The organism is Ruegeria sp. THAF33, from assembly GCF_009363615.1.
Taxonomy (GTDB): Bacteria; Pseudomonadota; Alphaproteobacteria; order Rhodobacterales; family Rhodobacteraceae; genus Ruegeria.
Genome location: NZ_CP045384.1, coordinates 1610413 through 1836102 on the forward strand (window position 1 = coordinate 1610413; position 225690 = coordinate 1836102).

Annotated in this window: 222 protein-coding genes and 5 tRNA genes (1 of these 227 only partly in view); 111 read left to right on the top strand and 116 right to left on the bottom strand. The window is 59.4% G+C overall.

Annotated elements, in window-relative coordinates:
* Positions 1 to 198: 198 nt before the first annotated feature.
* Both FIU92_RS08085 and FIU92_RS08090 read right to left on the bottom strand, forming a co-directional pair.
* Positions 199 to 387 (bottom strand): hypothetical protein, encoded by a 189-nt coding sequence (locus FIU92_RS08085; protein ID WP_152458084.1) that lies wholly within the window; start codon positions 385 to 387, stop codon positions 199 to 201.
* Positions 388 to 608: 221 nt separating this feature from the next.
* Positions 609 to 4229, bottom strand: a complete 3621-nt coding sequence (locus tag FIU92_RS08090) for a vitamin B12-dependent ribonucleotide reductase (protein ID WP_152458085.1) — start codon at positions 4227 to 4229, stop codon at positions 609 to 611.
* Between the two features lie 446 nt (positions 4230 to 4675).
* On the opposite strand from FIU92_RS08090, the gene FIU92_RS08095 reads away from it, so the two are divergent.
* Complete coding sequence (locus FIU92_RS08095) at positions 4676 to 5206, top strand: hypothetical protein (protein ID WP_254705367.1); 531 nt, start codon at positions 4676 to 4678, stop codon at positions 5204 to 5206.
* 11 nt (positions 5207 to 5217) lie between these two features.
* Here FIU92_RS08095 and FIU92_RS08100 read toward each other — a convergent pair.
* The 4 genes from FIU92_RS08100 to pdxH all read right to left on the bottom strand — a co-directional run bounded on the left by FIU92_RS08100 (position 5218) and on the right by pdxH (position 7065).
* Positions 5218 to 5294, bottom strand: a tRNA-Pro gene (locus FIU92_RS08100).
* Positions 5295 to 5337: 43 nt separating this feature from the next.
* The gene (locus tag FIU92_RS08105) at positions 5338 to 5805 is read right to left on the bottom strand and encodes a DUF192 domain-containing protein (protein WP_152458086.1); all 468 of its coding nucleotides are present in this window, start codon (positions 5803 to 5805) and stop codon (positions 5338 to 5340) included.
* 5 nt (positions 5806 to 5810) lie between these two features.
* A complete protein-coding gene (locus FIU92_RS08110; RefSeq protein ID WP_174829352.1) occupies positions 5811 to 6317 on the bottom strand; it encodes a cold-shock protein in 507 nt (168 codons plus the stop codon).
* Positions 6318 to 6459: 142 nt separating this feature from the next.
* Entirely contained in the window at positions 6460 to 7065 is a 606-nt protein-coding gene (gene pdxH, locus FIU92_RS08115; RefSeq protein WP_152459861.1) for a pyridoxamine 5'-phosphate oxidase, read from the bottom strand.
* 135 nt (positions 7066 to 7200) lie between these two features.
* Here pdxH and fabI point away from each other — a divergent pair, with 135 nt between their 5' ends.
* The 5 genes from fabI to trpE all read left to right on the top strand — a co-directional run bounded on the left by fabI (position 7201) and on the right by trpE (position 13163).
* A complete protein-coding gene (gene fabI / locus FIU92_RS08120) occupies positions 7201 to 8007 on the top strand; it encodes an enoyl-ACP reductase FabI (protein ID WP_152458088.1) in 807 nt (268 codons plus the stop codon).
* 4 nt (positions 8008 to 8011) lie between these two features.
* On the top strand, positions 8012 to 8521 hold the full coding sequence (gene gpt / locus FIU92_RS08125) for a xanthine phosphoribosyltransferase (protein WP_152458089.1): 510 nt from the start codon (positions 8012 to 8014) through the stop codon (positions 8519 to 8521).
* Positions 8522 to 8542: 21 nt separating this feature from the next.
* Complete coding sequence (locus FIU92_RS08130; RefSeq protein WP_152458090.1) at positions 8543 to 9718, top strand: aminotransferase; 1176 nt, start codon at positions 8543 to 8545, stop codon at positions 9716 to 9718.
* Between the two features lie 80 nt (positions 9719 to 9798).
* Entirely contained in the window at positions 9799 to 11640 is a 1842-nt protein-coding gene (locus FIU92_RS08135) for a peptidylprolyl isomerase (RefSeq protein WP_152458091.1), read from the top strand.
* A gap of 11 nt (positions 11641 to 11651) precedes the next feature.
* Positions 11652 to 13163 carry an anthranilate synthase component I gene (trpE, locus tag FIU92_RS08140; RefSeq protein ID WP_152458092.1) on the top strand — a complete coding sequence of 504 codons (1512 nt, stop codon included), beginning with the start codon at positions 11652 to 11654 and terminating at the stop codon, positions 13161 to 13163.
* Between the two features lie 58 nt (positions 13164 to 13221).
* Here trpE and FIU92_RS08145 read toward each other — a convergent pair whose 3' ends face one another.
* Positions 13222 to 14655 (bottom strand): polysaccharide deacteylase family 2 protein, encoded by a 1434-nt coding sequence (locus FIU92_RS08145; RefSeq protein WP_152458093.1) that lies wholly within the window; start codon positions 14653 to 14655, stop codon positions 13222 to 13224.
* Between the two features lie 198 nt (positions 14656 to 14853).
* Here FIU92_RS08145 and FIU92_RS08150 point away from each other — a divergent pair, with 198 nt between their 5' ends.
* From FIU92_RS08150 to lexA, 6 genes are all read left to right on the top strand, one after another.
* Entirely contained in the window at positions 14854 to 15435 is a 582-nt protein-coding gene (locus FIU92_RS08150; protein WP_152458094.1) for an aminodeoxychorismate/anthranilate synthase component II, read from the top strand.
* The gene (gene trpD, locus FIU92_RS08155) at positions 15432 to 16451 is read left to right on the top strand and encodes an anthranilate phosphoribosyltransferase (RefSeq protein WP_152458095.1); all 1020 of its coding nucleotides are present in this window, start codon (positions 15432 to 15434) and stop codon (positions 16449 to 16451) included. The genes FIU92_RS08150 and trpD overlap by 4 nt, the downstream gene beginning before the upstream one ends.
* Entirely contained in the window at positions 16448 to 17260 is an 813-nt protein-coding gene (trpC, locus tag FIU92_RS08160) for an indole-3-glycerol phosphate synthase TrpC (RefSeq protein ID WP_152458096.1), read from the top strand. Before trpD ends, trpC begins: the two co-directional genes overlap by 4 nt.
* Complete coding sequence (gene moaC / locus FIU92_RS08165) at positions 17260 to 17733, top strand: cyclic pyranopterin monophosphate synthase MoaC (RefSeq protein WP_152458097.1); 474 nt, start codon at positions 17260 to 17262, stop codon at positions 17731 to 17733. Before trpC ends, moaC begins: the two co-directional genes overlap by 1 nt.
* A complete protein-coding gene (gene glp, locus FIU92_RS08170; RefSeq protein ID WP_152458098.1) occupies positions 17730 to 18902 on the top strand; it encodes a gephyrin-like molybdotransferase Glp in 1173 nt (390 codons plus the stop codon). The genes moaC and glp overlap by 4 nt, the downstream gene beginning before the upstream one ends.
* A gap of 78 nt (positions 18903 to 18980) precedes the next feature.
* On the top strand, positions 18981 to 19679 hold the full coding sequence (gene lexA, locus FIU92_RS08175) for a transcriptional repressor LexA (RefSeq protein WP_152458099.1): 699 nt from the start codon (positions 18981 to 18983) through the stop codon (positions 19677 to 19679).
* On the opposite strand, the gene FIU92_RS08180 is transcribed toward lexA, so the two are convergent.
* Positions 19673 to 21721, bottom strand: coding sequence for a ComEC/Rec2 family competence protein (locus FIU92_RS08180; protein ID WP_152458100.1), 2049 nt, complete (start codon positions 21719 to 21721; stop codon positions 19673 to 19675). The two genes, lexA and FIU92_RS08180, sit on opposite strands and share 7 nt — an antisense overlap.
* A 78-nt stretch (positions 21722 to 21799) precedes the next feature.
* On the opposite strand from FIU92_RS08180, the gene gltX reads away from it, so the two are divergent.
* Entirely contained in the window at positions 21800 to 23200 is a 1401-nt protein-coding gene (gltX, locus tag FIU92_RS08185) for a glutamate--tRNA ligase (protein WP_152458101.1), read from the top strand.
* Positions 23201 to 23321: 121 nt separating this feature from the next.
* Positions 23322 to 24617, top strand: coding sequence for a citrate synthase (gene gltA / locus FIU92_RS08190; protein ID WP_152458102.1), 1296 nt, complete (start codon positions 23322 to 23324; stop codon positions 24615 to 24617).
* Positions 24618 to 24752: 135 nt separating this feature from the next.
* On the opposite strand, the gene FIU92_RS08195 is transcribed toward gltA, so the two are convergent.
* On the bottom strand, positions 24753 to 25820 hold the full coding sequence (locus FIU92_RS08195; RefSeq protein WP_152458103.1) for a PA0069 family radical SAM protein: 1068 nt from the start codon (positions 25818 to 25820) through the stop codon (positions 24753 to 24755).
* A 270-nt stretch (positions 25821 to 26090) separates the two neighbouring features.
* Here FIU92_RS08195 and FIU92_RS08200 point away from each other — a divergent pair, with 270 nt between their 5' ends.
* The 3 genes from FIU92_RS08200 to FIU92_RS08210 all read left to right on the top strand — a co-directional run bounded on the left by FIU92_RS08200 (position 26091) and on the right by FIU92_RS08210 (position 28710).
* Positions 26091 to 26789 (top strand): B12-binding domain-containing protein, encoded by a 699-nt coding sequence (locus tag FIU92_RS08200; RefSeq protein ID WP_152458104.1) that lies wholly within the window; start codon positions 26091 to 26093, stop codon positions 26787 to 26789.
* 146 nt (positions 26790 to 26935) lie between these two features.
* Positions 26936 to 27973, top strand: a complete 1038-nt coding sequence (locus FIU92_RS08205; protein ID WP_152458105.1) for a Hint domain-containing protein — start codon at positions 26936 to 26938, stop codon at positions 27971 to 27973.
* 77 nt (positions 27974 to 28050) lie between these two features.
* Positions 28051 to 28710, top strand: a complete 660-nt coding sequence (locus FIU92_RS08210; protein WP_152458106.1) for a DUF1638 domain-containing protein — start codon at positions 28051 to 28053, stop codon at positions 28708 to 28710.
* Positions 28711 to 28712: 2 nt separating this feature from the next.
* On the opposite strand, the gene FIU92_RS08215 is transcribed toward FIU92_RS08210, so the two are convergent.
* Complete coding sequence (locus FIU92_RS08215) at positions 28713 to 29123, bottom strand: SufE family protein (protein WP_152458107.1); 411 nt, start codon at positions 29121 to 29123, stop codon at positions 28713 to 28715.
* Positions 29124 to 29262: 139 nt separating this feature from the next.
* Between FIU92_RS08215 and FIU92_RS08220 the strand changes: the two genes are divergently transcribed.
* Positions 29263 to 29793: a hypothetical protein gene (locus FIU92_RS08220; RefSeq protein ID WP_152458108.1), complete on the top strand. Its 531-nt coding sequence runs from the start codon at positions 29263 to 29265 to the stop codon at positions 29791 to 29793.
* A 6-nt stretch (positions 29794 to 29799) separates the two neighbouring features.
* On the opposite strand, the gene rnd is transcribed toward FIU92_RS08220, so the two are convergent.
* The 3 genes from rnd to purM all read right to left on the bottom strand — a co-directional run bounded on the left by rnd (position 29800) and on the right by purM (position 32711).
* Entirely contained in the window at positions 29800 to 30957 is a 1158-nt protein-coding gene (rnd, locus tag FIU92_RS08225; protein WP_152458109.1) for a ribonuclease D, read from the bottom strand.
* Between the two features lie 114 nt (positions 30958 to 31071).
* Positions 31072 to 31668, bottom strand: coding sequence for a phosphoribosylglycinamide formyltransferase (gene purN / locus FIU92_RS08230; protein ID WP_152458110.1), 597 nt, complete (start codon positions 31666 to 31668; stop codon positions 31072 to 31074).
* Positions 31665 to 32711, bottom strand: coding sequence for a phosphoribosylformylglycinamidine cyclo-ligase (purM, locus tag FIU92_RS08235; RefSeq protein WP_152458111.1), 1047 nt, complete (start codon positions 32709 to 32711; stop codon positions 31665 to 31667). Before purM ends, purN begins: the two co-directional genes overlap by 4 nt.
* Positions 32712 to 32817: 106 nt before the next feature.
* Here purM and FIU92_RS08240 point away from each other — a divergent pair.
* Positions 32818 to 32894 (top strand) — tRNA-Ile (locus tag FIU92_RS08240).
* A gap of 53 nt (positions 32895 to 32947) precedes the next feature.
* On the opposite strand, the gene FIU92_RS08245 is transcribed toward FIU92_RS08240, so the two are convergent.
* The gene (locus FIU92_RS08245; RefSeq protein ID WP_152458112.1) at positions 32948 to 33505 is read right to left on the bottom strand and encodes a hypothetical protein; all 558 of its coding nucleotides are present in this window, start codon (positions 33503 to 33505) and stop codon (positions 32948 to 32950) included.
* Positions 33506 to 33603: 98 nt separating this feature from the next.
* A complete protein-coding gene (locus FIU92_RS08250; RefSeq protein ID WP_152458113.1) occupies positions 33604 to 34923 on the bottom strand; it encodes an ATP-binding protein in 1320 nt (439 codons plus the stop codon).
* Between the two features lie 44 nt (positions 34924 to 34967).
* Between FIU92_RS08250 and FIU92_RS08255 the strand changes: the two genes are divergently transcribed.
* The 3 genes from FIU92_RS08255 (at position 34968) to FIU92_RS08265 (ending at position 36236) form a co-directional block, all read left to right on the top strand.
* Positions 34968 to 35882, top strand: coding sequence for an MBL fold metallo-hydrolase (locus FIU92_RS08255; protein WP_152458114.1), 915 nt, complete (start codon positions 34968 to 34970; stop codon positions 35880 to 35882).
* Between the two features lie 76 nt (positions 35883 to 35958).
* Positions 35959 to 36033 (top strand) — tRNA-Asn (locus FIU92_RS08260).
* 128 nt (positions 36034 to 36161) lie between these two features.
* Positions 36162 to 36236 (top strand) — tRNA-Asn (locus FIU92_RS08265).
* Between the two features lie 21 nt (positions 36237 to 36257).
* Here FIU92_RS08265 and FIU92_RS08270 read toward each other — a convergent pair.
* The 4 genes from FIU92_RS08270 to zwf all read right to left on the bottom strand — a co-directional run bounded on the left by FIU92_RS08270 (position 36258) and on the right by zwf (position 41795).
* The gene (locus tag FIU92_RS08270; protein ID WP_152459862.1) at positions 36258 to 37877 is read right to left on the bottom strand and encodes a long-chain-fatty-acid--CoA ligase; all 1620 of its coding nucleotides are present in this window, start codon (positions 37875 to 37877) and stop codon (positions 36258 to 36260) included.
* 186 nt (positions 37878 to 38063) lie between these two features.
* A complete protein-coding gene (gene pgi, locus FIU92_RS08275; protein ID WP_152458115.1) occupies positions 38064 to 39668 on the bottom strand; it encodes a glucose-6-phosphate isomerase in 1605 nt (534 codons plus the stop codon).
* Positions 39669 to 39672: 4 nt separating this feature from the next.
* Positions 39673 to 40344, bottom strand: coding sequence for a 6-phosphogluconolactonase (gene pgl, locus FIU92_RS08280; protein ID WP_152458116.1), 672 nt, complete (start codon positions 40342 to 40344; stop codon positions 39673 to 39675).
* Positions 40341 to 41795, bottom strand: a complete 1455-nt coding sequence (gene zwf / locus FIU92_RS08285; protein WP_152458117.1) for a glucose-6-phosphate dehydrogenase — start codon at positions 41793 to 41795, stop codon at positions 40341 to 40343. Before zwf ends, pgl begins: the two co-directional genes overlap by 4 nt.
* Before the next feature lie 163 nt (positions 41796 to 41958).
* On the opposite strand from zwf, the gene FIU92_RS08290 reads away from it, so the two are divergent.
* On the top strand, positions 41959 to 42912 hold the full coding sequence (locus tag FIU92_RS08290; RefSeq protein ID WP_152458118.1) for a radical SAM protein: 954 nt from the start codon (positions 41959 to 41961) through the stop codon (positions 42910 to 42912).
* Here the strand turns inward: FIU92_RS08290 and FIU92_RS08295 are convergent, their stop codons facing one another.
* Together FIU92_RS08295 and FIU92_RS08300 are read right to left on the bottom strand one after the other, a co-directional pair.
* A complete protein-coding gene (locus FIU92_RS08295; RefSeq protein ID WP_216646569.1) occupies positions 42913 to 43575 on the bottom strand; it encodes a hypothetical protein in 663 nt (220 codons plus the stop codon).
* Between the two features lie 99 nt (positions 43576 to 43674).
* Positions 43675 to 43944 (bottom strand): usg protein, encoded by a 270-nt coding sequence (locus tag FIU92_RS08300; RefSeq protein WP_152458119.1) that lies wholly within the window; start codon positions 43942 to 43944, stop codon positions 43675 to 43677.
* Between the two features lie 193 nt (positions 43945 to 44137).
* Here FIU92_RS08300 and gyrA point away from each other — a divergent pair, with 193 nt between their 5' ends.
* Together gyrA and FIU92_RS08310 are read left to right on the top strand one after the other, a co-directional pair.
* Positions 44138 to 46864, top strand: a complete 2727-nt coding sequence (gene gyrA, locus FIU92_RS08305; RefSeq protein WP_152458120.1) for a DNA gyrase subunit A — start codon at positions 44138 to 44140, stop codon at positions 46862 to 46864.
* Positions 46865 to 46995: 131 nt separating this feature from the next.
* The gene (locus FIU92_RS08310; RefSeq protein ID WP_152458121.1) at positions 46996 to 47658 is read left to right on the top strand and encodes a hemolysin III family protein; all 663 of its coding nucleotides are present in this window, start codon (positions 46996 to 46998) and stop codon (positions 47656 to 47658) included.
* 127 nt (positions 47659 to 47785) lie between these two features.
* Here the strand turns inward: FIU92_RS08310 and FIU92_RS23130 are convergent, their stop codons facing one another.
* The 5 genes from FIU92_RS23130 to FIU92_RS08330 all read right to left on the bottom strand — a co-directional run bounded on the left by FIU92_RS23130 (position 47786) and on the right by FIU92_RS08330 (position 52046).
* Entirely contained in the window at positions 47786 to 47917 is a 132-nt protein-coding gene (locus tag FIU92_RS23130; protein WP_256367497.1) for a hypothetical protein, read from the bottom strand.
* A gap of 62 nt (positions 47918 to 47979) precedes the next feature.
* The gene (locus FIU92_RS08315; protein ID WP_216646571.1) at positions 47980 to 48240 is read right to left on the bottom strand and encodes a hypothetical protein; all 261 of its coding nucleotides are present in this window, start codon (positions 48238 to 48240) and stop codon (positions 47980 to 47982) included.
* 383 nt (positions 48241 to 48623) lie between these two features.
* On the bottom strand, positions 48624 to 50093 hold the full coding sequence (locus FIU92_RS08320; RefSeq protein WP_152458123.1) for a carboxypeptidase M32: 1470 nt from the start codon (positions 50091 to 50093) through the stop codon (positions 48624 to 48626).
* Between the two features lies 1 nt (position 50094).
* Positions 50095 to 51243 (bottom strand): heme A synthase, encoded by a 1149-nt coding sequence (gene ctaA, locus FIU92_RS08325; RefSeq protein WP_152458124.1) that lies wholly within the window; start codon positions 51241 to 51243, stop codon positions 50095 to 50097.
* Between the two features lie 59 nt (positions 51244 to 51302).
* A complete protein-coding gene (locus tag FIU92_RS08330; protein ID WP_152458125.1) occupies positions 51303 to 52046 on the bottom strand; it encodes an RNA methyltransferase in 744 nt (247 codons plus the stop codon).
* Between the two features lie 155 nt (positions 52047 to 52201).
* On the opposite strand from FIU92_RS08330, the gene FIU92_RS08335 reads away from it, so the two are divergent.
* Complete coding sequence (locus FIU92_RS08335; protein WP_152458126.1) at positions 52202 to 52822, top strand: thiamine phosphate synthase; 621 nt, start codon at positions 52202 to 52204, stop codon at positions 52820 to 52822.
* Here the strand turns inward: FIU92_RS08335 and FIU92_RS08340 are convergent.
* Positions 52819 to 53961 (bottom strand): HupE/UreJ family protein, encoded by a 1143-nt coding sequence (locus FIU92_RS08340; protein WP_152458127.1) that lies wholly within the window; start codon positions 53959 to 53961, stop codon positions 52819 to 52821. The two genes, FIU92_RS08335 and FIU92_RS08340, sit on opposite strands and share 4 nt — an antisense overlap.
* 171 nt (positions 53962 to 54132) lie before the next feature.
* On the opposite strand from FIU92_RS08340, the gene FIU92_RS08345 reads away from it, so the two are divergent.
* The 3 genes from FIU92_RS08345 to FIU92_RS08355 all read left to right on the top strand — a co-directional run bounded on the left by FIU92_RS08345 (position 54133) and on the right by FIU92_RS08355 (position 56676).
* Positions 54133 to 55026, top strand: coding sequence for a PfkB family carbohydrate kinase (locus FIU92_RS08345; protein ID WP_152458128.1), 894 nt, complete (start codon positions 54133 to 54135; stop codon positions 55024 to 55026).
* Positions 55023 to 55934, top strand: coding sequence for a pseudouridine-5'-phosphate glycosidase (locus FIU92_RS08350; RefSeq protein ID WP_152458129.1), 912 nt, complete (start codon positions 55023 to 55025; stop codon positions 55932 to 55934). The genes FIU92_RS08345 and FIU92_RS08350 overlap by 4 nt, the downstream gene beginning before the upstream one ends.
* Before the next feature lie 64 nt (positions 55935 to 55998).
* The gene (locus tag FIU92_RS08355; RefSeq protein WP_152458130.1) at positions 55999 to 56676 is read left to right on the top strand and encodes a DUF502 domain-containing protein; all 678 of its coding nucleotides are present in this window, start codon (positions 55999 to 56001) and stop codon (positions 56674 to 56676) included.
* Here FIU92_RS08355 and FIU92_RS08360 read toward each other — a convergent pair whose 3' ends face one another.
* Complete coding sequence (locus FIU92_RS08360; protein ID WP_152458131.1) at positions 56677 to 57702, bottom strand: patatin-like phospholipase family protein; 1026 nt, start codon at positions 57700 to 57702, stop codon at positions 56677 to 56679. It abuts the gene before it with no gap.
* Positions 57703 to 57766: 64 nt separating this feature from the next.
* Positions 57767 to 58540: a 3-hydroxybutyrate dehydrogenase gene (locus FIU92_RS08365; RefSeq protein WP_152458132.1), complete on the bottom strand. Its 774-nt coding sequence runs from the start codon at positions 58538 to 58540 to the stop codon at positions 57767 to 57769.
* A gap of 297 nt (positions 58541 to 58837) precedes the next feature.
* Between FIU92_RS08365 and FIU92_RS08370 the strand changes: the two genes are divergently transcribed.
* Positions 58838 to 60655 carry an extracellular solute-binding protein gene (locus tag FIU92_RS08370; RefSeq protein WP_152458133.1) on the top strand — a complete coding sequence of 606 codons (1818 nt, stop codon included), beginning with the start codon at positions 58838 to 58840 and terminating at the stop codon, positions 60653 to 60655.
* 215 nt (positions 60656 to 60870) lie between these two features.
* Positions 60871 to 61452 carry a hypothetical protein gene (locus FIU92_RS23190; RefSeq protein WP_371419738.1) on the top strand — a complete coding sequence of 194 codons (582 nt, stop codon included), beginning with the start codon at positions 60871 to 60873 and terminating at the stop codon, positions 61450 to 61452.
* Here FIU92_RS23190 and FIU92_RS08380 read toward each other — a convergent pair.
* Positions 61441 to 62064: a helix-turn-helix domain-containing protein gene (locus FIU92_RS08380; protein WP_152458135.1), complete on the bottom strand. Its 624-nt coding sequence runs from the start codon at positions 62062 to 62064 to the stop codon at positions 61441 to 61443. The two genes, FIU92_RS23190 and FIU92_RS08380, sit on opposite strands and share 12 nt — an antisense overlap.
* 64 nt (positions 62065 to 62128) lie before the next feature.
* Between FIU92_RS08380 and FIU92_RS08385 the strand changes: the two genes are divergently transcribed.
* The 4 genes from FIU92_RS08385 to FIU92_RS08400 all read left to right on the top strand — a co-directional run bounded on the left by FIU92_RS08385 (position 62129) and on the right by FIU92_RS08400 (position 67304).
* Positions 62129 to 63646, top strand: a complete 1518-nt coding sequence (locus tag FIU92_RS08385; protein WP_152458136.1) for a class I adenylate-forming enzyme family protein — start codon at positions 62129 to 62131, stop codon at positions 63644 to 63646.
* Entirely contained in the window at positions 63643 to 64302 is a 660-nt protein-coding gene (locus tag FIU92_RS08390; protein ID WP_152458137.1) for a DsbA family oxidoreductase, read from the top strand. Before FIU92_RS08385 ends, FIU92_RS08390 begins: the two co-directional genes overlap by 4 nt.
* A gap of 76 nt (positions 64303 to 64378) precedes the next feature.
* Complete coding sequence (locus FIU92_RS08395) at positions 64379 to 65587, top strand: multidrug effflux MFS transporter (protein WP_152458138.1); 1209 nt, start codon at positions 64379 to 64381, stop codon at positions 65585 to 65587.
* A gap of 58 nt (positions 65588 to 65645) precedes the next feature.
* Positions 65646 to 67304 carry a tetratricopeptide repeat protein gene (locus tag FIU92_RS08400; protein WP_152458139.1) on the top strand — a complete coding sequence of 553 codons (1659 nt, stop codon included), beginning with the start codon at positions 65646 to 65648 and terminating at the stop codon, positions 67302 to 67304.
* A 141-nt stretch (positions 67305 to 67445) separates the two neighbouring features.
* Here FIU92_RS08400 and mfd read toward each other — a convergent pair whose 3' ends face one another.
* Together mfd and FIU92_RS08410 are read right to left on the bottom strand one after the other, a co-directional pair.
* The gene (mfd, locus tag FIU92_RS08405; RefSeq protein WP_152458140.1) at positions 67446 to 70904 is read right to left on the bottom strand and encodes a transcription-repair coupling factor; all 3459 of its coding nucleotides are present in this window, start codon (positions 70902 to 70904) and stop codon (positions 67446 to 67448) included.
* Positions 70905 to 70925: 21 nt separating this feature from the next.
* The gene (locus FIU92_RS08410) at positions 70926 to 71450 is read right to left on the bottom strand and encodes a component of SufBCD complex (protein WP_152458141.1); all 525 of its coding nucleotides are present in this window, start codon (positions 71448 to 71450) and stop codon (positions 70926 to 70928) included.
* 120 nt (positions 71451 to 71570) lie between these two features.
* Here FIU92_RS08410 and hemB point away from each other — a divergent pair, with 120 nt between their 5' ends.
* From hemB to FIU92_RS08430, 4 genes are all read left to right on the top strand, one after another.
* Positions 71571 to 72569, top strand: a complete 999-nt coding sequence (gene hemB, locus FIU92_RS08415) for a porphobilinogen synthase (protein ID WP_152458142.1) — start codon at positions 71571 to 71573, stop codon at positions 72567 to 72569.
* Positions 72570 to 72711: 142 nt separating this feature from the next.
* A complete protein-coding gene (locus tag FIU92_RS08420) occupies positions 72712 to 73287 on the top strand; it encodes a YSC84-related protein (RefSeq protein WP_152458143.1) in 576 nt (191 codons plus the stop codon).
* Positions 73288 to 73455: 168 nt separating this feature from the next.
* The gene (locus FIU92_RS08425) at positions 73456 to 75918 is read left to right on the top strand and encodes a penicillin acylase family protein (RefSeq protein WP_152458144.1); all 2463 of its coding nucleotides are present in this window, start codon (positions 73456 to 73458) and stop codon (positions 75916 to 75918) included.
* 109 nt (positions 75919 to 76027) lie between these two features.
* A complete protein-coding gene (locus FIU92_RS08430; protein ID WP_152458145.1) occupies positions 76028 to 76423 on the top strand; it encodes a nuclear transport factor 2 family protein in 396 nt (131 codons plus the stop codon).
* A 1-nt stretch (position 76424) separates the two neighbouring features.
* Here FIU92_RS08430 and FIU92_RS08435 read toward each other — a convergent pair whose 3' ends face one another.
* The 5 genes from FIU92_RS08435 to trkA all read right to left on the bottom strand — a co-directional run bounded on the left by FIU92_RS08435 (position 76425) and on the right by trkA (position 81308).
* On the bottom strand, positions 76425 to 76730 hold the full coding sequence (locus tag FIU92_RS08435) for a putative quinol monooxygenase (RefSeq protein ID WP_152458146.1): 306 nt from the start codon (positions 76728 to 76730) through the stop codon (positions 76425 to 76427).
* 14 nt (positions 76731 to 76744) lie between these two features.
* On the bottom strand, positions 76745 to 78025 hold the full coding sequence (gene hflX, locus FIU92_RS08440; RefSeq protein ID WP_152458147.1) for a GTPase HflX: 1281 nt from the start codon (positions 78023 to 78025) through the stop codon (positions 76745 to 76747).
* Positions 78022 to 78261 carry an RNA chaperone Hfq gene (gene hfq, locus FIU92_RS08445; protein ID WP_005982826.1) on the bottom strand — a complete coding sequence of 80 codons (240 nt, stop codon included), beginning with the start codon at positions 78259 to 78261 and terminating at the stop codon, positions 78022 to 78024. The genes hflX and hfq overlap by 4 nt, the downstream gene beginning before the upstream one ends.
* A 132-nt stretch (positions 78262 to 78393) precedes the next feature.
* Positions 78394 to 79932 (bottom strand): TrkH family potassium uptake protein, encoded by a 1539-nt coding sequence (locus tag FIU92_RS08450; RefSeq protein WP_152458148.1) that lies wholly within the window; start codon positions 79930 to 79932, stop codon positions 78394 to 78396.
* Positions 79932 to 81308, bottom strand: coding sequence for a Trk system potassium transporter TrkA (trkA, locus tag FIU92_RS08455; RefSeq protein ID WP_152458149.1), 1377 nt, complete (start codon positions 81306 to 81308; stop codon positions 79932 to 79934). Before trkA ends, FIU92_RS08450 begins: the two co-directional genes overlap by 1 nt.
* A 114-nt stretch (positions 81309 to 81422) precedes the next feature.
* Between trkA and FIU92_RS08460 the strand changes: the two genes are divergently transcribed.
* A complete protein-coding gene (locus FIU92_RS08460; RefSeq protein WP_254705368.1) occupies positions 81423 to 81884 on the top strand; it encodes a hypothetical protein in 462 nt (153 codons plus the stop codon).
* A gap of 18 nt (positions 81885 to 81902) precedes the next feature.
* Here FIU92_RS08460 and FIU92_RS08465 read toward each other — a convergent pair whose 3' ends face one another.
* The 5 genes from FIU92_RS08465 to dusB form a co-directional block, all read right to left on the bottom strand.
* Positions 81903 to 83312, bottom strand: coding sequence for a sigma-54 dependent transcriptional regulator (locus FIU92_RS08465; protein WP_152458151.1), 1410 nt, complete (start codon positions 83310 to 83312; stop codon positions 81903 to 81905).
* On the bottom strand, positions 83309 to 85573 hold the full coding sequence (locus FIU92_RS08470; protein WP_152459864.1) for a PAS domain-containing sensor histidine kinase: 2265 nt from the start codon (positions 85571 to 85573) through the stop codon (positions 83309 to 83311). Before FIU92_RS08470 ends, FIU92_RS08465 begins: the two co-directional genes overlap by 4 nt.
* Positions 85574 to 85696: 123 nt before the next feature.
* On the bottom strand, positions 85697 to 87064 hold the full coding sequence (locus FIU92_RS08475) for a response regulator (protein WP_152458152.1): 1368 nt from the start codon (positions 87062 to 87064) through the stop codon (positions 85697 to 85699).
* Positions 87064 to 88152, bottom strand: coding sequence for a nitrogen regulation protein NR(II) (locus FIU92_RS08480; RefSeq protein ID WP_152458153.1), 1089 nt, complete (start codon positions 88150 to 88152; stop codon positions 87064 to 87066). Before FIU92_RS08480 ends, FIU92_RS08475 begins: the two co-directional genes overlap by 1 nt.
* Positions 88149 to 89132, bottom strand: a complete 984-nt coding sequence (gene dusB / locus FIU92_RS08485; protein ID WP_371419739.1) for a tRNA dihydrouridine synthase DusB — start codon at positions 89130 to 89132, stop codon at positions 88149 to 88151. The genes FIU92_RS08480 and dusB overlap by 4 nt, the downstream gene beginning before the upstream one ends.
* Positions 89133 to 89314: 182 nt before the next feature.
* Between dusB and FIU92_RS08490 the strand changes: the two genes are divergently transcribed.
* From FIU92_RS08490 to FIU92_RS08520, 7 genes are all read left to right on the top strand, one after another.
* Positions 89315 to 90445 (top strand): bifunctional 2-C-methyl-D-erythritol 4-phosphate cytidylyltransferase/2-C-methyl-D-erythritol 2,4-cyclodiphosphate synthase, encoded by a 1131-nt coding sequence (locus FIU92_RS08490; protein WP_152458155.1) that lies wholly within the window; start codon positions 89315 to 89317, stop codon positions 90443 to 90445.
* Positions 90442 to 90939 carry a phosphatidylglycerophosphatase A gene (locus tag FIU92_RS08495; protein ID WP_152459865.1) on the top strand — a complete coding sequence of 166 codons (498 nt, stop codon included), beginning with the start codon at positions 90442 to 90444 and terminating at the stop codon, positions 90937 to 90939. The genes FIU92_RS08490 and FIU92_RS08495 overlap by 4 nt, the downstream gene beginning before the upstream one ends.
* Positions 90936 to 91412: a CinA family protein gene (locus FIU92_RS08500; RefSeq protein ID WP_152458156.1), complete on the top strand. Its 477-nt coding sequence runs from the start codon at positions 90936 to 90938 to the stop codon at positions 91410 to 91412. The genes FIU92_RS08495 and FIU92_RS08500 overlap by 4 nt, the downstream gene beginning before the upstream one ends.
* 197 nt (positions 91413 to 91609) lie before the next feature.
* A complete protein-coding gene (locus tag FIU92_RS08505) occupies positions 91610 to 92791 on the top strand; it encodes an ammonium transporter (RefSeq protein ID WP_152458157.1) in 1182 nt (393 codons plus the stop codon).
* A 142-nt stretch (positions 92792 to 92933) separates the two neighbouring features.
* Positions 92934 to 93614 carry an orotate phosphoribosyltransferase gene (locus tag FIU92_RS08510; protein ID WP_152458158.1) on the top strand — a complete coding sequence of 227 codons (681 nt, stop codon included), beginning with the start codon at positions 92934 to 92936 and terminating at the stop codon, positions 93612 to 93614.
* A gap of 225 nt (positions 93615 to 93839) precedes the next feature.
* Complete coding sequence (locus FIU92_RS08515; protein WP_152458159.1) at positions 93840 to 95330, top strand: replicative DNA helicase; 1491 nt, start codon at positions 93840 to 93842, stop codon at positions 95328 to 95330.
* A gap of 122 nt (positions 95331 to 95452) precedes the next feature.
* Positions 95453 to 96499 carry a Hint domain-containing protein gene (locus FIU92_RS08520; protein WP_152458160.1) on the top strand — a complete coding sequence of 349 codons (1047 nt, stop codon included), beginning with the start codon at positions 95453 to 95455 and terminating at the stop codon, positions 96497 to 96499.
* 46 nt (positions 96500 to 96545) lie between these two features.
* On the opposite strand, the gene FIU92_RS08525 is transcribed toward FIU92_RS08520, so the two are convergent.
* Entirely contained in the window at positions 96546 to 97085 is a 540-nt protein-coding gene (locus FIU92_RS08525) for a GNAT family N-acetyltransferase (protein ID WP_152458161.1), read from the bottom strand.
* 240 nt (positions 97086 to 97325) lie between these two features.
* On the opposite strand from FIU92_RS08525, the gene alr reads away from it, so the two are divergent.
* The 3 genes from alr to FIU92_RS08540 are packed head-to-tail and all read left to right on the top strand — an operon-like array spanning position 97326 to position 99882.
* Positions 97326 to 98360, top strand: coding sequence for an alanine racemase (gene alr / locus FIU92_RS08530; protein WP_152458162.1), 1035 nt, complete (start codon positions 97326 to 97328; stop codon positions 98358 to 98360).
* Entirely contained in the window at positions 98357 to 99139 is a 783-nt protein-coding gene (locus FIU92_RS08535; protein ID WP_152458163.1) for an ABC transporter permease, read from the top strand. Before alr ends, FIU92_RS08535 begins: the two co-directional genes overlap by 4 nt.
* Positions 99136 to 99882, top strand: a complete 747-nt coding sequence (locus tag FIU92_RS08540) for an ABC transporter ATP-binding protein (RefSeq protein ID WP_152458164.1) — start codon at positions 99136 to 99138, stop codon at positions 99880 to 99882. The genes FIU92_RS08535 and FIU92_RS08540 overlap by 4 nt, the downstream gene beginning before the upstream one ends.
* On the opposite strand, the gene FIU92_RS08545 is transcribed toward FIU92_RS08540, so the two are convergent.
* Entirely contained in the window at positions 99879 to 100307 is a 429-nt protein-coding gene (locus FIU92_RS08545) for a thioesterase family protein (RefSeq protein WP_152458165.1), read from the bottom strand. The genes FIU92_RS08540 and FIU92_RS08545 overlap by 4 nt on opposite strands.
* 103 nt (positions 100308 to 100410) lie before the next feature.
* Between FIU92_RS08545 and FIU92_RS08550 the strand changes: the two genes are divergently transcribed.
* A complete protein-coding gene (locus tag FIU92_RS08550) occupies positions 100411 to 100863 on the top strand; it encodes a paraquat-inducible protein A (protein ID WP_152458166.1) in 453 nt (150 codons plus the stop codon).
* A gap of 181 nt (positions 100864 to 101044) precedes the next feature.
* Here FIU92_RS08550 and FIU92_RS22990 read toward each other — a convergent pair whose 3' ends face one another.
* Complete coding sequence (locus FIU92_RS22990; RefSeq protein ID WP_253284166.1) at positions 101045 to 101194, bottom strand: hypothetical protein; 150 nt, start codon at positions 101192 to 101194, stop codon at positions 101045 to 101047.
* Here FIU92_RS22990 and FIU92_RS08555 point away from each other — a divergent pair.
* The 6 genes from FIU92_RS08555 (at position 101193) to FIU92_RS08580 (ending at position 107315) form a co-directional block, all read left to right on the top strand.
* A complete protein-coding gene (locus FIU92_RS08555) occupies positions 101193 to 101795 on the top strand; it encodes a DNA repair protein (protein WP_254705369.1) in 603 nt (200 codons plus the stop codon). The two genes, FIU92_RS22990 and FIU92_RS08555, sit on opposite strands and share 2 nt — an antisense overlap.
* Before the next feature lie 121 nt (positions 101796 to 101916).
* On the top strand, positions 101917 to 103281 hold the full coding sequence (gene radA / locus FIU92_RS08560) for a DNA repair protein RadA (RefSeq protein WP_152458168.1): 1365 nt from the start codon (positions 101917 to 101919) through the stop codon (positions 103279 to 103281).
* 40 nt (positions 103282 to 103321) lie between these two features.
* A complete protein-coding gene (locus FIU92_RS08565; RefSeq protein ID WP_152458169.1) occupies positions 103322 to 103915 on the top strand; it encodes a CvpA family protein in 594 nt (197 codons plus the stop codon).
* A 642-nt stretch (positions 103916 to 104557) separates the two neighbouring features.
* Positions 104558 to 106081 carry an amidophosphoribosyltransferase gene (purF, locus tag FIU92_RS08570; RefSeq protein WP_152458170.1) on the top strand — a complete coding sequence of 508 codons (1524 nt, stop codon included), beginning with the start codon at positions 104558 to 104560 and terminating at the stop codon, positions 106079 to 106081.
* Between the two features lie 298 nt (positions 106082 to 106379).
* Positions 106380 to 106628: a hypothetical protein gene (locus FIU92_RS08575; protein WP_152458171.1), complete on the top strand. Its 249-nt coding sequence runs from the start codon at positions 106380 to 106382 to the stop codon at positions 106626 to 106628.
* A 42-nt stretch (positions 106629 to 106670) separates the two neighbouring features.
* Positions 106671 to 107315, top strand: a complete 645-nt coding sequence (locus FIU92_RS08580) for an SDR family oxidoreductase (RefSeq protein ID WP_152458172.1) — start codon at positions 106671 to 106673, stop codon at positions 107313 to 107315.
* A 60-nt stretch (positions 107316 to 107375) separates the two neighbouring features.
* Here FIU92_RS08580 and FIU92_RS08585 read toward each other — a convergent pair whose 3' ends face one another.
* From FIU92_RS08585 to FIU92_RS08600, 4 genes are all read right to left on the bottom strand, one after another.
* Positions 107376 to 108218, bottom strand: a complete 843-nt coding sequence (locus FIU92_RS08585) for an ATP-binding protein (RefSeq protein ID WP_152458173.1) — start codon at positions 108216 to 108218, stop codon at positions 107376 to 107378.
* A gap of 116 nt (positions 108219 to 108334) precedes the next feature.
* Positions 108335 to 109216: a twin-arginine translocase subunit TatC gene (gene tatC, locus FIU92_RS08590; protein WP_152458174.1), complete on the bottom strand. Its 882-nt coding sequence runs from the start codon at positions 109214 to 109216 to the stop codon at positions 108335 to 108337.
* A complete protein-coding gene (gene tatB, locus FIU92_RS08595; protein WP_152458175.1) occupies positions 109213 to 109671 on the bottom strand; it encodes a Sec-independent protein translocase protein TatB in 459 nt (152 codons plus the stop codon). The genes tatC and tatB overlap by 4 nt, the downstream gene beginning before the upstream one ends.
* Before the next feature lie 6 nt (positions 109672 to 109677).
* The gene (locus FIU92_RS08600) at positions 109678 to 109893 is read right to left on the bottom strand and encodes a twin-arginine translocase TatA/TatE family subunit (protein WP_152458176.1); all 216 of its coding nucleotides are present in this window, start codon (positions 109891 to 109893) and stop codon (positions 109678 to 109680) included.
* A gap of 222 nt (positions 109894 to 110115) precedes the next feature.
* Between FIU92_RS08600 and FIU92_RS08605 the strand changes: the two genes are divergently transcribed.
* Together FIU92_RS08605 and FIU92_RS08610 are read left to right on the top strand one after the other, a co-directional pair.
* Positions 110116 to 110421, top strand: a complete 306-nt coding sequence (locus FIU92_RS08605; RefSeq protein ID WP_152458177.1) for a hypothetical protein — start codon at positions 110116 to 110118, stop codon at positions 110419 to 110421.
* Positions 110422 to 110442: 21 nt separating this feature from the next.
* Positions 110443 to 111114: a YafY family protein gene (locus tag FIU92_RS08610; protein WP_152458178.1), complete on the top strand. Its 672-nt coding sequence runs from the start codon at positions 110443 to 110445 to the stop codon at positions 111112 to 111114.
* Positions 111115 to 111176: 62 nt separating this feature from the next.
* On the opposite strand, the gene FIU92_RS08615 is transcribed toward FIU92_RS08610, so the two are convergent.
* From FIU92_RS08615 to FIU92_RS08650, 8 genes are all read right to left on the bottom strand, one after another.
* Positions 111177 to 112343, bottom strand: coding sequence for a peptidoglycan DD-metalloendopeptidase family protein (locus FIU92_RS08615; RefSeq protein ID WP_152458179.1), 1167 nt, complete (start codon positions 112341 to 112343; stop codon positions 111177 to 111179).
* Positions 112344 to 112405: 62 nt separating this feature from the next.
* On the bottom strand, positions 112406 to 113056 hold the full coding sequence (locus FIU92_RS08620; RefSeq protein WP_152458180.1) for a protein-L-isoaspartate(D-aspartate) O-methyltransferase: 651 nt from the start codon (positions 113054 to 113056) through the stop codon (positions 112406 to 112408).
* Positions 113053 to 113835: a 5'/3'-nucleotidase SurE gene (surE, locus tag FIU92_RS08625; protein WP_152458181.1), complete on the bottom strand. Its 783-nt coding sequence runs from the start codon at positions 113833 to 113835 to the stop codon at positions 113053 to 113055. The genes FIU92_RS08620 and surE overlap by 4 nt, the downstream gene beginning before the upstream one ends.
* A 114-nt stretch (positions 113836 to 113949) precedes the next feature.
* A complete protein-coding gene (locus FIU92_RS08630; RefSeq protein ID WP_171231521.1) occupies positions 113950 to 115044 on the bottom strand; it encodes an ABC transporter ATP-binding protein in 1095 nt (364 codons plus the stop codon).
* Between the two features lie 80 nt (positions 115045 to 115124).
* On the bottom strand, positions 115125 to 116174 hold the full coding sequence (locus FIU92_RS08635) for a methyltransferase domain-containing protein (RefSeq protein WP_152458182.1): 1050 nt from the start codon (positions 116172 to 116174) through the stop codon (positions 115125 to 115127).
* Between the two features lie 106 nt (positions 116175 to 116280).
* On the bottom strand, positions 116281 to 117393 hold the full coding sequence (locus FIU92_RS08640) for a hypothetical protein (protein ID WP_152458183.1): 1113 nt from the start codon (positions 117391 to 117393) through the stop codon (positions 116281 to 116283).
* Positions 117394 to 117395: 2 nt separating this feature from the next.
* The gene (locus FIU92_RS08645; protein ID WP_152458184.1) at positions 117396 to 118175 is read right to left on the bottom strand and encodes an SDR family oxidoreductase; all 780 of its coding nucleotides are present in this window, start codon (positions 118173 to 118175) and stop codon (positions 117396 to 117398) included.
* Positions 118176 to 118248: 73 nt separating this feature from the next.
* Positions 118249 to 118611: a nuclear transport factor 2 family protein gene (locus FIU92_RS08650; protein ID WP_152458185.1), complete on the bottom strand. Its 363-nt coding sequence runs from the start codon at positions 118609 to 118611 to the stop codon at positions 118249 to 118251.
* Between the two features lie 109 nt (positions 118612 to 118720).
* Here FIU92_RS08650 and FIU92_RS08655 point away from each other — a divergent pair, with 109 nt between their 5' ends.
* From FIU92_RS08655 to FIU92_RS08670, 4 genes are all read left to right on the top strand, one after another.
* Positions 118721 to 120325 carry a peptide chain release factor 3 gene (locus tag FIU92_RS08655; protein WP_152458186.1) on the top strand — a complete coding sequence of 535 codons (1605 nt, stop codon included), beginning with the start codon at positions 118721 to 118723 and terminating at the stop codon, positions 120323 to 120325.
* 49 nt (positions 120326 to 120374) lie between these two features.
* Entirely contained in the window at positions 120375 to 121118 is a 744-nt protein-coding gene (locus FIU92_RS08660; RefSeq protein ID WP_152458187.1) for a hypothetical protein, read from the top strand.
* A complete protein-coding gene (locus FIU92_RS08665; RefSeq protein ID WP_254705279.1) occupies positions 121115 to 122044 on the top strand; it encodes a glycosyltransferase family 2 protein in 930 nt (309 codons plus the stop codon). Before FIU92_RS08660 ends, FIU92_RS08665 begins: the two co-directional genes overlap by 4 nt.
* A gap of 185 nt (positions 122045 to 122229) precedes the next feature.
* Positions 122230 to 123576, top strand: a complete 1347-nt coding sequence (locus FIU92_RS08670) for a DEAD/DEAH box helicase (protein WP_152458188.1) — start codon at positions 122230 to 122232, stop codon at positions 123574 to 123576.
* Here the strand turns inward: FIU92_RS08670 and FIU92_RS08675 are convergent.
* The 3 genes from FIU92_RS08675 to FIU92_RS08685 are packed head-to-tail and all read right to left on the bottom strand — an operon-like array spanning position 123573 to position 125595.
* Complete coding sequence (locus tag FIU92_RS08675) at positions 123573 to 124475, bottom strand: EamA family transporter (protein ID WP_152458189.1); 903 nt, start codon at positions 124473 to 124475, stop codon at positions 123573 to 123575. The two genes, FIU92_RS08670 and FIU92_RS08675, sit on opposite strands and share 4 nt — an antisense overlap.
* 21 nt (positions 124476 to 124496) lie before the next feature.
* On the bottom strand, positions 124497 to 125399 hold the full coding sequence (locus FIU92_RS08680) for a fatty acid desaturase (RefSeq protein ID WP_152458190.1): 903 nt from the start codon (positions 125397 to 125399) through the stop codon (positions 124497 to 124499).
* Positions 125392 to 125595 (bottom strand): DUF2061 domain-containing protein, encoded by a 204-nt coding sequence (locus FIU92_RS08685; RefSeq protein ID WP_152458191.1) that lies wholly within the window; start codon positions 125593 to 125595, stop codon positions 125392 to 125394. Before FIU92_RS08685 ends, FIU92_RS08680 begins: the two co-directional genes overlap by 8 nt.
* 108 nt (positions 125596 to 125703) lie before the next feature.
* On the opposite strand from FIU92_RS08685, the gene FIU92_RS08690 reads away from it, so the two are divergent.
* Together FIU92_RS08690 and FIU92_RS08695 are read left to right on the top strand one after the other, a co-directional pair.
* Complete coding sequence (locus tag FIU92_RS08690; RefSeq protein WP_152458192.1) at positions 125704 to 126573, top strand: helix-turn-helix domain-containing protein; 870 nt, start codon at positions 125704 to 125706, stop codon at positions 126571 to 126573.
* A gap of 79 nt (positions 126574 to 126652) precedes the next feature.
* Positions 126653 to 126835, top strand: coding sequence for a hypothetical protein (locus FIU92_RS08695; RefSeq protein ID WP_117868740.1), 183 nt, complete (start codon positions 126653 to 126655; stop codon positions 126833 to 126835).
* 1 nt (position 126836) lies between these two features.
* Here the strand turns inward: FIU92_RS08695 and FIU92_RS08700 are convergent, their stop codons facing one another.
* The 4 genes from FIU92_RS08700 to FIU92_RS08715 form a co-directional block, all read right to left on the bottom strand.
* Entirely contained in the window at positions 126837 to 127595 is a 759-nt protein-coding gene (locus FIU92_RS08700) for an SDR family oxidoreductase (protein ID WP_152458193.1), read from the bottom strand.
* Complete coding sequence (locus FIU92_RS08705) at positions 127592 to 129058, bottom strand: carnitine 3-dehydrogenase (protein WP_152458194.1); 1467 nt, start codon at positions 129056 to 129058, stop codon at positions 127592 to 127594. The genes FIU92_RS08700 and FIU92_RS08705 overlap by 4 nt, the downstream gene beginning before the upstream one ends.
* Before the next feature lie 8 nt (positions 129059 to 129066).
* Positions 129067 to 129384 carry a hypothetical protein gene (locus FIU92_RS08710; protein ID WP_152458195.1) on the bottom strand — a complete coding sequence of 106 codons (318 nt, stop codon included), beginning with the start codon at positions 129382 to 129384 and terminating at the stop codon, positions 129067 to 129069.
* 61 nt (positions 129385 to 129445) lie between these two features.
* Entirely contained in the window at positions 129446 to 130360 is a 915-nt protein-coding gene (locus FIU92_RS08715) for a 3-keto-5-aminohexanoate cleavage protein (RefSeq protein ID WP_152458196.1), read from the bottom strand.
* Positions 130361 to 130493: 133 nt separating this feature from the next.
* Here FIU92_RS08715 and FIU92_RS08720 point away from each other — a divergent pair, with 133 nt between their 5' ends.
* Complete coding sequence (locus FIU92_RS08720; protein WP_152458197.1) at positions 130494 to 131480, top strand: GlxA family transcriptional regulator; 987 nt, start codon at positions 130494 to 130496, stop codon at positions 131478 to 131480.
* A gap of 76 nt (positions 131481 to 131556) precedes the next feature.
* Here FIU92_RS08720 and FIU92_RS08725 read toward each other — a convergent pair whose 3' ends face one another.
* The 3 genes from FIU92_RS08725 to FIU92_RS08735 are packed head-to-tail and all read right to left on the bottom strand — an operon-like array spanning position 131557 to position 134564.
* Positions 131557 to 132603: an aldo/keto reductase gene (locus FIU92_RS08725; RefSeq protein ID WP_152458198.1), complete on the bottom strand. Its 1047-nt coding sequence runs from the start codon at positions 132601 to 132603 to the stop codon at positions 131557 to 131559.
* Positions 132604 to 132634: 31 nt separating this feature from the next.
* Positions 132635 to 133093: a DNA polymerase III subunit chi gene (locus FIU92_RS08730; RefSeq protein WP_152458199.1), complete on the bottom strand. Its 459-nt coding sequence runs from the start codon at positions 133091 to 133093 to the stop codon at positions 132635 to 132637.
* A gap of 4 nt (positions 133094 to 133097) precedes the next feature.
* Positions 133098 to 134564: a leucyl aminopeptidase gene (locus FIU92_RS08735; RefSeq protein ID WP_152458200.1), complete on the bottom strand. Its 1467-nt coding sequence runs from the start codon at positions 134562 to 134564 to the stop codon at positions 133098 to 133100.
* Between the two features lie 229 nt (positions 134565 to 134793).
* On the opposite strand from FIU92_RS08735, the gene lptG reads away from it, so the two are divergent.
* The 5 genes from lptG to rsmA all read left to right on the top strand — a co-directional run bounded on the left by lptG (position 134794) and on the right by rsmA (position 141189).
* Complete coding sequence (gene lptG / locus FIU92_RS08740) at positions 134794 to 135894, top strand: LPS export ABC transporter permease LptG (RefSeq protein ID WP_152459868.1); 1101 nt, start codon at positions 134794 to 134796, stop codon at positions 135892 to 135894.
* Positions 135894 to 138056 (top strand): LPS-assembly protein LptD, encoded by a 2163-nt coding sequence (locus FIU92_RS08745; protein WP_152458201.1) that lies wholly within the window; start codon positions 135894 to 135896, stop codon positions 138054 to 138056. The genes lptG and FIU92_RS08745 overlap by 1 nt, the downstream gene beginning before the upstream one ends.
* Positions 138047 to 139300 (top strand): peptidylprolyl isomerase, encoded by a 1254-nt coding sequence (locus FIU92_RS08750; RefSeq protein WP_152458202.1) that lies wholly within the window; start codon positions 138047 to 138049, stop codon positions 139298 to 139300. The genes FIU92_RS08745 and FIU92_RS08750 overlap by 10 nt, the downstream gene beginning before the upstream one ends.
* Positions 139297 to 140262 carry a 4-hydroxythreonine-4-phosphate dehydrogenase PdxA gene (gene pdxA, locus FIU92_RS08755; RefSeq protein WP_152458203.1) on the top strand — a complete coding sequence of 322 codons (966 nt, stop codon included), beginning with the start codon at positions 139297 to 139299 and terminating at the stop codon, positions 140260 to 140262. Before FIU92_RS08750 ends, pdxA begins: the two co-directional genes overlap by 4 nt.
* A gap of 84 nt (positions 140263 to 140346) precedes the next feature.
* Positions 140347 to 141189, top strand: coding sequence for a 16S rRNA (adenine(1518)-N(6)/adenine(1519)-N(6))-dimethyltransferase RsmA (gene rsmA, locus FIU92_RS08760; RefSeq protein ID WP_152458204.1), 843 nt, complete (start codon positions 140347 to 140349; stop codon positions 141187 to 141189).
* A 54-nt stretch (positions 141190 to 141243) separates the two neighbouring features.
* Here rsmA and FIU92_RS08765 read toward each other — a convergent pair whose 3' ends face one another.
* The 3 genes from FIU92_RS08765 to prfA all read right to left on the bottom strand — a co-directional run bounded on the left by FIU92_RS08765 (position 141244) and on the right by prfA (position 143961).
* Positions 141244 to 141822: a DUF4167 domain-containing protein gene (locus FIU92_RS08765; protein ID WP_152458205.1), complete on the bottom strand. Its 579-nt coding sequence runs from the start codon at positions 141820 to 141822 to the stop codon at positions 141244 to 141246.
* 241 nt (positions 141823 to 142063) lie between these two features.
* Positions 142064 to 142909, bottom strand: a complete 846-nt coding sequence (gene prmC / locus FIU92_RS08770) for a peptide chain release factor N(5)-glutamine methyltransferase (protein WP_152458206.1) — start codon at positions 142907 to 142909, stop codon at positions 142064 to 142066.
* Complete coding sequence (gene prfA / locus FIU92_RS08775) at positions 142906 to 143961, bottom strand: peptide chain release factor 1 (RefSeq protein WP_152459869.1); 1056 nt, start codon at positions 143959 to 143961, stop codon at positions 142906 to 142908. The genes prmC and prfA overlap by 4 nt, the downstream gene beginning before the upstream one ends.
* Before the next feature lie 62 nt (positions 143962 to 144023).
* Between prfA and FIU92_RS08780 the strand changes: the two genes are divergently transcribed.
* Entirely contained in the window at positions 144024 to 144305 is a 282-nt protein-coding gene (locus FIU92_RS08780; protein WP_152458207.1) for a hypothetical protein, read from the top strand.
* A gap of 15 nt (positions 144306 to 144320) precedes the next feature.
* Here FIU92_RS08780 and FIU92_RS08785 read toward each other — a convergent pair whose 3' ends face one another.
* The 4 genes from FIU92_RS08785 to FIU92_RS08800 all read right to left on the bottom strand — a co-directional run bounded on the left by FIU92_RS08785 (position 144321) and on the right by FIU92_RS08800 (position 147968).
* On the bottom strand, positions 144321 to 144722 hold the full coding sequence (locus FIU92_RS08785; protein ID WP_152458208.1) for a DUF1499 domain-containing protein: 402 nt from the start codon (positions 144720 to 144722) through the stop codon (positions 144321 to 144323).
* Between the two features lie 66 nt (positions 144723 to 144788).
* Positions 144789 to 145736: an agmatinase gene (gene speB / locus FIU92_RS08790; protein ID WP_152458209.1), complete on the bottom strand. Its 948-nt coding sequence runs from the start codon at positions 145734 to 145736 to the stop codon at positions 144789 to 144791.
* A gap of 87 nt (positions 145737 to 145823) precedes the next feature.
* Positions 145824 to 146792 (bottom strand): agmatinase, encoded by a 969-nt coding sequence (gene speB, locus FIU92_RS08795; RefSeq protein ID WP_152458210.1) that lies wholly within the window; start codon positions 146790 to 146792, stop codon positions 145824 to 145826.
* 12 nt (positions 146793 to 146804) lie between these two features.
* Positions 146805 to 147968 carry a M20 aminoacylase family protein gene (locus FIU92_RS08800; RefSeq protein WP_152458211.1) on the bottom strand — a complete coding sequence of 388 codons (1164 nt, stop codon included), beginning with the start codon at positions 147966 to 147968 and terminating at the stop codon, positions 146805 to 146807.
* Between the two features lie 66 nt (positions 147969 to 148034).
* On the opposite strand from FIU92_RS08800, the gene mazG reads away from it, so the two are divergent.
* From mazG to FIU92_RS08815, 3 genes are read left to right on the top strand one after another with little or no spacing between them, the layout of a single operon-like run.
* Entirely contained in the window at positions 148035 to 148901 is an 867-nt protein-coding gene (mazG, locus tag FIU92_RS08805; protein WP_152459870.1) for a nucleoside triphosphate pyrophosphohydrolase, read from the top strand.
* 54 nt (positions 148902 to 148955) lie between these two features.
* Positions 148956 to 149897: a nucleoside hydrolase gene (locus FIU92_RS08810; protein ID WP_152458212.1), complete on the top strand. Its 942-nt coding sequence runs from the start codon at positions 148956 to 148958 to the stop codon at positions 149895 to 149897.
* On the top strand, positions 149894 to 150343 hold the full coding sequence (locus FIU92_RS08815) for an N-acetyltransferase (RefSeq protein ID WP_152458213.1): 450 nt from the start codon (positions 149894 to 149896) through the stop codon (positions 150341 to 150343). Before FIU92_RS08810 ends, FIU92_RS08815 begins: the two co-directional genes overlap by 4 nt.
* On the opposite strand, the gene FIU92_RS22755 is transcribed toward FIU92_RS08815, so the two are convergent.
* The 5 genes from FIU92_RS22755 to FIU92_RS08835 form a co-directional block, all read right to left on the bottom strand.
* Positions 150340 to 150504: a hypothetical protein gene (locus tag FIU92_RS22755; protein ID WP_171115544.1), complete on the bottom strand. Its 165-nt coding sequence runs from the start codon at positions 150502 to 150504 to the stop codon at positions 150340 to 150342. The two genes, FIU92_RS08815 and FIU92_RS22755, sit on opposite strands and share 4 nt — an antisense overlap.
* A 501-nt stretch (positions 150505 to 151005) precedes the next feature.
* Positions 151006 to 152280 carry a phosphopyruvate hydratase gene (gene eno, locus FIU92_RS08820; RefSeq protein WP_152458214.1) on the bottom strand — a complete coding sequence of 425 codons (1275 nt, stop codon included), beginning with the start codon at positions 152278 to 152280 and terminating at the stop codon, positions 151006 to 151008.
* A 136-nt stretch (positions 152281 to 152416) separates the two neighbouring features.
* A complete protein-coding gene (locus FIU92_RS08825) occupies positions 152417 to 153295 on the bottom strand; it encodes a DMT family transporter (RefSeq protein ID WP_152458215.1) in 879 nt (292 codons plus the stop codon).
* 133 nt (positions 153296 to 153428) lie between these two features.
* Complete coding sequence (locus FIU92_RS08830) at positions 153429 to 153842, bottom strand: Fur family transcriptional regulator (protein WP_152458216.1); 414 nt, start codon at positions 153840 to 153842, stop codon at positions 153429 to 153431.
* 65 nt (positions 153843 to 153907) lie between these two features.
* A complete protein-coding gene (locus tag FIU92_RS08835; RefSeq protein ID WP_152458217.1) occupies positions 153908 to 154630 on the bottom strand; it encodes an endonuclease/exonuclease/phosphatase family protein in 723 nt (240 codons plus the stop codon).
* Positions 154631 to 154796: 166 nt separating this feature from the next.
* Here FIU92_RS08835 and FIU92_RS08840 point away from each other — a divergent pair, with 166 nt between their 5' ends.
* Positions 154797 to 155756, top strand: coding sequence for a DMT family transporter (locus tag FIU92_RS08840; RefSeq protein ID WP_152458218.1), 960 nt, complete (start codon positions 154797 to 154799; stop codon positions 155754 to 155756).
* A gap of 14 nt (positions 155757 to 155770) precedes the next feature.
* On the opposite strand, the gene FIU92_RS08845 is transcribed toward FIU92_RS08840, so the two are convergent.
* Complete coding sequence (locus tag FIU92_RS08845) at positions 155771 to 157189, bottom strand: YdiU family protein (protein WP_152459871.1); 1419 nt, start codon at positions 157187 to 157189, stop codon at positions 155771 to 155773.
* A gap of 85 nt (positions 157190 to 157274) precedes the next feature.
* On the opposite strand from FIU92_RS08845, the gene FIU92_RS08850 reads away from it, so the two are divergent.
* Positions 157275 to 157694: a cupin domain-containing protein gene (locus tag FIU92_RS08850; protein WP_152458219.1), complete on the top strand. Its 420-nt coding sequence runs from the start codon at positions 157275 to 157277 to the stop codon at positions 157692 to 157694.
* A 97-nt stretch (positions 157695 to 157791) separates the two neighbouring features.
* On the top strand, positions 157792 to 158559 hold the full coding sequence (locus tag FIU92_RS08855) for an extensin family protein (protein ID WP_152458220.1): 768 nt from the start codon (positions 157792 to 157794) through the stop codon (positions 158557 to 158559).
* A 17-nt stretch (positions 158560 to 158576) separates the two neighbouring features.
* On the opposite strand, the gene FIU92_RS08860 is transcribed toward FIU92_RS08855, so the two are convergent.
* Genes FIU92_RS08860 through FIU92_RS08870 form a run of 3 tightly spaced genes read right to left on the bottom strand, consistent with a single transcriptional unit; the run spans position 158577 to position 160491 of the window.
* Positions 158577 to 159038, bottom strand: a complete 462-nt coding sequence (locus tag FIU92_RS08860) for a hypothetical protein (protein ID WP_152458221.1) — start codon at positions 159036 to 159038, stop codon at positions 158577 to 158579.
* 10 nt (positions 159039 to 159048) lie between these two features.
* Entirely contained in the window at positions 159049 to 159381 is a 333-nt protein-coding gene (locus FIU92_RS08865) for a hypothetical protein (RefSeq protein ID WP_172978478.1), read from the bottom strand.
* 36 nt (positions 159382 to 159417) lie between these two features.
* Positions 159418 to 160491 carry an anhydro-N-acetylmuramic acid kinase gene (locus FIU92_RS08870; RefSeq protein ID WP_371419745.1) on the bottom strand — a complete coding sequence of 358 codons (1074 nt, stop codon included), beginning with the start codon at positions 160489 to 160491 and terminating at the stop codon, positions 159418 to 159420.
* 305 nt (positions 160492 to 160796) lie between these two features.
* On the opposite strand from FIU92_RS08870, the gene tyrS reads away from it, so the two are divergent.
* A complete protein-coding gene (gene tyrS, locus FIU92_RS08875) occupies positions 160797 to 162050 on the top strand; it encodes a tyrosine--tRNA ligase (RefSeq protein ID WP_152458224.1) in 1254 nt (417 codons plus the stop codon).
* Positions 162051 to 162125: 75 nt separating this feature from the next.
* Here tyrS and FIU92_RS08880 read toward each other — a convergent pair whose 3' ends face one another.
* A complete protein-coding gene (locus FIU92_RS08880; protein WP_152458225.1) occupies positions 162126 to 162860 on the bottom strand; it encodes a hypothetical protein in 735 nt (244 codons plus the stop codon).
* A gap of 222 nt (positions 162861 to 163082) precedes the next feature.
* Here FIU92_RS08880 and FIU92_RS08885 point away from each other — a divergent pair, with 222 nt between their 5' ends.
* Entirely contained in the window at positions 163083 to 163838 is a 756-nt protein-coding gene (locus tag FIU92_RS08885; RefSeq protein WP_152458226.1) for a 3-hydroxyacyl-CoA dehydrogenase, read from the top strand.
* Positions 163839 to 163848: 10 nt separating this feature from the next.
* Positions 163849 to 164403, top strand: a complete 555-nt coding sequence (locus FIU92_RS08890) for a sugar O-acetyltransferase (RefSeq protein WP_152458227.1) — start codon at positions 163849 to 163851, stop codon at positions 164401 to 164403.
* 436 nt (positions 164404 to 164839) lie between these two features.
* On the opposite strand, the gene FIU92_RS08895 is transcribed toward FIU92_RS08890, so the two are convergent.
* The 3 genes from FIU92_RS08895 to FIU92_RS08905 all read right to left on the bottom strand — a co-directional run bounded on the left by FIU92_RS08895 (position 164840) and on the right by FIU92_RS08905 (position 168030).
* Positions 164840 to 166648, bottom strand: a complete 1809-nt coding sequence (locus FIU92_RS08895; protein WP_152458228.1) for an ABC-F family ATP-binding cassette domain-containing protein — start codon at positions 166646 to 166648, stop codon at positions 164840 to 164842.
* Positions 166649 to 166716: 68 nt separating this feature from the next.
* A complete protein-coding gene (locus tag FIU92_RS08900; RefSeq protein ID WP_152458229.1) occupies positions 166717 to 167472 on the bottom strand; it encodes a GNAT family N-acetyltransferase in 756 nt (251 codons plus the stop codon).
* A gap of 84 nt (positions 167473 to 167556) precedes the next feature.
* Positions 167557 to 168030 carry an outer membrane protein assembly factor BamE gene (locus tag FIU92_RS08905; RefSeq protein ID WP_152458230.1) on the bottom strand — a complete coding sequence of 158 codons (474 nt, stop codon included), beginning with the start codon at positions 168028 to 168030 and terminating at the stop codon, positions 167557 to 167559.
* A gap of 85 nt (positions 168031 to 168115) precedes the next feature.
* Here FIU92_RS08905 and FIU92_RS08910 point away from each other — a divergent pair, with 85 nt between their 5' ends.
* From FIU92_RS08910 to FIU92_RS08945, 8 genes are all read left to right on the top strand, one after another.
* Positions 168116 to 168652 (top strand): DUF177 domain-containing protein, encoded by a 537-nt coding sequence (locus tag FIU92_RS08910; protein ID WP_152458231.1) that lies wholly within the window; start codon positions 168116 to 168118, stop codon positions 168650 to 168652.
* 205 nt (positions 168653 to 168857) lie between these two features.
* Positions 168858 to 169064 carry a 50S ribosomal protein L32 gene (gene rpmF, locus FIU92_RS08915; RefSeq protein WP_008756996.1) on the top strand — a complete coding sequence of 69 codons (207 nt, stop codon included), beginning with the start codon at positions 168858 to 168860 and terminating at the stop codon, positions 169062 to 169064.
* Between the two features lie 24 nt (positions 169065 to 169088).
* On the top strand, positions 169089 to 170177 hold the full coding sequence (plsX, locus tag FIU92_RS08920; RefSeq protein ID WP_152458232.1) for a phosphate acyltransferase PlsX: 1089 nt from the start codon (positions 169089 to 169091) through the stop codon (positions 170175 to 170177).
* Positions 170178 to 170198: 21 nt separating this feature from the next.
* On the top strand, positions 170199 to 171170 hold the full coding sequence (locus FIU92_RS08925; protein WP_152458233.1) for a beta-ketoacyl-ACP synthase III: 972 nt from the start codon (positions 170199 to 170201) through the stop codon (positions 171168 to 171170).
* 96 nt (positions 171171 to 171266) lie between these two features.
* Positions 171267 to 171569 (top strand): integration host factor subunit alpha, encoded by a 303-nt coding sequence (gene ihfA / locus FIU92_RS08930; RefSeq protein WP_152458234.1) that lies wholly within the window; start codon positions 171267 to 171269, stop codon positions 171567 to 171569.
* 18 nt (positions 171570 to 171587) lie between these two features.
* A complete protein-coding gene (locus tag FIU92_RS08935; RefSeq protein WP_152458235.1) occupies positions 171588 to 172193 on the top strand; it encodes a MerR family transcriptional regulator in 606 nt (201 codons plus the stop codon).
* 61 nt (positions 172194 to 172254) lie between these two features.
* Positions 172255 to 172331: transfer RNA gene (locus FIU92_RS08940), tRNA-Pro, on the top strand.
* A gap of 61 nt (positions 172332 to 172392) precedes the next feature.
* A complete protein-coding gene (locus tag FIU92_RS08945) occupies positions 172393 to 173472 on the top strand; it encodes a 2'-deoxycytidine 5'-triphosphate deaminase (protein ID WP_152458236.1) in 1080 nt (359 codons plus the stop codon).
* Between the two features lie 3 nt (positions 173473 to 173475).
* On the opposite strand, the gene FIU92_RS08950 is transcribed toward FIU92_RS08945, so the two are convergent.
* The 6 genes from FIU92_RS08950 to argS all read right to left on the bottom strand — a co-directional run bounded on the left by FIU92_RS08950 (position 173476) and on the right by argS (position 179086).
* The gene (locus FIU92_RS08950) at positions 173476 to 173691 is read right to left on the bottom strand and encodes a hypothetical protein (RefSeq protein WP_152458237.1); all 216 of its coding nucleotides are present in this window, start codon (positions 173689 to 173691) and stop codon (positions 173476 to 173478) included.
* A 65-nt stretch (positions 173692 to 173756) separates the two neighbouring features.
* On the bottom strand, positions 173757 to 174407 hold the full coding sequence (scpB, locus tag FIU92_RS08955; RefSeq protein WP_152458238.1) for an SMC-Scp complex subunit ScpB: 651 nt from the start codon (positions 174405 to 174407) through the stop codon (positions 173757 to 173759).
* Positions 174400 to 175194 (bottom strand): ScpA family protein, encoded by a 795-nt coding sequence (locus tag FIU92_RS08960; RefSeq protein WP_152458239.1) that lies wholly within the window; start codon positions 175192 to 175194, stop codon positions 174400 to 174402. The genes scpB and FIU92_RS08960 overlap by 8 nt, the downstream gene beginning before the upstream one ends.
* A complete protein-coding gene (gene nagZ / locus FIU92_RS08965; RefSeq protein ID WP_152458240.1) occupies positions 175184 to 176191 on the bottom strand; it encodes a beta-N-acetylhexosaminidase in 1008 nt (335 codons plus the stop codon). Before nagZ ends, FIU92_RS08960 begins: the two co-directional genes overlap by 11 nt.
* The gene (locus FIU92_RS08970) at positions 176188 to 177252 is read right to left on the bottom strand and encodes an SPOR domain-containing protein (protein WP_152458241.1); all 1065 of its coding nucleotides are present in this window, start codon (positions 177250 to 177252) and stop codon (positions 176188 to 176190) included. Before FIU92_RS08970 ends, nagZ begins: the two co-directional genes overlap by 4 nt.
* A gap of 88 nt (positions 177253 to 177340) precedes the next feature.
* Positions 177341 to 179086 (bottom strand): arginine--tRNA ligase, encoded by a 1746-nt coding sequence (gene argS / locus FIU92_RS08975; protein ID WP_152458242.1) that lies wholly within the window; start codon positions 179084 to 179086, stop codon positions 177341 to 177343.
* 133 nt (positions 179087 to 179219) lie between these two features.
* Between argS and FIU92_RS08980 the strand changes: the two genes are divergently transcribed.
* Positions 179220 to 179771 (top strand): hypothetical protein, encoded by a 552-nt coding sequence (locus FIU92_RS08980; protein ID WP_152458243.1) that lies wholly within the window; start codon positions 179220 to 179222, stop codon positions 179769 to 179771.
* On the opposite strand, the gene FIU92_RS08985 is transcribed toward FIU92_RS08980, so the two are convergent.
* The gene (locus FIU92_RS08985; RefSeq protein WP_152458244.1) at positions 179772 to 180911 is read right to left on the bottom strand and encodes a deoxyguanosinetriphosphate triphosphohydrolase; all 1140 of its coding nucleotides are present in this window, start codon (positions 180909 to 180911) and stop codon (positions 179772 to 179774) included. It lies immediately after the preceding gene.
* A gap of 76 nt (positions 180912 to 180987) precedes the next feature.
* On the opposite strand from FIU92_RS08985, the gene FIU92_RS08990 reads away from it, so the two are divergent.
* Positions 180988 to 181311 (top strand): iron-sulfur cluster assembly accessory protein, encoded by a 324-nt coding sequence (locus FIU92_RS08990; protein WP_152458245.1) that lies wholly within the window; start codon positions 180988 to 180990, stop codon positions 181309 to 181311.
* A 278-nt stretch (positions 181312 to 181589) separates the two neighbouring features.
* On the top strand, positions 181590 to 182369 hold the full coding sequence (xth, locus tag FIU92_RS08995; RefSeq protein WP_152458246.1) for an exodeoxyribonuclease III: 780 nt from the start codon (positions 181590 to 181592) through the stop codon (positions 182367 to 182369).
* A gap of 4 nt (positions 182370 to 182373) precedes the next feature.
* On the opposite strand, the gene FIU92_RS09000 is transcribed toward xth, so the two are convergent.
* Both FIU92_RS09000 and dksA read right to left on the bottom strand, forming a co-directional pair.
* Positions 182374 to 183519 carry an FAD-dependent monooxygenase gene (locus FIU92_RS09000; protein ID WP_152458247.1) on the bottom strand — a complete coding sequence of 382 codons (1146 nt, stop codon included), beginning with the start codon at positions 183517 to 183519 and terminating at the stop codon, positions 182374 to 182376.
* Positions 183520 to 183591: 72 nt separating this feature from the next.
* Positions 183592 to 184014: an RNA polymerase-binding protein DksA gene (gene dksA / locus FIU92_RS09005; protein WP_152458248.1), complete on the bottom strand. Its 423-nt coding sequence runs from the start codon at positions 184012 to 184014 to the stop codon at positions 183592 to 183594.
* 382 nt (positions 184015 to 184396) lie between these two features.
* Here dksA and FIU92_RS09010 point away from each other — a divergent pair, with 382 nt between their 5' ends.
* From FIU92_RS09010 to FIU92_RS09030, 5 genes are all read left to right on the top strand, one after another.
* Positions 184397 to 185242: a MoxR family ATPase gene (locus tag FIU92_RS09010; RefSeq protein WP_152458249.1), complete on the top strand. Its 846-nt coding sequence runs from the start codon at positions 184397 to 184399 to the stop codon at positions 185240 to 185242.
* A gap of 101 nt (positions 185243 to 185343) precedes the next feature.
* Positions 185344 to 185802, top strand: coding sequence for a GNAT family N-acetyltransferase (locus tag FIU92_RS09015; RefSeq protein ID WP_171362707.1), 459 nt, complete (start codon positions 185344 to 185346; stop codon positions 185800 to 185802).
* Positions 185799 to 187166 carry a DUF2927 domain-containing protein gene (locus FIU92_RS09020; RefSeq protein WP_152458251.1) on the top strand — a complete coding sequence of 456 codons (1368 nt, stop codon included), beginning with the start codon at positions 185799 to 185801 and terminating at the stop codon, positions 187164 to 187166. Before FIU92_RS09015 ends, FIU92_RS09020 begins: the two co-directional genes overlap by 4 nt.
* On the top strand, positions 187147 to 187344 hold the full coding sequence (locus tag FIU92_RS09025) for a hypothetical protein (protein ID WP_152458252.1): 198 nt from the start codon (positions 187147 to 187149) through the stop codon (positions 187342 to 187344). The genes FIU92_RS09020 and FIU92_RS09025 overlap by 20 nt, the downstream gene beginning before the upstream one ends.
* A gap of 4 nt (positions 187345 to 187348) precedes the next feature.
* Complete coding sequence (locus FIU92_RS09030) at positions 187349 to 188533, top strand: VWA domain-containing protein (RefSeq protein ID WP_152458253.1); 1185 nt, start codon at positions 187349 to 187351, stop codon at positions 188531 to 188533.
* Positions 188534 to 188548: 15 nt separating this feature from the next.
* Here the strand turns inward: FIU92_RS09030 and FIU92_RS09035 are convergent, their stop codons facing one another.
* Positions 188549 to 190033 (bottom strand): inorganic phosphate transporter, encoded by a 1485-nt coding sequence (locus FIU92_RS09035; RefSeq protein WP_152458254.1) that lies wholly within the window; start codon positions 190031 to 190033, stop codon positions 188549 to 188551.
* Positions 190034 to 190242: 209 nt separating this feature from the next.
* On the opposite strand from FIU92_RS09035, the gene FIU92_RS09040 reads away from it, so the two are divergent.
* A complete protein-coding gene (locus FIU92_RS09040) occupies positions 190243 to 190929 on the top strand; it encodes a M48 family metallopeptidase (RefSeq protein ID WP_152458255.1) in 687 nt (228 codons plus the stop codon).
* 69 nt (positions 190930 to 190998) lie between these two features.
* Here the strand turns inward: FIU92_RS09040 and FIU92_RS09045 are convergent, their stop codons facing one another.
* Genes FIU92_RS09045 through FIU92_RS09065 form a run of 5 tightly spaced genes read right to left on the bottom strand, consistent with a single transcriptional unit; the run spans position 190999 to position 196263 of the window.
* Entirely contained in the window at positions 190999 to 191541 is a 543-nt protein-coding gene (locus tag FIU92_RS09045) for an RSP_2648 family PIN domain-containing protein (protein ID WP_152458256.1), read from the bottom strand.
* Positions 191538 to 192740 carry an RSP_2647 family RNA methyltransferase gene (locus FIU92_RS09050; RefSeq protein ID WP_152458257.1) on the bottom strand — a complete coding sequence of 401 codons (1203 nt, stop codon included), beginning with the start codon at positions 192738 to 192740 and terminating at the stop codon, positions 191538 to 191540. Before FIU92_RS09050 ends, FIU92_RS09045 begins: the two co-directional genes overlap by 4 nt.
* A 38-nt stretch (positions 192741 to 192778) precedes the next feature.
* Positions 192779 to 193051: a hypothetical protein gene (locus FIU92_RS09055; RefSeq protein ID WP_152458258.1), complete on the bottom strand. Its 273-nt coding sequence runs from the start codon at positions 193049 to 193051 to the stop codon at positions 192779 to 192781.
* Positions 193035 to 195830 (bottom strand): glutamine-synthetase adenylyltransferase, encoded by a 2796-nt coding sequence (locus tag FIU92_RS09060; RefSeq protein WP_152458259.1) that lies wholly within the window; start codon positions 195828 to 195830, stop codon positions 193035 to 193037. The genes FIU92_RS09055 and FIU92_RS09060 overlap by 17 nt, the downstream gene beginning before the upstream one ends.
* A 49-nt stretch (positions 195831 to 195879) precedes the next feature.
* On the bottom strand, positions 195880 to 196263 hold the full coding sequence (locus FIU92_RS09065) for a nuclear transport factor 2 family protein (RefSeq protein WP_254705280.1): 384 nt from the start codon (positions 196261 to 196263) through the stop codon (positions 195880 to 195882).
* Positions 196264 to 196411: 148 nt separating this feature from the next.
* Between FIU92_RS09065 and FIU92_RS09070 the strand changes: the two genes are divergently transcribed.
* The 4 genes from FIU92_RS09070 (at position 196412) to FIU92_RS09085 (ending at position 198629) form a co-directional block, all read left to right on the top strand.
* Positions 196412 to 196834, top strand: a complete 423-nt coding sequence (locus tag FIU92_RS09070) for a DUF2852 domain-containing protein (RefSeq protein ID WP_152458261.1) — start codon at positions 196412 to 196414, stop codon at positions 196832 to 196834.
* A 66-nt stretch (positions 196835 to 196900) separates the two neighbouring features.
* Positions 196901 to 197332: an RDD family protein gene (locus tag FIU92_RS09075; RefSeq protein WP_152458262.1), complete on the top strand. Its 432-nt coding sequence runs from the start codon at positions 196901 to 196903 to the stop codon at positions 197330 to 197332.
* A gap of 75 nt (positions 197333 to 197407) precedes the next feature.
* On the top strand, positions 197408 to 198232 hold the full coding sequence (locus FIU92_RS09080; RefSeq protein ID WP_152458263.1) for an arginyltransferase: 825 nt from the start codon (positions 197408 to 197410) through the stop codon (positions 198230 to 198232).
* A 7-nt stretch (positions 198233 to 198239) separates the two neighbouring features.
* On the top strand, positions 198240 to 198629 hold the full coding sequence (locus FIU92_RS09085) for a VOC family protein (protein WP_152458264.1): 390 nt from the start codon (positions 198240 to 198242) through the stop codon (positions 198627 to 198629).
* 132 nt (positions 198630 to 198761) lie between these two features.
* On the opposite strand, the gene FIU92_RS09090 is transcribed toward FIU92_RS09085, so the two are convergent.
* The 3 genes from FIU92_RS09090 to FIU92_RS09100 form a co-directional block, all read right to left on the bottom strand.
* Positions 198762 to 201116 (bottom strand): TRAP transporter large permease subunit, encoded by a 2355-nt coding sequence (locus FIU92_RS09090; protein WP_152458265.1) that lies wholly within the window; start codon positions 201114 to 201116, stop codon positions 198762 to 198764.
* Positions 201117 to 201133: 17 nt separating this feature from the next.
* Entirely contained in the window at positions 201134 to 202060 is a 927-nt protein-coding gene (locus tag FIU92_RS09095; protein WP_152458266.1) for a TRAP transporter small permease subunit, read from the bottom strand.
* Positions 202061 to 202180: 120 nt separating this feature from the next.
* Positions 202181 to 203263: a TRAP transporter substrate-binding protein gene (locus FIU92_RS09100; protein WP_117868673.1), complete on the bottom strand. Its 1083-nt coding sequence runs from the start codon at positions 203261 to 203263 to the stop codon at positions 202181 to 202183.
* A gap of 245 nt (positions 203264 to 203508) precedes the next feature.
* Here FIU92_RS09100 and FIU92_RS09105 point away from each other — a divergent pair, with 245 nt between their 5' ends.
* On the top strand, positions 203509 to 204942 hold the full coding sequence (locus tag FIU92_RS09105; RefSeq protein WP_152458267.1) for a cache domain-containing protein: 1434 nt from the start codon (positions 203509 to 203511) through the stop codon (positions 204940 to 204942).
* On the top strand, positions 204939 to 205586 hold the full coding sequence (locus tag FIU92_RS09110; protein WP_152458268.1) for a response regulator transcription factor: 648 nt from the start codon (positions 204939 to 204941) through the stop codon (positions 205584 to 205586). The genes FIU92_RS09105 and FIU92_RS09110 overlap by 4 nt, the downstream gene beginning before the upstream one ends.
* A 95-nt stretch (positions 205587 to 205681) precedes the next feature.
* Here FIU92_RS09110 and FIU92_RS09115 read toward each other — a convergent pair whose 3' ends face one another.
* The gene (locus tag FIU92_RS09115) at positions 205682 to 206053 is read right to left on the bottom strand and encodes a VOC family protein (RefSeq protein WP_152458269.1); all 372 of its coding nucleotides are present in this window, start codon (positions 206051 to 206053) and stop codon (positions 205682 to 205684) included.
* Positions 206054 to 206100: 47 nt separating this feature from the next.
* Entirely contained in the window at positions 206101 to 206946 is an 846-nt protein-coding gene (locus FIU92_RS09120; protein WP_152458270.1) for a 2OG-Fe(II) oxygenase, read from the bottom strand.
* A 422-nt stretch (positions 206947 to 207368) separates the two neighbouring features.
* Here FIU92_RS09120 and FIU92_RS09125 point away from each other — a divergent pair, with 422 nt between their 5' ends.
* The 3 genes from FIU92_RS09125 (at position 207369) to FIU92_RS09135 (ending at position 210783) form a co-directional block, all read left to right on the top strand.
* Complete coding sequence (locus tag FIU92_RS09125) at positions 207369 to 209120, top strand: acetolactate synthase 3 large subunit (RefSeq protein ID WP_152458271.1); 1752 nt, start codon at positions 207369 to 207371, stop codon at positions 209118 to 209120.
* Positions 209121 to 209189: 69 nt separating this feature from the next.
* A complete protein-coding gene (ilvN, locus tag FIU92_RS09130) occupies positions 209190 to 209750 on the top strand; it encodes an acetolactate synthase small subunit (protein WP_117868667.1) in 561 nt (186 codons plus the stop codon).
* A 313-nt stretch (positions 209751 to 210063) separates the two neighbouring features.
* Positions 210064 to 210783 (top strand): helix-turn-helix domain-containing protein, encoded by a 720-nt coding sequence (locus FIU92_RS09135; protein WP_152458272.1) that lies wholly within the window; start codon positions 210064 to 210066, stop codon positions 210781 to 210783.
* A 9-nt stretch (positions 210784 to 210792) separates the two neighbouring features.
* Here FIU92_RS09135 and FIU92_RS09140 read toward each other — a convergent pair whose 3' ends face one another.
* The 4 genes from FIU92_RS09140 to prfB all read right to left on the bottom strand — a co-directional run bounded on the left by FIU92_RS09140 (position 210793) and on the right by prfB (position 214942).
* Positions 210793 to 211578, bottom strand: a complete 786-nt coding sequence (locus FIU92_RS09140) for a DUF2189 domain-containing protein (protein ID WP_152458273.1) — start codon at positions 211576 to 211578, stop codon at positions 210793 to 210795.
* Between the two features lie 26 nt (positions 211579 to 211604).
* Positions 211605 to 213005, bottom strand: coding sequence for an amidase (locus tag FIU92_RS09145; RefSeq protein ID WP_152459872.1), 1401 nt, complete (start codon positions 213003 to 213005; stop codon positions 211605 to 211607).
* A 103-nt stretch (positions 213006 to 213108) separates the two neighbouring features.
* A complete protein-coding gene (locus FIU92_RS09150) occupies positions 213109 to 213813 on the bottom strand; it encodes a M50 family metallopeptidase (protein WP_254705281.1) in 705 nt (234 codons plus the stop codon).
* 1 nt (position 213814) lies between these two features.
* Positions 213815 to 214942, bottom strand: a complete 1128-nt coding sequence (prfB, locus tag FIU92_RS09155) for a peptide chain release factor 2 (protein WP_152458274.1) — start codon at positions 214940 to 214942, stop codon at positions 213815 to 213817.
* A 77-nt stretch (positions 214943 to 215019) separates the two neighbouring features.
* Between prfB and FIU92_RS09160 the strand changes: the two genes are divergently transcribed.
* Positions 215020 to 215847 (top strand): aminoglycoside phosphotransferase family protein, encoded by an 828-nt coding sequence (locus tag FIU92_RS09160; RefSeq protein ID WP_152458275.1) that lies wholly within the window; start codon positions 215020 to 215022, stop codon positions 215845 to 215847.
* Here FIU92_RS09160 and FIU92_RS09165 read toward each other — a convergent pair.
* The 3 genes from FIU92_RS09165 to FIU92_RS09175 all read right to left on the bottom strand — a co-directional run bounded on the left by FIU92_RS09165 (position 215844) and on the right by FIU92_RS09175 (position 220878).
* Positions 215844 to 218333 carry a penicillin-binding protein 1A gene (locus tag FIU92_RS09165; RefSeq protein ID WP_152458276.1) on the bottom strand — a complete coding sequence of 830 codons (2490 nt, stop codon included), beginning with the start codon at positions 218331 to 218333 and terminating at the stop codon, positions 215844 to 215846. The two genes, FIU92_RS09160 and FIU92_RS09165, sit on opposite strands and share 4 nt — an antisense overlap.
* Positions 218334 to 218427: 94 nt before the next feature.
* The gene (locus FIU92_RS09170; protein WP_152458277.1) at positions 218428 to 219648 is read right to left on the bottom strand and encodes an N-acetylmuramoyl-L-alanine amidase; all 1221 of its coding nucleotides are present in this window, start codon (positions 219646 to 219648) and stop codon (positions 218428 to 218430) included.
* A gap of 66 nt (positions 219649 to 219714) precedes the next feature.
* Complete coding sequence (locus FIU92_RS09175; RefSeq protein ID WP_152458278.1) at positions 219715 to 220878, bottom strand: pyridoxal phosphate-dependent aminotransferase; 1164 nt, start codon at positions 220876 to 220878, stop codon at positions 219715 to 219717.
* On the opposite strand from FIU92_RS09175, the gene FIU92_RS09180 reads away from it, so the two are divergent.
* The 3 genes from FIU92_RS09180 to FIU92_RS09190 are packed head-to-tail and all read left to right on the top strand — an operon-like array spanning position 220877 to position 224109.
* Positions 220877 to 222259: a M48 family metalloprotease gene (locus FIU92_RS09180; RefSeq protein WP_152458279.1), complete on the top strand. Its 1383-nt coding sequence runs from the start codon at positions 220877 to 220879 to the stop codon at positions 222257 to 222259. The two genes, FIU92_RS09175 and FIU92_RS09180, sit on opposite strands and share 2 nt — an antisense overlap.
* Entirely contained in the window at positions 222256 to 223014 is a 759-nt protein-coding gene (locus FIU92_RS09185; RefSeq protein ID WP_152458280.1) for a DsbA family protein, read from the top strand. Before FIU92_RS09180 ends, FIU92_RS09185 begins: the two co-directional genes overlap by 4 nt.
* Positions 223015 to 223038: 24 nt before the next feature.
* Positions 223039 to 224109, top strand: coding sequence for an agmatine deiminase family protein (locus FIU92_RS09190; RefSeq protein WP_152458281.1), 1071 nt, complete (start codon positions 223039 to 223041; stop codon positions 224107 to 224109).
* Between the two features lie 18 nt (positions 224110 to 224127).
* On the opposite strand, the gene ispG is transcribed toward FIU92_RS09190, so the two are convergent.
* Positions 224128 to 225249 carry a flavodoxin-dependent (E)-4-hydroxy-3-methylbut-2-enyl-diphosphate synthase gene (ispG, locus tag FIU92_RS09195; RefSeq protein WP_152458282.1) on the bottom strand — a complete coding sequence of 374 codons (1122 nt, stop codon included), beginning with the start codon at positions 225247 to 225249 and terminating at the stop codon, positions 224128 to 224130.
* A 71-nt stretch (positions 225250 to 225320) separates the two neighbouring features.
* A protein-coding gene (locus FIU92_RS09200) for a helix-turn-helix domain-containing protein (RefSeq protein ID WP_152458283.1) crosses the window boundary here: on the bottom strand, positions 225321 to 225690 show its 3' end. Its footprint extends 836 nt past the window's final position; 370 of the gene's 1206 nt are visible here — the last part of the coding sequence; its start codon lies beyond the right edge, outside the window — the gene reads right to left on this strand; it ends in the stop codon at positions 225321 to 225323.

Here is a 225690-nt window from a genome sequence, read left to right on the forward strand (position 1 = left end):
CGCACCCGTTCCGTGAAAGAGTGGGAGGGAGCAAATATTCCGCCCCACCCTGTTCCCGGCCAACACGGGCATGTCGGCCGAGTGAAGAAAGGACATCTGGTAAGTCTTGTGTCCTTTCTCCGAATTCGTCGGGGTCGGTTACCTAGGGCAGCGTCCGACCCCTACGCCCCGGGGTGCCGGGGCGCTAATCCTACCCAACTAAGCGTTGGGGGTATCTCGCCCATCAGGTTCTTTGGCGATTCCCTTGTAGGGTTTGCCATCATCCTTGACGGGCATAAATTGGCCAGTGCGCTCGTCACGCTTTTGCCAGTTTCCATCATCACGCTGAAACTGAGTACGACCAGTCACAGCACCTCGGCGGTATCCATCTCCAGTATTCTTTGCCATTTCGCAGGCTCCTTATTCACAGGCGGTCGCGATTTCTTGTTAGTAAGTCTCGGGACAACTCTGTATTTCCAAGCACGCTATTGATCCCCAAATACCGATCTGTCTTCCTTTAATTTGTCGACCCTACTAGGGCCGGATTTGGTTTATCTCGCAGCGTGCAAACCGATTGCGAGATCAGCCGGGGATCGGTGCTCCAACACCGGTCCCCAACCTTCAATTTCTTAGCTACACCCGCTTGTCGCGCCACAGGTGTTGCATTTCATGCAGGTGCCGTTGCGCACCAGTGTGTAGTTTCCGCATTCGCCGCAGGGATCGCCCTCGTACCCCTGCATCTTGGCCTTTGTGCGGGCGTCCATGCTTGTGGCCACCGCCGTTTCGGCTGCCGATGCTTCAAAGGAAGCCGCCGGTTCAGCCATGCCGTTCACCTCGACCTGACCCGCATTGAACACAGCCAGATCTTGCGGCAAGCGCTTGCGCAGATAGCCGGTGGAGCTGATTTGTTTCAGCACTTCCAACGACTTGGACGCGGCTGTATCGCTGATTTCCGAAACATTCGAGACACCCTCGTCCTCGCCCCGACCCAAATCGTCAAAGGTTGCGCCTTCGGGTTTCACGTGGGCCAAATCGGTGCGGTCCAGATAGGACACGGCCAGTTCGCGGAAGATGTAATCCAGGATTGACGTTGCGTTCTTGATCGAGTCGTTGCCCTGCACCATCCCCGCGGGTTCGAACTTGGTGAAGGTGAAGGCGTCCACGAATTCTTCCAGCGGCACGCCGTATTGCAGACCAACCGACACGGCGATGGCAAAGTTGTTCATCATCGCACGGAAGCCGGCGCCTTCCTTGTGCATGTCGATGAAAATCTCGCCCAACTGGCCGTCTTCGAACTCACCGGTGCGCAGATAGACCTTGTGGCCACCAACGATTGCCTTCTGGGTATAGCCCTTGCGGCGATGCGGCAGTTTTTCACGATGGCTGCGGATGATTTCCTTGACCACAACCTTCTCGATCACCTTCTCGGCCAGAACGACGGCCTTTTCCTGCGCCGAGCCGCTTTCCAGCACTTCCGCCGCCTCGTCGTCATCCTCGACCAGTGCAGCTGCCAGCGGCTGCGACAGTTTCGAGCCGTCACGATAGAGCGCGTTGGCCTTCACACCCAGCGACCAGCTGAGTTCATAGGCTTTCTGACAGTCTTCGATGGTCGCGTCATTCGGCATGTTGATCGTCTTCGAGATCGCACCCGAAATGAAGCTCTGCGCCGCCGCCATCATGGTGATATGGCTTTCAACTCCAAGGAAACGCTTGCCTTTTTTTCCGCACGGGTTGGCGCAATCAAAGATCGAATAATGCTCTTCTTTCAGATGCGGCGCACCTTCCAGCGTCATGGTTCCGCAGACATGGTCGTTGGCCGCCTCGATATCCGCACGGGAAAAACCAAGATGACGCAGCAGGTCGAATGTCGGGTCATTCAGCTTAGTCGCCGGAATGCCCAGAACACCGGTGCAGAAATCCTCGCCCAGTGTCCACTGGTTGAAGACGAACCGGATATCGAACGCGCTTTCCAGAGCCGCATCCACCTTGGCCAGTTCGTTCGGGCCAAAGCCATGTCCGGTCAGCGAGGTGTGGTTGATCCCTGGCGCATTGCCGATGGTGCCGTGACCGACCGCATAGGATACGATCTCTTCGATCTGCGACGAGGAATAGCCCAGCTTTTCCAGCGCCGAAGGCACCGAGCGGTTGATGATCTTGAAATACCCGCCACCGGCCAGCTTCTTGAACTTCACCAACGCAAAGTCAGGCTCGATCCCGGTGGTGTCGCAATCCATCACCAGACCGATGGTGCCGGTGGGCGCGATCACGGTGGCCTGCGCGTTGCGATAACCGTTCTTCTCACCCAGGCTCAGCGCCTCATCCCAGGCGGACATGGCCAGATCGACCAGGCGCTTGTCCGGGCAGTTGCCGTGATCCAGCGGCACCGGTTTGACGGCCAGTTTCTCGTAGCCTTCTGTCACACCCTGCGCCGCGCGGCGGTGGTTGCGGATGACACGCAGCATATGCTCGGCGTTGCGCTCATAACCTTTGAACGGGCCAAGCTCTCCGGCAATTTCAGCCGATGTCGCATAAGCCACACCGGTCATGATCGCGGTCAGCGCGCCACAGATCGCCCGGCCTTCGTCCGAGTCATAGCTGTAGCCCATGTTCATCAGCAGACCGCCGATATTGGCATAACCCAGACCCAGTGTGCGGAAGTCATAAGACAGCTGCGCGATTTCCTTCGACGGGAACTGCGCCATGGTCACCGAGATTTCCAGCGTCAGGGTCCACAGGCGCGAGGCATGCATGTAATCCGCTGCCTGGAACTCACCATCCTTGAGGAAGGTCAGCAGGTTCATCGAGGCCAGGTTACAGGCCGTGTCATCCAGGAACATGTATTCCGAGCACGGGTTCGAACCGCGAATCTCACCATCTTCGGGGCATGTGTGCCACTCGTTGACCGTGTCATGGAACTGGATGCCCGGATCGGCACAGGCCCAGGCCGCATGGCCGACCTTTTCCCACAAATCCCGCGCCTTGACCACCTTGGCCACCTTGCCGTCGGTGCGGTTGATCAGCTCCCAATCGGCATCCTTTTCAACCGCCTTGAGGAACGCATTGGTCACGCGGATGGAATTGTTCGAGTTCTGGCCCGAAACCGAGCTGTACGCCTCCGAATCCCAGTCTGTATCATAGGTCGGGAACTCGATGCTGTCGTGGCCCTGCTTAGCATAGTCCAAAACACGCTTGATGTAAGTTTCTGGTATTGCGACCTTTTTCGCTTCACGAACCGCCTTTTTCAGCGCGTCGTTCTTGTTCGGATCATAGGCGTCATCGGCAGATCCATCCCAAGACCGGATGGCCTCGAAAATGCCGTTCAGCATTTTCTCGTGCATCTTCGATCCGGCAACGATCGAGGCCACCTTCTGTTCTTCGATCACCTTCCATTCGATGAATTGCTCGATGTCTGGGTGATCTGCATCGACGATCACCATCTTTGCTGCCCGACGGGTTGTTCCGCCTGATTTGATCGCGCCAGCGGCGCGGTCGCCGATCTTGAGAAAGCCCATGAGGCCCGAGGATTTGCCGCCGCCCGAAAGCGCCTCGCCTTCTGCACGTAGATGGCTGAAGTTGGTGCCTGTGCCGCTCCCGTATTTGAACAGGCGCGCCTCGCGCACCCACAGGTCCATGATGCCACCTTCGTTCACCAGATCATCATCGACCGACTGGATGAAGCACGCGTGCGGCTGAGGATGTTCATAGGCCGATTTCGACTTGGTCAGCTTGCCGGTCTTGTAATCGACATAGTGGTGCCCCTGCGCCGGGCCATCGATTCCATAAGCCCAGTGAAGGCCGGTGTTGAACCACTGCGGTGAGTTTGGCGCCGCACGCTGGGTCGCCAGCATATAGCGCATCTCGTCGAAATAGGCGCGCGCGTCTTCCTCGGTCGAGAAATAGCCGCCCTTCCAGCCCCAATAGGCCCAGGCGCCAGCCAGACGGTCGAACACTTGCTTCGACGATGTTTCTCCTTCGAACTCTGCGCCTTCCGCGGGAACCGATCGCCACAGAAATTCAGGAACATCCTTTTCTTTCACCTTCTTGAGCTTGGTGGGCACCCCGGCCTTGCGGAAGTACTTCTGCGCAATCACATCACTTGCAACCTGCGACCAGCTGGAAGGGACTTCGATGTCATCAAGACGAAAGACAATTGTACCGTCCGGATTTCGGATTTCAGATGTTGCCGACACAAAATTCAGTTCCGCATAGGCGTCCTGATCCGGTTTGGTGAATTTTCTTTCAATCTTCATGTCCGCAGCCCTGGTTTATTCAGCTCAATTTCAGATTCCCGACACCAAATCTTGTGTTGCAGGGTGTCGCCCACAACGCCCTGAGAAGCGTGCAAAAAGGTACTGTTCGCTGCCTTGGACAGCGCAATGCCGCTAATGCGGCCGCACGTTAATCGTTTGTGCTTATCCGACCCTCGCCCGCTGCCTTTTCTGGGATATACACCAGATGTTGTGGCAATCTCGTTGGCTCATACAATTTGACGTATGTTCCCATAGTAGGTCAACGCCCTTTTTCGGTCATTTCCCAAATCTTTTTTATTGACCTGATAGTTGCATGAGGCCTTCTGCGTGCAGGCCGCGATTCCTCCACAGCTTCATCCACGGCGAATTTCCGCCGACGTTTTGCGCTCTCAAAATGAATTCCCGTTTTTACCAGCATAGTTATCTGGATTTGATCAACCAATGGCATGCTGGTTACCTTGAAAGGGAATCAATACCGTCCGGGCAAACAGACCTGCGCCATGTGCCGAACGGTTTACCCAAGAGCGAGGGAGTTCAAACGAATGAAGTTGTTTCATTTTTTCCCGGCCATGGCCTGCATCGTTGCATGCGCACCACAAGATGTGCCCATCCCGTCACGCAGCGCACAGTTTGAATCCTTCCCGAAACGGCTGTTCGATACGTTTGAAACCAGTTGCTCGGGCCCTGGCGAGTCTTTCAAAAAAACCGGGAACCAAGTTTTTGAATGCAGCGAGTTCCTGCCCCCGAAGGCAACAGCTTTTCTGATTCTGAACTACGACGGACATCCGCAGGAACTGCCCCAAAGCGTCATGCGACTTACGTCAACAAAAACAAACGCAGGGTATCGCGTGGACGCGCGTGTTTTCTTCCACGTCCCGCAAAAAACCGGTGCGGCAGTTGAAGTTCCGGTCGAAAGTAAGGTTTTGAATCAAGCCATCGGCGAGCTCTACCAGACAATGGGTGGCTCGCCGAATTAGCTTGATGGAAGTGGTCGGGGCGGCAGGATTCGAACCTACGACCCCCTGTACCCAAAACAGGTGCGCTACCAGACTGCGCCACGCCCCGGACCGTGCGCCTTCCTAACGACGCCGATCTGATTTGAAAAGCCCTAACAGGGCCAAATTGCAGGTCCTTGCGAAAAAATTTCGTGCTTCATCTGTGTCCCGGGCCCGATGGAGTAGCGCGCGGACAATCCTGCATTGATTTCAAGCACCGCGTATACGGAGTCGCCCCCTTCAATCGGCGTAAGATCACCCGGAATCGCCCCTTCATGCACACGCGTCACCAAACCGGTGCGATCCAGAAAAACCATATCGAGCGGGATCAGTGTGTTCTTCATCCAGAAAGCAACGGGTTGCGGCGGATCAAAGACGAACAGCATACCGGATCGAGCCGGCAACGATTCGCGAAACATCAAACCGCGGGATCGCTCTTGCGGAGTGACGGCAACTTCCACGTTAAATTGCACGGTCGCACTGTCGTTTCTGAGTGTGACACGATCCGATCTGCACGCAGCAGCGGCAACCCCTGCCCACAACGTTACGAATATGGTCAAGAGAATCCGAAGCCGTTTCATCCGGTTCAGCTATCCAAAGCCGCTTCCCAGGCCAGAACCTGCGCGGCCATCCGACCACGCTTGCCGTCGATCACCCTCATGGCCAGCGCTTCACCTGGTTGCAGATCGGCAAGACCCGACCGGCGCAACACCTCAATATGAAGGAATACGTCTTCATTTCGCCCAAAGACATTGGCAAATCCGAAACCCTTGCCTTTGTCGAACCATTTCACCCGTGCGGCTTCCAGCGGCGCCTTTGCGATAGCCTCCGGATCCAGCTCGGCGAAATCGGCAAGCATCATCGAGTCGGTCCGCGCCGGCGGATCAATCGCAACGACCTCGACCGCCTGAACCCCTCGGTCCGTGCGGTGAGTCATGATTTCAATGCTGGCGCCATCCGCAACCGAACTCTGGCCGTAATTGCGCAGAACATTTACGTGCAACAGAATATCCGGGCCGCCCTCTTCGGATACAACAAAGCCATAACCCTTTGCAGGGTCGAACCATTTTACGTGTCCACGGACGCGGTACATGTTGTTCAGGTCTTCTGGCACGGTTTTCCCATCGCGAATTTCAACAGTTCGTTAAGGGTTTGTTGTTTATGGGAATGGCAGGCAAATTCAAGCTGAAAAAATCGTTTATTTTCTGCCTGTTGCATTTCACGACACGTGAACGTCATGGATTCAACCTTTCAACATGCCATGCCGATCCCGGCTCAATTCGTTGCCATCTGAACCGGTCATGCAAGCGGAATGCTCCATCGGCCCAGAACTCAATCTCGGTGGGCGTCAATCTGTACCCGCCCCAAAACGGCGGACGCGGTGGATTTGGCCCAAGTTTCGCCGTCACTTTCGCGACCTCTGCCATCAAAGCTGCCCGGCTTGAAAGCGGTTGCGACTGCTTTGAAGCCCACGCGCCCAGTCGGCTTTTCAATGACCTTGATGCATAATACTCATCTGCCTGGGGCCCATTTTCACGACGTATTGTACCACGAACACGAAGTTGACGCCGCAAAGATTTCCAATGCATCACAAATGCAGCTTTTCCGGCGGCATCCAGTTCCTTGGCCTTGGCGCTTTCGTAGTTCGTATAAAAAACAAACGAGTCCGCTTCGATTTCCTTGAGCAACACCATGCGTGCATTTGGCAAGCCATCCGGATCAACGGTTGCTAGCGCAATCGCATTCGGGTCGTTCAATTCGGTTTCTTCAGCCTCGGCAAGCCACCGGGCCGCTATTTCAAACGGATCGGAGCCAGCAAAGATGCCATCACGCTCGGTCATTTCCATCCCCTGGAAAGTATTAACGTCGAACCTAAGGCGAGAACTCGCTGCGGGCAAGAGCGCACGGCCTTGATGCAACGCAACCAATGGCATAAACCAACTCAACATAACGCGAAGACAGGCGGAGAACCGAACATGTCAAATCAGTTGATGGCCGGCAAACGCGGCCTCATCATGGGACTGGCCAATGACAAATCAATCGCATGGGGAATCGCCCGCGCCTTGTCGAATGCCGGGGCCGAGCTGGCCTTTTCCTATCAGGGCGAGGCTTTGAAAAAGCGCGTCGACCCGCTGGCGGCGCAATTGGGCAGCGAAATCGTTCTGCCCTGCGACGTCAGTGACGAAGCATCCATCGACGCGCTCTTTGCAGCTCTGGAAGAGAAATGGGGCAAGCTGGACTTCATCGCCCACGCCATCGGCTTTTCTGACAAGAACGAGTTGCGCGGTCGCTATGTCGACACCAGCCGCGCGAACTTCAAACTGACGATGGATGTGTCGGTATATTCCTTCACAGCCGTGATGCAGCGTGCCGAAAAGATGATGTCCGAGGGCGGCAGCGCTGTGACCCTGACCTACTACGGCGCCGAGCAGGTCATGCCGCATTATAATGTCATGGGCGTCGCCAAGGCCGCGCTGGAGGCGTCGGTCAAATACCTGGCTGAGGATCTGGGCAAGGATGGCATCCGCGTAAACTCGATCTCGGCCGGCCCGATCAAGACGCTGGCCGCCAGCGGCATCGGCGATTTCCGCTATATCATGAAGTGGAACGAATATAACTCGCCCCTGCGCCGCAACGTGACGATTGATGACGTCGGCAACTCGGCGCTGTACCTGCTGTCGGATCTGTCCAGCGGTGTCACAGGTGAGAATCTGCATGTGGATTCGGGGTATCACATTGTCGGCATGAAGGCAGTTGACGCCCCGGACGTGGAAAAAGGTTAAGAACATGAGCGCCAAGGACCGCCTGCCCCACGAAAAAGGCTTTCACATCAGCTGGGACCAGATTCATCGCGATTCGCGTGCGCTGGCCTGGCGTCTCGACGGGCAAGGTCCCGATGATGGCAACTGGCGGGGTGTTGTCGCGATCACACGCGGCGGCATGGCGCCTGCGATGATCGTCAGCCGAGAACTGGACATCCGTACGGTCGATACGATCAGCGTGCGTTCATACCACCACCAGGAACAGGGTGAGGCAGAGGTGCTGAAATCTCCGGACGCCGACCTGATGGGCGACGGAACCGGTATTCTGATCATCGACGACCTGGTCGACAGCGGAAAGACATTGGAACTGGTGCGGGACATGTACCCGAATGCGCATTTCGCGACGGTTTACGCCAAACCCAAGGGCCGCCCGATGGTGGATACCTTCATCACCGAAGTCAGCCAGGACACATGGATCTTCTTCCCATGGGATATGGCCCTTCAATATGTCGAGCCGTATCGCGGCACCGATTGATTTCTGATTAGTAGACCGCTCATGACGCTCAGCCGTACCGCCGCAACATTCGCACCTCCGGTGATGGAGGCGCGCCGATGGGTCGAGGGCGTTGCCTTCCCATCCGACCGCCCGTTGATCAACGTAAGCCAGGCGGCCCCGGTTGATCCGCCGCCGCTGGCCTTGCGGCAGGCTATGGCCGAGTTTGCTGTGCGCGAAGACAGCGCGCATCTTTACGGCCCGGTATTGGGCAATGACGATCTGCGCACCGAACTGGCGGCGCAGATCAGTGCTCACTATGCGGCGCAGGTAGATGCACCTCGGATCGCCATCACCTCGGGCTGCAATCAGGCGTTTTCGGCCGTGATATCGGCGATCACCGGCGAAGCGGATGAGGTCATTCTGCCAACCCCATGGTATTTCAACCACAAAATGTGGCTGGATATGGCCGGAGTACGGTCCGTGGACCTGCCGACCGGCGATGATCTTTTGCCCGATCCAGAGCGTGCGCGCGGATTGATTACCGACAAGACACGCGCCATTGCGCTGGTCACGCCCAACAATCCGGGCGGCATCGAATACCCTGCCGAACTTGTCAGAGCCTTTTTTAACCTGGCCCGTGAAACCGGGATCCGCCTGATCGTCGATGAAACCTATCGCGATTTCGACAGCCGCAGCGGCCCCCCGCATGATCTGTTTCAGCAACCCGGGTGGGACGAAACACTTGTCCACCTATACTCTTTCTCCAAAGCTTATCGTCTGACGGGCCACAGGGTGGGTGCCATCGCAACAAGCCCGGCGTTGTTGTCCGAGGTCGAGAAATTTCTGGATACGGTCGCCATTTGCCCGGGCCAGATCGGCCAGTTCGCAGCGTTGTGGGGTATGCAAAACCTGTCGCAATGGCTGGCCTGCGAGCGTGACGAAATTCTTGACCGCCGCGCAGCCATTGCAGAAGGCATGCCGGCGCTTGAAGCACGGGGGTGGCGGCTTTTGGGACTTGGCGCCTATTTTGCCTATCTCGAACATCCGTTCGACATGCCGTCAGACGAGCTTGCGCGCCGTCTGGTCAGCGAAGCCGGCGTGCTGCTGTTGCCCGGAACCATGTTCATGCCCGATCATGACCCGGCTGGAAAACGGCAGGTCCGCATTGCTTTTGCCAATCTGGATCGGGCCGGGCTGGGCCAATTGTTCGACCGGTTGCAGGACCTGCCCTTCTAAGCTTGCCCCTCGGCGGTGTGCGTCGTATTCAGGGCCGCAACCGACAGGGCAGAACTCTGCCGAAAAAACAAGAGGGCATCATGGCCGCAGGCGCTAAAAGTCTTTCGAAAACCTTTGTCTGGATTCTGATGGGCCTGCTGATGCTGGGCCTTGCGGGATTTGGCGCGGTCAACCTCAGCGGGACGATCCGCACAGTTGCGACAGTCGGCGACGAAAGCATCTCGGTCGATGACTACGTGCGCGAATTGCAGCGCGAGATTCGAGCGGTAGAAGCACAGTCCGGGCAACCTTTGCAGATGTCGCAAGCCCGCGACCTGGGTCTGGACCGAAACGCCCTTGCCCGCCTGACCGCTTTGGCGGCGCTGGACAACGAGGTCGGTCAGCTTGGGATTTCCATCGGCGATGAGAACCTTCAGCAAGAGATCATCTCGATCCCGGCATTTCAGGGTGTCAACGGAACTTTTGACCGTGAATCCTATCGCTTTCAGCTGGAACAGGTCGGCATGACCGATTCCGAATTCGAATCCGATCTGCGTAAGGAATCCGCCAGAACCATCGTACAGGGCGCAATCATGGGCGGCGTGAAAATGCCGGCCACGCTGACGGACACGATGATCGATTATATCGGCGCGCGGCGCAGCTTTACGGTTGCAACTGTTGGAACGGAAGCGCTGGAAACACCTGTGGCCGAACCAACGGACGCGCAGATCCAGGCATTCTATGATGACAATGGGGAACAGTTCATGCTGCCCCGCACCAAGCAGCTGACTTACGCGATTCTGTCGCCTGCAATGTTGGTGGACACGGTCGACATCGACGAAGACGCGCTGCGCAAGCTTTATGAAGAACGAAACGACGAATACAACCAGCCCGAACGCCGTTTGGTCGAACGTCTGAACTTCCCAAGCGAACAGGCCGCCAAGAACGCTTTGGCGCAGCTTGAGGTTGGCGGCACAACTTTCGAACAGTTGGTTCGGGATCGCGATCTGGAACTGAACGACATTGATCTGGGCGACGTGACGCGTGAGGATCTGGGCGAAGCTGCGGACGCCGTATTTGCGGCCGAGCTTGACACTGTCGTGGGTCCGTTGCCTTCGGTGTTCGGTCCGGCGCTGTTCCGCGTCAACGGATCACTGGCGGCGAACAACGTTCCATTTGAAGAGGCCGAGCCGGCACTTCGGGAAGAGTTGGCGACTGAACGCGCCCGCCGTCTGATCGAGGCGCAATCCGAAGATATCAACGATATGCTGGCGGGTGGTGCCACGCTGGAAGAACTGGCGGAAGAAACCGAAATGGAACTGGGCCAGATCGACTGGACCCGTGACAGCGACGAAGGCGTTGCGGCCTATGACGGGTTCCGAGCGGCCGCAGAAGCCGTTCAGGAAGGGGATTTCCCTGAAATCGCATTCCTGGAAGACGGGTCAATTTTTGCCCTGCGCCTGGACGAGGTTCTGCCACGTCGCCCGGAACCACTGGAGAGCGCGAGCGACCGTGTCGCCGCGGCCTGGCAACAGGCCGAGATCAACAAAGCCCTGCGCGAAAAGGCGGATGCCATTCTGAACCAACTGGCACCTGACGGTGATTTCGCAGCGACCGGCCTGCCCTTCCGTGTCGAAAACGCCCTGACCCGCACAGCGTTTCTGGATGACGTTCCGGCCAATTTCATGAACGAAGTTTTCGCGATGGAACCGGGCGAGCTGCGCGTTGTTTCGGGCAATGGTGCGGCTTGGATAGTGCGTCTGGATGAAACCCTGCCGCCGGCGGATACGGATGAACTGCGTCAGTTGCGTGATGCCCTGAGCTCGCAGATGGATCAGGCTCTGGCACAGAATATTTTCAACGCCTACGTACGTGACGCCCAGACCCGGGCGCGCCCCGTGGTGGATCAACAGGCGCTGAACGCCGTGCAGGCGAGCTTTTAAACGAGACCGATATGGCCCTGACACCCGATTTCGAAACCTTCGCGCGCGCATATGATGCGGGCGAAAACCAGGTTGTATATACGCGTCTGGCCGCCGATCTGGACACTCCTGTTTCACTGATGCTCAAGCTGACGGGCGCGCAGAAAGATGCGTTCATGCTGGAATCGGTGACAGGCGGTGAGGTTCGTGGCCGCTATTCGATCATCGGCTTGAAACCTGATCTGGTTTGGCGCTGTCACGGGGAAACCTCGGAATTGAACCGTTCGGCCCGTTTCGATGCCGAGGCGTTCTCGCCCCAAGATGGCAACCCGATGGACAACCTGCGGGCGCTTCTTGCCGAAAGCCGCATGGAATTGCCCGATGACCTACCACAGGCCGCTGCCGGGCTGTTCGGGTATCTGGGTTATGACATGGTTCGGCTGGTGGAACACCTTCCGGATGTGAATCCTGATCCACTGGGTTTGCCTGATGCGATCATGCTGCGCCCGTCTGTCATCGCAGTGCTGGATGGGGTCAAGGGTGAGGTGACGGTGGTTTCACCTGTCTGGGCCAGCGACGGTCAATCGGCCAAAGCGGCCTATGCCCAGGCGGCTGAGCGTGTGATGGATGCGGTCCGCGACCTGGAACGTGCCATGCCCGCGGAAACCCGCGATCTGGGCGACGCACGCGAGGTTGCCCCGCCGGTGTCGAACTTCACCAAATCCGGCTATATGGAGGCGGTTGAAAAGGCCAAGGAATACATCCGCGCGGGTGACATCTTTCAGGTTGTCCCGGCACAGCGCTGGACGCAGGATTTTCCACTGCCGCCTTTTGCTCTCTACCGGTCCTTGCGACGCACGAATCCGTCACCCTTCATGTTCTACTTCAACTTCGGCGGTTTTCAGGTGGTGGGCGCAAGCCCCGAAATCCTGGTGCGTGTGTTTGGCAACGAAGTCACCATACGCCCCATCGCAGGCACGCGCCCGCGTGGCGCGACGCCCGAAGAAGACAAGGCGAATGAGCTGGATCTGCTGGCCGACAAGAAAGAACTGGCCGAACATCTGATGCTGCTGGATCTGGGTCGCAACGATACCGGTCGCGTGTCAAAGATCGGAACCGTGCGTCCGACCGAAGAGTTCATCATCGAACGCTACAGCCACGTGATGCACATCGTATCAAACGTTGTAGGCGAACTGGCCGAAGACAAAGACGCGTTGGACGCCTTCTTTGCCGGTATGCCGGCAGGCACGGTCTCGGGCGCGCCGAAAGTGCGCGCGATGGAGATCATCGACGAGCTGGAGCCGGAAAAACGCGGCGTTTACGGCGGCGGCGTCGGCTATTTCAGCGCGGGCGGCGACATGGACATGTGTATTGCCCTGCGTACCGCCATCGTGAAAGATCAGAAACTCTATATCCAAGCTGGGGGTGGTGTTGTTTACGACAGCGACCCCGAAGCCGAGTTCATGGAAACCGTTCATAAATCCAACGCCATACGGCGCGCGGCGGCAGATGCCGCCCGGTTCACCGGCAACGGAAACGGCTAAAAAAACAGGGGCGGCCGATCAGATGATCACCGCCCCTTTTCTTTGCATTCTGCGCGGGTCACTGCACCTGTTTCATCATGACGGCCGAGATCGGAGCCATTGCCACGCGGTTGCCCCGATCTTCCAGCCCCCACAGCAACAGGGCTGAAATCGTCTCGGGACGCACGCGCCCCAGCATGACCACTGTCCCTTCCTGACCGGCACGGAAAGCGGCCTGATCCAGGAACCTGCGCATGATTTTGGGGTCCTGCCGTGCGCCGTCGATATCGCGGAAAACGACACTGGACGGAATTCCGTTTCGCGCCGCCAGCTTCTGCACGGTGTTGAGCCCATTGTCCTGCGTAATCAGCCCCCGGCCGGTTCCCGCAGCAATCGCGGCGACCTGATCAGCCAGTTTGCGATTGCCCTGAATCCCGCTGTTCACACCTTCCAGAATACCAACCGTTTCCGGCAGGGTATCCAGCCACACCGACAGCGACACCTCGGCGTCCTGCGCGCTTGCGGCCTCGGGCAGATCCGCCAGGGCCAGCACCTCGAACCCGGCCTTGCGATGACGGGCCATCTTTTCTGCCGCATCAGGATCCGATGGGTTAACAGCAAAACTGATCGGATAGGGAAAGTCCTGCAACGCCTCGGACCCGAATGCACCCTCGTCATCAATCAGAATGATGGACATCAACGGCTTGGATTCGGGGTTTTCGAACTTTGCCGCAAAACGCTCGATCGGCTTGGTCGATTTCGGCTGCTCAACCGAGGCCTGTTCCACGACCGGCTCATCATCCCGTTCCGTCAGCGGAACGACGCGTTTTCCGATGATCGAGTTGGCACTTGCTTTCTGCTCACCCCCGATCTGGGGCAGCGCAGCGATGCGCGGCAGTTCCCGAGGCATGGTGTCTTCATCCCCTTCCACGGCAATCGGGCTGTTTTCAAAGGGGTTCTGTTCTTCGGCCTCTGTCGACTCTGACTCCGGTTCTGGCGCTGCCCGTGGCAGAGGGTCTGGCTCGGGCGCAAGCGCGGCCACCTCGGTGTTCTCGGGCTCTGCCGGCGGGGCCGGTGTTTCATCAATTACGGCAGGCAGCGCATCGTCTGTCTGAATCGCGGGAACCTGACTTGGCTCTGGCAGGGCGGCGGGTGCTTCGATCACGAACGACACTTCATTTGCACCTGCCGCTTCCGGTTGGTTCAGCGCGTCCGTTGCCGCACCGACAACCGGCTGGGAATCGATTGACGTTTCCAGCCCCGACAGATCGGCCAGATCCTCGCCTGCGTCATCGGCGGCTTCTGGCGCACGCGGGGCAAGTTCCACCAGATCGGCGTCAGATCCGGCGTCCGCCACTTCAGCCGGAGCCTCGGGAGTTTCAGAAATCGTCGGCGCCGGTGCTTCGGTTGCAACAACCGGGGTATTCACCATCGGCGTCTTGAGTGACACAACCGCACCCAAGATCAAAACAACGATCGCGCCCGCGACCATTCCTCCGAAAAATCCGCCCATTTTCCTGCCTTTCGCCTCTTTCCTCTGCCTCGTCCAGCTCTGCGCCATCTGGTGTGGCGCTCGGCCAATTGAACGCGCCAGAAACGGTATGTCCTCTTGACGCTGCCGCTCAAGCCTGAGCATGTATGTGCGGACATTATACCGTGGCCCGGGGCTGCATCGCCAGCCCGAAATGCCCAAGCGAAGATAAGTGCCCAAATGCTGCTGCTGATCGACAACTACGACTCGTTTACCTACAATTTGGTACATTATTTAGGCGAACTTGGTGCCGAAATGGTCATTCGCCGAAATGATGCGCTGGATGTGCAGGAAGCGATGGCCATGAACCCCGCCGGCATTCTGCTGAGCCCCGGCCCCTGCGACCCGGATCAGGCGGGGATTTGCCTTGCGCTGACGGAAGCGGCCGCTGAAACCAAAACGCCGCTATTGGGGGTTTGCCTGGGCCATCAGACCATAGGCCAAGTGTTTGGCGGCAAGGTAGTTCGATGCCACGAGATCGTTCATGGCAAGATGGGCACGGTGAAGCACACCGGCAAGGGGTTGTTTGCCGGTCTGCCCTCACCCTTTGAGGCAACGCGCTACCATTCGCTGGTGGTCGAGCGCGAGACCCTGCCCGATTGCCTGGAGATCACGGCCGAGCTAGATGACGGCACGATCATGGGATTGCAGCACAAGGAATTGCCGATCCACGGTGTGCAGTTCCACCCGGAATCCATCGCATCCGAGCACGGTCACGCCCTTCTCAAAAACTTCCTGCAAGAACTGAAAGTCCCGGCATGAGCGACGCGCTTAAACCGCTGATCGGAGCCGCTGCCGATCGTCCTTTGACACGTGCCGAGGCCGAAAAAGCCTTTGCCATACTGTTCGATGGCGAAGCCACGCCCAGCCAGATCGGCGGATTGCTGATGGCCATGCGGACACGCGGTGAGACGGTCGATGAATACGCCGCGGCAGCCGCCGTGATGCGTTCGAAATGCAATGCCGTAAACGCACCCGAGGGGGCGATGGATATCGTCGGCACCGGCGGTGACGGCAAAGGCACCCTGAACATCTCGACCGCGACCGCTTTTGTCGTGGCCGGTGCCGGAGTCACTGTCGCGAAACACGGCAATCGCAACCTGAGCTCCAAATCCGGCGCAGCGGATGCATTGGGCCAGATGGGCATCAACGTCATGGTTGGCCCGCAAGTCGTTGAAAATGCGCTGAAAGACGTTGGAATCGGCTTCATGATGGCGCCCATGCACCACCCTGCCATCGCCCATGTGATGCCGTCCCGGCAAGAATTGGGAACGCGCACGATCTTCAATATTCTCGGCCCCCTGACCAACCCTGCCGGCGTCAAACGGCAGTTGACCGGTGCCTTCAGCCGCGACCTGATCTGCCCGATGGCCGAAACGCTTGGCCTGCTGGGGTCGGACCGGGCCTGGTTGGTGCATGGTTCGGACGGGACGGACGAGCTTACGATCACTGGCATCAGCTGGGTCGCCGCTCTGGAAGACGGGATTGTGAAAGAGGTCGAACTGCACCCCGAAGACGCAGGTCTTCCGGTGCATCCGTTCGAGGACATCATCGGTGGCTCGCCCGAGGAAAACGCCGTTGCGTTTCGGGCTTTGCTGGATGGTGCCCCGTCCGCGTATCGTGACGCGGTGTTGCTGAATTCGGCCGCCGCTCTGGTCGTCGCCGAAGCAGCAAATGATCTGCGCGAAGGCGTGGCCATGGCTGCTGAAAGCATCGACAGTGGCAATGCCAAAAACAAAATCACGGCCTTGGCCGCCAAGACACAGGAAGCCGCATGACCGAAACCGTTCTGGACAGAATCAAAGCCTACAAACTGGAAGAAGTCGCGGCGGACAAAGCGCAGAAATCCCTGGAAACACTGGAAAGTGAGGCCCGGTCCGCCTCGGAACCCCGTGGCTTTGCCAATGCGCTGCAACACGCCTCGCGGCAAGGCTATGGCCTGATCGCCGAGGTCAAGAAAGCCAGCCCGTCCAAAGGACTGATCCGGCCGGATTTCGACCCGCCCGTTCTTGCAAAGGCTTATGAAGATGGTGGCGCGACATGTTTGTCCGTCCTGACCGACACCCCCAGCTTTCAGGGCAAGAAAGAGTATCTGACGCAGGCGCGCGAGGCGACGTCCCTGCCCGCCTTGCGCAAGGATTTCATGTACGACCCGTATCAGGTGGTCGAAGCACGCGCCCTGGGGGCGGATTGCATTCTGATCATCATGGCCTCGGTCAGTGATGATCAGGCGGCTGAACTGGAAGACACTGCATTCGATTGGGGAATGGATGTTCTGATCGAAGTACACGACGAGGCAGAGCTTGAACGCGCGGCACAGCTGAAAAGCCCGCTGATCGGTATCAACAACCGCAATCTGAAGACATTCGAGACAACGCTCGACACGACGCGCCGCCTGTCCAAGCTGGTGCCCGCCGATCGCACCATCGTGTGCGAAAGCGGACTGGGTACACCAGACGATCTGAAGGACATTGCACGCTATGGGGCCCGCTGCTTTTTGATCGGAGAAAGCCTGATGCGCCAGGACGATGTTGAAGCGGCAACGCGCCATATCCTGTCAAACCCGCTGATCCCCGGAGTGATGTGATGCCACTGACCCATTTCGATGCCCAAGGTCAGGCACATATGGTCGATGTCTCGGACAAGGAGGTGACAGATCGCGTCGCAGTTGCCGAAGGTCACATCAGGATGGCGCCGGAAACCTTTGAAATCATTTCCGAAGGTCGCGCAAAAAAGGGCGATGTTCTGGGCATTGCCCGCTTGGCCGGCATCATGGGCGCAAAGAAAACGCCTGACCTCATTCCGCTGTGCCATCCTTTGCCGGTGACCAAAGTGGCCGTAGAGCTGACTCTTGACCCGGACCTGCCGGGTGTTCGGATCCAGGCCACCGTCAAGACCTCGGGCCAGACCGGGGTTGAGATGGAAGCGCTGACCGCCGTATCGACAGCCGCCTTGACGGTATACGACATGACCAAGGCCGTCGATAAGGCGATGGAGATAGGCGGCATTCGCGTTCTACTTAAAGATGGCGGTAAATCAGGGCGTTACGAAGCGAAATGATTACTGTCGAAGAGGCGCGCGCCCTGTTGTTCGATCTTGTGGGGCCATTGCCGACAGAAGAAGTCCCACTGGCCCAGTCCGCAGGGCGCGTTCTGTCGCGGGATGTCACGGCCACGCGGGATCAGCCGCCTTTTGCCGCCTCTTCCATGGATGGCTATGCAGTCAAATCTGACGAGGTCGAACTGCACGCCATGTTCAAAGTCGTGGGCGAGTCAGCGGCCGGGCGTCGTTTTGAGGGCGCTGTAGGCCCCGGACAGGCCGTTCGCATTTATACCGGCGCCCCTGTGCCCGAGGGCGCGGATTTCGTTGTGATTCAAGAGGATACGGACCGCCGCGGTGATCTTCTGACGATCACGGACACACCCGGCGCCAAAACGAACATCCGACCCGCTGGCGTGGATTTCAAGGCTGGCACGTCCATATCGGCCCCGCGATTGATCCGCGCTGAAGATGTGGCCTTGATGGCCGCGATGAACATCCCTCGCGTCCCGGTGTCGCGCAAACCCGTGATCGCCCTCATCTCGACGGGTGATGAGTTGGTCATGCCCGGGGAAGAACCCGGCCCGGATCAGATCATCGCCTCGAACACATTTGGCCTAAAGGCAATGCTCGAAGGATTGGGGGCTGTGGTGCGCGTGCTTCCGATCGCAGGGGACACTGTATCGTCACTTGAAACGGCCTTTGGTCTTGCGCAGGGGGCGGATCTGGTCGTGACGATCGGCGGGGCGTCGGTTGGCGATTATGACCTCGTGTCGGACGTCTCGCAGGGGTTGGGGATGAAGCAATCCTTCTACAAGATCCGAATGCGCCCTGGAAAACCCCTGATGGCCGGTCGTATCGGCAACGCGGCGATGGTCGGGTTGCCGGGCAATCCGGTCAGCGCCATGGTCTGCGGCTATCTGTTTCTGGCTCCGATGGTGCGCCGGATGCTGCGGCTTGAACAGGTGCTGCCACCCTTCCGCACGGCTCGGCTGAGTGGTCCTTTGCCCGAGAATGGCCCGCGCGAGCATTATATGCGCGCCGTGGTGACGGATGCCGGTATCGAAGCTTGCGCAGATCAGGACAGTTCCCTTCTCAGCGTATTGGCTCAGTCCAACGCGCTGTTGGTCCGCGCCCCGCACGATCCGGCGCGCGACATCGGGGAAATGGTCGAATACCTGCCGATCTGACCTGCCCTCAAATTCGTTGACACAAAACGTGAACATGCGTAGAACAAAAGAAAACGCATGAGCGACGAGGTGTGAGCGATGCTGACCAAGAAGCAATTGGATTTGCTGGAATTCATCCACAAACGCGTGCAGGCGGACGGTGTTCCGCCCAGTTTTGATGAAATGAAGGCTGCTCTCGACCTGCGGTCGAAATCCGGTATTCACCGGTTGATCACCGCATTGGAGGAACGCGGGTTTATCCGCCGCCTTGCTCATCGCGCTCGGGCCATCGAGATCGTGAAATTGCCCGAAAGCCTTGGCGGCGAGCCGACGGCCGGCTTTACGCCACGTGTGATCGAAGGCGACCGGCCCAAGGGCCCCCGCCCTGCGAATGTGGAGCCTGTATCGGTGGACGCGCTCGAACTGCCGGTCATGGGCCGGATCGCAGCCGGTGTTCCCATCGAAGCAATCAGCCATGTATCGCATCACGTGGCCGTTCCCGGCCCCATGGTTTCGGGACAGGGTCAGCACTATGCGCTTGAGGTTCGCGGCGACTCGATGATCGACGCTGGCATCAATGACGGTGACGTGGTCGTCATCCGGGAAACCTCGACCGCGGATAACGGCGACATCGTGGTTGCCTTGGTCGAGGATCAGGAAGCGACCCTCAAGCGGTACTTCCGCCGCGGCAACGCAATCGCGCTTGAGGCAGCAAACCCGGCTTATGAAACGCGCGTCCTGCCCGAAGAAAAGGTCAAGGTTCAGGGCCGGTTGGTCGGACTGATCCGCACCTATTGAGCCTGATTGGAATGACGGTCCCCGGCAGGTTTCGGGGACCAAAGCCGATGGCCTGTCATGTCCGCGCTCGAGGTCAGCTTTCCATTCGAAACCGACAGGCTGCCGGTTTCGTACAACCGTTCCGGATCGAATACTCCGCACGAACCTTGCAGGGCAAGCGCAACAGCCGAGATGATGATCTGGTTTTTTTGGCATTCATCAAACGCCCGCGCCGCCCGTTTTCCGGTGATATGGATGATCTCAAAATCCTTAAGCGGGTATCGTTGCACGATGTCGCTGTCTGGCCATCTGAGCGCCGCCTCGATCTGATCAACGCCGTCCCCGTCATTTTCAAGCCAGACACCGGCGACAAACCCGCTGCCTTTGCTTTTGCTGAGGGCCCGCCCCTTGTCGGTCATGACCCCTACCAATCCGCCGTTTTCAGCGATCAGGACATCCGGTCTGTGCCCCGAGTTCCAAAGCAGAAATGCCAGGACAACAGGCACTGCTCCGGCCCATCGTGCTTGTCCCTGCCACAAGGCCATCCACAAGGCGCCGAATGCGACCAGGGGCAGGATGTACCAAGGCGGGCTGACGACAAAACCCTGCGCGCCATCAAGGTGCGACACCCAGTCCGAAACCGTAAGGATCCAATGCAACGCCCACCCCATGACGGTCAGGGCAATTGCCTCCAGTCCAAACGGGGCCAGAAGCGCCGCAACGACGGCGGAGGGCACGACAAAAAGACCCATGACAGGAACGGAAAGCAGGTTGGCCAGCAGACCGTAATGGGACATCGTATTGAAATGCGCGGCACCTATGGGGGCTGTTGCAAGGCCTGCAATTGCCGATGACATCACCACGCCGGCGACGGGCTTCAGCCAGTTTGGGCCAGGCATCGGGCCCATCTCTCGCAACGCTCCGAAGACGGCGACCAAGGCTGTGGTTGCGGCGAAGGACATTTGAAATCCGGGGCTCAGCAGCGACTCGGGCCGAAGAACCAGCACGATTACGGCGGCAACAGCAACCGCGCGCAGTGAAATCGCGCGTCGGTCGATCAATACGGCCCCCAGCATGACGCTGACCATGACAAAGGCCCGTTCGGTTGCAACGTTGCCCCCGGACAGCAACAAATAAAGGGTTGCGGCACAAAGCGCGAGAACAGCAGCCACCTTCCGAACCGGAAGTCGCAACGCCACGGGGGGGCACAACGACAGCCCCAACCGACACGCGACGAATACGAAGCCTGTCAGAAGCCCCATATGAAGCCCGGAAATGGCCAGCAGATGGGCCAGATTGGACGCCCGCAAGGATGATAGCGCCTCCTGCCCCATCCCGCTGCGATCTCCGGTGGTGACGGCGGCGGCAAATCCACCGATTTCACCGGGCAGAATCTGCCTGACCCGCTGCGAAATGGCCATGCGGATCGCAGTGACCCGAATGCCGTCGGTCCCCTCGGTCGCTGGCGCGATGGTCATGATCGGGACGCGGGTATAGCCGACCGCGCCCAATCGTTGAAACCAGGCATGTCGGCGAAAGTCGAAACCTCCGGGCTCGACCGGGCCCTGCGGCGGCGAAAGATGACCCGTGGTCATAATACGCTGCCCCGGTGCGATTGCGCCCGTTGGAACATGAACGGAAAGACGGATGCGCTGCGGCCTGCGCTCCTGAGGTACATCCCCAATGCGTACCTGATCAAGCGTCAACCGCAACGCATCCGAGGCAGACCGATCCATGGCGACGACCCTCCCCTCGACAGGGCCATAATATCGCCACGACAGTACCGGTTCTGCCACCATATGGGCGCGAACGCCTGCCAGAACGAAACCGGCAGCGATCAGCGCCCCCCCGATTGTCAACGTTCCCACCCCCGGTGGCAGCCGGCGGCGCAAGACGAAAAGAGCGACTCCAAGACAGACAAGACCGGCATAAACTGACCAATCCGGCTCGACGCGGACGCCGAAATAGAGACCAATCCCCGTCGCCAGCAAAACCGGCGTCCAAGTGAAAAGGTAGCCTGTCTGGTGCAGTAGCGCGGCCTCGACCCGTGCAAGAACACGCATGGTTGCCCCCGTCCTTCGGGCTCGTTAGACAGGCTTCAAACTATGCCAGATACGGTTACCAAAAGGTTAATCCTCACCATGACTGAACAGGTCGTCACTCGTTTTGCCCCCTCGCCCACCGGTTTCCTGCATATCGGCGGCGCGCGCACTGCTTTGTTCAATTGGCTGTATGCGCGTGGTCGGGGTGGCAAATTCCTGCTGCGGATCGAAGACACCGATCGCGAACGTTCGACACCCGAGGCGACCGCCGCGATCCTTCAGGGCATGGCCTGGCTTGGCCTTGATCACGACGGTGACGTGATAAGCCAGTTCGAAGGGGCCGCCCGTCACGCCGAGGTCGCGCATCAGTTGCTGGCCGAGGGCAAAGCCTACAAGTGTTTTTCGACCCAGGAAGAAATCGCCGCTTTCCGGGACCAGGCGCGCAGCGAAGGGAAATCAACCCTGTTCTGCAGCCCATGGCGTGACGCCGATCCTGCGACACATCCGGATGCACCTTTTGCCATACGCATCAAGGCGCCTCAGGACGGGGTGACCGTGATCCACGATCAGGTTCAGGGCGATGTGAGCATCCGCAATGACCAGTTGGACGACATGATTCTTCTGCGCTCGGACGGAACACCCGTCTACATGCTGGCAGTCGTTGTCGACGATCACGACATGGGTGTCACCCATGTCATCCGCGGCGACGATCACCTCAACAACGCCGCGCGGCAAATGATGATCTACGAAGCCATGGGCTGGGACGTTCCGGTCTGGGCGCATATCCCGCTGATTCACGGGCCGGACGGCAAGAAGCTGTCCAAGCGCCATGGTGCTCTTGGAGCGCAGGAGTATCAGGCCATGGGCTATCCCGCAGCCGGGATGCGCAATTACCTGGCCCGGCTGGGCTGGAGTCATGGCGACGATGAGTTTTTCACGGATGCGCAGGCAAAGGACTGGTTCGATCTGGACGGGATCGGCAAAAGCCCTGCACGGTTTGATCTGAAAAAGCTTGAAAACCTGTGTGGACAGCATATCGCAATCTCGGATGATGCTGCACTGCGGCAAGAGATCGAAGCATATCTGGCCGTAGCAGACCTTCCGCCCCTTACCGAAACACAATCCAGTGATCTGGAACGTGCGATGTATTGCCTCAAGGACCGGGCGCGCACCTTCCCGGAACTGCTTGAAAAGGCTCATTTTGCACTGACAAACCGCCCGATCGTTCCGGATGAAAAGGCGGCAAAGGCACTGGCAACAGTATCCGATGGTATACTGACGGAATTGACGCCGCATCTGCAAAATGTTAGCTGGTCGCGGAACGAACTGGAGGAGGCCCTGAATTCCTTTGCCGAGTCAAAGGAGCTCAAATTCGGCAAGCTGGCCGGTCCGCTGAGGGCCGCCCTGGCGGGTCGGGCCGTTACGCCTTCGGTTTTTGACATGATGCTTGTGCTGGGACGGGAAGAAACCCTGGCGCGGCTTTCTGAAGCAGCGAAATAACCCAAGCTTCATAAAGGGGTAACGCTGCTCCGCTAACACCCGGACTGCGCGTCCACGCGCAGTCATTGCCCGTATCACCGGAGGTATCTCTGGCGTGCGCATGAATGAAGAAGGGACAACCATGACTGATAGCAACAAAACAGCCACTCTGACCGTTCACGGCAAAGAGTATGAGTTGCCTGTTCATTCTCCGACCGCTGGTCCGGATGTCATTGATATCCGAAAGCTTTATGGTCAGGCCGGCGTCTTCACCTACGATCCCGGGTTCACTTCGACCGCAAGCTGCGACAGCACCATCACCTATATCGACGGCGAAAAAGGCGAACTGCTGCACCGCGGCTATCCGATCGACCAACTGGCCGAGAAATCGCATTTCCTCGAGGTTTGCTATCTTCTGCTGTACGGAGAACTGCCGGCGGCAAAGGATCTTGAGAAATTCGAGACCACGATCACACGCCACACCATGCTGCACGAGCAGATGCAGTATTTCTATCGCGGTTTCCGCCGCGACGCGCACCCGATGGCCATCATGGTCGGCGTTGTCGGCGCGATGTCGGCCTTCTATCACGATTCAACGGATATCTCGGACCCGCAGCAGCGTGAAATCGCATCGCATCGTCTGATCGCCAAGATGCCGACTATTGCTGCATGGGCCTACAAGTACCACACCGGTCAGCCTTTCGTGTATCCGCGCAACGATCTGGACTATGCCTCGAACTTCCTGCGCATGTGTTTCAGCGTTCCTGCCGAGGAATACGAGGTCAACCCGATCCTCAGCCGCGCCATGGACCGCATCTTTACGCTGCATGCGGATCACGAACAGAATGCCTCGACATCGACCGTGCGTCTGGCGTCGTCCTCGGGGGCAAACCCGTTTGCCTGTATCGCCGCCGGCATCGCTTGCCTTTGGGGTCCGGCACATGGTGGCGCAAATCAGGCCTGCCTGGAGATGCTGGAAGAGATCGGCACCGTTGATCGCATCCCCGAGTTTATTGCCCGCGCCAAAGACAAGAACGATCCGTTCCGCCTGATGGGCTTTGGTCACCGCGTTTACAAGAATTTCGACCCGCGCGCCAAAGTGATGAAGCAATCGGCTGACGAAGTTCTTGATCTGCTGGGCGTTGAAGACAACCCGAAATTGCAGGTTGCCAAGGAACTGGAACGCGAAGCGCTGGAAGACCCGTACTTCGCCGATAAAAAGCTATTCCCGAATGTCGACTTCTACTCGGGCATCATCCTCGAAGCGATGGGTTTCCCGACCTCGATGTTCACGCCGATCTTCGCCCTGTCACGCACTGTTGGCTGGGTCAGCCAGTGGAAAGAGATGATCGCCGATCCGCAAAACAAAATCGGCCGCCCGCGTCAGCTGTACCTAGGCGAAACGCTGCGCGATTACGTGGATATCGAAAATCGCTGATACGCGCCTCACGTCAATCTGTTTCGAAGGCCCCGGTACTGCCGGGGTCTTTTTGTTTGGGCTGAAGCAATGAGAGCGCGAAGACCCGGTGTTTTCCCGCGCAAGACAGCACCGGACAAGCCGGGGCGCAAGACCTCAGAACAGGCTCAGCTGATCCCCGGCCTGCGGCGGCACCGCAAACAAGTCGCAACGCAACGGGGCCGATTTAATGGACAGCCCCAGACGTTTGCAGGTCTTCAAGAACCTTTGAGCAATGATCCCGGCATACTCACCCTCGCCCCGCATTCTGTGCCCCCAACGCGGATCGTAATCTCGCCCCCCATGCATTTCCCGCAGTTTGGACATGACCTTTTCCGCTCGCGACGGCTCATGATCGGCAAGCCAGCCCTGCCAGAGCTGCGATACCTCGCGCGGCAGGCGCAACATGATCCAGCTTGCGGCATCCGCACCAGCCTCTTTCCCGGCCTCCAGAAGGCTTTCCAGTTCATGATCCGTCAGCCCCGGCACGATGGGCGACGTCATGACACGCACCGGAACGCCCGCTTCCATCAGCGTTCGGATCACGCGCAACCGCCGAAGGGGCGACGGCGCCCGTGGTTCCATCCGGCGGGACAATTCCGCATCCAACGTTGTCAGCGAAATACCAACCCGCACCAGCCCCCGGCCTGCCATGTCGGCAAGCAACTCCAGATCCCGCTCTATCAGGGTACCCTTGGTGACGATTGCGACCGGGTGGTTGAACTCACTCAAAACCTCAAGACATGACTTTGTAATCATGTGCTTTTTCTCAATCGGCTGATACGGGTCCGTATTCGTACCAATTGCAATTGGCGCGACTTTGTAGGATCTGGCGGACAATTCCTTGCGCAGAACACGCCCCATGTTGGGTCGAACGATCAGGCGGGTTTCGAAATCCAATCCTGCCGATAGCCCAAGATACGCATGGCTGGGCCGCGCAAAACAGTAAACGCAGCCATGTTCACATCCCCGGTACGGGTTGATCGACCGATCGAAGGGCAAGTCAGGAGATCGGTTGTAAGTAATAGCGCTGCGCGCAACCTCTTCGCGTGTCTCGGTCCGCAGCGGCGGCAATTCTTCCTCAATGTCCCACCCGTCTTCTGTGGCCGTGGTGGCAAAGCGTTCAAACCGACCAGCTTCGTTCGTCGTTGTTCCTCTTGCCTTGATCGTCCGCGCGATATTCATGTAAGCTTGTTCTTCTTTTGTTCTCGCGCAAACATAGGCCTGTCGCCGATTTGGCGCAACCCCCGCCAAATCACCGTTGGATTGAAGTTAGTTGAAGAGTCTGCAGGATAATCTTGCAGACTTTTCTATCGAGCCCCCCCATTTTTTGGCTTATAGGTCGGTCCCGAAACGACCGACGTCGCAATCGTCACAGTCACGATGCGACGTTTTGGCCAAAACGGAAAAAATGCCACCACGGGTCGATGGCCCGCCCAGCACAGGGAATACCCCATGTCCGACGAAGAAGACATCGTCCTGTCCGAACTGAATGACGACGAACTGGTCGAGCAGATGTTCGACGATCTCTACGATGGCCTGAAGGAAGAGATCGAGGAAGGTACCAACATCCTGCTGGAACGCGGATGGACACCTTATGACATCCTGACCAAGGCTCTGGTTGGCGGTATGACCATCGTGGGCCATGACTTTCGCGACGGCATCCTGTTCGTCCCCGAAGTTCTGCTGGCCGCAAACGCGATGAAGGGCGGCATGTCCATTCTCAAGCCGCTGCTGGCCGAAACCGGTGCACCGCGCGTCGGCAAGATGGTCATCGGCACCGTGAAGGGCGACATCCACGACATCGGCAAAAACCTTGTTTCGATGATGATGGAAGGCGCTGGCTTCGAAGTTGTCGATCTGGGCATCAACAACCCAGTCGAAAACTACCTGGAAGCGCTGGAAAACGAACAACCCGACATTCTGGGCATGTCGGCCCTGCTGACCACTACGATGCCTTACATGAAAGTGGTCATCGACACGATGGTCGAACAGGGCGTCCGCGACGATTACATCGTTCTGGTCGGCGGCGCGCCCCTGAATGAAGAGTTCGGCAAAGCCATCGGCGCGGATGCCTATTGCCGTGACGCAGCTGTTGCAGTGGAAACCGCCAAGGAATTCGTGGGCCGCAAGCACAATCAACTGGCTGGCTAAGACCCGAACAATACTGATTGAAAGGCCGTCCGATCCGGGCGGCCTTTTCGATTCTGAAGCGCCTTGTCACCGGAGGATCCGGATTATCCAATTTTAAACCAAAGCAGGTCTAAAAGAACGAGGCATTCACATCCCCGGGGGGTCTCGTGCCGACTACGTTCACAGCCATCTCGCTCGGCAAACTTGCCGATATCGACAGTTTCGAAGGCAACAACACAGCTGAAAACGCTTCGGCGCTTGTAGGGAAAACCTTTGGCGGGTCCGACGATCCGCTGGCTCACAACAGCGTCACCTGGAGCGCGGTCGGCAATCCGAGTTCGTACTACAACATGAACAACATGTCGGCCAATGATCGGTTTTCGATCGATGGCGGGCCGCCTCAGACATTCGATGGCACTTCGGTCTACAACGCCACGATCACCTATTTTGACGGATCAACTGCCAGGATTTCCGCAGTTGTGGCGCAGGATGTGGATGGCAACACCTATCTGATGCCGGAATTCTCGGACAATTCGGACCAATCCGCCTTGGAGGCTGGCCCTGTCCGCTCGATCACGCTCAACAGCCTTGCCGGAAACCGGTATTCAGGCCTGACATCCCGCCGTGAAGATTGGGATCTGGTACCCTGCTTTACCCCCGGAACGATGATCCGCACCGAACAAGGCGCGCGCCCGATTGAAACCCTGTCCGTCGACGACCGGATCGAAACCCATGATCATGGGCTGCAACCCCTGCGTTGGATGGGGCGGCGAACCGTCAAGGCAACGGGTCCGCATGCGCCTGTTCTTTTCAAAGCGGGCGCCATCGGAAACTCGCGCGACCTTCTGGTGTCACAACAACACCGCATGCTGATTGGGGATTGGCGTCTCGAGCTGAACACCGGACATTGCGAAGCCCTGACGCCTGCCAAACATCTCGTGAACGGGTCCGACATCATACTGCGGCCCGGAGGGGTGGTGACCTACATCCACTTGCTGTTCGACCGGCATGAGCTGCTCTGGGCCGAAGGTTGCCTGAGCGAGAGCTTTCATCCCGGCGCGCATATCTGGGACAGTCTCGGGTCTGCCGCACGGCAAGAAATCCTGTCGCTGTTTCCGGAACTGTCGGTGAACGGTGTTGCCGCGTACGGCCCGCTGGCCCGGCCCCTGCTGACTGCGTTTGAAGCGCATGCGTCGGCGGCCTGACATGAGATGTCGGATCGGGGCTTGCCCAACGGCCTCAATCATCCTCCTATGGCAAAAGCCCCGGAGGATGCCAAGCGATGTCAAACGAATCCCTGCCAGATGATGCAAGCCTGACCTCGAAGGGCTATGAAGATACAGGCAAGGGAAGCATCCTGTTGATTGCCTGCGGCGCTCTTGCACGCGAAATACTGGATATCAAAACACGGAATGGCTGGGATCACATGGCTCTGACCTGCCTGCCTGCGATCCTGCACGTTCACCCGGAACGGATCACCCAGGCCGTGGAAGACGCCGTGGCCAAGCATCAAGGCGATTTTGACAAGATCTACATCGTTTACGCCGATTGCGGCACCGGGGGTCTGCTTCAGGCCGCCTGCGAAAAACTTGGGGTCGAAATGGTGAAGGGGCCCCATTGCTATTCCTTCTTCGAAGGAAATCAGGCCTTTCAGGACCGCGGAGAAGACGAAACAACCGCGTTCTATCTGACAGATTTCCTGGCCCGGCAATTCGACGCCTTTGTCTGGAAACCACTGGGCCTGGACCGCCACCCGGAACTGCGTGACATGTATTTCGGCAATTACACCAAACTTGTCTATCAGGCCCAGATCGACAGCCCAGAGCTGACGGAACGCGCGCGCGAATGCGCAGACCGGATGGGGCTTGAATTCGAACGCCGGTTCACCGGTTACGGCGATCTGGAAAACACGCTGTCGGACTGGGCAAACCGCCCAAGATGAGGTCAGACGTTTTCCTGTGCGACCTGCCGGATGCGTTCGATCATCGACCGCAGGCCGTTTGAGCGCTGAGCGGACAGGTGGTCGTTCAGGCCAAGGCGTGCCAGTTCCGCCCCCGCATCGACTTTGGGAACTTCGGCCACGGGCAAACCGTTGTACAAAGACCGAAGAACAGCGATCAGGCCACGTACGATCAGTGCATCGCTGTCACCATCGAACTTGAAGACGCCGGATTCAATCATCGGGTGCAGCCAGACCTGGCTGGCGCATCCATGGACTTTTGTCGCCGGAACCTTGAATGCGTCGTCCAGCGGCTCCATCGCCTTGCCCTGCTCGATGACATGGCGGTACCGGTCTTCCCAATCCTCGAGAAACTCGAAATCCTCGACAATCTCTTCAAAGGCGGGCGTGGCCATGATGCGGTGATCCTTTGGTTGCATTCACAATTGTGACCTAAGCCGGTGACCCGCCACTGTCCAGCCCCCGCGGTGGCTTTTCAACGCGAAGAAATTGCGCTAACCCATTGCCTGAACTCGTGTGAAAGTCTGTGGGTCCATGCAAAAATCTCTGTCCGTTCTCATCATCGCCACGCTGACCCTGACTGCATGCAGCAGCTGGCGTGACTCTCGGGTGAACCCTTCAAACTGGTTCGGATCCAGCAGATCTGTCGAAGCCGAAACACCGCCCGACCCAAATGCCGCCGACGCACTGGTTCCGAAGCAAGGCGGAGGAACCGGCCTGTTTTCCCGCCCCGATGCCGAAGACACCAGCATTCCAATTGGTCAGATCGACGAGTTGCGCATCGACCCAACCCCCACCGGCGCGATCATCTATGCGTCTGGCACGGCTGTCCGACAGGGGGCATTCAACGCGCGTCTGGTTCCTGTTGAAAAGGAAGAAAACCAGAAGAACGGAACTTTGGAATTCGTGTTCCGTGTGAACTACCCCAGCTATGAGACGCCGCAAGGGTCGGAACGTACCCGGATGGTATCGGACGCCATCAATGTCTCGAAGCAGGAACTGGAAGGTATTCGGCTGGTCCGCGTGGTCGGACAACAGAACGCATTGGAATCACGGCGCCGGTAAGCGCCGTTACAGGGACACGACCTTGACCGACTGCCCTTTGGCCGCCAGGGCAATCTTTCCTTCGCACAACTTGAGAGCATCCTCGCCAAAGACTTCGAACCGCCATCCCGACAAGGCTGGAACATCCCGCTCGCCGGCCGCAATCTGATCCAGGTCCGAACTTGTGGCGATCAATTTCGCCGCCACACCTGAACTTTCGGTTTTGGACTTTAGCAGAACCCTCAGCAGGTCAGCCAGCGCCGGATTGACCTTGAGCTTGTCGCGCGAAGTGTCGACCTTGGGCAATTTGTCGGGCGGGCAATTCACGCCACGCTTGACCGCTGCCAGAATACCTTCGGCGATCGCCCCTTTGCGGGCTTCGCGCAGCAACAGGCGGGATCCGCCCAAATCCGAATGTGTTTTGGGTTTGGTCGATGCCAGCTCGATCAGCGCGTCGTCTTTGAATACGCGGTTCCGGGGCACGTTGTTTTCCTGCGCATAGGATTCGCGAAACTGCGCCAATTCCCGCACCACAGCCAGAAACTTGGCCGAGTTCGTGCGCGTCTTTACCCGCTTCCATGCGTCTTCAGGCCGGATGTCATAAGTGGCAGGCTGTGTCAGCGTCCGCAGTTCTTCGGCAACCCAGTGGCTGCGCTGCGTCTTTTCAAGTTCTGCGGCCAGACGCTCGTAGATCCCGCGCAAATGGGTCACATCTGCAAGAGCATAGTTTTTCTGAGCATCGGTCAGCGGGCGCCGGGACCAGTCGGTGAACCGAGAGGTCTTGTCGACGCCCTGCTTGCAGATTTTCCGAACCAGAGTTTCATAGCCAACCTGTTCGCCAAAGCCACACACCATCGCTGCGACCTGTGTGTCAAACAGCGGCTTGGGAAACACGCCGGCTTCGACCCAGAAGATCTCAAGGTCCTGGCGGGCGGCATGGAACACCTTGACCACGCTTTCATTCCGGAAAAGATCGTAAAGCGGGTCAAGCGACAAACCATCGGCAAGCGGATCGACCAGAACCGCGCTGTCTTCATCCTCGGACGGGACAGCCAATTGCACCAAGCACAGCTTGGAGTAATACGTCCGCTCGCGCAGAAATTCGGTGTCGACCGTGATATAGGGATAGCCTTCGGCGGCCTTGCAGAAATCGGCCAGCTCTTGCGTCGTCGTCAGGGTTTTCATGCGCCGTACTAGTATCGCTCTTGTTTTTGTGCCTGCCCGTTTTTGTCCTCGTCCCGAGCGTTGTCGACGACCATAGGCCGATTATTGCACGGGTGTAAATCACCCACAGAGCGTTCACGGCAACAGGACGGGGGACCTGTTGCCTTCTGCAAAGCGCCGCAGCACTTCGGGGTAGAGTTTGTGTTCCCACACCAGCACCCGCGCAGCCAGCGATTCCGGTGTATCATCGGCTTGGATCGGCACCCGTGCCTGACCCAGAATCGGGCCGTCATCCAGTGCCGCCGTCACCTCATGCACCGAGCAGCCGTGTTCGGAATCTCCGGCTTGAATCGCGCGGGCATGGGTGTTTAACCCTTTGTATTTTGGCAATAATGAAGGGTGGATATTCAGCATTCGTCCTTGAAACTGAGACACGAAATCCGCTGTCAGAACCCGCATGAAGCCAGCCAGACAGACAATGTCGGGTTGCGCCTCTTGCAGGGGTTTCAAAAGCTCGGCTTCAAAGGCGCTGCGGTCCCCCTTGAAAGGGCGATGATCAACCACTGCGGTCGGAATGCCACGGTCCGCAGCTTTTTTCAGCCCGCCTGCCTGCGCATCATTGGACAGCACCAAACAGGGCCGCGCCGGATGATCTTTGGTCATGCTGTCAACAAGCGACACCATGTTCGACCCGCCCCCGGAGATCAGGATCGCGACGCGCTTCTGGCTCACAGCAGTTTGCCCGAATAGGCAACGCCGGGCGTTTCCGTGACGGCACCGATCCGAGCGACGATTTCACCGGCATCTGCCAGCAGGGCTGACAGCTCATCCGCCTTGTCCGCGGCGCACACGACAATAAGGCCGATGCCGCAATTGAAGGTCTTGAGCATTTCCGCCTCAACGATACTGCCGGTCTTCGCCATCCAGCCGAAGACAGGGGGCAGTTGCCAGCTGCCCAGATCGATCCGGGCCCCCAGCCCTTGGGGCAGCACGCGCGGAAGATTTTCGGTCAACCCGCCGCCGGTGATATGCGCCAGCGCGTGAACACCACCCGCACGAACCGCAGCCAAAGCCGGTTTTACGTAAAGGCGTGTGGGCGTCAGAAGTGCCTCACCCAAGTTGCCCTCTCCGAAGGGCGACGGCGAATCCCAGCCCAGACCGGACAGTTCGACCAGCTTGCGCACAAGCGAATAGCCGTTGGAATGCACCCCGTTCGAGGCCAGACCCAAAAGGACGTCACCGGCTTGAACGCCCGCGGGCAGATCTGCGCCGCGTTCCATCGCACCGACCGCAAACCCGGCCAGATCAAAATCGCCATCGGGATACATTCCCGGCATCTCGGCGGTTTCACCACCGATCAGGGCACAGCCAGACTGCGCACAGCCTTCGGCAATCCCTTCGATGATCCGCGCCGCCGTATCGGTATCCAGCCTGCCGGTCGCGAAATAATCGAGGAAGAACAGCGGCTCGGCCCCCTGACAGATCAGGTCATTCACGCACATGGCCACCAGATCGACGCCGACCCCGTCCACGACGCCGGTATCAATCGCAATCCGCAGCTTGGTGCCCACGCCATCCGTCGCACCGACCAGGATCGGGTCCTGGTATCCGGCAGCCTTCAGATCGAACAGCGCGCCAAATCCACCCAGGCCGCTCATCACACCGGGGCGGTTGGTCCGCTTGGCGGCGGGTTTGATCCGATCGACCAGGGCGTTGCCCGCGTCGATATCAACACCTGCATCGGCATAGGTGATTCCGTTTTTACCCGCTGTCATGTCCGGTCCCTCAAGAAAGCTTTGCGGGCGGGTTAGTCGATTGTGGCGTTTGTTGCAACGGTCAGGCTTGACGCGGCTGTTCACCGTGATACCCAAGCGCCTAGGCGGGCCTGTAGCTCAATTGGTTAGAGCAGAGCGCTCATAACGCTTTGGTTGGGGGTTCGAGTCCCTCCGGGCCTACCATTTCGCCGAAACATCCGAGTGGGTTGTTGCCGTCTGGACGTTGATGCGCTGGCTTATCCGTCCGAATCTTCGAACCCAAAATAGGCGTCGAGCTCCTCTTGGGTTACTTGCCATTCATAGGAATAGCCGTCGCGCCCACCAAAGCTGTAATCCTCGTGACTGCCGGACAGGCTCGGATCTTGATGCACCGCCTCCAAATAGGTCTCGAATTCATCAGGATCGACCCAGAACGACGCATCCATGATCATCATGTAGTAATCATAGGCAAGAGGCTCATCGAACTTGCCGAAGTCATTCTGCAAATAGTCCAGCATTTCAGCGCAAAATATCGCCATATTGGCACGCACCTGAACCGGAAGAGGTGCCAGATCCTCGTCGCCTTCCACCACGTCCTGCTGCGACGCATGCCACAACTCGGATGCCAACGGCTCGATCAGGTCGGACCGCAACCATTTCAGACATGTATCGCCTGCCCCGATAAAACCGGTCAGGCGTTCCACCCGCCTTTCATCGGTTTCGTCATACCACTGCCAAAGAGGCAGCAAGGCCGCAAGTGTCGCGCACCCGACAAACCCCTTTTCGGCCAATTTCACGAATCCTGCGATAACCATCCTATGCGCCCCCAAAAAAGCAAAAAACTATGGGGACAGGATGCCATGGCCAGACAAATTAACAAAATTGAACCCCATGCGCAGACATAAAAGGGGGTCTATCGCCCGATAATAATGTCCGCGCAGAGCCCTCCGAGACGTTCACTTTTCGACAGACGCAAAGCGCCACCATGCGCACGCGCGACATCCGCCACAATCGCAAGACCAAGGCCAACGCCACTGCCCTGATTCTGATTGCGAGCCGGGTCGAGCCGCGTGAAAGGCTTTACCGCCTCTGTACGTTGGTCCGCAGGTATACCGGGGCCGTCATCCTCAACGCGGATACGCATCGATTTCGCGTTCAGAAACAAGCTGAGCTCGGCCCGGCTTCCATAACGCATGGCATTTCCAATCAGGTTTTCCACCGCCCGGCGTACAGCCATGGGGCGTATCATGACCGTCCCCTGCCCTTCGACCGCGATCAGCTCTGCCTGATGACCGGCCCGTTTTGCATCATCCACGATCTGGCGGAGAAATTCATCCGGCTGGACCTCTTCCGCCGATCCCTCGGCAGCCCCACGCGAAAAATCCAGAAACGCATCCAGCAAGGACTGCATTTCCGTGACATCCTTTTGCAACGGTGCGGCCTCGTCTTCCGGCAACATCGACAGTCCAAGCTTCAAACGTGTCAACGGGGTCCGCAGATCGTGGCTGACACCCGACAGCATCAACGTCCGTTGTTCGATCTGGCGTTCGATCCGGGACCGCATATCCAGAAACGCATTTCCCGCCGCGCGCACCTCGATAGCACCACCGGGTGAATACGGAACGATTCGCCCCCGCCCGAAGGCCTGCGCCGCATCAGCGAGGCGCGTAATGGGACGCAATTGATTCCGCATGTAAAGAAACGAGATCGTCGTCATGATGACCGCAAAGAACACCATGGTGACGATCAATTGATGCGGGGCCGCGGGCGACAACCTGCGCCGATCGAACGTCAATTGCAGCAGTCCCAGATGGGTCTTCAGATAAACCCGCGCCTCTTTGCTGCTGGGTAAAGCCACGGCGTCAAGATTGGGCAACCTGGCATACAGTTCGGATTCGACCTGCGGTGCGATGAAATCGTACCATCGCCGCGCGCCAATCTCAGGCTGTTCGTTGACGCCCAGAAACCTGGCCTTCATCTCAAGGGCCTGCAAATCGGGACGAATCGACGCCAGCGCCTGTTGTTGCGTTTCCGCGCCCTCGATCATTGTTGAAATCAGCATCACCTCGCGGGATGCCGCGCGCGTCATCTGGCCGGTGACATCCTCAAGATGCTTTTGAAGGAACGCGATTCCCACGACCAGCAACAGCACGATCACAGGTAAAACCAGGATCAGCGCTGCCCGGGCGTAAAGACTGCGAGGCATATAGGGTTTGAGCCAGTGCGAAGACATGCGCTAAACCTAACGGGCTGCCCGGACAAGAGAAAGAGCATAGAATGCAGGCACCAGATGTTTTCGATCCGCCCGTCGGCCAGCCAGAGGAACTGCATCCGGGTTTGCGGCGTATTCTGGCCCCGAATCCCTCTCCGATGACCTATTGCGGTACCAACACGTATCTGCTGGGTGAACGCGACATTGCCGTCATCGATCCAGGCCCCGCAAGCGAGGCACATCTGGGCGCAATTCTGGATTCCTTGGCGCCGGGTCAAAGGATCAGCCATATCATTGTCACACATACGCATGTGGACCATTCACCCTTGGCGGCTCCGCTGGCGGCGCGCACAGGGGCGACGATTTATGCTTATGGCGGGCCCGAGGCAGGACGCAGCGCCGTCATGACCGATCTTGCAGCGCAGGGACTGACCGGCGGCGGCGAAGGCATCGACACCACGTTTCGCCCTGATGTCGAAGTGGCGGATGGTGAAACCATCAATGGCGACGGGTGGCAGCTTGAGGTCATTCACACACCGGGCCATCTGGGCAATCACATTGCTCTGGCCTGGCAGAACATCTGTTTCACGGCGGATCATGTTATGGGGTGGGCCAGCTCGTTGGTGTCCCCTCCGGATGGTGATCTGACCGACTTCATGACTGCCTGCCATCGGCTGCGCGCGCGCGACTGGTCGGTTTTCCACGCCGGCCATGGCGCACCGATCACCAGCCCTGCCGAACGTTTGGACTGGCTGATTGCACATCGCCAGACCCGCGAGGCCCAGATTCTGAGCGCATTGGAAGAAAAAGACGGGACAGCGCGGCATCTGGCCGAGCGCATCTATACGGATACGCCAGCGGCATTGCTGCCCGCGGCCGAGCGCAACGTCTTTGCTCATCTCGTTGATCTGACTGGGAAAAAAAAAGTGGGGCCCATTGGCCCCCTGTCAGTTTCATCTGTTTTTCGGCGGGTTCGCTAAAACTGAAAAAATTTTTGATGGTTCTCGTACTTAACCTCTGGACGTCCGGAATCGGGGTTGCTATACGCGCCTCAGTTCCGGCGTAGCTCAGCGGTAGAGCAGTTGACTGTTAATCAATTGGTCGTAGGTTCGATCCCTACCGCCGGAGCCAAAATCCCCCCTTCGTTCAGACCTGCATTGCCGTCAAAAATCACATCGATTCGTGCCGGTTTTTTTCGTCGAAAAACACACGCACCCTCTGGACGTCGGGAAACCGGATTGCTATACGGCGCGAACCGTTCCGGCGTAGCTCAGCGGTAGAGCAGTTGACTGTTAATCAATTGGTCGTAGGTTCGATCCCTACCGCCGGAGCCAATTCCCAAAAACGCAGCAGACCTAGCCTGTCAGGGCGTCGCCGAACTCGGCCCGAAGCTTGCGTTTCAATACCTTTCCGGTCGCGCTCAGCGGCAATGCGTCGACAAAGACAACCTTGTCCGGGATCTGCCACTTGGCGATTTTGCCTTCGAAAAAGGCAAGCAAATCCTCTTCGCTGGGCTCTTCACCATCGGCTTTCACGGCAACCAGCAAGGGGCGTTCATCCCATTTCGGATGCGGAACACCAACCACGGCGGCCGTTGCAAGCTGGGGGTGGGCCACGGCGATGTTTTCAAGCTCGACCGAACTGATCCATTCCCCACCGGATTTGATGATGTCCTTGGATCTGTCGCGAATGGTCATGTAGCCATCCGGGTCCAAAGTGGCCACATCCCCGGTAGCGAACCAGCCATCCTGCAAAAGTTCCTGATCCTGCAACTGGAAGTAGCTGTCCAGTACCCAGTGACCCCGCACCATCAAATCGCCCTGGGTTTCGCCGTCATGCGGCAGATCATTCCCATCTTCGTCCACGATTTTCAATTCGACCCCAAAGGGTGGTCTGCCCTGACTCAGGCGGATCTTGTGCTGGTCTTCCGGCGGCAGCTTCAGATGTTTGGCCAATGGATAATTCGTCGTGCCCAGCGGGCTCATCTCGCTCATGCCCCAGGCGTGGACCGTGTCAACGCCATAGGTTTCGCGGAACGTTTCGATCATCGACGGAGGGCACGCGGCGCCGCCGATAACCGTGCGTTCAAGGCTTTTGAGTTCGGTTCCGCATGCCGCAGCATAGGCCAGCAAGCCCTGCCAGATGGTCGGCACGCCCATGGCCAAGGTCACGCCATAGGTGTCGATCAGATTGACCAGCGCCTCGCCGTGCAAATCCGGCCCAGGCAACACAAGCCGCGATCCCGACATGGCGCAGGCGTAGGGCGACCCCCAGGCGTTGACATGGAACATCGGCACAACCGGCATGACAACATCCATCGCTGAATACCCGATCACATCCCGTGTGTTCGATGCAAAGCTGTGCAGCAGTGTTGACCGATGGGAATACAACACGCCCTTTGGGTTGCCCGTGGTTCCCGACGTATAGCACAGACCGCAGGCCGTCTTTTCATCCAGGTCGGGCCATTGGAAACCTGCATCCCCGGTCTCCAGCAACTCGTCATAGAATTTCAGATCAGGAACCTGAGCCGCAGCCTCTTCATTGCGAGGCCCCATGAGGACAAAATGCCGAACTTCGGACAGGGCATCATGCAAGGCAGCCACCAGCGTTACAAAAGTCGCATCAAAGAACAGAACCCTGTCCTGGGCATGGTTGATGATAAAGGTCAGCTGCTCGGGGAACAGGCGGGGATTGACCGTGTGACAGACATAGCCCGCGCCCGACGTGGCAAAATAGATCTCGAGATGCCGCCGATTGTTCCAGGCCAGTGTCCCGATCCTGTCCTGCGGTTCCAGCCCCAGATTGGTCAAGGCCGACGCCATCCGTCGGGCATTCACCGCAATCTCGGACCAGTTGGTTTCAGTGACCGTTCCATCCGTTTCAACCGAAACAATCTCGGTCTGACCGTGATAGCGGTCTGCGTGATCGATCAGCGACGAAACCAGCAAGGGCTGCGTCATCATCTGTCCTAGCATGGACATCCTCCCGTCCTTGGCGAGACCTTGGATGGCCTCTGCCTCGTCCATCTGGCATTGACGGCTTGGGGCGTGACCCGATGCGTCAATACAGTCGTTTCCTACGGAGGAACCCTGCCAATCATTTAATTGTCTGACAATAAAAGAATGCAGCCCAACACGGCCGTGGGCGGCATTTTTTCGCTCTTAGTTTCGGTGTTTCAGCGCGTAGGCGACCAATGCGGCGGTTGATCCGTCCTTACCGTCAGCACTGGCGACACCATCCACGACAGGTCCAAGCGAGTTGGCAAGCTCTTTGCCCAATTCCACACCCCACTGATCAAAGGAATTGATGCCCAGCAGAACACCTTCAACGAACACACGATGTTCGTACAGCGCGATAATCTGCCCCAGAACGAACGGCGTAAGCTTCGGATAGATCAGCGTTGTGGAAGGGCGGTTGCCCGGAAACACGCGGTGTCGCGCCTGCCGATCAAGTTCGTCGCCATCAAGGCCTTTTTCTGCCATGAGTTCACGGGCTTCATCCAAAGACCGGCCACGCATCAAAGCCTCTGACTGGGCCAGACAGTTGGCCAAAAGCAGGCGGTGATGGTGGGTCAACTCGGGTTCGTGCCCTTCGGCGGCGACCATGAATTCGCAGGGAATGACATCCGTCCCCTGATGGATGAGCTGATAGAACGCATGCTGGCCATTGGTACCCGGCTCACCCCAGACCACCGGCCCGGAGGGGACAGCCAGCGAAGACCCGTCCATCGCGACAGATTTGCCATTCGATTCCATTTCCAACTGCTGGAAATAGGCTGGCAGGCGCAGCAAACGCTGATCATAGGGCAGCACAGCGCGGCTGGTACAACCCAGAACCTGACGGTGCCAGATGCCGACCAGCGCCAGCATCACAGGCATGTTTTCCACCCAATCCGCCGAGCGGAAATGCAGATCCATCGCCTGCCCGCCCCGCAGAAACGCATCAAATGCATTTGAACCGACGGCAATCATGACCGGCAATCCGACCGGCCCCCAGACCGAATAACGCCCGCCCACCCAATCGGCGAAACCGAATACATGCGCCTCGGGGATGCCGAAAGCCTGCGTCTTGTCCAGCGCGCTGGATACGGCGGCAAACTGGCGGGACGGATCCCCTCCGCCCTCGGACATCCAGGCGCGGGCCGTGCGCGCATTGGTCATCGTTTCGATCGTGGTGAATGTCTTGGACGCGACAATCACAAGCGTACGTGCCGGATCCAACGGGCGTAGCGTGTCCGCGATATGGGCCCCATCCACGTTCGAGACGTAATGCACCCGCGGGCCATCGTGATAAGGGGCCAGTGCGTGCGTGGCCATCACCGGGCCAAGGTCGGACCCCCCGATGCCGATATTCACCACATCGGTGAAACTGCCCCCTGCCCCCGCAATGGCGCCGCCGCGCACTTCCTCGGCAAAGACACGCATCCGATGCAGCGTGTCCAGAACCCCGGGCATGACGTCCTGACCGTCCACGTCAACCGGCCCACCATCAAGGTTGCGCAGGGCGGTGTGCAGCACTGCGCGCCCTTCGGTTTCGTTGATCTTCTTCCCGGCAAACATGGCGTCGCGCCGCGTCGCAAGCCCGGCATCTTCGCACAATTGCAACAACGCAGCGCGCACGTCTTCATCGATCTGCGTTTTTGAATAATCGAACAGCAAATCCCCGGTCGAGGCTGAAAACGACCCGGCCCGGGTTGCATCCTTTGCAAACAGGTCGACGATACGGCGGTCAGCTGCTGCGAGCGCCTTCAAAGCATCCAAATGCATTGCCTCACTCCGCCCAATGAACCGTCATGCCACTGAGGACCGCAGCGATCGGTGCCTCTTCCGGTGGCATCGACATGGCTTTGTCCAAAACGTCTCGTTTTGCCTGACCGTAGATGATCAGATGTTTCGACAAGGCCCCGTCCAGAACAGGGGCCGTCAAAGAAATCCGGGGCTCTGGCTGCACATCGGTCCGGGCGACGATCAAGGTCGGCGCCTGGCTGTCGAGGGCCTTGTCCAGCCCGTCCATTCCCGGGAACAACGAGGCCGTGTGCATGTCTTCCCCCATCCCGAGGACAAGAACCGACAAAGGCAGCACCGGCGCGATCAGCGATTCAATTTCCGGCAACGCCGCTTCAGGCTCTGCGCCCGGAACATAAAGTGGAAGATACTGCGCCACGGATGCCCGGTTTGTCAGCAGTCTTTCCCGGATCAGACGTTCGTTCGAACGTTCGTGATCAGCCGGCACGCAGCGTTCGTCCGTAGGCAGAACACGCACACGGTCCCACTCGAGATCGGCGGCACACAGGCTGTCAAAAACCGGCCCCGGCGTTGTCCCACCGGGGACGGCCAATGCAACGGTGTCATTGTGCAACAAAGCGGCCTCAAGCTCACCAGCCAACGCGTTTGCCACATCGATGGCCAACATTTCCCGGTCGGCATATTCCTGAATGTTCATGGCTTTATTCCCTGCCAGCGGCGACCGTCACGTTTCATCAGCAGCTCGGCGTCGCCCGGCCCTGTGCTGCCGCTGTCATAAGGTTTCGGCACGTCCCCGCGCGCCAGCCATCCGGCGATGATCGGATCGGTCCAGGCCCAGGCGGCCTCGACCTCGTCCCCACGCATGAACAGCGTCTGGTTGCCCCGTATCACGTCCATGATAAGGCGTTCGTAAGCATCTGGCGGGTCTTGATTCTCGGGCCCCAGCGCTTCGGCGAAGCTCATGTCCAATGGCACGTCGATCAGCCGCATCCCGCCTGGTCCCGGCTCCTTGATCGTCACTTTCAGCGTGATCCCTTCGTTGGGTTGCAACCGGATCGACAACGCATTGGCGTGACGCCCGGCCTCTTCCCCGAAAATCGAATGCGGCGCGTCCTTGAACATCACATTGATAATCGACGAGCGCGCCACCAGCCGTTTGCCCGTGCGCAGGTAAAACGGCGTGCCCGCCCATCGCCAATTGCTGACATGCGCCTTCAGCGCCACATAGCTTTCAGTGGTCGAGCGTGGATTGCCGACACATTCGCGGTATCCCGCCCCCTCCGGCCCTGCCGAAAACTGGCCGCGCACGATGTGATGCGGTTCCACCGGATCAAGCGCCCGGATCACCTTGAGCTTTTCATCCCGCACCGCGTCCGGATCGAACTTCGCCGGGGGTTCCATCGCAATCAGGCACAGCAGCTGCATCAGGTGATTTTGCACCATGTCCCGCATCGCGCCGGCGCGTTCATAATATTCTTCGCGCCCATCGATACCGACGGTTTCGGCAACGGTGATCTGGATATGGTCGACATACTGGCTGTTCCACAGCGGTTCGAACAGCATATTGCCAAACCGTACGGCCATCAGGTTCTGAACGGTTTCCTTGCCCAGGTAATGATCGATTCGGTAGATCTGGCTTTCATCAAAATGCGCAGCCAGTGTGGCATTCAGCTCTCGCGCGCTGCCCAAATCATGCCCGAACGGCTTTTCCACCACGATGCGCGTATCTTCGGTCGCCAGATCATAGGCCCGGACCCGCTCGGCCAAGGGGCCGAACAGGCTGGGACCGACCGAGAAATAGAACGCGCGCACGCGGTTGGGTGACAGTTTTTCACCCAGCAGGTCCCATCCTTCGGCTGAAACTGCATCCAGCGGGACATAGTCGACCCGTTGTAGAAAACGAGACACTCTCTGGGACTCCGAAGCGCGGACCGCAGCATGCCGGTGCAGCGATTCTGCGACCATCTGTCGGAAATCTTCCGCGGAATGGCCCGCCCGCGCTGCTGCGATAATCCTGGCATCCTCGTGCCATTGCCCGGCGCAAAACCGACGGTAAAGCGCGGGCAGAATCTTACGCTGCGCCAGATCGCCGGTACCGCCGAAAATGATCAGATCAAAGGGATCAACAGGTATGACGCGTGAAACCATGAATTGTCCTTACCCCGCCCCTTCCGGCATGTCCAATGTTAGCGCAACCATTCGGCAAAAAAACACTCTGTTCAAAACTCTGTCAGAACCGCTGCGTCACCCTTACCAAATCCGCGACAAAGGGCTAGATCGGATTGATGACCTTTAAGAACCGGATGCGGGAATGAAAGACAACGCCCCACAGCTCGCCAATATCGGCAAGTTTCAAAACAAATCGGTGACAGCTGACGGCCAGACCCGCGCAAAGGTTTCCCTGACACGGCCCGAGACCCTTTGGTTCAATACGGGCACTTTGTGCAATATCGAATGCGTGAACTGCTATATCGCCAGCAGCCCGACCAATGACGCTTTGGTTTACATCACCGCTGACGAGGTCCGGAACTACCTGGATCAGATCGAAGCCCGCAACTGGCCCGTGCACGAGATCGGGTTCACGGGCGGTGAGCCGTTCATGAACCCGCAAATGATCGACATGACGCGCGCCGCGCTGGAACGAGGGTACAAGGTTCTGATCCTGACCAACGCAATGGCGCCGATGATGCGCCGCAAAATGCGCGAAGGGTTGCTGGGGTTGCAAAAGGAATTCAACCACATGTTGACTCTGCGCATTTCGGTCGATCACTTCCGCCCGGCCCTGCACGATGAAGAACGCGGCGACGGCAGTTTCGACAAAACCCTGACCGGTATGGAATGGTTGCGCGACCACGGTTTCAACATGGCCATCGCCGGGCGTACGGTCTGGGGGGAGTCAGACGCGGAAAGCCGTGCTGGCTATGCCAGGTTCTTTGCCAGGCACGGATTTGATATTGACCCGCAGAACCCGGCTCAGACCGTTCTGTTTCCCGAAATGGACGAAACTGTCGAGGTTCCAGAAATCACCACCGCGTGCTGGGGAATTCTTGACAAATCCCCCAACGACGTCATGTGCGCCAGCGCCCGTATGGTGGTCAAACGCAAGGGGGCCGAAAAACCTGCTGTCCTGGCCTGCACCCTGCTGCCCTATGAGCCCGAGTTCGAGATGGGTCATACCCTGGCCGAGGCCGAGGCGGACGTGCATCTGAACCACCCTCATTGCGCCAAATTCTGCGTTTTGGGCGGGGCCAGCTGTTCTGGCTGATCAGTTCAGCTCGGGCGATTTCCAGAACTTGGTGCCAGACGCGCCGGCCGATACGCGCCAGCCCTTTTTGTTGAGAACAAAGAACGAGCGGCCATCAGTAAAACGCAGGGTTTCGCCCGTTTTGTCCTCGCCATACATGGCCCCCGTTTCTGCGGTCGCGTCATAGCCTTGGTTTATGAACTTATCCAGATCAGCGGGAGTTTCGAACAGGATCACGAATTTGGTCTCGAACCCACCGATGCCGATGGCGCCGCCAACCCCGCCCGTTCCCATGTTCATGTATGTGTGTTGCCCGGTGTCTTTCGACACCGCCACGCCCCGGCCATAGCCCGCCGAAACAGGAAATACTGTAACCTTACGAGAGTCGAACACCGCATACCCGGCACTGACGTCATAAAGTGGCCGCGCATCGGGGTTTTCCGTCAAAAGCTGATCCAAAATCTCGCCTGCCATCGCGTCGAGCTTTGCGCGCGTCTCTTCAGGTGTTGCCTCATTGGACAGCAGCTCCGAAGTGGATGTGATCGTATCGTCAACCGCTTCGGCACCTTTGTCGATCGTCTTCCCGACGCTTTCGGCGCCCTTTTTGATCTTGTCCAGAACACCCTCGGCAAAAACGGGGCTGGTCATGCAAAGCGCTGCAACAAAGAGAACGGCTCTGATCATTGTTTTTTCCTGTGACGCCATCAGATTGGCAGTCACCATACGCGACTTGCCTCAAATGAGAACAGGAATTCCGACGCACAGGCGGACCTGGACGATCACTCAGTTCACGCGAAACTCGCCAACCATGTTGCGCCACTCGCCCGGTGCGATCATCTTGCGGTGCGTGAATTTCACGGAATGCAGCGGCCCTTCTATTTCTCGTTGCCAAAACTCGATGAATTCGAAGAGTTTCGGATGATCCGGCGCAAGGTCATATTCCTGCCAGATGAAGGTATTCAGGACGTGGACGTAATCGGGCATGTGATAGAAAAATTCGGCCGTTGTCAGGCCATAGCCCTTGAGCATCAATTCGGTTTCACTTGTCTTCATGCAGACCTCCGGTTTGTTGCACGGTATTCTCAGGCTAGCACGAAAACCCCCTAATACTTAGATAACAATATGTTACTTGGGTGTTACCGAGGATTCGAACCTTGGGGAGCGCTGCTTGCTTGCACCTTATGTGCCGGGTCTGATAAGGTGCATCCACAAGATATAGACCCAGCACAAAATACGGGCAGTTTACGTGAGCGATACGCCAGAAATCCCCGAAAACATGGATGAAACCCCGCCCGAGCGCCCTGTCTATGACGGCCCGACGGTCTCGATCGAATCCGAGATGCGCACGTCCTATCTGGACTATGCGATGTCGGTCATCGTCAGCCGCGCGATCCCCGATCTGCGCGACGGTTTGAAACCGGTGCATCGGCGCATCCTCTATGCGATGCACGAGACCGGTAATACCCATGACAAGGCCTATCGCAAATCGGCCCGTCCGGTGGGTGACGTGATGGGTAAGTATCACCCCCACGGCGACAGCGCGATCTATGATGCGCTGGTGCGGATGGCGCAGGATTTTTCGATGTCGCTGCCACTGCTGGATGGTCAGGGCAACTTCGGCTCGATGGACGGCGACAACCCGGCGGCCATGCGTTACACCGAAGTGCGGATGGACAAGCCCGCCGCCGCCCTACTGGCGGATATCGAGAAAGAGACGGTCGATTTCCAGGACAACTACGACGGCAAAGACAAGGAACCCACCGTCCTGCCCGCGCGGTTCCCCAACATGCTGGTCAACGGCGCCGGCGGTATCGCGGTGGGCATGGCCACCAACATCCCGCCGCACAACCTGGGCGAAGTGGTTAACGCGACGCTGGCCCTGATCGACGACCCGGACCTGACGTCCGAGCAACTGATCGAATACGTCCCCGGCCCTGATTTCCCCACCGGCGGCGTGATGCTGGGCCGTTCCGGCGCGCGCAAGGCGTATCTGGAGGGCCGCGGCAGCGTCATCATCCGCGCCAAGACCCGCGTTGAAGAGCTGCGCAAGGATCGCTATGCCATCATCGTGGACGAGATCCCCTATCAGGTGAACAAGGCCTCGATGATCGAGAAGATCGCCGAAGCGGTGCGCGAAAAGCGCATCGAAGGCGTCAGCCACGTTCAGGACGAATCCGACCGCAACGGCGTGCGGGTGGTGGTCGAGCTGAAGCGCGACGCAACGCCCGAGGTGGTGCTGAACCAACTGTACCGCTTTACGCCGATGCAAACCTCGTTCGGCTGCAACATGCTGGCGCTGAACGGCGGCCGCCCCGAGCAGCTGACTCTGCGCCGTTTCCTGACCAGCTTCATCGATTTCCGCGAAGATGTGGTCGCCCGCCGCACCGCCTTTGACCTGCGCAAGGCGCGGGAACGCAGCCATATCCTGTGCGGTCTGGCCGTGGCGGTCTCGAACGTGGACGAGGTCGTGGCCACGATCCGGTCTTCGGCCGACGCGGCCGAGGCGCGCGAAAAGCTTATGACCCGGCGCTGGCCGGCCGCGGACATCGCGGATTATCTGCGCCTGATCGACGATCCGCTGTCCAAGATGAACGACGACGGGACCTATAACCTGACCGAGGTTCAGGCCCGCGCCATCCTTGACCTGCGCCTGCAACGCCTGACGCAACTGGGCGTCAAAGAGGTCACGGACGAACTGGAAGACCTGGCCGCAAAGATCAAGGAATACCTGGATATCCTGTCCTCGCGCGAACGCATAATGGGCATCATCGCTGATGAACTGCGCAGCGTCCGCGAACAATTCGCGGTACCGCGCCGCACCGAGATCGTCGACTGGTCGGGTGACATGGAAGACGAGGACCTGATCGAGCGCGAAGACATGGTCGTGACCGTGACTTCGGGCGGCTATATCAAGCGCACGCCGCTGGCCGATTTCCGCGCGCAAAAGCGGGGTGGCAAGGGGCTGTCGGGCATGCAGACCAAGGAAGAGGACGTGGTCACCACCCTCTTCGTGGCCAATACGCACACCCAGCTTCTGTTCTTCACCACCGACGGGATGGTCTACAAGCTCAAGACCTGGCGCCTGCCCCAGTCGGGGCGCACCGGCAAGGGCAAGGCGATCGTCAACATCCTGCCGATTCCCACCGGCGTTTCCATTGCGGCGATCATGCCGGTCGATGTGCCGGATGAAGAATGGGAAAACCTTCAGATCGTCTTCGCCACCAGCGCCGGCGACGTGCGCCGCAACGCGCTGAGCGACTTCACCAACGTCAAGCGCAACGGCAAGATCGCGATGGACCTGCCCGAGGGCGTGGAACTGGTCAACGCGCGTATCTGCTCGGACGATGACGATGTGATGCTGGTCACCAATTCCGGCCGGGCGATCCGTTTCTCCACAACTGACGTGCGGGTGTTCAAGGGGCGCAAATCGACCGGCGTGCGGGGCATCCGGCTGAACGCGGGCGACCGCGTGGTCTCGATGTCGGTGATCCGTCATTTCGAGGCCACCCCGGACGAGCGCGCCGCCTATCTGAAAATGCGCCGCCTGATGGCCGGCGTGACCGACGATACCGAAGCCGACGAGGATGGCGGCAATGCCGACAGCATCCTGCCGCAGGAACGCTATGCCGAGATGTCGGCGGCCGAGAACCTGATCCTGACCATCACGGCCAAGGGGTCCGGCAAGCTCAGCTCGTCGCATGACTATCCGGTGCGCGGCCGTGGTGGCATGGGCGTGATGGCGATGGACAAGGCGATGCGGGGCGGCCCGCTGGTGGCCTCGTTCCCGGTCGAAATCGACGATCAGATCATGCTGGCCACCTCCAAGGGACAGTCGATCCGGGTTCCGGTCGACGGCATCTCGTTCCGGTCCCGCAGCGCCGGAGGGGTCAAGGTGTTCAACACTGGCAAGGGCGAAGAGGTCGTCAGCGTCGCCCGGATCGCCGATCAGGGTGATGAGGAAACCGAAGAATAATCCTCACGCTAAATTACGGATATGAAACAAAACGCTCGCTCTGCGGGCGTTTTGTCATTCTGGATCACGATATCGATAGCTCTCGGGATGATCCGCTTGCCCGAAGCCATTCTGACGCCTAGCTTTTTCATATGTGGTCTTTTGCACATATCCGACCAGCTTACAGCCGCACAGAACGTATCAGCGACGGGGTGGTCCATGTGCTCGGTGTCTCGAGCGCGTTGATTGCGGTTCCCCTGCTGATCACGATGACCATCAATTACCGGTATGATCAATCTGCGGTACTGGGCGCGTCGGTTTACGGGGTGACGTTGATACTCATGCTGACGTTTTCTGCGTTGTACAACATGATTGAAAGCGAGGAATGGCGCGGGTTTCTGCAACGCCTCGATCATTCCGGCATCTACGTCAAGATCGCAGGGACCTATACCCCATTTCTACTGTTGTCCGGTGCTCAGCCTCCTGGGCTGTTGCTCGGGTTGTGGTCCTCGGCAACGCTTGGGTCAGTTCTCAAGATGTTAGACCCAAACCGGTTCCGTTGGTTCGGGCTTGCGCTTTACCTTTTGATGGGTTGGGCAGCCGTCTGGGCCGGGCAATCCATGTTGGCAGATCTGTCCCCCACAATCGTCACACTGATGATTTCCGGTGGGCTCGTGTATACGATCGGTGTCGCCTTCTACCTGCTGGATTGGCTGCCGTTCCACAATACGATCTGGCACGTATTTGTGTTGGTCGGCAGCGTTTTGTTCTTTGCAGCCGTCGCGACCCGGATTGAACTGGTGCCAGTGGTTTAGGTCAATCTGTGCATGTTTGTTCGGCAAGTGTTTGGGCAGAATGAAAGGACGCGCCACCCAAAATCAGCGTTCAGTGTGAAATCAAAAAACAATCTGACTTTCATATATCGCAGTCTCCACTCGATCTTCACGTGATCGGATTTGTGCTCGCAGCACTCTGGTCCAAAGCATTCACCGCTTCAAACCAGTCGAGCATCACATCGCTCCAGCCATTTGGAACGCCATGCCCGATTTCATATCCGATAACCGAACTTTTCAAACCGGCCTCACAGTTCCTAGGAATGCGCTGATCATAGCCTTCTTGCTCAAAAAAACTTGGTCCTATTGAAAACTCGCAGAAGCCCTGAACTTTAGCGTGGCTTCCACGGCGCCTATAAATCCTGGATCAGACCAATCAGAACCGGGCATGGCGAAGGAAGTACCGCTGTTGTCGTAGCCATGGCGGCAATACATGTCGAAATCTGTTGATGCGCACTTTTCCGGTTCGCCGCGGGAATGGCCGGTGGTTACGATCTGTGCCAGATCAATGGGGAATCGTGCCAACACCTCCTCAGGCGTATTTGGCAATGAATTCAGAAACATCGCGCCTATCGTGAGAGTCACTCCAAACCCAGCCTGTGCCCCGGCCATTCTGGTGCTCAATTTCCAGCGTGGTCGGAACGACGCTGGCCTACCGGCGTTCAAGTACCGGTGTGACAGGAAACACACTCTGAAGCACCCGTTGCGCCGTTCCGCGAGATCCATGAAGAAAAATCACGGTTGAACATGGTCATTCGCCCTTCGGACGTAAGACATTGGGTTGTCACCCAGAAACCATACATGAAATACCCGCGCGCCCGAATTCCTGTGCTTGTTACAGTTGTGAAAACGTTTTGCACGACGCGCTGGTTTGAGTATTCAAGCCAAAGCCAATGTTGCAACGCAAATGGCAAGAAACCTTACCAATCGGCTACCGATTCATGACGTCACAGCCCGTACAATCCGCTGAACTTCTGTTCTAGATAGTCCAGCAAAGGTTCGGGCCCCGGCTCTACTCCACTCGCCCTCTGGATAATCTCGCGTGGGGCATAAAGCCCGCCATGTTGCTGAACGTGTTCACGCAGCCAAGCGGTTGCGCCTGTTGTGTCACCTTCTGCCAGTTGCTCATCCAGTTCAGGAACTGCGCCGCGCAGTGCCTGATACAGACATCCTGCATAGACATTGCCCAGCGAATAGGTCGGGAAGTAACCGAACAGTCCAACCGACCAGTGCACATCCTGCAAACAGCCGTTCGACGGTTTGTCGACCGCATAACCGAAGTCGGCCTTGAACCGGTCATTCCACGCCGCTTCCAGCTCGCTGACCTGCAAGTCCCCGGCCATCAAAGCGCGCTCTAGATCGAACCGAAGCATGATGTGCAGATTGTATTGCACTTCATCGGCTTCGGTGCGGATATAGCCGTTATGAACCCGGTTGACGGTAGCGTAGAAAGCATCTGCATCGGCAATTCCGAAATCGCCGAATGCGTCTTTCATCTGATCGAACAACCATCCCGTAAACGCACGCGAACGGCCAAGCTGGTTTTCATAGATCCGGCTTTGGCTTTCATGCACACCCATGGACACGCCGCGCCCCAGCGGCGTCAGCAGGTAGTCGCGGTCGATCCCCTGTTCGTAAGCCGCGTGGCCGACCTCGTGAATGGTGGAATAAAAGCAGTTGAACGGGTCCGTTTCGCTGGTTCGCGTGGTGATGCGCACATCCAGACCCGAGCCCGAACTGAACGGGTGAACCGCCTTGTCGACACGGCCGTTGTTGAGGTCATAGCCGAAGGCGACCGCCAGTTTTTGCGTAAGCCGCATTTGGGTCAGCTCGTCAAAGCTTCCGGTCAGCGCGGCAGGTTCCGGGCGTTCCAGAACAGCCGCACGCAAGGCCACAAGACGTGGGCGCATCTCATCGAAAATGGCCGCGATCTGAGCGCCGGTTGTATAGGGTTCATAATCCTCGACCATGGCGTCATAGACGTCTCCGCCCTGTGCCAGCGCCTCGCCTTCCTGACGCTTCAGCGATACGACCTCTTCCAGCACAGGAAGGAAGGCCGAGACATCTTCGTCCTCGCGCGCCTGTGCCCATGTTCCCTGCGCGGCGGACGTGGTCCGGGCAATCGCCGTGGCCAGATCAGCGGGCACCTTGACCGCCCGATCATAGGCGCGCCGGATTTCCCGCAGCTGCGCCTTTCCGACTTCATCCTGAGGCGCGGCCTGATCCAGCCACTCTGCCACGCGCGGATCCGATCGGCGCGCGTGCAGGACGGCCTCGATCGCCGCCATTTCCTCGGCGCGTTGAGGCGCGGCCCCGCGCGGCATGACGGTTTCCTGATCCCAACCCAATCGTCCGGCGATCTGGCCCAATGCCGATGTTTCGCGCTGAAAAGCCATCAGTTCGTCGAAAGCGGTCATGTTATTTTACTCCGCGCACAGATGTTGCGATTGGATAAGCAGTCAGGAACCGCGCGCGCAGGATCAGGGTCCAGACGACGACGGCCATGAACTGGTGGAAGATGGCGATCTGCCACGGTGCTCCGTAGACGACGGTCACAATGCCGACGACAACTTGCAACGACAGGGCCGCGAAAGCCGCATTAAAAGCGAAGCGTGTCTGAGGATGTGCGCTGGCGCTGCCGCGGCGCCAGACGACAATAGCAAAGATGAACAACAGGTAACCTGCGCAGCGGTGAACAAACTGCACAAGCCCCGGGCTTTCGAAGAAATTGCGCCACATCGGCTCCAACGCGCTGGCGTCCGGCGGCAGCAGCTGCCCGCCGATCAGCGGCCAGTCGGTATAAGACCGACCAGCGTCGATCCCGGCGACAAGCGCGCCAATGAGTATTTGCAAAAAGGCGAAATGCATCAGGCCGGTGGACAACGAGAACAGTTTCGCTTCCTTCATGCGACGCGCCTGCATCAGGTCACGTTCTTCCCGGCCAAGCTCGAAAATATACCACGCGAGGAACCCGAGAATGACGAATGCCAGTCCCAGATGGGTGGCCAGGCGATAGCTGGCGACGGCGGTCATCCCCTCGCCCTGCGTCACACCCGATGCGACCATCCACCAGCCGACAGCACCCTGCACACCGCCCAGAAGGCCGGGGATCAGCAGCTTGCCGGTCCAACCCGTGGGTATCTTGCGGGCCACGAGGAAGCCCAGGAAACCGATGGCCCAGACCAGCCCGATCACGCGGCCCAGTTGGCGATGCCCCCATTCCCACCAATAGATGGTTTTGAAGTCGCTCAGCTGCATCCACTGGTTCTGAATGCGCCACTGGTCAATCTGCTTGTACTTGTCGAACTCGGCCTGCCAGTCTGCCTCGCTCAACGGTGGAACGGCTCCGGTGATTGGGCGCCATTCAGTAATCGACAGCCCGCTGTCAGTCAGCCGCGTCAGACCGCCGACAGCGATCATCACCACGACCAAAGCGAACAGGATCATCAGCCAGGCACGGATTGCCTTGCGCGCACCGCCACGCCCCCGGTCGATCATACCGGGTTGAACAGCCTGTTGTTTTTCGGTGTCCGAGACCTCTTCGAAGATGCTGCGCTTACCGCTCATGCTGTCCTCATGTCCTGATTTCGTCGCAAGCTAGGGTGTGGCGGAAGATAGGTCCAGCCTCAGCCTTTGTCTTTCCAGCGGACCATCTGCCGCATGATCCCGTGCAGCATCTGCACGTCGGCCCGCGTCATCCGCATCCGCGACCACAGGTTGCGCAGGTTGATCTTCATGCCCTCGGCCTTTTCGGGGGGGTAAAAGAACCCGGCCTCTTCCAGCCGGTCCTCGTAGTGCTCGACCAGTTTTTCGACTTCGATCCCCGTGGCCCAGTCGCCCTTGCCCAGATCGGTGGATTCATGCACCACGTCGCCGGTCTGGCGCATCCACTCGTAAGCGGTCAGCAAAACGCATTGGCCCAGGTTCAGCGACGCGTATTCCGGGTTCACGGGCACCGAGATGATTGCGTTTGCCTTGGCGATATCTTCGTTCTCCAACCCTGCGCGTTCGGGGCCGAACAGAACCGCAACCTTTTCACCCGCCGCGACCTGTTCGGCGGCGATCTGCATGGCGCGCTCGGGGCTGTAGACGGGTTTCGTCAGGCCGCGCTGCCGTGCAGTGGTGGCGAAGACAAAGGTGCTGTCGGCCAGCGATCCGGCCAGATCGTCAAACAGCTGCGCTTCGTCCAGCAACCGGCCCGCACCGCTGGACATGGCCACTGCCTTGGGGTTTGGCCAGCCGTCGCGAGGCGCCACGATGCGCATCCGGTCCAGCCCAAAGTTCCACATCGCCCGGGCCGCGGCACCGATATTCTCACCCATCTGCGGGCGAACAAGCACGAAGGAAGGCTGGGATTTGTCGCTGGGCATGGTTCACCTTATGAAAACTTGGCCTGCTGTAATCGGCAGGCTCTTGCAGGGCAAGGCGCTGGGGCTGGAATTTGCATGGTCTCAGCCATAAAAGTTTGCTTCCCCGCCGCAATCCGCTAAACCGCGCCAAAGACCAAAAGCCGAAGGACGCGCCCATGGACACCCCCGAGCAGCCGCAGATTTACCTGATCACGCCTCCGACCATCGAGCTGAGCACGTTCCCCGCCAAACTGGCAACGGTTCTGGACGGGGCCGAGATCGCCTGCATCCGCCTGGCGCTGGCTGGCAACGACGAAGACAGCATCGCCCGTGCTGCTGATGCCTGCCGCGAGGTTGCCCACGCCCGCGACGTGGCCATCGTTATCTCGAACCACGTGCTACTGGCGCAACGTCTGGGGCTGGACGGGGTGCACCTGGATGACGGCGCACGTTCGGTCCGTGCCGCGCGCAAGGAGCTGGGCGCGGACGCGATCGTCGGAAGCTTCTGCGGCGCGTCCAGCCACGACGGCATGACGGCGGGTGAACATGGCGCGGATTATGTGGCCTTCGGCCCCGTGGGCACCGCCACGTTGGGCGACGGAACCCGCGCCGAAAAGGATCTGTTCCAATGGTGGTCCGAGATGATCGAAGTCCCGGTCGTGGCCGAAGGCGGCCTGACGCCCGAACTGATCGGTGATCTGGCCCCCTGCACCGATTTCTTCGGCATCGGGGACGAGATCTGGGGCGATGACGACCCGCTGGGTGCGCTGAACAGGCTGCTGGCGGCAATGCCTTAAGTCAGCAACCAGGGTTCAGCCATCCAATATACGCCGATCCCGGCGATCAGCATCGAGGCCAGAACCGAAATCCGGCCTCGTTTTCTGTGTGACCCGCCTGCAACTAAAAGCGCGCAGGCAAAGGCCACAACAGCCACAAAGACGACAGGCAGTAGATTTCCGACACCAAACCCCAAAACAGCCGGGGCCAGATGATCGGGCGGCACCCCGATCTTTGTCAAATCCGAAGCCAGTGCCAATCCGTAAACACAGCCTGCGGCAAGCACGGCCAGCAGGCGCCAGACCTGCAAGCGCCGGGCCACCAGGTTCCATAACGCCAGAATGATGATCGAAGCCACCAAGGCCTGATCCTGCAAGCTTTCCGGCAGGTCCAGCACACCGTACATGTCCAACCCGAGCCCGACAAAAACCCCTGCTGCCAAAAACGCCACCTGAGACATCACAGGCCGCAGGCTCAGCGTCAGCATCACGAGCGTCAGAACAACGATGGTTGGCTTGAGGGGGCTTTGAACAAACCGGCTGATCCCCTGTGCCAAAAACGTCTGCAATGTCTGCTCGGTCGTCAACGACGCCCCGCCCCGCAACGGGATCAACGGGCTGATTTCTCCGGCCGCCAGAAAGCCTGTATACGGGGCCACAACCTTTTGCTGGCGAAGCACGACCGCCCCGCCGTGCAGTGGCCAAGCCAGGCGCAGGTTCGAGGCCTGATCCGACAAAGGAGCGGTCAACAACAATTTGGAAACACGCACTTTTTCCACATCCCCCACAACGGGAATGCGCACACCTTCATAAGACAGGTCCAGGCGTTCAGGCGCTTCGACCACAAGGTTCTGCTTCCAGACCTGAACGAAATTTCTGATCTGCGGTTCCAGTTCCGATGACACCATTCGCCGCAGAGATCGGTACTTTGAATTGCCGGAATAAGCGTCGGGTTGTGTCGGATCGGTACCGACCAGCATGGCCTCGGCGTTCAGTTTCACCTCAAGAAACAGAGTGTCATCCTTGACCCAGAAATCAATGACCGTCGGCGGGGCCGTTTGCGCCTTTACGGAACCCGGATGCAAGGTCAGAAGAACGATAAAACTAAGGGCGCAGGTATTGAGGGCTCGGAGGATGGCACGGAAGACAGGGCCATTCATACGAAACGCTCCAACAGGAAAATATAATCACCAATCATTGCTTTTGATTGTTCCCGCGAAGACCACGGATCGCAAGCCCAAAGGCGATATCGACCCAGGCCGGTCGGGAATCTCTTGTTGCGATGACGTTCCGGCTTGCACGGGCAACACCGCTGCGGCATGACGTCCCCTATGACTCAGAACACCAATATCCTGTGCATCGGTTCGGTCCTGTGGGACGTGATCGGCCGATCGGCCAGCGCCATGCGACAGGGCTCGGACGTGCCGGGCCGGATCACCCGCCTGCCCGGCGGCGTTGCGATGAACATTGCCATGACACTGGTTCGGTTCGGCATGACACCCACCCTGCTGACAGCCATTGGCCGCGATCCCGAAGGCGACGAGCTTGTCCATGCCTGTTCGCGCCTCGGCATGGTGACGGATCACATCTATCGGTCGCAGGATTTGCCAACTGACCGCTACATGGCTGTCGAAGGTGCGAACGGGTTGATCGCGGCGATTGCCGACGCGCATTCGCTGGAGGCCGCAGGCGCCAAGATACTGCACCCCTTGATGCACGGGCCTCTGGGCTATGAGAACGCACCATTTGAGGGCCCGATCGCCCTGGATGGCAATCTGACACTGGACCTGCTTGAAGAAATTGCCCAAAGCCCTGCTTTTGCGCGTGCGGATCTGCGCGTGGCACCGGCATCGCCGGGCAAGGCCGAACGATTGCTGCCGTTCCTGAAACACGCCCGCGCCACGCTGTACGTGAACCTCGAAGAGGCCGGTATCCTGTGTCAGCGCGAGTTCACCGATTCCGAATCCGCGGCCAAAGGCCTTCTGGATCGCGGCGCGCTGCGGGTGCTGGTCACCGACGGCGGCAATTCGGCAACCATCGGCAGCTCGACAGAAATCCTGACGCAAACACCCCCTGCCGTTCTGGTCACCCGCGTGACCGGTGCCGGGGATACCTTCATGGCGGCCCATATCGCCTCAGAATCCGGCGGTGCATCCAGTGACGAGGCTCTGACCCGCGCTCTGCACGCCGCTGCAACCTACGTTTCCGGAGAAACCCCACTGTGATCGACATCCAATATTCTGCCGAGGTCCGCACCGCCAAAGACGCGGGCCTGCCCATCGTCGCGCTGGAAAGCACCATCATCACCCATGGGATGCCCTATCCGCAGAACATCGAAGTCGCGGCACAGGTCGAACAGGACATCCGCGATGCAGGTGCGGTTCCTGCAACCATGGCCGTGATCGAAGGCAAATTGCATGTCGGGCTAGAGCAGGATCAGCTGCAATGGCTGGGTCAGGCCCAAGGCGTTGCCAAGATCTCGCGCGCGGACATGGCGGCGTGCATCTCGACCGGTGGTACCGGAGCCACCACGGTCGCTGCCACGATGATCGCCGCGCATTATGCCGGGATCGAGGTTTTTGCCACCGGCGGTATCGGCGGCGTGCATCAGGGGGCCGAGACCACCTTCGACATCTCTGCCGATCTGCACGAACTTGGGCATACGCCAGTGACCGTCGTCGCAGCCGGGGCGAAGGCCATCCTGGACCTCGCTAAAACGCTTGAGGTTCTGGAAACGCTGGGCGTGCCTGTGATCGCACATGGCCAGGACGAGTTTCCTGCGTTCTGGTCGGCAAAGTCGCCCTTAAACGCGCCCCTGCGCATGGACAGTGCCGATGCCATCGCCAAAGCCCACACAACCCGCCGCGCGCTGGGTCTGCCCGGCGGGCAGTTGGTGGCGAACCCGATTCCGGCTGCCGATCAAATCCCGGCCGAGGAACTGGCCCCCATCATCGCCGAAGCCCAGTCAGATGCAGATGCCCATCGCATCACCGGCAAAGCCGTGACCCCCTATCTGCTGCAACGTATCTTTGAAAAGACCGAAGGCCGGTCATTGGTCGCCAACATCGCCCTTGTTCGAAACAATGCGCGTTTGGCGGCCAAGATCGCGCAAGCGCTCGTCAAACAGAGGTGACGTTAACCTATTGTACCAAGACCGTGGATTGACTACCTAAATCCGGAAACCATTCGGAACCGCAATGAATACACCCTTCGACGAAGAGCCTCACCGCCGCCCGGGCATGCTTTCACGGCTGCGCGCGTCCTTTTTGACGGGCATCGTGGTCATTGCGCCTGTCTGGTTGACGGTCTGGCTGATCTGGTCGGTGGTCGGCTGGATAGACAGCGCGGTCCTGCCGCTGGTGCCCCAACAGTTCCAGCCCGAACAATACGTGGGCATCAACCTGCGCGGTGTGGGTGTGGTGATCTTCCTGATCTTCACCGTTCTGGTCGGCTGGATCGCCAAGGGCATTCTGGGCCGTTCCCTGATCCACTTCGCCGAAAGCGTTGTTGATCGGATGCCCGTCGTGCGCTCGGTCTATTCCGGGATCAAGCAAATCTCGGAAACGGTGTTTGCCCAGACCGAGCGTTCTTTTGAAAAAGCTTGCCTGATCCAGTACCCGCGTCGCGGGATCTGGGCCATCGGCTTTGTCTCGACCAGCGCCAAGGGTGAGGTCAGCCAACGCGCCGAAACCGGTGGCGAGCTGCTGAGCGTCTTCGTACCCACGACACCCAACCCGACATCGGGGTTTCTGCTGTTCTTCCCCGCAGAAGACGTGATCCTGCTGGACATGAGCATCGAAGACGCCGCCAAACTGGTGATTTCGGCGGGGCTTGTATACCCGAATGGAAAAGACCCGACACAACCGCCCGAGTGATCAGCTGAACATCGCAGGCAGATCAATTGTGCTGGTCTGACCCAAGTCGTTCTTGTGGTTGGCAAGAAAACCGTCTGCGGCGTTCCGTCCGGCCTGTTTCAGCTTGTGCAGAATGACCGGATTGGGCACGGTTTTGGTGGCAACAGACAGGCTGTTCATCAACTCGTTATCTGCAATCATGTGAACCAGCACGCGGCTCATCTCTCCGGCCGTCAGCTTGCCTTCTTTCAACAACCGCTGAACAAAGCTGATCGCCCGCAACTCGCGAAATAGGGATGAGTTGAAACTGATCTCGTTGATCCGGTTCTGGATTTGCTGTGGCGTGATCGGAACCTCGTCACGCTCCAGCGGATTGATGTTCACGATCACCACGTCATCCGGCAAATCATCGTTGAACAGCGGATAGAGCGCCGGATTGCCGGTATACCCTCCGTCCCAATAGGCTTCGGTCCGGTTTGACTTCGGGTCGAAAATCTCAACCGCCTTGAACAGGGTCGGCAAACAGGCCGAGGCCAGGATGGCGTCGGTGCTGATTTCGTCGCCGGTAAAGACGCGGATCTTGCCGCTGCGTACGCAAGTGGCACACACAAACAGGCGCGGGCCTTCATCTGCGCACACCTCGTCGAAATTGAACCTGTCCACCACCGGCTTCAAAGGGTTGCTATAAAACGGCCCGTACGCATAGGGCGACACCATCCGCGACCACGCATCCCCGATCGAAAACGGCACCGAATATTCCATCGCCTGCGCAATGGCCGCCGGTTCAAGGCCGCGAAACCAGTTGGCAAAGCGCATGTCGCCAATAGCGCCCATGCGCTTCCACAACCCGTCCAGGCGCGCCCGCGCACCTTCGCGCCCGGAATGAACCATTCCAGACTTGTAGGCCGCACCGTTCAGCGCCCCTGCGGAAGTTCCGGTAATGGCAGCGACCTCGATGTCTTCCTCGTCCAAAAGACGGTCGAGCACACCCCAGGTGAACGCCCCATGCGCCCCACCCCCCTGCAACGCCAGATTGATCCGCTTCATACCGCAACCCCTTCATTTTTTCCAAAATACTCTGGGGGTGTGGGGGCAGCGCCCCCGCAAAACCTCAAAGCGCGGTCCAGCCACCATCGACGGAAATTGTGGTTCCGGTGATCTGAGCGGCCGCGTCCGAACACAGGAAGATAGTCGTTCCACCAAGTTGCTCGACCGTGGCGAATTCCTTGGACGGTTGCCGTTCCAAAAGAACGTTCTTCACAACGTCCTCACGGCTCATGTTGTATTCTTTCATCGTGTCGGGAATCTGGGACTCGACCAGCGGCGTCAGCACATATCCCGGGCAGATGGCGTTGCAGGTGATCGGCTCCTGCGCTGTTTCCAGCGCTACGGTCTTGGTCATTCCAACCACACCGTGCTTGGCTGCAACATATGCCGCCTTGAAAGGGGATGCCGTCAGACCGTGGGCCGAGGCGATGTTCACCACACGCCCCCAACCCGCCTTGCGCATCATTGGCAACGCGGCCGCTGTGGTGTGAAAGGCCGAGTTCATGTTGATTGCGATAATCGCATCCCATTTTTCAACCGGGAATTTGTCGATCGGTGAGACATGCTGAATCCCGGCATTGTTCACCAGAATGTCACAAGACCCCGCCTGTTCGATCAAGGATCGGCATTCCTCACCCTTGGACATGTCGGCCTTGATGTAGCGCGCATTGGTTCCGGTCTCTTTCGCAATCTGCGCGGCAAGCGCATGATCTTCATCGCGATCGGTAAAGGAATTCAGAACCACATCGGCACCGGCCTTGGCCAGCTCGCGTGCGACGCCCAGGCCGATGCCCGAATTTGATCCCGTGATGATTGCCGTTTTGCCGGACAGGCTCATGTCCATTCTCCCTCAAGCGTTGATCAGGCGCACCATGCCATGCTGCACCTGCAAAGAAAACGGGGAAACATATGGGATTGGAATACCGGCCTGAGACTTCCACAGGCAAAAAAAACGCCCGCACGAAGCGGGCGTTAAGTTATTGAGGCAGGTTTCATACAGGCAAGAAACCTATCGAGCAGTGCAACCTTTATAAGCAATTCTGCGCCTTGGTCCAAGCTAAAAGTTTGATAATAAGAAAAATCATCACTACGGTGAATACCAACAAAATAAGGCCAGAGCAGGATTGTTTCCAAAATGAGCCCGGATTTTCTCCGTCCGTTTCGATCACTTGTGGCGGGAATCGCCACCATTTTCGTGATCTCTGTCGCCCATGCAGAATCGTCTCATGGCATAGCTATGTATGGGGACCCGGCCCTACCACCGGATTTTGTGTCACTCCCATACGCCAACCCGAATGCACCCAAAGGCGGCAAAGCCGTATTCGGAAACACGGGCGGTTTTAACAGCCTGAACCCGTTTTTGCAAAAAGGCACCTCGCCATGGCAATTGCCTTTCTGGACCCATGAAAGCCTGATGGGACGGTCATGGGACGAACCTTTCACACTTTACGGGCTGTTAGCCGAATCAGTTGAGACCGATCCGGACCGGTCTTGGGTCGAATTCACCCTGCGGGAGGAGGCGCGGTTTTCCGACGGCAGTCCGGTCACGATCGATGATGTTATCTGGTCTTACGAAACGTTGGGCACGCAGGGGCATCTGCGCTATCGCGGTCTTTGGGGCAAGATCGACAGTATCGAACAAACCGGCCCGCGTTCGGTGCGGATCACGTTCAATGAACCCGACCGAGAGCTTGCGCTGCTGGCCGGGATGCGCCCAATCCTGAAAAAGGCGCAATGGGAGGGCAAGGATTTCGCGGATGCGCAACTTCATGATGTACCGATTGGAACCGGCCCCTATGTGATCGAAAGCTACGAAGCGGGACGCTTTGTGAATCTGCGACGCAATCCGGACTATTGGGGGAACGACATCCCGTTTCGCCGCGGCACAATGAACCTTGATGAGCTGCGGATCGAATTCTACGGCGACGGCAGCGTCTTGTTCGAAGCTTTCAAGGCCGGAGAGCTGTCAGCCGTGCGTGAATTCAACGCCGACAAATGGGACACGCAATACAACTTTCCCGCCGTGCAGCGCGGCGATGTCATCAAGACCGAAATTCCGCATGGAAAACCTTCGGGAATGACCGGGTTCGTGATGAACACAAGAAAGGCTCCGTTCGACGACTGGCGCGTGCGCGAAGCGCTGATGCTTGCGTTCAACTTCGAGTTCATCAACGACACGGTAACCGGTGGTGCGCAACCAAGGATTACGTCTTATTTCTCGGGGTCCGACCTTGCGATGCAGCCCGGCCCGGCCCAGGGGCAGGTAAAAGACCAGTTGCTTCCTTTCGCTGACATCCTGTTGCCCGGCACGCTGGAAGGGTATGAACTGCCGAAAGGCGACGGATCGGCCCGGAACCGGGCAAACCTCCGCAAGGCCGCCGGACTATTGGCCGAGTCAGGCTGGACCGTTCAGGATGGCGTGCTGCGCAATGCAAATGGCGATCCCTTTCAGATGACTTTCCTGCTTCAACAGGGTGACAGCGAGATGGCAACCGTGGTCGAGATCTATTCCCGCGCGCTGGAACGTCTTGGCATCCGGGTCACGACGGAACAGGTCGACAATGCCCAATATGTCGGGCGCACGTCTGAACTAGACTTTGACGTCACGACGTTCCGCCGAGCGCTTTCCCTGTCTCCCGGCAATGAGCAGCGTCTTTATTGGGGCAGCGAAACTGCCGATGCGCCCGGCACTCGCAACCTGATGGGCGTATCTTCGCCCGCAGTTGATGCCATGATCGATGCGATGCTGGCCTCAAAAACCCGCGAGGACTTTACCGCGGCCACCCGCGCGCTGGACCGGGTATTGACGGCAGGCCGCTATGTCATCCCGATCTGGAGCTTTGACATCGGGCGCATCGCGCATGTCAAAGAGCTTAAGCACCCGGAAACCCTGCCTATCTATGGCGACGGTCCGCAGTACATGCCCGAAGTCTGGTGGTACGACGCCCGGTAAAAGGCGCAAACCCAAGACCAGCCGTTGTACATGTGAATCCGGCTGGTCTTTCCAATTGAAGTTTCCGAAAGACGGAAGCTTGAAGTTCCAGCTGTTTCATACAAACAGCGCTCAGGAAATTTCCACCAATCGGCAAATTTCAGCACATTGCCATCCCACACAAGATATCGTTTGGCCGCATTGGAAGCATCGTAATCAGCGACCAACATCGTCACATGCAAGCGATCCAGAAAGAAACACCCACAAACAGTTTTACTTATCCGGAAAATATGCATATATATTGCGCATTTAGGCTTAGTAACGAGCTGGCGATGACCTCGCCTCTCTGCCTGCCGGGACAATCTGGCGCTGCGGATTACAGAACAATCGGGCCCGCCACCACTCACACCAAATGTAGGCCCGTCGGCCCGTTGCGGAAACTTCGCAGCGGGCATTTTTCCCCTCAAGAAGGCGAGGTCCAGCGCTGCGACATTTTGTCATGTCTTACGTTACGGCACCCTATCCGTACTCTGAAGCAGGGGAGAGCAGTCCTAATCGTTGCTAAGGGAAGCTCATTGATGATGAACTGGACCGATCTTACAAACGACTGGAATGCGGCATGCGAACGCGCAAAGCGGCGTTTTCCGAACCTGCGTGACAAGGACATGATGCGCGTGTTGAAGGATCGAAAAGGGTTTGAAGCCTATTTGGCCGAACGTCACCAACTTACGATAAATGAGGCGCATGAAGAGGTCGAAGATTTCCTGTTCACCGAAGGGCTCAACCGGGAATTCAGCAGAATCGCTTTAGGCAAGTGATGTAACCCAAAGGATCGTCGCGTCTTCGTCACTGACGGAAATCACGTTGTGGCCCATGCTGCCATCGTAATACGCGCTGTCCCCTCTGCGCATCTCAACCGGCTCGTAAAACTCGGTGTAAAGCTTGACGATACCGGTCAGCACATACATGAATTCTTCGCCGTCATGGCGCACCCAGCCGTCAAATTCATCCATTGATCTTGCGCGGACCCGCGCACGATAGGGCAGCATCTGTTTCTTGGTCAGGGTTTCGGCCAGAAGCTCATGCTCATAGGTTGTGGTGGCATGAGCCGTGCCGTCGCCCACACGGGTGATCGCCATGCGTCCGATCACCTGATCGCGCTGGGGCGGCGTAAACAGTTGCGGAACAGAAATCTCCAGCCCGGTCGCAAGCTTCTTGAGCGCGTCGTAAGTCGGCGACATCTGCCCGTTTTCAATCTTGCTGAGGGTCGAGCGTGCCAATCCGGCCTGACTGGCGGCCTGTTCCAATGTCCATTCCCGCGCTTTGCGCAGCTCTCGCACACGTGCGCCAAGGTCCAGCGGCTCAACTTCGGTATGGTCGCCAGAGTCGCGGGCAATTCGGATCAGAGATTTGGGGTCTTGAGTGCTCATGACCCTTCTATAGGCCCGGCCAGCCACGCTTGCAACGCGGCAGGCGGCGCGATAGCCAGAGGCCATGTTGTCAATCTTCGATCAGGGGTCGCCCGCACCCTGCCCCACGCCATTCAATCTGGCGGCCCATGTTCTGGGCCGTGCCGATCACGCGCAGGATAAAGTGGCTTTGTCGATATTGCGCCCGAACGGCGCGCAGGACTGGACCTATCGCGATCTGAAAGCGGCTGTGCTGGGCACAGGCACGGGATTGCTGCGGGCCGGGTTGAAACCCGGTGATATCGCCCTGATGCGGCTGGGAAACACGGTGGATTTCCCGATTGCCTATCTGGGGGCAATTGCCGTGGGCATCGTGCCGGTGCCGACATCGTCACAACTGACGGAACCCGAAACCGCCAAAATAATCGACGAGCTTTCTCCGGCGGTGATTCTGCGTGATCCGGGCGTTGCCTGCGCCTCGCATTCCAAGCAGATCGGGCTGGACGCGCTGAAAGCGATGCGATGCCTGCCCCCGGCAGAATTTGACATGGGCGATCCGGAACGTATGGCCTATGTCGTCTATACCTCTGGAACCTCGGGCAAGCCTCGTGCCGTGGCCCATGCCCACCGGGCAATCTGGGCGCGGCAGATGATGGTTGATGGCTGGTATGGTCTGCGCGAGACCGACCGGCTGTGCCACGCCGGAGCATTCAACTGGACCTATACGCTGGGCACCGGCCTGATGGATCCATGGACCATGGGCGCAACTGCCCTGATCCCCGCGCCCGGCACCGAAATCACGGCCCTGCCTGCCCTGCTGCGTCAGCATGGCGCAACGATCTTTGCAGCGGCCCCCGGGGTCTATCGCAAGATGGTGCAAGGGCGCGATCGGATGGAGCTGCCAGACCTGCGCCACGGCTTGTGCGCGGGCGAGAAACTGTCGCGCGCGCTGCACGAACAATGGCGAGAGACCACCGGCACCGAGTTGTTCGAAGCCTATGGCATGTCCGAATGCTCTACCTTCATTTCCTCCAGTCCGGATCATCCCGCGCGCAGCGACGCATTAGGGCAACCGCAACCGGGGCGTCGTGTGGCGATCCTTGGTCCGGACGGTCCGGTGCCGAAGGGGCAAGAAGGCACCATCGCCATTCACCGCACTGACCCCGGCTTGATGCTGACCTATCTCAACGCACCCGATGAGGTTGAAACGCGGATGCAGGGAGAGTGGTTTCTGACCGGCGACCAGGGCGCCATGGCCGTGGATGGTCAGATCAGCTATCTGGGCCGCGACGACGATATGATGAACGCGGGTGGCTATCGCGTGTCCCCGGTCGAAGTCGAAGCCGCCCTCTCCCGCTTTCCGGGCATCACTCAGGTCGGCGCCGCCGCGGTCGAGGTCAAACCGGACACATTTGTGATAGCGGCCTTCTATACGGGCCCGGAAAAGCTGGACGATGCGGCCTTGCGCACCTATGTCGAAGCCAACCTGGCGCGTTACAAACAACCACGCGCCTTCATCCATCTGCCCGCCCTGCCGACCGGCGGAAACGGCAAACTCCTGCGCCGGGCGCTGCCGGCCTATTTCGAGGCACCAACAAAATGACCCAGACCGTCAAGCTCGACATCCTGTCCGATCCGATCTGCCCGTGGTGCTATATCGGCAAGACTCAATTGGACAAGGCACTGGCCAACGTACCCGACCACCCCTTTGTCATTGAATGGCATCCGTTCCAGTTGAATCCTGACATGCCGGATGCGGGAATGGATCGGCGCGAATATCTCGAGCGCAAGTTCGGCGGCAAGGACGGCGCGGTTCGCGCCTATGCGCCTGTGGTGGAACATGCCGAAAAGGCCGGTCTGAACATCAACTTCGAGGCCATGAAGCGCACCCCCAACACGCTGGATGCGCATCGCCTGATCCATTGGGCTGGCATCGAAGGCAAGCAGAATGCCGTCGTCGATGCGCTGTTCGATGCCTATTTCGTGCAGGGTCGCGACATCGGCGACCATGAGGTACTGGCCGACATCGCGGATAGCGCCGGAATGGACGCCGCCGTGGTCATGAAGCTGCTGAAATCAGACGCCGACCGCGAGGATATCCGCAGCCGCGATGCCCATTCCCGCAAAATGGGTGTGAGCTCGGTCCCGACCTTCATTGTCGCCAATCAACACGCAGTTCCCGGCGCCCAACCTCCTGAAATGTGGGAGAAAGTGATCGCTGAAATCATGTCTCAACTTGAGGCTTCCCCTGCAGAATAGCACAGAGGTCTGTGCAAAATTCCAGTCTGGCCTATGCCGGCCCGCCGTGATAGCGCGAACGGGTTAGGAGTTCTTCATGGCCAATCGCATGTCGAAGGCGGAATTCATTGCGCTGATTGCAATGATGTTCGCCACCATCGCCTTTTCGATCGATTCTATGCTGCCTGCGCTGCCCGAGATCGGCGCGCAGCTCAGCCCCGATGACGTCAACCGTGCCCAACTGATCCTGACGTCATTCGTGTTGGGCATGGGGATCGGCACGTTTTTCACCGGCCCGCTTTCGGATGCGCTGGGACGCAAGCCGGTCATTTACGGCGGCGCGGCTTTGTACATTGCGGCGTCTGCTGTCGCATGGGCCAGTTCTTCACTGGAACTGGTCTTGATTGCACGCGTGGTTCAGGGCCTGGGCGCCGCAGGTCCGCGCGTGGTGGCCATGGCGATCATCCGCGACTTGTATTCAGGCCGCGAAATGGCGCGGATCATCTCAATTGCGATGATGATTTTCACGTTGGTACCCGCGGCAGCACCGATGCTGGGCGCCGGTGTGATCGCTTTGTTCGGATGGCGCGGGATCTTTGTGTCTTTCATGCTGTTTGCGTTGATCATCATTTCCTGGATGGGCCTTCGGTTGCCGGAATCTCTGGCCCGGGAAAACCGTCGTCCGTTCCGCTTTCCGCTGATGCTCTCTGCCACGAAAGAAATGTTTGCGCATCCGACCGTGCGCCTTTCGATCATGGTTCAGACCCTGTGCATGGGGGTTCTGTTCACCATGCTGACAATGGTTCAGCCCGTTTATGACGTAATCCATGACCGCGCCGAAAGCTTTCCGTTCTGGTTCGGGTTCGTGGCGCTGATGTCCGGGTCGGCCAGTTTGCTGAACGCGGCACTGGTGGTGCGTGTGGGCATGCGCCGGATGGTGACATGGGCGCTGGGGGGGCAAATCGTGATTACCACCATTGTCATGACCCTGAACGCCGCGCATCTTTCGCCAGACGCCTCATTCGCGCTGTTCGTGTTCTGGCAAACCATGGTGTTTTTCATGGCCGGCGTGACGCTGGGCAACCTGAACGCCATCGCGATGGAACCGATGGGGCATATTGCCGGAATGGCAGCCTCGGTCATCGGATCGATTTCGACGGTGCTGGCCGCTGCCATCGCCGCCCCGATCGGGCTGTTGTTCGACGGTTCGATCACGCCTTTGACCTTCGGCATCCTGAGCATGTGCATTCTGGCCTTCGGGCTTATGCTGCATATGGGCCGCGTCGAAGAGCGTCTGCCAGCCTGATCTGTGCGACTCGTCAGAAACACGCTACCCTCGACCTGAACCAAGCGGAGGGCTTCTGATGCGTGAATACTATGATCTGGGCAGCTATTCCTGTCCGGTAACGACCTCCGTTCCCGAGGCTCAGCTGTGGTTCGACCGCGGCCTGAACTGGACCTATGGGTACAATCACGAAGAAGCCGTGGTTTGTTTCCAGCGCGCAGTCGAACATGACCCCCAATGCGCCATGGCATATTGGGGCGTCGCCTACGCGGCGGGACCGAATTACAACCTGCCATGGGACTTGCAGGACGAGCGGGGTCGCCGCAAGGCGCTGGCGCTGGCTTATGATGCCATGCAAAACGCCCTTCGATTGGCAGACGGCTGTACGCCCGTCGAGCAAGCTCTGATCCAAGCCCTCCCTGCGCGCTATCCGCAACGAGATCCGGCAGAGGACATGCACCGGTGGGATCACGATTTTGCCGAAGCGATGCGCGCAGCCTTCGCCGCGCACCGCGATCATGCGGACCTGCGCACGATCTACGTCGAGGCGCTTTTGAACCTGACGCCCTGGAAAATGTGGGACCTGCAAACAGGCCAACCGGCAGAAGGCGCTGCAACGCTTGAAGCGCAAGAGGCGTTGGAATGGGCCATGGCCAACGATCCGGCCGCCATGTCACATCCCGGCCTGCTGCATCTTTATGTTCACCTGATGGAGATGTCGCCCACGCCGGAAAAAGCTCTGAAAGCCGGTGATGTCCTGCGCACATTGGTACCTGATGCGGGGCACCTTGTGCATATGCCGACACATATTGATGTGCTGTGCGGCCACTATTACAACGTGGTGCATTGGAACGAAAAAGCCTCGGATGCGGATCTGAAGTATTACGAACGCGAAGGCGCGTTCAATATCTACACCGGATACCGCCAACACAACTATCACTTCGCCATCTACGGCGCGCTGTTTCTGGGTCAGATCGAACCTGCCCTGCGCGCCAATCAGGGTTTGTGGGATACAACGCCAGAGGAGATGCTACGCGTCGAAAGCCCCCCAATGGCGGATTACTTCGAAAGCTACATGTCCATGGGACCGCACATCCTGATCCGCTTTGGCCGCTGGGAAGAGGCCAAGGCGCTGGAGCTGCCCTCCGATCCGTATCTCTACCGCACCCTGACGGCCACGACCCATTACGCCCGCGCCATCGCACATGCCGCAACCGGTGACGTTGTCCATGCCGAAGCGGAAGAGAACCTGTTTCTGGCAGCCAGGGAATGCGTTCCGGAAACGCGCCGGTTGCACAACAATCGTGTGATCGACCTGCTGGAAATCGCGGGGGAGATGCTGCGCGGTGAGATCGAGTACCGAAAGGGCAATTTCGAAATCGCCTTTGCCCATCTGCGCCGCTCGGTCCAATTGGACGACACCTTGCCCTATGACGAGCCCTGGGGCTGGATGCAGCCCACCCGCCACGCGCTTGGCGCATTGCTGTTCGAACAAGGTCATGCGGCAGAAGCAGAGGCCGTCTATCGCGAAGATCTTGGGCTAGGCGGCTCGCTCAGCCGCGCTTCGATCCATCCCGACAACGTCTGGAGCCTGAAGGGGCTGTACGATTGCCTCAAAGCCCGCGGGGAAGTTGTTGAAATCCGACAGATCAAACAACGCCTGGATCTGGCTCTGGCCCGTGCTGATCGGGCGGTTGCAGCGTCTTGCTTCTGCGCGCAGGCTGCAATGCGTGTATAGGCGGGATCGCGCTGCCGCGCGATGCCTCCGGCGGGGATATTTTCAGCCAGATGAAGCTGGGTTCCGTGACTTCATCTGGCCGCAAATATCCCGGGGGAGATGCGCGGAACGCGCAGCGGGGGCAGAGCCCCATCCTGCCTGTCAGCCAGCCTTGGCCTTCTTCTTTTCCGCGACCACTTTTTCAGCAAGGTCGCGGGCAATCGCAAAGGCCCCTTTGATCTTGTCGCTGTCTTTCTTCCAATCCCGGCGCACGACGATCTTGTTATCCTTGACCTTGGCCATGCCGCGCTGGTTCTGAATGAATTCGACCAATCCCTGAGGCGATGCGAACTTGTCATTGTGGAACTGGATCGTCGCGCCTTTCGGGCCTCCGTCCAGTTTGGCGATGCCCGCCCTTTTGCACATGGCCTTGATGCGCACGACCAGCATCAGAGTATTAACTTCTTTCGGCAATTTGCCGAAACGGTCGATCAATTCCGCGGCAAAACCTTCCAGCTCAACCTTGGTCGACAGCGACGACAGACGTCGATAGAGACCCAGACGCACGTCCAGATCGGGTACATAGTCCTCGGGGATCAGAACCGGGACGCCCAGATTGATCTGCGGGGCCCATTGATCGTCAGCATCCGACAGCCCCTCCATCTCGCCCGCCTTGATCTTGGCAATCGCTTCTTCCAGCATCGATTGATAAAGCTCATAGCCCACGTCGCGCATCTGACCGGATTGTTCCTCACCCAGCAGGTTACCTGCGCCGCGAATATCGAGGTCTTGAGACGCCAGCGTGAACCCGGCGCCAAGCGTATCCAGCGAGCCCAGAACCCGCAGACGTTTCTCGGCCGTAGCGGTCAGTTTCTGCCGTGGCTTGGTGGTCAGATAGGCATAGGCACGGGTTTTGGACCGCCCCACCCGGCCCCGGATCTGGTAGAGCTGCGCAAGACCGAACATATCGGCGCGGTGCACGACCATCGTGTTCGCCGTTGGAATGTCCAAACCGCTTTCCACAATTGTCGTCGCCAGCAGCACATCATACTTACCGTCATAAAACGCATTCATTCGGTCATCGAGTTCACCCGCCGCCATCTGGCCATGTGCAACAACATAGGTCAGTTCCGGCAGCTGGTTTTTCAGGAACTCCTCGATCTCGGGCAGGTCCGAGATGCGCGGAACCACGTAGAAACTCTGCCCGCCGCGATAGTGTTCGCGCAGCAGCGCCTCTCGGATCGTGACCGCGTCGAACTCGCTGACATAGGTTCTGATCGCCAAGCGGTCGATGGGCGGTGTGCCGATGATCGACAGATCGCGCACCCCGGTCAGCGACAATTGCAAGGTTCGCGGAATCGGGGTTGCGGTCAGGGTGAGAACATGGATGTCACTGCGCAGTTGCTTCAGCCGTTCCTTGTGTCCCACGCCGAAATGTTGTTCTTCGTCGATGACCAGTAGACCCAGATTGTGAAACCGTATGTTCTTGGCCAACAGCGCATGGGTCCCGATCACGATATCGACCGTGCCCTTGGCCAGCCCCTCACGTGTCTGCTGCGCCTCTTTGGCCGAGACGAAGCGCGACAATTGCCGCACTTCCAGAGGGAAGCCGCGAAACCGTTCCCTGAAGCTTGCCGCATGCTGTCGGGCAAGCAGTGTTGTCGGTGCCACGACCGCAACCTGCACGCCGGACATGGCGGCGACAAAGGCGGCGCGCATCGCCACCTCGGTCTTGCCAAAACCGACGTCGCCGCAGATCAGGCGATCCATGGGTGCACCAGAATGCATGTCTTCCATCACATCCGAGATGGCGCGCAACTGGTCATCGGTTTCCTGATAGGGGAAACGCGCGCTGAACTCCTCCCACGCGTGCGGTGGCGGGTCCATAACCGGAGCCTTACGCAGCGCACGTTCCGCCGCGATGCGGATCAGCTTGTCCGCCATCTCGCGAATGCGCTCTTTCAGCTTGGCCTTCTTGGCCTGCCAAGCGCCGCCGCCAAGTCGATCCAAAAGCCCTTCGTCATGGCCGTATTTCGACAGCAGTTCGATGTTTTCGACCGGTAGGTACAACTTTGCCTGCTCGGCATATTCCAGCAGCAGGCATTCATGGGCGGCACCGGCGGCCGTGACGACCTCCATCCCCATGTATCGACCAATGCCGTGATCCACATGCACCACCAGATCACCGGGGCTCAGGGATTGGGTCTCGGTCAGGAAATTCTCGGCCTTGCGGCGTTTTTTGGGTTGGCGGATCAGCCTGTCGCCCAGAACGTCCTGTTCGGCGATCACCGTCAGGTCTGGCGTCTCAAAACCGTGTTCCAGCGCCCAGACGGCAAGGTGCAGGCCGCGCTTTCCGATGCGCGTTCCATTGGCAATGGGAATCGCCTCGGCCAGACCTTCATCCTCGATTAGGCCGGTCAGACGTTCGCGCGCACCTTCTGAATAGGATGCAATCAGCACCGGACCTTTGTCAAGCTTGGCGGTGATGTGGCTGGCCAGAGCACCGAACAAGCTGATGCTTTCCTGCTGACGTTCCGGAGCAAAGTTGCGCCCGATCCGCCCGCCCGCATCGATGACACCCGGGCCCGAGGCCTGTGGCAAAGGGCTGAACTGCATGACGCGCCGATCCGCGACAGCCGCCTCCCACGCGGCATCATCCAGATACAGCAACCCCGGAGGTGTGGGTTTATAGACCGTATCCATGCGGGATCGGTTTTCCAGCGCCAGACGCCGGGTTTCGTATTGATCGGCAATCGTCTCCCATCGAGCCAATCTAGCCGGTGTAACCTGATCATCGACGGTGATCGTGGCATCCGGCAGATAATCAAACAGTGTTTCAAGCTTCTCGTGGAAGAAGGGCAGCCAATGTTCGATACCCTGATGCTTGCGACCGGCGCTTACCGCTTCGTACAGCGGATCATCCGTGCCCGCGGCGCCGAATTCGATCCGATAGTTCTGGCGGAACCGCGTAATGGCCGCATCATCCAGAATGACCTCGGACACCGGCGCAAGTTCAACCACGTCCAGCTTTTCGGTCGTGCGCTGAGACACGGGATCAAAACGGCGCGCGCCGTCCAGTACGTCTCCGAACAGGTCCAGACGGACGGGGCCCGATTCACCCGGCGGGAAGATATCGATGATACCGCCGCGAATGGCGTAATCGCCCGGCTCCATCACGGTGGGGCTTTGCGTGAAGCCCATGCGCACCAGGAAGTTGCGTAGCGCGGCCTCATCTATGCGCTGATCGACACGGGCGGTGAACGCCGCTTCGCGCAGCACGTCTCGCGCCGGGACGCGTTGGGTTGCCGCATTCAATGTCGTCAACAACACGAATTTCTGCGGCATCTGGTGAACCAGAGCCGCCAGCGTGGCAACGCGGGCCGCTGAAATGTCGGCATTGGGTGACACCCGGTCATAAGGCAGACAATCCCAGCCCGGAAACACGAAGACCGGCATGTCGGGGGCAAAGAAGGCCAGTGCCGCGCGCATCGCCTCCATCCGCTTGTCGTCACGTGCGACATGGGCCACCGGCCCGTTGCTGCGGGCGATTTCGTTCAGCACAAGCTGCGCGTCAAACCCTTCGGGGGCGCCGCCAACTGTCACGTGGTTCGGAGCCTTCATCGCCTCGCCTTTCAGATTTTGCTATCCCAGAACGCCAATCGAGATGTTCTGATACATGCCCCAGAACGAAGTGACCAGTATCGAGATCATGCCTATGATCTGGGTATAGAGCCGGCAGCGCGCAATGGTTTTCGAAACGGACTCGAGCGTCAGTTCCTGCCGCCGCAATCGTCGCGCGTGCACGATGTTCACCACCAGAACAAGCGTCAGTGGAAACAGAAGAAGGAACACGGCCTGCGCGAATTCGACGCCGTAGTAGAACCCAAGCGTGGCCAGCCCGGTGAACAGAAAACACCCGAATGCCAACAGGATGGTGCCTGACATGTCGACGATCAACAGGATCCGGTTGGTGTGTATGCGAACGATGTCCAGAAGGTCGATCTCGACCTGCCCGCCAATGCGTCGGGCACGTACCACCAGATCGTAGGGAATGCCCATTACCCAGTGACTCGCCGAAGACCAGACAACCGCCAGCACGATCCAGAACCAGAGATTCGAAAAGCTACGCATGTCGATGACTTCAAAGATCGAAGAGTACCAGTCCAAACCCAACCCTTTATTCAAACCACTCAGGGAGGATTGGCCACGCTGCCGCGTCCATTGATACCCTTGAGACCTTTGTGAATTCATGCCACCCAATGCACGAATGTTCAAGGAGAACGCGCCATGAAACCGACCATTGCCCCCTATCCCATGACCCGCTTTCGGCGTGCCCGTCAATCCCGGGCAATCCGCGGACTTGTGCGCGAGAACACCTTGACCACGGACGACCTGATCTGGCCCGTTTTCGTCCGCGACGGCGAAGGGGTTGAAGAACCCGTTCCCTCGATGCCGGGCGTGGTGCGCCGGTCGGTGGATCTGATTGCAAAAGCGGCCGTCGAAGCACAAGCGCTTGGAATCCCTGCGATATGCATCTTTCCCTACACGGATTCCGCGCTCAAGACCGAGGATTGCGCCGAGGCCTGGAACCCCGACAACCTGTCGAACCGGGCCATTCGGGCGATCAAGGCGGCAGCCCCCGACATTGCGGTGATGACGGACGTGGCGCTGGACCCGTACAATATCAATGGTCATGACGGCTATGTAGTCGACGGAGAGATCGTGAATGATCAGACCATCGAAGCGTTGGTCAAGATGACCCTTGCCCAGGCCGATGCCGGTGCCGACATCATCGGACCGTCTGACATGATGGACGGCCGGATCGGGGAAATGCGCCGCGCATTGGAAGGTGCCGGGCATCACAACGTGATGATCCTCAGCTATGCCGCGAAATACGCCAGCGCTTTTTACGGCCCCTTCCGCGACGCCGTCGGCGCCTCGGGCGCGCTGACCGGTGACAAGAAAACCTATCAGATGGACCCGGCCAACTCGAACGAAGCCCTGCGCCTGATCGAACGCGATCTGACCGAAGGCGCGGACATGGTGATGATCAAACCCGGAATGCCCTATCTGGATATCTGCCGTCGTGTGAAAGACAGCTTTGGCGCGCCCACCTATGCCTATCAGGTCTCGGGAGAATACGCGATGATCCAGGCGGCCGCCCAGAATGGCTGGATCAATGGAGAAACGGCGATGCTGGAAAGCCTGCTGGCCTTCAAGCGCGCCGGGTGCGACGGTATTCTGACCTATTTTTCGCCTCAGGTTGCCCGCATCCTGCAAGGCTAAAACCCCGAAGAGTCGCAATTTTTCGCCGACAAGCCCCCTTGAGCGGGCAGCTTTCCCGTGACACATCGCCCTAATCGGCGTATCCTTGCCGGCAAGATCGGGATGACCCGACACATCAGGCACAGTTACAGAGAAAAAAACCATGAGCAGTTCCAACTCCCCCCGACTGAACCGTCGCGGCTTTGCCTTGGGCATGGCAGGCCTGTCCCTGACCGCCGCCTGCGGCAACGGCGTCGGCAATTCAAACTCGGCCATGATCGACGCCCGCGTCGATGCCACGCTGACCGAAATGTACAGCCGGTATCCCAACACCGTGGAAATCGCGAACAAAGCCAACGGCATGTTGGTTATGCCCCTGATCACCGACGCCGGATTGATCTTCTTTGGCGGCGCCTACGGCCAAGGCGCGCTGCGCATCAACGGCGCAACGGTCGATTACTATTCTGCAATTTCCGGAACCGCAGGTCTGCAAATCGGTGCGCAGCAATATGCGCATATCCTGTTCTTCATGACCGAGGATGCGCTGAACGATTTCCGCCGTTCCAGCGGATGGACAGCCGGTGCCGATATTGGATATGTGGTTGACGCAACAGGGAATTCCTTGTCCACGGACACGACAACACTGCGTTCGCCGGTGCTGGCGGTGGTCTTTGGCCAGGCCGGTCTAAAATTCGGCGCGACCGTCGAAGGTACGAAATACACCCGCATCATCCCATAACCCGGATTACCACTTCCCCCACACACGGCCCCGTCGCAGCACAACACTGCGGCGGGGCATTTGATTTCACCCCTTCCCGCGCAGGTTCTTGCCGCGTTCCTCTTTCGGTCGGACCGACCATCCTCTAGTCTCTGCGCAACATTCATCTGAACAATAATAGGGGCAGTAATGGGTCTTGTTTTCCGCTGGCTGGTGCGCATCGCGTCGGGTCTGATCATTTTGATCCTCGCCGCAATGGGCCTTGTCTATTTTCTGGCCAGCCAATCCCTGCCGGACTATGACCAAACGCTTGAGGTCGAAGGTCTGACCGCCCCGGTCGAGATCGTACGCGACACCGCCAACGTACCGCATATTCTGGGCCAGACCGATCCCGATGTGTTCTTTGGATTGGGATATGCCCACGCACAGGATCGACTGTGGCAGATGACGGTCATGCGCCGTACCGCGCAAGGCCGTCTGTCCGAGGTCTTTGGCCCGCGCACGCTTCACATCGACAAGCTGCTGCGCAGGTTGGACCTTTACGGGCTGGCCCACCGATCAGTCGAGGTGCAGGACGATTATACCAAGGCCGCCTTGCGTGCCTATTCCGCCGGGGTCAATGCCCGCCTGACCGAGATCAACGAAGAGGCGCTGGGTCGCGGCGCACCCGAGATGTTCCTGTTCAACGCTCCGGTCTCGCCCTGGCAACCGGGTGACAGTATCGCGATGATCAAGCTGATGGCGCTGCAACTGTCGGGCCATCTGAGCGATGAAGTTCTGCGCGCGCGCACGTCCTTGATGCTGAACAACCCCGAACGTCTGGCCGACATCCTGCCCGACGTTCCCGGACCCGGCATTGCCGCGCTGCCCGAATATGCCACCCTGTTCCCAGATCTTCCGCGTTATGCGGCGGGAACGGACATTCCCGAAACACCTCTTTCACCCCTTCCCAAACGTGGTCTGGCCGGAGCTTCTAACGCCTGGACCGCCGCGCCGTCACGTTCTGCAAGTGGCGGGACTCTGTTGGCCAACGACCCTCATTTGGGTTTCACTGCGCCAGGGATTTGGTACCTGGCACATCTCGGCCTGGAAAAAGGCGGTGTCATTGGGGCTTCGATCCCTGGTGTGCCCGCCATCATGACCGGACGCAGCGACCGGCTGGGATGGGGGCTTACATCCTCGTATCTTGACGATCAGGACGTTCATATCGAGCAGTTGAATCCTGACAATCCCGAGGAATACCTGACCCCGACCGGCTTCAAGGAATTCCAGACCCGCCCTTCGATCATCGAGATCAAGGGGGAAGCTCCGGTAACGCTGACCCTGCGCTGGACGGACAATGGGCCGGTGCTGCCGGGCACGGATTACAAGCTGGAAACCATCACGCCGCCGGGCCATGTGGCATCGCTGTCCTGGACGGCGCTCAGCCCGCAGGACACGTCGATGTCGGCGTCCATGGCGCTGATGAACGCCGACAACGTGGAGCAGGCCATCGCGGTCGGTGAGCAGTTCATCGCGCCTTCTCAGAACCTGTCGCTGGTCGACAAGACGACCATCGGGATGAAGCTGATCGGCGCCATGCCTCGGCGTGATCCGCGAAACCAAAGCCGGGGGCGCATCCCCTCGCCCGGCTGGATCGAGGCCAATCGCTGGCAAGGCCGCCTGCCCTATGCCGACAACCCGGAATTCGTGGCCCCCGTCGGCGGTGTTCTGGGCAACACGAACAACAAGATCATCGACCGCCCCTTCCCGGATCACGTCTCGTATGAATGGGGCGATACGCAGCGCGTGCATCGCTGGGAACGCCTGATGCAATCGCGCGAGGTGCATACTCGCGACAGCTTTATCGAGGCACAGCTGGACACTGTCAGCTTTACCGCGCGGTCCCTGCTGCCGCTGATCGGTGCCGATCTGTGGTTCACCGGGGCTTCGGCCCCCGAAGGAACGCCGGAACGCCAGCGCCAGATGGCGCTGTCGCTGCTTGCTGACTGGAACGGTGAGATGAACGAACACCTGCCCGAGCCGTTGATCTATGCGGCCTGGCTGCGTGCGCTGCAAATCCGGCTGATCTCGGACGAGCTTGGGCCTCTGGCCAGCGAATACAAACATGTCGAACCGCTGTTCATCGAACGGGTGTATCGCGACATTGACGGCGCGGGTGTCTGGTGCGACGTGATTCAAAGCGCACCGGTCGAGACATGCACCGAGATGGCGCGGCTTGCACTGGACGACGCGCTGATCTGGATCTCTGAACGATACGGCAGCGCGCTTGAATCCCTGCGTTGGGGCGACGCGCATCAGGCAACGCATGATCACCCCGTGCTGGGCTCTGTCCCGATATTGCGGTTATTTGTGAACATTCGCCAATCGACCAGCGGCGGCGACAACACATTGCTGCGCGGCCGAACATCGGGCGAAGGGCCTGATCCGTTCCAGAATGTGCACGGCGCCGGATATCGCGGGGTTTATGACTTTGCCGATCCCAACAGCTCGGTCTTCATTACGGCGACCGGGCAATCGGGTCATTTCCTGTCGCGCTACTATGACGATCAGGCGCAGCTGTGGCGGCGTGGCGAATACATACCCATGTCACTGGATCTTGATCTGGCCCGCGCCGCGGCTGTCGGGGTAACCAATCTGATCCCGCGATAATCCGCCTATTCGGCAAGTCCCCGCCCTGTTCGCGGGGGCATCGTGGCACCCACAGCTTTATTCGCCTAACATAACGGCACCGATCATGTGGGACCAAAAGGGGGCGAGTATGGCCAGCATTCGGGATACTCTGAATAACCTCGCGCGAGACTACGCAATAGCCTGGAGCTCGGGTGACCCCGACGCGGTTGCCGGCTTCTTCGCGTCAAACGGGCAGGTCACCATCAACCGGGGCGACCCGATCGAGGGGCGCGCGGCGATCGCCGACATGGCCCGGAGGTTTTACGCGGATTTTCCGGATCTCGAACTGCGTTGCGACATGATGCGATGGGCCGGATCTCATGCCATATTCGTCTGGACCCGCGAAGGGCACCATTCCGTAACCGGTAATCACGTCACAGCGCGCGGCTGGGAAGAGTGGGAACTGACGTCAGATTATCTTGTACAATCATCATCGGGCTGGTTCGACGCGGACGACCATCAACGGCAGATAGACGGGGCCTGACTCACCGTCCGCTGGATGCGCGTTCCATCCTGTAGTCCCGCGGTATCCCCTGAGTGACCCGCGACCAGTCAAACGCCCGTGTCCGGGCCTGATGTGCATCGAAAGCCTGCTGATCTGTAAACACTTCTGACACGTTGAACCGACCTGGACGGGTCTGATCCTCAATCACGTCGAAGGATATGCAGCCCTGTTCCGCCCGGGTCAGTTTCACATGGTCCGGCAACGCTGCGCGCACCTCTTCCAGCCGGTCCACGGGCACATCGATATGGCCGGTCAGGAACACTCTTTGGTCCGGCTTGTCAGACATATCCGGCCCTGTCGCTAATTCTTCAGCGCCTCGAACTGAGCCGCCTGTTTATCGGTCCACAATACCGTGATGCGGAAACCGTCATCGGTTTGTTCTTCTGTGCGCACCACATCCTGGCGGAACAACCAGGCCCGCTTGTCCCCGTCAGAGAAAGACAGATCCAACACCGCCTCACGCCGTGCACCTTGCAGATGCATCGCGATCTCGGACAGCAACGGCGCGATGCCTTCCCCGGTTACAGCCGAAATCGCGAATATCTCAGGATCTCGGTCCGCCCGCGCCAGCGTTGCCTCGCGCTCATCGGCGCTCAGCAGATCTATCTTGTTCCATACCTCAAGCCGGGGCCGCTCTTCGTCGACGCCCAGCGAGGTCAGGATCGCCTCGACATCGTGCGCCTGCGCCTCGGTTTCCTCGTGGCTGATATCACGCACATGGACGATCAGGTCGGCACCCAGGACTTCTTCCAGCGTGGCCCGGAAAGCCGCCACAAGCTCGGTCGGGAGGTTCGAGATAAAGCCCACCGTGTCCGACAGGATCACTTCGGGGCCGTCCGGCAACTGTACGCGGCGCATGGTCGGATCCAGCGTGGCGAACAGCATGTCCTTGGCCATCACTTCGGCCCCGGTCAGGTGATTGAACAGCGTCGATTTCCCTGCGTTCGTATACCCGACGAGTGCGACGATTGGATAAGGCACCTTGGCCCGGGCGGCCCGGTGCAGTGTCCGGGTCTTGACCACCTTCTGCAACTGCCGCCGCAAGCGTACCAGTTGCTCGTCAATGGCGCGGCGGTCGGCTTCGATCTGAGTTTCGCCGGGTCCGCCGACAAATCCCAAACCACCGCGCTGACGTTCAAGGTGTGTCCACGCCCGTACCAGCCGCGTCCGCTGATAGCTGAGCGCGGCCATCTCGACCTGCAACACCCCTTCCCGCGTGCGGGCGCGATCGCTGAAAATCTCAAGGATCAACCCGGTCCGATCGAGGATCTTGACCTTCCACGCCTTTTCCAGATTGCGCTGCTGCACCGGGGTCACCGGCCCGTCGATCAGAACCAGCTCAACCTCGTTGTCGCGAAAACGCGCACCAAGTTCTTCAATCTTTCCGCTGCCGAACAAATACCCGGCCTGCGCGCGTTGAAGTCGCACGACTTCTGACCCGATCACGTCCAGATCGGGCAATGCGGCGGCCAGTGCCACCGCCTCTTCCAGCGCCGGTTCGGGGACACGGCGCTGTTCGTCTGATTTGATTTCGGGATGCAGCACCCAGGCCCGGGTGCGCGCCCGCTCATGTTCCGTCAAGAGGCGTCTTCGCCCTCATACAGGTTGATCGGCTGTGACGGCATGATGGTCGAAATCGCGTGTTTGTAGACCAGCTGCGACTGTCCGTCGCGGCGCAACAATACGCAGAAATTGTCGAACCAGGTGATGACACCCTGCAATTTCACACCGTTGATCAGGAAAATCGTGACCGGAACCTTAGCTTTCCGTACATTGTTCAGGAAGGCATCCTGAAGATTCTGTCTGTCCGAAGCCATATTTTTATAATCTCGCCATTGTTCTTGCTACGCGCTGCGGACCAACGCGCTCCCTCCGGCAGAGTATGGAGTGCTACGCACAGATATTCCAGATGAAAAATCAGGCGTTAGCCGCCGCATGATGTGCCCGGCTCAATCCCGCCAAAGCGACGGGGTGATCAGGGCAATGATCGCCAGCGTTTCAAGACGCCCGATGACCATGGCCGCGCACAGCGTCAGCTTGGCGCTGGCAGAAAGGTCGATCAGGCGAATTGGAACGTCGGTGGCCAACTCGATCAACGGCCCCGTCGTGCTGAGTGTGGCCACGCTGAGCACCATGGCCTGTTCGAATCCGGACCCCATCGCCGCAAGCAATAGGTTGAATACCGCAAGGGTCAGCGCAAAAAGCATCAGAAAGATCCAGGCGATGAACGCCCCGTCGCTTTGAATGCGGCGATTGCCACCCCCTGCACCGCTGACGGACGAGGGATAGATCAGGCGGTCGATCTCTCGTGCGCCATTCAGATACAGCGCGAAGACCCGCAACAGCTTGACCCCTCCGGCCGTCGTCGCGACGCCTCCGCCGATCAATGCCAGCCCCATCAACAGCAAACCAGGCGTTCCCAAACCCGACAGTTGCTGTGCGTCGTTCCAGTTCGCGCTTTCGAATCCGGCCGTCGTCAGGAAAGCCAGAACGGTGAACAGCATCCCCCAGATGACTTGCAACGCCTGCATTGGTTCCATTTGACCACCGATTTCCGTCACGCCCGCGACAACCCGGAAGAACAACAGGATTGCGACAGCAAGGACAATCATCAGACCAATGCGAAACTCTGGGTCCGTATCCAGACGGGAATAGCCTGTTGTCGCGGTATCCTTCGAAAAAGTCAGACGCGAGAGAGCAAAGAACAGGAACAGAAACAAGATGGCTTCGCCCGTAAACCCGGCCTGCGCCCCCTCCATGCCGCCTACCGGAGAGATTCCGGACGTGGCCATCACTGCCATCGCATGGCACACGGCCGTCAGACCGACTTCACCGGCGATCAACAGAAGAACCCAGATCACGGTCGTCAGCCCGACATAGACTGGCGTCAGGGTCCAGGCGACACGGATCAGACGGCCTCGCGGGTCCACGCGCTCGCTCTGTGCCACCCCTGACACCGGGCGCCCCGGCTGGCCTTTAGCAGTGACCTCGAACCCGCCAAGCGACAGCGGGGCAAGGATCGCCGCAGCGGCGATCCACATCAGCAGGCCGCCCATCCAACCGACCATGGCGCGCCACAAATGCAACGGGGCCGTCAGACGGGCCGGATCCGGAAACAGGTCCGCCCCCGTGGTCGTCAGAGAACTGACCATATCGAAATAGGCGTTCAGAAAGGTGGTCGTTCCAAGCGCGTCGTGAAATGGGATCGCCAGAAAGATGGGTAGCAGCGTGAAACAGGCCAGCATCACCGCCAGCTGCCCCAACGTGCCGCGCCGGGGTATGCGGTTGGAGGACGCCATCGCGATGGTGGCAACCAAAAACAAGCCCAGGATCCCGGAATACAGAAAGGATCGTGACGTGTCGTGATCGTCCAGAGCCAACGCATAGATCGCTGGAATCCACATGGTCAGGGATGCAATGCCCCAGATCAGCAGGAACAACGGCAACCGCCGCAACAATCCAACCTGTTGTGTCCCTGCATGCGCCATCAGAAGAAATCGATTGAAACCTGCATCAGGCGTTCAACCTCTGGTACGTCCTTGGCCATGGCAAAGATTGCGACCACATCTTTTTCATCGATCCGCAGGCTGCCTGTCGGTCGCAGAACCTCGTCTCCCTTGCGGACCGCGCCCACAAGCACCCCCTCGGGAAAGTCGATATCGCGCAGACGTTGCCCGGCCATGGGCGAGGTTGACAGAACCTCGGCCTCGATCACCTCGGCCTCGGCGTCCCCTATGGAATAGACCTGACGCACCCGTCCATGCCGGATGTGCCGCAGGATCGAGCTGACGGTCGTGGCCCGCGGGTTGATATAGGCATCGATCCCCAAGGGCCCCATCAGGGCCACCATGCTGGGATCGTTGATCAATGCAATCGCCAGAGCGCACCCTTCGGCCTTGGCACGCACCGCGGCCAGCATGTTCGTACGGTCGTCATCCGTAACTGCCAGCATCGCATCGGCCCGCTCGATCCCCGCTTCGCTCAGCAACCCGGCATCCAGCCCGTCGCCATGCAGCACGATCGTCCGTTCCAGAGCTTCGGCGGCAAGTTCAGCGCAATGGCGGTCGCGTTCGATGATCTTGGCCCGCACGCGGCTTTCGCGTTCTTCCAGCGTTCTGGCCACTTCCAGCCCGACATTTCCGCCGCCCACGATCACCACGCGATCCTGCCGCTTCTGCGCCTTGCCGAACACCTCCATGGTGCGATCCACGTCCTTGACGTTGGTGAAGACATAGCATTCATCGCCCACGAACAGCTGATCCTCGGATTCGGGCGCGAACAGCGTGCCTTCGCGCCGCACCCCAACCACGATGGAACTGAGGGTCGAGAACAGATCCGTCAGCTGCCGCAACGGTGTATTCACGATCGGGCAATCCTCTTCCACCCGCACCCCAAGCAGCTGCGCCTTGCCGTCCATGAAAATCTCGGTGTCAAAGGCGGATGGGGCAGAAAGGCGGCGCATGGCGGCGGCGGCAACTTCGCGTTCGGGGCTGATCACCACATCAATCGGCAGATGATCACGACGGTACAAATCCGAGTGAATCGCCTCGAGGTAGGATTTCGACCGCAGGCGCGCGATCTTGCGCTGGATCGAAAAGACCGAGTGCGCCATCTGGCAGGTGACCATGTTCACCTCATCCGAATGGGTGGCGGCGATGATCATGTCAGCGTCACGGGCCCCTGCCCGTTCCAGCACGTCCGGGTAACTTGCAAACCCGGCGATCCCCTGCACATCCAGCGTTTCCGTCGCCCGCCTTACAAGGTCGGGGTTGTTGTCCACGACGGTGACATCGTTCAGCTCGCCCGAAAGATGCCGCGCGATCTGCCAGCCGACCTGCCCCGCACCGCAAATAATGACCTTCATGCTTCTGGCCCTTCTGCCTGAAAGGATTGAATGACAGATGCCCCCAGAGCGGTCAATTGAATTGTCATCGCAGCCCCGCTGCGGCAAGATAAGCATATGAAAACGCTGTTTCCTATGCTGATACCTTTGATGGTGCTGTCTTCTTGCGGACCACTTTCGCTTTACTACCGCGAAGGTGAAACCGTATCGCGCCTGCAAAAAGAGACCACTCAGTGCCAGCTGAAGGCGGTTAAAGAAGTGCCGGTAGCCAATCAGATCCGCCAAAGCCCGCCAACCTACTGGCCGGGGCGTACATATTGCGATGGCAGGGGTCGTTGCTATCGATCACCCGGCTGGTGGCAGCCCGGCCGTGTTTATACCGTGGATGTGAATCAGGGCCTGCGCAACACGGTCGAAGCGCAATGCATGGCCCAGAAAGGGTTTCGACCCGTCAGCCTGCCGCCGTGCAAGCAGAACGTCAAATCACGCGTGCCCGCGACGCGAACAACCACTTTGCCACCGCTCAACAGCGCGTCGTGCTTTGTGAAATTCGATGACGGCTCATTTCAAATCATAACGCCTGGCCAGGCCGGCTGAGGCCGTGCGACCGGCAGATTATTCTGCCGGTTCGGGTTCATCGATTTGCGCCACGCGCGCACCGGATTTGTTCGAAGTCACCACGCCCAGAGATTTCAATTTCCGATGCAGGGCGCTGCGTTCCATGCCTACAAAGCTGGCCGTGCGGCTGATATTGCCGCCAAACCGGTTGATCTGTGTCAGCAGATACTCTCGCTCGAACGCCTCGCGGGCTTCGCGCAACGGCAAGGTGGCCAATGCGCCAGACAACACGACACGACCTGAATCTTCTGCCTTTTCTTCCTCGTTGGGCAACTCACGCGCCTCAATCGGGCCGGAGCCATCGCCAAGGATCAGAACCCGCTCGATCAGGTTTTTGAGCTGGCGCACGTTGCCGGGCCAGGTCATCGTCTGCAACAGCGCGACAGCCTCTTCCGAAAGTTCCCTGATCGGCAAACCCTGAGTTTCGTTGCACATCTCGATAAAGTGCTGCGCCAGAACCGGGATATCTTCGCGCCGATCTTCCAGTGACGGCACGGCAATCGGGACGACGTTCAGACGGTGGTACAGCTCTTCCCGGAACCGTTCAGCCGCGATTTCTTCGTCAAGATCCTTGCTTGTTGACGAGATCACGCGAAGGTCCACGCGCACCTTGTCACTGCCACCGACACGCTGGAACTGCTGGTCCACCAGCACCCGCAGGATTTTTGATTGTGTCCCAAGGGGCATGTCGGCAACTTCGTCAAAATAGACCACGCCTCCATGCGCCTCTTCCAGCAAACCCGATTCCACGCCGCGTTCTGCCGATTCCCGGCCAAACAGCACCTCTTCCACACGTTCGGGTTCGATCCCGGCGCAGTTTACCGTGACAAATGGCGCGTTGGCGCGATTTGAATGGGCATGGATGTACCGTGCTGCAATCTCTTTGCCTGACCCAGCTGGGCCGCTGAGCATCACGCGGCCATTCGACTTGGTCACCTTGTCCAACTGCCCCTGCATGGCGCGGAACGCGGCGGATTTGCCGATCATGTCGGAATTATTGACTTCTTTCCGCTTCAGAGACGCATTCTCGCGACGCAGGCGAGAGGTCTCCATCGCGCGGCGGATCACCACCATCAACTGGTCTATGTTGAACGGCTTTTCGATAAAATCATAGGCGCCCTGCTTGATTGCGGCGACGGCAATTTCAATGTTGCCGTGGCCCGAAATGATCACCACCGGCACATCCGGGTTGTCGCGTTTCACCGCTTTCAGGATGTCGATGCCATCCATGCGGCTGTCTTTCAGCCAGATATCCAGGATCAACAACCCCGGCGGTTCAGAGTTGATTGACGCCATGCACTCGTCCGAGTTGGCCGCCAGCCGGGTTGAATAGCCTTCGTCCTCCAGAATGTCGGACACCAGCTCGCGAATATCGCGCTCATCATCTACGATCAGAATGTCACTCATCTTTGGCCTGCTTTCAGTTTGTTGGTTCTAATTGCCTGCTTCTGTGGCGCTGCCGTTTGGGACACAGTAACCCCCGGCAATCGGATCACGGCCATCGCGCCAAAATGGTCCTGTCCGTCAAACACGGGCGCATCCTCGAGGGTCAGCGCGCCGCCATGCTCTTCAATGATCTTCTTGACGATGGGCAGGCCCAGCCCGGTCCCTTCGTCACGTGTCGTTACATAGGGCTCAAACAGCCGTGCCCGATCCTCGGGCAGGCCGATCCCGTTGTCTGCAATGGTTATGACCGTACCCGCATCATCACCGGTAACCGTCACTTTGATCTGTGGCTGAAGGTTGTCGGGCGCCCCTTTTTCCTTAAGGGTTGCAATGGCTTCCCCGGCATTCTTGATGAGGTTGGTAAGCGCCTGATTCAGCATGGTTGCATCGACATCAGCCATGATGGGCTGTTGCGGCAGATCGGCATCGATCTGCACATCCGGCTGCCCGGCCTGTTGCAGCAGGACCGCCTCGTGCACCAGATCAACAAGGTTTTCTTCCCTGCGTTCAGGTTCGGGCATCCGTGCAAATTTCGAGAATTCATCCACGATGCGGCGCAGATCGTTGGTCTGCCGCACAATCACATTAGTCATCGAATCCAGGCTGCTGCTGTCTTCCTCATCCAGTTTGCGCGAGAATTTGCGCTTGATCCGTTCCGCGCTCAGCTGGATCGGTGTCAGAGGGTTCTTGATCTCATGCGCGATGCGGCGGGCCACGTCACCCCAGGCCGCCATCCGTTGGGCGCTGACCAGATCTGTGACGTCATCGAAGGCAACCACATAGCCTTCCAGTCCGCCATCTTCTCCGCGACGGATGGCCATGCGGACCAACAGGTTCTCGAGCCGTCCCTTGCGGGTCACTTTGATTTCGCCCTGAACGGCCTCTTGCCCGCTATCCTTCAGACTTTCAAACAGGGGCAGAAATTCCGGCACCGCAATGCCGATGGCCAGATGCTGCTCGCCCCCGGTCCAATCCAGCAACCGCTCGGCCGAACGGTTCACGAATGTAATGCATCCTTCCGGGTCCACTCCAACGACACCCGAAGTGACCGAACTGAGCACCGAATCGAACAGACGGCGCCGGCTTTCAATTTGCCGCGTGTTCTCCAACAGCGTATCGCGCTGTCCTTTCAACTGCCGGGTCATCTGGTTGAAATACCGGCCCAGCATCGCGATTTCGTCGTCGCTGGCCTCTTCAATCACCTGGACGCTCAGATCACCGGCACCAACCCGCTGCGCCGCGGTGGTCAACCGCCCCACGGGACGCGACAGCCGTTCGGCAAACCACATGCCAAGGGACATTGCCGCAAGGATCAGGATCAACGCAAAGCCCAGATACAACAGGCCGAACTCGAACAGCACCCTGCCCCGTTCGCTTTCCAGTTGCTGATAGAACTGTGCCGTTTCCTTGGTATCGTCCAGCAGCGTCAACAACTGCCCATCCACCTCGCGGCTGACATAGAGATAGCGATCCAGATAAGCCTTCAGAGGAACCAGCGCGCGGAACTCGTTGTTGGGCCAGTCGGCGATGATCAGCAGGCCCTTGTCGGTGGCTTCTGCAATCTGCTCGGGGGTTGGGGCTTCGTAGTTGAACAGGTAAGACCGGTCCCCGCGCGATTTGATTTCGCCACCACCGTCGATGACATAGGCTTCGCGCAGCCCCCGTTGAATCTGAGCTTGCCCCTGCGCCAGAACTTCGCGCAGTTCAGCGTCCGAGATATAGAAGTCCAGCGATCGTGCATTATCCAGATATCGCGCAAGAACAGACGCGTCTTGCGTTAACCCTCGGCGGTGTTCCAGTTCATACGCTTCTGCCGCCGTCAGCGAAGATCCCACGACCTGACGCACGCGGTCGGAAAACCAGCCCTCAAGGCCGATATTGACGGTCAATCCGGCAAAAATCGCCACGGTCACGGTTGGAACCAGCGCCAGCAGAGTAAACGCCCCGATCAGGCGCAAATGCAGGCGCGAACCCGCCGACTTGGCCCGACGTGCGGCAATCAAGCTGCCAACCTGCCCAAGCACAAGTGCAGCAACAACCAGAACGTATACGAGATCGGCCAACAGAATCAGCCGCAAAGTCGGTGCAGTGGCGCCAAGATCGAAAGGACCGATGACAAGGTAAGTGGCCAGCGCCAGAACGGGCCCCATGAGAACCAGGCCAAACGTGCCAAAATTGCGCAGTTTCCGTGATTTACGCCATCGACTGATCGATGGGATCATCCCGCTCTGTGCTCGGGTTGCCACTGTCTGCCCTCATCCTGATGTGCCGCTTGAGCGGCTTACCGCCATATATCGTGATCTTTTCCCAACAGATGCCGGGATGCCACGGTTTGTGTGGCGATATTACATCAGTTTGCGTCGACGTGTCACCTGAATATCGAGATCCGTAATCTTTTTTCGCAACGTATTTCGGTTGATTCCCAGCAAATCGGCACATTTCGCCTGATTTCCGCCAGTTGCATCCAGCGCGATTTCGATCAGTGGGGCCTCAACTTCCCGCAATATGCGTTGATACAGGCCCGGGGGCGGCAGAATGTTGCCGTGCAGGTCAAAATACCTCCGCAGATGCCGCTCGACCGAGGTCGAAAGCTTTTCGCGTTCACCGCCGCTCAGGACCGGTTCCGCCTCTGGCTGGCTGCCAAGCACCGTTTCCACTTCGGCTTTGGTGATTTCATCAGCACGGCTGGTCAGACCCAACCGGCGCACGGCATTTTCCAGTTGCCGCACGTTCCCGGGCCAGGAATAGCGCCGCACCAGTTCCACCGCCTCGGGGCTGAGCCAGCGCTTGGTGCCGTTTTCCCGCTCTTCCCGCGCCAGGAAATGCTCGGCCAGCAGCGGAATGTCATCCACCCTTTCACGCAGTGATGGAACGTGGATCGTCGCCCCGCACAAGCGATAATAAAGGTCCTGACGGATGCGCCCGTTCTCCATCCCTTCGGTCAGGTCTGATTGGCTGGTGGCCATGAAACGGGGAACGTGATCGCCCGGTGTGTCCATCATGCGGACGATGCGCGCCTGAACCTGATCTTCGATATCAGCGATTTCGTCTATCAAAAGCGTACCGCCGCGAACCCGCGCCATCACACGGGCCGGGCCTTCCAGATCGCGCAATTCGGCAGCGGTGACAGTGACAAAGGGCAAGGTTCGACGGTCGGAAAAATCGTGAATGGCTCGGGCAATCAGTGACTTGCCCGTGCCGCTTTCACCGGAAATCATGACCGAGAGATCCGTGTTCATCACCCGGGCGACCAACCGGTACAGGGCCTGCATCACCGGTGTTCGCCCGACCAGTGGCAGTTCTTCGGGGCGCTCGCTTGTGCCCACGGTCGGCTCTGGCTGGGCGCGTTGCTTCTGATCCAGCGCCCGCGCTGTCCGCTTCATCAGATCCGGCAGGTCGAAGGGTTTTGGCAGATAATCGTACGCATCCGCCTCTGTCGCCTGAATCGCCGTCATGATGGTGTTTTGTGCGGAAATCACGATCACCGGCAAACCGGGGCGGTCTTCGGCTATCTTCGGCAGCATCTCAAGACCGTTTCCATCGGGCATGACCACGTCGGAAATCACCACGTCCCCTTTCCCCTCGCCGACCCAGCGCATCAACGTGGTCAGTGATGAGGTCGCATGCACCTTGCACCCGGCACGCGTCAGGGCCTGTGTCAGAACAGTGCGGATCGTGCGATCGTCGTCCGCGACCAATACGGTGCCATCCATCAGGTGCTCTCCTTCTTGTCCTCGATTGCGTCTCGCGGCGCGCGGCGCAGCGACAGTTTGAATACCGTTCGCCCGGGCACGGATTCGGCCGAAATCCAGCCGTCATGGTCCGAGATGATCTTGCTGACCAGCGCCAGCCCCAGGCCGGTGCCGTTTTCCTTGCCGGATACGAAGGGATCAAAAATGTCGCCGCGGATGTCTTCTGGCAGGCCCGGACCATCATCGATGATCTCGATCTGCAAAGGCAGCGAATGCCCTGACCCGTCACTGCGACGCAACCGGAAGGAATGTTCGAAATAGGTCCGCAGGCGGATCGTTCCGCCCTGCGGTCCTGCCGCTTCGGACGCGTTCCTGAGCAGATTCAGGATCACCTGCAGAATCTGATCCGGGTCTCCGTAAGCCAGCGGCAGCGACGGGTCATAGTCTTCGACGATCGTCATATCAGCGCCAAATCCCAACAATGCCGACCGTCTTGCGCGATCAAGCACATCGTGGATGTTGACCGGCTTGAAGTCAGGTTTCTGAAGGTTCCCGAATTGCTCGACCTGTTCCAGCAACTTCACGATCCGGCGGCTTTCGGCAACAATAAGGTCTGTCAGTTCAAGATCTTGCGGCGGTATATTCATGCTGAGCAACTGCGCCGCACCGGTGATCCCGGCCAGCGGGTTCTTGATCTCGTGCGCCAGCATTTCCGCCATGCCGATGGCGGATTGTGCCGCGGATTTGACCGTATTCCCCCGCGTCATCCGACCTGCCAGTTCACGAGGCGAGATGATCATGATCATAGAGCCCGGATGCCCGACCAAAGGCGCAATCTGCAACGCGCATTGCAGCGGCGCTCGGCTACCCGACCCCACATCCACATCATTCACGAACAAAGGCGTGCCCTGCCAGCGGGCGCGCTCGAACGCCTCTTCCAACGGCGCGTCCACGGCGATCTGATCCCACACCGGATGGCCGATCACCGATTTGCGCGACGCGTTCAGAAACCCCTCACCCGCAGCATTCACATCGGATATCCGGTCCTGTTCATCAATAATGAACGCCGGAACCGGCAGCGAGTTCCAGATGCTGGCATCGGAATTCATGCCGCCACCTCGTCCGTATCGCTGAGCGCATCTGCCAACAGGCGCAGAACTTCCGCCGGATCACGTGACGTCAGGACCGCCCGGCGCAAGGGCGCAGGCGTTGCGGCTTCGTCCATGTACCATCCCAAGTGCTTGCGGGCGACACGCAGACCCAGATCAGCGCCATAGAAATCCAGCATCGACTGATAATGCGCGCAAACCATATCAACCAGATCATGACCGGTCGGAATCTCGGGCGCTTCGGCCCCGTACAGGTCATGGCAGATTTGCGCCAAAACCCAAGGCTTGCCCTGGGCGCCACGACCGACCATCACCCCATCCGCGCCGGATTGGCGCAACGCGGTTCGGGCGGCGTCAGAGTCCACGATGTCTCCGTTCGCGATAACCGGGATCGATACGGCCTCTTTCACCGCCCGGATCGCCTGCCAATCGGCGTGACCCTTGTAGAACTGACAGCGTGTGCGGCCATGGATCGTGACCATCTGAATACCCGCGTCCTGAGCGCGGCGTGCCACGTCGGGCGCGTTCAACAGACTATCGTCCCATCCCAGCCGGGTTTTCAGCGTCACCGGCAGATCGACCGCGCCCACCACGGCCTCGATCAGTGCCAGCGCGTGGTCCGGCGTTTTCAGTAGGGCCGAGCCGGAATAACCGTTTGTTACCTTCTTGGCGGGGCACCCCATGTTGATGTCGATCACCCGCGCGCCACGGTCGGCCACCTGACGGGCCGCCTCGGCCATCCAATGGGCCTCGCGCCCGGCCAGTTGCACGGCGGTGTTTTCCACATCCGCGGACAGTTCCGCCCGTTCCCGCACGCCGGGCTTGGCCTGTACCATCTCTTGACTGGCGACCATTTCACTGACGACCATGCCCGCACCGAAACGCACCACCAGATCGCGAAACGGGCGGTCGGTGATTCCGGCCATGGGGGCCAGCAAAACAGGCGGTGCTATTTCCTTGTCGGCAAGGTGCAGTGTCAACGTGCTTAATCCTTGGGCAGTTGTGGTTTTGATATCGGTTTCTGCGCATATGAACAACAAATCGGCATGCAGCAAGCCCGCAAAATCATCATTTGCCTAATTATTAATCACATGACCATAGGTGATTGCCTCTGCATTCACCGCCGCCTAAACAATGCCCATCACGAGGAGAGCGCGCACATATGACAACTGCCGCCATCATAGTTGCCGCCGGTCGCGGGTCGCGCGCCGGGGGTGGCGTGCCAAAGCAATGGCGCAGCCTTGCGGGCCGGCGGGTGGCCGATTGGACGATCGAGCGCTTTCGCGGACAGGTGGATCACATTGTTCTGGTGTTGTCCGACGAAGACAGCGCCGCATGGGAAGAATTCCGTGAAACCGAGCTGATCCTGGCTGCGGGCGGAACGGATCGCGCGGGATCGGTGCGCAATGGATTGGCTGCACTGGCCGACCGGAACGTACAGCGCGTTTTGATCCACGACGTTGCAAGGCCTTGCGTCACACCCCGCATCATCACCGACGTTCTGAACGCCCTGGAAACATGTCCGGCGGCGGCGCCCGGGCTGGCGGTGACCGATGCGCTGTGGGTTGGGCATGAACAGGCCGTGACCGGTACGCAGGATCGCAGCAACCTGTTCGCCGCGCAAACTCCGCAGGGGTTTCACTATGACACCATCACCGCCGCCCACGCCGCCCATCCGGGCGGCGCTGCGGATGATGTCGAGGTGGCCCGCGCCGCCGGCCTTGATGTCTGCATCATACCGGGCGATGCGGACAATCTGAAAATCACCCGACCCGAGGATTTTGCCCGGGCGGAACGCATAATGGGAACGGAAATGGATGTAAGGCTGGGCAACGGGTACGATGTGCACCGTTTTGGCGATGGGGATCATGTGATCCTTTGCGGTGTGAAAGTGCCACATGACCGCGGACTGCAAGGCCATTCGGATGCCGATGTCGGAATGCACGCGGTTACCGATGCGATCTATGGCGCACTGGCGCAGGGCGATATCGGGCAGCATTTCCCGCCTTCGGACCCGCAATGGAAAGGCGCCGCCAGCGAGATTTTCCTGCGCCACGCGGTCGAGCTGGCGGGGCAGATGGGATACCGTATCTCGAACGTCGATTGCACGCTGGTCTGCGAATATCCAAAGATTGGCCCTCATGCACCAGCCATGCGAGAAAAAATTTCTGAAATCATGGACCTGCGTGCAGATCAGGTTTCGGTCAAGGCGACAACGTCCGAGCGTCTGGGCTTCACCGGCCGCAGCGAGGGCATCGCCTCTTTGGCCACGGCATGTCTGGTGAAAGCATGAACGCGGCACAGATGATCGGGACTGTCGGTGGCGTTGGCTATTTGCGCCCTGCCCCGGGCACCTGGGGATCGCTGGTGGCCCTGCCAATGGCCTGGGTATTGCACATGCTGGGTGGTTTCCCGTTGCTGGCCCTGGCAACGGTTGCGGTTTTTGTCGGCGGCCTGTGGGCCACACGCGTGATGACCGAGGGTCAGGATGACCACGACCCATCTGAAATCGTCATCGATGAGGTCGCAGGCCAGTTCATTGCGCTTTGGGCAATTTCCTATCCGTCCTGGGCGCATGGAATCGACATTACCGCGCTCTGGCCCGGCTGGGTTGGTGGGTTCATCCTGTTTCGTCTGTTCGACATCACCAAACCCGGCCCTGTCGGCTGGGCTGATCGCCGCGGCGATCCGATGGGCGTGATGCTGGATGACGTGATTGCGGGTATATTTGCAGCCATCGGAGTGATGGTTCTGGCAGGTATCGCACACGGAGTTCTGGGGTTATGAACGTGACAGACCTGCTGGACCGCGCCAAGGCGCAGGGCGTGATGATCGCCACCGCCGAAAGCTGCACCGGAGGCATGGTCGCTGCGGCCCTGACCGATATTCCCGGCAGCTCTGCGGTCGTAGATCGGGGTTTCGTCACCTACACCAACGAGGCCAAACAGGACATGCTGGGTGTTCGGGCCGAAACGCTGAACGCGCACGGTGCGGTTTCCGAACAGGTGGCCCGTGAAATGGCAGATGGCGCGCTGCGCAACTCACTGGCTCAACTTGCCGTCTCGATCACGGGAATTGCCGGGCCGGGCGGGTCCGAATTCAAACCCGAAGGGCGCGTGTGTTTTGGTTTGGCCGTCAAGGGACAGCCGACGCATGTTGAAACCGTCGAATTCGGTGCACCCGGTCGCAATGCCGTGCGGCGCGCGGCGCGTGACCACGCCTTGACCCTGCTGTACACGGCCCTTTCCACAGACGCCTAAACTTTCAGCACATGGCCAAAAAAATCGCTTCTTTTGAAGTCAGTTGAAAAAAGGCTGCCAAAACAGGCACTTTTTTTCGCTTTGCCTCTTTTTTCTCCAACCGACGGTGGCTTGAAACAGCCCACACCGCTCACGCAGCGCCGATCCGTGCCCAGTTTCCACGGATCCGCGCACTCATTCGGAAGGGAGAATGGCCCATGAACGGAGCCGATACAGCCTGGATCATCGTAGCAACCGCGTTGGTCCTTTTCATGACATTGCCAGGCCTCGCCCTGTTCTATGGCGGGCTCGTGCGTGCCCGAAATGTCCTCAGCGTTTTCATGCATTGCTTTGCCATTGCCTGTTTGATGAGCGTCCTGTGGCTGGTCGCGGGGTATTCCATCGCGTTCGGACCCGGTGAAAGCGGGCTTTGGGGTGGTTTGGGCAAGGCCTTTCTCAACGGCGTCGATGTGGACAGCCTTGCCGGAACCCTGCCCGAGATCCTGTTCTTCGCCTTCCAGATGACCTTTGCCATCATAACCCCTGCGTTGATCGTGGGCGCTTATGTCGAACGTGTGGGCTTTGGCTTTGTCCTGACCTTTTCGGCGCTGTGGATGCTGCTTTGCTATGCGCCCGTGGTGCACTGGATCTGGGGTGGCGGGATGCTGGCTGATGGCGGCATTCTGGGCGAGATCGGTGTGCGAGACTTTGCTGGTGGCATCGTGGTGCATGAAACCGCTGGTCTGGCAGCGCTGATTGTCGCGATCATCCTCGGGCCGCGTCGCAACCGCACCACTCCGCCGCACAACCCCGGTTATGTCATGGTCGGCGCCGCAATGCTGTGGGTCGGCTGGTTCGGTTTCAACGGTGGTTCGCAACTGGCCGCCGATGGCGGAGCGGCGATGGCCCTGACCGTCACGCACCTGTCCGCGGCTACGGCATCGCTAAGCTGGGCCCTGTGGGAGCGTATCCGCTTTGGCAAGGCCTCGATGGTCGGTCTGGTCACCGGCACAATCGCGGGTCTGGCCTCGATCACGCCCGCATCGGGTTTCGTCGGTCCGGTTCAGGCCCTGATCATTGGCGCAGTGGCCGGTGTTCTGTGTCAGGAAGCTGTCAGCATCGTGCGTAACAAGCTGAATATCGACGACACGCTGGATGTCTTCGCCGTGCATGGTGTCGGCGGTATTTTCGGCACGCTCATGATCGCCCTGTTTGGCCTTGGAACCTGGACCGCTCAGTTGGGCGGGCTCGTTATCGTGGGTGCCTTTACGGCAGTTGTCACGTTTGTGTTGGTCAAACTGGTTGCACAGATCACACCACTTCGCGTAGACGCCGAGACCGAGACAAATGGCCTCGACCTCTCGGTACATGGCGAGCGGGCCTATGACATGAGCAGTTAAGCCCACCTTGGCTGCCCATAGCCCGTATGGGCAAAAGCGGACCTCTTGGGGGTCCGCTTTTCTTTTGCCCAATCCCTCTCGACTCCGGCCCAAGGGTCGGGCTATCAGCCCGCAACGTGTTTTCAGCCCCGAGGTTTGCGCCATGATCCCCAGTTCTTTTCCCGACAGCACCGAAATCGCCCGCCTGACTGCACGGATGCTGCTGGAGATCAAGGCCGTGCATTTCAACTCGCGGGAACCTTTCACGCTGGCCAGCGGGTTGCCCAGCCCGACCTATATCGACTGCCGCAAACTGATCTCGTATCCGCGCATCCGCTCGACCCTGATGGATTTCCTGACCGTCACGGTGATGCGGGATGCTGGCTTTGAGGCATTCGACAACATCGCAGGCGGGGAAACGGCGGGCATCCCCTTTGCCGCCATGGTCGCCGAGCGCATGGCTCTGCCCATGACCTACGTGCGCAAGAAACCTAAGGGCTATGGCCGCAACGCCCGAATCGAGGGGGCGATGAGCGAAGGTGAGCGTGTGTTGCTGGTTGAAGACCTGACCACTGATGGCGGCTCGAAACTGTCCTTTGTCGATGCGATCCGCGAAACCGGTGCCACCTGCGGGCACACCGCCGTCATCTTCTACTACGGCATCTTCCCCGAAACCGAGAAAACGCTGGGTGATCATGGCGTCAAGCTGCACTCGCTCTGCACATGGTGGGATGTTCTGGCCGAGGCCAAGGCACAGAAAGCCTTTGATCAGGAAACACTTGAGGGTGTCGAAGCTTTCCTGAACGACCCGCGCGGATGGCAAGAGGCCAATAAACCAGCGTAAACCTATTGTGGAAGGATTGGGGATAAACCCGAAAGAATCGGGCAGCTCGCCACGATATGTGGTGACTTTTCCGACAATTCCTACATAATAAGCGATGCATATGCAGGCATCCAAGCGGTCTGGAAAGTTATCCCTAGGCTTTACCCCAAGTTAGTCACAGGTATTTCCAGATAGCTTGCGGTGACGTTTCGCGTGTAGAACCTCGGAACGGGCAGCGGGGACAAAATGAACGAGATCAGCAGTATCGAGCAGGCAGCGGCACAGATTCAGAACGCCGAAACCATGCCGCATTCCATTGAGGCCGAACAACAGCTTCTGGGTGCGATCCTGACCAATAACGACCTGTACGATCGGGTCGCCTCGATCATCGGGGCTGAGCATTTCTACGATCCGGTCCATGCCCGTATCTACGAGGTGGCCTCGGCCCGCATTGCAAAGAACGCGCTTGCCTCGCCCGTGACGCTCAAATCATTCATGGCCGAGGATGAGGGCCTGAAAGAACTGGGCGGTCCTGCTTATCTGGTCAAACTGGCCGGCGCTTCGATCAGCGCATTCGCAGTGCACGACTATGCCCAGATGATCTATGACCTCGCCATCCGGCGCGAGCTGATCCGGCTGGGCCGCGACATCTCGGACAAGGCGGCGCGGGTCGATGTCTCGAGCGAGCCGAAAGAACAGATCGTCGAGGCCGAGCAGCAGCTGTATCAGTTGTCCGAGCAGGGCCAGACCGAGCAAGGCTTCCAATCCTTCCTCAAGGCGGTTACCGAAGCCGTCAACGTCACCAACGAGGCCTACCAGCGCGGCGGCGGAATGGCAGGAATTTCCACCGGCCTGGCCGATCTGGACAAGCAATTGGGTGGGTTGCACCCGTCCGACCTGATTATTCTGGCCGGGCGTCCATCCATGGGTAAAACCTCGCTGGCGACCAACATCGCCTTCAACGTTGCCAAGGCCTACAAGCGCGGCACAAAGCCCGACGGCAGCGAAGGCGCGATTGATGGCGGCGTTGTTGGCTTCTTCTCACTCGAGATGAGCGCGGAACAGCTTGCGGGCCGGGTTCTGGCGGAAGCCTCGGAGATCTCCAGCCACAAAATCCGTCAGGGCGACATGACCGAGGCCGAGTTCCGTCGATTTGTGGATGCGGCCAAAGAGTTGGAAGCCTGCCCACTGTTTATTGACGACACCCCTGCCTTGCCGATCTCGCAACTTGCCGCCCGGGCACGTCGGTTGAAACGAACGCACGGGCTGGACTTGCTGGTCATCGACTATCTACAGCTCTGCCGCGGCATGGCCGACAACCGGGTGAACGAAATCGCTGAGATTTCGATGGGCATGAAAGCCATCGCCAAGGAACTGAACATCCCGGTCATTGCGCTTTCACAGCTGTCGCGGCAGGTGGAAAACCGCGACGATAAGCGCCCGCAGCTGTCCGACCTGCGCGAATCCGGCTCGATTGAGCAGGACGCCGACGTTGTGATGTTTGTGTTCCGCGAGGAATACTACAAAGAGCGCGAAAAGCCCGGCGATCACGAGTTGGAAAAGATGGAAGAGTGGAAGCAGGCGATGGAACGTCTGCACGGCAAGGCCGAAGTCATTGTCGGCAAACAGCGTCACGGACCCATCGGTACGGTCGAGTTGTCGTTCGAAGCCCAATTCACCCGCTTTGGCAATCTGGTCAAACCCTGGCAACAGGGTGGTGAAATCGAGGGTTATTGATCGCGGACAGAACACCTGCCCCAGATATGAAACGCCAAGCCCTTTGGTGTTTTTCCTGCCCGGTGTTAACGTGACGGTGACGTTCAACCCAACGCGCCAAACCCGCCCGGAGACCCACTGATTTGCCCGCGATCATATCGGAAATAAGATATCGCAACGGCCCGAACTTTGCTCCGGACGGAGATTTCATTGAAATCCGGGTTCCGACCGGAACCGACGTCACCGGCTTGCAGGTCGATGTTTACAACCCCAATGGCTCGGTGCGCAGTTCGACGGATGTCGACAACGGAACGATGACCACCGTGGGCGGGTTCGACTATTACGTGATTTCGGCGCGCATCAACCGGTTTGGGGCGGTCTCACTTTCGGACAATGGTTCGGTTCTCAGCTTTGTATCCTTCGACTCGCAGGTAACTGCGACACAGGGGCCGGCCAGTGGCCAAACCTCGACCCAGATCGGCAGCAACGGCACGGACGATACCGCGTCTCTGTCATCGAAGGACGGGGTCAACTTTGTTGAGGATCCCAATCCCAGCCCCGGCGCCCCCTGTTTTGTTTCGGACACCCTGATCCTGACGGACCGTGGCGAAATCAGCGTTCAGGATATCCGCCCCGGTGACAAAGTGATGACGACCGAAGGCAGCGCGGCCACCGTTCGGCTTGTTCTGTCCCGGTCATTGCGCCAGGCCGATCTGTTGAAATCACCCGAACTGCGCCCAGTCCGCATTACGGCCGGCGCCCTGGGTCACGGCCTGCCCCGCCGAGACCTGACGGTTTCGCGACAGCACCGAATGCTGGTCCGATCGGACATCGCGCAGCGCATGTTCGACACAAGAGACGTTTTGGTCTCGGCCATCCGGCTGACAGACCTGCCGGGCGTTTACGTGGATTACGATGCGACGCAGGTGGTTTATCATCACGTTGTCTGTGACCGTCACGTGGTTCTTTTTGCCGAAGGCGCGCCAAGTGAAAGCCTGTTCACCGGCCCCGAAGCCCTCAAATCCCTTCCGCCCGAAGCGTTGCACGAGCTGTTGCAGATTTTTCCCGATCTCGACTGCAATATGGATATGGACCCTGCCTTCTATATCCCCAGCGGCAGGCGACAGAAAAAGCTGGTGGCCCGACATGTCCGAAACAGCAAGGCGATCATAGATGAGGCTCTGTTCTAGGCTGTGGAACCAAGGCCATCGACCAAAGCGAAAAAACCGATCCCGCCTACCACAGCAATGGATTGTTCAGCGCGGAAACGCATCGCGACGGGCCTTTCAGCGGTTTCAGGTCAAAACCGTCCAGCGCCTGTCCCAACCAGCCGTGCGGATGGCTGAGTTTCAGCGGTGGCTGGGCAGTATCCTCGGTGATCTGCACAAAACCCGTTTTGCAATAATAGGCCGGGTCGCCATAGGTCAGTGCCACATCCACACCTGCAGCCCGCAAGCGATCCAGACCATAGGAAATTAGCGCCTGTCCAATACCTGTTTTTTGCCTGCCCGTTTGCACGGCCATCGGCGAGAGTATGAACACATTGCGCGTATCCTGCGAAAACGTCATCCGGGAAAAGATGGCACAGCCAAGCAGCTCGTGATCGTGTTGAGCCGTGCACACCAGGATATCTTCAGGCGGCGTGCTGTTGAGCAATTCACGTGCGAATGCACCTATTGCCGCCCCTTCCTCTGGCCCTTCCGATGCGAAAAAAACGTCTGCAAAAAGACGGATGATCTCTGACGGGTCCCGGGTCAAACCGGTAGAAAAATCCATGGCTCCCTCATGAGTTGACGCTGCGCCCGGTCTTTGCCGGAACCGAACGATCCGGTTCCCAGGATCGCTTTAACGTTGATGTGAAGACAATCCCCAAAACCTGCAACCATGGCGGAATGCTGCCATTTCTTCTGGTTTTATGGTGTTTTCCGTAACAACAGACCAAACACCAACATAAACCGACAGGTAAATGCGCCATTCCCTCTTGACCTTGGACGGCGCAATGTCATGAACAGTGCCATGAGTACTGCACGTTTGACGATCAATCTTCAGGCGCTCGCCAGGAATTGGCGGGCGCTCGACGCGAAAACCGGGGTCGAAACCGGCGCCGTGGTCAAGGCCGATGCCTATGGGCTGGGTGCCGGGCCCGTCAGCGATACGCTGGCCGAGGAAGGCGTTCGCAAGTTTTTTGTGGCGGCCGCAGAAGAAGGCGCCGCTGTCCGCAATGCGGTCGGCCCCGGCCCGATGATCTTTGTCTTTTCCGGCCATATGGAGGGCGACACAGACCTTCTGCGCGCCAACGACCTGACGCCGCTGATCAACTCGGGCGAGCAGTATCAGCGCCATATGGAGGCCCTGCCCGACCATCCCTTTGGCATTCAGCTGGACAGTGGCATGAACCGGCTGGGGCTGGAACCCGCCGACTGGGCCGAACTGCGCCAAAGGGCCGAGGCCCTGAACCCAGCCGTTGTCATGTCTCATCTGGCCTGCTCGGACGAGCCGGACCATCCGATGAACCGGCAGCAGCTGAAAACCTTCCGCGAGATGACCGACGGTATCGCCGCGCCGCGTTCTCTGGCTGCGACCGGCGGTTTGCTTTTGGGGCCCGAGTTCCATTTCGATTTCTGCCGCCCGGGCATCGGCCTGTATGGCGGCCTGCCCTTTGCGGATGCCAAACCCGTTGTCACCGTCGACCTGCCTGTCATTCAGGTGCGCAGATTGGCCGTGGGCGAAACCGTTGGTTACGGCAACAGTTGGGTAGCGCGCCGGCCGTCCCGTATCGCCACCGTCGCGGCCGGGTATGCGGACGGCCTGCATCGCGCCATCGGGGGCGGCATCGACGCCTTCGCTGGCAATCAGCCCTGCCCGGTTGTTGGCCGTATCTCGATGGACCTGATCACGGTGGATGTCACCGACCTGCCCAAAGACCCGGAACGCCTGCGTATCTTGAATGGCCATCAGACCGTCGATGATCTGGCCGAAGCTGCCGGGACAATTGGCTATGAAATCCTCACATCAATGGGCAATCGCTATTCGCGGGGCTATGTGGAATGAACCCGCTCACCGCGCTCGGAGGTCTGGGCCGCACAGTTCTTAGCCTGCTTGCGGCCTTTGGCCGGGTGGCACTGTTCGCGCTTGATGCGATTTCGCACATTCTGCGCCCCCCCTTCTATCCGCGCGAATTTGGCATGGCCCTGCTGAACATCGGCTGGCTGTCTCTGCCGGTCGTCGGCCTGACCGCGATTTTCACCGGCGGTGCGCTGGCGTTGCAGATCTACGCCGGCGGCGCGCGTTTCAACGCCGAAGCCGTGGTGCCCCAGATCGTCGCCATCGGCATGGTGCGAGAGCTCGGCCCGGTTCTGGTCGGCCTGATGATTGCCGCCCGCGTGACATCCTCGATCGCGGCCGAGATCGCCACGATGAAAGTGACCGAACAGATCGACGCGCTGGTCACGCTGTCCACGCATCCGATGAAATACCTCACCGCCCCGCGGGTTCTGGCCGCCCTGATCACAGTGCCGGCTTTGGTGGCAGTGGGTGACATCATCGGAATTGCCGGGGGCTACACCGTGGCCACGCAAAACCTGGGCTTCAACCCGGCCGCCTATCTGAAAAACACGGTGGATTTCCTTGAAACACGCGACATCGTCTCGTCGCTGGTCAAAGGCGCGGCTTTTGGCCTGATCGCGGCGATCATGGGCTGTTACTACGGCATGAATTCCGGCCGTGGCGCACAAGGCGTGGGCCGCGCCACCAAAGGCTCGGTCGAGGCCGCGGCGGTGTTGATCCTGGCCGCAAACTTCGTTCTCACAGGGGTATTCTTCTCGCTATGATCCGGATGGAGAACGTACATAAGGCCTTTGGCGACAACCACGTGCTGCAAGGCATGAACCTTGAGATCCCCAAGGGCACCTCGATGGTCATCATCGGCGGCTCGGGCACCGGAAAATCGGTCGCGTTGAAATGCATTCTGGGCCTGATCAAGCCCGACAGCGGCATGATCTATGTGGACGGCAAAGACGCCAGCAAGGGCGACCGAGATGCCTTTCTGGCCCGGTTCGGAATGCTGTTTCAGGGCGCGGCGCTGTTTGATTCACTGACCGTCTGGCAGAACGTCGCCTTCCGCCTGCTGCGTGGTTCTCTGAAACGTCCCACTGAGGAAGCCCGCGAAATCGCCATCGAAAAACTGCGCCGCGTGGGCCTGAAATCCGACGTGGCCGACCGCTTTCCGGCCGAGTTGTCAGGCGGGATGCAAAAACGTGTGGGCCTTGCCCGCGCCATCGCCGCCGAGCCCGAGATCATCTTTTTCGACGAACCCACCACCGGCCTCGACCCGATCATGTCCGGAGTCATCAACGATCTGATCCGCGAAATCGTGACCGAGATGGGTGCCACCGCGATGACCATCACCCACGACATGAGTTCCGTCCGCGCGATTGCCGACAACGTCGCCATGTTGCACGGCGGCGTCATCCAGTGGACCGGCCCGGTCAGCCAGATGGATGCGTCGGGTGATCCCTACGTGGAGCAGTTCATCAGCGGGAGCGCAGAAGGGCCGATTGAGGCGGTGCGTTAATCTTCGCTCTTTGCCAGCCACTTTGCCGAGCGTTCGATAACGTCCTGAGGAATAGCTTCGGCGCGTCTTGTCTGCAGGTTGAGCAAGACGCATTTAAAAACGGTCGAAAAGGTCGTTTCACCGTCCATCACTCGAACTAACTTGTGGCTGAAAGTCATGGACTTCGTTCCTACTTTCAGGATTTCGCTTTCCATTTGGATCGCCTCGCCGGCACTCAATTCCGCAAGGAAATTGCTTTCTGCATGGACCACCGCAAAGGATAGCTTTCTTCCCGACCGCATGTCTTCGGACGTCAGCCCCAACTCTGCCTGCAACGCAAAAACGGAATCCGAACATGCCGCAAAATACTTGGACACGTTCATATGCCCCAGAAAATCACAGTCCGATGGATCGACAATTGACTTGAAGGCCACAAAACCCGACATCGTTCCCCCCCCGTCTAAAAATAACTCAGTGGCGAGTGCTGGTATAAGGTAACCATATCAAATCATCGCCGCAAATTTCGAAATCTTACCTAGACGCCCAGTCATGCCCCTCCGCCTCGCCACCCTTTCCCTCCTGATCCTCTACCCCATCGCATGGTTCGCCCCGCTGATGCGTGCGGGGTTCCTGCCGATTTTCGGCCTCAGCGAAATCAGCGTCATCACCGGGCTGCAATCCCTGTGGAAATCCGACGTCTTCCTTGCACTGATCGTCACCATCTTCGCCCTCTTCGCGCCGTACATCAAAACCATCGGCACCGCGCTGATCCAATGGAATCTTCTGGATGCCCGCGTCCAACCCGCGCTCAATATCCTTGGCAAACTGGCCATGGCCGACATCTTCCTGATCGCGCTTTACATCACATTGGCCAAGGGCATCTCATACGCCACCGTTGAGACCGCATGGGGTCTCTACCTGTTCACGGCCTGCATTTTGGCGTCGATCGTGCTTGGCCATATTACAGAGATGACATCCACTTCACGAAAAGCTCAGACCTAATTGATTGAAAACACAAATCTAAGTATCATCTTTATATTTCGAGCAGCAGTGTTTTGTAGTTTTCGGGTCCGCAGCGGATCGTACGCAATCGTTTGATTACCTTCCGCTTTGGCCCGGTGTGTACCGGTTTGAGAAGGAGTTCGACGATCATGGCCGCCCTCCACAGTATTACATTGCAATTTCAGAATGCCTTTTTAAGACTGACTTTTTTCCTGATCTGTTTGGCGGCCTTGTCAGCCGTTTCAGCCACACTGTTATCCGCTTTTGGCGTATTGCCCTGGCTCTCGATGCAGGCCGGATTTGGCGAGGCACCGGCAAAGGATGCCGGCATGTTAATCCAGATTGGCCTGACAGCGCTGATTCTCATGCTGGCGTTTTACCTGCCGGCAAATGCCCGAATGATGGCGCTGGAAAACAACCACCGCAAATTTGCGCTCAATATGCATGACATCGCGGACGCGTATCAAATGGCCCATGCCGCCGATCGCGGCGGGCTGTTCGTGATGTCGTCCGAGTTTGACGCCGTCAAGGAACGTATGGGGTTTCTGCGCCAGCACCCCGACCTGCAATCGCTCGAGCCCGAGATCCTGGAACTGGCCGCGCAGATGAGCCAGATCAGTCAGGAACTGGCCCGGACCTATGGCGATGCGCAGGTCGAACGCGCACGGATGTTCCTGCAACAGCGACAGGAAGAGATCGAACTGTTTCAACAGCGTCTGGAAGAGGCGCAGGTCATCCAGAACGAATTGCGCCAGTGGACGCGCGATGTGGAAATGGAAGAGACGATCGCCAGGTCGCAACTTACCCGCCTGCGGGATGAGTTGTTCGAGCTTCTGCCCGAATTGTCGACCCAACTGCACACACCGCGCAACAACGGCTCCTCAAAGGCGTCCAGCGTGGTTGCAATGTCGCCCCTTCGACCGGCGGAATAGGCGCGCCAGCGCCCGCTTCGGGCGATGGCCCAACCGGACCTGAGGCCGCAGCGCGCCATCGGCGGTGAGGAAAGCCCGCAAGGGCTTGAAGAACCGCCCAAGCTCGGGCACCAAGTGCGTCATGGCAAAGACGACATCCTTCTCCTGCTCGGCCTGCGGTGCGACGCATACACGATGGTCCGGACGCTGCGACGGTTGCGGCGAATGGAACACCATTGTTCAGGACGCGCCCATATCGACTGGCCCGGCCAGAAAATCCCTCGGCGGCAAACGCGGCCAGTCCATCGCACTCACGGATTTGTCCACCGAGGAAACACCGCCGCCCCGCACCCTCTGCGGGGTCGAGGAGCTGGACCGCGTCTTGGGCGGCGGGCTGGTCCCGGCCTCCGCCCTTTTGGTGGGCGGAGACCCCGGCATCGGGAAATCCACCCTGCTGCTGCAAGCCGCAGCGCGTTTCGCGCGTGCGGGCGTGAAGACCATCTATGTCTCGGGCGAAGAAGCCAGCGCACAGGTTCGTATGCGCGCCCGCCGTCTTGGGCTTGAGGACGCCCCCGTTCAACTTGCTGCCGAAACCAACCTGCGCGACATCCTCACGACGCTGGAGGCCGAAAAACCGGGCCTGGCCATCATCGATTCGATTCAGACGATGTGGGCGGACAATGTCGACAGCGCACCCGGTTCCGTGTCACAAGTCCGGGCTGCGGCCCATGAACTGACCACGTTTGCGAAACGGCACGGTGTTTCGATCATCATGGTTGGCCACGTCACCAAGGAAGGCCAGATCGCGGGCCCTCGTGTGGTCGAGCACATGGTTGACACCGTCCTGTATTTCGAGGGCGAGCGCGGCCACCAGTTCCGCATCCTGCGCGCGGTCAAGAACCGCTTTGGGCCAGCGGACGAAATCGGCGTATTCGAGATGACCGGCAAGGGTCTGGCGCAAGTGACCAACCCCTCGGCCCTGTTCCTGTCCGAACGTGGCAGGCCAAGCCCCGGCTCTGCTGTTTTTGCGGGCATTGAAGGCACCCGTCCCGTGCTGGTCGAATTGCAGGCTCTGGTCGCACCCTCGCCCCACTCACAGCCCCGCCGCACCGTTGTTGGGTGGGACAGCGGGCGGTTGGCAATGATCCTTGCGGTGCTCGAGGCCCGCTGCGGCATTCCTTTTGCCGGGCTCGACGTCTATCTCAACGTTGCCGGAGGTCTGAAAGTCAGCGAACCCGCCGCCGATCTGGCTGTGGCTGCCGCCCTTCTCAGTGCCCGAGAAGACACAGCATTGCCCGCCGACACGGTCGTATTCGGAGAAATCTCGCTGTCCGGGGCACTTAGACCGGCCCCACAGACCGAAAACAGGTTGAAAGAAGCGCAAAAACTTGGTTTCACGGCGGCAATTGCTCCGGCTGGTGGCAAAACCGGCACTGTGGCAGGTCTGACACTCACCCGACCCTCTGATTTGGTGGGGTTTGTTGGCGAAACCTTCGGAGCAGGTTAAAGTCGCGCCCCGAGGGGCAGAAAAAGAACAGGCGAGGGCCATGGAAGGTTTTACAATAATTGACGGGGTCGTCGCCCTGATCATCGTGCTGTCGGGCTTGCTGGCCTACTCACGTGGCTTCATGCGCGAGGTTCTGGCCATTGCGGGCTGGGTCGCGGCGGCCGTTCTGGCATTCATCTTTGCCCCACAGGCTGTACCGCTGGTCAAAGAAATCCCGGTGGTCGGAGATTTCCTGCGCGACAGCTGTGAACTTTCGGTGATCACCGGCTTTGCAGCCGTCTTTGCCTTGGCTTTGATTGTGGTCAGCATCTTCACACCGCTGTTTTCATCGCTGGTGCAGCGCTCGGCTTTGGGCGGCCTGGATCAGGCGCTGGGGCTGTTCTTCGGCATCGCGCGCGGTATTCTGCTGGTTGCAATCGCCTTCTTTGTCTATGACACGGTCATGACCGGCCAGTCCTATACAATCGTGGACGAAAGCCGCTCGGCCAAAGTGTTCGAGCAGTTCAGCAGCCAGATTGAAGAGCAAAACCCCGAAGCCGCTCTGGGTTGGGTGACTGCACAATACGAGGAACTGGTTGCCAGCTGCACGGCAGGAAACGAACAACCCGAAACCACGGCACCAGCTGACGGGTAAACTCAAGGTGCATTGCATGATGAAAGCCCGGCACTATCCGGGCTTTTTCTATTCAAACGTACCCTTCCCCGCCACAAACCGTACAGCGGATCGTTTTCAGCCCGAAACACCCGTCGCACCGGCTGGAGATCGGTTTGCCAAGAATATCCCGGCTTTTGACAACTTCGCCCGCCCCGTTGCAGATCTGACAGGGCGCCCGGCCCATTCCCCGGCACCTGTGGCACCGTTGTTTGATCCGCTCCTGCTTCTTTTGAGGTTTATGTTGCCACATTCCGGCCCTTTGCGTGCTTCACCCATCCTGATTTGCACATATCAATTGGCATGACAGCACATATGATTGCACATGTCATCTCCTTCCTGAACTTGCCCCGATCCGCGAAATCCCGACCTGCGGCAATAGGTGAGTGTGATCCTTTGATGACAGCCACGCCATTAGGCATTATGTGGAGGCCAACCCGCCACGGAATCGGAGCCACCGATCTTGTTCTTTCTGTTCGAATGCGCGCTGGTCGTTGTGATGGTCGCCCTATTAGCGTCGTTGTCACCTGCCACCAAACCGACCGCACGCGCCTTGCAGAGGATCCGAAGCCGAACGGCGGTCAACCCTCTGGTCAAATCGTCATAGAAGTTGGAGCCCCGTAAATGTGTGGGATTTTGGGAATCGCAAGCCGGACACATGATGTGTTTGCCGAAATCTATGACGGGCTGCTGATGTTGCAGCACCGGGGTCAGGATGCCTCAGGGATCGTGACCTACAACGGCGAGTTCTTCCGCGAAAAGAAGGCCAACGGTCTGGTCAAGGATGTGTTCAACGCCCAGGATGCAGAAACCCTGTTGGGTCGTGTGGGCATGGGGCATGTGCGCTATCCGACGGCGGGGTCCCTCAGCGCGGCCGAAGCGCAACCCTTTTTCGTGAACGCCCCTTACGGCATCTATCTGGTTCACAACGGCAACATCACCAACACCGCTGAGCAGCGCGAAAAGGTTACCGGCAAATACAGCCGGCACCTGCGCACCACGTCAGACTCTGAAATCCTTCTGAACGTCTTGGCCGACAAAGTGGCGGACGCGATCAAGGTGAATGGCAACGGCGAACCCATCCGCAATCTGTTTGCCGGTGTGAAGATGACGATGGAACGCGTTCAGGGCGCCTATTCCGTGATCTGTCTGGTCGCGGGTGTCGGTATGCTGGCCTTCCGCGATCCGTTTGGCATTCGCCCACTTTCGGTCGCCAAACGCGAAGTGGACGGAGACGGTGATGATTATGCCTTTGCCTCGGAAGACGTGGCCTTTGGCATCAACGGCTTTGAAAAGCTGCGTGATCTTCGCCCGGGTGAGGCGATCCTGATCGATCTGGACGGCAACATGCACGAGTATCAGGCGGTCGAAGGCAAGCTGACGCCCTGCATATTCGAGTACGTCTACCTGGCGCGCCCGGATTCTTTGCTGGACGGTGTTTCGGTTTACAAAACGCAGATGCGCATGGGCCAGACGCTGGCGAAACAAATTCAAGACTCGGGGTTGGAAATCGATCGGATCATACCGGTGCCCGACAGCGCCCGCCCCGTGGCTCTGGAAGCCGCAAAGATCACCGGCATCCCCTATCGCGAAGGGCTGGTGAAAAACCGCTATGTCGGGCGTACGTTCATCATGCCGGGTCAGGCGGAACGGCAGAAATCCGTCCGCCGCAAGCTGAATGCCGTGCCGCTGGAATTCGACGGCCACAGTGTTCTGCTGATCGACGATTCCATCGTACGGGGCAACACCATCAAGAAGATCGTTCAGATGTGCCGCGATGCCGGGGCCAAGAAGGTCTATGTCGCCAGCGCATCGCCGCCGGTGAAATACCCCAATGTCTATGGTATAGACATGCCCACCAAGGCCGAGCTGATCGCGAACGGCAAGGAAATCGAAGAGATCCGCGAAGAACTGGGGGCCGACGCCCTGTTCTATCAGCACCTGGAAGATCTGATCTGGGCCGCCAAGGAAGGTAATCCCGAGATCGAAGCCTTCGACTGTTCCTGTTTTGACGGCAAATACATCACGGGCAGCGTCAGCGAAGGTTATCTGGACAATCTGGAGAACAGCAGCCGTGTCAGCCAGAAGCGCGCCGACATGCAGGTTCCGGGCGGGTCCTGGAATGCGGCGAAACTGGCCTCGGGCTGAGCGGACGAAACGGGACTGACACAATCGGTTTTCCGTTCTAAAAAGCGAATCAAAACGGCGGATCATCCCGGCCGTTCGATAGCTTTCGACCGGCCTGATTGCTGTCATGTGATGTGAATGAGTGGAAATCTGCCACAACCAGTCGGCGAATTCCACGCAATCACAAGGGCTTTTTTCAAGGGCGCCAAATCGCGATGACACCTGTCCGTGCAGCGCTTTTGTTCGCTTGAACGTTTTGCTATCTGGCCGCGACCACTCACTCAAAAAGGGGTCCGGGTCACGCCCCGGACCGCGGATCATGTCAAACGCCAAAGTCCAAAGCGCGGCCACACAGCGGGGCGCGCTGAAGAAGAATTCCGTCTCGGTTCTGGGCGTATTCGGGCCGAAAGCGGATATGCGCGCCCTGATGCGCCTGTCATCAGGCCGCGTGAAAGAAGTAAAACCCGGAAGCCGCGTTGCCTCGGGCACAGTTATCGCGATTGATGAGCATGGCATAATGCTGCGACAAAGCGGCCAGACCAGACGTATCGCCATCCCTGGCGGCTGATCACATCTTGACGCCCCGCGCGCGGGGGTTCAAACCGCAGGCATGACCGATACGACCAAAATCGCCCTGATAACCGGGGCCTCGCGCGGGCTGGGCGCTGCCCTGGCCGAAGCGCTGGCGCCCGAATACCACATCGTCGCCGTCGCCCGGACCACCGGCGGGCTGGAAGAACTGGACGATCGCATCAAGGCCAAGGGTGGCTCTGCCACGCTGGCACCGATGGACATCACCGATCCGAACGCGATGGCAACCCTGTGCCGCGGGATCCATGACCGTTGGGGCAAGGTGGATTTGTGGCTGCATACGGCCGTTCACACCTCGGCGCTGACGCCGGTACATTTCGTCGACCCCAAGGAATGGACCAAGGCAGTCAACACGAATGCAAACGCAACCTCGGTTCTGATCCCATATGTCTCGCCCCTGCTGGGTGAAAACGGCCACGCGGTGTTTTTCGATGACCCGAAAGCCGGTCAGAAGTTCTATGGCATCTATGGTGCCACCAAGGCCGCGCAAATGGCCTTGGCCCGCAGTTGGGCGGCCGAGACCGAACGCACCGGTCCGCGCGTTTCGATCGTGGAACCAGCACCGATGCCGACCGCCGTGCGTGCCCGGTTCCACCCGGGCGAAGATCGCGATGCACTGACGAGCACCGCAGATGAAGCTGCGCGGATCCTGGCGCTGCTTTAGGAAATGGCCCTGACGGGCCATGCCTCCGGCGGGGATATTTTTGGCCAGATGAAGCTGGGATCAGGCGATATGAACGCCGTTGCGCCCGGCCAGATCGACGAAGAACTGCCACGCGACACGGCCTGAACGCGATCCGCGCGTGGCCTGCCATTCAATTGCTTCGGCGCGCAGGATTTCGGCATCGACCGAAACGCCATAGGCGGCACAATAGCGGTCGATCATGGCAAAATATTCGTCCTGATCGCAGGGGTGGAATCCCAGCCACAAACCGAAGCGGTCGGACAATGATACCTTTTCCTCGACCGCCTCTGACGGGTTGATGGCGCTGGAACGTTCGTTTTCAATCATGTCCCGCGGCATCAGGTGGCGACGGTTCGAGGTCGCGTAGAACACCACGTTTTCCGGGCGACCTTCAATACCGCCATCCAGAACGGCCTTGAGCGATTTGTAATGCTGGTCATCGTGACTGAACGAGAGGTCGTCGCAAAACAGGATGAACCGATAAGGCGCCGCGCGCAGGTGGTTCAGCAGACGCGCGACCGAGCCCATATCCTCGCGCTGTAGCTCCACAAGCTTCAGGTCAGGATGATCTGCGCTCAGCGTGCCGTGGACAGCCTTTACAAGGCTGGATTTGCCCATCCCGCGCGCGCCCCACAACAGTGCATTGTTTGCCTTGTAGCCGGCCGCGAAGCGGCGGGTGTTGTCAAGTAACGTGTCGCGCGACCGATTGATGCCGACCAGCAGATCCAGATCGACGCGATTGACCTGTTCAACCGGCTCCAAGCGTTCCGGTTCCACATGCCAGACAAAGGCCGGGGCCGCATTGAAATCCGGTGTGGCCAAAGGCGCCGGCGCCATGCGCTCCAACGCGGCAGCAATACGGTTCAGGGCTTGGTCGTCCATCGGCTCCTCCGGTCAGATACGGATCGGTTCAAAGCATGTTCTGATTGGCGCAACAAGGCCCGCGAACGAGAAAGGCGCGCCCAAACGGGGCGCGCCTCGGCTGTTGTTTCAGCCGGTTACTTGTCGTCTTCGAATTCCCGCATCAGATCTTCGTCCGCTTCGGCTTCTTCATCGTCATAATAGCCGTCGGCTCGCAACTGCTCTTCTCGCTTCCTTTCAACCCGGGCAACCAGGAAGATCGAAATCTCGTAGAGGCCATAGACCACGACAAAAAGGATAATCTGCGTGATCACGTCAGGAGGCGTCACTATCGCCGCCAGCACCAGAATGCCGACCACAGCATATTTGCGCACGGCCCCCAGACCCTCGGCGCTGACCAGACCTGCCTTGCCCATGAGGGTCAGAAGAACCGGCAATTGGAAGCACAGCCCAAAGGCCACGATGAACTTGATCGTGAGGTTCAGGTATTCCTGTGCCGAGCCCTGAAACACCACGCTCAGCGGCGCGGCCGTCGCGCCATCAGCCACGGCTTCGCCTTCAGCGCCGAATTGCTGGAACCCAAGGAAAAAGTCATAAGCCAGGGGCGTGACGACATAGAAGGCAAAGCTCGCGCCCAGAAGGAACATGAAGGGCGAGGCCAGCATGAAAGGCAGAAACGCATTCTTTTCCGACTTGTAGAGGCCCGGAGCCACAAAGCGCCACATCTGCATCCCGATATAGGGAAACGCCAGAATGAAGCCCCCCAAAAGCGAGACCTTGATCGCGACAAAGAACCCTTCCTGCGGCGAGATGAAGATCAGGCCGCAATCCTGTCCGCGCTCGGTCAGGACCTCACACAAAGGGTTGGTCAAAAAATTGAAGATCGGCGTGGCCACCGTAAAGCAGATGATCATCCCGACCAGAAAAGCCAAGACGCAGTGGATCAACCGTGTACGCAGCTCGGCTAGGTGCTCGATCAATGGGGCCGAGGTATCTTCGATCTCGTCGGTCTTGGTCATGTTTCGCCTTCAGTCTTCAGCGCCGCTTCGGCTTCTTCGGCCTTGGCCAGGGCCTCGGCAGCTTCCTTGGCCTTGCGCTCGGCGGCAGCGCGGGCCGTTGAGGCCTGAATTTTCTTGGCCTGTTCGGCTCGCTCGGCTGCCAGTTTGCCGGTTTCGCTGTCAGGATCGAACTTGGTGGGATCCATGCTTTTTGCCATATCCTGCGCGGCTTGTTTCACGCCGTCCATGGCCGAGCCAACCGGATTCGCGGCGGCGTTGAGACCTTTCTTGATCTCGTTCACACCGGCCTGATCGGCGGCCTCGTTCATGGCGCTGCTGAATTCGCGTGCCATGCCACGGGCCTTGCCGACAAATCGCCCGACATTGCGGAACAAAACCGGCAGGTCCTTCGGCCCGACGACGATCAGGGCGACAATGCCGATGACCAGAAGTTCGGTCCAGCCCAGATCAAACATCTGCGCTTACGCCTTGTCTTTCTCGGTTTCAGGCGTCACGTCCTTGGCCAGTTCCGACGCGTCCTGTTCCAGTTCTTCCGAACCGTCCTTCACGCCCTTCTTGAACGCGGTGATGCCTTTGCCGACTTCGCCCATCAGCGAGCTGATCTTGCCGCGACCAAACAGAACCAGAACCACAACGGCGATCAGCAGAAGACCGGGAAGGCCAATATTGTTCAGCATCTCATTTCTCCTTTTTCATCGGCGCCCTTGTGCGCCGGGAATATGAACTGGGTCCGTGTTTACGCCCCCAGGCCCTGTCCCAAAAGGGATCCGGCACAGATTGAGGGCGAAAATTGACCTCATCTGCAAAAAACTATGGGCTCGCATTTTCCAACTGACAGGTTTATGTCAGTTGGAAGTGGCTAGAACGATGGCATCGAAACCTGGTCAACGGAGACTCACATGACCCATGTTGCTGAAATCGTCACCTTCACTCTTGCCAACGGCACCACCCCTGAAGAGTTCGTAAAGCTCAGCAAGGCATCCGAAGCCTTTGTTCGCAGCGCACCTGGCTTTGCCCATCGACAGCTCAGCCAGGGCGCAGACGGCCGCTGGACCGACTATGTTGTCTGGGCGGACATGAAGGCCGCGCAGGACGCTGCGGCGCAGTTCCCGCAACAGGAATGTGCAGCAGGCATGATGGCGGCCATCAACCCTGAAAGCGTTCAGATGCGCCATGAGGCCGTACTGTGGAACATGATTGCCTAGGCGCGGTCCGGACGGCGTGTCATGCGCCGAACTGACCGCCTGTTCGATATCATCCAGATCCTGCGCGACGGCAAACTGCACCGCGCGAAGGACATCGCGGACCAGCTGGAAGTGTCGGTCCGTACCATCTATCGCGACATGGACACTCTGGTCGCCTCGGGCGTTCCGGTCGAAGGAGAGCGCGGCGTGGGTTACATGGTGCGAGAGCAGATCACCCTGCCGCCGCTGAATCTGACCCCAGCCGAGCTTGAGGCCCTGAACCTCGGCATGGCGATCGTGGCCGAGGCCGCAGATACAGACCTGAAAGCCGCCGCGAACTCTTTGGCAGACAAGATCGATGCCGTTCTGCCCACACAGGTTGTGGCCGAAGCCGATAGCTGGAAATTCGCGGTCTACCCTTTTGCAGATGCAGCCCGCGGGCTTGCACATATGGCTCCGATCCGCGCGGCCATCAAATCACGCCAAAAGCTTCGGCTGTCCTACCGCCGCATTGACGGCGTTCTGACTGAACGCACAATCCGTCCGCTTCACATGGAGTACTGGGGCCGCGTCTGGACGCTCACAGCATGGTGCGAATTGCGAAACGGTTTCCGTGTCTTCCGAGTCGACCTGATCGAATCCGTCTCGCCACTGCCAGAGATCTTCGCGGACGAACCCGGCAAACGCCTGAGCGACTACGATCCAAACGCCTGACGCACTTCATCTTTTCAAAAATACTCCCGCCGGAGGCATGGCCCGAAACGGGCCATACACCCTCACTTCAAGTATGGGTCCGGATCCACTGATTCAAACCCTTTGCGCACCTCGAAATGCACATAGGCATCGTCTCCGCCCCTCAATTGCGCCAGCTTTTGTCCACGGCGCACACGATCCCCTTTCTTGACGGTGATGTCATCAACATTGGCATAGACCGTCAGAAGATCGTTTTTGTGTTTAACCACGATGATCGGAACCTGATCCGCGTCCGCGGTAATCGCCGCTACGGTTCCGGCCTCAGCCGCGGTGACGGCTGTGCCGGGGGCCGCAGCGATGTCGATACCTTCGTTCTTGCCCTTTTTGTAGCCGCGGATAATGGTGCCGCTGACCGGCAGGGACAGGGCCGTAGATCGCGTGTTTGTCGGGGCTTCGGCAGTCACATCAGGGGCTTCAGCGCGCGGCGCGACCTTTTCGTCGGGCAAGGGCTGCGTGGCACTTGGAGGCGTCGGCGTCGGCGACCCCTGCCCCGGCTCCGTTACCTCGGTGGCCGCAACCGGTGCCGCTGCAGCAGCGCTTTGACGTGGCGCGGACTGGTTCTTGACCGGGATCAACAGAAACTGACCTTCACGCACGGTGAAGTCGGACCCCAAGCCGTTCCATTCCGCCAGCGATTCCACCGGCACCTGATAGAGGCGCGAGATCGTGTAAGCCGTTTCGCCGCGCTTGACCTTGTGGCGGACAGGTTCCGGCCCGCTTGCGACGGGCGCCGGGGCTGGCTTGGCAGGCTCCAGCGTCGTTGTCCGGACGCCCCCCGTTTCAGGGGCCTGATCAATGGCGGCTCCGGCAACTGATGCGATATCTACGCCACTGCCTGCACCTACCGAACGCGGCAAGGCGAGAACTTCGCCCTCTCGCAGGGTATCGGTCGTCTGAAGGCCGTTGAACCGAGACAGCTCACCCTCGGGCAGGCCGACACGCGCGGCCACATCGCGCACCGTGTCGCCCCGTCGGGCCACGACAACCTGGTAGTTCGGATAGGTTATCACCCCCCGGCTGTCGGGCGACGGGCGCGACGTTGTTGCCGACTGCACTGCATCAGTGGTCGAAAATCCGCCGACCTGACCGCGCAGGTCATAATCCAGTGGCCCTTCACACCCGGCCAGAATGGCCAGAGCGGCCACTCCGGTCGCGCAGCGACGCATAGCTGATTTGGATACTGCACTCATAATTCTGTCCTCAACGCCTGCCCCTGTTGTCCGGGGTTTCGACGACCAATTTATCAAGCCTGTTACGCCTCGTCCTTGCCAAGCCCCTCAAGCAGAGGCACGAAACGGACCGACGTCAATTCTTCATAGTCCAGACCGGCCTCGGTGCGCGTTACTTTGATCAACTGCTGCACCGTGTCCGACTGACCCACGGGTAAAACCATAATACCCCCGATTTTCAGCTGCGCCAAGAGCGGTCCCGGAGGGTCTTCGGCCGCGGCCGTCACGATGATCCGATCAAACGGAGCCTGTTCCGGCAAGCCAAAGGATCCATCCGACAACATGGCCGTGATATTCGTAAGCCCCAGATCGGCAAAAAGCTTCCCTGTCTCGCTGACCAGCCGCCGATGGCGTTCGACCGTATAGACCCTGCGCGCCAGTTTCGACAGGATTGCGGCCTGGTAACCTGACCCGGTTCCGATCTCTAGCACGGTATCGCGCGGCCGAACGTCCAGCGCCTGCGTCATGAGACCAACGACCGACGGCTGACTGATCGTCTGACCGCAGGAGATCGGCAATGGCATGTCCTCGTAAGCGCGATCTGCGAACAGGCCGGTGACAAAGCGGCCCCGATCAACCTGTTCCATTGCCTCCAGAACGCGCGCATCCGTGACCCCCCGTTTGCGCAGGGCAAACAGGAACTGCATCACGGTTTCCGGGTCCAGTCCGCTCATTCGACCGCCTTCAATGCCTCCAGCATGTCATATGCGGTCAAGTCGGCGCGCATCGGTGTGACCGAGATATAGCCTTCCAGATTGACCGCAGCATCCGTTCCCGGCGCAGTCGGGTTATGCTGATAGCCCCCCTTGATCCACAGGAACCGCCGCCCCGAGGGCGAGCTGTGCGGTTCGACCGAAAAATGCGTGTCGCGCCGGAAACCCTGCGCGGCAACGCGCGTACCTCGCACTTCATCTGCCGGGACAGGTGGGAAATTCACGTTGTAAAACAGGCGGTAATCGCCCTGCTCGGCCGGGGTTGCACCCAAAATACGCCGGACCAGATCGGCCCCGAACCGCGCGGCAGCCTCGAACGGGTCGTCCAGCCCCAGATTTCGCGGGCCGAAATACTGTGACAGAGCAATCGCAGGAACACCTTGCAGCGCCGCTTCCATCGCGCCGCCGATCGTGCCCGAATAAAGCGTGTTCTCGGCCGAGTTGTTGCCCCGGTTCACGCCGGACAGGACCAGATCCGGCGGGCTGTCTGACATCACGTCATGCAGCCCCGCCAATACACAATCCGCAGGCGACCCCTCCGCCGCATAACGCCGTTCTCCCAACTTGGCGATCATCGTGGGATGGGTATAGCTGATGCAATGCCCGACACCCGATTGTTCAAAGGCGGGCGCGACCACCCAGACCTCACCATCCGGACCTGCCAGTTCGGCAGCGATCGCCTCCAGCGTGATCAAGCCCGGAGCGTTGATCCCGTCATCATTGGTCAGAAGAATACGCATGTGCCCGATTTACCCCCGCGTTTGGCCCTTGATAGACCCAGCCCCGCGATGCGGCAAGCGACGCGACCCTGCAATCTGAGGCTTTCGCGCACCACTTGCACGGAAATCGCGAGGTTAACTCTGCGCCTCGGGGAAAACGAAACATTTGTCACGGCGAATGGTCAGCCACATGACACGGCCCGGATTGGGCACAAAGACATTCGGGACCGTCGCCCTGAGGATCGAGCCGTCGTAGTCCATGCGAAACTCGACCAGGCTTTCGTTTCCCAGAAAACGCGCACGCTCGACCACGCCCCGCGCGGCAACGCCATCGGTCGCGGTCGGCAGCGGGCCCTTGCCGTTGCGGTCGAAATCCAGTTTGACATGCTGGGGGCGAAATACGATCTCGACATCCGTTCCATCCGGAATACCCGGCGCCAGAAACTGGCCGAACGGCGTGTCTGCCAGCGCTCCGTTCACCTGCGCCCGCAACACGTTGACATCACTGAAAAAGGCCACGGCCGCCTTGTCCGCCGGCCGGGTATAGACATTGTATGGCGCGCCCTGCTGGACGATCTTGCCGCGCCGCATCAGCGCGATCTCATCCGCCATCCGCATCGCCTCTTCCGGTTCATGTGTAACCAGCAGAACGGCCGCATCCTCTTCCTTGAGAATGGACAGCGTCTCATCCCGAATACCGTCGCGCAGACGGTTGTCGAGGCCCGAAAAGGGCTCGTCCATCAGCATGATCCGGGGCCGTGGCGCCAAAGCGCGGGCTAGGGCCACACGTTGTTGCTCGCCGCCCGACAGCTGATGTGGGAACCCGTCGATGAACCGCATCAGGTCCACTTTGCGCAAAAGCTCTTCGACCCGGGCTCGTTTTTCGTCCTTGCTGCCTTTCAGGCCAAAGGCCACGTTGTTGGCCACGCTCAAATGAGGAAACAGCGCAAAGTCCTGAAACATCAACCCGATCTCGCGCCGCTCTGGGGGCACCCGAAACACGGTGTCGCAGATCAGTTTGCCATCGACGTAGATCTCGCCCGAGTCTTGCATCTCGACCCCGGCGATCATGCGCAGGGTGGTGGATTTCCCGCAACCTGACGGCCCCAGCAAACACGTCACCTTGCCGGCCTGCACGGTCAATGAAACGTCATCCACAACAACCCGCCCCTCGAACCGGCGAATAATGTTGCGAATTTCCAGACGCGGAGGAGTTGCGTTTCCTGTCACCGATGGACCCCATTGCCTTTCCCGATCAAATCCATCGGGCTTGGGCGGGGATAGCAACCCCGCCCCTCAGGTGCAAGAGATCAGCAGCAACCGCCGGATGATGCGATTTCACCTGTTGCCTCGAACGGGCTTTCGCCGCCGCAGCCCTCGAAAATGCCGAAATGGGTGGAAAAATCACCGATAAAGTCGAAGTGGCGGGCAAACCGCGTGTCCCGCAGCATCATCCAGGTATTGCCGCAGACCGGAAAGACTTTGCCGGTTTCGATGACGTGGTGATCGTCCAGTACAAACGCATGCGGCGCGTTGGGAACAGTGCCTTTGTAGATCACCGCTTGGCCGTAATCCTCGCAGGCCGGTTCCAGCGCCGGCAGCTTGAACAGACGGTAGGTCGCCGACAGGAATCTGAGCGGGGCAACACGTTCTTCCAGCGCAGGATTCTCGATGGTCAGCGGGCGGTGCGTCACCCGGCGCGGATCACCGAAACCTGCCTTGCGCGCCATCGACAGGAAATCATTCCAGTACAATGCACCCGACAGGCATTCGCCATACAGAACCTCATCCTCGGCCATCGCCTTCGGGACACGGCGGTCGGCATAGACGTCCGAGAAATACATCTCGCCGCCTTCTTTCAGCAACCGATGCGCGCCGCGCAGCACGGCATCCTTGTCGGTCGCCAGGTTGATGACGCAGTTCGAGACGATGATGTCGAACGATCCGGGTTCCAGATCCAATTCCTCCAGCTTCTCGATATAGCCGTGATGGAATTCAACGTTGCTTTTGGCGTGCCCAAAGGCTTGGGCGTGATAGTCCTGATGCGCGCGGGCAACGTCCAGTTGTTCGGGCGTCATGTCCACACCGACGACCCGGCCTTTTTCACCAACCATGGCAGACAGCGCATAGACATCGCGCCCCGCCCCACAGCCAAGATCCAGAATCGACACGCCCTCGAGATCCTGAGGCGCGATCAGACCGCACCCGTAATATCGGGTCAGCACATCGTCATGAATCCTGGACACTATCCGCTTGAGATGATCCGGCATGTCGTCCGGCGTGCAACAGGCGTTGGTCTGCAAGTCCGCACTGCTTTGCAGGACTTCACCATAATAATTCCGTACCGAATCGTGTTTCATCGCTGCTTCCCCGTCATGCTTGCCTGTACGCAGCTAGTGCAGCGGCCTTGCATTCGCAATCCAGCCACGGTCGTTCTGACGAAAGCGTGAGTGTTCTTGCGCGCAACTACCCCAGCAACTCAAAGTCCACGCCGGCACGGACAACGCCGTTCACCTGAACCTCAAGCCGATGCGCGCCGGGGATCAGCCTGAAGGTAGACGCATCACCCTTCAGCCTGTGACGCTTGGCCAATGTGAGCCTGCCGTTGTTTAAAGCCGCCTGTTTTAGCTTGTACACCTTGGGTGATGTTTTTCCCGCAGAGCGCTGAAAATAAATAATATAGTCCACCAGAACCGGTTGTTTCCCTGCCCCGGTCAGATCAACGGAAAACTCCAGCGCTTCGCCGATACGGGCCTCGGAACCCAGATCAATAGTCACGGCGATATCCGCAGCAGGGTCATATCCCAGCATCTTCATCGCCTCAGGGTGCCCGGCCTTGACCAAACCGCGCAGCGTATGCGAGGTCATCCACTCCAGCTCTGCCGCGGTCTGTCGCGCCTCGGTGCGCCACTTGTCCAGACGCCCCAGCACCAGGCCCGGGTCTTTCTTGGTGATATCATTCAAATGGTTGGCCACCGACCGCGTCACATACCGGGTCGGATCGCCGTGCAACCGGTCCAACAGCGGCAACGGGTCCGTCAGACCCAGACCGATGCCCTGCCCCCATGGCAGACGGGGCCGCGTTCCCTCGCTGACCAGTCGGCGCACGTGATAGCTGCTGTGGGTGCACCAGTCCTGCATCCGCCCAAGAACCCTGTCCGGGGCATGGTTCAGGAAAGGCCGAATGGCCCATTCCATCGAAAACCGCTGCGTCAGCTCCTTCAACACATCCAAAGACAGATCTACGTGATCCAGCCCGATGGCCGCGACCCATTCACCCAGCGGCGCGAAAATGAAATCGCCGAAATCATCATCCGATCTGGCAGGGTCCAGCGGAGGCGGCAAAGACCGTAAAATCACCGGGGCGACTGTCGGCAAGTCACCCGGCACGGCCTGTTGCAGGCATGTCGCGATCCAGCTCATACGCTGCTTCAGTTCCAGTTCAGGCAGACGTGACATGACCTGCGCCTGAAACGCAGAGGCGTCGAAACCCGGTTCAGCACCCAAGAACAAGTCGCTGAGAAAGCGGACTTTCTCAGCGTTGAACAACTGATCTTTCAACGAAAACCCCTGCGCCATGATCACATCGTCAGGTTGGTCGCACCGCCGTCCAGCAGGATATTCTGGCCAACGATGAAGCCCGCATGTTGCGAACACAGAAACGCACAGGTCGCACCAAATTCCTGCCGTGAACCATAGCGCCTGACCGGGATCGTCGCCGCACGGTTGGCACGCGCTTCGTCAATCGAAATACCCTGTTGCGCCGCCACACCGCTGTCCAGAGAATCCGCCCGGTCCGTGGCGTGGATGCCCGGAAGCAGGTTGTTGATGGTCACCCCGTGTGGCGCCACCTGACGCGAGGTTCCGGCCACATAGCCCGTCAGACCTGTACGCGCCGCGTTTGACAGACCCAGAACCGCAATTGGCGCACGCACGGATTGCGAGGTGATATTCACCACCCGGCCCCAACCCTTTTCCATCATTCCGGGAAGCAGGGCCTTCATGAATGCAATCGGCGTCAACATGTTGGCATCCAGCGCCTTGATGAAATCATCACGCTCCCAGTCCGACCACGATCCGGGTGGCGGTCCGCCGGCATTTGTCACAAGAATATCAACGCCCTGCGCGGCCTCGATCACCTGTGCCTGACCGTCGGACGTGGTCACGTCGCAGGCCACGGTCTGCACCTCGACGCCGTGCTCTGACCGAAGGCGTGCGGCTTCAGCCTCCAACACCTCGGGGCCGCGTGCGTTCATCACCAGATTCACGCCAGCCGCGGCAAGCGCCTCGGCGCAGCCAAGACCCAATCCTTTGCTGCTGGCACAGACCAGCGCGCGTTTTCCTTGAATTCCCAGATCCATACGATCCTCCCTGTCAGTCATCGCCGCATGTCTAGCACCGGCCAGACAGGGAAGACCAGAAACGGATCGTCGATCAATAGAAGAACTCTTCCCGGATGATCTTGCCGTCGGCGACGTGATAGACACCAACCTCGCGCATCTCGAACGCTTCGCCGGTTTCCTTCACGGTGCCCTGCACTTCGAAAATCACGGCAAAACGGTCTTCGCCATGAGGAAGCGGATCGCTGACAGACGCACCAGACACTTCATGAGCGCTTTCCCACCACTCATGCTTGCCACGGATGGCGTCGATCCCTTTGGTTTCCCGACCCATTCCCTGAAAATCCTGCCCTTCAACCGACACCGCATCCTGCGCATACAGCTTGGACAGGTTTTCCTTGGCCCGGTCTTCCCGGCAACCAGCCACGAGTTCATCGGCAATCTCTTTCAAATTCATTGATCCACTCCATCATTTGTTCACTATATGTTCTTTCTGCCACAGACCCATGATTCGTACCAGACCCTTTGTCTTGCTTCGGCAGGATTCCCCGCATATACGCGCGCTCATGCTTGATACCTCGAACCAACCCACCCTGCCGCCCGAGATCGCCCGACGCCGGACGTTCGCCATCATCTCGCACCCGGATGCGGGCAAGACCACGCTGACGGAAAAGTTCCTGCTGTACGGGGGCGCGATCCAGATGGCCGGTCAGGTGCGCGCCAAAGGCGAGGCGCGGCGGACCCGGTCGGACTTCATGCAGATGGAAAAGGATCGCGGCATCTCAGTCTCGGCCTCGGCGATGTCGTTCGACTATGGGAACTTCCGGTTCAACCTGGTGGATACACCCGGCCACAGCGATTTCTCGGAAGACACCTATCGCACGCTGACGGCCGTGGACGCGGCCGTCATGGTGATCGACGGCGCGAAAGGTGTGGAAAGCCAGACGCAGAAACTGTTCGAGGTCTGCCGCCTGCGCGATCTGCCGATCCTGACCTTCTGCAACAAGATGGACCGCGAAAGCCGCGACACGTTCGAGATCATCGACGAAATTCAGGAAATGCTGGCCATCGACGTCACGCCCGCCGCCTGGCCCATCGGCGTGGGGCGCGACTTCATCGGCTGCTATGACATGCTGCGCGACCGGCTGGAACTGATGGACCGCGCCGACCGCAACAAGGTGGCGGAAAGCATCGAAATCAACGGGCTGGACGACCCCAAACTGGCCGAGCATGTGCCTGCCGAATTGCTGGACAAACTGCTGGAAGAGGTCGAGATGGCGCGCGAATTGCTGCCTGCGCTTGACCCGCAGGCGGTACTGGAAGGCCACATGACCCCGATCTGGTTCGGTTCGGCCATCAACTCGTTCGGCGTCAAGGAACTGATGGAAGGCATCGGCGCCTATGGTCCGCAGCCACAGATTCAATCCGCAGAACCCCGCCAGATTTCCCCAGATGAAAAGAAAGTTGCAGGCTTTGTGTTCAAGGTTCAGGCCAACATGGACCCAAAGCATCGCGACCGGGTGGCTTTTGTCCGCATGGCCAGCGGTCACTTCAAGCGTGGCATGAAGCTAACCCATGTGCGGTCGAAAAAGCCGATGGCGATCTCGAACCCGGTGTTGTTCCTGGCCTCTGACCGCGAGTTGGCGGAAGAGGCCTGGGCCGGTGACATCATCGGCATTCCCAACCACGGGCAGCTGCGCATTGGCGATACGCTGACCGAAGGCGAAGCGCTGCGGGTGACCGGCATCCCGTCGTTTGCGCCAGAACTGCTGCAAGGCGTCCGCGCGGGCGACCCGATGAAAGCCAAGCATCTGGAAAAAGCCCTGATGCAATTCGCCGAAGAAGGTGCGGCCAAGGTGTTCAAGCCTTCGATCGGCTCGGGCTTTATCGTGGGCGTCGTGGGTGCATTGCAGTTCGAAGTGCTCGCCAGCCGGATCGAGATGGAATACGGCCTGCCGGTACGGTTCGAGGCCTCGCAGTTCACCTCGGCCCGCTGGGTCAGCGGTGACAAGACCGAAGTCGAGAAATTCGTGGCCGCCAACAAGCAGCACATCGCGCATGATCATGACGGCGACATCGTCTATCTGACCCGCCTGCAATGGGATATCGATCGGGTGGTCCGTGACTATCCCGCGCTGAACCTGACCGCGACAAAAGAGATGATGACCTGAGGCAACTGTCTGATTGCACAGGCAGGTTTGGCTGTGCAATCCTGCGCGCATGAGTGACGACGAACTGACCTATCCCGGTGGCCTGCCCGACATGCTGGACAGCTATGAGAACCGGCGCAGCCCGTTTCAGTTCGGCACCCTGACCCTGCCCGAGCTTGACGTCGATCTGGATGATCTGGCCAAACGCATCGTGCCCGACACCGCCACCGAATTGCCACCCGGGCGCAGCACCACCTGGGATCGCAAACGCGTTCAGATCGCGCGGGAATTCGTCGGAAAGTCAGAGCTTGCCTTCCTGAACGCCCAGTTGATCTCGAATCTCAGAAAACGCTCCTTTCCGCGTCAGGCCCCTGCGCTGTTCTGCCGGTTGTGGGACGAACAATCCGACCATCTTCTGTCCGTCCTCGACCTGCGTTGGCTGGTGTCGTCTGTTCAGACCTTTGCGGATCACGGTCAGACGCCGACACAGCGCGAGGTCGGACATGCCTTGCGCGTGTTCTTCAGCATGATGAAGCTGTATGAGTTCGAGCGGCTCTTCTCGGGGCTGGCCCCCGAAACGCCGTTTCAGTTCAAGGACAGGAACCACGTCCCGCTGCCCTATCAGATGAAAGGCTTTTCCTTTGAAAAAGGCGGGCTTGACGTCAATCTCATCGCTCCGATCTGGACCAGGGCGATGAATGATCCCACGATTGCGCCGCTGGTGGATCACCTGATGATCCAATTGAACAAGGACCCAGGTGGAATTTTTCGACGCCTGAAACGCATGCGCGACGCCCGCGCACCGCGCAAATGACCACCTGGGGCATTGTTTCCATGGTCCGGGGGCCAACCGAAGACGTCCTTCGGTTCGTGGCCCATCACCTCGAACTGGGGGCGGATTTCATGTATATCTACATGGACGAACCCAACCGCCGCACGTTCAGGGCACTGAGAATGCATCCCAAGGTCCGGGTCCGTAACTGTGATGACACCTTTTGGGAAAAACGCGGACGCGCACGACCGGAAAAGCATCAGGTGCGCCAGTCGGTTCACGCCACTTTTGCCTATCGAAACACTCGGCTGGATTGGTTGACACATATCGATGTGGATGAGTTTCTTTGGCCGGCGGCCTCCATTTCCGATGTTCTGCGCGATGTTCCAGACACGGTTCCCGCGGTGCGTGTCCGCCCGTTGGAGGCCTTGGCCGGGGGCGATGATCTGTACAAAGCTCATATCCCGCATGGCCCGAACCGCGAAGCGCTAGTCGAGACCATTTACCCGAATTACGGCGCCTTCGTCATGGGCGGTTTCCTGAGCCACGTGCAGGGAAAGCTGTTCGTGCGCACCGGCTTGAAGAACCTGAGCATCCGCATCCACAACTTGTTTCAGAACAAGGTGCTGCTGCCCTGCAAATACGAGCTTCCGCAGATCGATCTGTGCCATCGTCATGCCCCGGACTGGGACCACTGGATAGCGCACTACCAGTTCCGCATGGATCGTGGCTCGTATCAGGCCGGCATGGCTCCGAATGTTCCGCGCGAACAGGGGGGGCTGAGCAAGAACGAACTGCTCAATTGGATCGAGGCCGAACAGGGCATGGTCGGGCTGCGCGCGTTCTACAATGAAATGAGCGGCGCGGACGCAGAGGTGCGCGCCAACCTGGAACGCCACGGCCTGCTGCGCCACCGCCCTTTGAACCTGGACGAAAAACTACAGAAACACTTCCCCGGAAGTTGCTGAATTGTTGCTGAAATTCACCGCAGGCAACAGGCAGGGGCAGGTGAAATTCTCTTCATTTGACCCCGATCAACGTTTTTGTTATGTCCGCGTACAAGCCGAAATGTCGCATTACGCGCATGGCCATCCGGGCCCGGCACATCTTTGACGCGCGGGCCAGGTCAAGTGTCCGCAAAAACCGGACATACATGACAAAATTCAACGAACTGAACCTGAACCCGAAGGTCCTCAAAGCCATTGAAGAGGCCGGATACGAATCCCCCACTCCGATCCAGGAAGGCGCGATTCCGCCCGCTCTGGAAGGCCGTGATGTCTTGGGGATTGCCCAGACCGGCACTGGCAAGACCGCCAGCTTCACACTGCCGATGATCACCCTGCTGGCCCGTGGCCGCGCCCGCGCGCGCATGCCGCGCTCGCTGGTGCTGTGTCCGACGCGGGAACTGGCCGCCCAGGTGGCCGAGAATTTCGACACCTATACCAAACACCTGAAACTGACCAAGGCGTTGTTGATCGGCGGTGTCAGCTTCAAAGAACAAGAGGCCCTGATCGATCGCGGCGTCGACGTTCTGATCGCCACTCCGGGCCGCCTGCTGGACCATTTCGAACGTGGCAAGCTGCTGCTGACCGGTGTTCAGATCATGGTGGTGGACGAAGCCGACCGGATGCTGGATATGGGCTTTATACCTGATATCGAACGCATCTTCTCGCTGACGCCGTTCACGCGGCAGACATTGTTCTTCTCGGCGACCATGGCTTCCGAGATCGAGCGCATCACGGATACTTTCCTGTCCGCCCCTGCCCGGGTTGAAGTCGCCCGGCAAGCGACCGCATCCGAGACGATCGAACAGGGCGTTGTCATGTTCAAAGGCGGCCGTCGGGACCGTGAAGCAAGCCAGAAACGCAACGTGCTGCGCGCCTTGATCGACGCAGAGGGCGAAAAGTGCACCAACGCAATCATCTTCTGCAACCGCAAGACAGATGTCGATATCTGCGCGAAATCACTGAAGAAATACGGCTATGACGCTGCCGCGATCCATGGCGATCTGGACCAATCGCAACGGATGAAGACGCTGGACGGGTTCCGCGACGGATCATTGCGTCTGCTGGTTGCATCCGACGTCGCTGCGCGCGGTCTGGATGTTCCAGCCGTCAGCCACGTGTTCAATTTCGACGTCCCCGGCCACCCCGAGGATTACGTGCACCGTATCGGTCGCACCGGTCGCGCCGGGCGCGAAGGCAAGGCCATCACGATCTGCTCGGTCCGCGATGAAAAAGCCCTGGCTGCGATCGAAAAACTGATCCAGAAGGACATCCCGCGCATCGACAATCCGGTCAAGGAAGAGCCCAAGCCTGAAAAGCCGAAGCCCGAGAAAAAAGCCCGGGACTCCGAAGCCAAGAAAGACACCCGGAAAGAGCGAGAGCCCAAAGGGCGTGGCCGCGGGCGCAAGGAAGACAATGGCCGGGCCGTGGTGGGTATGGGCGATCACCTGCCCAGCTTCATTGCCCTGAGCTTTGACGAGCGTCGTGCCGGCTAAATCGCCAGCACCAAGGCCAGTATCGAGACACCCAACAGCAACATCCCGGCGATTTCTCGCCGGGTGATCGTCTCGCGGAAAAACAGGATCGAGGCCATCAGGCTGAAGATCAGCTCTACCTGCCCCAGCGCTTTGACATAGGCTGCGTTTTGCAGGGTGAAGGCCCAGAACCAACAAAACGAACCGCCCAGACTGGTCAGTCCGACAAACACACCGGTGGATCGGGTCTGCCACACCGCGCGCAGTTCGGCCCGGTCGCGCCACAACAGCCACAGGCCCATGCTGACAAACTGAAACGTCACGACGGCGGCCAGGGTGATCAGTGCGCGGAACCAGGCGTCGGCATCACCCAATTGCAACGATGCCCCGCGATAGCTGACGGCGGAGAACGCAAACAAAACCCCTGATCCAAGCCCCAATTGGGACGCGCGGTTGGTCAGATGCCGCCACCAGGCGCCGCCTCCTCCGGGGGTTTTCGACAGCAAAAGCACCGCCATCAACCCCAACAGGATCGCAACCAGCGCGCCGCTGGAAACGCTGTCGCCCAAAACCAGAAAGCCGACGATCGCGGTCTGAATGACTTCGGTTTTCTTGAAGGTGATTCCAACCGCAAAGTTTCGTTGTTTGAACAACGCCACAACACAGATCGTCGCCAGGATTTGCGCCGTACCTCCGATGACGGCGTACAGCCAGAACACTCCACCAATCGGAGGCAAGCTGGCGCCCGTCGTCAGCATCGCCACAAACAGCCCGGCAACGGCCAGCGGCATGGAATACGCAAATCGCGCAAAGGTCGCGCCGGCGGCGGACAGTTTCACGCTGCTCAAGGATTTTTGCAGCATGAACCGCACGGTCTGAAAACTGGCGGCGGCGATGGTGACAGGGATCCAGAGACTCATGTCACCCGTTGTGTCGCCAAATCAGTGCTTTGGCCAGAGCGGATGCGGAACCGGGTCCTTGGCGCGTAGCAGATACTGCCGGAAAATCTGTGCATAGGAGCGGTAAACATACGCCTCGTTGCAGGCCAGATACCTGTCTTTGCCATCCCGATACAAAGACGGTAGCCGATACCATGGTGCGGCGGGATTCATGTGATGAACAACATGCAGGTTGTTGTTCAGAAACAGAAACGCCAACGGCCCGCTGTCTTCGATAATCACGGTCCGCGCGCGAGACTTCTCGTGCGCGCGGTGTTCCAGAAACGTGCGGATCTTCAGCAATGCCAGCCCGATATAGGCCGAAATCAGATAGGTCCAGATCGGCATGGCCGATTGTGCAACGATCCACAGCACCGCAACCGCGCCGGGGATATGCAATGCCCAGGCCAGCAGGATCGCCCTGTCGCCGCGCCGCAGCCCCCGCCATTCGTCGCGCAGAAACAGCACCTGCCCAATGGCCGGGCCCAGAACCATCCGCCCCAGAAGCGTGTTGTTCAGGGCCAGCACAGCCTGCACGCCGCGCGGCAGGTCCGCCCAAACCTTGGGATCCAGATAGTTGGATTCGGGGTCGTCATACGGATCGGTCAAAGTGGCATCCTGATGATGCGCCAAATGCAGATCGCGAAAACGGTTATACGGAATGGCCAGGGTCAGCGGCAGCGCCATCAGCGCCTCATTCAGCCATTTGGCTCGGAACGGGTGCCCGTGCAGGACTTCGTGCGTCAAAGACGAATGCAGGGCCGCAACAAAGCCCAAAGCCAGCACCGCCAACCACAGCGAAATATCCGCCAGCCAGAACAGCCCGACCAGCCATGCGGCATAGCAGCCGACGATCAGGGCAAATGTACCCCATTCGGGCGACTTGGGTGTCGAGGGCTCAGCCATTGCGCCCCCACGAAACTCCGGCCCAAATTCTTTCATATACAATGTAAAGCGCCAGGCCGATGGCGGTATTCACCAGCGCCAATGCCCCGCCGACGGCGGCCGAGCCTGTGGCGATCAGGCCCACCAGCGTCATGGTGGCCAGCCCCATGACATTCCATACGATTGCTTTCACGACAGATCTTCGCCGCGTTTCCATTCCGAACCCCATTCTTTTTGCTTTTACAAAGGGGGTACCGTTCAGTGCACGCGCTGAAAATTCTGAATATGATTAACAAAATTCATCAATTGTGATACTTTTCACCTAATGCAGGAAAATATCGACAAACGCGACCGCGCCGCTCAATTCCGCCAACGCCTTGCCCGCGCGATGGAGGACCGTCACGTCAGCCAAAGCGCGCTTGCGCGCCATATCGGCGTGGACCGATCAACCGTATCTCAGTTGTTGACCGATCATGGCGCGCGTCTTCCCAATGCGCATGTTGTGGGTGGCTGCGCCGCGGCACTGGGCGTTTCGGCCGACTGGTTGCTGGGCCTGTCCGACAGGCCGGAAAGCGCGGCAGAGATTTTGGCCAGTTCCTTGTCCATTACCGAAGCGCCCCGCGCCCTGGTCGATGAGCGGATTTTCGACTGGCACAAAGAAGCCGCCGGGTACAAGATCCGCTATGTTCCGGCCGCCCTGCCTGACATGCTCAAGACGCGCGCGGTGCTGGAGTGGGAATATGCCCCCCATCTGGGGCGCACGGCGGATCAGGCCATCGGTGCGTCCGAAGACAGGTTGGCGTGGATGCGCAGTGCGCAGTCTGATTACGAAATTGCAATGCCATTGTTCGAGATCGAAAGCTTTGCAAGCGGCACGGGGTATTACCATGGCCTTTGCCCAAAAATTCGTCAGGAGCAGATCGATCATCTGCTGGAGCTGTGTGAACAGCTTTATCCCCGAATGCGTATCTATCTGTTCGATGCCAAACGGCTTTATTCAGCCCCTGTAACGATTTTCGGGCCGCTGCTGTGCGTCTTTTACGCAGGCAGTCACTATATGGCGTTCCGAGACCGGGACCGGATCGAGACATTTTCACGGCACTTCGACACACTTGTGCGCGAGGCCGATGTGGCCGCTCGCGATTTCCCGGACCACTTGCGACAACTCAGAACGGCTGTATCCGGCAAGAATTGATGCAGCGGCGCAAAACCTGTGCTATCGTCCCTTGGCGCGAACCAACGGGCATTCCGATCACAGACGGAGGACCACAGGAATGGACGCAATTCAAACCGCTCAATACGCGCGCGCGCTGTATGCCGCGCACGGAGACCGGGCCGAGGCGGAAGCCGCGCAGAAAATGCGTGAATGCGAAGCCGCCGGAAACCAGAAAGAGGCGCAGGATTGGCAGGCGGTCCGTCAGACCATCCGCCAGATCCGGGGACCAAATCAGGGCTGACCTACAGTTTTGGGTCGGGGTTGACCGTGTGCCCATCCACCGCAATCACCTGCCCAGACACCAGCCGTGCTGCGTCTGAAGCAAGAAAGACGGCCATATTGGCGATATCCTGCGCTTCCACAAAGCGCCCCATAGAGGTGCCCGAGGCATAGCCCTGATAGACCTCATCGCGGGTCATGCCTTTCGCAGCTGCCTCTCGGGCCAAGACGCCTTCCATGCGCGGGCCCTCCACGGCACCCGGGCAAATGGCGTTTGCGCGAATGCCCAGCGGCCCAAGTTCCATCGCCAGCGTTTTCATCAACCCTATGACCGCCCATTTGGCCGAGGCATAAGGCGCTCGGAACGGATAGCCGTACTGACCGGCTGTCGAAGAGGTCAGAATGATGCTGCCCGCCCGCGCCGACTTCATTATAGGGGCCGCGTGCTTGGCGGCCAGAAAGGCCCCGTCCAGATTGACTGCGAGACAGGCGCGCCATGCATCCAGATCGATATCCTCGATCGCGCTGGTCGGCCCGGCGATTCCGGCATTTGCGCACAGAACATCCAGCCCGCCGGCGGCCCCGACAGCCTGAAACACCGCGCTCATGTAGGCCTCGTTGGTCACATCAGCCCTGTGCGCCACCCAATGGTCGGGCAAGATATCCAGGGCTGACTGGTCAATATCCGTCACCCAGACATCATAGCCGGCAGCGTCAAACGCCGCGGCCATGGCATGACCGACACCCGATGCCCCGGCGGTTACCAATACGCGCCGGGTCATGAGGGCTTCCGGATGGCGGCACCCGCCCCTTCAGGGTAAGGCAAAGCGGCCTGTGCCTCGGCAATCCGCGCCATCGCTGCTTCGATCCTGGGCGACGGCGGGCTGGGACGGCGGGTTTCAAGGCTGACATGCAGCAGAAAGCTCTCGCCCGTGGCCAACAGCTTGTCGCCTTCATACATGCTGTGAAAGACATGCAGCTTCTTGCCCTGCCCCAACAGCATCTGCGTGCGCACGTCGATCTTCGCCCCTGCATGGACCTCGTCGATGTAACGGATGTGGTTCTCGGCGGTGAAATAGCTGCCACCCGACGCGATATACTCCATATCGCAGCCGATGATCTCCATGAAACGGTCCGTGGCGGCCGCAAAGGCTTCCAGATACTTGGCTTCGTTCATGTGGCCGTTGTAATCCGTCCAGTCCAACGGAACGGCGCGAGACAGGGTCAGGATCGGCTGGCTCAGATCCGCCTGATCCAGCGACGGCAGGGCACCCGGTTTCAACAGCGCATCATGCTGGTTCAGCACCGCCCCCGCGCCATAATTCTGCGCCTTGAGGGCCCGCATCATGCCAACAAGATTGTTGTCGCGAATGCGTTCCAGTTCCCGGATCGAATGCATTCCGGATTGCGCGTCTGACTGATCGGCGATCAGGTCGACCAGTTCATCGGTGAATTCCGGCACGTCCATCAGTTTGGTCCAGGGCCATTTCAAGGCTGGCCCGAACTGAGCCATGAAATGCCGCATTCCCGCTTCACCTCCGGCCACGCGGTAGGTTTCGAACAATCCCATCTGCGCCCAGCGGATGCCAAAGCCCATCCGGATCGCCTCGTCGATTTCTTCGGTGGTGGCAATACCATCCTTGACCAGCCAGAGCGCCTCGCGCCAGACGGCTTCCAGAAAGCGGTCGGCGATATGCGCGTCGATCTCTTTTTTGACATGCAGCGGAAAGAATCCAACCGAGGTCAGCAATTCCTTGGCCCGTTCAATCATCTGCTGTGGGTTTTTGTCGGTCGGCACCAGCTCGATCAGCGGCAGCAGATAGACTGGATTGAACGGGTGCGTCACGACGATCTGTTCGGGCCGCAAAGCACCGTTCTGAAGCTCGGATGGTTTGAACCCGCTGGTCGATGACCCGATGATCGCTTCTGGATCACAAGCCTCCTGCAAGCCCTTGTAAACCTTCAGCTTCAAGTCCAGCCGCTCTGGCACGCTTTCCTGGATCCACATCGCGCCCTGTACGGCGTCGGCCATGTCGTCATGAAAGCTCAGTGCGCCCTCGGCCGGCAACGGAACGTCACTCAGCCCCGGCAGGGATCGCCGCGCATTGTCCAGTACTTCGCCTATTTTGCGTTCTGCTTCGGGGTCCGGGTCGAACACCCGAACGTCCCATCCATTGAGCAGGAACCGTGCGGCCCATCCGCCGCCGATGACACCGCCACCGATAATTGCTGCCGTCTTTGTCATGCTGTCCTCTAATCGATACAGATTACCTGCGCGCGCCCCGCCTCATCCAGATGCGGAATGCATCCGAATTGCGGTGTCACCGCGCTGCATTGTTTGGTGTCCGACAGGCAGAACCCTGCGCAGTCAGAGGCTTTTTCACAGGAGTTTCCAGCGTCGGGCAATGGTTCAAAGCAGATAAACTGCCGTATCCGCCCGCCTACCTCATAGCTTCCCCCTTTGGCTTCGCAGTCCTTGCGGGCCAAAGGGTCTTCCGCGGTCTGTGCCACCCCGGCCCGGGGTAGACAAACGGCCAGAACCGTCGCGCAGATTACAAGCACCGATCGCATTGCTCACTTCCTCTTGCTGGCGCCCCTGCACTTACCGGTCATGGCAAGGGACGCAAACAGGTCAACCTTTGGGCGCCCGTTTGACCAGACCCAGCTTCTCACGCACTTCCTGCGGCCCGATCACCCGCGCGCCCATGTTCTCGATGATGGTGCCTGCGCGTTCGACCAATTGCCAGTTTTCGGCCAGCACACCCTTGTCCAGCCACAGGTTGTCCTCCAGCCCCACGCGCACATTGCCGCCCGCCAGCACCGAGGCCGCCACATAGGCCATCTGATGCCGCCCCAGCGAGAACGCGCTGAAGGTCCAGTCATCGGGCACGTTGTTTACCATCGCCATGAAGGTGTTCAGATCATCCGGCGCGCCCCACGGCACGCCCATGCACAGTTGAACCAGGGCGTTGGGTTCCAGAATTCCCTCTTTCACCAGTTGCTTGGCAAACCACAGATGGCCGGTGTCAAAGGCCTCGATCTCGGGTTTCACGCCCAGATCGGTCATCATCTGCCCCATAGCCCGCAACGCGCCGGGCGTATTGGTCATGACGTAATCCGCCTCGGCAAAGTTCATCGTCCCGCAATCCAGCGTGCAGATTTCGGGCAGACATTCGGCCACATGCGCCACACGCTCGGTCGCACCAACCAGATCGGTTCCAGCCTCGGCCAATGGCAACGGGTTTTCGATACCGCCGAACACCATGTCTCCGCCCATGCCAGCCGTAAGGTTCAGCACTGCGTCCACCTCGGCATCCCGAATCCGATCGGTCACCTCACGATACAGCGCCAGATCGCGCGACGGGGCACCTGTTTCGGGGTCGCGCACATGGCAGTGCACCACGGCAGCACCCGCCTTCGCGGCGGCAATCGCACTGTCGGCAATTTGCTTCGGTGAACGCGGCACATGAGGGCTTCGATCCTGCGTCCCGCCCGAGCCGGTCACGGCGCAGGTGATGAAGACTTCGCGGTTCATTTCCAGAGGCATGGCGTTTTCCCCAAGTTATACCCGGTTTTGCCTTGGGTTTTCCCCAGGCTTCTCCCCGGATTCCGATTTGCGTTCTGGCCCGACTCTGGCGCAGCCTTGGGAAAACCACTTGGCAGAATGCGAATCGAACTTGATGCAATCCGCAAAAAACATACTGCAACCCGAACATCGGGCCCTGAAAACCGCCGTTCTGGTGCTGGATGAATGCAACACGCTCAGCTTCGCCTCGGCGGTCGATCCGATGCGCGCTGCCAACCGCCTAGCGGACCGGCCCGCATTTGACTGGGACTATGTGACCGCCACAGCCGAACCCGCGATGCTGACCAGCGCGTTGCAAGTGCCCGGTATCCCGCTCGCTCGCCTGCAAGGTTGCGACCTAATGATTGTCGTCGCGGGCTTCCAACTGGCCCGCCACGCCACCCCCAGCCTGCTGGCCGGGCTGCGCCGCATTGCCGGTACCGGGGCGACGATGGCCGGGATTGACGGCGGCCCCTGGCTGCTGGCCGAGGCCGGGCTGCTGGACGGCCACCCCGCGACAACCCACTGGGAAGACCTGGAAAGCTTCGCTTCCCGCTTCCCCGACGTCGAAGTGCGCCCCGACCGTTTCACCGTCTCGGACGGTCGCCTGACCTCTGGCGGCGCGATTCCCGCTGTCGAGATGATGCTGCACATCATCGCCGCCCGTCATGGCGCGGGTTTCGCCTCCCGTGTCTCGGGCCTGTTCCTCTATGATGGCGCGCCGGACCCGGGCAAACCGCAAAGCCGCACCGGCGTTCCACATCGCCACACCGCGCTGACGGCAAAGGCGAATTCGCTGATGCAGGCATCCCTGGATGACCCCCTGCCACTGGCCCATATCGCAGAGCAGCTTGGCACCAGCCCGCGCACCCTGCAACAACAGTTCCGCTTGCGCCTGAACACCACGCCGCAGGATCATTATCTGCAACTGCGCCTGGCCGAGGCCCGCCGTCTGGTCACAGACACCGACCTTCCACTGATGGATGTCGCGCTGGCCACCGGTTTTGCCTCGCAATCCAGCTTCGCCCGCGCTTTCCGCACCGCGCATGGCCAATCTGCCCGCGACCTCAGGCAAGAGCGCGCGCACCCCACCCATCACTGACCGGATCCAACTTCATCTGGCCAGAAATACCCCGGGGGAGGCACGCGCAGCGTGCCGGGGGCAGAGCCCCCTCGCCTCAGTACGGCATCGGGTGCGCCTTGTGGACAGCGTCCAGCTCGGCCAACACCTCCTTTGACAAAGTCAAATCCGCACCGGCCAATACGTGTTCAAGCTGCGCGACCGTGGTCGCGCCAAAAATCGCCGACATCATGAATGGTCGCGAGCGGCACCAGGCCAACGCCATATGGGTCGGATCCAGGCCATGTCGCGCGGCAACATCCAGATAGGCCGCGACCGCATCAAACACCCGGTCAGACTTGCGCCCGCCCAATTGAGGCGAAAGCGACATACGAGAGCCGTCCGGCACGGCCCCGCCCTGGTATTTCCCGGTCAGCAGCCCGGTACCCAGGGGTGAAAACGCCATCAGGCCGACATCTTCATGTACGCTCAGCTCGGCCATGTCGGTATCGAACAGACGGCACAGCAACGAATACTCATTCTGTACGGACGCCGCACGCGGTGTGCCCGTCTGCTCGGCCAGTCTCAGCCATTGCGCCGTACCCCACGCGCTTTCATTCGACAGACCAAAAGCGCAGATGTTGCCTTTGTCCACCTGAACCTGCAAGGCCTCCAGACACTCCTGCATATTTTCCAGAACGTCCGCGGTATTGTGGCCCGAAGGCGTATAATCCCAGTTTTGACGGAACATATAGCTGCCGCGATTGGGCCAGTGGAACTGGTAGAGATCGATGTAATCCGTCTGCAACCGCCGCAAGGACCCTTCGATGGCCTCGGGAATGGTTTTTCCCGTGATCGGCGCACCGTCGCGAACATATGACAACCCCTCACCCGAATGCTTGGTCGCCAGTACGAAGTCCGCCCGGCGCGACGAATTTGCAGCGTTCCAATTTCCAAGAATTTCTTCGGTACGACCAATTGTCTCTTTGGCGACAGGATTCACGGGATACATCTCGGCGGCATCCACAAAGTTGATCCCCGCATCCAGCGCCATGTCCATCTGCCGGTGCGCATCCGATTCCGAGGTCTGCGACCCGAACGTCATCGTCCCGAGGCAAAGATCGCTCACGACAATCCCGGTGCGGCCCAGAGGCTTCATCTGCATCCTCAAATCTCCTGATAAATGGCACGGCCCGTCAGGCTTCGGCCTTCTTTTCCCACCGCCCGGATTCCTCCGACCAGTATTGCGCGGCGCATCCGGCGCCGGTCAGCGTCTTCCACTGCCCCCGCGCGTGCTGCACAGCCATGTCATCATTGCCGTCGAACAGAATGCAAACCCGCTTCAGGGCCGACACCTCTTCGGGTTCGACCGGCGCGCCGTCCACCGCCATGACACACACCGCGCCGTTAGGGGCCTCGGCGCTGGTGGTCAGAAGGATCGGCTGCTCGGCATCATGCGGGCCGCCTTCGCGACCATGCGGCAGGAACCCGTCCTCGGGGCCCAGCCACAGCTTTTCATCCAGCCAGTCCATCCGTGCGGGATCGGTGCCCCGCACGGCAATCTTCCACCCGGCCTGCCGCGCCTTGTCCAGCAGCACAGGCAAGGTGTGCTCCAGCGGCTGGCGGGTCAGATGGTAGAAATAGACAGCACCCATTCGCTTACTCGAAATTGTCCTGCACGAACCGGCTCAGCGCGCGCACACCCCAGCCCGTGGCACCTTTGGGCGCATAGGATGTCTCGGACGACACCGAAGCCACACCCGCGATATCCAGATGAATCCAGGGTGTATCCTCTTTCACGAAACGTTGCAGAAACTGCGCCGCCGTGATCGAGCCCGCCGGACGGCCACCGACGTTCTTCATGTCGGCGATGCGCGATTTGAGCAGCTTGTCATAGCCATCGCCCAGCGGCATCCGCCACGCGCCTTCATCCTCGGCCCGGGCCGATTTCAGGAAGGCGTCACAGAATGTGTCATTGTTGGAAAACACACCAGCATTCTCATGACCCAGCCCGATGATGATCGCCCCGGTCAGGGTGGCCAGATCGATCATGCCCACCGGTTTGAACCGCTCCTGCGCGTACCACATCACGTCGCACAGAACCAAACGGCCTTCGGCATCGGTGTTGATGATCTCGACCGTGTCGCCCTTCATCGACTTGACCACATCGCCCGGACGGGTGGCATTGCCCGAAGGCATGTTCTCGACAAGCCCGACAAGGCCCACCACATTGGCCTTGGCCTTGCGCTTGGCCAACCCGCGCATCGTGCCCGCGACAACACCGGCACCGCCCATGTCCATGGTCATGTCTTCCATGCCACCGGCCGGTTTCAGCGAAATGCCACCTGTGTCGAAAACCACCCCCTTGCCCACCAAAGCCAAGGGCGCATCGTCCTTGTCGCCGCCATTCCAGTGCATCACAACGACTTTGGACGGGCTGGCAGAGCCCTGCCCGACGCTCAGCAAAGTGCGCATGCCCAGTTCAGCCAGCTTGTCCTCTTCCAGAACTTCGACTTCCAGGCCCAGCTCCTGCATCTCGACAAGACGATCGGCAAATTCCGTGGTCGTCAGAACATTTGCAGGTTCATTGGTCAGATCACGGGTCATCCGCACGCCGTCGGCGATCGCGTATAGCGGTGCAAACTCTGCTTCGGCTTCCTTGGGTTTCGAATGTCCGATCGTAATCGAACCGCTGCCTTCGCTGTCCTTGGTTTTGTGCGCGTTGAAATCATAACTGCGCAGCACCATGCCAAGGGCCAGGTTTTCGGTCTGCGCCTGATTGCCAACCATCACCAGCATGTCCTTGCCAACTGCGGATTTGGCCAGCGCGGCACCGGCCTTGCGGGCCTCGTCGGCTTCCGGACGGCGCGGCAGCACCACGACGTCCAGCGCTTCGGCCGCCATCCCGGCCGGCCAGGCCATCGAGATGACATCGCCGGTCTTGGACTTTCCGAATTTCTCACTTTCGACAAGCCGCGCCACAGCGCCTTTCGTCAGACGATTGGCCCGACGCGCCGCAGGGTTCATTTTTCCGTCCGACGGAATGATGATGGCCACCCGCCCTTCGGCCTGCGCCATCGCATCCAAGTCAAACTCCTGAAAGCGGACCGGTATCAGACTGCTCATTGCAAACTCCTCGAATTCTGTTCCCCAAGACCTAGCCCGCGCCGCCCGACTTGACCAGATAGCAGTTTTCCCCGCGTTTCAATTGCAGTAAGGTCCCGAAAAAATAACCGGCAGGCTCGGGGGAGAACGACGTGACACGAGAGGGCAGGCATACGCCGTCGCGCAGGAAGACATGCATGCGCGATTTCGGCCCGTTTTCCGGCGCAAAAGGCTTGGCGGGGGCAGTCTTGTGATCCTCGACCGCTATTTCGCCCGCCGCTTTCTACAGAGCTTTCTGGTCATCGGCGGTATTTTTCTGACCCTGATGATTCTCATCGATCTGATCGAACAGATCCGCCGATTTGACGACGTCGACCTGTCCTTCGGCCAATTGTTGCACCTGACGCTTCTGAACACACCGGCCGCCATCAGTGAAATGCTGCCTCTGCTGGTCATTCTGTCCACCATTGCCTTGTTCGTAGGGCTGGCACGGACCTCTGAACTCGTGGTGACCCGCGCCACGGGTCGCTCGGGTATCCGCGCACTGGTCGCGCCGGCGGCGCTGGCCCTGATCATCGGTGCGCTTGCGGTGGTATTGCTGAACCCCATCGCCGCGGCCACGTCCCAGGAATTCCAACGCCTGTCTGACTCCTATCGCAACAACGGCAGTTCAGCGCTTTCGATCAGCAGCGAAGGCCTTTGGCTGCGTCAATCGGCGGAAAACGGACAGGCCGTCATCCACGCCCGGGGCACCTCGAACGGGGATACGCTTGGCCTGGACGACGTGACCATCATCACCTTTGCGCGCGATGGCAAACCCACCCAGCAGATCGTCGCCGACAGGGCCGTGCTGGAAGACGGAAACTGGGTCCTGTCGCGGGCCAAGATCTGGAATTTGCAGAATGGGCAGAACCCCGAAACCAGTTCGGTGGAGCATGAACGGCTGGAGTTGCCGACCTCGCTGACCCGGCAGCGGATTCTGGACACTCTGGGGCAACAGGATTCAGTATCGGTTTTTGACCTGCCGCAACTGATCAAGGATCTGCGCGAAGCCGGGTTTTCGACCAAGCAATATGAAGTCTGGTTGCAGGTGCAACTGGCCCGGCCGTTCTTTCTGGTCTCGATGGTGCTGATCGGGGCTGCTTTCACCATGCGCCACGTTCGGTTCGGCGGTACCGGAATTGCCGTTTTGACGGCCGTACTGCTTGGTTTTGCCATCTATTTCGTCCGCAATTTTGCGCAAATCCTCGGGGAAAACGGACAATTGCCCGTCTATATCGCGGCCTGGGCGCCGCCCTTCGCCGCCATCTTATTGTCCCTTGGCCTGCTTCTACACGCGGAGGACGGCTGATGCGGAGCATGATTTCCCTGCTGCTGACCAGCGCAATCGCGTTGTCGGCACCGACCGTTCTGGCGGCGCAAACCACGTCGGCCGAGCGTGACCCGCAAGCTGCGCAGTCACAGGCCGAACCCGCCCTTTTGGTTGCCGACAAAGTCTTTATTACACCCGATAGAAAACTGGTGGCCGAAGGCAATGTCGAAGCCTTTCAGGGAGATACCAAGCTGTCAGCCCAACGTGTCACCTATGACCGGGAAACGGGTGAGCTGACGCTGGAGGGACCTATTCGCATTGATCAGGGGGGCCAGTCGACCCTTCTGGCCGATTCCGGACAGCTGGACAGCGGTATCCAGAACGGTCTGCTGATCGGTGCTCGGATGGTTTTCGATCAGCAGATCCAGATTGCCTCGGTTCAGGCGAAACGAGCAGCGGGCCGCTATACGCAATTCAGCAAGGTCTCGGCCACTTCCTGCCATGTCTGCACCAACGGTAAGCCACCCCTGTGGCAGATCCGCGCCCGCAAGGTCACCCATGACCAGTTGGAGCGGCAATTGTACTTTGAAGGCGCGCAGCTTCGGGTGCTTGATTATCCGGTATTCTATTTCCCTTATCTGCGCTTGCCGGACCCCACTTTGGATCGCGCAACCGGCTTTCTTGTGCCGTCGATCCGCAGCACCTCACAACTGGGAACGGGGGTTCAGGTTCCCTATTTCTTCAAGCTGGGGGACCACAAGGATCTGACCTTGACGCCGTACTTGTCGGGCAAGACCACGACGCTGGGGTATCGATATCGCCAGGCGTTCGTGAACGGGCGCATTCAGCTTGAAGGGGCCTATACCCGTGATGATGTCCAGCCCGATCAGGATCGCGGTTATCTGTTCGCCGGGGGTTGGTTCAGCCTGAAGAACGATTTCCGGCTAACATTCGATCTGAAAACCACCTCGGACGACGCCTATCTGGCGGACTACGGGCTGCCGGACCTGGACCGTTTGCGCAGTGAAATTGCGCTGGAACGGATCAAACGCGACACCGCATTCAAAACAAGCCTGATCCATTACAAAACACTGCGTGACAGTGAAAATCAGGACGAAATCCCATCCCGCGTATTCGACCTGAATTATGAAAAGCGATTCTTCCCCGGCGCACTTGGCGGCGAGGTTCGGCTGGCTTTTATCGGCCACGCACATGAACGCACCAGCGACGCCGATATCGTTGGCCGTGACATAGCAAGGGCAACTGTTGATGCCGAATGGTTGCGAAGCTGGACATTTGCATCGGGCCTGCGCGCGGACGCGACGCTGGGCGCATCGGTGGATACGTTCAATATTCGCCATGACAGCAACTTTCCCAGCAATGTGACCCGCTCGACCCCGCGCGCGGCTTTGACGCTTCGCTATCCGATGACCCGTCGTGAAAAGACCGGCGCGGTTCAGCTTCTGGAACCGATCGCACAGTTGGGATGGACCCATGTCTCGGACACTGATGTGCCAGATGATGAAAGCACGTTTCAGGAATTCGATCAGGGTAACCTGCTGGCCCTGTCCCGATTCCCTGCGGAAGATCAGCGCGAAGACGGTGCCACCGGGGTCATCGGTCTGAACTGGGCCCGCTATGGTGCAGACGGACAGCAGGCGCTTGTAACGTTGGGTCAGGTGTTTCGGGCGGATGCCGACCCGAATTTCACCCTGACATCCGGATTGCAGGGCACCACGTCCGACTTGCTGGTGGCGGGGCAAATCACCACAGCCAACGGTTGGTCACTCGGCGGGCGCGGTCTGATAGACAGCGATTTCAGTTTCGTCAAAGCTGAATTGCGCGGCGCCTGGGCATCCGAATTTGCCGGCTTGTCTGGCAGCTATATCTGGCAGGAAGAGGATCCGGCGGAAAACATTGCGGATGAAATCTCGGAAATCTGGCTTTTGGGCCGCTATCAAGTCGACCAGAACTGGCTTACGAATGCCGAGGCACGCTATGATCTGAACCAGTCAGAGCCAATCCGGCTGGGGCTTGGTGTAACCTACCAGAATGAATGTGTTCAGGTTAACATGTCCGTAAGCAGACGCTTTACTTCAACATCCACTATTGAGCCTTCGACAGAATTCGGCTTTACCCTATCGCTGACAGGATACGCCCTTGAAGGCGGTGGTAACACATACAAGAGAAAATGCAGTTGATATCAGGTTTCTCCAGGTTTCTTCGTTCCGGTTGGCACAAACCGGTCACGCCGGCACTGGCCGCCGTTTTCCTCGCTTTTTCAGCGCCGCAGGTCAGCGCCCAGAGCCTGTTCTCGCCAGCGATCCGCGTGAATCAGGATATCGTCACCTGGTACGAACTGGAACAACGCCTGCAATTCCTGAATGTTCTGGGCCTGCCCGGCGGCAATGAAGCTGACGTCAGAGAAGCCCTGATCGAAGAAAAGTTGCGCAAGCAGGCCATGCGTGAAGCAGGCGTGGAAGCTGCGCCGGAAGCCGTACAACTGGGTATCGACGAGTTCGCCTCGCGCGGGCAATTGTCCACCGAACAGTTCCTGCAACTTTTGGGTGAGGCAGGCGTCGACCCGGAAACTGTCCGTGATTATGTTGCAGATCAGCTGGCCTGGCGCGACTATGTCAGCTCGCGCTATCTGTCGCAGGCCCGTCCGACCGAAGACGAGATTGATCGCGCGCTGGGACAAACCGGTGGCGGCGGCCTTCAGGTTTTGCTGTCCGAGATCATCATCCCGGTGAACCCGCAAACCGTTGCACAGACCGAATTGCTGGCGGAAGAAATCTCGCGACTTGAAACTATCGAAGCGTTTTCAGCCGCAGCGGCGCAATATTCCGGAGCCGCAACCCGCAACGAAGGCGGACGTCTGGACTGGCTGAATATCTCCAACCTGCCGCCTGCCTTGCAGCCGGTTATTCTTGGGCTTCAGAACGGTGAGATCACCGATCCCATCAGTTTGCCAAACGCAGTCGCCCTGTTTCAGTTGCGCGGATTGCGCGAGGTGGCGACCGCTGCGCCGCGGATTTCCAAGCTAGATTATGCTGCCTATTACCTGCCGGGTGGTCGCAGCGCCGAGACCCTGGCACGGGCTGCCGCCCTGCGGGAGGAGATCGACACCTGCGATGACTTGTATGGAATCGCCAAAGATCAACCCGTCGAAGTCCTGGACCGTATCGAAGCCAGCCCTTCAGAAGTACCACGCGATTTCGCCGTAGAGCTGGCCAAGCTGGATCGCTTCGAGGTGTCAACAAACCTGACCCGCAACAACGGGCAGACGCTGGTGTTCTTGATGCTGTGCAACCGAGTCCGCGACCTGGGCGAAGACACCTCGCGGGCGGATGTCGCGAATGCACTGGCGCAGCAGCGGCTACAGGCCTTTGCGTCCAGCTTGGTAGAGCAGCTGCGGGCTGACGCCACCATTGTTCAGGAATGACACGCCCGATTGCGCTCAGCTGCGGTGAACCGGCCGGGATCGGCCCTGAAATCGCGGCCAAAGCATGGGCCGAGCTGCGCCAAACCTGCCCGTTTTTCTTTATCGGCGACGCCAACCACCTGCCCGCTGGCACGCCCATTGCGAAAATCCAAACCCCTTCGGATGCTGTTGCAGTCAGTGATCAGGCCTTGCCCGTGCTGCAACTGAACTTCCCTGCTGCAAACATGCCCGGTCAGCCAAACCCGGCCAATGCCCCATCGGTGATCGATGCCATCGAAACCGGCGTCGATCTTGTGAAAGCCGGGGCAGCGGCCGCTCTGTGCACCGCGCCCATTCACAAGAAGGCCCTGATCGACGGGGCCGGGTTTACCTATCCCGGCCATACCGAGTTTCTGGCTGCGCTGTCGGGCACCCGCCGGGTTGTCATGATGCTGGCCAGCGACCAATTGCGGGTTGTCCCGGCGACAATCCACATTCCCTTGGCGCAGGTTCCCGCCGCGCTGACACCCGACCTGCTTCGCGAGACGATCGAAATCACCACGCGCGGTCTGCGCGACCAGTTTGGCATACAACACCCCCGCATCGCCATAGCCGGCCTGAACCCCCATGCCGGCGAAGGTGGCAAAATGGGCAGCGAGGAGCTTGACTGGATCGCCCCAATGCTGGCCGATCTGAACCCGGAAGCTGCGACCCTGACGGGCCCGCACCCTGCGGATACGCTGTTCCACGCCGCTGCCCGCGCCCGCTATGACGCGGCGATCGCAATGTATCATGATCAGGCCCTGATCCCGATCAAGACACTGGATTTCGACCGGGGCGTGAACGTCACCCTTGGCCTGCCCTTCATCCGCACGTCGCCAGATCATGGCACTGCACTGGATATTGCAGGGAAAGGCATCGCCAATCCTACCAGCCTGATCGAAGCTCTGAAGCTTGCCCAACGCATGGCACAAGGCTCTTGATCCTTCATCTGGCTGAAAATATCCCCGCCGGAGGCATAAAATTTCTGGCGCTGCCCCTGCGGCCTGCGTCACGGTAATCGGATCATGAGTGCTATCGACAATCTCCCCCCTCTGCGCGAGGTCATCGCCACACATCAACTCTCGGCGCGCAAATCCTTGGGTCAGAACTTCCTGCTGGACCTCAACCTGACCGCCAAAATCGCCCGTCAGGCTGGCGATCTTGCAGACTGCGACGTACTGGAAATCGGCCCCGGTCCTGGTGGCCTCACCCGAGGGCTTCTGTCCGAAGGCGCGCGCAAGGTCGTGGCGGTCGAAAAAGACACCCGTTGCATCGCCGCCCTGAACGATATCGCCGCCGCCTATCCCGGAAGGCTGGAGGTCATCAATGGTGACGCGCTCGAGATCAACCCGCTCGAACACCTGACCCCGCCAATCCGCATCGCGGCCAACCTTCCATACAACGTCGGCACCGAACTGCTGGTGCGCTGGCTGACGCCCCCGGAATGGCCGCCGTTCTGGCAGAGCCTGACGCTGATGTTCCAACGCGAAGTGGCCGAACGCATCGTGGCCCAACCCGGCAGCAAGGCGTATGGCCGTCTCGCCATCCTCGCCCAATGGCGGGCCGAGGCGCGCATCGCCATGTCCCTGCCCCCCGGCGCCTTCACCCCTCCGCCCAAAGTCTCCAGCGCGGTGGTCCACCTGACCGCCCTGCCAGAACCGCGCTATCCTGCTGACGCCGCGACCCTGTCGCGTGTGGTGGCCTCTGCCTTCAATCAACGCCGCAAAATGCTGCGTGCCTCGCTTAAAGGCGTCGCCCCGGATATCGAGGATCGCCTGCGGGCCGCAGGTATCCAACCCACTGAACGGGCCGAGCAGGTTCCGCTTGAAGCGTTCTGTGCCCTGGCGCGCGAAATCCAGAAACCCTGATCACAAAAAAGCCCCGAGGCTTGACCTCGGGGCTTTGCAAATTCTGATGACGGCTTATTCAGCCGCTTCCGGTGCGTCGCCATCCGTTTTGGGCGCATCTTCAGCCGCTGGCGCCGGTTTGGGTTTGCGTGCCCGCGGTTTTCGCGCAGGCTTTTCCTTCTTCTCAGCTGCCGGGGCTTCGGCCCCTTTGCTTTCCGGTGTCTCGACCAGACCGCTTTCCGGAGCAGCGTCCGGTGCCGCGAAATCCATTACGTCCGGCTGCGGCGCTTCGGCGGGATCGGCCTGTCGGGCCGCTTCACGTTCCTGGCGCTCTGCGCGCTCACGATCACGCTCGGCCTGGCGTTCGCGGTTCTGGCGTTCCTGCTCTTCGCGGCGCGCTTCAATCTCGCGCTGCGCCTCACTCAGCATGCGCAGATAATGTTCTGCGTGCTGCTGGAAGTTTTCCGCCGCAACGCGGTCGTTTGACAGCTGAGCGTCACGCGCCAGCTGATTGTACTTATCAATGATTTGCTGCGGCGTGCCACGCACCTTGCCTTCAGGGCCCGAGCTGTCAAAAACCCGGTTTACGACGTTACCGCCGGAAGGACGATTGCGGTTGTTCTTGGCCCGCGAGCGGGATTTGGAAGATCTCATCTTTCTTTACGTCAGCCTTATCAATGCGCTGTCGCTCAACCCGTGTTTTGCACTGCTCAGAGGCGTTTGCCGTGACGGGATGTCGACTTTTTTGGGCTTGGCGTCAGGGGTGCGCTGCAACAGCGTCAACCTCGCCGACTAATCCTGAGTAAACATGTCCTGACCGCGCAGACAAGAGGAATCTGGGATTTTCACACGCTTTTTTACTCGGGGCAGCGTTTTTTGGCTTCAGACAACAGTTTCAACCCGGCATCTTCGCGCCGACAACCCGGTCACGCCCGTCCAGATCGGGGATTACGCGAATATCCGCCAAACCCGCCGCATCAAACAAGGCAGACACCAGATTTGCCTGTGTCGGGCCAATTTCCACAAGTATTCGCCCGCCTGGCAGCAGGTAATCCGGGGCCGAGGCCGCAATCTGCCGATACGCGCCCAGCCCGTCCCCTTCATCGGTCAGCGCCATGCGCGGCTCGTGCTCCCGCACTTCGGGCGAAAGATCCTCCATTTCGGATACGGAAATATACGGTGGGTTGGAAACAATCAGGTCAAACTGGCCTTCAATGTCTTCGAACCAGTTTGACTGCACAATCTCGGCTCGTCCTTGCACCTTGTGGAGCACGGCATTGGCGCTGGCCTGAAGACAGGCGGCTTCACTCAGGTCGACCCCAAGGCCCGAAGCGCTGGTGCGCTCCGCAAGCAGTGTGACCAGAATACAGCCCGACCCGACCCCGAGGTCCAAAACATGGTCGAAAGGTTCGCTCAGCGCGGCCTCGATCAAGGTTTCAGTCTCGGGGCGTGGATCCAGAACATCGGAACTGACACGAAACCTGCGCCCATAGAACTCGCGTTCGCCCAGCAGATGAGACACCGGCACCCGAATGGCACGCAAAGAAACCAGCTGGTCATAGCGTTCAGCGATCTCGGGCTGCAACTCTTCCGGGGCAATCAGCGTCACCCGGCTGGCTTCTATCCGTGCGGCATGGGCCAACAACAGGCGCGCATCGCGCGCCGGGTCATCCACGCCCGCGGCCCTCAGACGCGCGGTTGCGGCCACCATGGCCTGCGCTGCTGTTTGCAGCCCCATCATTGCGCCATCTCGGCCAGCAACCGGGCCTGATCATCCGCCGTCAGAGCGTCAATCACTTCGTCCAGATCCCCCTGCATCACCTGATCCAGTTTATAGAGCGTCAGGTTGATCCGGTGATCCGTCATCCGCCCCTGTGGGAAATTATAGGTGCGAATGCGTTCCGAACGATCCCCTGATCCCACCTGGCTGGCCCGGTCGGCGGAACGTTCGCTGTCGATCCGCTGCCGCTCGAGGTCATAAAGCCGCGTCTTCAGCACCTGCATGGCGATCTCGCGGTTGCGATGCTGGGACTTCTCGGAACTTGTTACCACCAAGCCCGTCGGAATATGTGTGATCCGCACCGCCGAGTCGGTGGTGTTCACGTGCTGCCCGCCCGCGCCGGAACTGCGCATCGTGTCGATACGGATGTCATTGGCGTCTATCTGGATGTCGACATCCTCGGCCTCGGGCAGTACCGCCACCGTCGCCGCCGAGGTGTGGATGCGCCCGCCGCTTTCGGTTTCGGGCACGCGCTGCACACGGTGCACACCGGATTCGTATTTCAGCCGGGCAAAGACATTGTCGCCCTTGATATGGGCCACCACCTCTTTGATCCCGCCCAAATCAGAAGCCTGTTCTTCGATGATCTCGAACTGCCACCCGTGGGCCTCGGCATAGCGTTGATACATACGTAACAGATCGCCCGCGAACAAAGCGGCCTCGTCCCCGCCGGTACCGGGGCGAATTTCCAGCATCGCCGGCCGCGCATCCGCCGCATCCTTCGGCAGCAGTGCCAGTTGCAGCGCGTGTTCCGCCTCGGGGATGCGCGATTGCAGGTCCGGAATTTCCTCTTCGGCCAACTCCTTCATATCCGGGTCGGCCAGCATCGCCTCGGCCTCAGCCAGATCTGCCACCAACTGGCGCCAGGCCATGATCTGATCGACCACGGGCTTGAGGTCGGAATATTCCTTGGCCAACGCCGCAATATCGTCGCCCGATGCGCCATCCGCCATGGCAGCTTCGAGGTATTGGAATCGCTGGGTGATCTGTTCAAGACGTTCTTCGGGGATCATCCCGGCGGTGTCTATCATCCGGGGGCTTTGGTCAAGGGCCACGTCGTGCTAAGCTTGCTGTCATGAAACGGATTTTGCTTGCCCTTTTGCTGACGTCCACGCCGGTTTTCGCCGATTACATCGGCCCCGACGGCAAGACCCGCGATTGCTATTGCACCGACACGTCCGGGTCCCGCATCGAACTGGGTGAGATGATCTGCCTGCAAGTCGACGGCCGCATGTTCACGGCACAGTGCCAGATGTCCCTGAACGTGCCCATGTGGCGCGAGGTGCAGGAGGGATGTTTGTCATCCGGGTTGCAGAGCGATCCTGTTGATCACTTTGAACAGGATGAGGCGTCCTGAGCGCCGGTAGAACAGTTACATCTGCTCCAACCACCCATCAACCCGTGCCTTGTTCACACCGAAATCCCTGCGCCCAAACCGCAAACGGCCATGGATGCGAAGCGTGTCGCCGTCCTGCCGAACAGTGGTATAGTCGGGGAAACCAATCCATTTCGTGCGGGTGACATAGGTGATCATGCCTTCATCGACCGAACCTGCCAAAACCGAGGTGCGCGGCGTGGCGCGGGCGATCCGATCGAGCTTTTGCAACCCTTCCGGGCCGGTTGCAACAACGCGCAGAACGCCACCCGGCAAGTCCTGATCAACCTCTGCAACCGGTGCAATATGCCATTGGGCCGGCGCAGATGGGGCCAGCCGGATGTAAGCGCCCAGCCCAAGCACCAGCGCGATCACTGCCCACAGAACCATCTTTTTCATCCCGCTTTACCCTCTTGCAGAAACCCTATGCGGATCAAGCGCCGGGGCAAGCCGTTCCGGGCCGGTTTACCGTGACGTCACCCCCGGCAGGATGCACAGCATCTCGTAGATCAGGTTGGCTGCCGTCAGGGCCGTGTTGCCGGACGGGTCATACGGAGGTGAAACCTCGACCAGATCACACCCCACCACATTCACACCCTGCAACGCGTGGATCAGTTGCAGCGCCTGCGGCGTGGTCAAACCGGCAATCTCTGGCGTACCCGTGCCCGGCGCAAAGGCCGGGTCCAGGCTGTCGATGTCATAGGTGACATAAACGGGATGATCCCCGATGATCTTGCGGATCTGAGAGCCGATCTGCGTCAGGTTCTGCTGCCACAACTCCCAGGCCGGGAACTGGCGGAAGCCCCAATCCTTGGCTTCGGTGAAATCCGAAGCCGCGTAGCCCGATCCGCGAATGCCGATCTGAAAGGTCTTGTCGGGGACAATCAGCCCCTCTTCATAGGCGCGGCGGAAGACGGTTCCGTGGGTCTCCTTCTCGCCGAACATCTCGTCATTCACATCCGCATGGGCATCCACATGCACCAGAGCCACCGGCCCATGCTTTGCCGCAATGGCCCGCAGAATCGGGAGGGTGATCGAATGATCGCCCCCCATCGCCACCGGGGTCACGTTCTTTGCCAGGATTGCATCATAGCTTTCCTTGATGATCCTCAGGCTGTCCGCAAGCGAAAAGGTGTTGATCGCCAGATCCCCGATGTCAGCGATTTGCAAGCTGTCGAACGGAGCCGCCGAGGTAGCCATGTTGTAGGGCCTTATCATCGCGCTTTCGCTGCGGATCTGTTTGGGTCCGAACCGGGTGCCCGATCGCCACGAGGTGCCGATATCCATCGGAATCCCCAGAACCGCCACATCCAGCCCCGCCAACGAGGCAGCCTGGGGCAGGCGCATAAACGTATTCGGCCCCGAAAACCGCGCCAGATCATTGCCGCTGACCGGTTGATTGAATTCAGTCATGCGCGTTGTATCCCCATCCCTTCAACTTTCTTTACCCAGCACATACCGGCAGTATGGCTAACCAATGGTTAATGCGCGTCCAAACGGTTATGTTTTTGCCAGCTTGTTCCACCCCAACAGGCAGACGATCTGCGTCGCCACATGCGCCCCCGCAATCGCCGTGGCGCCGGATGTATCGAACGGCGGAGACACCTCGACCACGTCGCCGCCCTTGATGTTGATCCCGGCGATGTCGCGCAGGATGATCTGCGCCTGAATGGAACTCAAACCACCCCAAACCGGTGTCCCCGTACCCGGTGCAAAGGCCGGGTCCAGACCGTCGATGTCAAAGCTCAGATAGACCGGGCTGTCGCCCAGAATGCCCTTGATCTTCTGCGCCACGGCAGCGGGGCCGGATTCGTAGACCTCGCGCGCGTCGATGATGTTTACGCCCAGCGTGTCCTCGTTGGTGGTGCGGATCCCCACCTGGACCGAGCGTTTCGGATCCACGATCCCCGACTTCACCGCCTTGTAGAACATGGTGCCGTGGTCCACCCGGCTCATGTCGTCGTCGGCCCAGGTGTCGGTATGGGCATCGAACTGCAACAGCGACATCGGCCCGTATTTCTCGGCATAGGCCTTGAGGATCGGGAAGCTGATATAGTGATCGCCCCCCAGCGTAACCGAGGCCACATCCGCCGCCAGAATGGTGCGGATATGGTCGGTCAGCGTGTCTGGAAAGGCGGGAATGTTGGCATAGTCATAGGCCATGTCGCCGTAGTCGATGATCGCCAGCTCGCTCAGCGCATCGAAGGGCCAGCCATAAGGCGCATCGGGAGATTGCAGCGCACTGGCCTCGCGGATCGCACGCGGGCCAAGACGGGTGCCCGGGCGGTTGGTCACCGCCTGATCAAACGGCACGCCGGTCACGGCGATGTCGGCACCGGTCAGGTCCTTGGTATACAGCCGCCGCAGAAACGAGGTCGCCCCGCCAAAGGTGTTTTCATAGGACAGCCCTTTGAGGTCCGGATTGGTGAATGCTTCATCCACCTGGTTTTTCGCGTCTTCCAGTGCCATTTCGCTCTCCCATCAGCCCAACGGCTGCGCCTTTTCCACGATCCGAGCGAAGAACGATGCCCCCACCGGCGCGATATCATCATTGAAGTTGTATTTCGGATGATGCAGCCCGGCACCCTCACCCTGCCCCAGGAACAGATAGGCCCCCGGCCGCGACTGCAACATGTATGAAAAATCCTCGGCGCCCATGTCGCGCCCCATAGTGTCGATCACCCGCTCGGGCCCTGACACTTCGCGCGCGACGGCCGCGGCAAAGGCTGCCTTTTCAGCATCGTTGATCGTCGCCGGATATCCCACCTGATATTCCAGCCGTGCCTCGACACCGTAAGACGCGGCCTGCCCCTGAACGATCTGCTCCATCCGCTCCATCACCATTTTCTGCACCGAAGGATCGAATGTACGAACCGTGCCGTTCAGATAAGCGGTGTCCGGTATCACGTTGTTCACCGTTCCGGCATGGATCTGAGTGACCGAAACAACCAGGTCTTCCACCGCATAGTGGTTGCGGCTGACGATGGTCTGGATTGCCTGCGCAATGCCGCAGGCCGCCATGACCGGGTCGCGGGTCTGATGCGGCATGGCGCCATGGCCGCCGACGCCTTGGATATGAATCTCGAACGTATCGACCGCCGCCATGATCGGTCCCGGCGTCGTGTAGAACGTACCTTCCGGATTCCCCGGATCGTTGTGGATGCCATAGACCTCAGAGATATCGAACCGCTCCATGATGCCTTCTTCGACCATGACGCCCGCACCGCCGCCCTCTTCCTCGGCCGGTTGAAAGATCAGGGCCACGCGGCCGCGGAAATTTCGCGTCTCGGCCAGATACCGCGCCGCGCCCAGCAGCATTGTGGTGTGCCCGTCATGCCCGCAGGCATGCATCTTTCCGGGATTCTTCGATGCATAGTCGACGCCTGTTTCTTCGGTGATCGGCAATGCATCCATATCCGCACGCAGGCCAATGGTCGGGCCGTCGCCCTGCCCGTTGATGATCGCGACCATCCCGGTCTTTGCGATCCCTTCATGCAATTCATCAACCCCAAATTCACGCAGACGCTCGGCCACAAACGCGGCAGTCTGAAAGCACTCGAACTCCAACTCGGGTATCGTATGCAGATATTGGCGCCATCTGGTCATATCGGCAGAGAAATCGGCAATTCGGTTGACGACGGGCATCTGGGGTGGACTCCTGATCGGGACTGCGGGATGGATGCATCTGACACCGGAATGAAAGGGTTCGCAATGGCCGATAATCCTCTGATCCATGACAGTGACGCAGGGATCGAACGCCTGCTGGAAATCATGCGCCGCCTGCGGGATCCCCAAACCGGCTGCCCGTGGGATATCGAACAGGATTTCGCCACCATCGCGCCCTATACGATCGAAGAGGCCTATGAGGTCGCCGACGCCATCGAGCGTGAGGCCTGGGACGAGCTGAAGGGCGAGCTGGGCGATCTGCTGTTCCAATCCGTCTTCCACGCTCAAATGGCGGAAGAGGCGGGATATTTCACCTTTCAGGACGTGGTTCGCACCATGTCCGACAAGATGGTGGCCCGGCATCCGCATGTCTTCGGTGACGAATCCCGCGACAAATCCGCCGAACAGCAGACCAAGGACTGGGAAGCCATCAAGGCCGCCGAACGTGCGGGCAAGGAACAGAAAGGCGCGCTGGACGGGGTGGCCGCCAACCTGCCAGCTCTGCTGCGGGCGCACAAACTGCAAAAACGGGCCGCGCGCGTAGGGTTCGACTGGCCCGACGCCAGCCACGTTCTGGCCAAGATCACCGAAGAAGCCGCCGAACTGGAAGAGGCGCGTGACAAGATGGACGCGGATGCGCTTGAGGATGAATTCGGCGATCTGCTGTTCGTGATGGTCAATCTGGGCCGCCACCTGGGTATCGAACCCGAATCCGCCCTGCGCCGCACCAATGCCAAGTTCACCCGTCGCTTTGAAAAGGTCGAGGCCCGGCTGGCCGAACGGGGAAAGACCCCCTCGCAAAGCGATCTGGCCGAGATGGATGCGCTCTGGGACGAGGTCAAAACCGAAGAGCATCGCGCCAACGGCAAACTCCCGCCGGTTGACGTCATGGCCGCACCCAGAAACGGGTAGACAAGGCACCCGACACTTGCGAGTGTCCCACCTTCACGACCACCGGAGACACCCATGCCCCCTCGCAAGATCATCATCGACACCGATCCCGGACAGGACGATGCCGTCGCCATCCTGCTGGCGCTGGCCAGCCCGGAGGACATCGAGGTTCTTGGCATCACGGCGGTCGCAGGCAACGTGCCCCTGGAATTGACCGCCAAGAACGCTCGGATCGTGTGCGAACTGGCGGGCCGGACCGACATACCTGTTTATGCGGGCTGCGACAGACCGTTGAACCGCCCGCTGGTCACGGCCGAGCATGTGCATGGCAAGACAGGTCTGGATGGCCCGGACCTGCCCGATCCGCAGATGACGCTGACCGAGGGGCACGCGGTGGATTTCATCATCGACACCCTGCGCTCTGAAGAACCGGGCACAGTAACCCTTTGCCCGCTGGGGCCACTGACAAATATCGCGACCGCGTTCAGCAAGGCTCCGGACATTGTGGACCGGGTACAGGAAATCGTTCTGATGGGCGGAGCGTATTTCGAGGTCGGCAACATCACCCCGACAGCTGAGTTCAACATTCACGTCGATCCAGAAGCCGCTGATATCGTTTTCGAATCCGGCAGACCTATCGTGGTCATGCCGCTGGATGTCACGCACAAGGCGCTGGTCACCAAACCCCGCAATGATGCGTTCCGTGCTTTGGGAAACAAAGTCGGAATCGCTGTCGCCGAGATGACCGATTTCTTCGAAAGGTTCGACAGGGAAAAATACGGCAGCGCGGGTGCGCCTTTGCACGACCCTTGCGTGACCGCCTATCTGATCCGGCCCGAGCTGTTTTCAGGCCGTCATGTGAATGTCGAGATTGAAACCCAGTCCGAGCTGACAATGGGCATGACCGTCGCCGATTGGTGGGGCGTAACCGACCGCGCGCCCAATGCGCTGTTCATTGGGGAAATCGACGCCGACGGCTTCTTCAATCTTTTGACGGAAAGGCTGGCCAGATTATGAGCGCCGCCCTGCGCCTGGCGCGCCCCGAAGACCTGGATCGTCTGATGGCACTGGTCACCGCCTTCCATACCGAGGCCGGATTGACGCAAGACCCGGACCAGACCCGAAATGCTCTGACACCCCTGCTCGAGGGTATTCCCCATGGCTGTGTCTATCTGATCGGCCCCGGACGCGCGCCGTTGGGCTACATCATCCTGACCTTCGGCTGGTCCGTCGAATTCGGCGGCATGGACGGTTTCGTGGACGAAATCTATATCCGGCCCGCTGTTCGCGGCCGCGGCATCGCGACCGAAGTTTTGCTGGCACTGCCCAAAGCTTTGTCCGAAGCGGGGCTGACTGCCCTTCATCTGGAAGTCGACCGACACAACGAAGCCGCTCAGAAAATCTATCTGCGCACCGGGTTCAAACCACGCGACAGATATATGCTGATGAGCAAGTTGCTTTAACGAGACTCGCCGCGGAAGATATTGGCCGGGTTCATGTCCTGTACCGGGTCATTCGCCGAGACCGGATCTCCGGTAATTGGGTAGGTTCCCGGACCCGCGCAGGCGGAAAGAACTGTGACGGAAGCTGCTGCGATTACCAGAAGGAATTTGGATACAGACATCGTGGTCTCCTTTCTGCAATGCATCCAGATTAGATCACGTGCCTGTGATTTACTTAGTAACAAGTTCACACATAATGTGATTTTTGCATTCTTTTTTGATACAAAAGGGCCAATGCAATACGCCTGCGAAACAAAAACCATTGAAATGATTGCGTAATCCGGATCACGCCTCTTTCGCGAAAAGATCGAAGATTTCTCGAAAAATTTCAACTTCGACTACAAGCAGGCCCGTCAATCTTAAACCCGAAGAAGGATCGAACCAGAAAGGTTCAATCAAGGGTGGATATCAGCTGAAGCCGTGTTTCCCGCCGCAACGGTCACCGGGATCGTCCGGAAGATGCTGGTTCAAGGCCCATGAAACGCTTTGATCCAAGAGGTCCGAAGGGGCAACAGCACCAATTGATCCGTCTCGCGGATTGCGGCACGGGCAGCGGAATGACCGCTTGACGGATCAGAGACCTGCATTTTGAAAAATGGGGGCCGTTGGCCCCCATTCCATGCTTATTTCAGGATCGACGCACCGGCATATTCGGCCACTTCCCCCAGCGACTCCTCGATCCGGATCAGTTGGTTGTATTTCGCCAACCGGTCCGATCGTGCAAGCGAGCCGGTTTTGATCTGACCACAATTCGTCGCCACGGCCAGATCGGCAATGGTCGCGTCCTCGGTCTCGCCCGAACGGTGCGACATCACGTTGGTGTAGCGCGCGCGGTGCGCCATATCGACGGCGCGCAGGGTTTCCGTCAGCGAGCCGATCTGGTTCACTTTGACCAGCATCGAGTTCGCACAGCCACGCTCGATCCCTTCGGCCAGACGTTCCGGGTTGGTCACGAACAGGTCATCACCAACCAATTGCACCTTGTCGCCGATGGCATCGGTCAGGGCCTTCCAGCCATCCCAGTCATCTTCGGACATGCCGTCTTCGATCGAGATGATCGGATAGTCATTGACCAGCGCCGCCAGATAGGCCGCGTTTTCCTCGGATGTCAGGGTGATCCCCTCGCCCGACAGAACATATTTGCCGTCTTTGTAATACTCGGTCGCCGCGCAATCGAGCGCCAGATGGATTTCCTCACCCGGCTTGTAGCCCGCCTTTTCGATGGATTTCAGAATGAAATCCAATGCTTCACGGGTCGAGGCGATGTTGGGGGCGAAACCGCCCTCGTCACCCACGCCGGTCGCCAGACCCGCGCCTGACAGCTCTTTTTTCAGCGTGTGGAACACCTCGGACCCCATGCGCACCGCTTCGCGAATGTTCGCGGCGGCGGTCGGCATGATCATGAATTCCTGAATGTCGATCGGGTTGTCGGCATGTTCGCCACCGTTGATGATGTTCATCATCGGCACCGGCAGAACCCGCGCCGAGGTGCCACCCACATAGCGATACAGAGGCTGGGTGGTGAAATCCGCCGCCGCCTTCGCCGTGGCAAGCGAGACACCCAGAATAGCGTTTGCACCCAGACGGCCCTTGTTCTCGGTGCCGTCCAGCTCGATCATGGCCTGGTCAATGGCCACCTGCTCGGTCGCGTCAAAGCCCACCAGTTCTTCGGCAATCTCGCCGTTCACGGCGGCGACGGCTTCCAGAACGCCCTTGCCCATATAGCGCGCCTTGTCGCCATCGCGTTTTTCAACCGCCTCATAGGCACCGGTGGACGCGCCCGAGGGCACGGCAGCGCGGCCCATGGTGCCGTCTTCCAGAATCACGTCAACTTCGACCGTCGGATTGCCCCGGCTGTCCAGAATTTCGCGTGCGTGGATGTCGATGATGGTGCTCATGAAGCCTGTCCCTGTGACTGCGGTCGGTTGCACGCGTCATAACAGCAACCGGCCAAAAGTAAACCGGTTCCGTTAACGCTAACACGCATATTCCCGGACATTTAGGGCTAACAATTCGCTGTTTGCGCCAACAGGGTCAGGCAGGTGCCAATTCGCGCGCCAGACGCCGTTCGCGGACAAAGGTATAAAGACCCGAACCGATGATCAGGGTCGCCCCCGCCATTGTCAGCGCATCAGGGCGTTCACCGAACACCAGCATTCCAGCAAGGATAGAGAACACAAGGCGCGTGTACCGGAACGGCATCAGGGCCGAGGCTTCGCCCACCCTCATCGCAGTGACAATGCCGTAATAGCCCAGCACGCCAAATCCGATCGCCCCAGCATAAGGGCCCGTTTGACCGGCTTGAACCGGCACGAAGGATGCCCCGGACATGACCATCAGAAGCAGGCCGGCCACAGCCACCGCAATATAGGCCTGCATCGCAACAACGGATGAAGCCACGCGTGGGTCCAGCTTGCGGGTAATCAGATCGCGCGCCGCAATTGCGACCACGGACAACACCACAAAAAGAGATTCGGGCCGAAAACCTTCCATCCCCGGGCGGATGATCATTAAAACACCGACAAAGCCGACACCGATCGCGCTCCAGCGACGCCAGCCGACCTGCTCTCCAAGAAACAGGGCCGCCCCCATGGTGACGACCAGCGGCATGGCCTGAAACACGGCCGCAACGGTGGACAGGTCGATCAGAGACAACGCCGTCACGAACGCCACCGCGCCAAAGCCTTCGGTCGCGGCGCGGATCAATGGCAGGGTTTTCCATGCCACGGGGTCAAGGATCCGCTTGCGGGTGACCACTGACATCGTGGCGAACACGAGCCCGCAAAACACGCCCAGAAACACCATGATCTGCCCTGTCGGCACAGAGCCGGACAGGAGCTTGATGAACATGTCCTCAAGTGCAAAGGCCGCCATCGACCCGATGAGCAGCAGGATGCCGTTTACGTTGTTCATTTGCGCGTCCGTTGGAAAGGGCACATCTGGTGCCTGTACATGCACAACAACCTCAACCAACGGCATCTGGCAAGACAATTCCCGTCACGCCTGATGAATTAACGTGAGGCGATCAATCGCGTTTCGTGATGGGTCAGTCCTTTTCCAGCGGGACGCCATACAGCTCCAACCGGTGCCCCTTGAGCTTGTATCCAAGCTTGGCGGCGATTCTTTCCTGCAAGGCTTCGATCTCGGGGTCGACGAATTCGATGACCTCTCCTGACTGCATGTCGATCAGGTGGTCGTGGTGATCGCGCTCGGCGTCCTCGTACCGGGCCCGTCCGTCCCCGAACTCAAGACGTTCCAGAATGCCTGCCTCTTCGAACAGTTTGACCGTGCGATAGACCGTTGCAATGGAAATGCCTTTGTCCACGGCGGAAGCCCGCGCATAGAGCTCCTCGACATCCGGGTGGTCGTCGCTCTGTTCCAGTACCTGCGCAATGACCCTTCGTTGACCGGTCATGCGCAGCCCCTTGGCTTCACAACGCCCAATAATCGTTTCCGACATGATGCCCCTCAGACTTGCTCGGGTGTCTGTCTTAATATGTCTGCGCAGGTTTCGCTACAGGGATTTCACCTTTTGCGACCTTCTGATCTGGCGCGCGTCAGATCGGCCCAGACCGGCAGGTGATCAGATGCGATATGCGCGGGACGTGTGTCGTGAACACCGTGCGCCACGGCCTGTATTCCGCTGCCCAGCGCGATCCGATCCAGCGCGCCCAAGGGCTGCGCGGCGGGAAAACTTGGTCTGGGGGGCAGAAACCGCATTTCGGGAACCAGGTGATCCAGAACTGGCTGACGTGACCACTCGTTGAAGTCACCGGCCCAAACTGTCGGCATCTGGTCCATATCCCAGTCATTCCGCCGAATGTGCAAAATCTGTTGCCGCCGCGACGCTGGCAGAAGCCCCAGATGCATACCCATCACGCGCAATGGCCCGATATGGGTGTCGAACTCGACCCGAACCGCCCCGCGCGGCTCCAGCCCCGGCAACTCGTGATGCCCTTTTCGGCGGACCGAGATCCCCTCTCCGCGCCAGATCACCGCGTTGCCGTGCCAGCCCAGACTTCCCGCGCCGCCCAGATCGACGATCTGCCATCCCGCCTCGTCCAACATGAAATGCGGCAGCGCGGCCGGACGGGGCGGCAGGCGTTTGTCGGCCTCCTGCAACACGACGATATCCGCTTTCATGTTTTCGATGACTTGCAGAATACGTTGAGGCTGACGCCGGAAATCCAACCCGACGCATTTCTGAATGTTGTAGCTTGCGATACGCAGCGTGGACGAAGTTGGCATGAGGGCCTGACCAAATGAATTGATCCTAAAGTGCCATGCCTGACGTGAGGCGCAACCCCTGTGCTCGGTTTCCTGCTGCGACAATTCCGATACGACACCCGCCCCAGGCAATCTGCCTGTTGTTTCGGCGATTGAAACGTGGCTGATATCAAAGCGAAGGTACCGCTTGATCCTCGGCCCTGCAACGCTCTATCCCGATGCGGTGACGACAACGCATCGCAGCCAAAGCGGGGCCCGCATGAGCCTGAGCCAGACCCAACCCAACAACAGCACCCGGGCCAGTATCGTTTTGGTGACGGGCGGCGCGCTGTGGGGCCTTTATTGGATTCCGGTGCGGTTTTTCTACGATCAGGGCCTGACCGGCCCCTGGTCAGGGATCGCAATGTACTGCGCGGCCCTGATTGCGCTGATCCCCTTTGTCTGGTCCGACAGGCGCATGCTGGCCCGGCAATGGCGCGATCTGATGCTCAGCGGAATGTTCACAGGGGCTGCATTCAGCCTGTATTCGATCAGCCTTGTCTACACCGACGTCGTCCGCTCGATCCTGTTGTTCTATCTCACTCCGATCTGGGGCACGATTCTGGGCGTCGTATTTCTGAAAGAACGCCTGAGCCTGATGCGCCTTGCGGGCCTGATCTGCGGGCTTGGCGGGCTGTTTGTCGTGCTCGGAGGCGCCGGATTCGTGCCATGGCCGCAGAACTTGGGCGACTGGCTGGCGCTGGCATCGGGCATATGCTGGGCATTGGGCACACTGGGCCTGTACAAGGCTGGTAGCATGACCATCTCGGGTCAGGTCTTTGCCTTTGTGATTGGCGCGTTGTTGCTGTCGCTTGTCAGCCTGCTGATGCTTGGGGGCCAAACCCTGCCGAACATCACAAGCGAAGAGTCGATCCGCATAGCGGGATACGCGCTGCTGTCGGCCTTTTATGTCCTGCCCATGATCTACATGACCATCTGGCCAGCAACCAAGCTGTCCCCCGCAAAGGTCGGTCTGCTGCTGATGAGCGAGGTTGTCGTTGGCATCGCGTCGGCCGCAGCCCTGTCAGGAGAACCATTTGGCCTGCGGGAATTTCTGGGCGCCACCCTGATCGTCAGCGCTGCGGTGTTGGAAATCCTGAGGAAATAGACGCAGGCCTCGCGTCACGTCCCGCAGAATGTTGCATGAACCACCTCATTTTCGGCCGGAGGACGCCTCAGATCTTCCGCATCCCCTTGATCCTCGTACGGCCGCGCCAACACGGCGTTCAACCGGTCGAAGGGCGCATAGTCGCCCTGCACCGCCGCCTTGATCATCTGTTCGATCCGGTGATTGCGCGGAATGAATGCGGGGTTTGCGGCGGCCATCACCTCCTGTGGCGCCGCTTCGCGCGCCAACCGTGCGCGCCAGTCTTTTTCCCAGGTGTCAAACGCTGCCGGGTCAAGGAACTGATCCCGCGCCGTGCCACCGCCCAGCGCCCGGAAGGTATTGGTGAAATCCGCCTGCCCCTCGGCCATGCGCTTCAGAAGATCGGTGATCAGTTCCTGATCGCCCTCGTCCGCGGTTGCCAGTCCGATCTTCGCCCGGAACCGGGACAACCAATTCTGTTGCAGCAGGTCCGGCATCGCGTGGACGATCTCGGTCGCCTCTTCCACGGCGGCCTCTTTGTCGTCCATCTGCTGGATCAAGGACGTTGCCAACTGCGCGAGGTTCCACACCGCGATATCGGGCTGGTTCGAATAGGCATAACGACCCATCCGGTCGATCGAGCTGTAAACGGTGTTGGGGTGATACGTATCCATGAACGCACATGGGCCATAGTCAATGGTCTCACCCGCGATCGAGCAGTTGTCGGTATTCATCACCCCATGGATGAACCCCACGCTCATCCACTGTGCAATCAAACCGGCCTGCGCATCGCGCACCGAACGTAACAGGCCCATCGGCCCTTCTGCCTTGGGATAATGCCGCGCAATGGCATAGTCCGTCAGGCGCTTCAGGCTGTCCATCTGCCCGCGCGCGGCAAAAACCTGAAATGTCCCCACCCGCAGATGACTGGATGCAACCCGGGTCAGAACCGCTCCGGGCATCGGAGCTTCGCGAAAGACGGTCTCGCCGGTTTCCACCGCTGCCAAGGCACGTGTGGTCGGAATGCCCAGGGCATGCATCGCCTCGGATACCACATATTCCCGCAGCACCGGCCCCAGCCAGGCCCGGCCATCGCCCCGGCGGGAAAACGGCGTAGGGCCCGAACCTTTCAGCTGGATGTCCCGGCGCACCCCGTCCGTTCCGACCGTCTCGCCCAGCAACACCGCACGTCCGTCGCCCAACTGCGGGTTGTACTGCCCGAACTGATGCCCGGAATAAAGCTGTGCGATTGGCTCGGCACCTTCGGGAATACTGTTTCCCGCAAAGGCTTCGGCCATGTCCTCGACGTCTCCGGGCGAAATCCGCAGCAATTTGGCCAGATTATCGTTGAACGCAATCATCCTTGGCGCGCGCACGGGAACCGGTGACTGCCGTGCAAAGAACGCATCCGGCAGACGGGCATAGGAGTTATCGAAGGGGATTTTCAGGGTCATGTCGTAAACATATCCCTCGGACGCATGAATACCATAGCGGATCACACCGGCCCGTGCATAATCGCACCCAAACACGAGGAACCACATGACCGCACAAGAGATTATCGAACGCTTGAACCTGCAACGGCATCCCGAAGGTGGTTGGTACGCCGAGACATGGCGCGCCGAAAACGAAGGTCGCCCCACCGGCACCTGCATCTACTTCCTGTTGCAGAAAGGCGAAAGCAGCCACTGGCACCGCGTCGATGCAACCGAGATCTGGCTGTACCATGCCGGTGCACCGCTTGTCCTGTCGCTCAGTTCAACCGACCAAGGACCCGCCACCGAACATGTGCTGACACCTGATCTTTCCTCTGGCGCACCACAATTGATCGTCCCACAAGGCCATTGGCAAGCCGCCCGCAGCACGGGTGATTACACGCTGGTCAGTTGTACGGTCTCGCCCGGTTTCCAGTTCGAGGGGTTCGAACTGGCCGCAACGGGCTTCGATATCCCCAAGGCGTGAGTGTTCACATAACAATCTCTGAAAAGGTGAGTTTACAGACGGTTGCCCATTGATCATGCTGTACACGCAGCCACAGGCGACGGAGTAACGAGTAAGAATGAAGCAGGTCCTGCTGACTGTCTTGTTCTTGTGTCAAAGCGCAGCATTCGCCAGCGCAGAGCCCGCTTGCGCCGAGGCCCGTCTTGCATCCGATCTGACTGCGCCAGAGCTGATCGGGGAAGAAACGGCTGAAGATGCTGACCCGACCGTGACAGTCGAACCTGCGGTGCTGGTTTCCAGGCGTCCTGCCCTGCGACCCTGCAAGTTTCGGCAATTCGAAGTCGGCCGTGAACGAATGCAGGCGCGGGGCGCCGTGTGCGGCGACTGGACCATTCTGGGCGAAACACGCAAGCCCGTCGCGGGAAAGGCCCGCGGATGCGGGATCACGAACCCGGTTCGCGTTTACAAAATCTCTGATATCGCACTCAGCCAATTCTCATTGATGGATTGCCAGACAGCGGTCACGCTGAAAACGTGGATCGAAAACACGGCCAAGCCAGCCTTTGCCAATATGGGCGGCGGGCTGAAGGGGATGCGGATCGTTGGCCACTATGCCTGCAAGACCCAGAACAACCAGCCGCGCTCACGCATCTCGGAACATGCGCGCGGAAAGGCGATCGACATATCGACCTTTGTTCTAGAGGACGGAACACAGATCACGGTCCGGGACGGGTGGAACAACGCGCACGGCGCTGTTTTGCGAAAGCTGCACGATGGCGCCTGCGGCATATTCGGAACCGTGCTTGGCCCGGACGCCGACCGCTATCACGTCGGGCATTTCCATTTTGACACGGCCCGCCGCAAGGGCGCTCCGGTGTGTCGATGAACCTTCGGGTTGCGCCTCTATTTGTCGCTTCGGCTTTTGATCAACAAATTGATCAGCGGCACCAGCAGCGTCGCTGCCGATCCCAAAGGGTTCGATCCAATGCTCTTAACCGCCTGCACGACCTCTTTGGCCTCTGCGGTCATCTCCTCCAATTCGTCTTCAATATCTGCTATGGCCATATCGCGCACCTCGACGGCCGGTGCGACTTCGTCGTCGATATTTCGGCGTCTTGCAATCAGCACCATAAGCCCGGCGAAAACGATGTTTCCAAAGGCCAACAGCGCCGCCGCCGATGCTGGTGACATCGAGCTTTGAAACGCCAAGAACATGGAAACATTCAAAAGCACTACCGCCGACAATGCCGCGATGCCCGCGATGCCCATCAGTATGGTCTGTTGCTGCACCACCCCAAGACGGCGGCGCGCAATCAAACGTTCGGTCCGATAGATCGTAACCAGGTTCTTGCTCAGTCTGCTCATAACCTGCCTCCTAGCCCTGCGCGCGCCCAACGACATACCCAAGCGAAAAGGCAATCAGCAACGCCGTGATCGGATAGTCTTTCTGAAGCCGACCGAACTCCTCGACAACGTCATGCCCCAAGGACTGAACCTGGCTCAGGTCGATCCCGTGGTCTTCCAGCAGCTGCCGGATTTCATTCGACGATTTGGTGCCCTCAGGCGAATCTTCGGAACCCGCTTCCTTTTCGGCCTGCGCCTCCAACGTCGCATTCCGCTTCCGCAACTTCTCCAACTCGGCCTCAAGCTCTGCCTTGGTCGCCATACTGCCATGCCCCTGATCCATCGGTCCGGGCAATCGTCGCACAAAGAGTTGTTTTTTTGAACTGTTTTCCGGATCGCGTTATCCGACCGGGTCCATCGACACCGTACTGACGACCCCGCCACCGACAAGCGCCTTTACGCCGGTGGTTCCGGGGCAAGAGGTCGGCAATCCCCGCGCGACGCGCACCGCCAGATAGGCAAACGCCTGCGCCTCAAGCATGTCGCCGTCCAGCCCCACCGCCTCAACCGGTTCGACCGGGCAATCCAGCGACACGCGCAACATCTCCATCAGCACCGGGTTGCGTCTGCCGCCCCCGGTGACCAACACACAGGACGGAGGTTTCGGACAGTGCTCCATCCCCTGCACCACAGCTGCGGCACACATACCGGTCAGAGTCGCCACCGCGTCAGCGTCATTGAGTTCCTTGACCAAACCGATCATTTCCGAAAAATCGTTCCGGTCCAGGGATTTCGGCGGCATGCGGGAAAAATACGGCTCGGCCAGAAACAGCTCCAGCGCGCCCATTTCCACCGTTCCATCGCGCGCAAGCGCCCCGTCACGGTCCATCGGAAGCCCCAGCCGGGCCTGCATCAGATCATCGACCGGCGCATTGGCCGGGCCTGTATCAAAGGCCAGCAACGCACCGGGCGCTTCGGGGCCTTCGAACGCCGGGTCCACATAGGTCAGGTTGCCGACCCCGCCCAGGTTCAGGAAACACAGCGGCCGGTCCGCACCGAACCATTTGGCACAGGCGAAATGAAAGAAAGGCGCAAGCGGAGCCCCCTCGCCCCCCATCGCCACATCGTCGCTGCGGAAATCCCAGACCACCGGGCGCCCAAGGGCCTGCGCCAGCCCCAGCCCGTCACCGACCTGCAAGGTCCCGCGCCCGCGCGGCTCATGCGCCAGCGTCTGTCCGTGAAAGCCGATCAGATCCACATCCTCGAACTCGGACAGTGCTTCGGCATGGGCAATCGTCACCATCTCTGCCGCCGCATCGACCTCGGGACCATGCCACTGGCCCAGCGCGGCGCGCAACACGTCGCGTTCCGCATCCGAATAGGCGCGGTATCCACTTTCCCCAAACCCGTAAATCGAATGCCCGTCGGTTTCCACCACCGCGGCATCAACCCCGTCCATCGATGTGCCGGACATTGCGCCCAAAGCCCGGAGCTTTCCGTGTTTCGCGATGGTCTGGCCCAAGCCTGCCTCCTGAATTGGCTGTGTCTTTCGCCGCCTCCGGGTCCGGGATTTCACCTTTGGGTTGCAGCCCGGTCAACGTGCCTTCTGTTGGGGCGCAAAGGCAAGCGTTCCGGACCGGCCCGGCGATTTTTTTCTCAAGGCGCGTGTCTGGATCGACACCCTCGACCACACCCCGCGCCCGAGGTGAAAAGGTGGCTTTTCCTCGCACGCGCTGCCGCCTATACAGTGCCCCGCAACATTAACCCAAAGGGCACGATATGACCTACCACCCCAAATCGGATTTCATCGCCACGATGATCGAGCGCGGCTTTCTCGCCGACTGCACCGATTATCAGGGCCTTGACGACGCTCTGATCAGTGGGTGCAAACCGGCCTATATCGGCTTTGATGCCACGGCCAAGTCATTGCATGTGGGCAGCCTGATCCAGATCATGATGCTGCGCTGGTTCCAGAAAACCGGTCACCAGCCGATCACCCTGATGGGCGGCGGAACCACAAAGGTTGGCGACCCTTCGTTCCGCGCCGATGAACGCCCCCTGCTGGGGCCCGAACAGATCGACGAAAACATCGCGGGCATCAAAAAGGTGTTCTCGGCTTACATCGACTATGACACAGAGGCCGAGAACAAAGCGTTGATGCTGAACAATGCCGAGTGGCTGGACGACCTGAACTACCTCGATTTCCTGCGCGACATCGGGCGTCATTTCTCGGTCAACCGGATGCTGAGCTTTGAATCGGTGAAATCCCGACTGGACCGTGAACAGTCACTGTCTTTCCTTGAATTCAACTACATGATCCTTCAGGCCTATGACTTCCTGGAGCTGAACCGCCGCTATGGCTGCTTGCTTCAGATGGGCGGCAGCGACCAGTGGGGCAATATCGTCAACGGGATCGACCTGACCCGCCGCGTGCTGGATCACGAGATCTATGGCCTGACCTCGCCCCTGCTGACCACCAGCGACGGCAAGAAAATGGGTAAATCTCAGGACGGCGCGGTTTGGCTGAACGCAGACATGCGCTCGCCCTACGAGTTCTGGCAGTTCTGGCGCAATACCACCGACGCTGATGTTGGGCGGTTCCTGAAGCTTTACACCGAAATGCCGGTGGACGAGTGCGATCGTCTGGGCGCGCTGCAAGGATCCGAGATCAACGAGGCCAAGATCCGTCTTGCCAACGAGGTGACGACTCTGGCCCATGGTGTGCAGGCCGCGGCGAACGCCGAAGCCACTGCGCGCGAAGTCTTCGAAAAGGGTGGCGTGGGCGGGGATCTTCCGACCCTGACCCTCAGCGAGGCCGAACTGGGTGACGGCATGTCCATCGTGCAGATCATCGTCAAATCCGGCCTCGCCAAATCCGGCAAAGAAGCCAAGCGCCTGATCGCCGAAAACGGTGCCAAGCTGGACGACGCGCCACTGACCGATGCCGGGCTAATGATCGACGCAAACGCCCTGTCTTCGCCGATCAAGCTGAGCGCCGGCAAAAAGCGTCACGCGCTGGTTCAACTGGGCTGACCCGGCAAGGCTGAAAGACACGAAACTGCAACGGCCACCCAAACGGGTGGCCGTTTTTCATTCGGTAAGCCGTGCTTATCTGCGTTCTTTTCCGCCGCCACGACCAGGCCGGTCGCCACTTTCGTCATTGTTGGCGTTATGACCGCGGCCCGGGCTGCTGCCTTCACCGCCATTGCCATGGCCGTTGTTGCCCTTGCCACCACCTTTACCCTTGCCGCCTTTACCTTCGCCTTTGCCTTCACCACCGCCGGATTCACCACCGCCGCCAGATTCACCACCGCCGCCGGATTCACCTCCACCACCGGATTCACCTCCACCGCCGGATTCACCACTGCCGCCGGATTCACCACCGCCACCGGACTCACCTCCACCGCCGGACTGGCCGCCTCCATTGTTTTCGCTTTCTTCAGACGCGCCCCTGGGGCCACTTTCACCGCCTCCGACAGTTCCACCAGCATCGGCGAATCCAGACCCACCGGGTTCAGAGCCGCGGCTTTCACCCCGGTTTTCCGCCGAACCAGACAGGTTTGCCGTCGGCAAATCCGTCAGCAACGCGGCCAGCCCCCGGCATTGCGCCCCGGTTACACTCAAAGTTGTTTCAAAGTCGGCCCGCTTTTGAAGCCTGTCCAGAAAACTCGGGGTTACCTGCACACAATCGCACAACCCGGCATAGTCCCCCGCGTTGGCAAGATTCCGAGCCGTTTTCCAGTTGCAGGTTTCCGGTGCAGCAGCAGCATCGCCAACCATCACCATTCCAAAAACAGGCACAGCGACAACTGCACCCAGTATGTGTTTCGTACTTATTACCATAACAGATCCTCCTGGCGGAAAAACACACAAAGGCGCCGAGTTCTTCGCTCACGAACAGGCGCGTTTTCGTGAAGTCGGCATTAAGTATTGTTGAGGATCGGCCGAAACATCGGGGCCAAGGACCTTACCCGCCAACCAAGTTCCTGCTTTCTCAATTTTGTGGACTCTGGCCCCAAAATGCAGTTATTGAACAAGTGTTCATATCCTTGGGAGGAGTTCACCATGCACCTGTCCACCACTGCCGCCCTCATCACCGGAGGCGCGTCCGGTCTGGGCGAAGCCACGGCACGCCACTTCGCCTCGGAAGGCGCGCAGGTCACCATTCTGGATCGTGACGCAGATCGCGGCGCACAGGTCGCCGTCGAGATTGGCGGGCATTTCGCGCAAACGGATGTGACCGACGAAGAGTCGGTGGCCGCAGCCGTGCGCCATGGCATGGACAAGATGGGCAAGATCACGGCCACGGTGAATTGTGCAGGTATCGCCTATGGTATTAAGACTGTCGGCAAGGATGGCCCTCACCCTCTGGATGCTTTCCAGCGTACGATCGACATCAATCTGGTTGGCACCTTCAACGTGTCCCGGCTGGCCGCTGTCGAAATGGCAAAAAATGAACCCGAACTAGATGGGGCACGTGGGGTGATCATCAACACCGCCTCGATCGCTGCGTTTGACGGGCAAAAGGGTCAGGCGGCCTATGCGGCCTCGAAAGGCGGCGTCGTGGGCATGACGCTGCCGATGGCCCGCGACCTGGCCTCGACCGGCATTCGCGTCATGACCATCGCGCCGGGCATTTTCATGACCCCGATGCTGGCGGGCCTGCCCGAAGAGGTGCAACAACAGCTTGCCGCCGACGTCCCGAACCCTGCCCGCCTTGGCGATCCGCAGGAATACGGAAGACTGGCCGGCTTCATCGTCGAGATGGGCTATCTGAACGGTGAGGTCATCCGCATCGACGGTGCCCTGCGTATGCGCTAAACCGGGGCTCATGACCGAGCGGCAGAAAATGGAAGCGGGTGAATGGTATTGCTGCCTTGACCCGGAACTGGATGCGCTTCGCGCCGAAGCGCGCCGGGCCGTTCATGCCCATAACACATGCCCGCCGGATGCCCGTGGGGCCATCGCGCCGGAACTGGCTGCGCTTTTTGCGGGAGTAGGACGGGATTGCTTTCTCGAGGCTCCGTTTCACTGTGCCTACGGAATAAACCTGTCGTTGGGAGACCGCGTGTTTTTCAACGCAGGCTGTGTCGTGCTCGACACCGCGCCGGTGACGATTGGGAATGACACGATGCTTGGGCCTGCGGTGCAGATCTATTGCGCCGAACACGCGAAAGATCCTGCGTTGCGGGCTCGGGGGCTCGAAATCGCCCACCCGGTCAGGATCGGCGAAAACGTCTGGATCGGCGGGGCCGCGATCATCATACCGGGCGTTACGATCGGTAACAATGCCATCATCGGAGCGGGCAGTGTGGTGACAAAAGACGTTCCCGCCGGCGAGACGGTCGCTGGAAACCCTGCCCGGCCTGTACGCGCCCACCGATAACCCTGCTTTTCCCCCAATCCGCCAGGGCCTTGATCACCAGGCGCAGCGCCTAGTTTTTCGATCAGGCAGCGCCGGGTCAACGTGTTCCCGAGGGGGGTCGCCCGGGCAAGGTGGATTTTAATCGCACCGAACTCGGAAGCGTCATCGCCTACACCGAAAGAGAATAAATCCAAAACGACCCGCATGTGGTTGCGACACATCCCGGTGTCGTTGCCTTCCATGCAATTGGGAACAGCCGCGAATCGTCGCAGACGCATTTGAAGGCGCTTCATCTCGCCACTTGAATAAAAATGCTCGACGGGGTCGCAGCCGAAGCAAGCTGAACGAATTGACGGGGATCCGCTGATCCGGTCCCCGGCAAAACCGAAGCAGCAGGCGAACTCCGGTCTTGAGCAGCTTTTTCCACGCCGTCTGATAAGGCGCGCGCAGTTGGCGCCTACTCAGCCTGGGCTTTTTCTTCCAGTGTCAGCCATTCCTCTTCGGCCGCCGACAACTTGTCTTGCCGTTCGACAAGCGCCTCGGTCGCTTTCTGGAACTTGACCGGCTCGCGGGTAAACAGCTCGGGGTCGGACATCAATTCTTCGAGCTTTGCAATCTCGGCCTCCAGTCGTTCAATCTCGGCCGGCAGCTTTTCCAGCCGGTGCTTTTCGGAAAAGGATAATCCCGATCTGGCTTTTGCTTCCTGCTTCACCTTCGGCTTGGATGGCTTTGTTTTGATGTCTTTTTTCTCGGAAACATCGCCCCGCTGCGCAATATAGTCGGACCAGCCGCCGGCATAGACGGTCGCCCGCCCGTTGCCTTCCATCGCGATGGTCGTCGTTGCAACGCGGTCCAGAAAATCCCGGTCGTGGCTGACCAGCAGAACCGTTCCATCGTAATCGTCCAGCAGCTCCTGCAACAGATCCAGCGTTTCGACATCCAGATCGTTGGTCGGTTCGTCCAACACCAGAAGATTGGAAGATTTTGCCATCAACTTGGCCAGCAGCAACCGTGCCTTTTCCCCACCCGACAAGGATTTGACAGCCGCTCTTGCCTGCCGCTCGTCAAACAGGAATTCCTTGAGATAGCCCACGACATGTTTGGGCTGCCCGCCAACCATCACCTGATCGGCCTTGCCGGAAACCCGCATATCCGGGTCGCCGGTCAGGCTGTCCCACAGGCTCATCTCGGGGTCCAGTTGCGCACGGGTCTGATCGAACACCGCGACCTCAAGATTGGTACCCAGCGACACCGAACCTTCGTCCGGCTCCACCTGCCCCAGAAGCATCTTCAGCAAGGTCGTCTTGCCGACCCCGTTCGGCCCGACAAAAGCCACACGATCACCGCGCTGCACCAGCAGAACAAAATTCCGAACGATCTGCTTGTCGCCGAACCCTTTGGACAGCCCTTTGGCCTCGATCACCTTGCGGCCCGATTTTGGCCCGGCCTCCAGCGTCATCGCAGCGGAACCCTGACGCTTGATCTGTGCCGCCTTTTCGGCCCGCAGCGCCTGTAGGGCGCGCACCCGGCCCTGATTGCGTTTGCGCCGCGCGCTGATACCCTCGACCGCCCATTTGGCCTCGGACTTGATCAGACGGTTTAGCTTGTGACGCTGCTGGTCTTCTTCTTCCCAGATCTTGTCCCGCCAGGCTTCGAACGCGTCAAAACCTTGCTCCTGCCGTCGGACAGCGCCCCGATCAATCCACAGTGTCGCCCGCGTCAGTGCCCGCAAAAAGGCCCGGTCGTGCGAGATCAGCACAAACGCCGCTCGTGTCGACCCAAGCTCACGCTCCAGCCAAGCGATGGCTTCGATATCCAGATGGTTGGTCGGTTCGTCCAGCAGCATCAGGTCCGGTGCCTCGGCCATTAGCTTGGCCAATGCCGCCCGCCGCCGCTCACCACCCGAAGCAGTCTCAACCGGGCGCGCAGGATCGAATTTCAGCCCCGCACCCGCCCGTTCAACCTTGTAGAGCTCCCCCGGCTCCAACCCGCTCGACGCATAGTCGCCCAAGGTGGCAAAGCCCTCCATCGTCGGGTCCTGCTCCATATAGCCCACGGATTTTCCGGGCGGCACGACAATTTCACCGCGGTCAGCTTCGACGAGTCCGGCCATCACTTTCATCAGCGTGGATTTGCCCGACCCGTTGCGCCCAACCAGCGCGACGCGGTCACCGGGCTGTACCACCAGATCCAGTTCGGAAAACACCGGTTCGCCCCCGAAAGTCAGGGATATGCCGGACATCTGCAACAAAGGAATTCTCGCCATGCCCGCCAGCTAAACCGGCGGCCACACTGCGTCAACGCCCTGTCTTCACCTTTTCGGAAATACTCATCTTAACCGGCCAATGCCCGCAACAGGCGTTTTCGGGCCGGAGGGATCGCCCCGATTTCAAGCCCGGTAAAAACATGCAACGTGTTCATGTGGCGATCCACAACCGCGTGATCACTCACCCACCCCCCCATCATCAGATAGGTTCGCAACAGGGGCGGCATGCGCGACATTGCCTTTTTCGCGTCCGGCCGGCGCCGCAGGCGCGCGGCGAAACGGAACACGTCCGGAGCCTTGACCCGCGGCAACCACCGTTTCGGGGCCAGGTGGCGATGCTTGAGCATCGCAAAGGCATCAAGATATCGCCCGGTTTCGGTCCCGGCAAAGGACGAACATCCAAACAGCATCTGGACATTGTGTTGATCGACATGGGACGTCATTGCACCCCAGGCGGCCCGCAGAATGTCGGGATCGTTCAGACGCGGATGAACGCAGAACCTGCCCATCTCGACCATGCGGCCACTGAACCCTTCCAACGAGCTCAGGTCGTAGAACTGTGCTGAATAGCTGCGTCCGATTTCACCGCCATGTTCCATTGTGAGCATCCGAAAGCAGCAGACCAACTGCCCGGCGGATCGCATATCTTCAACCAGGACATGGCTGCATTGCGTGTCGAAATCGTCAATGTCCGGTTGCCGGGTGCCGAATGCCAATGTCCGCAGGCTTTGTGCGGCCCTGATATCCTCGGCCGATTCCGCCATTCGGGCGCGATAGCGCCCCTTTCTCAACATAACTGCCGCCGCCACGGTCGCGTCCTCCATGGGTGCCGACCCACGAGTGTCGGCACGACACCGTTAACACAAGACATGTGACCGCCTTGTGACCAACGCAAGGTTCCGGCGCGATCAGTTGGAGCCAGGAATATTGGCCGGGTTGAAGTTGCCGATATTGCCCAAAAGCTGACGCAGGAAGCCTTTGTCCTGAACGTTGGAATCGGTCACACGGCGTTCCAGCGGAACCACGATGCCGTCTTCCAGGCCAAAACGCTCGATGTTTCTGACGACTCCACGCTGATCAAAGCTGATGGCGACCAGTTCGCGCGCCACCACTTCGGGCCGTTTCGGGCCGTAATGGCGCACCCGCGAGCGGACATAGTAATAGCCCGAATCCCGCACAACCCCGGACGCACCCGGTGCGCCGATGGCTTCTTCCACGCTGTCGCGCGTATCGACGCCCACTTTGATTTCGGCCAGTTCCTCGGCCGGAGGCACATAGCCGTGATTCTTGTAGATCGGCGTACAGGCCCCGGCCGCAGCCAGACAGGCAACAAACACAAGCGATTTCGTCGCTGGTTTCAACCGGTTCACTACCTTCAACATGCACACCCTCTTGCCTTGGCCTCTTGCGGCTTCTATCCGATTACAGAAACCGCTGCCACGGTTCAACACATAGAAAGGCTCACGAATGGGCAACGTTACATCATTTCGGGTGGCTGACCTGCCCCAGAACGCCCCGACACCCTTTGAACTGCGTCCCGCAAACGCCGAATTGGATGAGATCAGGCAGAATCTGGGGCTGCTGGGGCTGCGCAAACTCAGCTTTTCCGGCGGGCTTCGCGCACAAGGCAAGCGCGACTGGGTTCTCAACGGCAAACTCGGTGCAACCGTGATCCAACCCTGTGTCGTGACGCTCGAGCCGGTCACGACCCGGATCGACATTCCCGTTCACCGCACCTTTCTGGCCGATTGGACCGACCCGGATGAACCCGAGTTCGAAATTCCCCAGGATGACGAATCCGAGCCCTTGGGCCCGGAAATCGACCCCGCATTGGTGATGGTCGAGGCGCTGTCGCTGGCTCTGCCGCAATACCCGCGCAAGGAGGGGGCGGAACTGGGTCAGGCAGACTATACCGAACCGGGAAAACAGGCGATGACCGATGAAGACGCCAAACCTTTCGCCGGATTGGCGGGATTGCGCGATGCGCTCAAAAAAGACGAGTGACAGAGCGCAGATTTCCTGTCATAGCAGGCGGTCAGAAAAATCGCTTGAACATACCGAGAATCGCAGTATTTTCGCGCGCTCATCGGATTTTGGGTTGGACATTGCGGGGCCCGTCGCCTAAACGCGCGTCAAACCACGATAAACGAACTACGAAACCCGGGTCGGCAGCGATTCTGCGACCCCTAGTCAGACAAAGGTTGAGACCATGGCCGTCCAACAGAACAAAGTTTCCAAGTCGCGTCGCAACAACCGCCGCGCACACGACGCTCTGGTTGCTGCAAACCCGAACGAATGCCCGAACTGCGGCGAGCTGAAGCGCCCGCACCACGTTTGCGCATCCTGCGGCCACTATGATGATCGCGAAGTCGTCGCTCAGGCCGATGAAATCGATCTGGACGAAGACGCAGCCTAAGCCTGATCGAGCGCAGACCAAGGCATGACTGAACAGCCCACGCACGCCGGACGGATAACCATCTCGGTCGACGCTATGGGTGGGGACGCAGGTCCCTCGGTCGTTGTTGCCGGTCTTGCGAAATCGGCCGACAAGAACCCGGATATCAGGTTCTTGCTGCACGGGCCCGAACAGGTATTGCGCAAGCTTGTCGCCAAACGGCGTGTCCTTGAAGGGCGCGTCGTTTTTCGTGATTGCTCGGGCGTGGTCACGATGGAGGACAAGCCCAGTCAGGTCGTGCGCAACGGCAAAGAGACCTCGATGTGGTCCACGCTGGAAGCGGTACGCCAGGGCGAAGCCCATGGAGCGGTGTCCTGCGGCAATACCGGCGCGCTGATGGCCCTGTCGATGATGCGCCTGCGCAAACTGCCGGGCGTGAACCGGCCTGCCATCGCGATACTGTGGCCCTCGCGCAACCCTCAGGGGTTCAACGTGATGCTGGATGTCGGCGCAGATGTGCGCGCCGACGCCAAGGATTTGCTGCAATACGCCCTGATGGGCGCCTCTTATGCGCGCAACGGTTTGGCCCTGAGCCGCCCTCGGATCGGGCTTCTGAATGTCGGCACCGAAGAACACAAGGGGCGCGCCGAACTGAAAGAGGCGCACTCGATGATCGCGGGCTTCGCGGAACAGGCGAATTTCGATTTCGTGGGTTTCGTCGAGGGCAGCGACATCCCCGGTGACAAGGCGGATGTCATTGTAACCGATGGCTTTACCGGAAACGTCGCGATCAAGACCGGTGAAGGCACGGCAAGCCTGATCGGTGACCTGCTGCGGCAGGCGTTCAAATACTCCCCGCTATCCCGACTGGCCTCGATTCTGGCTATCACGTCACTGAACCGTTTGAAGAAACGGATCGACCCGCGACGCGTGAATGGTGGCGTGTTTCTGGGGCTGAACGGCACCGTGGTGAAATCCCACGGCGGCGCTGACGCGACAGGTGTGTCAGCTGCGATCAAACTGGCCTTCACCCTGGCGCAGTCCGGCTTTTCCGAAAAATTGGCTGCGCGGGTTGCATCCACTGCCCAGCTTGCACAAGATGCCGCGCAATCAGCGCCGCAAACAGATAAATAACAAAAAAGGCAGTACCGGAAAATGGCAGGCCGTTCAGTTGTAGTAGGTGTCGGGCATTATTTGCCTGAACGCGTTGTTCCCAATTCCGAGTTTGAAAAAACCCTGGACACGACCGACGAATGGATAAAGACCCGCTCGGGGATCGAACGCCGCCATTTTGCTGCCGAGGACGAGACGACATCCGATCTGGCCACCAATGCCGCCCAGGCCGCGCTGGCCGACGCGGGCCTGACGGCGGATGATATTGACGCAATCGTGCTGGCAACTTCAACGGCGGATCTGACCTTTCCTTCGGCCGCCACCATGGTTCAGGCACGGCTGGGCATGACCAAGGGTTTTGCCTTTGACGTGCAGGCTGTTTGCGCCGGATTCGTTTTTGCACTGTCCAACGCAAATGCGCTGATTGTTTCCGGTCAGGCCAAACGCGTGCTGGTGATCGGGGCCGAGACTTTCTCACGGATCATGGATTGGACCGATCGGTCCACCTGCGTTCTTTTCGGCGATGGCGCCGGTGCAGTGGTGCTGGAGGCCCGAGAGGGCACAGGCACCGCCGAGGACCGCGGTATTCTGGCAACCGACCTGAATTCGGACGGGCGCTACAAGGATCTTCTTTATGTCGATGGCGGTGTTTCGACCCAATCCACCGGGCATCTGCGTATGCAGGGCAATCAGGTTTTCCGTCATGCCGTTGAAAAGCTTACGAAAACAGCGGAAACAGCGTTGGAACGAGCGGGGCTGAGCAGCTCGGACGTTGATTGGATCGTGCCGCATCAGGCCAACATCCGCATCATTCAGGGCACCGCCAAGAAAATGAACCTGCCGATGGAAAACGTGGTTGTGACCGTTCAGGATCACGGAAACACGTCGGCCGCATCCATCCCATTGGCCCTGTCCGTGGGCAAGCAGCGCGGACAGATCAAGCCGGGTGATCTGATCGTGACCGAAGCCATTGGCGGCGGTCTGGCCTGGGGCGCAGTGGTTCTGCGCTGGTAACCGGCGCAAACCGGCTTACACAGCCGCCCGCAATTCATTGATATTGACAGCGAATTTGCCATACCCATATGCTTCAATAGCAACAGGGGAATTAGCATGGGCGACAAAACACTGACTCGAATGGACCTGAGCGAAGCCGTCTTTCGTGAGGTAGGTCTGTCAAGAAACGAAAGTGCGCAGCTGGTTGAAAGCGTTCTGAACCACATGTCCGACGCCTTGGTGCGTGGTGAACAGGTGAAGATCTCGTCTTTCGGTACCTTCAGTGTTCGCGACAAGACCGCCCGTGTCGGTCGCAACCCCAAAACCGGCGAAGAAGTCCCGATTCAGCCGCGCCGTGTGCTGACTTTCCGCCCGTCGCATCTGATGAAAGATCGCGTCGCAGCCGGGAACCGCAAGTAAGTTCAGGACGTCCAGGTTATGAGTAAGTCCCCCGATGCCTTTCGCACCATAAGCGAAGTTGCGGACTGGCTCGGTGTTCAGGCTCATGTTCTGCGATTCTGGGAAAGCCGGTTCACGCAGGTAAAGCCCGTCAAACGCGCAGGTGGACGCAGGTATTATCGCCCGAATGACATGCGTCTTTTGGGCGGGATCAAGAAACTGCTGCACGAAGACGGAATCACGATCAAAGGTGTCCAGCGTATCCTGCGCGAACAAGGCGTCGCACATGTCGCGGCGCTGTCCCCTTCCCTGGACGATCCCGGCCCAGCCCCAATTGCGCCTGCCAAGGACACCGTGGTGCCGTTCGAACCAAAACCTGCACCCGCAACGGAACAGATTCGCATGGATCTGCGCGAACCGATCCAGCCAACCGGTGAGAACGATGCGCAGACAAACGCACGCGCCTCTGACGCATCACAGCCGGAGCCAGAGCCCGGACTGGACGCCGCGCCCTTGATGGGGGGAATCGCGTCGCTTGCGTGGAATCAGACAGATTTTGATGACGACCTGCTGCGGCGCATCGCTCCGATTGCAAAAGATCTGCGCCGATGGCTGGACCGGGTTGAAACACAGGCGACGGGTTAGGACAAAAGGCATTGATTTCCTCTTGCCCTTGCCGGGAAAATCTTTATGAACACCCCAACGTCGGGCTATGGCGCAGCCTGGTAGCGCGTCCGTCTGGGGGACGGAAGGTCGCAGGTTCGAGTCCTGCTAGCCCGACCAAATTACACCGACGTTTATGGCATACAGGCCAGATCCCGCTCTGGCACCAGGGGGGATCGAGATGACAGGTGTTTGCCCGAACCAACAGCTAGAGGCGATGATCGCGCGCGGTGAAATCACCGCCAACCCCGAGGTTCTGCCGGCGCAGATTCAACCTGCCAGCCTTGATTTACGTCTGGGAACAGTGGCTTACCGTGTCCGCGCCTCGTTCCTTGCGGGCGAAGGCCGGACTGTCACGGACCGGTTGGCAGAGTTTGAGATGCACCGCATCGATATCTCGGATGGCGCGGTTCTGGAAAAGGGCTGCGTCTATCTGGTGCCCCTGATGGAATCGCTTGCGCTGCCCGACAACATGAGCGCCGTGGCCAACGCCAAAAGCTCGACCGGGCGGCTGGACCTTCTGACGCGGACGATCACTGATGGCGGCACCGAGTTCGACCGGGTGCCCGCAGGTTACACAGGCCCGCTTTATGCCGAAATCTGCCCACGCTCGTTCTCGGTTCTGGTTCGTCCCGGGATGCGTCTGAACCAGATTCGTTTCCGCCAGGGTCAGGCCGTGTTGTCCGATGCGGAACTGAGGACCTTGCATGCGCAATCTCCGCTTGTGGACGGACCTGCCGTCATTCAGGACGGTCTGGGCTTTTCGGTCGACCTGCAACTGCCCGATACCGATCTTGTGGGCTATCGCGCCAAACCTCATACCGGGGTGATCGATCTGGATCGAATCGGTGAATACGACCCGCAGGACTATTGGGAAGAAGTGCGCACCAAGGATGGTTGCATCATCCTGGACCCCGGCGCGTTCTATATCCTTGTCAGCCGCGAGGCGGTGCATATTCCACCGATGTACGCGGCTGAAATGGCGCCCTATCTGGCGATGGTTGGTGAGTTCAGAGTGCACTATGCAGGCTTCTTCGATCCCGGTTTTGGCCATGCCGCTGCCGGGGGGGCCGGTTCCCGTGGCGTGCTTGAGGTGCGCTGCCACGAAGCGCCATTCGTGCTGGAACACGGACAGGTCGTCGGACGTCTGGTCTATGAGAAAATGGCTGAAATGCCGACGCAGCTTTATGGTGCAGGCATTGCCTCGAACTATCAGGGTCAGGGCCTGAAACTGTCAAAGCACTTCAAAGCCGCAAGCTGACCCCTAGAACTTCATGAACCGGCGCATTTGACGGGTCACGCGCTGTGCCTGCCTGAGGTTCTGCGCATGTCGCGGTGCGCTGGTTTTTTCGGGCCCATTCGATATGCCGGGTCCGCCGCCCTTTCGGCTGGCCAGATCGATACCCTTGTTCACACCTTTGTTGACCAGACGGCGCATGACCTGGCGCACAATCATGTCGATGATCCGGTTTGCATTCATCGCTCAACTCCGTGTCCTCTCGCACAAAGATAGGCGCTTTATGCGGCAACAAAAGGGCTGTTCGATCACTCTTCTTCGAACAACTCGCTCTGGTCTTCGTCAACTTCGTCCTCGCGCCCTTCCCCCAGAGGGATCGCACCCGGAGGAGGCCGATTCTCCAACAACCCCGCGGCGCGCAGCTCTTTCAGGCCTGGCAGGTCGCGCGCGTTTTCCAGGCCAAAATGATCCAGAAACTCAGGCGTCACCACAAACGTCACCGGACGACCCGGCGTCATGCGGCGGCGGCCCAGCTTGATCCACTCCATCTCAAGCAACTGATCGATGGTCCCGCGCGAGACCGACACGCCCCGGATTTCCTCGATCTCGGCCCGTGTGCAGGGTTGGTGATAGGCCACGATGGCCAGAGTTTCGATCGCGGCGCGGCTGAGCTTGCGGGTCTCGACCGTTTCCTTCTGCATCAGAAAGCCCAGATCAGGGGCCGTACGGATGGCCCAGGCATCCCCCACGCGCACCACGCGCACGCCACGCCCCTCATACCGTTTCTGAAGCAATTCAACCGCTTGCGCCGCATCGCTTCCATGGGGCATCCGCGCCTCAAGATCCGCAATCGTCACCGGCTCGGCGCTGGCGAACAGAACGGCTTCGACCATACGCTCCTGCTCTGCCAGCGGAGGGGCCTCGAACAGCGTACCGGTCTCTTCAGGGGCATCAGTCACGTGTTTCGGTCCTCTTGCGCAATTGGATCGGAGCGAATGTCTCGCTCTGCTTGATTTCCATATGTCCTTCTTTCACCAGTTCCAGCGAGGCCGCAAAGGTCGCCGCCGTTGCCGACCTGCGCCTTACCGGGTCGGAATCCCAGCCATCGGGCAGGTAAGTTTCCATGTCGGTCCATGTCCCGGCAAACCCGATCAGCGGTCGCATCCGTTCCAGTGCCTGTTCCATGGTGAATACCGAATCGCGGTCCATCACAAACGGGCGGAATTCATCACGGGTGCGGATGCGGGCATAGCCCTGCATCAGATCCAGCAGCGTGGCGGAATAGGTGACGGTGCGGATTCGGGTGATATCTTCGCCCTGACCGCGTTTGAAGAAATCCCGTCCCAGCTGATCGCGCGCCATCAATCGTGCCGCAGCGTCGCGCATCGCCTGCAAGCGTTCCAATTGAAACGCCAGATGTGCGGCCAGTTCTTCGCCCGAAGGTCCCTCGTCTTCGGGGTCTGGCGGCAACAGCAGGCGGGACTTGAGAAACGCCAGCCAGGCCGCCATCACAAGATAGTCGGCGGCCAGTTCGATCCGCAGCGCCCGCGCCTTTTCGACAAAGGCCAGGTATTGCTGCGCCAGCGCGAGTACGGAAATTTTCCTCAGATCAACCTTCTGCGTGCGCGACAGGGTCAAAAGAACGTCCAGCGGGCCTTCGAACCCATCGACATCAACAATCAGCGCTTCGGCCGCAAGACGATCCGCGACCGAGACAGGATCTTCGCTGAAAAGATTATCGTTCATATACCTGCCCGCCCATTAGGGCAGATAGTTCCGCCTCGGCGGCAGGGATGTCAAGTTCCTGCGGAGCTTTGCGCATCGCCAGCGCCCGTTCTGCGCGGGCCTGTGCCACATCGGACATCTCCCCGGCAGCTTCCAGCACCTCGGCGCGCTCGGCAAAGCTTCCGTTGCAGTGCAGAACGACGTCACAGCCCGCGCTTATGGCTTGCCGCGACACCTCAGCAGGCGTTCCGCTGAGCGCCTTCATCCCGATGTCATCGGTCATGATCAGCCCGCCGAAGCCAATCCTGTCGCGGATCACATCCATCATGGTTGCCGAGATGGTGGCAGGCTGCGGGTCAATCCGGTCATAGACCAAATGCGCAGTCATCCCCATCGGCAGGTCGTTCAAGGCCCGGAACGGCACGAAATCGCTGCGCTCAAGCTCATCCAGGGGCAGATCCACATGCGGCAAGTCATGATGGCTGTCCAACGTGGCACGTCCATGGCCCGGAATATGTTTGAGCACTGGCAGCACTCCGCCATCCAGATGACCCTGCGCCACGGCTTTGCCAATTCTGGAAACGCGTTCAGGATCAGCGTCATAACAGCGGTTCATCAGGAACTTGTGCGTCTCGGGGCGCGCGACATCCACCATGGGCGCACAGTTGCTGTCGATGCCCAGACCAAACAATTCATCGGCAATCAGGCGGTACCTCAGATACATGGCGCGCTCGGCCTGCTCGGCGGCATTGGCTACGTGATCCAACGGAGGCAGCCATTCGCGGGCCAGCGGCGCCCGCAGGCGCTGCACGCGCCCACCTTCCTGATCGATGGTGATCGGGCAATTACGCCCGACTGCCTCGCGGAAATCATCACACAAGGCGCGCACCTGATCCGCGTGTTCGATGTTGCGGGCAAAAAGAATGAACCCGAACGGGTTCATCTGCCGAAACAAGTCTTTTTCCTGTTGCGTCAGGCGCAGGCCCTCTGCATCGGTGATCGTGGCACCGTACTTCACCTGACGGCCACCGGGATACAATCAGCCCCTTGCGCAACAAGCGCGGCACAAAACTGGCGCGAGTCGCTCAGGTCTTCAAAGCCCAGCACGCGCAGGCGGTAAAAGGTGCGCCCACCGCTTGAGGTCTTCTGGATAACGCGCTGTTTTCCTGCCATATATTCGCCGAACCTTCCGTTCAGGCGATCCCATTCCGTTTGCGCCACCTGGACGCTGTCATAGGCTCCAAGCTGCGCCAGACGCGTGCCTTTCGCCAGCGTATCAGGATCAACATCCAACCCAACCGCAGCCTTCACCGCGGCATTGATAGCGTCTTCGGAATTCTCGCTTGGCGACACCCGGCTGCGTGAGGTGCGTGCCGGGCGGGTCAAGGGGCGCAAGGACCGGCGCACACCCGGCAGCGCGGCAATGGCCGGGTCCGGCAAGGCGGCTGCGAAATCGGCCGGGTCAATTGCGGGTTCTTCCTCGGGGGTGGTCAGCGATGCCAGCTGCACGCCATCCTCGGCGTTTTGCTGCGTTTTGGCTGCTTCACCAGCCAATTCCGCAACCAGCGCATCCACCGCGTTCTGGCGCAATCGAGCGGCTTCCTGGGTTGAAATCGGCTTTTCCACAACATGCAGCGCCGGTGTCGGCTTCAGATCTGCGGCGGGTACGTCTTCATCCGTCAACGAGACCGGCCGCGGCGCAAGGATCAGACGATCTGCCGGGGCGGCAGCACTGCCCTTGGCTGCCACGGCGTTGACGGCCAAGCCCTGATGATCGGCCGGTGTTCCGCCCGGGTTTTCGGGCTGCACCCGCATCGGCCCTTCGGCTGCACGCACGACCGGCACGCCGCTGACATCCCGCATGACAAGCTTGTATCCCCAGATACCGACGCCGGCGACCAGTGCCAACGATGCGACAGCCCCCAGGAAATTGACCACCCGCCCCAGTCCGAACGCGCCGCGCGGCGCGTCGTAATCCTGCATCTCGTCGGGATAGTCATACGCATCCTCGAAATGCGCTTGATTCGGGTAATCATTCTGCCCAGGGCTTTGATGCCCCGAGTAATCGTAACTCGCCATGTCCGCCTCACTGCCCGCTTCGCGCCCGAAAATAAGGCGCGCGGGTCATTTCTTGCCTACCTCGTACCGGCGGTTCGGGCGATATTTGTTACCGCATCTCCTGCGCCGGGGTGACGCCAAGAATACCCAAGCCCGCTGAAATCACAACAGAAACGGCCCGGGCCAGCGCAATTTTCGACTGGCTTGTGGCAACATCGCCATCCTGAATGAAACGCAACTGGGTTTCTTCATTGCCCTTGTTCCACAGAGCGTGAAAATCCCCTGCAAGTTCATACAGATAGAAGGCGACACGGTGCGGTTCGTTGGTCCGCGCAGCGATCTCGACCAGGCGTGGCCATTCCGCCAGCTTCTTGGCAACCGTCAGTTCGGCGGGGTGGTCCAGCGACGCCAGATCGGCCCCGCGCAGGGTGGCGTCGGTGGCGTCGATCCCCGCCTCGGCGGCACGGCGCAGCACGCTCATCACCCGGGCATGGGCGTATTGCACGTAGAACACGGGGTTCTCGCGGCTCTGTTCCAGCACTTTGTCGAAATCGAAATCCAGCGGCGCGTCGTTCTTGCGGGTCAGCATCACGAAACGCGTCACATCCGGGCCAACCTGATCGACCACATCCCGCAGGGTGACAAAGTTCCCGGCCCGTTTCGACATCTTGAACGGCTCGCCATTTTTCCACAGTTTCACCAGCTGCGTCAGCTTGATATCCAGCGGCACCTTGCCATCGGACAGGGCCGACACGGCCGCCTTCATCCGCTTGACATAGCCGCCATGATCCGCCCCGAACACGTCGATCAGCGCGTCAAAGCCACGGCTCACCTTGTCATAGTGATAGGCGATATCGGGGGCGAAATAGGTCCAGCTGCCGTCCGACTTCTTGACCGGGCGGTCGACGTCATCGCCATGTTCGGTGGACTTGAACAAGGTCTGTTCGCGCGGCTCCCAGTCTTCGGGCTTTTTGCCTTTTGGCGGCTCCAGCACGCCTTCATAGATCAGGCCCTTTTCAGTCAGCGATTGCAGCGCGGCCTCGATCCGGCCCGTGCCATAGAGCGATTTTTCCGAGAAGAACACATCCATCTCTACGCCCAGCGCCTTCAGGTCGGCGCGGATCAGGTCCATCATCGCGTCGGTCGAAAACTCGCGCAGCTCTTCCAGCCATTCGCTTTCCGGCTTGTCGATCAGGCTGTCGCCAAATTTCTCTTTCAGCGCCTCGCCAATCGGGATCAGATAATCGCCGGGATACAGCCCTTCGGCAATCTCGGGGCTGAGGCCATTGGCCTCGCGATAGCGCTCATAGGCCGACCGCGCCAGCACATCCACCTGCGCGCCGCCGTCGTTGATATAGTATTCGCGGGTTACGTCATGGCCCGAATAGGCCAGCAGGCTTGCCAACGCATCCCCAAACACCGCGCCGCGTGTGTGCCCGACATGCAGCGGACCGGTCGGGTTGGCAGAGACATATTCAACATTGACCTTCTGCCCCTGCCCCATGGTCGAGCGCCCGAAATCGGTGCCTTTTTCCAGCACAGCCGCCAACACGCCTTGCCAGACGGACGGCGCAAGACGCAGGTTCAGGAAACCGGGCCCTGCCACTTCTGCGCTTGTGATCCGGTCATCCGCTGCCAGTTTCCCGGCCAGAACATCCGCAATGTCGCGCGGCTTCATCCTGGCAGGTTTCGCCAGCACCATCGCGGCGTTGGTTGCCATGTCCCCATGGGCCGCATCGCGCGGAGGCTCGACCGCCACGTTGTCAAAGCTCAGCCCCTCGGGCAATGCGCCTTCGGACTGCATCTGCGCCAGCGCGTCCAGTACAAGGCCGCGGATCTCGGAAAACAGGTTCATTTCGGATGTCCTTTTGCTTGTCGCGGGGTTTACCACGCAAACCGGCAAGGTCAATGGACGCCTAATGTTTAAGCTTGGTTTGGCGAAACATCTCGCTAATCTCGGGCCTGTACGCCGCTACCGGAGACCGTTGATGCACCGCGCCTTGTCCTTTGCCTTGCTTTTGTCCACCGCCCTGCCTGTGCTGGCCGACCTGCCACAGCCAAAAGGCCATGTGCTGCTGACGCTGGGCGGCGCAATCAGCGAAACAAACCTGCCTGCGCGAGGTGAGAGTGACGGCGGTCTGCTGGGCTATCTGGAGGTCACGCATGACGGCGCGGCTGGTTTTGACGCAGCCATGCTGGACGGGCTGGAGCAGTTCGAGATCACGATCCCCTATGGTCCTCCGCGCAATGAGCGGGAATACAGGTTTTCTGGTCCGCTATTGGCAGACGTCATGACATTGGCGGGGGCCGAGGGGAAAACCGCTCTTCCCATGGCGCTGGATGGGTATCAGGCTGAAATCGAGTGGGACAGTATCGCCACGCACAAACCGATCGTTGCAACGCATGCTGATGGCGCACCGATGGGGATCGGAGGTTACGGCCCGACGATGATCGTGTTCCCACCAACGAAGAACGCCGAACAGTCTGCGAAACAAGCGGCTCAGCAAGTCTGGGCCATCGCTTACATAGCCGTGGAGTGATCAGCCCGTCAGCCGCGCATGGTCCTGCAAGGCAAATCGGTCGGTCATGCCCGCAATGTAATCGGAAACGATGCGGGCCAAGGCTGTGTCGTCCCTGGCAGCTTCAATGTCATCGTGCCAGCGCACAGGCATTTGCCTGGGATCGTTCATGTAGATCGGAAACAGATCTTCCACGATCTTTGCCACCTCTGCCCGCACTGACATCACCCTGGGTGCGCGATACATCCGTGTGAACAGAAACGACCTGATTTCACGCAGTTGCGCCCAAACCTCATCCGAGAACTGGATGACAGGATACCCAAGATGTCGGATTTCTTCGACGGACTGCGCGCCAGACACGGCAATGAGATCGTTCGAAGTGTTAATGACATCCGCCACCATGACACCAAAAACCCGCCTGAGCGCTTCGTGACGCCGGCGATAGGAATCCAGCCCTGGGAATCTGGCATCCACCTTGGCGTAGCAGACCCCGACAATCGGCAGGTCCTGCAAATCGTCATCCGTGAACAACCCTGCGCGCAACCCGTCCAGAAGATCGTGATTGTTGTAAGCTATGTCATCAGAAAGGGCGGCAACTTGCGCTTCCGCGCTGGCATGGGTGTGCAGTTCAAGATCAAATTCTTGATTGCACTCGGCCAATGCCCAAGGCAGATCGCCCTCAACCGGCCCATTGTGCTTGGCTATCCCTTCCAGACATTCCCAGGTAAGGTTGCACCCATCGAATTCTGCATAGTGGCGCTCCAGCTTTGTGACGATCCGAATGGCCTGCGCGTTGTGATCAAAGCCACCATAGGGCTTCATCAACGCGTGCAGCGCGTCTTCGCCGGTATGTCCAAAGGGCGTGTGCCCCAAATCATGCGCCAGGGCCACGGCTTCGGTCAGCTCTGGGTTCAGGCCCAGGGCACCGGCAATGGTCCGGGCCACCTGCGCCACCTCGATGGAATGGGTCAGGCGGGTGCGGTAGCTATCGCCCTCATGCTCAACGAAAACTTGCGTCTTGTGTTTGAGGCGCCGAAAGGCACTGGCGTGAATGATCCTGTCCCGGTCGCGCTGAAAGCATGATCGGAAACTGCTTTCCTCCTCGGCTACGAGCCGTCCCCTGGTGCGGTCCGGATCCGAGGCAAAACTAGCTCTGTCCAAATGGCTCGTCCTTGTCGCCTGTCCTTGCACTTTCTATATTGTATGGCGTAACGGAAGGAAACCTTTGGAGACCGGCATGAATCTGCCCCCAACAGTCACGGATCGCGCCTTTGAACGCCTCGCTGAAATCGGCGCGGCGGATCAGGGTCAGGCACTGCGCGTCGCAGTGGAAGGCGGCGGTTGCTCGGGGTTTCAATACGAAATCGCTTTGGATACGCCAAAAGAAGATGATCTGGTCCTTGAGGGCAAAGGGCAAAAAGTCATTGTTGACGCCATTTCGCTTCCCTTCCTGGAAAACGCGGTTATCGACTTCACCCAGGAACTGATTGGCGCGCGATTTGTGATCGACAACCCCAACGCCACCTCTTCCTGTGGTTGTGGCACATCTTTTTCGATGTAACCGTGGGGGCTTTGCCCCCACACCCCCAGGATATTTTCAGCCAGATGAAGCAGGAGTCCGCCCTCTGACCGAAAGACCAGAGGGCTTCACCTGGCGCGGTCATCGGCGTCCCCGCCTGTCCCGCAACTTCAGCTTGAAGAAATTCGGTTAATAATCCGTTTCTTCATCTGGCCAAAAATATCCCGGAGCGCGAGGCAGAGCCTCGCAAATACGATCTCCGCCTTGCCGTTGGGCCCGTTCTGCGCGATAGGTTGCACCAAGTCTTCGGAGGATCGCGCATGAAAATCGCCACGTTCAACATCAACGGCATCAAAGCGCGGGCCGAAGCCCTGCCCCGTTGGCTGGACGAAGCGCAGCCGGACGTTGTGCTGTTGCAAGAGATCAAGTCGGTCGATGAAAACTTTCCGCGCGAGATATTCGAAGAGCGTGGGTTCAACGTGGAAACCCACGGACAAAAAAGCTTCAACGGCGTTGCAATCCTGTCGAAGCTTCCCCTCGAGGATGTATCCCGCGGCCTTCCCGGCGATGACGCGGATGAACAGGCCCGCTGGATAGAAGCCACCGTCGTTCGCAAAAAGGCTCTTCGGATCTGTGGATTGTACCTGCCCAATGGCAATCCCGCACCCGGCCCGAAATACGATTACAAACTGGCATGGATGGAACGGCTATATGACCGTGCCCGTGATTTGCTGGCCACCGAAGAACCCGCGTTGATGGCGGGGGATTACAACATCATCCCGCAGGCGGAGGACGCCAAACGCCCCGAAGCATGGCGCGACGATGCATTGTTCCGCCCCGAAAGCCGCGCCGCATTCCGAAAGATCCTGAATCTGGGCTTCACCGAAGCGTTCCGGGCCACCACCCAAAGCGCGGGGCACTATTCATTCTGGGACTACCAGGCCGGGGCCTGGAACCGGAACGACGGAATTCGGATCGATCACTTTCTGCTGACCCCGCAAGCGGCAGATCTAATGCGGGATTGCCAGATTGATGCCGCCGTGCGCGGGCATGAAAAACCCTCGGATCACGTGCCTGTCTGGGTCGATCTGGATATTTAGCGGTTCAGGCCGTGACGTCGTAGCTGTATATCCATTCGTAGCGGCGTGACAATTTCCCTCCGATGGCCATAAGCGCACATTGGGCCGCCAAACGGGCGGGGCCTGACAGGTGGAAATTGCGTGCGTTCGACCCGGCAGCGGCAACCACGCTTTCGGCCCTTGGCCTGCGCGTTTGCTCGTAGGCGGCAAGCGCGCTGGTGACGCCCGACTGTTCGTCGAATGATCGTGCAAGCGTCCAGGCATCTTCCAGCGCCAGGCAGGCGCCTTGTGCCATGAACGGCAAGGTCGGATGCGCCGCGTCCCCCAGCAATGCCAGACGACCATTCTGCCATTTTTCTGCGACCGGGCGCAGGAACAGGGCCCACAGATTCACATCCGAGACCTTTGACAGAATCTCACCGACAGGACCGCCGAACCCTGAAAAGCGTGCGCGCAGCTCGTCCGGATCGCCCTCCAGCTTCCATCCCTCTTCCCGCCAGTCCGAGCGTTCCTCGACCGCAACGATGTTCATCATGCTTTGATCGCGCAAAGGATAGGTTACGACATGCCGACCCGGCCCCATGGTCAGGGATGCCGTAACCACGCCTGAATCCGGTCGCCAGGGAATGGTGGCGCGCCAGGCGACCTGGTGCGTGAACTCGGGTGTCTCGGGCCCGTTCAGAGCCGGGCGAATCGTGCTTCGGCCACCGTCGGCGGCGATGACGCATTCGGCGCGCAGCCGTTCGCCGCTCGCCAACAGAATTTCGGCTTCGTTGGGGTGTTTCTGCACGTTGGAAACCTTGGCCCCCAGACGGGCATCCACACCGGCCTTGCGGGCCGCAGAATGCAGCAGATTCAACAGATCGGCACGGTGAAAATAATAGGTCGGGCCAGCCGAAGGCCCGGGCAGCCGGCTGACAACGCGGCCTTTGCGGTAATCGCGCAAGATCGTACCATGCGACTTCTGGCCCGCAGACAGATCCGCCACCCCAAGGGCGCGCAGCACGCACATCCCGTTTTCACTGATCTGAAGGCCCGCGCCAACCTCGGTCAATGCCGGGGCTTGCTCCAGCAGGGTGACCTGCGCCCCGTGTTGCCGCAGCGCCAACGCAGCCGCCAGACCGCCGATGCCGCCGCCAATTACACAGAAATTCAACCGATTGATCTTCATGCCCCTCGCATAACGCAAAAACGCCAGAGCCACAGGCCCCGGCGTTCGAATTTTTTCAGTTGCACCTGGCGATCAATCGTCGCGGTGGACCTTTTCGCGGCGCTCGTGGCGCTCTTGCGCCTCCAGCGTCATGGTCGCAATCGGACGTGCATCCAGACGTTTCAGCGAAATCGGATCGCCCGTCTTTTCGCAGTAACCGTATTCACCTTCTTCGATCCGGCGCAGGGCTGCGTCGATCTTGGCAACCAGCTTGCGCTGGCGGTCGCGAGTCCGCAGCTCCAGAGCGCGATCGGTCTCCTCGCTCGCGCGGTCTGCGACATCCGGGATGTTTCGGGTGTTGTCCTGCAGCCCTTCGATCGTATCGCGGCTGCCTGCCAATAGTTCAGTCTTCCAATCCAACAGCTTGCGGCGGAAATATTCAAGCTGACGTTCATTCATGAAAGGTTCATCTTCGGCCGGGCGGTAATCCTCCGGCAGAAAAACTTCCTGTTTCATATTTGCTCCCTCGGTATGGCCAGAAACGTCGGTCGCGGATGTTTCACCTGACATTTGGCACCCCCTTCTGCGCAGCGTTTAGCCGACGGGCGTGGGATTGTCACTACACAAACGTTGCTTCAGCACGCCCTCGTGCTGTTTTGTCTAAATATGAGACAAACAACAACAAAACCCTGTTTTTCTATGAAATTTAGCAGGCCTTTTTGAGGCAGGTGTCAATTGGCAGGGTACATTCGCGCGCACGAATCAACCAAAAGGGCTTGGAGTTCCTGCAAAAATCGCCTCAACCGACGCAGGGACGCGGGTTGTCAAAATCATTGACCGTCTGTAACCCGGACAACACAAACTGCCCACGGATCACGAAAAACCACACGAGAGGCCCATGACCGCACGCTTTCAAGGTACAGCCGAATATGTCGCCACTGACGATCTGACGATTGCCGTGAACGCCGCCGTCACACTTGAACGCCCATTGCTGGTCAAGGGCGAGCCCGGCACCGGCAAGACAGAGCTGGCCAAACAGGTGGCCGGTGCGCTGGGGCTGAGGATGATTGAGTGGAACGTGAAATCCACCACCCGCGCGCAGCAGGGCCTGTATGAATATGACGCGGTCAGCCGCCTGCGCGACAGCCAGTTGGGTGAGGAACGCGTGCATGACGTGTCGAACTATATCCGCAAGGGCAAGCTGTGGCAGGCCTTCGAGGCCGACGAAAAGGTCGTTCTGCTGATCGATGAGATCGACAAGGCGGATATCGAGTTTCCAAACGACCTTTTGCAGGAACTCGACAAGATGGAGTTCCATGTCTACGAGACAGGGGAAACGATCCGGGCCAAAAACCGCCCTATCGTCATCATCACCTCGAACAATGAAAAGGAACTGCCGGACGCGTTTCTGCGCCGCTGTTTCTTTCACTACATCCGCTTCCCGGACGAGGCCACGATGCGCCGCATCGTCGAGGTTCATCACCCCGGCATCAAGGATGCGCTGCTGACCACCGCCCTGACCCAGTTCTATGAAATCCGCGAGACGCAGGGGCTCAAAAAAAAGCCGTCAACATCGGAAGTGCTGGATTGGCTGAAGCTGCTGCTGGCCGAGGACCTGAGTGCCGAAGACCTCAAGCGCGGCGGCGCAGATGCGCTTCCGAAACTGCATGGCGCGTTGCTGAAGAATGAACAGGACGTGCATCTGTTCGAACGTCTGGCCTTTATGGCACGCGGCAAACGATAGCCGGACGGTGACCAGACGGTGATCATGGCTTGCCTTGCGGCGGCCCGGATGCCAGCATCGGCCCATCTGGCGAAACAGAGCTTCGCCGCCCACAGAATTGGATGAATCGCGTGGCGAACGCACTGACAATCCGCACCCTGCGTGCCGAGGACAAAAGCCAATGGGCCGACATGTGGCGGGACTATCTGGCATTTTATGAAACTGCCCTGCCCGATGATGTATACGAAACAACCTTTTCCAGACTGCTGGGCGACGACCCGCAGGATTTTTCCTGCTTCGTTGCCGAGCAGAATGGCGCCCTGGTCGGACTGACACATTATCTGTTTCATCGCCACGCTTGGAAGGTGGAAAAGGTCTGTTACCTGCAAGACCTGTTCGCGCGACCCGAGGCACGGGGGGCAGGCGTTGGCCGGGCCTTGATCCAGGCGGTCTATGATGAGGCAGATCGTCAGGGCGCACCATCGGTCTACTGGCTGACCCAGGAATTCAACCAAACCGCGCGGAAACTGTATGATCGCATCGGCACACTGACACCGTTCATCAAGTACGCCCGCTCATGAAGCGATTGAGTGCCCTTTTTCTGGCACTGGTTGTTGCCGGCTGCGCGACGGTTGAAACGATCGAACTGCCCGATCAGGTCGCGCCCATCGAAGCAAGCCTGCCGCCTGCAAAGTCTTTTTCAACGGCGCGCCCTTCGCCGCCTGCTCGGTCCAACAAGAACATCGCCTCTGACTTCCTGTCCCTGCATTTCGAACTGGAAAGCGGCGCCGCCCTGCCCGTTTTCACGCGTTTTGAGACCCCGGTCACAGTCCGCCTGACAGGATCGCCGACCGCAAGCATGCAGCAGGATCTGACCCGGTTGCTCAACCGTCTGAAGCGCGAGGCCGGGATCAACATCCGACAGATCGACGAAGGACAGGCCAATATCACCATCGAAGCCGTCAGCCAGAAAGACATTCTGCGCATTCTGCCCAATGCGGCCTGTTTCGTCGTCCCCAACTCCTCGAGCCTTGAAGAATATCGCCGTGACCGCCGAAAGATCAAAAGCAGCTGGACTGAACTGCGCAAACGCGAACGGCTTGGGATTTTCATCCCATACGACGTCAGTCCGCAGGAAATACGTGATTGCCTGCATGAAGAACTGGCCCAAGCGCTTGGTCCGCTGAACGATCTGTATCACCTGCCGGATTCGGTGTTCAACGACGACAATATCCATACGGTTCTGACCGGGTTCGACATGTTGATCCTGCGGGCTGCCTATGCGCCGGAACTGCGCACCGGCATGACCCGCGATCAGGTCGCCGCGGTCATCCCGGGGGTTCTCAGCCGGATGAACCCGCGTGGGGACAGGGTGCCCGTTCAACCCTTTACGGATACGCCGCGCGAATGGATTGACGCGATTCAGAAATCACTGGGACCGGGCGCAGGGTCGCCCAGACAGCTGCGCGCTGCCCGAAAGGCGGCACGGATCGGTCAGCAGCAGGGATGGACGGATCACCGCCGCGCCTATCCCCATTACCTGATGGGCCGGATGGAACAATTCCGGGACCCCATCGAAGCTCAACGCCAGTTTCAGATTGCGCAGCAATTTCTGAAGGCCACACCCGGCACAGAGGTGCATCAGGCCTATGTCACCACGCAAACTGCGGCATTTGCCCTGGCACAGGAAAAGGGACCCAGTGTTCTGCCCGAGCTGAACAGGGCCATCGATGTCATGACACGGGCAGAAAATGCGTCTCTGCTGGCCACGTTGCTGTTGCTGAAATCAGAAGCGCTGAAGCAGGCGGGGCAGATACAGCAAGCACGTGCCGTCAGGCTGGACAGCCTGGGATGGGCGCGGTACGGGTTTGGCTCGGATCTGGTGGCCCAGTCGTTGTCGCGGGGCAATGACCGAAGAAACACGGATGGCACGAAAGACGGATGACGCACATATGTTGGTAGTTCTGGGAATGGCGGCACTGGGTGCAACCTTGGGCGCACTGGCCGCGAAAAAACGCAGCGGCAATCGCGCCGACATGGCGCAATATGCCGCCGGATACGGCATTGCCTTTGCGCTGGTGGGTCTGGTGATCTCGTTGGTTCTGGTGCGTTTGGTGGGCTGACACGATGTTCCTGCCCTTTTTCGAAAACCTTCGCAAAGCTGGCATCCCGGTATCGCTGCGGGAGTATCTGACTTTTCTGGAAGGCATGAAAAAGGGTCTGGCCACCTATGATGTAGAGGCGTTCTACTATCTCGCGCGCGTGTCGATGGTGAAGGACGAACGCAACATCGACAAGTTCGACCGCGCCTTTGCCGCCAGTTTCGAAGGACTGAACGAGATCAGCTTCGATCAGGTTCTGGAAGCCGTTGACATCCCCGGCGACTGGCTGGCCAAAATGGCGGAAAAGCACCTGTCGGATGAAGAAAAAGCCGAGATCGAGGCGCTTGGCGGTTTCGACAAGCTGATGGAAACGCTGCGCGAGCGTCTCAAGGAACAACAAGGCCGTCATCAGGGCGGCAACAAGTGGATCGGCACGGCCGGCACCTCTCCTTTCGGGGCCTATGGCTACAACCCCGAAGGCGTGCGCATCGGCCAGAAGGAAAGCCGCCACCAGCGTGCGGTCAAGGTTTGGGACAAGCGCGAATTCAGAAACCTGGACGACACGGTTGAACTGGGCACGCGCAACATCAAGGTTGCCCTGAAACGCCTGCGCCGCTGGGCGCGCGAAGGTGCTGCGGAAGAACTGGATCTGGACGGTACCATTCGCGCCACGGCCGAGCACGGCTATCTGGACGTCAAGACCCGCCCCGAACGTCACAACGCGGTCAAGGTCCTGCTGTTTCTGGACGTTGGCGGATCAATGGACCCGCATATCAAAGTGGTGGAAGAGCTGTTTTCAGCCGCACGGTCCGAGTTCAAGCATCTGGAATACTACTATTTCCACAATTGCCTTTACGAAGGCGTCTGGCGTGACAATCGCCGCCGCTGGGATGCGCAGACGCCCACGCATGAGGTACTGCGCACCTACGGCCCCGACTACAAGTGCATCTTCGTCGGCGACGCCTCGATGAGCCCGTATGAGATCGCCTATCCCGGCGGCGCCAACGAGCATTGGAACGCCGAGGCCGGTCAGGTCTGGCTGCAACGCGCGCGGGATCAATGGGCGTCGAACCTGTGGATCAATCCCGTGCCCGAGAAGTATTGGGAATACACCCATTCCATCGGCATGATTCAGGAAATCTTCGAAGGCCACATGGTGCCGATGACTCTGGCAGGGCTGGAACAGGGAATGAAAGCGCTGACCCGTTGAGGTCAGCGCCAGAGTTTACCCGGCAATCACCTGAATCCCAAGAAACAGGATCGCTGCCAGCATTGCTGCTGCGGGAACAGTGATAACCCACGCGGCAACGATGGTCAGGAAATGCGACCGGCGAACCAGCTTGCGGCGGCGGCGTTCTTCCGGCGCGACGCGGGGGCGTTCGGGAAAGGCCAGCCTTGCGCGTTTCAGCCTTCGCTCGGCATCCCATTCCCGGAAGAACCCGACTCCGAATACGGCGCCAACCGCGATGTGGGTGGAACTGACAGGCAGGCCCAGCCAGCTTGCGACGATCACCGTGATCGCGGCCGACAGGGCGACGCAATAGGCCCGCATCGGGTTGAGCTTGGTGATCTGGCTGCCGACCATGCGGATCAGTTTCGGACCAAACAGGAACAGGCCGAACGATATCCCGAACGCACCGATGACCATGACCCAATGGGGGATGCTGACGGCATGAGTGAAATCGCCCGAGGCAGAAGCCTGCACAATCGCGGCCAACGGCCCCACCGCGTTGGCAACGTCATTTGCGCCATGCGCAAAGCTCAGCAGCGCCGCAGAGATGATCAGTGGAATTCCAAAAAGAATCTTCAGCGATTTGTTGCGGTTCTCAAGCCCTTCGGACTGGCGGCGGATCACCGGGATCATCACTGCCCAGATCAGCCCGCCACACGCCGCACCGATCAGCAAGGCCGTCCCGAGATCAATCTTGATGATTTTCTTGAGGCCCTTGAGCGCCAGATATGATGCAAAGGCGCCCGCCATGATGCCGACCAGCATCGGCACCCATTTGCGGGCCGCGGCAATCTTGTCTTCCTGATAGATGATCCTGGCCTTGATGAACCACAGGAAACCGGCTGCGACCAAACCTCCCAGAAGTGGCGAGATCACCCAGCTGGCGGCGATTTTGCTCATGGTACCCCAGCTTACGGCGCCGAACCCAGCCGCGGCGATCCCTGCCCCCATGACGCCGCCCACAACCGAATGCGTGGTGGAAACCGGCGCGCCGACCCATGTGGCCAGATTGACCCAAAGCGCCGAGGACAGCAGCGCCGCCATCATCGCCCAAATGAAGACGTTGGCCGTTCCCATGCTTTCCGGCGCAATAATTCCCTTGGCGATGGTCGACACGACATCGCCCCCGGCAATAAGCGCCCCGGCGCTTTCAAAAATGGCGGCAATCGCAATGGCACCGCCCATGGTCAGCGCATTCGCCCCGACCGCCGGGGCCATGTTGTTGGCGACGTCATTGGCCCCGATATTCAGCGCCATATAGGCCCCGAACATCGCCGCGATCACGACGACAAGCGCGTTGTTGCCCTGCCCGAACAAAAAAGCGGCCACAAGGCCTGCGACGACAATGAATGCCAGGGCAATCCCTGAGCCCACAAAGGGCCGTCCAGCCTGTGCGGTCGCCATTTCGAGGCGTGAAAAGCGCCGCAAATCCCGGTCGAGTGTTTCCAGGTGACGCGCTTCATAGTTCTTGTCGGTCATGGGTCCCCCATCGATAGCGCCCCGTCGGTTAAGTGGGATCGTTGAAATAATCAACAGCTCATATCGCAAGATCACAACTTATCGAAGGTTGTGCCTGTTTCGGCGCACGAGGAGGGTTTTGCCGATTTCGGCGCACGAACATGCGGGTCCCGACGAACATCCCGCAGGTGTGACTTGCGCAATGCCCATGTTCGGACCATATCTTTGACATGCTTCGATTGACCCCGATCCTGCTGGCAATTGGCTACGCCATCGTGATGTACCGTATTTCGGTCTGGCGCACCCATCGTGAGCTGGACGCAAAATCGACCGAACTGGCCGACCCGGTGCTGAAACGGATGACGGACCGGCTGGCCGCGGCTTTGGAAATCGATCGGGTCCCCGTCTATATCTACGAGATCGACCCGGTGAACGGGCTGGCTGCTCCGGACGGTCGGATTTTCATCACGCGCGGGTTTTACCGAAAATTCCGCAACGGAGAGGTTTCGGCCGAGGAGATGGCCAGCGTGATCGCACATGAGTTGGGGCACGTTGCCTTGGGTCATGCAAAGCGACGGATGATTGATTTTTCAGGTCAAAACGCAATGCGGACGGCGCTGATCATGGTGCTGAACCGGTTTATTCCGTTCATCGGAGCGATGATTGCGAATGCCTTGACGTCATTGCTGGCCTCGCGCCTGTCACGACAGGATGAGTATGAGGCGGACGAATATGCCGCCGCCTTGCTGACCAAGGCCGGAATCGGGATCGGGCCGCAGAAATCCTTGTTTCACAAGCTGGAAGACCTGACGCAACAACGGGCGGGCGTTGCCCCGGCATGGTTGATGAGCCACCCGAAAACGGGTGAGCGCATTGCGGCATTGGAGGCCCTTGAGCAGCGTTGGGCGCGTGGCTGAGGGTGCGCAGCGAGAGGCCAGCCTCTCGCGCTCTCCGGGATATTTTTAGCCAGATGAAGGGGGGGCCGTCTATTGGGTGAGCGCCTTGCCAAGGCGTGGAAGGCGGGCCTTTTTCATCAGCGCGCGCAAGGTCCATTGGTGGCCGGAGAGGCGGATGGCTTCACTCAGAACGCGATCGGCGGTGGTCGCCAGGCCGTCAGGGTCCGATAGCCAGAGACTATGCAGCAAGCCGTCGGGATCTCGGCGGTCGAGCCCCTCCTCTGCCAGAATATTTCTGGGGAAATCCTTGGCGTTGACGGTGACGATGACGTCAGCCGAGGCCGTGATGGCCGTCGCCAGGACGTGGATATCGGCGGAGTCGGGCAGCCAGAGGCGCTGCTCCAGCCCCGGGACCGGCGCACGTTCGGCCTGTGGCCACTGCGCCTGCGCCAAGGCAATTTCGGCACGGGCTTGCGCCTCGCCCGTCGGGCCCAGCTTGCGCGCGGCGCGGGCCCATTCTTCGAGGATGCGGGCAGACCAGATCGGAGTGAAATGGCCAAGGCGGGCCGCGCCCAGCAGCATCTCGCGCATCACCGTGGGATAGATGACGCAGGTGTCGAGAACGGCCTTCACAGGCGGCAGAACACTGCTTTGAGGTAGCCGCTTTCCGCCAGTTGCGGCAGTTGCGGGTGATCCGGACCCGCAAACCCGGTGTGGATCAGTTGCGCCTGACGCCCGGCACGCCCGATCCCACGGGAGGACGCATCGCGGAACCGGCCCAGATCGGCCGCGTGCGAACACGAACACAGCCCCAGATAACCACCGGGTTTGACCAGAGGTGCCGACAGTCGTGCGACACGTTCATAGGCGCGCAGCCCTGCATCCAGCGCCTGTCTGGACGGCGCAAACGCGGGCGGATCGCAGATCACCACGTCAAATCGCGCGCCTTCTTCGCCCAGTTGAGTCAGAACCTCGAACGCGTCGCCCTGCCGGGTCTGGAACTTTTCAGCAAGGCCCGACGCCTCGGCCCCTTTTTTCGCCAGGTCGAGCGCGGCGGCTGAGCCATCGACGGACAAAGCCTGCCCCGCTCCGCCTGCAAGCATCGCCAGACCGAAGCCGCCCACATGGCTGAACACGTCCAGCACCTGCGCATCGGGATGAACCAGGCGCGCGGCAAAAGCGTGGTTGGGGCGCTGGTCGTAAAACAGCCCGGTCTTCTGACCGCCTGTCAGATCCGCCATGTAGGTGGCGCCATTCATCGGCACCGGAAGGGGCGCATCGGGCGCGGTTCCGCGCAATACCTGGTTGACGTCGTCCAGCCCTTCCAGCCCGCGTGTACGGCCCGAGGCGTTCTTCAGCACCGTGGTCACGCCAGCGACTTTGACCAGAGCTTGGGTCAGCAGGTCCAGATGCGCCTCGGCCCAGGCCGCGTTCGGCTGAATGACGCAGGCCTCGCCAAAGCGGTCGATGATGACGCCGGGGAAGCCATCCGCTTCGGCATGGATCAGGCGATAATACGGGGAGTCAAACAGGCTTTCCCGCAGATCGAGGGCGCGCTGCAAACGGTTCTCGAACCATGTCGCGTCAAGCTGCGCGTCGATGTCACGGTCCAGCACCCGGCACATGATCTTGGACGCGGGGTTGACCGCGACCAGCGCGACGGGCGCCCGTTTGTCATCTTCGAGCACCGCCAATGCGCCCGCGGGGATTTTTCTGGTACGGCGGTCCGAGACGATGTCATTGGCGTAGACCCAGGGGAAACCATGGCGCAGGCCGCGCGCATTGGCTTTGGGTTTCAGGCGGATACGGGGACGGTCGGCAGATTGGGTCATGGCGCCCTCATAGTCCTGAACGCGCCGGTGGGAAAGCCCTAGCGGTTACGGGATCGCCAACCGCCGCGGCGTTTTGGGGCCTTTGCCGTCTGAAGGCCTTCGGTCAGAACCTGTGTCATCGGATGATCGGGGTTCTGCTCGGCATAGCCCGCGTGCAGCTCGGCCAGCGCCGTGTTCTGGTCGCGATCCGCAGGAAGGCTCAGCGCCCAGTCCAAAAAGATGCTGCGACACTCTGGCAGGGTGATGCCGTCTATTCGATAGGCTTCGCGGATCAGACCTTTGTGGTCGTTGGGATCACTGCTGCGCGCCATCTTCTTCCCCCTTGATCACGCCGCCGATCAGATCGGCCGCGGTCGTGTAACATTCCTGCAATGCCGCCTGCAACGCCTCGACCTGTTCGAACCCGGTGGCGCGGCACAAAAATGCAGTACCGCCTTCGCCGATCTTGTCGGCTTCGATTGTCTTGCCCGACAGCAACCGCGCGGCGCATTGCACCGACCAGAATAGGTCATAGCAGTCTTTCAGAGATTGCGCCTGCGCGACATCCAGCAACCCGGCTGCGACGGCACCATCCAGACCCGACGCGACATCGCGCTGCGCGGACCCTGCCAGCAAAGCACCGGTTTCGGCCATCAATTCGATATCCATCAGCCGGCCGGGGCCGTTCTTGGCGTCCCAGATGCCGGCGGGCACCTTGGCCGCGGCCAGGCGTGACCGCATCTCGGCCACTTCGCGCAGAACCTTCCCCTGCTCTCGCGGGTGCGACAGAAACTCGGTGCGGAAGGCTTCGATTTCCTCGGCCAGTCCGGCGTCCCCGGCAACAACATGCGCGCGGGTCAGAGCCAGATGCTCCCACACCCAGGCTTCGTTCCGCTGGTAATTGACAAAGCTGGCCCAACTGGTCGCAACCGGCCCCTGATTGCCCGAGGGACGCAATCGCATATCGACCTCATACAAGCGTCCCTGCGACATCGGCGCGGACAATGCCGTGATCAGGGCCTGCGTGAACCGCGCATAATACGTGCGTGTGGCCAGAGGGCGCGGACCGTCAGACATGTCCTGATCCAGAGGATCGTAGATGACGATCATGTCCAGATCGGATTGCGAGTTGATCCGGCCTGCCCCCAGCGACCCCATCCCAAGCACGGCAGCGCCGCGCCCTGGTGCAGGGCCGTGTTTGCGGGCGAAATTTTCGGTGACATGCGGCAGGATCGCCGCGATAACCGACTGCGCAAGCTCGGCATATTGCCGACCTGCCTTTTTTCCGTCAATCAGGCCGCGAAGGTGATGCACGCCGACCCGGAAGTGCCATTCCTTGCACCAGCGCCGGGCAAGATCAAGCTGGGTTTCATAATCCGTTTCTTCCGACAAAGCCTGCGTCAATTCCGCTTGCAACGCCTTTTGCCCGGGCCAATCCGCAAAGAAACTGCCCCCGATCACCGCATCAAACACCGACGCGTTGCGGGACAGGTGCGAAGCCAGAGCATGCGAGGTTCCGACGATATCGATCAGCAAGTCGATCAGTTGCGGATTCGCCTCGAACAGCGAAAACAGCTGCACCCCGGCGGGCAGGCCCGCCAGGAACCCGTCCAAAGCCAACAAGGCTTCGTCGGGCTTGGCGGTTTTGGCCAGACGTGACAGCAACTCGGGGCGCAGACGTTCGAAAATCCGCGCGCCGCGCTGGGACCTGAGGGCCGGATATGTCGTCCATCGAGCCAGAACGTTTTTGTCGAACTCCACATCCTGTACATGGGCGGGCGCCGCACCAGGTCCGGGGGCAAAGAACCCTTCGGTCAGCTCATGCACTTCGGTCAGACGGTTTTTCAGGTCCTGCGTCAACTCGGCACTGCTGATCCCCATCAGGCAGGCGACGCGTTCGATCCCGTCGGGTGAGTTCGGCACCTTGTGGGTCTGCGCATCATGAATCATCTGGATGCGATGTTCGACTTCGCGGTGCGCGCGGTAATGATCGGTCAGCTTGTCCGCCACATCCTGTGGCACCCAGCCTTTTGCCGCCAGCGCCGCCAGCCCGGGAACCGTGCCTCGCACCCGCAGGTCAGCGTCCCGCCCACCCGCGATCAATTGGCGGGTTTGCGTGAAGAACTCGATCTCGCGGATACCGCCCTGCCCCAGTTTCATGTCGTGACCGGGGATCGACAAAGACCCGCCTGTCCCTTTGTTTTCCCGGATGCGCAGGCGCATGTCATGGGCGTCCTGAATGGCGGCAAAGTCCAGATGGCGGCGCCAGACAAAGGGGCGCAAGCCGTCAAGGAAACGCTGCCCCGCATCCAGATCCCCGGCGCAGGGCCGCGCCTTGATGTAAGCCGCACGCTCCCACGTGCGACCGAGGCTTTCGTAATACCGCTCGGCGGCCTCCATCGCCATGCAAACCGGTGTCACGGCCGGGTCGGGGCGCAGCCTCAGATCCGTTCGGAACACATAGCCATCCGCCGTCTTCTCGCTCAACGTCGCACAGAAGTTGCGCGTGGCCCGAACCATGCCCTGCCGGGCCTCGTAAAAGTCATCGGGGTCAAAGCGTGTCTCATCAAACAGGACGATCAGATCGATATCCGAGCTGTAGTTCAGCTCATGCGCGCCCATCTTGCCCATCGCCAATATGACCAGGCCGGCTGCGGTTTCGACATCATCCTCGGTCATGCCCGGCAGCTTCTTGCGCCGGATCAGTGTCGCGATCTCGGCCTTGGCGGCAACATCCGCGGCCAGCGAACCGAAATCGGTCAGGGCCGCCGTGACCTTCTCCAATGGCCATGCACCTGCAATATCGGCCAACGCCGTAAGCAGAGCCATTCGCCGCTTGGCCTGCCGCAATCCGGGTTTCAACTGATCCGGCGGCAGATCACGCGCAGCAGCCATGACGTCGGCCAATGCCTGATCCGGGTGCATCAGGGCCTCGGGCAGCCAGCCCTTCTCTTGTTCGATCAGGCTTTTCAGATAGGGGCTGGAGCCGGCGGTGCCCGCCACCAATTCCGCCATCTCGGCCGACAAATCAGGCATCAGGGCCCGCGCTTCGGCCCCCAGGGATGGATCGAAAGCGCGCGGAAGTCGTGAAATGGCTAAAACGTCTGTCATGGGCGCAAACTGCGCATCGCGGCGCGCGATCGTCAATGGGGCATTCTGATCAGGTGTTCTGAACCGGCGTGTCCTGACTGAAACTGTTGACCCAAACGTCGTTTCTGCGTTCCCACAACGACGAAATCAGCATCGCCTCGCGCGTTGTCGCACCCGGGCGCAGGTAATCGGCCTTGTAGGACAGCAAGACGATATCCGGCGTCAGAACACGCAGTCTTTCGCCGCTCAGTTCGAACTCGGCCATCGGCGGTGCGTCTGCAAATTGGCCGACATGATCGTCACGATTGGCAAATCCCGTCGGATAGACTCCAAGAAAATCCGCGCTCAGCAAGGCCCGGTCCGCGCTTGCGTTGCCCTCGACCAGCGCCATCCAGACCTGCTTTTCCAAATTCAGAATCTCACTCAGCGCAGGTGCCGTTTTTTGTTCTGTCATATCCATTTCCGCAACCTGCGGCTGATGGCGCTCACCGTCAACCGAATTGCTGAATGTAAATCTTTTTTACATTGACCCCTTGCAACCCTCGTCCACGACCCCATCTAAGCAATGTGAAAAGAGTTTACATCAACCCTGGAGAGCTCAAATGACCGCATTGTCCGACCCCGCCGTCCCCGCGAATCCGGGATGGCTTTATCGAATCGAGGCCTGGCTGGATGACAAAGGCAAAGGGGCCTGGATCGCCGCCATGGTCCTTGGTTTCATCTTTTTCTGGCCGGTTGGCCTGGCCCTTCTGGCTTACATGATCTGGAGCAAACGCATGTTCAACAAATCCTGCAGCCGCCGCAAATCCTGGCACAGCCACATGAGCGCAATGAAACCATCCGGCAACAGCGCATTTGACGCTTACAAGGCAGATACACTGGCCCGCCTTGAACGCGAACAGCAGGACTTTGAGGCGTTCCTGCGCCGCCTGCGCGATGCCAAGGACAAGGCCGAATTCGACGAGTTCATGGATGAACGCGCCCGCGAGAACCATGAAGACGACGGAAATGCCAAGCCTGCCTGATTGACCTTGCCCTGTCCCGGCATTCCGGGACAGGGTACCCTGACCCATTTTTTTCGGACCTGACGAATGAACCACCTGCCTGACCCGGATACCCAACCAGAATTCTACAACTCGGTGACAAGCAAACGCTTTGTCGCTTGGTTGTTTGATATCGCCTTCATCTCGCTGCTCTGCACGGTGGCGATCCTGTTGAGCGCAGGCCTCGGTCTGTTTTTTCTGGCAGTGATCTATGCCGTGATCAGCTTTGTCTATCGCGTAGTAACCATCACCAATGGCTCGGCCACACTGGGCATGCGGTTCATGGGAATCGAATTGCGCGACGCATTCGGAGAACGAATGGATATGGGCAAGGCCATCGCCCACACTGCCGGCTATTTCGTCAGCATGGCGTTTGCGGTTATCCAGATCATTTCGGTGATCATGATGTTGACCAACGCCCGCGGCCAGGGTCTGACCGACAGTTTTCTGGGCACGGTCATGATCAATCGACGGGCCTGACACGCGGTTGCGCGAAACACTTGGCGACCTCGGGAACGGTTGCTATCATCCCTCCCGAGGCTATCTGGGAACTTAATGCGACACACGCTGCCAATTGCGCCACAATTCTATGTCACGGCCCCGCAACCCTGCCCCTATCTCGATGGCAGGATGGAGCGTAAGCTGTTCACCGCGCTCCAGGGCGAAGGTGCGGAACAGTTGAACAATTCCCTGTCGCAGCAGGGGTTTCGTCGGTCGCAGAATGTACTCTACCGCCCTTCCTGCACAGATTGCGCGGCCTGCCTGTCCGCCCGGATCGACGTCTCGGCGTTCCGCCCCACAAAAAGCCAGAAACGCGCGGTGAAACGCAACGGATATCTGCAACGCCGCGCCACATCGCCCTGGGCCACGGACGAGCAGTATGAGCTGTTCCGCCGCTATCTTGACACCCGGCACGCCGATGGCGGCATGGCCGACATGGACGTGTTCGAATTTGCGGCAATGATCGAGGAAACCCCGATTCGAAGCCGCGTGGTGGAATATGCAGATCCTGAGACCGGCGACCTGATCGCCGTCAGCCTGACCGATGTGCTCGATGATGGGCTGAGCATGGTCTACTCTTTCTACGATCCGAACCAGCCTCAGAATTCTCTGGGCACCTACATGATCCTGGACCATATCGAGATCGCGCGCGAAGCTGGCCTGCCCTATATCTACCTGGGCTATTGGGTCCCCGGCAGCCCCAAGATGGGCTACAAGGCAAAATTCTCCGGGCTTGAGGCCTATGTTCAGGGCGAATGGCAAAAGATCACAGATCCGGATACCTTCTGCTCTTCCTCACGGCACCCCCTGTCCACCGCTCCGATTGCCGAGCAAGTGGCAAATATCCAGCTTCCCGACCGCCACCCCACCAAGGGCTGACCATCCCATGAAACAGAACCTGTACGCCGTCACCCTAGTGGTGCCGGATGACGATGACGCACTTGCGTTTTACACGGAAAGACTTGGCTTCCAGCTCTTGAAGGACATCGATCTCGGGGGTGGAAAACGCTGGGTCCTGATCACACCGCCGGGTTCAGACGGCGGCGCCCTTCTTCTGGCCAAAGCCGACGGGCCCGAACAACGCGCCGCCATCGGCAACCAGACCGGCGGCCGCGTGGGCTTTTTCCTTCAAACCGGTGATTTCCAACGCGACTACACTCAGATGCGTGCCAACGGGATCCATTTCGAAGAAACTCCCCGCTTTGAATCCTATGGCACAGTCGCCGTCTGGCGCGACCCTTATGGCAACCGCTGGGATCTGATCCAATTCACCTGATCCGCTTCTTCATCTGGCCGAAAGTATCCCGGGGATGAATTGGCCGCAGGGCAAGAAGGGGCTGGCCCCTTCCCTGCAACAAACAAGAAAAAGGGGACCTTCGGGCCCCCTTTTGCATTTTGATGATCCGGATCAGTTCGGGATCAGGTCCGGTACGATCGTGACAATCGCCGGGAAGAACCACAGAATTGCGATCCCTACCACCTGGATCAAAACAAATGGAATGATCCCGCGATAGATATGGCCCGTCGTCACTTCCTTCGGCGCAACCCCTCGCAAGTAGAACAACGCGAACCCGAACGGTGGTGTTAGGAAGGATGTTTGCAGGTTCACCGCCACCATGATCGTCACCCATTTCGGGTCGAACGACCCGCCATAGATCACCGGCCCCACGATCGGGATCACGATGTAGATGATCTCGAGGAAATCCAGCACGAAGCCCAGAATGAACAACACCAGCATCACGATCAGAAAGACCGTGAACTCGTTGTCAAAACTCTTCAGGAATTGCTGGATATAGTGCTCCCCTCCGAACGAGATCACCACCAGGTTCAGCAATTGGGATCCGATCAGGATGGTAAACACCATCGAGGTCACCTTGGCCGTCTCGCGCACCACCGGGGTCAGAACTCCGCTTGAATACAGCACCCAGCACCCGAACAGCAGCCCGAACAAGGCATACAGATAGGCTGCATACGCGATGATGAAGGCGATCCAGGTCTCCAACGTCACATTGCCCTGATTGACCCGCAGGTCAAAGTTGACCCCCATCAGCAAGGCGATGATCACGGCAAAGGTCGACCAGATGATCACCTTGCCCGATCGCCCCTGATCCTGAAGCTTGCGATAGGCCGCCAGCATGATCGCGCCACCCGCCCCCAGCGCAGCCGCCGGCGTCGGGTTGGTCACACCACCCAGGATCGACCCCAGAACCGCGATGATCAGAACCAGTGGCGGGAAAACCACGCGGATCAGGTCATTGGTCGCACATCGCGCTGCGGCTTCCTTGCAACCATACATGGCCAGCGCAAATGGCAACGCGAGCAACAGGAAAGTCGCCCCTGAAGATGTTGTGGGCGAGATCAGCAAGATATCGACCAACACCATAAGCAGCAGACCAATCGCACCAACGATAAGCGGCTGCGGCGCACGAGAGGGGGCGATGCCACGACCCAGAACCAGAGTAAGGCCCAACAGCACGACCGTGATCGCGACACCCGTGCCAATTGGTGCGGCTGATGCAATCATTTCCTGTTGTGCGGCGGCCAGTTCTTCTTCGGTCAGGCGCTGAGACTCAGCTGCACCGCCAGCGGCGTCGATGGCTTCTTGCTCGGCGACGGCCTGATCCCAGGCGGCCTGACCATGCAAATCGATCATCGATACCTTGCATTCTTCCGACACGTTGGTACGCAACGATGCGCCCTGTCCGATGTCCGAGAAAGCCGAGACCGAAATGTTCTGGCTGCCGATCAGGCCGACATTGCCCAGCAACACGGTGCCGACAATCAACGCAACCGGAGCGCCCAGCAGCCAAGTCAGACCTTCGGACCGGGTGATCGGCTCACCCGACCCGCCTGACAGCGCCACGGCAGGTGCCTTATGGGGATTCAGCAATGCATAACCAAAGGCATACAACGCATAAAGCAGAGCCAGAAGGATCCCCGGCAAAAGAGCCGCCTGGAACAAGGTTCCGACCGAGACAACCGCGGGTTCCCCCAAATAAGTCAGCGCATCGGTACATCCCGCCTCAACTGCCCGCGTCTCCTGCGCTGTCGAGTACAAATCGCCCGCCAATGTGCCAAGCAGAACGATCACGATCGAGGGAGGAATAATCTGCCCCAGCGTACCCGAGGCCGCGATCACACCCGTTGCGAGTTCCGGCGAGTAATTGTTCCGCAACATGGTTGGCAGCGCCAGCAGGCCCATGGTCACCACGGTCGCGCCAACGATGCCGGTAGAGGCCGCAAGAAATGCCCCCACAACCACGATGGACACGGCCAGACCACCCGGCAGCGGTCCAAAGACGCGCGCCATCGTCGTCAGCAGGTCGTTCGCGATTTTCGAGCGTTCCAGCGTGATCCCCATCAGAACGAACATCAGCACGGCCAACAGGGTCTCAATGGATTGCCCTGCCAGTACGCGCTCGTTCATGCGGTTCACGATGAACGACACGTTGCGGTCCAGCGCGGTTTCCCAGCCAGAGACAAAGACCGGCTCGGCTATCCTTGGCAAATCCGGGTATCGGAATACCGATATGACATCAGGTTTTACCCCGGAATTTACAATATCCCGATAGGCTTGTGAGCCTGTGTCGATTGCCTGGTGGATCAACAGCCCGGCACTGTCCAGTGCCGCGATGATCCCAAAGGAAATCACTCCGGCGCCGCCGATGGCAAAGGCCACCGGGAAGCCGGAAAGGATGCCTCCGAAGAGGCAGAAGAATACGATAATGAGGCCTATCTCGACGCCATCAAGTCCGAACAACATAGTCTGGGTCTCCGTCCCTAATGTGCGCCTTCATAGGCTTCTTCACCCTCACCAAGGCTGTCCTTGTCGAGGTATTTCCCGGTGCTTTCCGGCCCTTCCACGTATTCCAGATACGACCGGTACAGGAATGCGATTGCGTGCAGAAACACCATGGCTGCAAAGGCCACCAGCAAGATCTTGAACAGGAAGTAGGCGTTGAATCCGTTGGGGCTGAACCCAATGGTTTCCACGTTCCAGCGCAGCGCACGGGACTTGGCCACCAGTCGGTCCAGCGTGTCACTGGCCGAAGGTTTCGGCACGATCAGGTGCCGCCACATGAAGTACCAGCCATACATCCAAGTTAACACCGCCATGGGCATCATGAACAAAACCGCACCGCACATATCAACCACCCGTTTGGCACGGTGGCTGATGCCGGCATAGATGAGGTCAACGCGCACATGCCCACCCTGCACGAATGTGTAGGTACAGCACAGGCACACGACCATCGCATTATACAGCTTCAGTTCTTCCGCGAACCAACTGATATCCATCTGGAACGGGATACCCAAACCAAAAGACATATCGGGTCGTGTAAAGACCCGCTGCATGAAAACGATCACGATCTGCTGGATCACCATCAAAAGGCCCGCCCAGGCAAAGAAGCGGCCGGTGGTATTGGCGAACCCCTCAAGGCCCCGCACGATGGCCCACATGAAGTTCCGGTAGTACAGCCCGATGGCCGTCAGAACCAGAAAGAACGTGAACACCACAAAGAAGAACTCGACCGAACCGCCGTAATAGACAAAGCGCATGATCGACGCCTTGTCGGACCAGTCCAGCCAGAGTTGCGGATGCGTGATGGCGTATCCGAAATTATAGAAGGCTTCGGCAATGTTCTGAATGAACCAGACCAGTCCATTCCACAGGGCGCCGAAGAACGAGATACCGTTTTCGTCCTGCATGTTGTCCCCAGGTCGTCTCAGTTGTGCATGGGATTATTGTTGCTTGCCCAAACCCCTTAGCGCAACGGGAAAGGCTCCCCCGCGCCGCGGGGGAACCGGTTTTTCTTGGATCAGAATGGCTTAGCCGCGAACACGGTCGCGCTGAGCGGTGTAAACACCCGACGACAGGTTGTTCCAAGCAGACGATGCTGCCATCGACGTCATCGCGCTGTCGTGGATCTTCTTGAACAGCTCATCGCCCATGTTCTCGTCCAGAACTTCCTGGCTGGCCTGACCAAACGCGTCCCAGACACTGTCCGGGAATTCCAGAACCTTGACGCCGCCCGCCTGCAGGCGCTGCAGCGCTGCGCCGTTGTTGGCCAGGAACTGTGCCAGGTTCCACTGGTGCGCTTCGGCGGCAGCGATCTCGATGATCTTCTGCTGTGCCGGGGTCAGTTCATTGAACACATCGCGGTTGGTTGCCAGCGACAGACCTGCTCCCGGCTCGTGGAAGCCCGCAGTGTAGTAGGTCTTGGTGATTTCCTGGAAGCCGGCCTTTTCGTCGGCCCATGGACCGATCCACTCGGTACCGTCGATCGCGCCGGACGACAGCGCCTGATACACTTCCGACCCCGGAATGTTCTGTACGGATGCGCCAAGTTTACCCAGCGCCTTGCCGCCCAGACCCGGCATACGGAACTTCAGACCGTTGAAGTCTTCGGGGCTGTTGATCTCTTTCGAGTACCAGCCACCCGCCTGCGCACCGGTGTTACCGGCCAGGAAGGACTTCAGGCCAAAGATTTCGCCCAGCTCGTCATGCAGCTCCATACCGCCGTCATGATAGTACCAATTCACCAGTTCCTGTGCAGTCATGCCGAAAGGAACGGCTGTGAAGAACGCATAACCCGGGTGCTGGCCCACAAAGTAATAGTCAGCGGCATGATACATGTCCGCCTGACCCGACGACACCGCGTCAAATACTTCGAAGGCGCCAACCAGTTCGCCTGCCGCCTTGATTTCAACATTCAGGCTGCCATCCGACATGGCGTTGATGCTGTCGGCACAACGCTGCGCGCTGTCAAACACGCCCGCCAGACCACGACCCCACGAGGTCACCATGGTCAGGGTACGCTGGCCCTGAGCATAAGCCGGTGCCGCCAATGCGGTCGCTGCAGCAGCCGAACCGCCCAGCGCGGATTTTTTCAGAAATGAACGACGATCCATATGAGTGTTCCTCCCCTTCATAGTCACGGCCCGGCAGAACCGGACCTGTCGCATTCAGTGCGCGTCAGCCTAATGTGACCGAACTGAAAGGGAATACCTACTACTGCGTAGAGAATCGGATTCTTTGCGATTTCCGGCAAGAAATCAGACCGCAAAGCACGTCTTCCCCGACGATAATCTCTGTATTCCCCGAACAAAGCCCAATCTTTTTGCATTTTCGCCGCCGCTTGCGTATCGATTCGTCCATGCAAAGACTCCGACATCTGGTCTCGCTGACCTATGCGCAGAAATTGTCACTGGTTGCCGCAATCCCGCTCGTCGTGGCCGTGGCGGCAATTGCCGTGCTTGTGGCGTACGAGGCGCGCGCGACCGCCGAGCGTGAGATCGAAGCGCTGGAACGCAGCCTGGTCGAAGCCAAGAAGGAGGAGTTGCGCAACTACGTTACGCAGGCGCGCAACGGGTTCGCCTACATCTATGGCCGGGCCGAGCCTGATGACGAGGTCGCGAAAAACCTAGTGTCCCAAATCCTGTCGGCAATGATCTATGGCCAGGATGGGTTCTTCTTTGTCTACGATTATGACGGCAACAACCTGGTCAGCCCCCGCCAGACGCAGTTCATCAACCGAAACTGGGAAGGGCTGACGGACAGCGACGGCACTCCGATCGTTGACGAGTTCATCCGCCTCGCCCGCCAGGGGGCTGGTTGGCACAGCTTCATGTGGCAAAAGCCCTCGACTGGAGAGGAAGCACAGATGATCGCCTATGTCGTCGGGCTTCAGGACTGGCGCTGGGTCGTGGGAACAGGAGTCTTCATCGACGACATCGTTGCAACGGTCGCCAACGCCAGGGCCGAGGTCGAGGCCCGCGTTCAGCGCACCTTCATGTATATCGGCGCGATCGTTGTGGCGGCGGTGCTCATCGTCTTTGCATCCGGCATGTTGCTGAACATCCGCGAGCGCAGACTTGCGGACGCCAAGCTGAAGGAACTGACCCAGCGCGTCTTCGATGCCCAGGAAGAGGAACGAGGCCGCGTTGCCCGCGAACTGCATGACGGCATCAGCCAGATTCTGGTCGGTGTACGCTATGCGCTGGACAACGCGCGGCGCCGCCTGTCGCGCGGCGATGACGCGGGCGCACGCGATCCGCTGGACAAAGGGATTGACCATCTTGGCACCGCCATCACCGAGGTCCGCCGCATCAGTCGCGACCTGCGCCCCGGCGTACTGGACGATCTGGGCCTTGGGCCAGCGCTGAAAGCTCTGACCGACGATTTCCGGGACCGCACCGGGATCGAGACGGAATTCTCGACCGTGGTGTTCCGCAACCGCCTGGATCAAGACAGCAAGATTGCCCTGTATCGCATCGCGCAAGAGGCGCTGACCAATATCGAGCGCCATTCTGGCGCCACGCATGTTACGATAGACCTGCGCGGGCACAAGAAAGGTGCAACCATGCGGATCACTGACAATGGCCGGGGCATGCGGACCGATCCCAGCACCCCCAGCACCGGGATCGGGTTGCGCAACATGCAAGAGCGCATCGAACAGCTTGACGGGTCCCTGCGCATTCTGTCATCACGCGGGCCGCGCGGCGGCACTGTCATCGAAGTCAGCCTGCCGCTGAGCCACCTTCTGCCGCCGCAGGAAGACGCAACTCCGAACCGAAAGGCCGGCACATGAGCGCCGAAAGCATCCGAGTTCTTATCGTCGACGACCATCCAATGGTGGCCGAGGGCATCCAGTCCATCCTTGAAAGCTATGATGAGATCCAAGTTGTCGGTACGCTTGGCAGCGGACAGGCGGCAGTGGATCAGGCTGTTGACCTTGCCCCGGATGTGATCCTGATGGATCTGAACATGCCCGGCCTCGGCGGTCTCAGCGCCACGGAAATCATCCTGGAGCGATTGCCGGAAACGCGCATCCTGATCCTGTCGATGCATGACAGCCCGGAATATATCTCGACCGCGCTCAGCCACGGTGCCAAAGGTTACGTGCTCAAGGATGTGCCCACGGAAGAGATCAAGCAGGCCATTGATGCGGTGATGCGGGGTGAACAGTATCTGTGCACCGGCGCCAGCGGATCGCTCAAGCCCAAGGGCGACAACGTGCGCGAAGCGCTGACCGGACGTGAACAAACCATTCTGCTGGAACTAGCGCAGGGCAAATCCAACAAGGAAGTTGCGCAAACGCTGGATATTTCCGTGCGGACGGTCGAAACGCACCGCAAGAATATAAAGCGCAAACTCGGCATATCTTCAACCGCCGGGCTGACACGCTACGCTTTGGAACATGGCGTGCTGCAAGGGACTGGCGTCGGTTTCTGATCTGCACGCGCCCGCAGCGCGTAGCGCTGCCCGGCCCAACCAGAGGATACGCGCCACAGGCGTGTTGACGATGGGTGGGAGCGGTACCCGCCGGGTCAAAGACCTTCTCCGAAAAAAACCAATGTCCCGTCTTCGTCCAGAACGTGGAATTCACGCTGATTATAGGGCTGATTGAACGGCGGCCTGACACGGCCTTCGGGCAGATCGGCCAATCGGTCGCGCAGGCTGTCATAAAGCCCATCAATATCTTCAACATCGATATAGAAGGAGTGTTCATCACCCAATGGCTTGCCGTCATCCCGCGGCGGGCACTCCAAAAGGCGGATCGCAACAGGACCACGTTTCAAAAAGGCATAATTGTCTTGCGTGAACCCACAGGTGAACCCAAGGCGATCGCAATAGAAGTCGATCTGGTCCTTCAGGGACGAGCACAACACAAATGGTGTAAGCTGCAAAATCTTGGGCATCTGACTCTCCGGACAGGAAACAGGTGCATTGTACCGAGGTTGAACACTCAATCCAGCAATTGATCCTTTCGCAGTCCCGCGCGCTTGTAGTGATGCGGCAAAACGCGGCCATACAACTGCTGCGTCCGTTCCACACCGCCACACATGCCTTCAGCCTCGACAAAGGAAAAGATGCCGACATAACGACGGCGCTTGCCTCTGACCGGAGCGACCCGGTGCAGTGAATACCGGCCCTTGAAAATCTGTAAATCCCCCGGCCGCAGCTCCAGCCGGCGAACCCGCCCCATGTTCCCATCGAGAACCGAGGCCACCAGATCAAAGTTTTCATTTTCCGCCGTCCGCAGGTTGGGCACATACTCGAACGCGCCGCCCGTCTCTCCGTTCTGGATGGCCAGCGTCACGGTGTAGTTGTTGGTGTCGAAATGCCAGGGAAAGCCCTGCCCTTCTTCCACGACATTGATGATCACGTCCGCCAATGGATCATTGTAGCGAAAAAAGCGGTCTTCGGGTTCATTCAGGGCATCGCGGACAAAGGGAAGAAAGCCGTCGAACTCGTAAATGCGCCGCAGCGGGCCGGATTTCGAAAGATTGTCGGCCGGAACAAAGGCGTTCGAACGATCATAGAACCGGCGGATCGGATGAGCGATGCCAAGCCTTGGGTCGTCCTTCGTGAAATAGGCGTTGGTTCTGTTGAAGGACCGGTGCGCCTTGGGCGCCACCCCCTCGGCTTCTTGCACCAGAAGCTTGACCCCTGCTTCGTGCACGAAACCCGGCAGAACAGCACATCCATCCTGTTCCAACTCGCGTCTCAAATCCTCGATCAGCCGGTCATAAGCCGGTGAATCCGGACGATCGATTGGATAGCGGCCAAGATCAACCAGGTCCTGCAACATTTCAAGCCTCCGGGATTTGCCCCCTGCACGTTCAGCGTGGCGCAGAAAAAAGTAATGATCATGCCCGTTTCGGACATCGGCCTGACGCTTTCAGACCGCCTTATTCGCACACAAAACGGCCAGCTCACCCGCCGAATTCCCGGAAATTCCCGACATGCGGCACTCTGCGCAATAAAATGTCGCAAAATACCGCCGCTGAGATAGAAAATTGGTGCAATTGCCTGTTGACGCCCCTTCCCCCCGACCATAATGTCGCCTCCAAGCAAAAAGGAGCCTCTGGCGATGAGAACGCTAGTCGTAATCGTAGGAACCACGCGCATGGGCCGGTAACGGTAAACCATAATCGAACCCATGCGCCTCCGAAAAATCGGGGGCTTTTTTTTGTCGAACGCAAGACACATGTCGCGAACGGAGCAAAGCAGATGACACGTGAGATGACCGGCGCAAAGATGGTGGTTCAGGCCCTCAAGGATCAGGGCGTGGACACGGTATTCGGATACCCCGGTGGCGCCGTGCTACCGATCTATGATGAGATCTTTCTGCAAAACGACATTCGCCACATTCTGGTGCGTCACGAACAGGGCGCGATCCACGCGGCCGAAGGCTATGCCCGATCGACGGGAAAACCGGGCGTCGCGCTTGTCACGTCAGGCCCCGGTGCCACCAATGCTGTCACCGGTCTGACCGATGCGTTGCTGGATTCGATCCCGATCGTCGTTCTGACCGGGCAAGTCCCGACCTTCATGATCGGATCGGATGCGTTTCAGGAGGCCGACACCGTAGGCATCACCCGCCCCTGCACCAAGCATAACTGGCTGGTGAAGGACACGGACTCGCTGGCTGAAACCCTGCACGAGGCATTCCATGTCGCCACCTCGGGCCGCCCCGGCCCGGTGCTGATCGACATCCCGAAGGATGTGCAGTTCGCGTCGGGCGAATATGCCAGCCCGAAACCTTCGACCTCGCATTACCAACCCGCGATGAAAGGAGATCTGGAAGAGATCACCGAGCTGGTTGCCGCGATGGAAACCGCAAAGAAACCGATCTTTTATACCGGCGGTGGTGTTATCAATTCCGGCCCCGCGGCCAGCCAGTTGCTGCGTGAACTGGTGGATGCAACGGGCTTTCCGATCACCTCAACCCTGATGGGACTTGGCGCCTATCCTGCCTCGGGCGAAAATTGGTTGGGAATGCTCGGCATGCACGGCCTTTATGAGGCCAATATGGCGATGCATGATTGCGATCTGATGATCAATATCGGTGCGCGGTTCGATGACCGGATCACCGGGCGGATCGATGCGTTTTCGCCGAACTCGAAAAAAGCGCATATCGACATCGACCCGTCCTCGATCAACAAGGTCATCCGGGTGGACATCCCGATCGTCGGCGATGTGGCGCATGTGCTCGAGGATATTCTGAAGATCTGGAAGTCGCGCGGCCGCAAGACGGACGCCGCGAATGTCAAACAATGGCAGAACCAGATCGCCGAGTGGCGCAAGATCAACTGCCTGGCCTTCACCAACAGCGAAAAGTCGATCAAACCGCAATACGCGCTGCAACGCCTTGAAGAACTGACAAAAAAGCATGATCGCTACATCACCACCGAGGTGGGTCAGCACCAGATGTGGGCGGCGCAGTACCTTGGGTTCGAAGACCCCAACCGCTGGATGACATCGGGTGGTCTGGGCACGATGGGTTATGGGTTCCCCGCCTCGATCGGCGTGCAGATGGCGCATCCGGATGCTCTGGTGATCAATGTCGCCGGCGAGGCCAGCTGGTTGATGAACATGCAGGAAATGGGCACCGCCGTTCAGTACCGCCTGCCGGTGAAACAGTTCATCCTGAACAACGAACGTTTGGGCATGGTCCGCCAGTGGCAGGAGCTGCTGCATGGCGAGCGCTATTCACATTCCTGGTCCGAGGCCCTGCCCGATTTCGTGAAACTGGCTGAGGCCTTTGGCGCCAAAGGTATCCTGTGTTCCGACCCTGCCGATCTGGATGACGCGATCATGGAGATGATCAATTACGACGGTCCGGTGATCTTTGACTGTCTGGTCGAAAAGCACGAGAACTGCTTCCCCATGATCCCGTCGGGCAAGGCCCATAACGAGATGCTGCTGGGTGAGGCCGAGACGCAGGGCGTGATCGACTCCAAAGGTTCGGTTCTGGTTTAACGAAATTCGACGGATTTGGTTGAGCGCCGCGCTGTACCCAACCTGTCAAGGATGATGAAAGGGACGTAAATGTCTGCCCTACATATCAAAAAAGGCTCTACCCGCCATTCGGCCTATAACCTACGGCCCACCTTCTCGGACGTTCAGGAACGCCATACCATCGCGGTTCTGGTCGAAAACGAGCCCGGAGTGCTGGCCCGTGTCATCGGCCTTTTCTCGGGTCGTGGTTACAACATCGAAAGCCTGACGGTGGCCGAGGTTGATCATACCGGCCACCTGAGCCGCATCACCATCGTCACCACCGGCACGCCGCAGGTCATCGAACAGATCAAGGCGCAGCTTGGCAGGATTGTTTCGGTGCGTGACGTGCATGATCTGACCGTCGAGGGCGCCTCGGTCGAGCGTGAACTGGCGATCATCAAGGTCGTCGGCGAAGGCGACAAGCGGGTCGAAGCCCTTCGGCTGGCCGATATCTTCCGCGCCAATGTGGTCGACAGCACGCTCAATTCCTTCATCTTCGAAATCACCGGTGCGCCCGACAAGATCGACGCATTTGCCGACCTGATGCGCCCGCTGGGCCTGATGGAAATCGCGCGTACCGGCGTAGCGGCCCTGCTGCGCGGCGATTGATCGACCTGTCCCGCCTTGGCGCTTGTCTTGCAGCCAAGGCGGGAACACTTTTTAGGGTTGCTGGTCCTTTCAAATTCAACTCTTGCGATCTGAATGCGCTATAATTGCCATATGGTCGGCTTTTCCCAATAAAGATCAGGCATTTTCAGATAAAGCCTATTGCCTTTACACATGAGGGCGTTAGCCTCGAAGCTGCAACGCGACGTGGGGATACGTTGCTTGGGGTCATTCTGTACGATTTTAAAAATGCACAGGGCTTCGGCTTCAGTGCGACGATGGTTTCTTCCGGAAACTAAGCAAGACGTGGGCACCCATGACTGACGATATTCGTAGTCCGGCTGAGATTCGCGCAATGTTTGGTGCGAACCTTCGGCAATTGGCGAAGCGATATCGCTCGATCTCGGCGCTGTGCCGACAACTTGGCGTAAACCGTACCCAGTTCAACAGATATCTTTCCGGTGAAAGCGTACCCAGACCGGATGTGCTGGACCGTATATGCAGGTTTTTCGATGTCGATGCCCGCATTCTTCTGAAACCGCTGGACGAGATTGAGAAGATCGAAGAACACCCTGCAACTCCGGCCCTGACAGAGTTTCTGGGCTCGGGTGCGGATGCGATCGAGAAATCCCCGTTTTCCCCCGGGTTCTACGCGGTGATCGAAAGCCTGTCGGCTGAACACCGGATGACCCTGCTGCACGCCCGACCCTTGGCCCAATGTACGTTGATCCGTGGCTACGTGTCGCGAGCAGCAATGCCCGAGGCACCCCCGAAGGCGCGGGAAATACAGGGGATAGCAGCCTCAAGCGGTGACACTGTCTATATGCTGACCTCCCAACGGGAAGGTCAGAACAGCCGGGTCTATCTGATCTCTCCGGACCCCACGGGAACGGCAGTTCATTGGCGTGGGTCGGTCATCAGCCCGACAAATGCGACAACGCCCGAACCCGTTGTGCTAAAATACCTTGGGCACGACTCGACGGCCATTTTTGCTGCTGCGCGATTGTCGACGAACAACGTGGCTCAGAACCTGTAACCTACCGCCTCAGGTTGGTGTTTTCCCTTCATCATTCTGCGTGATCTGCCGGTACAGATGCCAACTGGCATGTCCCAGCAACGGCAGGACCACCAGCAACCCCAGAAACCAGGGCACCATCGCCAGAAATGTCAGCACCGCGATGAAGGCACCCCAGGCCAGCATCACCGTAAAGTTCTCTGACACGTAGGTAAAGCTGGTGATCATGGCCGTTACGAAGTCCAGCTCGCGGTCCAGCAGCAGAGGGATCGACAGAACGGTGATCATGTACAGAACGGTTGCAAAAACCGCCCCGACGGCCGTGCCGACGGCCAGCATTGTCAGGCCATTCAATGTCAGAAACACCTCAAGCGAGGTCGACACGTTGGTCATCGTCGCCAACCCCATGAACAGGGCAAAAATCATGTGACCCAGAAAAAACCAGAAAAGAAACACGACAACTATGATCGCGCAGATCGAGGGCAATTGTCGGCGGCTTTGCTGCATCACGACCCCGAAGATCGCGCCAAAGTCGAGCGGCTCGCCTTGTTCCAGCCTGTGCGACACCTCGTACAGACCAACAGCGGCAAACGGGCCGATCAGCGGAAACCCGATGGCCGCCAGCACCAGCCAAAAGGTTGTTCCGGTCTGAATTGTCACCCATGCCATCGCCCACCCGGACAGTACGTAAAACCCCGCAAAAATTAGGCCGAACAGCGGTGCGCGGCGAAAGTCGGCCCAGGCGCTCTGCAATGCAGTCCGCAGCATGGCAGTATCGACCGGTCGCATATCCGGAACACCAAAGGGTTTGTCCATGTTGTCTTCCTCCTCCCTGACCGGCGTTATTGCATCGCCGGCCTCTTGTTCGGCCAATTGGTTTCGGCGTGGTAAGCCGCACCGACTGACAATAGTTTCCGATCCGATCCTCTGGGCCCGAACAATTGAAACCCCATTGGCAGCCCCTGCGTGCCAAACCCCGCGGGCGCAGCAAGGCATGGCAGGCCGATCAGGCCGACCGGTATCGTGACATGCATCCATCGGTGATAGGTATCCATGGTCCGGCCCGCGATCTCTGTCGGGTAAGGCAAATCAACCGAAAACGGCCAGATCTGAGCGGACGGCAGAACCAACGCGTCAAACTGTTCGAACAGGTTCGCCGCGCAACGGAACCATTCCGAGCGGATGACACTAGCGTGGTGCACCTCCATTGCACTCATTGCCAGACCCCGATCCAGTTCCCATTGTGCTGAATCTTTCAAATCTTCCTTTTGCGACGCCAGGGGTTCCAGCCCGGCGGCCACGCTGAACGACCGCAAGGTGATCCAGCTGGTCCAGAGTTTTTCGGCATCGAAAGGCGGGGCGACGTCCTCAACCCGCGCGCCACGTGTTTCGAACACGTCCATCGCGTCTTTGCAGATGTCAAGAATACCGGGCTCGGTCGGAAAAGCGCCGCCCCAGTCGCCAAGCCACCCGATCCGCAGCCTTTGCAGATCTGCGGCGGTCACCGGCGACACCGGCGCACTTTCAACGGCCAGCGGCAAGCGCGGGTCCGGACCCGAGATGACATCAAGCAGAACACCCAGATCTTCGGGGCAGCGCGCCATGGGGCCCAGTGTCGACAACTGGTGCAAAAAGCTGTCCCCGACGGGATCGGAAGGCACCCTGCCCCAGCTTGGCCGAAAGCCATAAACGTTGTTCCAGGCGGCAGGGTTGCGCAAGCTGCCCATCATGTCCGAGCCATCGGCCAGCGCAACCATGCCCGTCGCCAAGGCAACCGCCGCCCCGCCGGATGAGCCACCGCAGGTACGGTCGGCATCATAAGGGTTGCGCGTTGCCCCATAGACCGGATTGAACGTGTGCGATCCCAGCCCAAATTCCGGCGTATTGGTCTTTCCGATCAGGATGGCACCGGCTTGCCGCATCCGCGCGGCGATCAGATCGTCACTGGCTGGCACGTGGTCTTGAAAAACGGGTGATCCTTGCGACGAGACGACACCCGCCACGTTCACAAGATCCTTGACTGCGATTGGAAGACCGTGCAGCGGGCCGGTGATCGGGCCGTCGTCACAGGCCTTCGCCTCGGCCATCAAACCATCTGAATCCCTTAATGCGACGATGGCATTCACCTCACCATTGACCTTGGCGATGCGATCCAGCGTGGCCTGCATCACGTCCGAGGCTGAAACCTGCCGGTTGGCCAACTGTTTCAAAAGGTCTGTAGCCGATATCCGGGTCAGGTCCATGACGCGCCAATCCATTGTCGTTTCCGGCAGCCTAGCGGGCAGCTCGGATCATTTAAACCCACTGTTTAAATGTATCTTTTCAGCGTCGTCCCAGACGGCAATGTCAGCGCGCTGATCTGCGAAAATGCAGGTTGCTGTCAGCCCCAAGCCAGTAGCGCAAGCAAAGAACGATCGCGATGCAGCTGAGCACCAGCCAGATCCCGCCCCACAACATGGCAGAGCCACCGAATTCCTCGGCCAGCATGAATGCATCCGAACGCGCGCCAGACCGTTGGATCGTGTCATCGAAGATGTCGAAAGGGACATAGATCATACTGGTCAATCCGATCACACGCAGCACCAGATCGCTTGCATCGGGACGCAGATACCACGCCGCAGCAATCATCGCAGCCCCGGTTCCGATGCTGAAAACAAGGGCGAACGGGTCGCGGATATACAGCACCGCCACCAGACACATGACACCGCCAAAACCCGCCAGAACGGCGCGGTCGGCCCTTGTTCGCAAGGCAAGGATCAAAAGGGCCATGCCAAGCGCCAGTGAACCAAGATACCCGGCAGACAGGCTGAGAAAGCGATTGCCGCCCCGGCCGACGACAACGCCGCCCTGTTGTGATGAGATCGAAAAGCTCTCGACCGAGCCACCCGTCATCAGGATCGTCACCGCATGAGACAGCTCATGCAGAAAGACGACCAGTATCTTCAGTGGAACCGCAACCAGTGTATTCCAAAGCAGAAACACCAGGGCCGTGATGAGGATAAGCTGCCAATGCCCTTTCAGAACGTTCAGGAAAGGGCTGTTACGCTTCACCTCAGATGTCGCCCTGGGCCTCGGAGCGGCTCTTGCCCGCCACGTTCAGGGCCAGTGTGGCCGCCATGAAGCCGTCCAGATCGCCGTCCAGAACACCCTTGGTATCCGAGGTCTCGTAATTGGTCCGCAGGTCTTTGACCATCTGGTAGGGCTGCAAAACATATGACCGGATCTGGTTGCCCCAGCCCGCATCCCCCTTGGCCTCGTGTGCCGCGTTGATGTCGGCGTTCCGGCGGTCCAGCTCCAGTTGATACAAGCGCGATTTCAGAGCCTTCATGGCGATATCGCGGTTCTGGTGCTGCGACTTCTCGGACGAGGTCACGACAATCCCGGTTGGAATGTGCGTGATCCGCACGGCCGAGTCCGTGGTGTTCACGTGCTGACCACCGGCACCCGATGACCGGTAGGTGTCGATGCGGATATCGGCGGGGTTCACCTCGATCTCGATATTGTCGTCGACCACCGGATAAACCCAGACCGAACAGAACGAGGTGTGCCGCTTGGCCGCCGAGTCAAAAGGCGAAATCCGCACCAGCCGGTGCACGCCGCTTTCGGATTTCAGCCAGCCGTAGGCGTTGTGGCCGGAAATCTTGTACGCAGCGGATTTGATCCCTGCCTCTTCACCCGGGGTTTCGGACTGAAGCTCGACCGTATAGCCTTTTTTCTCGGCCCAGCGCACATACATCCGCGCCAGCATCGAGGCCCAGTCGCAGCTTTCGGTTCCGCCCGCGCCCGAGTTGATCTCGAGGAAGGTGTCGTTGCTGTCGGCCTCACCGTCAAGCAGGGCCTCAAGCTCTTTCTTCGCGGCCTTGGCCTGAAGCGCCTTGATCGCGGCTTCGGCGTCCTGGACAACTTCTTCGTCTTCTTCCATTTCGCCCAGCTCAATCAGTTCGATATTGTCGCTGAGATCAGTTTTGATGGACTCGTAGGTCTCGATCGCGTCGACCAGCATCTGCCGCTCGCGCATCAGTTTCTGCGCCTTTTCCGGATTGTCCCACAGGTTGGGATCTTCGACACGCGCATTGAATTCCTCAAGGCGATGCGGCGCGGTCTCATAGTCCATGCGCTGCGCCAGCAGCTCCAGCGACTTTTCGATTTCCGCCACAGTGTTCTGGGTTTCGGCGCGCATGGTCTTGTCCCAACTTGCTCAATCAGGCCTGCGTGATAGCAAGAGGTGCGAGACACCACAAGACGGGCTGAGCGTGAATGCCAGGCACATTCCAAGAGTTTCTGGATCGATGGGAATTGCATCAACCGGAACTGGTTGCCGAGACAGCCCAGGCGCGGGTGTGGAAGGTACAGTCGGAACACGGGCCGGCCGCCCTGAAACTCTATCGCGGACCGGATCGCGGCAACGAAGAACCCGGGACCGCGCTGTTGAAAGCCTGGCATGACCGGGGCGCGGTTCGGGTTCTCAACGAGGAACGGAATGCCGTTCTGATGGAATGGCTGGAAGGCCCGTCTTTGGGGGACATTGCGCGGGCAGGACGTCCTGAAGACGCTGTTGCGATCCTTGCAGAAACGGCGGCGCGCCTGCATGGGAAGGCCACCGCTGACGTCGGTGGCTTGAAACCCCTGAACCAGGTGTTCGCCCCTTTGTTCGGCTGCACCTTTGCTCCGGCCTGCCCAACCCTTCTGCGCAAGGACGTGCTGTCCGCCACGAATCTGGGTCAGCACCTGTTGATCAGCCAGCCCACGCCGGTACCCCTGCACGGGGATCTTCACCCGGACAACATTATTCTGACCCACAATGGCCCGCGGGTTTTCGATGCCAAAGGATATGCAGGAGATCCGGCCTTTGAACTGGCAAATGCACTGCGGCACCCAAAAGGCATGACCGAATTGGTGCGCGATCCCCGGCAGATCGAAACCTGCCTGTCGCTATATTCCGAAGCCATGAATATTTCAAAGAAACGGCTGACCCAATGGGCAGCCGTCAAATGCGCCTTGTCCATCTGCTGGCGATCCGACGGTGCCATCGAAAACGACTCGGAAGCCGACCTTTTGCACCTTTTTCTGGACGTGGCCGATTAGTAAAGACCGCCGGTACTCAGATCGCCTTGCGTGGCCTTGGGGCCGACCGTGATGGTTTGACCGGTGGAAGTTTGAACCTGCACACCTGCGCGCTGTGCTTCCTCGAACAAAGGCAGGTCGGAACCAATCGCAAAACCACCGTCGTAAACACGGTCGATGAACCCATCGACACCGTCGCGGAAGAACTCGGCCACGACATAGTCGCCAGTGGCGTCATCCGGCAGACGGGCGCCGCTGAAACGGTCGATTTTGATGAAGTGGCCACCTTCTGGAACCTTGAATGGCCCACCGCCATACTTTTCGACGGCTTTTTCCATGAAGCTCTGGAACACCGGGCCACACAAGGTACCACCATAAGCCCCCCGCCCCATCGGGCGCGGGCGGTCGTAACCGATATAGCAGCCCGCCACGATGTTCGAGGTGAAGCCGATGAACCACGCATCCTTGGATTCGTTGGTGGTTCCGGTCTTGCCGGCCGTCGGCACCGGCAGGTTCACATAGCGCGAGGCGGTGCCGCGATCCACCACGCCTTTCATCATGGACGTCAGCTGATAAGCCGTGATGGCATCCATGACCTGCGCGCGGTCCGTGACAAGGGTTGGGGCCTCGTCGGGCTCGAGCCAGGTCGAGTTGCAATTCAGGCATTGGCGATCATCATGACGATAGATGGTCTTGCCGAACCGGTCCTGAATACGGTCGACCAGAGTGGGTTCAACCCGCTGACCCCCGTTCGCGAACATCGCATAAGCGGCGACCATCTTGTACAGCGTCGTTTCTTCGGACCCCAGCGAGTTTGCAAGGAACGCGCCCATCCGGTCATAGACGCCAAAGCGTTCGGCGTAGCCTGCAACCACCGGCATCGTGACCTCTTGCGCCAGACGGATGGTCATCAGGTTCCGCGACTGCTCGATCCCGGTGCGCAAGGGCGTCGGCCCGTAGAACTTGTTTGACGAGTTCTTGGGCCGCCACAAGCCCTGTGGCGTGTTCACCTCGATCGGTGCGTCCACAACGATGGTTGCCGGGCTGTATCCGCTGTCCAGCGCGGCGGCATAGACAAAGGGCTTGAAGCTGGACCCCGGCTGGCGCTGTGCCTGCGTGGCGCGGTTGAAAACGGTATCCTGATACGAGAACCCGCCCTGCATCGCCAGAACGCGGCCCGAGTTCACATCCATCGCCACAAAGGCGCCCTGAACTTCGGGCACCTGACGGGCAGACCACTGCCCCTCTTCGCCCTCGACAACAAGGATCACATCACCGCGTTTGAAGTTCGCCGCAAAATCACCCTGCATCCACTTGATATCGGACCGCGGAATAGTGCCATCCGCAGGGCCGTCTTCGATCCCGACGGTAAGTTGCTGATCCGAGACATTCAGAACCACGGCGGGATACCAGCGGGTCGGCAGCACCACATCGCGCGGGATTTCCAGAAGCGACAGTGCCTCGCGCCACTGTGCCTCATCCGCAAGTTTTTCTTCCGGAATCACTTCGCCGGTGCCGCGCCATTTCCCGCGCGACCGGTCATATTTTTGCAACGCCGTGCGCAGGGCCTTTGCGGCCTCGACCTGCATTTCTTCGTCCACCGACGCACGAACCGTGAAGCCGCCGGTAAAGAACTCACCTTCACCAAAGTCCTCGCTCAGTTGGCGACGGATTTCGTCGGTGAAGTAGTCACGCGGCGGCAATGCGGTGCGGAAGCTTTCGAAATCGCCGTTCTGAACCGAGCGCAGCGGCATCTCTACCTCGGACTCATAGGTCGCCTGATCGATGTAACCGTTCTGGTACATCTCACGCAGCACATAGTTTCGGCGGGCCAGCAGGCGTTCCTTTTCCCGAACCGGGTGGTAATCCGACGGCGCCTTGGGCATCGCGGCCAGCATCGCGGCTTCGTGCGGGGCAAGTTCCTGCAAGGTCTTGTTGAAATAGGTCTGCGCGGCGGCCGTCACACCGTACGAGTTCTGACCCAGAAAGATCTCGTTCAGGTAGAGCTCAAGGATCTGCTCCTTGTCCAGGGTATCCTCGAGCCGGGTGGCCAGGATGATTTCCTTGATCTTGCGTTCCGCCCGGCGGTCGCCCGACAACAGGAAGTTCTTCATCACCTGCTGCGTAATGGTCGACGCACCGCGCACGGTACCGCCTTTGGTGCGCACCGCTTCGACACCTGCCGCGACGATGCCGCGTGGGTCATAACCCTGATGGGTATAGAAATTCTTGTCTTCCGCCGAAATAAACGCCTGCTTCACCAGATCGGGAATTTCCGCGGACGGCGTGAACAGGCGGCGTTCCTGCGCGAATTCGTCGATCAACTGGCCTTCGCCCGAATAGATCCGGCTGATCGTCGGGGGCTTGTACTGGGCCAGGGATTCGTGGCTGGGCAGGTCCCGGCCATACATCCAGAACACCGCACCGATCACCAGTGCGACCATGAAAATACCCAAGGTAACGATACTGAAGATCGCCCCGAAAAACGAAAGAATGAACCGGATCACGTTACTGCCTTTTTCTCGCGGTGGTGCCTATATAGTGTTGCACCGCCCAAGGGTCAAAACACCAAGCGTATTCTAGCCGTTTTGCGTCGCAAGGTCACTGGCCAATCAGGGATTTGCGGATCACATCCTGCTGACGCCAGTCTTCGATCCCCTGAAAAATACCCAAGGCCATTTTCGCCCGCCATTCCGAATCCCTGAGGTTTTCTCGATCTCTGGGGCTCGACAGAAATCCAAGTTCGACCAAAACAGACGGAATATCGGCCGCCTTGAGCACCGAGAACGAAGCGGTCCGCAGCGGTTTACGGTTCATCGGCCCGCCTTGCTGGGCCATCCCGTTGGCGATCGCGCTGGCCAAGGACCTGGTCCGCGGCATCGTTTCCTGGCGCGCCAGATCAAGTAGAACATCGGCCACCTGATCATCGGCACCATTCAGATCGATACCCGAGATCAAATCCCCCCGATCATGCCGCTCGGCCAGTTTTGAACTGGCCACATCCGAAGCATCGGCCGACAGGGTATAGACGGCAGCCCCATGGGCCTGACCTTCCGACAGGGAATCCGCATGCAGCGAAATGAACAGATCCGCGCCAGCCCGATGCGCCAGGGCAATCCGGCGCTCCAACGAGACGAACTGGTCGTCAACCCGGGTCAGGACCACCTCATAACCTCCTGATCGCAAGAGAACTTCGCGCAGTTCGCGGGCAAAGGTCAGCATCAGGGTTTTTTCATCAACGCCGTCGATTTCGGCACCCGGATCAATCCCGCCATGCCCCGGATCGAGCATCACGCGCAACGGCCTGTCTGCCGAGCGCGCCGATGCCTGCGGCACATCAGCCGGTTCCGGCAGGTCCCATCCCGGGTTGCGCGGCGCACCTGCGGTTGCGTTGAACGTATCAAAATCCGTGCCCTTGAGGTTGAGAGACAGCATAGCCGACCCCGAATCCTCGGCAACAGCCAACTCGGCAGTGTCTACGGCCATCGGAGCGCCCAGTTCCAACACCAGCCGCGACCAACCCGGAACATAGGCTCCGAATTGCACGCCGCTGACGCGTTCGGATTGCAGGAAATCCGTTCGGTTCAGCCCGGTCCAATCCACTTCGTTGAAGTCCAGAACCATCCGGTACGGATCCTGCAAGGTGAAGATCCGGTACGGCACCCCCTGGCTCAGGCCGATATCCACGCGAACGCCGGTTCGTCCCACATCCGTGATGCGGCTTTGGTCGGGCTGAACGCGTGCCAGCGCACTGAAATCCTGCGCAACGGCACTGCCGCACAGCGCCCAGATCAGGGCGATGCAAATGAAGATCCTGCTCATGGCCTCAAGTTTTCCCGAGATCGTTTGCCGGGCAGCCTATACCACAAGGGCTGATTTGTGAACGGCTCAGGCAGGTTCCCCGATCACCTTCCGCTCGGTCATGAAAACGCGCAACCGTTCCAGCCCGTCCTGAATGTCGGCCGTCGAACGCGCATAGGAAAAACGCAACGTCGTATGGCCGCGCTGCGGATCGAAATCCAGACCCGGCGTGACCGCGACCCCGGCCTTTTCCAGAATCTCGGCCGCAAATGCGCGGCTGTCATCGGTCAGGTCAGACACGTCGGCATATACATAGAAAGCCCCGTCCGGAGGCGCGATTTTCGTAAAGCCCGCCTTGGGCAGCCCGTCCAGCATCAGGGCGCGGTTTCGGCGGTACACGTCCAGATTGGCTTGCAGTTCGTCCTCGCAATCCATCGCGGCCAGTGCGGCAACCTGACTGGCATGCGGCGCGCAAATGAACATGTTCTGGGCTATCCGCTCGACCACGCGCACCTGATCCTCGGGCACGACCATCCAGCCCACGCGCCAACCGGTCATCGAGAAATACTTGGAAAACGAGTTGATCACATAGCACTCATCCGTCAGTTCCAGCGCGGTCACGGCCTTGGCCTCATATTCCAGACCATGATAGATTTCGTCGCTGATGAAGGATGCCCCCTGCCCGTGTGCGGCTTCGATCAGCGACCCCATGGCGGCGTGATCCAGCATCGTGCCGGTAGGATTCGCCGGAGACGCCACCATCAGCCCCTTCAGGCCCATTCCCTGAATATCCGCTGCCACGGGTTGCAGACGGTTTTCAGGCGCAGTCGGCAGATCGACCGGCACCAATCCAAGTGCCCTGAGAATCTGGCGATAAGACGGATACCCCGGCGCACCGATTCCGACGCGATCCCCGCTGTCGAACAATGCCGTGAAAGCCAGCAGAAACCCGCCGGACGATCCGGGCGTGATGACCACGCGCCCCGGGTTCAGGTCCACATCGTACCACTCACCATAAAGCTGCGCGACACGCTTTCGCAGCGCAGGCAAACCCAGAGACACCGTATATCCCAACGGGCTTTGATCCATCGCCTTGGCCAGCGCCTCGGTCGCGCCCTTGGGGGCGCCGGTTCCAGGCTGGCCAACTTCCATGTGAATCACATGGCGACCCGCTTCTTCCGCACGGCGCGCGGCCTCCATCACGTCCATCACGATGAAGGGATCGACCCCGGACCGGGTTGAGTTTCTCATGCCCATCTCCCATGTTGCAGCCATGGCTTTTGAACGCGTATCCCTGCTGAGGTCAATCCCGGCTCTGATCCTGTCGGTTGGTGTCTGGCTGGCGGCGGCAACGCAATCCCATGGGCAAAGCCTGATCCGCGACCCCGATATCGAGCGTGGCCTGCGCGAGCTTGCCTTTCCGGTTCTGCGCGCCGCCGGTCTGAACACCAATCGGGTTCAAATCCTTGTGGTCAATGACAACACGTTCAATGCATTCGTCATAGACTACAACGCCATCTATTTGAATTACGGGCTGATCCTTACGGTCGAAAGCCCCGAAATGCTGCAAGCGGTGATCGCGCATGAGGCCGCGCATATCGCGAACGGCCATCTGGCCCGCCGCGCCGAAAACCTGAAGGCGGCGCGGCGCAATGCGGGCCTTGGTACCGCTTTGGCCCTGCTTGCGGCTGCGGCCGGAGGGGGTGAAGCCGCCATTGGCATCGCCGCAGGCACCCAAGGCGCCGCAATCCGCAGCTTTCTGGGCCATACCCGCGCCGAAGAGGCCTCGGCCGACCGAAGCGCCGCAAGCTATCTGCGATGGGCTCAGATTTCCCCCAGCGGCATGGTGGAGCTGCACAGAAAATTCGCGGGTCAGGAATTGCTGAGCGTCGCCAATCAGGACCCGTACATGCGGTCGCATCCCACCAGTCGTGAACGATTGCGCGCCGCCGAAGCGTTTCTGGATGAGTTCGGCGACAAGGCCGTTCCGAATGCCAATGCCGATTACTGGTTTGCCCGCGTCAAAGGCAAACTGTCGGCCTTTTTACGCTCACCCAGTTGGACATTACGGCGCGCCAAAGAAGAAACCGCTCAGGACATCCGCCTGATGCGCGAGGCTTCGGCCCATCATCAGAACCGTGATTTGGATCGCGCGCGTCGTGCCATCGACGAGGCCCTGGCGCTGCGCCCGAACGACCCCTACTATTATGACCTGAAAGGGCAAATTCTGCTGGAAAACAGGCGAATAGGCGCGGCTGTTGAAGCGTATGGGAACGCTGTTGAAATGGCTCCGAACGATGCGCTTATCCTGGCTGGATACGGGCGGGCGCTGTTGGCGCAGGGTCAAACCAAACAGGCCCTGAGCGTGCTGGAAAAAGCCCGCGCCCGGGACTATCGGAACGCCAGGCTGTTGCAGGATCTGGGTGTGGCCTATGCTCAGGTTGGCAATGATGGTATGGCATCCACCGTGACGGCAGAGCGGTATGCGCTGCAAGGGCGGTTGAAAGATGCCGGAATTCACGCGAAACGCGCCGTGGCACGACTGCCCGAAGGTTCACCGGGTTGGCAAAGGGCACAAGACGTGTTGATTGCGGCGGAACGACTCGACAAAGACAAAAGGAAACGGAAATGATCCTCAGACATGCTGCACCCGCCCTTCTGGGGCTTTCCATGGCGGCGACCTCGGCGCAGGCGCTGGACTTGAATGCGATGAACGATGCCGAGAAGGCGGAATTTGGTGCCCAGGTGCGCGAATACCTGCTGGAAAACCCCGAAGTGATCATCGAAGCCATCAACATTCTGGAAGAGCGCAATGCCGTCGCCGAAGCCGCGGCGGACAAAGAACTGGTCGCCGCCAATGCGGATGAACTGTTTGATGACGGGTACAGCTGGGTTGGCGGCAACCCGGATGGCGACATCACGCTGGTCGAGTTCATGGACTACCGGTGTGGCTATTGCCGCCGTGCCGTTCCCGAAGTTACCAGCCTGCTGGCAGAAGACGGCAACATCCGCCTTGTGATCAAGGAATTCCCCATTTTGGGTGATGCGTCTGTGCTGTCCTCACGTTTTGCCGTGGCCACCAAACACGTGGCGGGCGACGACGCATACAAGCAGGTCCATGATGCCCTGCTGGAATTCACCGGCGAGCCAACCGAAGTTGCCCTGCGCCGCATCTCGGACGGTTTGGGGCTGAACAGCGACGAGATCATCGCGGCGATGGACAGCGATCGCGTTACGGATGAGATTGCGCGCACCCGTGCTCTGGCCCAGCGGATGCAGATCTCGGGCACGCCTTCGTTCGTGTTGGGCACAGAGATGCTGCGTGGCTATTTGCCAGCCGATCAGATGCAGCAAATCGTTAACGGTATACGTGCCGAACGCGGCTAAGGCCGGATCTGTCGGCGACGTGCCATGAAGCGGCGGGAATTTCTGGTGGCCGGAGGAGCGTTGGGTATGACGTGTTTCTCTGGCCAGTCTATTGCGCAGTCCGCGACAGGCTTCCACGTGCCGGCCGAAGACGCCCGGCATGAACGCACTTTCATGCAATGGCCGGTCAGCCGAACCGTATATCGCGATCCCGTTTTTCTGGAAATGGTACAGGGGACCATTGCGGAAATCGCAAACACGATCTCTGCTTTTGAACCCGTCACAATGCTCGCCGGATCGGAACATCACGCAGACATCAGCAAACGGCTTTCTGCGGCGGTCGAGATCAGGGATGTCCCGACCGAAGATCTGTGGTGCCGGGACGCAGGCCCGGTCTTTGCGATCAATACCCGTGGCGCGCTTGCGGTCCAACAGATCCAGTTCAATGGGTGGGGAAGAAAACAGGTTCACGCACATGATGCGAAAATTGCCGGCAGAGTGGCCGAAAGGCTGGGTCTGCCCCTGTTGCCGACCGGGCTGATCGGCGAAGCCGGTGGCGTCGAGCAGGATGGGCATGGGACGCTAATGGCGCATGAAAGCTCGTGGGTGAATGACAACCGCAATCCCGGCCTCACTCGGGACGAGATCGAAGCCCGGTTGTTGGCGGCCTATGGGGCCAAACGCATGATCTGGTCCGAAGGAGTCTGGGGCGAAGATATCACCGACTATCACATTGACAGTCTGGCCCGCTTTACCGGCCCCGGTCGCGGCATCATCAACTTGCCGGATGAACCGGACAAAGATGATCCTTTCCACATGGCCGCGCTGGACACCCATGATCGTCTCATTGCCGCGGGCATCAACATGGACGTGATACCCGAGCCGCATTTCCGCCGTGTCGAAGACCCGGATTTCGTGGCCTCTTATGCCAATTACTACGTCTGCAATGGCGGTGTGATTGCGGCCCGGTTCGGAGACTCGGAAACAGACAGGATCGCGTCGGAAACGCTTGCAAGGCACCACCCTGGGCGTGAAGTCGTGACGCTTGACGTGGATGTGCTGGGAGAGCTTGGCGGCGGCATCCATTGCGCTACACAACAGATGCCCGGTTTTTAAATGTCGCGAAGAAACATGCTATTCAGCCGCTTCAGCCGCCGCATCCAGTTCAGCCGCCTTTTTCTCGACCTCTTCCACGATGTGATCGATCATCTGGTCGTTCGACATCTTGTGGCTGGCTTTGCCGGCCAGATAGACCATGCCGGACCCTGCCCCGCCGCCGGTGAAACCAACATCGGTCATGAGCGCTTCACCCGGCCCGTTGACCACGCAGCCGATGATCGACAGGGACATCGGCGTCTTGATGTGTTCAAGGCGATGTTCCAGCGCCTCGACGGTTTTGATGACATCAAAACCCTGTCGCGCGCAGGATGGGCACGAGATGATATTGACGCCCCGATGACGCAGGCCAAGGGATTTGAGGATTTCAAACCCGACCTTGACCTCTTCCACCGGATCAGCAGACAGGCTGACGCGGATCGTGTCGCCGATCCCCATCCACAGCAGGTTGCCCAACCCGATGGCCGATTTGATCGTGCCGCTGACCAGCCCTCCGGCCTCGGTAATGCCCAGATGGATGGGGGCATCCGTCGCCTCGGCAATGCCCTGATAGGCCGCGGCCGACAGGAACACGTCGCTGGCCTTTACGCTGATCTTGAACTCGTGAAAATCATTGTCCTGAAGGATGCGGATATGTTCCAGCCCGCTTTCGACCATCGCCTCGGGGCACGGCTCGCCATACTTCTCAAGCAGGTGCTTTTCCAGGCTGCCCGCGTTCACGCCGATGCGGATCGAGCAGTTGTGGTCGCGCGCCGCCTGGATGACTTCTTTTACCCGGGTTTCGTCGCCGATATTGCCGGGGTTGATGCGCAGACAGGCAGCGCCCGCTTCGGCGGCCTCGATCCCGCGCCGATAGTGGAAATGAATATCCGCCACGATGGGCACCGGGCTTTCCCGAACGATCTGTTTCAGCGCCCTGGACGACGCTTCGTCAGGAACCGATACGCGAACGATATCCGCACCCGCCTCGGCCGCCGCCTGCACCTGCGCCACGGTCGCCGCCACATCGGTGGTCAGCGTATTGGTCATGGTTTGAACGGCAATGGGTGCATCGCCTCCAACGGGGACGTTGCCGACCATGATTTGACGGGATTTACGACGATAGATGTCGCGCCATGGGCGCACGTGATTGAGGGACATAAGGACGGATCCGCGTCTGCCTGAGTTGCGATTGTAGATAGTTCGGCAACGGGGTTATCGCAATGGCTAGATCACTCGGCGGGAGTTTCTGTCGCCTCGGTTTGCAGTTCCGCCACCAGTTGCTTGAGCGCACTGTTCTGTTCCGCCTCCAGATCGGCGACGGCATAGGCCTCGGACACGGCGTCTTTCGACAGAACAACACCCTTGGCGACCGTGCCCGGAGCACCCGCCGGGCCGTAATGTTCACCGTTCATCGCGAAATATACCGATCCCGACGCGCCCGCACGCAATGTCGGCGGTTCTTCTGTCAGGGGCACTTCGAATACACTGCCTTGCTCGACGGTTCCCAGCGTACCTTCGAAAATGACGCTGCCATCCGCAGCCGTCACACGCATCCAGGCGGGATCAACTGCCACGATCTTTAGCGTGGTGTCGATCTGT

What these genes read in the sequence shown, in the direction of transcription:
- FIU92_RS08085 (WP_152458084.1), bottom strand. Translation starts at nt 387, where the DNA reads ATGGCAAAGAATACTGGAGATGGATACCGCCGAGGTGCTGTGACTGGT.
- FIU92_RS08090 (WP_152458085.1), bottom strand. Translation starts at nt 4,229, where the DNA reads ATGAAGATTGAAAGAAAATTCACCAAACCGGATCAGGACGCCTATGCG.
- FIU92_RS08095 (WP_254705367.1), top strand. Translation starts at nt 4,676, where the DNA reads ATGCTGGTTACCTTGAAAGGGAATCAATACCGTCCGGGCAAACAGACC.
- FIU92_RS08105 (WP_152458086.1), bottom strand. Translation starts at nt 5,805, where the DNA reads ATGAAACGGCTTCGGATTCTCTTGACCATATTCGTAACGTTGTGGGCA.
- FIU92_RS08110 (WP_174829352.1), bottom strand. Translation starts at nt 6,317, where the DNA reads ATGTACCGCGTCCGTGGACACGTAAAATGGTTCGACCCTGCAAAGGGT.
- pdxH (WP_152459861.1), bottom strand. Translation starts at nt 7,065, where the DNA reads ATGACCGAGCGTGATGGCATCTTTGCTGGCTCCGATCCGTTTGAAATA.
- fabI (WP_152458088.1), top strand. Translation starts at nt 7,201, where the DNA reads ATGTCAAATCAGTTGATGGCCGGCAAACGCGGCCTCATCATGGGACTG.
- gpt (WP_152458089.1), top strand. Translation starts at nt 8,012, where the DNA reads ATGAGCGCCAAGGACCGCCTGCCCCACGAAAAAGGCTTTCACATCAGC.
- FIU92_RS08130 (WP_152458090.1), top strand. Translation starts at nt 8,543, where the DNA reads ATGACGCTCAGCCGTACCGCCGCAACATTCGCACCTCCGGTGATGGAG.
- FIU92_RS08135 (WP_152458091.1), top strand. Translation starts at nt 9,799, where the DNA reads ATGGCCGCAGGCGCTAAAAGTCTTTCGAAAACCTTTGTCTGGATTCTG.
- trpE (WP_152458092.1), top strand. Translation starts at nt 11,652, where the DNA reads ATGGCCCTGACACCCGATTTCGAAACCTTCGCGCGCGCATATGATGCG.
- FIU92_RS08145 (WP_152458093.1), bottom strand. Translation starts at nt 14,655, where the DNA reads ATGGGCGGATTTTTCGGAGGAATGGTCGCGGGCGCGATCGTTGTTTTG.
- FIU92_RS08150 (WP_152458094.1), top strand. Translation starts at nt 14,854, where the DNA reads ATGCTGCTGCTGATCGACAACTACGACTCGTTTACCTACAATTTGGTA.
- trpD (WP_152458095.1), top strand. Translation starts at nt 15,432, where the DNA reads ATGAGCGACGCGCTTAAACCGCTGATCGGAGCCGCTGCCGATCGTCCT.
- trpC (WP_152458096.1), top strand. Translation starts at nt 16,448, where the DNA reads ATGACCGAAACCGTTCTGGACAGAATCAAAGCCTACAAACTGGAAGAA.
- moaC (WP_152458097.1), top strand. Translation starts at nt 17,260, where the DNA reads ATGCCACTGACCCATTTCGATGCCCAAGGTCAGGCACATATGGTCGAT.
- glp (WP_152458098.1), top strand. Translation starts at nt 17,730, where the DNA reads ATGATTACTGTCGAAGAGGCGCGCGCCCTGTTGTTCGATCTTGTGGGG.
- lexA (WP_152458099.1), top strand. Translation starts at nt 18,981, where the DNA reads ATGCTGACCAAGAAGCAATTGGATTTGCTGGAATTCATCCACAAACGC.
- FIU92_RS08180 (WP_152458100.1), bottom strand. Translation starts at nt 21,721, where the DNA reads ATGCGTGTTCTTGCACGGGTCGAGGCCGCGCTACTGCACCAGACAGGC.
- gltX (WP_152458101.1), top strand. Translation starts at nt 21,800, where the DNA reads ATGACTGAACAGGTCGTCACTCGTTTTGCCCCCTCGCCCACCGGTTTC.
- gltA (WP_152458102.1), top strand. Translation starts at nt 23,322, where the DNA reads ATGACTGATAGCAACAAAACAGCCACTCTGACCGTTCACGGCAAAGAG.
- FIU92_RS08195 (WP_152458103.1), bottom strand. Translation starts at nt 25,820, where the DNA reads ATGAATATCGCGCGGACGATCAAGGCAAGAGGAACAACGACGAACGAA.
- FIU92_RS08200 (WP_152458104.1), top strand. Translation starts at nt 26,091, where the DNA reads ATGTCCGACGAAGAAGACATCGTCCTGTCCGAACTGAATGACGACGAA.
- FIU92_RS08210 (WP_152458106.1), top strand. Translation starts at nt 28,051, where the DNA reads ATGTCAAACGAATCCCTGCCAGATGATGCAAGCCTGACCTCGAAGGGC.
- FIU92_RS08215 (WP_152458107.1), bottom strand. Translation starts at nt 29,123, where the DNA reads ATGGCCACGCCCGCCTTTGAAGAGATTGTCGAGGATTTCGAGTTTCTC.
- FIU92_RS08220 (WP_152458108.1), top strand. Translation starts at nt 29,263, where the DNA reads ATGCAAAAATCTCTGTCCGTTCTCATCATCGCCACGCTGACCCTGACT.
- rnd (WP_152458109.1), bottom strand. Translation starts at nt 30,957, where the DNA reads ATGAAAACCCTGACGACGACGCAAGAGCTGGCCGATTTCTGCAAGGCC.
- purM (WP_152458111.1), bottom strand. Translation starts at nt 32,711, where the DNA reads ATGACAGCGGGTAAAAACGGAATCACCTATGCCGATGCAGGTGTTGAT.
- FIU92_RS08245 (WP_152458112.1), bottom strand. Translation starts at nt 33,505, where the DNA reads ATGGTTATCGCAGGATTCGTGAAATTGGCCGAAAAGGGGTTTGTCGGG.
- FIU92_RS08250 (WP_152458113.1), bottom strand. Translation starts at nt 34,923, where the DNA reads ATGTCTTCGCACTGGCTCAAACCCTATATGCCTCGCAGTCTTTACGCC.
- FIU92_RS08255 (WP_152458114.1), top strand. Translation starts at nt 34,968, where the DNA reads ATGCAGGCACCAGATGTTTTCGATCCGCCCGTCGGCCAGCCAGAGGAA.
- FIU92_RS08270 (WP_152459862.1), bottom strand. Translation starts at nt 37,877, where the DNA reads ATGCTAGGACAGATGATGACGCAGCCCTTGCTGGTTTCGTCGCTGATC.
- pgi (WP_152458115.1), bottom strand. Translation starts at nt 39,668, where the DNA reads ATGCATTTGGATGCTTTGAAGGCGCTCGCAGCAGCTGACCGCCGTATC.
- pgl (WP_152458116.1), bottom strand. Translation starts at nt 40,344, where the DNA reads ATGAACATTCAGGAATATGCCGACCGGGAAATGTTGGCCATCGATGTG.
- zwf (WP_152458117.1), bottom strand. Translation starts at nt 41,795, where the DNA reads ATGGTTTCACGCGTCATACCTGTTGATCCCTTTGATCTGATCATTTTC.
- FIU92_RS08290 (WP_152458118.1), top strand. Translation starts at nt 41,959, where the DNA reads ATGAAAGACAACGCCCCACAGCTCGCCAATATCGGCAAGTTTCAAAAC.
- FIU92_RS08295 (WP_216646569.1), bottom strand. Translation starts at nt 43,575, where the DNA reads ATGATCAGAGCCGTTCTCTTTGTTGCAGCGCTTTGCATGACCAGCCCC.
- FIU92_RS08300 (WP_152458119.1), bottom strand. Translation starts at nt 43,944, where the DNA reads ATGAAGACAAGTGAAACCGAATTGATGCTCAAGGGCTATGGCCTGACA.
- FIU92_RS08310 (WP_152458121.1), top strand. Translation starts at nt 46,996, where the DNA reads ATGTGGTCTTTTGCACATATCCGACCAGCTTACAGCCGCACAGAACGT.
- FIU92_RS08315 (WP_216646571.1), bottom strand. Translation starts at nt 48,240, where the DNA reads ATGTTTCTGAATTCATTGCCAAATACGCCTGAGGAGGTGTTGGCACGA.
- FIU92_RS08320 (WP_152458123.1), bottom strand. Translation starts at nt 50,093, where the DNA reads ATGACCGCTTTCGACGAACTGATGGCTTTTCAGCGCGAAACATCGGCA.
- ctaA (WP_152458124.1), bottom strand. Translation starts at nt 51,243, where the DNA reads ATGAGCGGTAAGCGCAGCATCTTCGAAGAGGTCTCGGACACCGAAAAA.
- FIU92_RS08330 (WP_152458125.1), bottom strand. Translation starts at nt 52,046, where the DNA reads ATGCCCAGCGACAAATCCCAGCCTTCCTTCGTGCTTGTTCGCCCGCAG.
- FIU92_RS08335 (WP_152458126.1), top strand. Translation starts at nt 52,202, where the DNA reads ATGGACACCCCCGAGCAGCCGCAGATTTACCTGATCACGCCTCCGACC.
- FIU92_RS08340 (WP_152458127.1), bottom strand. Translation starts at nt 53,961, where the DNA reads ATGAATGGCCCTGTCTTCCGTGCCATCCTCCGAGCCCTCAATACCTGC.
- FIU92_RS08345 (WP_152458128.1), top strand. Translation starts at nt 54,133, where the DNA reads ATGACTCAGAACACCAATATCCTGTGCATCGGTTCGGTCCTGTGGGAC.
- FIU92_RS08355 (WP_152458130.1), top strand. Translation starts at nt 55,999, where the DNA reads ATGAATACACCCTTCGACGAAGAGCCTCACCGCCGCCCGGGCATGCTT.
- FIU92_RS08360 (WP_152458131.1), bottom strand. Translation starts at nt 57,702, where the DNA reads ATGAAGCGGATCAATCTGGCGTTGCAGGGGGGTGGGGCGCATGGGGCG.
- FIU92_RS08365 (WP_152458132.1), bottom strand. Translation starts at nt 58,540, where the DNA reads ATGAGCCTGTCCGGCAAAACGGCAATCATCACGGGATCAAATTCGGGC.
- FIU92_RS08370 (WP_152458133.1), top strand. Translation starts at nt 58,838, where the DNA reads ATGAGCCCGGATTTTCTCCGTCCGTTTCGATCACTTGTGGCGGGAATC.
- FIU92_RS23190 (WP_371419738.1), top strand. Translation starts at nt 60,871, where the DNA reads ATGCAAGCGATCCAGAAAGAAACACCCACAAACAGTTTTACTTATCCG.
- FIU92_RS08380 (WP_152458135.1), bottom strand. Translation starts at nt 62,064, where the DNA reads ATGAGCACTCAAGACCCCAAATCTCTGATCCGAATTGCCCGCGACTCT.
- FIU92_RS08385 (WP_152458136.1), top strand. Translation starts at nt 62,129, where the DNA reads ATGTTGTCAATCTTCGATCAGGGGTCGCCCGCACCCTGCCCCACGCCA.
- FIU92_RS08390 (WP_152458137.1), top strand. Translation starts at nt 63,643, where the DNA reads ATGACCCAGACCGTCAAGCTCGACATCCTGTCCGATCCGATCTGCCCG.
- FIU92_RS08395 (WP_152458138.1), top strand. Translation starts at nt 64,379, where the DNA reads ATGGCCAATCGCATGTCGAAGGCGGAATTCATTGCGCTGATTGCAATG.
- FIU92_RS08400 (WP_152458139.1), top strand. Translation starts at nt 65,646, where the DNA reads ATGCGTGAATACTATGATCTGGGCAGCTATTCCTGTCCGGTAACGACC.
- mfd (WP_152458140.1), bottom strand. Translation starts at nt 70,904, where the DNA reads ATGAAGGCTCCGAACCACGTGACAGTTGGCGGCGCCCCCGAAGGGTTT.
- hemB (WP_152458142.1), top strand. Translation starts at nt 71,571, where the DNA reads ATGAAACCGACCATTGCCCCCTATCCCATGACCCGCTTTCGGCGTGCC.
- FIU92_RS08420 (WP_152458143.1), top strand. Translation starts at nt 72,712, where the DNA reads ATGAGCAGTTCCAACTCCCCCCGACTGAACCGTCGCGGCTTTGCCTTG.
- FIU92_RS08425 (WP_152458144.1), top strand. Translation starts at nt 73,456, where the DNA reads ATGGGTCTTGTTTTCCGCTGGCTGGTGCGCATCGCGTCGGGTCTGATC.
- FIU92_RS08430 (WP_152458145.1), top strand. Translation starts at nt 76,028, where the DNA reads ATGGCCAGCATTCGGGATACTCTGAATAACCTCGCGCGAGACTACGCA.
- FIU92_RS08435 (WP_152458146.1), bottom strand. Translation starts at nt 76,730, where the DNA reads ATGTCTGACAAGCCGGACCAAAGAGTGTTCCTGACCGGCCATATCGAT.
- hfq (WP_005982826.1), bottom strand. Translation starts at nt 78,261, where the DNA reads ATGGCTTCGGACAGACAGAATCTTCAGGATGCCTTCCTGAACAATGTA.
- FIU92_RS08450 (WP_152458148.1), bottom strand. Translation starts at nt 79,932, where the DNA reads ATGGCGCATGCAGGGACACAACAGGTTGGATTGTTGCGGCGGTTGCCG.
- trkA (WP_152458149.1), bottom strand. Translation starts at nt 81,308, where the DNA reads ATGAAGGTCATTATTTGCGGTGCGGGGCAGGTCGGCTGGCAGATCGCG.
- FIU92_RS08460 (WP_254705368.1), top strand. Translation starts at nt 81,423, where the DNA reads ATGCTGATACCTTTGATGGTGCTGTCTTCTTGCGGACCACTTTCGCTT.
- FIU92_RS08465 (WP_152458151.1), bottom strand. Translation starts at nt 83,312, where the DNA reads ATGAGTGACATTCTGATCGTAGATGATGAGCGCGATATTCGCGAGCTG.
- FIU92_RS08470 (WP_152459864.1), bottom strand. Translation starts at nt 85,573, where the DNA reads ATGATCCCATCGATCAGTCGATGGCGTAAATCACGGAAACTGCGCAAT.
- FIU92_RS08475 (WP_152458152.1), bottom strand. Translation starts at nt 87,064, where the DNA reads ATGGATGGCACCGTATTGGTCGCGGACGACGATCGCACGATCCGCACT.
- FIU92_RS08480 (WP_152458153.1), bottom strand. Translation starts at nt 88,152, where the DNA reads ATGAATTCCGATGCCAGCATCTGGAACTCGCTGCCGGTTCCGGCGTTC.
- FIU92_RS08490 (WP_152458155.1), top strand. Translation starts at nt 89,315, where the DNA reads ATGACAACTGCCGCCATCATAGTTGCCGCCGGTCGCGGGTCGCGCGCC.
- FIU92_RS08495 (WP_152459865.1), top strand. Translation starts at nt 90,442, where the DNA reads ATGAACGCGGCACAGATGATCGGGACTGTCGGTGGCGTTGGCTATTTG.
- FIU92_RS08500 (WP_152458156.1), top strand. Translation starts at nt 90,936, where the DNA reads ATGAACGTGACAGACCTGCTGGACCGCGCCAAGGCGCAGGGCGTGATG.
- FIU92_RS08505 (WP_152458157.1), top strand. Translation starts at nt 91,610, where the DNA reads ATGAACGGAGCCGATACAGCCTGGATCATCGTAGCAACCGCGTTGGTC.
- FIU92_RS08510 (WP_152458158.1), top strand. Translation starts at nt 92,934, where the DNA reads ATGATCCCCAGTTCTTTTCCCGACAGCACCGAAATCGCCCGCCTGACT.
- FIU92_RS08515 (WP_152458159.1), top strand. Translation starts at nt 93,840, where the DNA reads ATGAACGAGATCAGCAGTATCGAGCAGGCAGCGGCACAGATTCAGAAC.
- FIU92_RS08525 (WP_152458161.1), bottom strand. Translation starts at nt 97,085, where the DNA reads ATGGATTTTTCTACCGGTTTGACCCGGGACCCGTCAGAGATCATCCGT.
- alr (WP_152458162.1), top strand. Translation starts at nt 97,326, where the DNA reads ATGAGTACTGCACGTTTGACGATCAATCTTCAGGCGCTCGCCAGGAAT.
- FIU92_RS08535 (WP_152458163.1), top strand. Translation starts at nt 98,357, where the DNA reads ATGAACCCGCTCACCGCGCTCGGAGGTCTGGGCCGCACAGTTCTTAGC.
- FIU92_RS08540 (WP_152458164.1), top strand. Translation starts at nt 99,136, where the DNA reads ATGATCCGGATGGAGAACGTACATAAGGCCTTTGGCGACAACCACGTG.
- FIU92_RS08545 (WP_152458165.1), bottom strand. Translation starts at nt 100,307, where the DNA reads ATGTCGGGTTTTGTGGCCTTCAAGTCAATTGTCGATCCATCGGACTGT.
- FIU92_RS08550 (WP_152458166.1), top strand. Translation starts at nt 100,411, where the DNA reads ATGCCCCTCCGCCTCGCCACCCTTTCCCTCCTGATCCTCTACCCCATC.
- FIU92_RS08555 (WP_254705369.1), top strand. Translation starts at nt 101,193, where the DNA reads ATGTTAATCCAGATTGGCCTGACAGCGCTGATTCTCATGCTGGCGTTT.
- FIU92_RS22990 (WP_253284166.1), bottom strand. Translation starts at nt 101,194, where the DNA reads ATGCCGGCATCCTTTGCCGGTGCCTCGCCAAATCCGGCCTGCATCGAG.
- radA (WP_152458168.1), top strand. Translation starts at nt 101,917, where the DNA reads ATGGCAAAGACGACATCCTTCTCCTGCTCGGCCTGCGGTGCGACGCAT.
- FIU92_RS08565 (WP_152458169.1), top strand. Translation starts at nt 103,322, where the DNA reads ATGGAAGGTTTTACAATAATTGACGGGGTCGTCGCCCTGATCATCGTG.
- purF (WP_152458170.1), top strand. Translation starts at nt 104,558, where the DNA reads ATGTGTGGGATTTTGGGAATCGCAAGCCGGACACATGATGTGTTTGCC.
- FIU92_RS08575 (WP_152458171.1), top strand. Translation starts at nt 106,380, where the DNA reads ATGTCAAACGCCAAAGTCCAAAGCGCGGCCACACAGCGGGGCGCGCTG.
- FIU92_RS08580 (WP_152458172.1), top strand. Translation starts at nt 106,671, where the DNA reads ATGACCGATACGACCAAAATCGCCCTGATAACCGGGGCCTCGCGCGGG.
- FIU92_RS08585 (WP_152458173.1), bottom strand. Translation starts at nt 108,218, where the DNA reads ATGGACGACCAAGCCCTGAACCGTATTGCTGCCGCGTTGGAGCGCATG.
- tatC (WP_152458174.1), bottom strand. Translation starts at nt 109,216, where the DNA reads ATGACCAAGACCGACGAGATCGAAGATACCTCGGCCCCATTGATCGAG.
- tatB (WP_152458175.1), bottom strand. Translation starts at nt 109,671, where the DNA reads ATGTTTGATCTGGGCTGGACCGAACTTCTGGTCATCGGCATTGTCGCC.
- FIU92_RS08600 (WP_152458176.1), bottom strand. Translation starts at nt 109,893, where the DNA reads ATGCTGAACAATATTGGCCTTCCCGGTCTTCTGCTGATCGCCGTTGTG.
- FIU92_RS08605 (WP_152458177.1), top strand. Translation starts at nt 110,116, where the DNA reads ATGACCCATGTTGCTGAAATCGTCACCTTCACTCTTGCCAACGGCACC.
- FIU92_RS08610 (WP_152458178.1), top strand. Translation starts at nt 110,443, where the DNA reads ATGCGCCGAACTGACCGCCTGTTCGATATCATCCAGATCCTGCGCGAC.
- FIU92_RS08615 (WP_152458179.1), bottom strand. Translation starts at nt 112,343, where the DNA reads ATGAGTGCAGTATCCAAATCAGCTATGCGTCGCTGCGCGACCGGAGTG.
- FIU92_RS08620 (WP_152458180.1), bottom strand. Translation starts at nt 113,056, where the DNA reads ATGAGCGGACTGGACCCGGAAACCGTGATGCAGTTCCTGTTTGCCCTG.
- surE (WP_152458181.1), bottom strand. Translation starts at nt 113,835, where the DNA reads ATGCGTATTCTTCTGACCAATGATGACGGGATCAACGCTCCGGGCTTG.
- FIU92_RS08635 (WP_152458182.1), bottom strand. Translation starts at nt 116,174, where the DNA reads ATGAAACACGATTCGGTACGGAATTATTATGGTGAAGTCCTGCAAAGC.
- FIU92_RS08640 (WP_152458183.1), bottom strand. Translation starts at nt 117,393, where the DNA reads ATGGCGCAGGGGTTTTCGTTGAAAGATCAGTTGTTCAACGCTGAGAAA.
- FIU92_RS08645 (WP_152458184.1), bottom strand. Translation starts at nt 118,175, where the DNA reads ATGGATCTGGGAATTCAAGGAAAACGCGCGCTGGTCTGTGCCAGCAGC.
- FIU92_RS08650 (WP_152458185.1), bottom strand. Translation starts at nt 118,611, where the DNA reads ATGAATTTGAAAGAGATTGCCGATGAACTCGTGGCTGGTTGCCGGGAA.
- FIU92_RS08655 (WP_152458186.1), top strand. Translation starts at nt 118,721, where the DNA reads ATGCTTGATACCTCGAACCAACCCACCCTGCCGCCCGAGATCGCCCGA.
- FIU92_RS08660 (WP_152458187.1), top strand. Translation starts at nt 120,375, where the DNA reads ATGAGTGACGACGAACTGACCTATCCCGGTGGCCTGCCCGACATGCTG.
- FIU92_RS08665 (WP_254705279.1), top strand. Translation starts at nt 121,115, where the DNA reads ATGACCACCTGGGGCATTGTTTCCATGGTCCGGGGGCCAACCGAAGAC.
- FIU92_RS08670 (WP_152458188.1), top strand. Translation starts at nt 122,230, where the DNA reads ATGACAAAATTCAACGAACTGAACCTGAACCCGAAGGTCCTCAAAGCC.
- FIU92_RS08675 (WP_152458189.1), bottom strand. Translation starts at nt 124,475, where the DNA reads ATGAGTCTCTGGATCCCTGTCACCATCGCCGCCGCCAGTTTTCAGACC.
- FIU92_RS08680 (WP_152458190.1), bottom strand. Translation starts at nt 125,399, where the DNA reads ATGGCTGAGCCCTCGACACCCAAGTCGCCCGAATGGGGTACATTTGCC.
- FIU92_RS08685 (WP_152458191.1), bottom strand. Translation starts at nt 125,595, where the DNA reads ATGGAAACGCGGCGAAGATCTGTCGTGAAAGCAATCGTATGGAATGTC.
- FIU92_RS08690 (WP_152458192.1), top strand. Translation starts at nt 125,704, where the DNA reads ATGCAGGAAAATATCGACAAACGCGACCGCGCCGCTCAATTCCGCCAA.
- FIU92_RS08695 (WP_117868740.1), top strand. Translation starts at nt 126,653, where the DNA reads ATGGACGCAATTCAAACCGCTCAATACGCGCGCGCGCTGTATGCCGCG.
- FIU92_RS08700 (WP_152458193.1), bottom strand. Translation starts at nt 127,595, where the DNA reads ATGACCCGGCGCGTATTGGTAACCGCCGGGGCATCGGGTGTCGGTCAT.
- FIU92_RS08705 (WP_152458194.1), bottom strand. Translation starts at nt 129,058, where the DNA reads ATGACAAAGACGGCAGCAATTATCGGTGGCGGTGTCATCGGCGGCGGA.
- FIU92_RS08710 (WP_152458195.1), bottom strand. Translation starts at nt 129,384, where the DNA reads ATGCGATCGGTGCTTGTAATCTGCGCGACGGTTCTGGCCGTTTGTCTA.
- FIU92_RS08715 (WP_152458196.1), bottom strand. Translation starts at nt 130,360, where the DNA reads ATGCCTCTGGAAATGAACCGCGAAGTCTTCATCACCTGCGCCGTGACC.
- FIU92_RS08720 (WP_152458197.1), top strand. Translation starts at nt 130,494, where the DNA reads ATGCAATCCGCAAAAAACATACTGCAACCCGAACATCGGGCCCTGAAA.
- FIU92_RS08725 (WP_152458198.1), bottom strand. Translation starts at nt 132,603, where the DNA reads ATGCAGATGAAGCCTCTGGGCCGCACCGGGATTGTCGTGAGCGATCTT.
- FIU92_RS08730 (WP_152458199.1), bottom strand. Translation starts at nt 133,093, where the DNA reads ATGGGTGCTGTCTATTTCTACCATCTGACCCGCCAGCCGCTGGAGCAC.
- FIU92_RS08735 (WP_152458200.1), bottom strand. Translation starts at nt 134,564, where the DNA reads ATGAGCAGTCTGATACCGGTCCGCTTTCAGGAGTTTGACTTGGATGCG.
- FIU92_RS08745 (WP_152458201.1), top strand. Translation starts at nt 135,894, where the DNA reads ATGCGGAGCATGATTTCCCTGCTGCTGACCAGCGCAATCGCGTTGTCG.
- FIU92_RS08750 (WP_152458202.1), top strand. Translation starts at nt 138,047, where the DNA reads ATGCAGTTGATATCAGGTTTCTCCAGGTTTCTTCGTTCCGGTTGGCAC.
- pdxA (WP_152458203.1), top strand. Translation starts at nt 139,297, where the DNA reads ATGACACGCCCGATTGCGCTCAGCTGCGGTGAACCGGCCGGGATCGGC.
- rsmA (WP_152458204.1), top strand. Translation starts at nt 140,347, where the DNA reads ATGAGTGCTATCGACAATCTCCCCCCTCTGCGCGAGGTCATCGCCACA.
- FIU92_RS08765 (WP_152458205.1), bottom strand. Translation starts at nt 141,822, where the DNA reads ATGAGATCTTCCAAATCCCGCTCGCGGGCCAAGAACAACCGCAATCGT.
- prmC (WP_152458206.1), bottom strand. Translation starts at nt 142,909, where the DNA reads ATGATGGGGCTGCAAACAGCAGCGCAGGCCATGGTGGCCGCAACCGCG.
- prfA (WP_152459869.1), bottom strand. Translation starts at nt 143,961, where the DNA reads ATGATCCCCGAAGAACGTCTTGAACAGATCACCCAGCGATTCCAATAC.
- FIU92_RS08780 (WP_152458207.1), top strand. Translation starts at nt 144,024, where the DNA reads ATGAAACGGATTTTGCTTGCCCTTTTGCTGACGTCCACGCCGGTTTTC.
- FIU92_RS08785 (WP_152458208.1), bottom strand. Translation starts at nt 144,722, where the DNA reads ATGAAAAAGATGGTTCTGTGGGCAGTGATCGCGCTGGTGCTTGGGCTG.
- speB (WP_152458209.1), bottom strand. Translation starts at nt 145,736, where the DNA reads ATGACTGAATTCAATCAACCGGTCAGCGGCAATGATCTGGCGCGGTTT.
- speB (WP_152458210.1), bottom strand. Translation starts at nt 146,792, where the DNA reads ATGGCACTGGAAGACGCGAAAAACCAGGTGGATGAAGCATTCACCAAT.
- FIU92_RS08800 (WP_152458211.1), bottom strand. Translation starts at nt 147,968, where the DNA reads ATGCCCGTCGTCAACCGAATTGCCGATTTCTCTGCCGATATGACCAGA.
- mazG (WP_152459870.1), top strand. Translation starts at nt 148,035, where the DNA reads ATGGCCGATAATCCTCTGATCCATGACAGTGACGCAGGGATCGAACGC.
- FIU92_RS08810 (WP_152458212.1), top strand. Translation starts at nt 148,956, where the DNA reads ATGCCCCCTCGCAAGATCATCATCGACACCGATCCCGGACAGGACGAT.
- FIU92_RS08815 (WP_152458213.1), top strand. Translation starts at nt 149,894, where the DNA reads ATGAGCGCCGCCCTGCGCCTGGCGCGCCCCGAAGACCTGGATCGTCTG.
- FIU92_RS22755 (WP_171115544.1), bottom strand. Translation starts at nt 150,504, where the DNA reads ATGTCTGTATCCAAATTCCTTCTGGTAATCGCAGCAGCTTCCGTCACA.
- eno (WP_152458214.1), bottom strand. Translation starts at nt 152,280, where the DNA reads ATGAGCACCATCATCGACATCCACGCACGCGAAATTCTGGACAGCCGG.
- FIU92_RS08825 (WP_152458215.1), bottom strand. Translation starts at nt 153,295, where the DNA reads ATGAACAACGTAAACGGCATCCTGCTGCTCATCGGGTCGATGGCGGCC.
- FIU92_RS08830 (WP_152458216.1), bottom strand. Translation starts at nt 153,842, where the DNA reads ATGTCGGAAACGATTATTGGGCGTTGTGAAGCCAAGGGGCTGCGCATG.
- FIU92_RS08835 (WP_152458217.1), bottom strand. Translation starts at nt 154,630, where the DNA reads ATGCCAACTTCGTCCACGCTGCGTATCGCAAGCTACAACATTCAGAAA.
- FIU92_RS08845 (WP_152459871.1), bottom strand. Translation starts at nt 157,189, where the DNA reads ATGACCCTGAAAATCCCCTTCGATAACTCCTATGCCCGTCTGCCGGAT.
- FIU92_RS08850 (WP_152458219.1), top strand. Translation starts at nt 157,275, where the DNA reads ATGACCGCACAAGAGATTATCGAACGCTTGAACCTGCAACGGCATCCC.
- FIU92_RS08855 (WP_152458220.1), top strand. Translation starts at nt 157,792, where the DNA reads ATGAAGCAGGTCCTGCTGACTGTCTTGTTCTTGTGTCAAAGCGCAGCA.
- FIU92_RS08860 (WP_152458221.1), bottom strand. Translation starts at nt 159,038, where the DNA reads ATGAGCAGACTGAGCAAGAACCTGGTTACGATCTATCGGACCGAACGT.
- FIU92_RS08870 (WP_371419745.1), bottom strand. Translation starts at nt 160,491, where the DNA reads ATGTCCGGCACATCGATGGACGGGGTTGATGCCGCGGTGGTGGAAACC.
- tyrS (WP_152458224.1), top strand. Translation starts at nt 160,797, where the DNA reads ATGACCTACCACCCCAAATCGGATTTCATCGCCACGATGATCGAGCGC.
- FIU92_RS08880 (WP_152458225.1), bottom strand. Translation starts at nt 162,860, where the DNA reads ATGGTAATAAGTACGAAACACATACTGGGTGCAGTTGTCGCTGTGCCT.
- FIU92_RS08885 (WP_152458226.1), top strand. Translation starts at nt 163,083, where the DNA reads ATGCACCTGTCCACCACTGCCGCCCTCATCACCGGAGGCGCGTCCGGT.
- FIU92_RS08890 (WP_152458227.1), top strand. Translation starts at nt 163,849, where the DNA reads ATGACCGAGCGGCAGAAAATGGAAGCGGGTGAATGGTATTGCTGCCTT.
- FIU92_RS08895 (WP_152458228.1), bottom strand. Translation starts at nt 166,648, where the DNA reads ATGGCGAGAATTCCTTTGTTGCAGATGTCCGGCATATCCCTGACTTTC.
- FIU92_RS08900 (WP_152458229.1), bottom strand. Translation starts at nt 167,472, where the DNA reads ATGGAGGACGCGACCGTGGCGGCGGCAGTTATGTTGAGAAAGGGGCGC.
- FIU92_RS08905 (WP_152458230.1), bottom strand. Translation starts at nt 168,030, where the DNA reads ATGTTGAAGGTAGTGAACCGGTTGAAACCAGCGACGAAATCGCTTGTG.
- FIU92_RS08910 (WP_152458231.1), top strand. Translation starts at nt 168,116, where the DNA reads ATGGGCAACGTTACATCATTTCGGGTGGCTGACCTGCCCCAGAACGCC.
- rpmF (WP_008756996.1), top strand. Translation starts at nt 168,858, where the DNA reads ATGGCCGTCCAACAGAACAAAGTTTCCAAGTCGCGTCGCAACAACCGC.
- plsX (WP_152458232.1), top strand. Translation starts at nt 169,089, where the DNA reads ATGACTGAACAGCCCACGCACGCCGGACGGATAACCATCTCGGTCGAC.
- FIU92_RS08925 (WP_152458233.1), top strand. Translation starts at nt 170,199, where the DNA reads ATGGCAGGCCGTTCAGTTGTAGTAGGTGTCGGGCATTATTTGCCTGAA.
- ihfA (WP_152458234.1), top strand. Translation starts at nt 171,267, where the DNA reads ATGGGCGACAAAACACTGACTCGAATGGACCTGAGCGAAGCCGTCTTT.
- FIU92_RS08935 (WP_152458235.1), top strand. Translation starts at nt 171,588, where the DNA reads ATGAGTAAGTCCCCCGATGCCTTTCGCACCATAAGCGAAGTTGCGGAC.
- FIU92_RS08945 (WP_152458236.1), top strand. Translation starts at nt 172,393, where the DNA reads ATGACAGGTGTTTGCCCGAACCAACAGCTAGAGGCGATGATCGCGCGC.
- FIU92_RS08950 (WP_152458237.1), bottom strand. Translation starts at nt 173,691, where the DNA reads ATGAATGCAAACCGGATCATCGACATGATTGTGCGCCAGGTCATGCGC.
- FIU92_RS08960 (WP_152458239.1), bottom strand. Translation starts at nt 175,194, where the DNA reads ATGAACGATAATCTTTTCAGCGAAGATCCTGTCTCGGTCGCGGATCGT.
- FIU92_RS08970 (WP_152458241.1), bottom strand. Translation starts at nt 177,252, where the DNA reads ATGGCGAGTTACGATTACTCGGGGCATCAAAGCCCTGGGCAGAATGAT.
- argS (WP_152458242.1), bottom strand. Translation starts at nt 179,086, where the DNA reads ATGAACCTGTTTTCCGAGATCCGCGGCCTTGTACTGGACGCGCTGGCG.
- FIU92_RS08980 (WP_152458243.1), top strand. Translation starts at nt 179,220, where the DNA reads ATGCACCGCGCCTTGTCCTTTGCCTTGCTTTTGTCCACCGCCCTGCCT.
- FIU92_RS08990 (WP_152458245.1), top strand. Translation starts at nt 180,988, where the DNA reads ATGAATCTGCCCCCAACAGTCACGGATCGCGCCTTTGAACGCCTCGCT.
- xth (WP_152458246.1), top strand. Translation starts at nt 181,590, where the DNA reads ATGAAAATCGCCACGTTCAACATCAACGGCATCAAAGCGCGGGCCGAA.
- FIU92_RS09000 (WP_152458247.1), bottom strand. Translation starts at nt 183,519, where the DNA reads ATGAAGATCAATCGGTTGAATTTCTGTGTAATTGGCGGCGGCATCGGC.
- dksA (WP_152458248.1), bottom strand. Translation starts at nt 184,014, where the DNA reads ATGAAACAGGAAGTTTTTCTGCCGGAGGATTACCGCCCGGCCGAAGAT.
- FIU92_RS09010 (WP_152458249.1), top strand. Translation starts at nt 184,397, where the DNA reads ATGACCGCACGCTTTCAAGGTACAGCCGAATATGTCGCCACTGACGAT.
- FIU92_RS09015 (WP_171362707.1), top strand. Translation starts at nt 185,344, where the DNA reads ATGAATCGCGTGGCGAACGCACTGACAATCCGCACCCTGCGTGCCGAG.
- FIU92_RS09020 (WP_152458251.1), top strand. Translation starts at nt 185,799, where the DNA reads ATGAAGCGATTGAGTGCCCTTTTTCTGGCACTGGTTGTTGCCGGCTGC.
- FIU92_RS09025 (WP_152458252.1), top strand. Translation starts at nt 187,147, where the DNA reads ATGGCACGAAAGACGGATGACGCACATATGTTGGTAGTTCTGGGAATG.
- FIU92_RS09030 (WP_152458253.1), top strand. Translation starts at nt 187,349, where the DNA reads ATGTTCCTGCCCTTTTTCGAAAACCTTCGCAAAGCTGGCATCCCGGTA.
- FIU92_RS09035 (WP_152458254.1), bottom strand. Translation starts at nt 190,033, where the DNA reads ATGACCGACAAGAACTATGAAGCGCGTCACCTGGAAACACTCGACCGG.
- FIU92_RS09040 (WP_152458255.1), top strand. Translation starts at nt 190,243, where the DNA reads ATGCTTCGATTGACCCCGATCCTGCTGGCAATTGGCTACGCCATCGTG.
- FIU92_RS09050 (WP_152458257.1), bottom strand. Translation starts at nt 192,740, where the DNA reads ATGACCCAATCTGCCGACCGTCCCCGTATCCGCCTGAAACCCAAAGCC.
- FIU92_RS09055 (WP_152458258.1), bottom strand. Translation starts at nt 193,051, where the DNA reads ATGGCGCGCAGCAGTGATCCCAACGACCACAAAGGTCTGATCCGCGAA.
- FIU92_RS09060 (WP_152458259.1), bottom strand. Translation starts at nt 195,830, where the DNA reads ATGACAGACGTTTTAGCCATTTCACGACTTCCGCGCGCTTTCGATCCA.
- FIU92_RS09065 (WP_254705280.1), bottom strand. Translation starts at nt 196,263, where the DNA reads ATGACAGAACAAAAAACGGCACCTGCGCTGAGTGAGATTCTGAATTTG.
- FIU92_RS09070 (WP_152458261.1), top strand. Translation starts at nt 196,412, where the DNA reads ATGACCGCATTGTCCGACCCCGCCGTCCCCGCGAATCCGGGATGGCTT.
- FIU92_RS09075 (WP_152458262.1), top strand. Translation starts at nt 196,901, where the DNA reads ATGAACCACCTGCCTGACCCGGATACCCAACCAGAATTCTACAACTCG.
- FIU92_RS09080 (WP_152458263.1), top strand. Translation starts at nt 197,408, where the DNA reads ATGCGACACACGCTGCCAATTGCGCCACAATTCTATGTCACGGCCCCG.
- FIU92_RS09085 (WP_152458264.1), top strand. Translation starts at nt 198,240, where the DNA reads ATGAAACAGAACCTGTACGCCGTCACCCTAGTGGTGCCGGATGACGAT.
- FIU92_RS09090 (WP_152458265.1), bottom strand. Translation starts at nt 201,116, where the DNA reads ATGTTGTTCGGACTTGATGGCGTCGAGATAGGCCTCATTATCGTATTC.
- FIU92_RS09095 (WP_152458266.1), bottom strand. Translation starts at nt 202,060, where the DNA reads ATGCAGGACGAAAACGGTATCTCGTTCTTCGGCGCCCTGTGGAATGGA.
- FIU92_RS09100 (WP_117868673.1), bottom strand. Translation starts at nt 203,263, where the DNA reads ATGGATCGTCGTTCATTTCTGAAAAAATCCGCGCTGGGCGGTTCGGCT.
- FIU92_RS09105 (WP_152458267.1), top strand. Translation starts at nt 203,509, where the DNA reads ATGCAAAGACTCCGACATCTGGTCTCGCTGACCTATGCGCAGAAATTG.
- FIU92_RS09110 (WP_152458268.1), top strand. Translation starts at nt 204,939, where the DNA reads ATGAGCGCCGAAAGCATCCGAGTTCTTATCGTCGACGACCATCCAATG.
- FIU92_RS09115 (WP_152458269.1), bottom strand. Translation starts at nt 206,053, where the DNA reads ATGCCCAAGATTTTGCAGCTTACACCATTTGTGTTGTGCTCGTCCCTG.
- FIU92_RS09120 (WP_152458270.1), bottom strand. Translation starts at nt 206,946, where the DNA reads ATGTTGCAGGACCTGGTTGATCTTGGCCGCTATCCAATCGATCGTCCG.
- FIU92_RS09125 (WP_152458271.1), top strand. Translation starts at nt 207,369, where the DNA reads ATGACACGTGAGATGACCGGCGCAAAGATGGTGGTTCAGGCCCTCAAG.
- ilvN (WP_117868667.1), top strand. Translation starts at nt 209,190, where the DNA reads ATGTCTGCCCTACATATCAAAAAAGGCTCTACCCGCCATTCGGCCTAT.
- FIU92_RS09135 (WP_152458272.1), top strand. Translation starts at nt 210,064, where the DNA reads ATGACTGACGATATTCGTAGTCCGGCTGAGATTCGCGCAATGTTTGGT.
- FIU92_RS09140 (WP_152458273.1), bottom strand. Translation starts at nt 211,578, where the DNA reads ATGGACAAACCCTTTGGTGTTCCGGATATGCGACCGGTCGATACTGCC.
- FIU92_RS09145 (WP_152459872.1), bottom strand. Translation starts at nt 213,005, where the DNA reads ATGGACCTGACCCGGATATCGGCTACAGACCTTTTGAAACAGTTGGCC.
- prfB (WP_152458274.1), bottom strand. Translation starts at nt 214,942, where the DNA reads ATGCGCGCCGAAACCCAGAACACTGTGGCGGAAATCGAAAAGTCGCTG.
- FIU92_RS09160 (WP_152458275.1), top strand. Translation starts at nt 215,020, where the DNA reads ATGCCAGGCACATTCCAAGAGTTTCTGGATCGATGGGAATTGCATCAA.
- FIU92_RS09170 (WP_152458277.1), bottom strand. Translation starts at nt 219,648, where the DNA reads ATGAGCAGGATCTTCATTTGCATCGCCCTGATCTGGGCGCTGTGCGGC.
- FIU92_RS09180 (WP_152458279.1), top strand. Translation starts at nt 220,877, where the DNA reads ATGCCCATCTCCCATGTTGCAGCCATGGCTTTTGAACGCGTATCCCTG.
- FIU92_RS09175 (WP_152458278.1), bottom strand. Translation starts at nt 220,878, where the DNA reads ATGAGAAACTCAACCCGGTCCGGGGTCGATCCCTTCATCGTGATGGAC.
- FIU92_RS09185 (WP_152458280.1), top strand. Translation starts at nt 222,256, where the DNA reads ATGATCCTCAGACATGCTGCACCCGCCCTTCTGGGGCTTTCCATGGCG.
- FIU92_RS09190 (WP_152458281.1), top strand. Translation starts at nt 223,039, where the DNA reads ATGAAGCGGCGGGAATTTCTGGTGGCCGGAGGAGCGTTGGGTATGACG.
- ispG (WP_152458282.1), bottom strand. Translation starts at nt 225,249, where the DNA reads ATGTCCCTCAATCACGTGCGCCCATGGCGCGACATCTATCGTCGTAAA.